Annotated in this window: 196 protein-coding genes, 2 tRNA genes, 3 pseudogenes and 1 CRISPR repeat array (2 of these 202 running past the window's edge); of the genes and pseudogenes, 111 read left to right on the top strand and 90 right to left on the bottom strand. The window is 40.9% G+C overall.

Annotation, left to right across the window (positions count from 1 at the left end):
- Positions 1–242 carry the 5' portion of an ATP-binding protein gene (locus KSK55_RS04580; protein WP_218608360.1) on the bottom strand. It extends 1,183 nt beyond the left edge of the window, so the window shows 242 of its 1,425 coding nt (coding positions 1–242); it begins with the start codon at positions 240–242; its stop codon lies off the left edge, out of view.
- Positions 243–484: 242 nt separating this feature from the next.
- On the opposite strand from KSK55_RS04580, the gene KSK55_RS04575 reads away from it, so the two are divergent.
- From KSK55_RS04575 to KSK55_RS04545, 7 genes are all read left to right on the top strand, one after another.
- Positions 485–1,003, top strand: coding sequence for a hypothetical protein (locus KSK55_RS04575; protein ID WP_256664177.1), 519 nt, complete (start codon positions 485–487; stop codon positions 1,001–1,003).
- A 19-nt stretch (positions 1,004–1,022) separates the two neighbouring features.
- On the top strand, positions 1,023–1,583 hold the full coding sequence (locus KSK55_RS04570; protein WP_218608359.1) for a hypothetical protein: 561 nt from the start codon (positions 1,023–1,025) through the stop codon (positions 1,581–1,583).
- A complete protein-coding gene (locus tag KSK55_RS04565; protein ID WP_218608358.1) occupies positions 1,573–1,761 on the top strand; it encodes a hypothetical protein in 189 nt (62 codons plus the stop codon). Before KSK55_RS04570 ends, KSK55_RS04565 begins: the two co-directional genes overlap by 11 nt.
- 515 nt (positions 1,762–2,276) lie before the next feature.
- Complete coding sequence (locus tag KSK55_RS04560) at positions 2,277–2,609, top strand: hypothetical protein (protein ID WP_214419009.1); 333 nt, start codon at positions 2,277–2,279, stop codon at positions 2,607–2,609.
- Positions 2,606–2,899, top strand: coding sequence for a hypothetical protein (locus tag KSK55_RS04555; RefSeq protein ID WP_218608357.1), 294 nt, complete (start codon positions 2,606–2,608; stop codon positions 2,897–2,899). Before KSK55_RS04560 ends, KSK55_RS04555 begins: the two co-directional genes overlap by 4 nt.
- The gene (locus KSK55_RS04550) at positions 2,886–5,975 is read left to right on the top strand and encodes a hypothetical protein (protein WP_218608356.1); all 3,090 of its coding nucleotides are present in this window, start codon (positions 2,886–2,888) and stop codon (positions 5,973–5,975) included. The genes KSK55_RS04555 and KSK55_RS04550 overlap by 14 nt, the downstream gene beginning before the upstream one ends.
- Before the next feature lie 4 nt (positions 5,976–5,979).
- Positions 5,980–6,288, top strand: a complete 309-nt coding sequence (locus tag KSK55_RS04545) for a hypothetical protein (RefSeq protein ID WP_218608355.1) — start codon at positions 5,980–5,982, stop codon at positions 6,286–6,288.
- Positions 6,289–6,496: 208 nt separating this feature from the next.
- On the opposite strand, the gene KSK55_RS04540 is transcribed toward KSK55_RS04545, so the two are convergent.
- The 3 genes from KSK55_RS04540 to KSK55_RS04530 form a co-directional block, all read right to left on the bottom strand.
- Positions 6,497–6,841 (bottom strand): HepT-like ribonuclease domain-containing protein, encoded by a 345-nt coding sequence (locus tag KSK55_RS04540; protein WP_218608354.1) that lies wholly within the window; start codon positions 6,839–6,841, stop codon positions 6,497–6,499.
- Positions 6,834–7,118: a nucleotidyltransferase family protein gene (locus KSK55_RS04535; protein WP_218608353.1), complete on the bottom strand. Its 285-nt coding sequence runs from the start codon at positions 7,116–7,118 to the stop codon at positions 6,834–6,836. Before KSK55_RS04535 ends, KSK55_RS04540 begins: the two co-directional genes overlap by 8 nt.
- 252 nt (positions 7,119–7,370) lie before the next feature.
- Complete coding sequence (locus KSK55_RS04530) at positions 7,371–7,916, bottom strand: DUF4277 domain-containing protein (RefSeq protein ID WP_218608352.1); 546 nt, start codon at positions 7,914–7,916, stop codon at positions 7,371–7,373.
- 264 nt (positions 7,917–8,180) lie between these two features.
- On the opposite strand from KSK55_RS04530, the gene KSK55_RS04525 reads away from it, so the two are divergent.
- The 3 genes from KSK55_RS04525 to KSK55_RS04515 are packed head-to-tail and all read left to right on the top strand — an operon-like array spanning position 8,181 to position 10,020.
- Positions 8,181–9,302, top strand: coding sequence for an AAA family ATPase (locus tag KSK55_RS04525; RefSeq protein ID WP_218608351.1), 1,122 nt, complete (start codon positions 8,181–8,183; stop codon positions 9,300–9,302).
- Positions 9,299–9,760 carry a hypothetical protein gene (locus tag KSK55_RS04520; protein WP_218608350.1) on the top strand — a complete coding sequence of 154 codons (462 nt, stop codon included), beginning with the start codon at positions 9,299–9,301 and terminating at the stop codon, positions 9,758–9,760. The genes KSK55_RS04525 and KSK55_RS04520 overlap by 4 nt, the downstream gene beginning before the upstream one ends.
- Positions 9,761–9,798: 38 nt before the next feature.
- Positions 9,799–10,020: a hypothetical protein gene (locus tag KSK55_RS04515; RefSeq protein WP_218608349.1), complete on the top strand. Its 222-nt coding sequence runs from the start codon at positions 9,799–9,801 to the stop codon at positions 10,018–10,020.
- A 94-nt stretch (positions 10,021–10,114) separates the two neighbouring features.
- On the opposite strand, the gene KSK55_RS04510 is transcribed toward KSK55_RS04515, so the two are convergent.
- The 4 genes from KSK55_RS04510 to KSK55_RS16690 all read right to left on the bottom strand — a co-directional run bounded on the left by KSK55_RS04510 (position 10,115) and on the right by KSK55_RS16690 (position 13,243).
- Positions 10,115–12,454 (bottom strand): hypothetical protein, encoded by a 2,340-nt coding sequence (locus tag KSK55_RS04510; protein WP_214419004.1) that lies wholly within the window; start codon positions 12,452–12,454, stop codon positions 10,115–10,117.
- Positions 12,455–12,639: 185 nt separating this feature from the next.
- Positions 12,640–12,735 carry a hypothetical protein gene (locus KSK55_RS16695; protein ID WP_372238744.1) on the bottom strand — a complete coding sequence of 32 codons (96 nt, stop codon included), beginning with the start codon at positions 12,733–12,735 and terminating at the stop codon, positions 12,640–12,642.
- 8 nt (positions 12,736–12,743) lie between these two features.
- On the bottom strand, positions 12,744–13,121 hold the full coding sequence (locus tag KSK55_RS04505) for a hypothetical protein (RefSeq protein WP_218608348.1): 378 nt from the start codon (positions 13,119–13,121) through the stop codon (positions 12,744–12,746).
- Positions 13,082–13,243: a transposase family protein gene (locus KSK55_RS16690; protein WP_218608872.1), complete on the bottom strand. Its 162-nt coding sequence runs from the start codon at positions 13,241–13,243 to the stop codon at positions 13,082–13,084. The genes KSK55_RS04505 and KSK55_RS16690 overlap by 40 nt, the downstream gene beginning before the upstream one ends.
- Positions 13,244–13,515: 272 nt before the next feature.
- On the opposite strand from KSK55_RS16690, the gene cas6 reads away from it, so the two are divergent.
- Positions 13,516–14,283, top strand: a complete 768-nt coding sequence (gene cas6 / locus KSK55_RS04495) for a CRISPR-associated endoribonuclease Cas6 (RefSeq protein ID WP_218608347.1) — start codon at positions 13,516–13,518, stop codon at positions 14,281–14,283.
- A 6-nt stretch (positions 14,284–14,289) separates the two neighbouring features.
- Here cas6 and cas3 read toward each other — a convergent pair whose 3' ends face one another.
- Genes cas3 through cas8a1 form a run of 4 tightly spaced genes read right to left on the bottom strand, consistent with a single transcriptional unit; the run spans position 14,290 to position 19,590 of the window.
- Positions 14,290–16,518 carry a CRISPR-associated helicase Cas3' gene (gene cas3 / locus KSK55_RS04490; protein WP_218608346.1) on the bottom strand — a complete coding sequence of 743 codons (2,229 nt, stop codon included), beginning with the start codon at positions 16,516–16,518 and terminating at the stop codon, positions 14,290–14,292.
- Positions 16,490–17,143, bottom strand: a complete 654-nt coding sequence (cas5b, locus tag KSK55_RS04485; RefSeq protein ID WP_218608345.1) for a type I-B CRISPR-associated protein Cas5b — start codon at positions 17,141–17,143, stop codon at positions 16,490–16,492. The genes cas3 and cas5b overlap by 29 nt, the downstream gene beginning before the upstream one ends.
- Positions 17,144–17,145: 2 nt before the next feature.
- Entirely contained in the window at positions 17,146–18,180 is a 1,035-nt protein-coding gene (gene cas7i, locus KSK55_RS04480; protein WP_218608344.1) for a type I-B CRISPR-associated protein Cas7/Cst2/DevR, read from the bottom strand.
- 3 nt (positions 18,181–18,183) lie between these two features.
- Positions 18,184–19,590: a type I-B CRISPR-associated protein Cas8b1/Cst1 gene (gene cas8a1 / locus KSK55_RS04475; protein ID WP_218608343.1), complete on the bottom strand. Its 1,407-nt coding sequence runs from the start codon at positions 19,588–19,590 to the stop codon at positions 18,184–18,186.
- A 51-nt stretch (positions 19,591–19,641) separates the two neighbouring features.
- Between cas8a1 and cas4 the strand changes: the two genes are divergently transcribed.
- The 5 genes from cas4 to KSK55_RS04450 all read left to right on the top strand — a co-directional run bounded on the left by cas4 (position 19,642) and on the right by KSK55_RS04450 (position 23,814).
- Positions 19,642–20,157, top strand: a complete 516-nt coding sequence (gene cas4, locus KSK55_RS04470; RefSeq protein WP_218608342.1) for a CRISPR-associated protein Cas4 — start codon at positions 19,642–19,644, stop codon at positions 20,155–20,157.
- 2 nt (positions 20,158–20,159) lie between these two features.
- Positions 20,160–21,239, top strand: a complete 1,080-nt coding sequence (cas1b, locus tag KSK55_RS04465; protein WP_218608341.1) for a type I-B CRISPR-associated endonuclease Cas1b — start codon at positions 20,160–20,162, stop codon at positions 21,237–21,239.
- Between the two features lie 5 nt (positions 21,240–21,244).
- Complete coding sequence (cas2, locus tag KSK55_RS04460) at positions 21,245–21,508, top strand: CRISPR-associated endonuclease Cas2 (protein ID WP_218608340.1); 264 nt, start codon at positions 21,245–21,247, stop codon at positions 21,506–21,508.
- Positions 21,509–21,618: 110 nt separating this feature from the next.
- A CRISPR array of direct repeats spans positions 21,619–22,718; the repeat unit is 30 nt; unit sequence GTTCAAAGTTGACTAAAGTAGGATTGAAAC.
- Positions 22,719–22,833: 115 nt separating this feature from the next.
- Positions 22,834–22,977, top strand: a complete 144-nt coding sequence (locus KSK55_RS04455) for a hypothetical protein (RefSeq protein ID WP_218608339.1) — start codon at positions 22,834–22,836, stop codon at positions 22,975–22,977.
- Between the two features lie 645 nt (positions 22,978–23,622).
- A complete protein-coding gene (locus tag KSK55_RS04450; RefSeq protein WP_218608338.1) occupies positions 23,623–23,814 on the top strand; it encodes a hypothetical protein in 192 nt (63 codons plus the stop codon).
- Between the two features lie 506 nt (positions 23,815–24,320).
- Here KSK55_RS04450 and KSK55_RS04445 read toward each other — a convergent pair.
- Positions 24,321–25,430 carry a Fic family protein gene (locus tag KSK55_RS04445; RefSeq protein WP_218608337.1) on the bottom strand — a complete coding sequence of 370 codons (1,110 nt, stop codon included), beginning with the start codon at positions 25,428–25,430 and terminating at the stop codon, positions 24,321–24,323.
- Between the two features lie 229 nt (positions 25,431–25,659).
- Between KSK55_RS04445 and KSK55_RS04440 the strand changes: the two genes are divergently transcribed.
- Positions 25,660–26,064 (top strand): ATP-binding protein, encoded by a 405-nt coding sequence (locus tag KSK55_RS04440; RefSeq protein ID WP_256664176.1) that lies wholly within the window; start codon positions 25,660–25,662, stop codon positions 26,062–26,064.
- A 46-nt stretch (positions 26,065–26,110) separates the two neighbouring features.
- Here KSK55_RS04440 and KSK55_RS04435 read toward each other — a convergent pair whose 3' ends face one another.
- From KSK55_RS04435 to KSK55_RS04420, 4 genes and pseudogenes are all read right to left on the bottom strand, one after another.
- Entirely contained in the window at positions 26,111–27,682 is a 1,572-nt protein-coding gene (locus KSK55_RS04435) for an ATP-binding protein (protein ID WP_218608871.1), read from the bottom strand.
- Positions 27,683–27,811: 129 nt separating this feature from the next.
- Positions 27,812–28,318 (bottom strand): annotated as a pseudogene (locus KSK55_RS04430) (shikimate kinase).
- Between the two features lie 741 nt (positions 28,319–29,059).
- The gene (locus KSK55_RS04425) at positions 29,060–30,622 is read right to left on the bottom strand and encodes an ATP-binding protein (RefSeq protein ID WP_218608870.1); all 1,563 of its coding nucleotides are present in this window, start codon (positions 30,620–30,622) and stop codon (positions 29,060–29,062) included.
- A 129-nt stretch (positions 30,623–30,751) separates the two neighbouring features.
- Positions 30,752–31,258 (bottom strand): shikimate kinase, encoded by a 507-nt coding sequence (locus KSK55_RS04420; protein ID WP_218608336.1) that lies wholly within the window; start codon positions 31,256–31,258, stop codon positions 30,752–30,754.
- Between the two features lie 416 nt (positions 31,259–31,674).
- Between KSK55_RS04420 and KSK55_RS04415 the strand changes: the two genes are divergently transcribed.
- Positions 31,675–32,220: a hypothetical protein gene (locus tag KSK55_RS04415; protein WP_218608335.1), complete on the top strand. Its 546-nt coding sequence runs from the start codon at positions 31,675–31,677 to the stop codon at positions 32,218–32,220.
- A gap of 111 nt (positions 32,221–32,331) precedes the next feature.
- A complete protein-coding gene (locus KSK55_RS04410) occupies positions 32,332–33,189 on the top strand; it encodes a universal stress protein (protein ID WP_218608334.1) in 858 nt (285 codons plus the stop codon).
- A gap of 26 nt (positions 33,190–33,215) precedes the next feature.
- Here the strand turns inward: KSK55_RS04410 and KSK55_RS04405 are convergent, their stop codons facing one another.
- The 3 genes from KSK55_RS04405 to KSK55_RS04395 are packed head-to-tail and all read right to left on the bottom strand — an operon-like array spanning position 33,216 to position 34,971.
- On the bottom strand, positions 33,216–33,554 hold the full coding sequence (locus KSK55_RS04405) for a P-II family nitrogen regulator (protein ID WP_218608333.1): 339 nt from the start codon (positions 33,552–33,554) through the stop codon (positions 33,216–33,218).
- Complete coding sequence (locus KSK55_RS04400; RefSeq protein ID WP_218608332.1) at positions 33,551–34,282, bottom strand: DUF1538 domain-containing protein; 732 nt, start codon at positions 34,280–34,282, stop codon at positions 33,551–33,553. The genes KSK55_RS04405 and KSK55_RS04400 overlap by 4 nt, the downstream gene beginning before the upstream one ends.
- A complete protein-coding gene (locus KSK55_RS04395; RefSeq protein WP_218608331.1) occupies positions 34,279–34,971 on the bottom strand; it encodes a DUF1538 domain-containing protein in 693 nt (230 codons plus the stop codon). Before KSK55_RS04395 ends, KSK55_RS04400 begins: the two co-directional genes overlap by 4 nt.
- 237 nt (positions 34,972–35,208) lie before the next feature.
- On the opposite strand from KSK55_RS04395, the gene KSK55_RS04390 reads away from it, so the two are divergent.
- Both KSK55_RS04390 and KSK55_RS04385 read left to right on the top strand, forming a co-directional pair.
- On the top strand, positions 35,209–36,108 hold the full coding sequence (locus KSK55_RS04390; protein WP_218608330.1) for a cation diffusion facilitator family transporter: 900 nt from the start codon (positions 35,209–35,211) through the stop codon (positions 36,106–36,108).
- A 127-nt stretch (positions 36,109–36,235) separates the two neighbouring features.
- A complete protein-coding gene (locus KSK55_RS04385) occupies positions 36,236–38,530 on the top strand; it encodes a S9 family peptidase (RefSeq protein ID WP_218608329.1) in 2,295 nt (764 codons plus the stop codon).
- Here KSK55_RS04385 and KSK55_RS16685 read toward each other — a convergent pair.
- The 8 genes from KSK55_RS16685 to KSK55_RS04350 all read right to left on the bottom strand — a co-directional run bounded on the left by KSK55_RS16685 (position 38,518) and on the right by KSK55_RS04350 (position 45,577).
- Complete coding sequence (locus KSK55_RS16685) at positions 38,518–38,586, bottom strand: hypothetical protein (RefSeq protein WP_372238743.1); 69 nt, start codon at positions 38,584–38,586, stop codon at positions 38,518–38,520. The genes KSK55_RS04385 and KSK55_RS16685 overlap by 13 nt on opposite strands.
- Positions 38,587–38,623: 37 nt before the next feature.
- Positions 38,624–39,181 carry a hypothetical protein gene (locus tag KSK55_RS04380; RefSeq protein WP_218608328.1) on the bottom strand — a complete coding sequence of 186 codons (558 nt, stop codon included), beginning with the start codon at positions 39,179–39,181 and terminating at the stop codon, positions 38,624–38,626.
- A gap of 61 nt (positions 39,182–39,242) precedes the next feature.
- On the bottom strand, positions 39,243–40,979 hold the full coding sequence (locus tag KSK55_RS04375) for a radical SAM protein (RefSeq protein WP_218608327.1): 1,737 nt from the start codon (positions 40,977–40,979) through the stop codon (positions 39,243–39,245).
- Positions 40,980–40,989: 10 nt separating this feature from the next.
- Positions 40,990–41,667 carry a class I SAM-dependent methyltransferase gene (locus KSK55_RS04370; RefSeq protein ID WP_218608326.1) on the bottom strand — a complete coding sequence of 226 codons (678 nt, stop codon included), beginning with the start codon at positions 41,665–41,667 and terminating at the stop codon, positions 40,990–40,992.
- A 30-nt stretch (positions 41,668–41,697) separates the two neighbouring features.
- Positions 41,698–42,489, bottom strand: coding sequence for an ABC transporter ATP-binding protein (locus KSK55_RS04365; RefSeq protein WP_218608325.1), 792 nt, complete (start codon positions 42,487–42,489; stop codon positions 41,698–41,700).
- Positions 42,486–43,529: a FecCD family ABC transporter permease gene (locus KSK55_RS04360; RefSeq protein WP_214418975.1), complete on the bottom strand. Its 1,044-nt coding sequence runs from the start codon at positions 43,527–43,529 to the stop codon at positions 42,486–42,488. Before KSK55_RS04360 ends, KSK55_RS04365 begins: the two co-directional genes overlap by 4 nt.
- Before the next feature lie 71 nt (positions 43,530–43,600).
- Entirely contained in the window at positions 43,601–44,716 is a 1,116-nt protein-coding gene (locus KSK55_RS04355) for an ABC transporter substrate-binding protein (protein ID WP_218608324.1), read from the bottom strand.
- A gap of 297 nt (positions 44,717–45,013) precedes the next feature.
- Positions 45,014–45,577 carry a cache domain-containing protein gene (locus KSK55_RS04350; protein WP_256664175.1) on the bottom strand — a complete coding sequence of 188 codons (564 nt, stop codon included), beginning with the start codon at positions 45,575–45,577 and terminating at the stop codon, positions 45,014–45,016.
- A 144-nt stretch (positions 45,578–45,721) separates the two neighbouring features.
- On the opposite strand from KSK55_RS04350, the gene KSK55_RS04345 reads away from it, so the two are divergent.
- Positions 45,722–46,351 carry a DUF5591 domain-containing protein gene (locus KSK55_RS04345; RefSeq protein ID WP_218608323.1) on the top strand — a complete coding sequence of 210 codons (630 nt, stop codon included), beginning with the start codon at positions 45,722–45,724 and terminating at the stop codon, positions 46,349–46,351.
- 3 nt (positions 46,352–46,354) lie between these two features.
- On the opposite strand, the gene KSK55_RS04340 is transcribed toward KSK55_RS04345, so the two are convergent.
- Positions 46,355–48,271 carry a PAS domain-containing protein gene (locus KSK55_RS04340; RefSeq protein WP_218608322.1) on the bottom strand — a complete coding sequence of 639 codons (1,917 nt, stop codon included), beginning with the start codon at positions 48,269–48,271 and terminating at the stop codon, positions 46,355–46,357.
- Between the two features lie 201 nt (positions 48,272–48,472).
- On the bottom strand, positions 48,473–50,362 hold the full coding sequence (gene acs / locus KSK55_RS04335; RefSeq protein WP_218608868.1) for an acetate--CoA ligase: 1,890 nt from the start codon (positions 50,360–50,362) through the stop codon (positions 48,473–48,475).
- A gap of 527 nt (positions 50,363–50,889) precedes the next feature.
- Here acs and KSK55_RS04330 point away from each other — a divergent pair.
- Positions 50,890–54,021 carry a PAS domain S-box protein gene (locus KSK55_RS04330; protein ID WP_218608321.1) on the top strand — a complete coding sequence of 1,044 codons (3,132 nt, stop codon included), beginning with the start codon at positions 50,890–50,892 and terminating at the stop codon, positions 54,019–54,021.
- Here the strand turns inward: KSK55_RS04330 and KSK55_RS04325 are convergent.
- A complete protein-coding gene (locus KSK55_RS04325) occupies positions 54,018–55,214 on the bottom strand; it encodes a M24 family metallopeptidase (RefSeq protein WP_218608867.1) in 1,197 nt (398 codons plus the stop codon). The two genes, KSK55_RS04330 and KSK55_RS04325, sit on opposite strands and share 4 nt — an antisense overlap.
- 105 nt (positions 55,215–55,319) lie before the next feature.
- On the opposite strand from KSK55_RS04325, the gene KSK55_RS04320 reads away from it, so the two are divergent.
- The 3 genes from KSK55_RS04320 to KSK55_RS04310 all read left to right on the top strand — a co-directional run bounded on the left by KSK55_RS04320 (position 55,320) and on the right by KSK55_RS04310 (position 59,381).
- Positions 55,320–57,764, top strand: coding sequence for a methyl-accepting chemotaxis protein (locus tag KSK55_RS04320; RefSeq protein WP_218608320.1), 2,445 nt, complete (start codon positions 55,320–55,322; stop codon positions 57,762–57,764).
- 131 nt (positions 57,765–57,895) lie between these two features.
- The gene (locus KSK55_RS04315) at positions 57,896–58,714 is read left to right on the top strand and encodes a 4Fe-4S binding protein (protein WP_218608319.1); all 819 of its coding nucleotides are present in this window, start codon (positions 57,896–57,898) and stop codon (positions 58,712–58,714) included.
- Positions 58,715–59,069: 355 nt separating this feature from the next.
- Positions 59,070–59,381, top strand: a complete 312-nt coding sequence (locus tag KSK55_RS04310; RefSeq protein WP_214418967.1) for an RNA recognition motif domain-containing protein — start codon at positions 59,070–59,072, stop codon at positions 59,379–59,381.
- Positions 59,382–59,465: 84 nt separating this feature from the next.
- Here KSK55_RS04310 and KSK55_RS04305 read toward each other — a convergent pair whose 3' ends face one another.
- Both KSK55_RS04305 and KSK55_RS04300 read right to left on the bottom strand, forming a co-directional pair.
- Positions 59,466–60,254 (bottom strand): ABC transporter ATP-binding protein, encoded by a 789-nt coding sequence (locus KSK55_RS04305; protein ID WP_218608318.1) that lies wholly within the window; start codon positions 60,252–60,254, stop codon positions 59,466–59,468.
- The gene (locus KSK55_RS04300; RefSeq protein ID WP_218608317.1) at positions 60,251–62,023 is read right to left on the bottom strand and encodes an ATP-binding protein; all 1,773 of its coding nucleotides are present in this window, start codon (positions 62,021–62,023) and stop codon (positions 60,251–60,253) included. The genes KSK55_RS04305 and KSK55_RS04300 overlap by 4 nt, the downstream gene beginning before the upstream one ends.
- Positions 62,024–62,170: 147 nt before the next feature.
- Between KSK55_RS04300 and KSK55_RS04295 the strand changes: the two genes are divergently transcribed.
- Both KSK55_RS04295 and KSK55_RS04290 read left to right on the top strand, forming a co-directional pair.
- Positions 62,171–63,235 carry an AI-2E family transporter gene (locus KSK55_RS04295; RefSeq protein WP_218608316.1) on the top strand — a complete coding sequence of 355 codons (1,065 nt, stop codon included), beginning with the start codon at positions 62,171–62,173 and terminating at the stop codon, positions 63,233–63,235.
- 61 nt (positions 63,236–63,296) lie between these two features.
- Positions 63,297–63,752, top strand: a complete 456-nt coding sequence (locus KSK55_RS04290; protein ID WP_218608315.1) for an OsmC family protein — start codon at positions 63,297–63,299, stop codon at positions 63,750–63,752.
- A gap of 65 nt (positions 63,753–63,817) precedes the next feature.
- Here KSK55_RS04290 and KSK55_RS04285 read toward each other — a convergent pair whose 3' ends face one another.
- Positions 63,818–64,207 carry a MarR family transcriptional regulator gene (locus KSK55_RS04285; RefSeq protein WP_218608314.1) on the bottom strand — a complete coding sequence of 130 codons (390 nt, stop codon included), beginning with the start codon at positions 64,205–64,207 and terminating at the stop codon, positions 63,818–63,820.
- A 274-nt stretch (positions 64,208–64,481) separates the two neighbouring features.
- Between KSK55_RS04285 and KSK55_RS04280 the strand changes: the two genes are divergently transcribed.
- From KSK55_RS04280 to KSK55_RS04205, 16 genes are all read left to right on the top strand, one after another.
- Positions 64,482–67,457, top strand: coding sequence for a response regulator (locus tag KSK55_RS04280; RefSeq protein WP_218608313.1), 2,976 nt, complete (start codon positions 64,482–64,484; stop codon positions 67,455–67,457).
- A 90-nt stretch (positions 67,458–67,547) separates the two neighbouring features.
- Complete coding sequence (locus tag KSK55_RS04275; protein ID WP_214418960.1) at positions 67,548–67,754, top strand: histone family protein; 207 nt, start codon at positions 67,548–67,550, stop codon at positions 67,752–67,754.
- A gap of 190 nt (positions 67,755–67,944) precedes the next feature.
- A tRNA-Leu gene (locus KSK55_RS04270) sits at positions 67,945–68,029 on the top strand.
- 534 nt (positions 68,030–68,563) lie between these two features.
- On the top strand, positions 68,564–69,991 hold the full coding sequence (locus KSK55_RS04265) for a PKD domain-containing protein (RefSeq protein ID WP_218608312.1): 1,428 nt from the start codon (positions 68,564–68,566) through the stop codon (positions 69,989–69,991).
- A 379-nt stretch (positions 69,992–70,370) separates the two neighbouring features.
- Positions 70,371–72,341 (top strand): PKD domain-containing protein, encoded by a 1,971-nt coding sequence (locus tag KSK55_RS04260; protein ID WP_218608311.1) that lies wholly within the window; start codon positions 70,371–70,373, stop codon positions 72,339–72,341.
- 96 nt (positions 72,342–72,437) lie between these two features.
- On the top strand, positions 72,438–72,620 hold the full coding sequence (locus KSK55_RS04255; protein WP_218608310.1) for a hypothetical protein: 183 nt from the start codon (positions 72,438–72,440) through the stop codon (positions 72,618–72,620).
- Between the two features lie 87 nt (positions 72,621–72,707).
- Positions 72,708–74,426, top strand: a complete 1,719-nt coding sequence (locus tag KSK55_RS04250; RefSeq protein WP_218608309.1) for a PKD domain-containing protein — start codon at positions 72,708–72,710, stop codon at positions 74,424–74,426.
- A complete protein-coding gene (locus KSK55_RS04245) occupies positions 74,423–76,486 on the top strand; it encodes a right-handed parallel beta-helix repeat-containing protein (RefSeq protein ID WP_218608308.1) in 2,064 nt (687 codons plus the stop codon). The genes KSK55_RS04250 and KSK55_RS04245 overlap by 4 nt, the downstream gene beginning before the upstream one ends.
- A gap of 165 nt (positions 76,487–76,651) precedes the next feature.
- Positions 76,652–78,610: a PKD domain-containing protein gene (locus KSK55_RS16385; protein ID WP_256664174.1), complete on the top strand. Its 1,959-nt coding sequence runs from the start codon at positions 76,652–76,654 to the stop codon at positions 78,608–78,610.
- 558 nt (positions 78,611–79,168) lie between these two features.
- On the top strand, positions 79,169–81,394 hold the full coding sequence (locus KSK55_RS16590) for a PKD domain-containing protein (protein ID WP_218608307.1): 2,226 nt from the start codon (positions 79,169–79,171) through the stop codon (positions 81,392–81,394).
- A gap of 167 nt (positions 81,395–81,561) precedes the next feature.
- Positions 81,562–84,294 (top strand): PKD domain-containing protein, encoded by a 2,733-nt coding sequence (locus tag KSK55_RS04230; RefSeq protein ID WP_218608306.1) that lies wholly within the window; start codon positions 81,562–81,564, stop codon positions 84,292–84,294.
- A gap of 535 nt (positions 84,295–84,829) precedes the next feature.
- Positions 84,830–88,150, top strand: coding sequence for a PKD domain-containing protein (locus tag KSK55_RS04225; RefSeq protein WP_218608305.1), 3,321 nt, complete (start codon positions 84,830–84,832; stop codon positions 88,148–88,150).
- 535 nt (positions 88,151–88,685) lie between these two features.
- Positions 88,686–92,600, top strand: a complete 3,915-nt coding sequence (locus KSK55_RS04220; RefSeq protein WP_218608304.1) for a PKD domain-containing protein — start codon at positions 88,686–88,688, stop codon at positions 92,598–92,600.
- Between the two features lies 1 nt (position 92,601).
- Entirely contained in the window at positions 92,602–96,297 is a 3,696-nt protein-coding gene (locus tag KSK55_RS04215) for a DUF3821 domain-containing protein (RefSeq protein WP_218608303.1), read from the top strand.
- A 6-nt stretch (positions 96,298–96,303) separates the two neighbouring features.
- Positions 96,304–98,730, top strand: coding sequence for a PKD domain-containing protein (locus KSK55_RS04210; RefSeq protein WP_218608302.1), 2,427 nt, complete (start codon positions 96,304–96,306; stop codon positions 98,728–98,730).
- A gap of 5 nt (positions 98,731–98,735) precedes the next feature.
- Complete coding sequence (locus tag KSK55_RS04205; RefSeq protein WP_218608301.1) at positions 98,736–99,335, top strand: hypothetical protein; 600 nt, start codon at positions 98,736–98,738, stop codon at positions 99,333–99,335.
- Positions 99,336–99,479: 144 nt separating this feature from the next.
- Here the strand turns inward: KSK55_RS04205 and KSK55_RS04200 are convergent, their stop codons facing one another.
- The 4 genes from KSK55_RS04200 to KSK55_RS04185 all read right to left on the bottom strand — a co-directional run bounded on the left by KSK55_RS04200 (position 99,480) and on the right by KSK55_RS04185 (position 105,275).
- The gene (locus KSK55_RS04200; protein ID WP_218608300.1) at positions 99,480–100,502 is read right to left on the bottom strand and encodes an alpha/beta fold hydrolase; all 1,023 of its coding nucleotides are present in this window, start codon (positions 100,500–100,502) and stop codon (positions 99,480–99,482) included.
- Positions 100,503–100,609: 107 nt separating this feature from the next.
- Positions 100,610–103,045, bottom strand: a complete 2,436-nt coding sequence (locus KSK55_RS04195) for an IPT/TIG domain-containing protein (protein WP_218608299.1) — start codon at positions 103,043–103,045, stop codon at positions 100,610–100,612.
- An 88-nt stretch (positions 103,046–103,133) separates the two neighbouring features.
- Positions 103,134–104,900, bottom strand: a complete 1,767-nt coding sequence (locus KSK55_RS04190; protein WP_218608298.1) for a ribosome biogenesis/translation initiation ATPase RLI — start codon at positions 104,898–104,900, stop codon at positions 103,134–103,136.
- Positions 104,901–104,906: 6 nt separating this feature from the next.
- On the bottom strand, positions 104,907–105,275 hold the full coding sequence (locus KSK55_RS04185; protein WP_214418944.1) for an EMC6-like membrane protein: 369 nt from the start codon (positions 105,273–105,275) through the stop codon (positions 104,907–104,909).
- Positions 105,276–105,330: 55 nt separating this feature from the next.
- On the opposite strand from KSK55_RS04185, the gene rqcH reads away from it, so the two are divergent.
- The 3 genes from rqcH to KSK55_RS04170 all read left to right on the top strand — a co-directional run bounded on the left by rqcH (position 105,331) and on the right by KSK55_RS04170 (position 110,469).
- Positions 105,331–107,214 (top strand): ribosome rescue protein RqcH, encoded by a 1,884-nt coding sequence (gene rqcH, locus KSK55_RS04180; RefSeq protein ID WP_218608297.1) that lies wholly within the window; start codon positions 105,331–105,333, stop codon positions 107,212–107,214.
- A complete protein-coding gene (locus tag KSK55_RS04175) occupies positions 107,211–108,236 on the top strand; it encodes an mRNA surveillance protein pelota (protein ID WP_218608296.1) in 1,026 nt (341 codons plus the stop codon). The genes rqcH and KSK55_RS04175 overlap by 4 nt, the downstream gene beginning before the upstream one ends.
- A gap of 109 nt (positions 108,237–108,345) precedes the next feature.
- Positions 108,346–110,469, top strand: coding sequence for a PAS domain-containing protein (locus KSK55_RS04170; protein WP_218608295.1), 2,124 nt, complete (start codon positions 108,346–108,348; stop codon positions 110,467–110,469).
- A gap of 35 nt (positions 110,470–110,504) precedes the next feature.
- Here the strand turns inward: KSK55_RS04170 and KSK55_RS04165 are convergent, their stop codons facing one another.
- On the bottom strand, positions 110,505–111,302 hold the full coding sequence (locus KSK55_RS04165) for an exodeoxyribonuclease III (RefSeq protein ID WP_218608294.1): 798 nt from the start codon (positions 111,300–111,302) through the stop codon (positions 110,505–110,507).
- 19 nt (positions 111,303–111,321) lie between these two features.
- Positions 111,322–112,044: a sugar phosphate isomerase/epimerase family protein gene (locus KSK55_RS04160; protein WP_214418939.1), complete on the bottom strand. Its 723-nt coding sequence runs from the start codon at positions 112,042–112,044 to the stop codon at positions 111,322–111,324.
- Positions 112,045–112,181: 137 nt separating this feature from the next.
- Between KSK55_RS04160 and KSK55_RS04155 the strand changes: the two genes are divergently transcribed.
- On the top strand, positions 112,182–112,373 hold the full coding sequence (locus KSK55_RS04155; protein WP_214418938.1) for a DUF1858 domain-containing protein: 192 nt from the start codon (positions 112,182–112,184) through the stop codon (positions 112,371–112,373).
- A 49-nt stretch (positions 112,374–112,422) separates the two neighbouring features.
- Here the strand turns inward: KSK55_RS04155 and mch are convergent, their stop codons facing one another.
- Positions 112,423–113,370: a methenyltetrahydromethanopterin cyclohydrolase gene (gene mch, locus KSK55_RS04150; protein ID WP_214418937.1), complete on the bottom strand. Its 948-nt coding sequence runs from the start codon at positions 113,368–113,370 to the stop codon at positions 112,423–112,425.
- A gap of 89 nt (positions 113,371–113,459) precedes the next feature.
- Positions 113,460–114,584 (bottom strand): ORC1-type DNA replication protein, encoded by a 1,125-nt coding sequence (locus tag KSK55_RS04145; RefSeq protein WP_218608293.1) that lies wholly within the window; start codon positions 114,582–114,584, stop codon positions 113,460–113,462.
- Between the two features lie 175 nt (positions 114,585–114,759).
- Here KSK55_RS04145 and KSK55_RS04140 point away from each other — a divergent pair, with 175 nt between their 5' ends.
- Positions 114,760–115,662: a DUF368 domain-containing protein gene (locus KSK55_RS04140; RefSeq protein ID WP_256664173.1), complete on the top strand. Its 903-nt coding sequence runs from the start codon at positions 114,760–114,762 to the stop codon at positions 115,660–115,662.
- Here the strand turns inward: KSK55_RS04140 and KSK55_RS04135 are convergent.
- Both KSK55_RS04135 and KSK55_RS04130 read right to left on the bottom strand, forming a co-directional pair.
- Positions 115,657–116,814, bottom strand: a complete 1,158-nt coding sequence (locus tag KSK55_RS04135; RefSeq protein ID WP_218608292.1) for a cofactor-independent phosphoglycerate mutase — start codon at positions 116,812–116,814, stop codon at positions 115,657–115,659. The two genes, KSK55_RS04140 and KSK55_RS04135, sit on opposite strands and share 6 nt — an antisense overlap.
- Positions 116,815–116,817: 3 nt before the next feature.
- Positions 116,818–117,744 (bottom strand): NAD-dependent epimerase/dehydratase family protein, encoded by a 927-nt coding sequence (locus KSK55_RS04130; RefSeq protein WP_218608291.1) that lies wholly within the window; start codon positions 117,742–117,744, stop codon positions 116,818–116,820.
- 43 nt (positions 117,745–117,787) lie between these two features.
- On the opposite strand from KSK55_RS04130, the gene KSK55_RS04125 reads away from it, so the two are divergent.
- The 10 genes from KSK55_RS04125 to KSK55_RS04080 all read left to right on the top strand — a co-directional run bounded on the left by KSK55_RS04125 (position 117,788) and on the right by KSK55_RS04080 (position 126,134).
- The gene (locus KSK55_RS04125) at positions 117,788–118,663 is read left to right on the top strand and encodes a methanogenesis marker 12 protein (protein ID WP_218608290.1); all 876 of its coding nucleotides are present in this window, start codon (positions 117,788–117,790) and stop codon (positions 118,661–118,663) included.
- Positions 118,664–118,703: 40 nt separating this feature from the next.
- The gene (locus KSK55_RS04120) at positions 118,704–119,246 is read left to right on the top strand and encodes a pyruvate ferredoxin oxidoreductase subunit gamma (RefSeq protein WP_214418932.1); all 543 of its coding nucleotides are present in this window, start codon (positions 118,704–118,706) and stop codon (positions 119,244–119,246) included.
- Complete coding sequence (locus tag KSK55_RS04115) at positions 119,246–119,503, top strand: 4Fe-4S binding protein (RefSeq protein WP_214418931.1); 258 nt, start codon at positions 119,246–119,248, stop codon at positions 119,501–119,503. The genes KSK55_RS04120 and KSK55_RS04115 overlap by 1 nt, the downstream gene beginning before the upstream one ends.
- Positions 119,504–120,664 (top strand): transketolase C-terminal domain-containing protein, encoded by a 1,161-nt coding sequence (locus KSK55_RS04110; protein WP_214418930.1) that lies wholly within the window; start codon positions 119,504–119,506, stop codon positions 120,662–120,664. It begins immediately after the preceding gene.
- 1 nt (position 120,665) lies between these two features.
- Complete coding sequence (locus KSK55_RS04105; RefSeq protein WP_218608289.1) at positions 120,666–121,553, top strand: thiamine pyrophosphate-dependent enzyme; 888 nt, start codon at positions 120,666–120,668, stop codon at positions 121,551–121,553.
- A 118-nt stretch (positions 121,554–121,671) separates the two neighbouring features.
- Positions 121,672–123,675 carry a histidine kinase dimerization/phosphoacceptor domain -containing protein gene (locus tag KSK55_RS04100; protein ID WP_218608288.1) on the top strand — a complete coding sequence of 668 codons (2,004 nt, stop codon included), beginning with the start codon at positions 121,672–121,674 and terminating at the stop codon, positions 123,673–123,675.
- A gap of 18 nt (positions 123,676–123,693) precedes the next feature.
- Positions 123,694–124,416, top strand: a complete 723-nt coding sequence (locus tag KSK55_RS04095) for a response regulator (protein WP_218608287.1) — start codon at positions 123,694–123,696, stop codon at positions 124,414–124,416.
- Positions 124,409–124,843: a GNAT family N-acetyltransferase gene (locus KSK55_RS04090; protein ID WP_214418926.1), complete on the top strand. Its 435-nt coding sequence runs from the start codon at positions 124,409–124,411 to the stop codon at positions 124,841–124,843. Before KSK55_RS04095 ends, KSK55_RS04090 begins: the two co-directional genes overlap by 8 nt.
- Complete coding sequence (locus KSK55_RS04085) at positions 124,843–125,856, top strand: DUF1848 domain-containing protein (RefSeq protein ID WP_218608286.1); 1,014 nt, start codon at positions 124,843–124,845, stop codon at positions 125,854–125,856. Before KSK55_RS04090 ends, KSK55_RS04085 begins: the two co-directional genes overlap by 1 nt.
- On the top strand, positions 125,853–126,134 hold the full coding sequence (locus KSK55_RS04080) for an AN1-type zinc finger domain-containing protein (protein ID WP_218608285.1): 282 nt from the start codon (positions 125,853–125,855) through the stop codon (positions 126,132–126,134). The genes KSK55_RS04085 and KSK55_RS04080 overlap by 4 nt, the downstream gene beginning before the upstream one ends.
- Here KSK55_RS04080 and KSK55_RS04075 read toward each other — a convergent pair.
- From KSK55_RS04075 to KSK55_RS04060, 4 genes are read right to left on the bottom strand one after another with little or no spacing between them, the layout of a single operon-like run.
- Positions 126,129–127,037, bottom strand: a complete 909-nt coding sequence (locus tag KSK55_RS04075) for an ADP-ribosylglycohydrolase family protein (protein WP_218608284.1) — start codon at positions 127,035–127,037, stop codon at positions 126,129–126,131. The two genes, KSK55_RS04080 and KSK55_RS04075, sit on opposite strands and share 6 nt — an antisense overlap.
- Positions 127,038–127,077: 40 nt before the next feature.
- Positions 127,078–127,815: an ABC transporter ATP-binding protein gene (locus tag KSK55_RS04070; RefSeq protein WP_214418922.1), complete on the bottom strand. Its 738-nt coding sequence runs from the start codon at positions 127,813–127,815 to the stop codon at positions 127,078–127,080.
- A gap of 52 nt (positions 127,816–127,867) precedes the next feature.
- Positions 127,868–128,272 (bottom strand): pyridoxamine 5'-phosphate oxidase family protein, encoded by a 405-nt coding sequence (locus tag KSK55_RS04065; protein ID WP_214418921.1) that lies wholly within the window; start codon positions 128,270–128,272, stop codon positions 127,868–127,870.
- Between the two features lie 41 nt (positions 128,273–128,313).
- Positions 128,314–129,411, bottom strand: a complete 1,098-nt coding sequence (locus KSK55_RS04060) for a PAS domain-containing protein (protein WP_218608283.1) — start codon at positions 129,409–129,411, stop codon at positions 128,314–128,316.
- Between the two features lie 131 nt (positions 129,412–129,542).
- Here KSK55_RS04060 and KSK55_RS04055 point away from each other — a divergent pair, with 131 nt between their 5' ends.
- A complete protein-coding gene (locus tag KSK55_RS04055; RefSeq protein WP_218608282.1) occupies positions 129,543–130,943 on the top strand; it encodes an MFS transporter in 1,401 nt (466 codons plus the stop codon).
- A 15-nt stretch (positions 130,944–130,958) separates the two neighbouring features.
- On the top strand, positions 130,959–131,177 hold the full coding sequence (locus KSK55_RS04050; RefSeq protein WP_218608281.1) for a hypothetical protein: 219 nt from the start codon (positions 130,959–130,961) through the stop codon (positions 131,175–131,177).
- Positions 131,178–131,188: 11 nt separating this feature from the next.
- Here KSK55_RS04050 and pyk read toward each other — a convergent pair whose 3' ends face one another.
- Positions 131,189–132,643: a pyruvate kinase gene (gene pyk / locus KSK55_RS04045; RefSeq protein ID WP_218608280.1), complete on the bottom strand. Its 1,455-nt coding sequence runs from the start codon at positions 132,641–132,643 to the stop codon at positions 131,189–131,191.
- 95 nt (positions 132,644–132,738) lie between these two features.
- Between pyk and KSK55_RS04040 the strand changes: the two genes are divergently transcribed.
- From KSK55_RS04040 to KSK55_RS04015, 6 genes are all read left to right on the top strand, one after another.
- A complete protein-coding gene (locus KSK55_RS04040) occupies positions 132,739–133,371 on the top strand; it encodes a metal-dependent transcriptional regulator (RefSeq protein WP_218608279.1) in 633 nt (210 codons plus the stop codon).
- Entirely contained in the window at positions 133,368–135,233 is a 1,866-nt protein-coding gene (gene feoB, locus KSK55_RS04035) for a ferrous iron transport protein B (protein WP_218608278.1), read from the top strand. The genes KSK55_RS04040 and feoB overlap by 4 nt, the downstream gene beginning before the upstream one ends.
- Before the next feature lie 22 nt (positions 135,234–135,255).
- Positions 135,256–136,674 (top strand): aldehyde dehydrogenase family protein, encoded by a 1,419-nt coding sequence (locus KSK55_RS04030; RefSeq protein ID WP_214418914.1) that lies wholly within the window; start codon positions 135,256–135,258, stop codon positions 136,672–136,674.
- A gap of 109 nt (positions 136,675–136,783) precedes the next feature.
- The gene (locus KSK55_RS04025; protein ID WP_218608277.1) at positions 136,784–137,713 is read left to right on the top strand and encodes a hypothetical protein; all 930 of its coding nucleotides are present in this window, start codon (positions 136,784–136,786) and stop codon (positions 137,711–137,713) included.
- A 58-nt stretch (positions 137,714–137,771) separates the two neighbouring features.
- Positions 137,772–138,704 carry a CAP domain-containing protein gene (locus tag KSK55_RS04020; protein ID WP_218608276.1) on the top strand — a complete coding sequence of 311 codons (933 nt, stop codon included), beginning with the start codon at positions 137,772–137,774 and terminating at the stop codon, positions 138,702–138,704.
- Positions 138,705–138,780: 76 nt separating this feature from the next.
- Positions 138,781–139,833 carry a sensor histidine kinase gene (locus KSK55_RS04015; protein WP_218608275.1) on the top strand — a complete coding sequence of 351 codons (1,053 nt, stop codon included), beginning with the start codon at positions 138,781–138,783 and terminating at the stop codon, positions 139,831–139,833.
- On the opposite strand, the gene KSK55_RS04010 is transcribed toward KSK55_RS04015, so the two are convergent.
- Complete coding sequence (locus KSK55_RS04010) at positions 139,830–140,525, bottom strand: HAD family hydrolase (protein ID WP_218608274.1); 696 nt, start codon at positions 140,523–140,525, stop codon at positions 139,830–139,832. The genes KSK55_RS04015 and KSK55_RS04010 overlap by 4 nt on opposite strands.
- A gap of 169 nt (positions 140,526–140,694) precedes the next feature.
- On the opposite strand from KSK55_RS04010, the gene KSK55_RS04005 reads away from it, so the two are divergent.
- The 9 genes from KSK55_RS04005 to KSK55_RS03965 all read left to right on the top strand — a co-directional run bounded on the left by KSK55_RS04005 (position 140,695) and on the right by KSK55_RS03965 (position 151,226).
- Positions 140,695–141,360, top strand: a complete 666-nt coding sequence (locus tag KSK55_RS04005) for a helix-turn-helix domain-containing protein (protein ID WP_218608273.1) — start codon at positions 140,695–140,697, stop codon at positions 141,358–141,360.
- A 120-nt stretch (positions 141,361–141,480) separates the two neighbouring features.
- Positions 141,481–141,921, top strand: a complete 441-nt coding sequence (locus KSK55_RS04000) for a hypothetical protein (RefSeq protein ID WP_218608272.1) — start codon at positions 141,481–141,483, stop codon at positions 141,919–141,921.
- A 397-nt stretch (positions 141,922–142,318) separates the two neighbouring features.
- Positions 142,319–142,978, top strand: a complete 660-nt coding sequence (locus tag KSK55_RS03995; protein ID WP_218608271.1) for a site-specific integrase — start codon at positions 142,319–142,321, stop codon at positions 142,976–142,978.
- 227 nt (positions 142,979–143,205) lie between these two features.
- Complete coding sequence (locus tag KSK55_RS03990) at positions 143,206–144,051, top strand: DNA adenine methylase (RefSeq protein WP_218608270.1); 846 nt, start codon at positions 143,206–143,208, stop codon at positions 144,049–144,051.
- Positions 144,051–146,060, top strand: coding sequence for an ATP-binding protein (locus KSK55_RS03985; protein ID WP_218608269.1), 2,010 nt, complete (start codon positions 144,051–144,053; stop codon positions 146,058–146,060). Before KSK55_RS03990 ends, KSK55_RS03985 begins: the two co-directional genes overlap by 1 nt.
- Positions 146,060–147,376 (top strand): hypothetical protein, encoded by a 1,317-nt coding sequence (locus KSK55_RS03980; RefSeq protein WP_218608268.1) that lies wholly within the window; start codon positions 146,060–146,062, stop codon positions 147,374–147,376. Before KSK55_RS03985 ends, KSK55_RS03980 begins: the two co-directional genes overlap by 1 nt.
- An 82-nt stretch (positions 147,377–147,458) precedes the next feature.
- Positions 147,459–147,767, top strand: coding sequence for a hypothetical protein (locus tag KSK55_RS03975; RefSeq protein ID WP_218608267.1), 309 nt, complete (start codon positions 147,459–147,461; stop codon positions 147,765–147,767).
- A 161-nt stretch (positions 147,768–147,928) separates the two neighbouring features.
- Positions 147,929–149,353 (top strand): transposase, encoded by a 1,425-nt coding sequence (locus KSK55_RS03970; RefSeq protein ID WP_218607131.1) that lies wholly within the window; start codon positions 147,929–147,931, stop codon positions 149,351–149,353.
- Positions 149,354–149,810: 457 nt separating this feature from the next.
- On the top strand, positions 149,811–151,226 hold the full coding sequence (locus KSK55_RS03965; RefSeq protein WP_218608266.1) for an ApeA N-terminal domain 1-containing protein: 1,416 nt from the start codon (positions 149,811–149,813) through the stop codon (positions 151,224–151,226).
- Between the two features lie 216 nt (positions 151,227–151,442).
- Here KSK55_RS03965 and KSK55_RS03960 read toward each other — a convergent pair whose 3' ends face one another.
- The 3 genes from KSK55_RS03960 to KSK55_RS03950 all read right to left on the bottom strand — a co-directional run bounded on the left by KSK55_RS03960 (position 151,443) and on the right by KSK55_RS03950 (position 154,774).
- Positions 151,443–151,667, bottom strand: a complete 225-nt coding sequence (locus KSK55_RS03960) for a hypothetical protein (protein ID WP_218608265.1) — start codon at positions 151,665–151,667, stop codon at positions 151,443–151,445.
- Positions 151,668–151,760: 93 nt separating this feature from the next.
- Positions 151,761–152,705: a phage NrS-1 polymerase family protein gene (locus KSK55_RS03955; protein WP_218608264.1), complete on the bottom strand. Its 945-nt coding sequence runs from the start codon at positions 152,703–152,705 to the stop codon at positions 151,761–151,763.
- 161 nt (positions 152,706–152,866) lie between these two features.
- Positions 152,867–154,774 (bottom strand): hypothetical protein, encoded by a 1,908-nt coding sequence (locus KSK55_RS03950; protein WP_218608263.1) that lies wholly within the window; start codon positions 154,772–154,774, stop codon positions 152,867–152,869.
- A gap of 211 nt (positions 154,775–154,985) precedes the next feature.
- On the opposite strand from KSK55_RS03950, the gene KSK55_RS03945 reads away from it, so the two are divergent.
- The 6 genes from KSK55_RS03945 (at position 154,986) to KSK55_RS03920 (ending at position 158,393) form a co-directional block, all read left to right on the top strand.
- Entirely contained in the window at positions 154,986–155,489 is a 504-nt protein-coding gene (locus KSK55_RS03945) for a ribbon-helix-helix domain-containing protein (protein ID WP_218608262.1), read from the top strand.
- 248 nt (positions 155,490–155,737) lie between these two features.
- Positions 155,738–156,307: a ribbon-helix-helix domain-containing protein gene (locus KSK55_RS03940; RefSeq protein ID WP_218608261.1), complete on the top strand. Its 570-nt coding sequence runs from the start codon at positions 155,738–155,740 to the stop codon at positions 156,305–156,307.
- A 320-nt stretch (positions 156,308–156,627) separates the two neighbouring features.
- Positions 156,628–156,701, top strand: a tRNA-Val gene (locus KSK55_RS03935).
- Positions 156,702–156,920: 219 nt separating this feature from the next.
- Positions 156,921–157,145, top strand: coding sequence for a DUF2281 domain-containing protein (locus KSK55_RS03930; protein WP_214418895.1), 225 nt, complete (start codon positions 156,921–156,923; stop codon positions 157,143–157,145).
- A complete protein-coding gene (locus KSK55_RS03925) occupies positions 157,129–157,542 on the top strand; it encodes a type II toxin-antitoxin system VapC family toxin (protein WP_218608260.1) in 414 nt (137 codons plus the stop codon). The genes KSK55_RS03930 and KSK55_RS03925 overlap by 17 nt, the downstream gene beginning before the upstream one ends.
- Positions 157,543–157,703: 161 nt before the next feature.
- Complete coding sequence (locus KSK55_RS03920) at positions 157,704–158,393, top strand: hypothetical protein (protein ID WP_218608259.1); 690 nt, start codon at positions 157,704–157,706, stop codon at positions 158,391–158,393.
- Between the two features lie 327 nt (positions 158,394–158,720).
- Here the strand turns inward: KSK55_RS03920 and KSK55_RS03915 are convergent, their stop codons facing one another.
- The gene (locus tag KSK55_RS03915; RefSeq protein ID WP_218608258.1) at positions 158,721–160,772 is read right to left on the bottom strand and encodes an alpha/beta hydrolase family protein; all 2,052 of its coding nucleotides are present in this window, start codon (positions 160,770–160,772) and stop codon (positions 158,721–158,723) included.
- Positions 160,773–160,878: 106 nt separating this feature from the next.
- Here KSK55_RS03915 and KSK55_RS03910 point away from each other — a divergent pair, with 106 nt between their 5' ends.
- The 7 genes and pseudogenes from KSK55_RS03910 to KSK55_RS03880 all read left to right on the top strand — a co-directional run bounded on the left by KSK55_RS03910 (position 160,879) and on the right by KSK55_RS03880 (position 168,138).
- Complete coding sequence (locus KSK55_RS03910) at positions 160,879–162,462, top strand: AAA family ATPase (protein WP_218608257.1); 1,584 nt, start codon at positions 160,879–160,881, stop codon at positions 162,460–162,462.
- Between the two features lie 188 nt (positions 162,463–162,650).
- Positions 162,651–164,986, top strand: a pseudogene (gene hsdR / locus KSK55_RS03900) (EcoAI/FtnUII family type I restriction enzme subunit R).
- 7 nt (positions 164,987–164,993) lie between these two features.
- On the top strand, positions 164,994–166,118 hold the full coding sequence (locus KSK55_RS03895) for a class I SAM-dependent DNA methyltransferase (protein ID WP_218608254.1): 1,125 nt from the start codon (positions 164,994–164,996) through the stop codon (positions 166,116–166,118).
- A 102-nt stretch (positions 166,119–166,220) separates the two neighbouring features.
- On the top strand, positions 166,221–166,433 hold the full coding sequence (locus tag KSK55_RS03890) for a hypothetical protein (RefSeq protein ID WP_218608253.1): 213 nt from the start codon (positions 166,221–166,223) through the stop codon (positions 166,431–166,433).
- Between the two features lie 8 nt (positions 166,434–166,441).
- Positions 166,442–167,056: a restriction endonuclease subunit S domain-containing protein gene (locus KSK55_RS03885; protein WP_218608252.1), complete on the top strand. Its 615-nt coding sequence runs from the start codon at positions 166,442–166,444 to the stop codon at positions 167,054–167,056.
- Positions 167,057–167,058: 2 nt separating this feature from the next.
- Positions 167,059–167,154 (top strand): annotated as a pseudogene (locus KSK55_RS16680) (hypothetical protein); the annotation flags it as partial.
- Positions 167,155–167,175: 21 nt separating this feature from the next.
- Positions 167,176–168,138 carry a restriction endonuclease subunit S gene (locus KSK55_RS03880; RefSeq protein ID WP_218608251.1) on the top strand — a complete coding sequence of 321 codons (963 nt, stop codon included), beginning with the start codon at positions 167,176–167,178 and terminating at the stop codon, positions 168,136–168,138.
- 181 nt (positions 168,139–168,319) lie between these two features.
- On the opposite strand, the gene KSK55_RS03875 is transcribed toward KSK55_RS03880, so the two are convergent.
- Both KSK55_RS03875 and KSK55_RS03870 read right to left on the bottom strand, forming a co-directional pair.
- Positions 168,320–169,111 (bottom strand): DNA adenine methylase, encoded by a 792-nt coding sequence (locus KSK55_RS03875; RefSeq protein ID WP_256664172.1) that lies wholly within the window; start codon positions 169,109–169,111, stop codon positions 168,320–168,322.
- A gap of 138 nt (positions 169,112–169,249) precedes the next feature.
- Entirely contained in the window at positions 169,250–170,875 is a 1,626-nt protein-coding gene (locus tag KSK55_RS03870; protein WP_218608249.1) for an ATP-dependent nuclease, read from the bottom strand.
- Between the two features lie 490 nt (positions 170,876–171,365).
- Here KSK55_RS03870 and KSK55_RS03865 point away from each other — a divergent pair, with 490 nt between their 5' ends.
- Positions 171,366–171,527, top strand: a complete 162-nt coding sequence (locus tag KSK55_RS03865) for a type II toxin-antitoxin system HicB family antitoxin (protein ID WP_218608248.1) — start codon at positions 171,366–171,368, stop codon at positions 171,525–171,527.
- An 85-nt stretch (positions 171,528–171,612) separates the two neighbouring features.
- Complete coding sequence (locus KSK55_RS03860; RefSeq protein ID WP_218608247.1) at positions 171,613–171,855, top strand: hypothetical protein; 243 nt, start codon at positions 171,613–171,615, stop codon at positions 171,853–171,855.
- Positions 171,856–171,982: 127 nt separating this feature from the next.
- On the opposite strand, the gene KSK55_RS03855 is transcribed toward KSK55_RS03860, so the two are convergent.
- Complete coding sequence (locus tag KSK55_RS03855) at positions 171,983–172,225, bottom strand: hypothetical protein (protein ID WP_218608246.1); 243 nt, start codon at positions 172,223–172,225, stop codon at positions 171,983–171,985.
- 64 nt (positions 172,226–172,289) lie between these two features.
- On the opposite strand from KSK55_RS03855, the gene KSK55_RS16365 reads away from it, so the two are divergent.
- The 5 genes from KSK55_RS16365 (at position 172,290) to KSK55_RS03830 (ending at position 173,904) form a co-directional block, all read left to right on the top strand.
- On the top strand, positions 172,290–172,409 hold the full coding sequence (locus KSK55_RS16365; RefSeq protein ID WP_256664171.1) for a type II toxin-antitoxin system HicB family antitoxin: 120 nt from the start codon (positions 172,290–172,292) through the stop codon (positions 172,407–172,409).
- 177 nt (positions 172,410–172,586) lie between these two features.
- Positions 172,587–172,748, top strand: a complete 162-nt coding sequence (locus tag KSK55_RS03845; protein ID WP_218608245.1) for a hypothetical protein — start codon at positions 172,587–172,589, stop codon at positions 172,746–172,748.
- 338 nt (positions 172,749–173,086) lie between these two features.
- The gene (locus KSK55_RS03840) at positions 173,087–173,233 is read left to right on the top strand and encodes a hypothetical protein (protein ID WP_256664170.1); all 147 of its coding nucleotides are present in this window, start codon (positions 173,087–173,089) and stop codon (positions 173,231–173,233) included.
- A gap of 108 nt (positions 173,234–173,341) precedes the next feature.
- Positions 173,342–173,584 (top strand): antitoxin AF2212-like protein, encoded by a 243-nt coding sequence (locus tag KSK55_RS03835; protein ID WP_218608244.1) that lies wholly within the window; start codon positions 173,342–173,344, stop codon positions 173,582–173,584.
- Positions 173,569–173,904 carry a type II toxin-antitoxin system PemK/MazF family toxin gene (locus KSK55_RS03830; protein WP_214418889.1) on the top strand — a complete coding sequence of 112 codons (336 nt, stop codon included), beginning with the start codon at positions 173,569–173,571 and terminating at the stop codon, positions 173,902–173,904. The genes KSK55_RS03835 and KSK55_RS03830 overlap by 16 nt, the downstream gene beginning before the upstream one ends.
- 132 nt (positions 173,905–174,036) lie before the next feature.
- Here the strand turns inward: KSK55_RS03830 and KSK55_RS03825 are convergent, their stop codons facing one another.
- Both KSK55_RS03825 and KSK55_RS03820 read right to left on the bottom strand, forming a co-directional pair.
- Complete coding sequence (locus KSK55_RS03825) at positions 174,037–174,177, bottom strand: DUF7557 family protein (RefSeq protein WP_218608243.1); 141 nt, start codon at positions 174,175–174,177, stop codon at positions 174,037–174,039.
- Positions 174,178–174,657: 480 nt separating this feature from the next.
- Positions 174,658–176,466 (bottom strand): carbon starvation CstA family protein, encoded by a 1,809-nt coding sequence (locus KSK55_RS03820; protein ID WP_218608242.1) that lies wholly within the window; start codon positions 176,464–176,466, stop codon positions 174,658–174,660.
- Positions 176,467–176,665: 199 nt separating this feature from the next.
- Between KSK55_RS03820 and KSK55_RS03815 the strand changes: the two genes are divergently transcribed.
- Entirely contained in the window at positions 176,666–177,700 is a 1,035-nt protein-coding gene (locus tag KSK55_RS03815; RefSeq protein WP_218608241.1) for a sugar ABC transporter substrate-binding protein, read from the top strand.
- Between the two features lie 177 nt (positions 177,701–177,877).
- Here the strand turns inward: KSK55_RS03815 and KSK55_RS03810 are convergent, their stop codons facing one another.
- The gene (locus KSK55_RS03810) at positions 177,878–178,279 is read right to left on the bottom strand and encodes a putative toxin-antitoxin system toxin component, PIN family (RefSeq protein WP_218608240.1); all 402 of its coding nucleotides are present in this window, start codon (positions 178,277–178,279) and stop codon (positions 177,878–177,880) included.
- A complete protein-coding gene (locus KSK55_RS03805) occupies positions 178,272–178,556 on the bottom strand; it encodes a hypothetical protein (protein WP_218608239.1) in 285 nt (94 codons plus the stop codon). The genes KSK55_RS03810 and KSK55_RS03805 overlap by 8 nt, the downstream gene beginning before the upstream one ends.
- A 181-nt stretch (positions 178,557–178,737) precedes the next feature.
- On the opposite strand from KSK55_RS03805, the gene KSK55_RS03800 reads away from it, so the two are divergent.
- The 5 genes from KSK55_RS03800 (at position 178,738) to KSK55_RS03780 (ending at position 182,704) form a co-directional block, all read left to right on the top strand.
- A complete protein-coding gene (locus KSK55_RS03800; RefSeq protein ID WP_218608238.1) occupies positions 178,738–179,163 on the top strand; it encodes a hypothetical protein in 426 nt (141 codons plus the stop codon).
- A 234-nt stretch (positions 179,164–179,397) separates the two neighbouring features.
- A complete protein-coding gene (locus tag KSK55_RS03795; RefSeq protein ID WP_218608237.1) occupies positions 179,398–179,865 on the top strand; it encodes a hypothetical protein in 468 nt (155 codons plus the stop codon).
- A gap of 574 nt (positions 179,866–180,439) precedes the next feature.
- The gene (locus tag KSK55_RS03790) at positions 180,440–181,024 is read left to right on the top strand and encodes a hypothetical protein (RefSeq protein WP_218608236.1); all 585 of its coding nucleotides are present in this window, start codon (positions 180,440–180,442) and stop codon (positions 181,022–181,024) included.
- 205 nt (positions 181,025–181,229) lie between these two features.
- Positions 181,230–181,796: a hypothetical protein gene (locus KSK55_RS03785; protein ID WP_218608235.1), complete on the top strand. Its 567-nt coding sequence runs from the start codon at positions 181,230–181,232 to the stop codon at positions 181,794–181,796.
- A gap of 146 nt (positions 181,797–181,942) precedes the next feature.
- Positions 181,943–182,704, top strand: a complete 762-nt coding sequence (locus KSK55_RS03780) for a class I SAM-dependent methyltransferase (protein ID WP_218608234.1) — start codon at positions 181,943–181,945, stop codon at positions 182,702–182,704.
- 410 nt (positions 182,705–183,114) lie between these two features.
- Here the strand turns inward: KSK55_RS03780 and KSK55_RS03775 are convergent, their stop codons facing one another.
- Both KSK55_RS03775 and KSK55_RS03770 read right to left on the bottom strand, forming a co-directional pair.
- Positions 183,115–184,026: a restriction endonuclease gene (locus tag KSK55_RS03775; protein WP_218608233.1), complete on the bottom strand. Its 912-nt coding sequence runs from the start codon at positions 184,024–184,026 to the stop codon at positions 183,115–183,117.
- Positions 184,027–184,107: 81 nt separating this feature from the next.
- Complete coding sequence (locus KSK55_RS03770; protein ID WP_218608232.1) at positions 184,108–185,352, bottom strand: IS110 family RNA-guided transposase; 1,245 nt, start codon at positions 185,350–185,352, stop codon at positions 184,108–184,110.
- A gap of 360 nt (positions 185,353–185,712) precedes the next feature.
- Here KSK55_RS03770 and KSK55_RS03765 point away from each other — a divergent pair, with 360 nt between their 5' ends.
- Positions 185,713–186,765: an ABC transporter substrate-binding protein gene (locus KSK55_RS03765; protein WP_218608231.1), complete on the top strand. Its 1,053-nt coding sequence runs from the start codon at positions 185,713–185,715 to the stop codon at positions 186,763–186,765.
- A 672-nt stretch (positions 186,766–187,437) separates the two neighbouring features.
- Here KSK55_RS03765 and KSK55_RS03760 read toward each other — a convergent pair.
- Both KSK55_RS03760 and KSK55_RS03755 read right to left on the bottom strand, forming a co-directional pair.
- Positions 187,438–190,065 carry a right-handed parallel beta-helix repeat-containing protein gene (locus KSK55_RS03760; RefSeq protein ID WP_218608230.1) on the bottom strand — a complete coding sequence of 876 codons (2,628 nt, stop codon included), beginning with the start codon at positions 190,063–190,065 and terminating at the stop codon, positions 187,438–187,440.
- Between the two features lie 235 nt (positions 190,066–190,300).
- Positions 190,301–190,576 (bottom strand): DUF4405 domain-containing protein, encoded by a 276-nt coding sequence (locus KSK55_RS03755; RefSeq protein WP_218608229.1) that lies wholly within the window; start codon positions 190,574–190,576, stop codon positions 190,301–190,303.
- A 426-nt stretch (positions 190,577–191,002) separates the two neighbouring features.
- On the opposite strand from KSK55_RS03755, the gene KSK55_RS03750 reads away from it, so the two are divergent.
- On the top strand, positions 191,003–191,662 hold the full coding sequence (locus KSK55_RS03750; RefSeq protein ID WP_218608228.1) for a phosphatase PAP2 family protein: 660 nt from the start codon (positions 191,003–191,005) through the stop codon (positions 191,660–191,662).
- Between the two features lie 347 nt (positions 191,663–192,009).
- Here the strand turns inward: KSK55_RS03750 and KSK55_RS03745 are convergent, their stop codons facing one another.
- The 4 genes from KSK55_RS03745 to thsA all read right to left on the bottom strand — a co-directional run bounded on the left by KSK55_RS03745 (position 192,010) and on the right by thsA (position 198,493).
- Positions 192,010–193,971, bottom strand: a complete 1,962-nt coding sequence (locus tag KSK55_RS03745; protein WP_218608227.1) for an FtsK/SpoIIIE domain-containing protein — start codon at positions 193,969–193,971, stop codon at positions 192,010–192,012.
- Positions 193,965–195,974 (bottom strand): P-loop NTPase fold protein, encoded by a 2,010-nt coding sequence (locus KSK55_RS03740; protein ID WP_218608226.1) that lies wholly within the window; start codon positions 195,972–195,974, stop codon positions 193,965–193,967. The genes KSK55_RS03745 and KSK55_RS03740 overlap by 7 nt, the downstream gene beginning before the upstream one ends.
- Complete coding sequence (locus KSK55_RS03735; protein ID WP_218608225.1) at positions 195,971–196,681, bottom strand: hypothetical protein; 711 nt, start codon at positions 196,679–196,681, stop codon at positions 195,971–195,973. Before KSK55_RS03735 ends, KSK55_RS03740 begins: the two co-directional genes overlap by 4 nt.
- A 180-nt stretch (positions 196,682–196,861) precedes the next feature.
- Complete coding sequence (thsA, locus tag KSK55_RS03730) at positions 196,862–198,493, bottom strand: thermosome subunit alpha (protein WP_218608224.1); 1,632 nt, start codon at positions 198,491–198,493, stop codon at positions 196,862–196,864.
- Between the two features lie 253 nt (positions 198,494–198,746).
- On the opposite strand from thsA, the gene KSK55_RS03725 reads away from it, so the two are divergent.
- Positions 198,747–199,673 carry a cation diffusion facilitator family transporter gene (locus KSK55_RS03725; protein ID WP_218608223.1) on the top strand — a complete coding sequence of 309 codons (927 nt, stop codon included), beginning with the start codon at positions 198,747–198,749 and terminating at the stop codon, positions 199,671–199,673.
- Here the strand turns inward: KSK55_RS03725 and KSK55_RS03720 are convergent.
- Positions 199,663–201,261, bottom strand: coding sequence for a methanogenesis marker 14 protein (locus tag KSK55_RS03720; RefSeq protein ID WP_218608222.1), 1,599 nt, complete (start codon positions 201,259–201,261; stop codon positions 199,663–199,665). The two genes, KSK55_RS03725 and KSK55_RS03720, sit on opposite strands and share 11 nt — an antisense overlap.
- Before the next feature lie 222 nt (positions 201,262–201,483).
- On the opposite strand from KSK55_RS03720, the gene KSK55_RS03715 reads away from it, so the two are divergent.
- Positions 201,484–202,038, top strand: a complete 555-nt coding sequence (locus KSK55_RS03715) for a hypothetical protein (RefSeq protein WP_218608221.1) — start codon at positions 201,484–201,486, stop codon at positions 202,036–202,038.
- A gap of 125 nt (positions 202,039–202,163) precedes the next feature.
- The gene (locus KSK55_RS03710; protein WP_218608220.1) at positions 202,164–204,419 is read left to right on the top strand and encodes a S8 family peptidase; all 2,256 of its coding nucleotides are present in this window, start codon (positions 202,164–202,166) and stop codon (positions 204,417–204,419) included.
- Positions 204,420–204,438: 19 nt separating this feature from the next.
- Here the strand turns inward: KSK55_RS03710 and KSK55_RS03705 are convergent, their stop codons facing one another.
- Positions 204,439–206,454 (bottom strand): VWA domain-containing protein, encoded by a 2,016-nt coding sequence (locus KSK55_RS03705; RefSeq protein ID WP_218608219.1) that lies wholly within the window; start codon positions 206,452–206,454, stop codon positions 204,439–204,441.
- Between the two features lie 188 nt (positions 206,455–206,642).
- On the opposite strand from KSK55_RS03705, the gene KSK55_RS03700 reads away from it, so the two are divergent.
- Positions 206,643–207,062, top strand: coding sequence for a hypothetical protein (locus tag KSK55_RS03700; RefSeq protein WP_214418860.1), 420 nt, complete (start codon positions 206,643–206,645; stop codon positions 207,060–207,062).
- Positions 207,063–207,095: 33 nt separating this feature from the next.
- Here KSK55_RS03700 and KSK55_RS03695 read toward each other — a convergent pair whose 3' ends face one another.
- From KSK55_RS03695 to KSK55_RS03620, 16 genes are all read right to left on the bottom strand, one after another.
- Positions 207,096–207,242: a hypothetical protein gene (locus KSK55_RS03695; RefSeq protein WP_214418859.1), complete on the bottom strand. Its 147-nt coding sequence runs from the start codon at positions 207,240–207,242 to the stop codon at positions 207,096–207,098.
- A gap of 146 nt (positions 207,243–207,388) precedes the next feature.
- Positions 207,389–209,119, bottom strand: a complete 1,731-nt coding sequence (locus tag KSK55_RS03690) for an ATP-binding protein (protein ID WP_218608218.1) — start codon at positions 209,117–209,119, stop codon at positions 207,389–207,391.
- Between the two features lie 156 nt (positions 209,120–209,275).
- Positions 209,276–210,682 carry a hypothetical protein gene (locus tag KSK55_RS03685; protein WP_218608217.1) on the bottom strand — a complete coding sequence of 469 codons (1,407 nt, stop codon included), beginning with the start codon at positions 210,680–210,682 and terminating at the stop codon, positions 209,276–209,278.
- Positions 210,683–210,684: 2 nt separating this feature from the next.
- Complete coding sequence (locus KSK55_RS03680; protein ID WP_218608216.1) at positions 210,685–211,398, bottom strand: ABC transporter ATP-binding protein; 714 nt, start codon at positions 211,396–211,398, stop codon at positions 210,685–210,687.
- 73 nt (positions 211,399–211,471) lie between these two features.
- Positions 211,472–212,206 carry a flavodoxin family protein gene (locus KSK55_RS03675; protein ID WP_218608215.1) on the bottom strand — a complete coding sequence of 245 codons (735 nt, stop codon included), beginning with the start codon at positions 212,204–212,206 and terminating at the stop codon, positions 211,472–211,474.
- Between the two features lie 268 nt (positions 212,207–212,474).
- Positions 212,475–214,247, bottom strand: coding sequence for an aldehyde ferredoxin oxidoreductase N-terminal domain-containing protein (locus KSK55_RS03670; RefSeq protein WP_218608214.1), 1,773 nt, complete (start codon positions 214,245–214,247; stop codon positions 212,475–212,477).
- Positions 214,237–214,656 (bottom strand): 4Fe-4S binding protein, encoded by a 420-nt coding sequence (locus KSK55_RS03665; protein ID WP_250545151.1) that lies wholly within the window; start codon positions 214,654–214,656, stop codon positions 214,237–214,239. Before KSK55_RS03665 ends, KSK55_RS03670 begins: the two co-directional genes overlap by 11 nt.
- Before the next feature lie 194 nt (positions 214,657–214,850).
- Positions 214,851–216,683, bottom strand: coding sequence for a threonine--tRNA ligase (locus KSK55_RS03660; protein ID WP_218608213.1), 1,833 nt, complete (start codon positions 216,681–216,683; stop codon positions 214,851–214,853).
- A gap of 122 nt (positions 216,684–216,805) precedes the next feature.
- A complete protein-coding gene (gene dcd / locus KSK55_RS03655) occupies positions 216,806–217,363 on the bottom strand; it encodes a dCTP deaminase (protein WP_218608212.1) in 558 nt (185 codons plus the stop codon).
- Between the two features lie 20 nt (positions 217,364–217,383).
- Positions 217,384–218,139: an RNA methyltransferase gene (locus KSK55_RS03650; protein ID WP_218608211.1), complete on the bottom strand. Its 756-nt coding sequence runs from the start codon at positions 218,137–218,139 to the stop codon at positions 217,384–217,386.
- Positions 218,140–218,144: 5 nt separating this feature from the next.
- Positions 218,145–218,831, bottom strand: a complete 687-nt coding sequence (locus KSK55_RS03645; protein WP_218608210.1) for a phosphoglycerol geranylgeranyltransferase — start codon at positions 218,829–218,831, stop codon at positions 218,145–218,147.
- Positions 218,832–218,902: 71 nt separating this feature from the next.
- Positions 218,903–221,698 (bottom strand): DNA topoisomerase I, encoded by a 2,796-nt coding sequence (locus KSK55_RS03640; RefSeq protein WP_218608209.1) that lies wholly within the window; start codon positions 221,696–221,698, stop codon positions 218,903–218,905.
- Positions 221,699–221,702: 4 nt separating this feature from the next.
- Positions 221,703–223,127: an Asp-tRNA(Asn)/Glu-tRNA(Gln) amidotransferase subunit GatB gene (gene gatB / locus KSK55_RS03635; protein WP_218608208.1), complete on the bottom strand. Its 1,425-nt coding sequence runs from the start codon at positions 223,125–223,127 to the stop codon at positions 221,703–221,705.
- Positions 223,127–224,422, bottom strand: a complete 1,296-nt coding sequence (gatA, locus tag KSK55_RS03630) for an Asp-tRNA(Asn)/Glu-tRNA(Gln) amidotransferase subunit GatA (RefSeq protein WP_214418847.1) — start codon at positions 224,420–224,422, stop codon at positions 223,127–223,129. Before gatA ends, gatB begins: the two co-directional genes overlap by 1 nt.
- A gap of 1 nt (position 224,423) precedes the next feature.
- A complete protein-coding gene (gatC, locus tag KSK55_RS03625) occupies positions 224,424–224,693 on the bottom strand; it encodes an Asp-tRNA(Asn)/Glu-tRNA(Gln) amidotransferase subunit GatC (protein WP_214418846.1) in 270 nt (89 codons plus the stop codon).
- Positions 224,694–224,700: 7 nt separating this feature from the next.
- A complete protein-coding gene (locus tag KSK55_RS03620; protein WP_218608207.1) occupies positions 224,701–225,690 on the bottom strand; it encodes an asparagine synthase C-terminal domain-containing protein in 990 nt (329 codons plus the stop codon).
- Between the two features lie 142 nt (positions 225,691–225,832).
- Here KSK55_RS03620 and KSK55_RS03615 point away from each other — a divergent pair, with 142 nt between their 5' ends.
- Positions 225,833–226,876, top strand: coding sequence for a glycoside hydrolase family 26 protein (locus KSK55_RS03615; protein ID WP_218608206.1), 1,044 nt, complete (start codon positions 225,833–225,835; stop codon positions 226,874–226,876).
- Between the two features lie 13 nt (positions 226,877–226,889).
- Positions 226,890–227,372 carry a DNA-deoxyinosine glycosylase gene (locus KSK55_RS03610; protein ID WP_214418844.1) on the top strand — a complete coding sequence of 161 codons (483 nt, stop codon included), beginning with the start codon at positions 226,890–226,892 and terminating at the stop codon, positions 227,370–227,372.
- A 6-nt stretch (positions 227,373–227,378) separates the two neighbouring features.
- Here KSK55_RS03610 and eno read toward each other — a convergent pair whose 3' ends face one another.
- Both eno and KSK55_RS03600 read right to left on the bottom strand, forming a co-directional pair.
- Positions 227,379–228,644, bottom strand: a complete 1,266-nt coding sequence (eno, locus tag KSK55_RS03605) for a phosphopyruvate hydratase (RefSeq protein WP_218608205.1) — start codon at positions 228,642–228,644, stop codon at positions 227,379–227,381.
- 13 nt (positions 228,645–228,657) lie between these two features.
- Entirely contained in the window at positions 228,658–229,317 is a 660-nt protein-coding gene (locus tag KSK55_RS03600) for a hypothetical protein (protein WP_218608204.1), read from the bottom strand.
- Between the two features lie 105 nt (positions 229,318–229,422).
- Between KSK55_RS03600 and KSK55_RS03595 the strand changes: the two genes are divergently transcribed.
- Positions 229,423–230,286 carry a DNA glycosylase gene (locus KSK55_RS03595; RefSeq protein ID WP_218608203.1) on the top strand — a complete coding sequence of 288 codons (864 nt, stop codon included), beginning with the start codon at positions 229,423–229,425 and terminating at the stop codon, positions 230,284–230,286.
- A 4-nt stretch (positions 230,287–230,290) separates the two neighbouring features.
- Here the strand turns inward: KSK55_RS03595 and KSK55_RS03590 are convergent, their stop codons facing one another.
- Positions 230,291–230,686, bottom strand: the end of a protein-coding gene (locus KSK55_RS03590) for an inorganic phosphate transporter (RefSeq protein ID WP_214418840.1). Its footprint extends 780 nt past the window's final position; only the last 396 of its 1,176 coding nucleotides appear in the window; its start codon lies off the right edge, out of view; it ends in the stop codon at positions 230,291–230,293.

The following is a 230,686-nucleotide window of genomic DNA, read 5'->3' as shown; positions in this document are numbered from 1 at the left end:
AAATTTGGATCATCAAGGAAATCTGCAATTTCTTTAGCAAATATTCCGATGTTAATCTTTTCTGATTCTGTTGTTGCCAGAATGTATATTCCTTTTTTATCCTCTAAAAAGCGGATCAAAAGTTCAGTCTTTCCAACCCGTCTCCTTCCATAGAGTATGAGTAATTCAGAGTTATTTGAACGAAACCGGTCTTCAAGAAATGTGAGTTCATGAGTCCGGTTGATAAATTTATTGTGAGACATAAGTATATTACTTATCTCTCACAATATGATGAAAGTATGGTTCGACCTGTGACAAGAAATGAAAAATCCATAAAGACGAGAGATGTATCCTCTGTCAAAAACGAATCACATCATTGTATCATTTCACCCTTGACAGATGCGAAAACATCCCCGAATACAGCGTCGCTCACAGCATTTCTCACGTTTTTACCCCCGGATAAAAGAGTATATCCATAGATTCAGATTCTGTTCTGTCACAGGACGTGACAGGAAAAATTATGGCCGATTTTGAAGAACAATCCGTATCACGGAACGTAGGGCGAAAACTCGCCACTCCGTTTGCAAGTAAAAACACCCTGAACACTCTCATCAATACTATCCTCACTGATAATCCCTGGGGATGTACCAGTTATGTCTCCGGAGGGTCCACTCTTCCGGCAGTATCAAAAAGTTCTGAATATTATTCTGGTACAATCATCTACGAGAACACAGAAGGAAAACAGGTAGGAAAGATATCTGTCCGTTCCAAGACCGCTGCAGGATTTGACACAAACATTGCAACAATTCTTGGCAATTCGGCAATTGAAACAGCCATGGGAGGTTCCGGTTCTCATGACAGCTCTACTGATTCATTTCATGTAACCCTCAAGTGCCATTCTTCAGATGGAGAACTCTTCAATGTGACTTTCAAACGGGATAAGGTAGCCATCACGAGTTTTGAATCGGTGGCTATCCAGAACACGATTGAGACCTGGGCAGATACCATTCCTGAACTGGCTTAATCCTTTTTTTGAGGTGACAATGAACCAATATGTGGTTTTTCTTTTTTGTTCCCTCTTTGTCTTTGGGTTTGTCTGTGCTGATACGGTCTCTTCTTCTATTGTCTGCTCCGGAGCATCATGGGTCTCATCATCTGTCCTTGGAAAGAGCACATCTCTTACACAGGACCTTTTTACCACCGATCCGGCTACCATCTTCAGAGAATTGGTTACCGGAGAACGGATCCAGGCAAAAGTAGTGGCACAATCAGCAGGTCCTATGGGGATTGATGAATATTCATCAGTCCGGGAACAAACCTCCAAAGATCCCTGGTTGTGTATTTTTGATAATGAAGGCAACCAGACAAAACGTTCCCATGAAACCTATGTTCTGGGTCTTATGCAACAGGGAGAATATTCTTCGGTAAGAATCCCTGCTCCGGAGGATATTTCACGGTATCTCATGGAGATAAATGGCTCAGGGATTATTCTGACACGTAGCTTTTCAGGAGATTCAAACCAGACGCTCACTCATGCCTCAGATGTAGCTGGAATAATGAATATTACAGAACTTATGCAATTTGGAGAAAAAGATGGCGATTGAATTGATAGTCAGTTTTGTTTCAGTTGTTATGTCTCTTGCATCCGGCATCTCGTCATTGATACTCTGGATCAGGTATCTGAAACCAGCCAGGAAGATTATCCGGACGGTGTGGAAAGATGATGACCTGAATGATGAGGGTGATCTGTACATCATCGGAGTATCTGGACGATTCGGATAGAAAACCTACATCTTTTTCTGAATAATTTCCCTGAACGAAGAATTCTACCATTCATTCTATGAAATACCCGAAACTTTTTTTGCTGAAAACTATCTCGTTCCTGGGTAATACGAAATAACTATTTTTAGCGCGATGTAGCACAGAATTATCAGACGATATGCATATACGGTATTTTATATGCATTTATGACACAAAAGTTTCAGACCAATCAGGTATCTTTTTATTTACGAATTAGTTATTTGTGTAAGACCCTTGTTCGTTCAGGGGAATAGGAGATTTCGCTTTAAAGAAAGTACTATCCTGGGTTTTCAGAAAAAATCTGAAAGAATCGCGGATTGCAAAAAAGTACGTATCCTGGTGATTTATGTGAACGATAAACACACAATTAAAAGAGGATACCCCCGCCCATTTTCATCGCTTGGAGGCTTCGGAAATAAAGCAGGGGTAATCGTAACATATGTTCTCATGAGTAAAGGACTTTATCCTCTCTTCAACTCCGGATGGAGGCCACATCTATGACTGCGACCTGGCAGTCGGGAAGAGCAGCAGAGTATGCAGCAATGACTGCCCTTCAAAAAGCTGGTTATTCTACTGAAAAAATTACTGGTCATAATCGTAGGTTTGATCTCATCGGGTGGAAGGAAAATCAGACTCTCTGGCTCGTTATCCGGTCAAGTAAACGGTTCACGACAAGTCATTTTCCTCAGGAAATTGCCACCTTGTCAGAGATGGTGCGATCCGGCTCTGCACCTGGTGAGATCCAGTTCTGGATTTATCGAAGACCAGGATGGACCAGGTACAGGATCCAGCCAGGTGGAGCATCCTTGATCACATGGAGGGAAGAATGAAGGCAGAATTGTCAGACGAGGTATTGTATGCCGTATATTCGGTTACAAGAAAACCCTCTTTCGTGGTTTCACGTCGGAAGATAGAAGATGAAATCCACAGAAATCCATACCTGTATCCTTGTCTTTCTTCTGCAACTTCGGTATCACGAAGAAGGGTTATTGGCACGGTGATGAATCGCCATTTCCCTGTATGGGGCTGCGAATTAAAAAGTCCCTGTCATGTAACCGCCTGGTCTCTCCCCTGTGAGTTCCCGGGTGTATTACGGGAGATTGAAGATGTCTCGTGCTGATTTCATCAGACAGACCTGTGAGATCCTGTATGCACCCGGACAGGTTGTAGAGGTCAGGGCGTTTCGAAAACACGGGATTTCATCCGGATACTTCACTGATTATGCAAAACTTGCAGAAAAGGTCCAAATCCTGGATAACGATCCTGAATACTCCGGAATATACATAACCCTCAATGAAATTAATCCTGACCTGCTTGCCAGAAGGGCGAACCGGATAGAGATGAGACTTGGTTTGTCTGATAAGACCACTTCTGATGATGATATCATCACAAGGCGATGGTTTCCAATCGACATTGATCCAAAGCGTCTATCCGGGATCTCTTCAACCGAAACGGAACATGAACTGGCAGCTGGAAAGGCAAACAGAATCAGAAAATTCTTGTCTGAACGGGGGTGGCCTGATCCGATCGTTGCAGATTCCGGAAACGGTGCCCATCTTCTCTACCGGATCTCTCTTCCGAACGATGCAGAAAGTCTGATCCTGGTAAAAAATTGTCTATTCGTGCTATCAGCCTTTTTTTCAGATGATCAATCAGATGTGGATACCTCTGTTTCCAATGCTGCCCGGATATGGAAACTCTATGGGACAGTCTCCCGGAAAGGTGATTCAACGAATGAGCGTCCACATAGAAGATCGGAGATTCTCTTCGTTCCAGATGATCTTCGAATTGTTCAGCCCGATCTCCTGATATCCCTATCATCACTTCTTTCACCAGCATCGATGGAAGGGAGATCTGCTGAAAAAAAGAAGAAAGGAACAGCAATTCCTGACCTTGGCTCATGGCTTCATATTCATGGTATTTCCTTTCGGGAAAAGGAGTTTTCCGGGGGAAGACTCTTTATCTTTGATGAATGCCCCTTTTCATCTGCACATAAGGACGGAGCATATGCCATACAGTTTGAAAACGGGGCGATCTTTGCTGGATGTCACCATAACTCCTGCGGAGGAGGAATACAGCGGTGGCAGGAACTCAGGCAAAGGTTTGAAGGCCCACGTTCCGGAAAAAAACGAGATTATGAGGAGCATCTGAAACAGATTGCCCGGGATCGTGCACAGGCAAAGGCAGAGTATTATGGAGATCGGCCCGAGTTTTCTCACCGGACAGAGGAGGCTGATTCTCCTTCTGAAATGACGAAATATGCAGAGACTGCATTAGAAATTTTAAGGACGACAAGTCCGGTTGAGTACATCCTGAATTCTTTTGCCAAAGATCATGAAGGAGATACCGTGCTTGTTCAATGCCTGATTATGTCGTTTGCTTCCCGGTCGGTGGTGAATTCAAACGGTCTTCATGTCCTGGTCACCGGAGAGTCCGGAAAAGGAAAAAGCCATGCATTTGACACGATGATACGGCATATTCCTCCTCACTCCCGTCTTGATGGGCGGATGAGTGACAAAGCCCTATTTTATGTGGAAGATCTCAGGGCAGGGACTGCAATCTGTCTGGATGATGTTTCTTTATCTGAAACCATGCAGGAGACTCTGAAAGGAGTGACGACCTCTTTTCAAAAGCCGTTTGTGTACAGGACGGTAAATAAGGACCGGAAAGGGCAGGTTTGTATTATTCCGGAACGGTGTGTCTGGTGGGTTGCAAAGATGGAGGGAACTGGTGATGACCAGGTGTGGAATCGTATGCTGACCTGCTGGATTGATGATAGTCGTGAACAGGATGAAAAAGTGCTTGCACGAGAGCTTGCCTGTGCCGAATGTCTTCCGGATGATGCAGCCATCACCACTGATGAGGTCCTCATTTGCCAACAGATATGGGAACTTTTGTCACCGGTGTATGTTGTGATTCCTTATGCGAGAAATATCCGGTTCTCCTCATCAACCAACAGAAGAAATCCGGGAATGCTTCTTGATCTGATCAAATCAATTGCATGTCTTCATCAGTTCCAGCGTGAACGGGTTGAAACAGACGGATTTACTGTGATTTATGCAAATATTGATGATTTTGAGTATGCCAGCAGGATGTATGCGGCACTCAATGGCGAGTCTGGTGGACAGATTACGAAACTGACCAGAAGTGAATCAGCCCTTATCAAGGTCTTTCGAAGTGGCAAACAGGAATGGACGGTTGCAGAACTCTCAAAGGTTACCGGAACAGCAGAACAAACCATCAGAAAACAGATCTGTGGGTACAATAGTTATGGAAAGAGTTATTCAGGTCTGCTGGAGAAATGTCCGGCAATTTCATTTCTTGACCGGACCAGTGTTGATGACGAAGGCCGAACCAGAAGACGGTGCATGTGTTTTGTCTGGGATGATGAGGTGTACCAAAACTGGATCTCCGGGAGTGGATGCTGGCTTGATACTTCTCATACTTCTGATAAGAATCAGGATACTGATCCGGATGGTGATGATGGACCGGAGAGCGGGAAGGCGGGAGCAGAACTTCAGGGGACGGGAAGTTCCGCCCTATCCGGTGAGGTTGATGTGAACGCAGAATCTGAAAATACTCCTGATAATAAAATTAATTTTTTTAATTCTCCCTTAGGACGGGAGAATGAGTGTGTATATGGGAGACCAATGCCTGATGGTTCTCATACTTCTGCGGATTGTGCTCCCGCCCAAGAGAGTTCTGAAGAGTCATCAACACAAGTATCACCCGTGATTTCTGAATCGGTTCTGAAAATCACCGGTCGGGAGATATGTACCTCTCCTCATCTCCCGGATGATTTCCCGCCTGATTCGAGAGAACATTTGATGCTTCCTCTCTCTGCTGTTGATCCAGAAGGTTTTGCTCTGTTGCCTGGTATTAGAACTGGTCCTTGTGATGTCTGTGGAGGAAAATGGGTTTTGTACACTGAGAAAATTTCTGGTAGAATGAAAGAAGAAGGGGAGGTTTCTCATGTCATCTGTCAGAGGTGTTATTCAAAGGCGGTTGCTCGGGTCAGTCTGTCATATGTGACACTTCCGGGAATGGTCAATGTTTCAGGTATGATTCGGGCTGATAAGGACTATGGCCGGTGCAAAATCTGTGGGCACGGAGGAGTTTCGTGGTATGATCATGAGACAAAGACTGGTATCTGTGATCTCTGTTATGCCCGGGAACAGGGACGAATGCGGGTGTAATCTGATGAAATTCGTAATTGTGTCAGAACGTCCGAGACCTTCTGTCAGGTATGAGAAGGTCGGACGGCTTCGTCCGGGTGAAACCGGAGAGATCGAGGTTATCCTGGATGGTCATGGGGTGATTCGGACTATTCCGACCGGTGATTTTGTCCTGGTTCTCAATGGTCTTTTTCTTCCGGACCTGGAACTTTCGGAGTCTGGTAACCGGATTGTTATCTCGGGAAAGTATACGGTTTTGGTAAAACAGGTCAGGGGAATGATCCGGGACTGGCCGAAGAAGAAGGCTGCTTTGTTTATCCGGGAGGAGAGATAAAAAATTTGGTGAAAAAAGTCAGGCCAAAATTAACAATTATATTTACGATTTAAAACAAGGTACCTTCATTAAAACTCTCTGAAAAAGCTTTTGAATGAAATATTCCAGAGAATTGATGGTTTAATATTAAAATTTGAATGAGCGATTTTATCCTTTAAACCAGCGTTCTTTCGCCCTTTATTAAGGAGATTTTCTGGTAGATCATCTCCTAATAATTTTTTGAGTTAATGATCTGGTTAATTTCTTCCTTTAATTCCGGAAGCTTGTTTTCGATTACATCCCATAGTATTTCTGTATCAATTCCAAAATACCCATGAATAAGAATATCACGAAATCCCGCTATTGACTTCCAGTCTGTTTTCGGAAACTGTTCCTTTATATGAGTGCTGATGCTTTTTGTCGCTTCTCCAATAATTTCAAAATTACGGATAACAGCATCAATTCTCATTTGGTCGTTTGAAAAATCTTCAAATGAATTATCTCCTACATATTTCTGAATATTATTAATGGCCTGCATAATATCCGATAGATAGAGTAGTTGTTCCCTAGGCATACACGACTTCTTTTAGTATTGGATCACGGATGAGTGGTTTTAAAGCATCTACTGTGACAAGATCCACCTTTCGATGAAATATTTCTTCAAGGTAAAATTTTATTCCCATGAAATTGTCAAATGTTTTTTTTCCTTTCTCAAATGTTACCAGGACATCGACATCGCTATCCTCTCGTTCATTACAATGAACAAAAGAACCGAAAATTCCGATTTTTTCAACTCCGAACCTTTGCTTAAGTTCTGGTTCGTGTATGCGAAGAAGGGCGAGAGGATCCATAATTTACAATCAAATATCAACTGTGCTATTATTTGGTTATATGCATGTATTGATGTATTTGTTTTTACACATGGATTTATCCTATATAATCGCATTCTTTAATCTGGCGTCCCTTCAGGACTGTTTTTCTACAAAAACGCACAATCAAATTTTATCGATAATTCTTTCAAATATAAATATGTATATAATATAACATATGACTTTCTGGATTAGACCAGATAGTTAGTACATACAATGAAGTTCTTTCAGTGATCAGGATTTAGAATATCCTCCGTATGACTGATAATATTCTAAAACCTTTTTCATGGGACTATAATTTTGAGGAAGGTCAAACGTTGTTCGAACGGTCAATGATATCGAGCGATACAGAGTAGAACACCCATATTCGTACATCCGGTCAAGAAGCTGACCAAAAAGATCATCATTGAGAGTTTCAGGATCAATCTCCTCGCCAACGAGATAGGTCAGGTCGATACCCACGAAGGCTTCATGGATACAGGAAAGGGCGACCTTTTTTCTGGAAGGGACAAAAACTGAAAGAACCATGATTTGAGCCAGAACCCTGGGGCTGTATTTCCATTGGGCAGGATCCCAGCGTAGTCTTTCGTTGATGATTTCCTTGAAATGAAGGCGGTTGAGGTATGAAGCAATTACGAGGAGGGAGAAAGGAATGATGAGTGAATTATCCTCCTTTTCATCAGAGATTCGTCGCAATTGATCGTCAAAGGATTGTTTGGTCCGGGTTACCTGGGCCGGTTTGGCAGTCCGCTTACTTGCAGAAGTGTGTCGACATGACATTCTCCTTAGTTAATATTATATTCTGAGATATATATGTAAGATTTTATATATTGGGCGATGAACGGTTTTCATAAATTATTTGACTTTTTTATGGAGGGTGTGGAGTGGGAACTGCAATGAGTCTAACCCTGAAAAATTCTTATCTTTTATCATACTATGGTATGGCATGACGGCATACATGGAATGAAGTATTAATCCTGAAAGGCCCTATATGAATTATCTATTAGAATATGTTAACAATGTCCAGATGGTGAAACTTGAGATATGATATCTAATTTGTCAATAGAGAATTTTAAATCAATTAAAAAACTGGGTCTCAAATGCAGGAAGGTAAACATATTTCTTGGAGAACCAAATACTGGTAAATCAAATATTTTGGAGGCTTTGGGGATATTAAGCTGGTGCGGTCAGAGTGACTATAAAAAAAATAAATCACACTTATTAAACGATTGTTCAGGTTTTCCCTCATATCCTCCGGAAAAACAAAAATCATATGGAGTTCATCAAATACCGGGAATATTCTCATATGTCAGGTTTGAGAAGATGCAAAATCTCTTTTTTAAATATCAGATTGATAATCCTGTTTCAATCTCTATTCGTGAGTCTTCTAACTCAATTACCAATTCCCACATTCAGAATGTTATTATCACCATGAATGGCGATGAATGCAAGGTAATTCATTGTGAAGGCAAGGATGAAGATGAGATCGAGAAATCATGTGACGGAAGAGAAGTATCAATAATGAGTTCATCCGGGAATATTAAAAATGAAATAAACAGTGTTCCAGGGTTAAATTCAATCTTTTTTTACAAATTTGTTGATCTGTATGAATTCCCGGATTCTTCAAATGCTCCGCTCAAGTCACCATTTGGACAAAACCTCTTTTCCGTTGTCATGTACGATAAAAAATGTTTGGAAATTATGAAGGAACTCTTTTCATCCAATGAATTTAAATTTGTTCTCAAACCTGGAGAAAATAAGTTTGAATTCCAGCAGGAAGAGGACAATATCGTCTATACCTATCCATACCGAATTTCTTCAGATACCTTACGACATGTTGCTTTTTACACGGTAGCAATAGCTTCTCAAAAGAATGCAACACTTATTTTTGAAGAGCCTGAATCTCATACATTTCCCTATTATACAAAATTCCTTGCCGAGCAAATCTGGCTTGATTCGAGTAATCAGTTTTTCATTGTTACTCATAACCAATATCTCCTTTCCACATTGATTGAGAAAGTCAGAAAGGAAGATATTGCAGTCAATATTGTTATACGAAAAGATGGAGAAACCCAGGTGATACAGCTTGGTCCGGACCAGATCTCTGAAATGATTTGTACTGATCCGTTTTTTGACCTGGATTCTTTTTTGGAGAGTAATGAGTGATTGCGACGGAATGTAATCCGGATACCTATCTTGTACACAAGGTTTTTGGTGCTTGGAGAAAAAAATGCAATCATCAGGGAAATAAAGGGAAAGTCATTAATTTCGTTGTGAATAATCCCGGAACCATTGGTATGATCGATGAAGATCCCGATAGTAATCAACCAGGTATTTTATCTTCAGTAAATATTATTGAAGGATGTGGCGATTTGACATTAATGGAGATGAAAAATGGTTCATATATCATTCAAATCTCTCCAAGACTTGAGGATTGGTTTTATAAGCGGGCAAAAGCCAATAAGATGGATCCGAGTGAGTTTGGCCTTCCCCGGGATCCGAATAGCCTTCATTCAATACCTCATTATGAAGAAAAAAACGGATTTCAAAAATTCATTCATTCTCTGGTCCAAAAGGACCATGAAATGAGAACGTTGAAAAAATGGATAACCGATAATATTTAAACAGGTCAAATGTTCAATTCCATATACGGGTAAAAATAATGTATGGTGGTTTGGGGAATGATCCGGGACTGGCCCAGGAAGAAGGCTGCTTTGTTTTTAGTGGTTTAACCAAACGAAATTTTTTTTATTGGTATGCTTCTGCAATGAGCCGAACGCTGAAAAAAACTCAGGTGATGCAGGTTGGTCCGGACCAGATCTCTGAAACGATTTGTACTGATCCGTTTTTTGACCTGGATTCTTTTTTGGAGAGTAATGAGTGATTGCGACGGAATGTAATCCGGATACCTATCTTGTACACAAGGTTTTTGGTGCTTGGAGAAAATTTAAAACTAAGGAGTCTCACTGACTCCCCTGTTAAACTGCATCTCCTTCTCGAGTCGTCTGAACCCATCCTCCTGGAACCCATACATAGTATCTCGAAGTTTCGGTTTGTGAATTCCATATTGCGATTCCGGTTTGTCCATTGATGACGGTCCATACATAACTCTCCGATGAGCTAATATCAGGCCAGAGTGATTCATCGCAGTAATATGGATGATCACATGTTGGGCCTTCTACTGTTGAGGGAGTCTCCTCTTCTACATTAGAATTATCCGGTTCTTGAGGTTCTACTTCAGGTTCAGAATTAGTGGGGTCCTCATTTTCATACTCTTCTTCTGGTTCCTGATACACCGGTTCATCTACATCATCTCTGTTAGTATTTTCTGATGGTTCATAATTGTTTTCTGAAGTATCTCCAGTTTCTGGATATAATATGTCACTTTTTGAAACATCCATCTCTCCCCCGGCAGTTACGTCTTCAATTATGAATGATGTTGGATCAAACTCAACATTATGCCCATCTTTACTTCCGTGGTATAATCCATCACTATCGTTATACGTAAGAAGGATCCCGAAGATTTCAATAGAAGTTAATCCATTGATCATCGTGCTCGTTGGAGTAGATTCTACTTTTGTGGTATCTTTTGTTGTTTGAAGCTGATCAATTTCGGTAATAAATTCTGATATTAAGTCTGGGTTATTTTCAACAGGGGGATCAGCAATACAATTTCCTGAACTATCTTCGGTATACTCGCTTGTGCATTCACATCTTTCAGTATTCGTGTTCCAGTACTTTTTTGAACCACACTGAGGCGGTACACACCCGTCTGTTTCTTTATCGTATACAAGTCCGCCGGTCTGGCATTTTTTTACGCAAGATTCGCTATCCCAGTATTCATCATCATTACACGTTGGCAGGCACCCGCCTGGTGGGACTGGATTTCCATCCGGACATAATTTGTCTACACATTCTTCCTTCGTGTCATCCCATTTCTGGGTAAATTCATCACATTTGGACTCACATTCCCCAAATGAATTAAGAAATTCTGAATTTTTGCAACATTTCCCCCGTTCGTCAGGTGTTGTTCCATCAGGGCATACACAGGAGTCAGATGTACTGTCATATACTAAACCACCGTTACATTCTTTGACCGGACATGAACCATCCGATTCAGGGATTGAACCGTCAGAACACAATTTTTCACATTTTTGTGTCTTCTTATTTCGATATTCACCATCCTTACAGGGTACCGGACAGGTATCATCAGGTGGTAATGTTGAAGACAGCTGAACCAGATGGTCTTTTACCTCCTGGAGTTTTACACGAAGCGATGTAAATCCATCCTGATTTTGTGATTCTGTATTCGAAACATCACAAACCATTAATTCACTTTCGGAAATAATAGTATTCAAATCAGATTCGAGTGATGTCAGTTCACTTTCAAGTTCATTCTGATATTCTTCACATATTCCTTCTAATTCCAGGTTATATGTGTTTATATCATTCTCTAATTGAGAAATATCAGAATTGAGTGAATCAAAATTCTGTTGGCATGAGAAATATCGCTCGTTATATATTACGGTGAATTTATTGAGAGGATCCCGATATTTATTCCGAATCTGTTTTATGTATTCATCTTTATTATTCGTAAGATCTTTCTTTAATGAAACCATTAATTCGTACTGATACCGGTTTTCAAATTTATCTCTGACTTTTTTTGCCACTTCCTCATTCGTTAATCCTTTATATGCATCTTGCGAGGTGAAAATATTGTATCCTCCTCTTACTTGACCGATTGAATAATCCAGAGCATTAACCGGCTCATTTCCACCTTTTCTTTCGGAAACATAGAGGTTGTACAGTTCTTCAGCATAGGAAGGGATAATTAACGTATCACGGACTTGTTCGCTCCGATCAATCAATTCCTGAACATAACATGCCGCTTTTAATGGAGTTGGGGGCAGGAACTTTGCAAAAAAATCCTGCCCGTTGCATATCCATTCAGAAACCTTCTTGACAGAACCGACATCATCAGTGCTGTCCATAAGAGAGGTATCAAATTTGGGAAGCTCTGTATTAACGACTGAATGATAATCTTTAATTTCTTTGTTTAAACTCACTAACTGGTTCCGGAGATCTGGATCTGAATGTAACACTTCAGTCATTAAATCTTCTTTGTAAACAGAAAATCCAAACCCACAATCATTCTTGAGTGTTTTAATAATCTCTGAATCCTCAAAAACACCAGAGATCGAACCAGCAGAACAAGGTGAAATAAACCAAAAAGAAAGAATTACAAGCAATAAAAGAATTCGAATAATATTTTTATAACTTACTCCATGTGTAGACGATATTCGTTTTTTATCGGTCATACATTACTTTAGGATTATTAGTTATAATAGATATCTACTTACCCATGTGGATTACAAGTGATATATGACTCTATATGGGTGCTGATGTTTTTTTTCCTTTCTAAATATTATTGATAACTTGTATAATATCTGATAGATAGAAGTTGTTTCCTAGGCATACATGACTTCTTCGGCTCTTTGTCGTTTCAAGTGGGTATGTCAAATTTAAGTTGGCCATGTCTCAAGTAGATCATCGTCATAAAATTCTCATCATTACGGTATCCTCTTGCATTTCTTTTCAAGGCTTGAATCAAACTATAAAGACCCTCTTATAGACCATTTTATGCTGTTTAGAAAAATTCGTAATAATCCCATCCCAGTGGCTTTTAAGTGTTTTTACTACCTTTACCCAGGATAAATCCGGGAATGAATCGCCCAGAATATAGATCCGCAAAAACTGAGATATTTTCATGCCCTTTTCTTCGTGAAGTTTCATCAACTCCAACAGAAGTATTGTTACAAAAATCAGTTTTTCCATTTCCTCTTCTACATAGTGGGTAATAACTGTCCAAACTCGCTTATCACGAAATCCAAGTTTTTTGCGATTTGAGATATTTGCATTGTTTGTGCTAATAGAACCAATATCGCCTATATAAAAAGTGTGAATCCACTTTTTTCTCTCACCCAAGGAACATTTACTTCTCTAACACCGCATTTTGAACAAATTATCCAAGGGATCCTACCATGAAGATATGTTTGGTGTTCGAAAAAATCTAAATGGCGCCAGGTCCGCGTTTTTGTAACATGAATAGGATAATCTAAAGTATTACATTAAGGGCATGCAAACTTTGAACTTTCAGAAAAATCAACCCAAATATCTAGTCTTCATTCTGCTTCATTAAATTTTAAAGATGAGATTATCCAAGGAGTCGTGAGATGAAGGGCTGGACGAAATAATTCTTCAGCAATAGTCATAATTTCTTCATCCGAACAACATCATACCAACTGAAACTGACGAAGAGCTAAAAAATAAATATTTTTCAGATGATTTTACTAGTTAAACAACCAAATATTCAAAGAGAATGAGAATAATACTTGAACTTAAGAATAAACAAGATCAAAAAAATATATCTCTTGAATATCATAAATTGCAGGGATTTATCTATTCAATCATCAAAGACTCAGGATACACAGGCATACATGATAAACGGGGATATAAACCCTTTTCATATTCAAATATGTTTCCTTATCAAAACCAGAGAAAAGATGAAATTTTAAAGATAATTTTTGCCACTCCTGGAATTCAACTAGGTGAGTCAGTTTATAAAACATTAGAAAAACGATTAAATTCGCTTATTCACATTGGAGATTGTGAGTACTATCTTTCAGATCTTAAACAACTAAATTTAGAAATTCATTCATTTCCATTCCGGATTGTGGTAAATACTCCTATAATTCTCAGAATTCCTGAATATAATTATGATCTCTATGATATTCCAGAAATAGAGCGTAAACCTCGCTATATTTATTGGCGTCCAAATGTCCCTTTTTCTACTTTTATAAAACAGCTTACGGAAAATCTTATAAAAAAATATAATGATTTTTATGGGACCGAAATCGATAATATAGAACTTTTTGAGAAATATTACTATAAGAAGATGGTCCATTCACGACTAATTATTGATGGTAAGAGTTATGGGTTTGCTGCGAGTATTTGGTCATTTGAATGGAGCACATTAACAGCGATTCAGAAAAAAATTATTAATTTTGGCCTTGATGCAGGTTTTGGAGAACGAAATAGTATGGGATTTGGATTTGTTAATCCAATTATTAAAGATCACCAGAATTAGATGAAATTATATTATTGAACTATCACTGGCGGAGAGTATCAAACCAAGGTGTGAATCATATTTAGCGTCAATAAATAGATATTCTGATTCATTAGATACTCTTCCTTCAATTTTTAACCTGTAAAACTGACCTTTGGATAAAGGTAGAGTATATTTCATTATTTCAAAAAAATTACCCTCTTCAACTGCCATTTTAACTTCTGTTAAAAATTTATTGGGGATAACCTCGATAGAATCAAATAGTTTAAAAAAATCTGACTCCTTTCGATCATAATTCTTAAGGGGAACTATTTCATTTAGGACATCGGTAAACATATGATATGTATTTTCAAATTCTTCCTGTTTTTCTCCGAATCCATCAGAGTATACACAGTCAACAATCCTTTGTAATTCCCATTCATGAAGATATTCAATCTCTGATAGGACAGAAAGAGTTTTTTGGACCTTTTCAGGATTGTAGATAAATTTGTCTGAATCACTTCCCTGTCTAAAAACATATACTGGACAAATCCCCTTTTCTTTTTTTCGATTTACTCTTCCAAATCGTTGAATCAGAGCATCAATAGGGGCGGGTTCCGTAAAACATATATCATAATCAATATCAAGAGAGACTTCTACAGTCTGTGTTCCGACAAGTAATTGGAGAGGTGGGTTTTCATCTTCCGTTATTTCTCCGGTAATTATTATGTTTTCTATTTCTTCCCTGTCTTTCAGAATAAATTTAGAGTGAAGAAGAGCAGAATTAATATGAGGAGAATATAGTTCATTATAAACGATCTGAGCTTGTTTGACTGTGTTACACACAACCAATACTCGTTTTTTTCTCTGAATGGCCGCCTTAATATATGAAAGATTATCAAGAATAGTTCCATCTAGTATGAAACACCTATGTCGTAAATATTCATTCTGCTCGTTTTTTTCCATCGTTATAATTTGGTTGATATCCAGATCCTTTTGAAACATCGAGCTTATAAAAGAGGGAAGAGTTGCAGACATGAGAAGTATCTTTGCATCGAGTTTATTTTTTAGGAATGAACACATACCTAGAATAAGTGCAACAGTTCGTGGTTCATAAGAGTGAATTTCATCAAAAATAAAGATACCCTGATACATTTCGAGTAGTCCCATTTCATACCCTTTAAGAGAGAAAAAATGTCGAATTGCCTGAAAGGGTGTCATTATTTTATATGGGCTACAAATCTGGTGGGATATTTTTGCTAAGTGGAGTGATGTTTTTTGATCTTCATACATTTGAGAAAGAAAATACCCTGCTCGACCATGAAGTAATGAAATAAAGTCCTCTGATTGATACCAGGGATGAAATTTCTTCCTTAAACGAATATACAAAGCATTAATACTTGCAGTGTACGGCAGAGTAAAAAAAATTCTATTACCTTTTGTTTGATTAAGGTTATTTGTTGCCCAAAAAAGAGCTGCTTCAGTCTTTCCTGAACCTGTTGGTGAGATGAGAATTGCGTTACCGATTAGATTAAGGCATTTTTCTTGTATTGAGGTTCTTTTTTTGAACGTATAGACTTCCTCCAAAGAGGGTAATGGTTTAAGTATTTCCTTAATCCCTCCTGATGCAAGGTAATCAGAAGCATTAATCATACCCTTACCCATAATGCCGATACGAAAAAACCAGTTTTTAAATTTCTCGTTTTTGCGTAGAGATTGACTTAGACCGATCAGAGTATCTTCCCAATCATCGTTGGTAAAGTGTTTTTGTTCCGAAAATGATGTTATTTTAAGGTTATGATCACTGAAATATGTGATGCAATTGAACAATTCATCAAAAAAAATATTAATCTCTTCCTGATGGACAACAATAGATTTCATATGTTCAGAAAATGGCTTACCAAGATAATCGAGGGTTTCAGAATAGGGGATTAGTCCATCAAGATCTTTATGGTGAGTTAATACGAGGGTTTTGATGATGTCCCGTTCACTTTCTTTAATGTTTAAAAGATTTACAAAAGGAGTCGATAATATCTCATGTCGATAATGGTTCCATTCATTAGGTAGTCCTTTGAGGTATTTTTGAAATTCTTCAGATGATTTTCCTACATCGTGGAGAAACAAAGCCTGGAAGACGACTTCATAAAATGAAATAAAATCCGTATATTTATCGAGATCCGGAAAAATATCAATTAATTGTTGATAAATATTCAGACAGGATAGGGTATGTTCAACAAGTGTTTCCCCATTACTTTTTGCGAGGATTTGTGTAATCATGCAGGTATACACCACAATTTCGTTCTGGATCATATAATCCATATGGAATTGACTGAGGAGAGTCTAAAATTAAAAATGTTCTGACATCTTGTGGTTTTCTTGTTGATTCATCAGTAAAAAATGTTGGAAGTGAGACTACCTGACCCGGAATGGTACCATCAAAGGGAATCATGGTGTTCGAGAGGGTGACGTCTTCAGTCTCTTCGAGATTTATTCGAGAGATTTTGCGAACATATGCTAGATCAGCTTGTCTTCCAAGAACCAATGGATAATTAGGATGTTTCAGGTAATATTCAAATTTGAAGTCATCAAGATAAAGGTTAAGGGTACAGTTGAAGAGGAATTCACGAGTTATGATGTTACTCTTCTGGAAATGAACCGGTTTAGTATTTGTTCCCCCTCCATATTCATAGATTTTCTCCAAATCTGAACCTTTTCCATCAGCGTAAAAATCATATCCTATCCTAAGAGAATTTGGTGATACTGTATCTCCTTTTGCCGCTGATAATAGACCAAGTATTGTGGATACTGGGGGAACTGAGTAAGTTGGGTGATATCCTACAATAAACATTGGATATCGAAATGATGCGGTCAATGCGGTTATTTCAACGCGGAGGAGTTCCATTATTATGAAGAGAGAAGTTTCTCCGAATTCTCTAACAGCTCTTTGGTAAAGAGATCAATAGCCTGAGCAGGAGAAGATAATGTTAATTGTATCCCCGCAGGAGGTTTATAATGTTGCAATTCTTTATCTTTTTCAGTTCCAAATCCGCTGAACCATCCGATATATACTCCCGTAAGGAGATCATCCTTATAATCTGTGAGCACTTCCGTGAGTGCATCAAGGTTTATTAGTCCATCTTCGTAGTTGTTGTGGGGAAATACATCCATGAAAATGTTATTTCCGCTATTTACTGCACTGAGAATAATTGCTTTTGGAGTGACATCGGTGTGGTGGAGTGTTTGCATTGCCCCTCCGGAGAGGTATTTTAAAGCAGAAATAGTATCCAGAATTCTTTTTATTCGTATGTCATCATTAAGACGGAATTTATTCTCTGAACCTATTCTTAAATTTTGAGAGTCATATTCTCTTATCAAGTCATCTGATAAATTTTTACTTCCTGGTTTATCAATTGCAGTAAATGTTCCGGCTGAATCGATGTCTAGGGCAAAAATCCCTTTGAGAATATTACTGTAGAATTGATGATTAAAAAGAACTGGATTGCCTTCAAATTTTCGATTCATTACACCAAAATCAGAGTTTGGCGATATGGGCAGGCCAATAAGTGGAGAACATTTTAAAGGAGATACACGAGTGACTGTGACATTTTGGGTTTTTTTCTTACCTTCGATCTCTACTTTTCTTGCTGACATATAACCGAACAAATCATCATCGGGATATACGAGAGGATCAGCGAATGTTATGGCTTGATTGTCCCCAATTTTATTCACAGGGGAACATTCCCAAGAGTATTTTTGTTCAAGGACATTTCTCCACCAGAACCTGAGTGCTTGAGCTGATACATATGGCCTTCTTCCTTCAGGTGACTGAATGGTTTTTGTTGCGACCTCGTTTTCATTTCCTGATCTTGTATCAATCCCTTTATTATTTAGGGCAGAAAATGGTGCATTTATAAGATATGTTCCTACAATTGTTTTCATTTATTATTCCTCAGAATTTGATTCAATCTCTTGTTCACTATCTTTTGCTAATATATCATGGAGTTGTTCGTACAACCTCACTACAATAAGATCACGGACTTCAGTCCAACCACGGTAATCTCCAGGAATTATTACTCTAGTAAATTGATCAAAATCAATCATTGGTTCTGTTTTTCCTAATTTCTGCCAATCTACCATTGAAAGACGAATCTGGTTTCTAAACTCTTCACTGGTTTTTGATGAAACAATTGCGTTTACTCGTTTTTTATTGTTTTTTAAACGGATTGTTTCTGCTATCTGGTCAGCACAGAATTTGATGTCGTTAATTCTTTGTTGGTTCATAAATCGTACCTTTTTACAATATTCTTCAACTAAATCCCATGGAAGAATTGATGTTTTAGATTGATCATCTTTGAATGCCCAGATGATACTTGTATTAGCCAATAGAGATGTATGAATCCGGTTTTTACTCGTTTTCCAAATTGGAAGAGAGTCTTTTTGTTGATTTTTAAGAGAATAATACCTTGAAAGAAGGGTGTACCAGTTTTTTTTATATTGTGGGGAATTCATTACAGAGGAAACAAATGAAAATACATTTGAAGGAAGGTGATAAATTGCTATTCCTCTTGGGTTCTGATTATAGTTATCAAGATGATATAATACGATAGATTCATCTTTTGAACATATACCTTCAATTACGTATTTAGAGCCGAATTTATAGGCAAGATTAAATAATGCATTTTCTGGATTTTTAAAATCTTCAGAAAATAATCCTGATTTTTCTTTGTCAAAAAATTCTCCTGAAGTTAACCGTGATTTTAAAGTTGTGATTATTTCTTTACCATATTCATATATTATTTTACTATTTCCAGAGCTAATCAGACAAGGCTTTCCTCCAGCTTTATAGCAGATTAGAGGAGCGAATTGTATCGCTAAAACACATCTGGGACAAACATTAATACCATCCTGGAAAGAGGGAAAAAAATTTGAAAAAAGTGATGATCCTGCGAGTGGTATTTCTGTTTTCGCATAAAAGGTATCATCAGAAGGCTTTCCGCAAAATTGACATATTTTATCGAATTTTTTTGATGGAGTTACTACTTCTGAAATCAGATTCAAAAGAAAACTCTTTGATGCTCCTTTCTTATCTTTTAGAGAAGCATTTACATATTTACTATTAGGAAAGATAGAATAGAGTTCTTTTGTCCAGGCGGGAGTCATATACCATTCTAATAAAATATCCACCGCTTTTGCTAGATCCTCATTTGAACATTTTTCAAATGATTTACCACACAAAATCTCTATTGCAATAATTCCTGCTGTGACGAACGGATCTTCTGTTGTATTAAAAGAGTGTTCTGGACTTTGCTGCTGATAACCACCAAATGATGACTTCAGCATTGGATTCATACATTATTGTAAATTCGTAAAATTAAATTAATCTTTCGAATTAATTGTTTCATGGATCTTGTCAATGGTTATCTTCCATCAGGAACTGAAATTCAGTATTATGCAATATGTCATACAAAATTGTGGTTATTTGCACATTATATTAGAATGGAAGATAATTCAGATGATGTAATAATTGGAAGAATAATTCATGAAGATTCATATAAGAGAGAGCAGAAAGAGATAATTATTCATGATAAAATTGCTCTTGATTTTGTAAAAAAGGGAGATACTCTAGTTATTCATGAAGTGAAAAAAGAGTATAATCTTGTAGATGTCCATCGGCTGCAACTCATGTACTATCTTTGGTATTTTCATCACATTCTTGAAATATGGCCCGTAGAAGGAATTATTAATTATCCAACACATAAAACACAAGAAAAGGTAATGCTCAATGACCAAGATGAAATGCTCATTCCTGAAATAATCTTAAAAATTGAAAAAATTGTTCATCAATCATCGGTACCAATTCCAAAAAAGATTCGTCCATGTTCTAAATGTGCATATTTTGAATTTTGTTGGGTGTAAAAATGAGGAATTTCTATTTAATTAAAAATGGGGAATTGATTAGAAAACACGATACTCTTTATTTTATAGCTAAAAAAGAGCCTGCTAATTCAAATGAGGATTTTATTCTTGAAGATGATACAATTGAGTCTTTTTGTGAACTGGATGACGAATCAACAAAACCAGAATATGAAAAAAAGGCTCTTCCTATTGAACAGATTGATGCAATATTTCTTTACGGGAGGATCTCACTCACATCTGGAGCGATAGGTCTACTGGCAAAAAAACAAATTCCTACTCATATTTTCAGTTATTATGGGCAATATCTATCAACAATATATCCAAAAGAAACCTTATTATCTGGAGATTTGCATGTTAAACAAGCTCTTCATTATGCAAATTCAAATGAGCGTCTTTATCTTGCAAAACTTTTCGTCAAGGGGAGTGCTGCAAACATTTTAACGAATATTCGGTATTATGAGAGACAAGGAAGGGAAATCAGCCCTATTCTCTCTTCTATTAAAGAGAGGATTGATGAAATCGAACATATGAGTTCGATAAATGAATTAATGGCTCTTGAAGGTAATATCAGACTACTATATTATTCTACATTCGATGCAATTATGCCGAGTGAATTTTCATTCAAAGAAAGGACGCGCAGGCCACCTCAAAATCCCATGAATGCTATGATTAGTTTTGGAAATTCTTTGGTTTATGGTGAAATCATTACTGCACTTTATCATACCCAGCTAGATCCTACCATTTCTTTTCTTCATGAACCTAGTGAGCGCAGATTCTCTCTTGCTCTTGACATTGCTGAGATATTTAAACCTTTAATTGTGGATCGTTCAATTTTCAAACTTGTAAATAAGAAAATGATATCTGCAGATGACTTTAATCAAAATATTGGTTCCTGTCTATTAAATGAAAATGGCCGAAGATTGTTTCTTGAAGAATATGAGTCAAGACTTCAAACAACGATAAAACACCGTTCTCTTCACCGGAAAGTTTCTTATAAGCGACTTATGTATCTTGAGTGTATCAAAATTGTAAAACACCTACTGGGCCTTAAAAAATATGAACCATTTGAAATATGGTGGTAATTATCATGTTTGTTATTGTGGTATATGATATCAATGTTGATCGGGTCGCAAAAGTGTGTGCATATTTAAGGAAATATTTATACAGGGTTCAAAATTCAGTTTTTGAAGGAGAAATCACCAAAGGACAATTTGCAAGGATGAAGAGTGGTCTTAAATCTATTGTCGTGGATGATGAAGATACAGTAAGGATTTATATCCTTCCTCATGATAATGTAGTAGCGATTGAATCAATTGGAAAAGACATATCGGAGTTTTGCCAGATTATTTAACGTCGTGGATCTTTATATTCCAATAACATTATCTTTGATCAACGACAACATGTTCAAATTAGCCCCTAAATTTTACTTCAATAATGAAATTGATGAATATTTCGGGCTGTGTTCAAAGTTGACTAAAGTAGGATTGAAACCGTAACAGCCGCCTGGCGTCGGACTCCCGGATCCTGGTTCAAAGTTGACTAAAGTAGGATTGAAACAATTACTCGACCGTATGGATCTCGAACTGCTGCAGGTGTTCAAAGTTGACTAAAGTAGGATTGAAACTCGATAGCCGTGCAGGTGCCGACCTGCATCCCCGGAAGTGTTCAAAGTTGACTAAAGTAGGATTGAAACAATGTAGATTGAACTGTTTTCGGGATCTATCTAAGAGTTCAAAGTTGACTAAAGTAGGATTGAAACACTCATACGACCACTGGGTATACTCATTGCCCATGTCGTGTTCAAAGTTGACTAAAGTAGGATTGAAACTGTTTTAGCTCCCTGCAGCATGAACGTCACGTCGTGGTTCAAAGTTGACTAAAGTAGGATTGAAACTTACATCCGCAATGGTTCCGGTTCCGTCGCGTTTTAGTTCAAAGTTGACTAAAGTAGGATTGAAACAATACAGGCCAGGTTTGTGGCCGCTGCGAACCCAGGTTCAAAGTTGACTAAAGTAGGATTGAAACAAAAGTGTAATAACAACTATTACAGACGCACAAGGGAAGTTCAAAGTTGACTAAAGTAGGATTGAAACTATCAAACTGGATATTATGTGTGTTCACATGTGTGGTTCAAAGTTGACTAAAGTAGGATTGAAACAAGATGGTCGGAGTTACAGAAGGAATATCCATACTTGGTTCAAAGTTGACTAAAGTAGGATTGAAACGGAGCAGCCCCGTGTTTTCCGTGACGGTTGAATGATGGTTCAAAGTTGACTAAAGTAGGATTGAAACCTGCAATTGCAGCAAATGTTGGAGTTGAATTTGGTTCAGGTTCAAAGTTGACTAAAGTAGGATTGAAACATTGATATCTTATTTAATGTAGATACTGAAGATGAAGTTCAAAGTTGACTAAAGTAGGATTGAAACTCGTTGATTTTTATCGCTTTATCTGTCAGTGATGTGAGTTCAAAGTTGACTAAAGTAGGATTGAAACCTCTCGAACCGTGCAGCAGTTGACCATTACGAGGCAGGTTCAAAGTTGACTAATGTAGGATTGAAACCTGGTCCTATACCAAGGATCACTTTTCTTGATAACCTCAACCTGTCCATCATCATCCGGCCGTCATATCTATCCATGAGATTACGGCAATTAATGAATGCCCCGGAATCCAGGGGATGAATCCGCAATACATAAACCCAGCAATCGCTTCCGGAATTCTTCCCATCTCCATAAGACTACAGGCTTTGTTGAACCAGATCTCATCATCATTCGGAATTACCTACAATGCCCGGTCATACAACCGAAGAGCATCCTCCTGAAGTCTAATGCCGGAAAGGCACAACCCGGCGAGGTAAGGACCATGAAAGCCCGGAGAGAGATTTATCGCTTTCGAAAAATTCAGGAAATGCCTCTCCATACTTTTCTTCATTTAAAAATATGGTCGCATATTTACACCATAATGCTGCATCAAAAGGTATTTCATCGATGGCATTTCTGAATATCTCCCTGGCCTCATCCCTCTTCCCGTCCTTTGCAAGCTGAATGCCCCGCTCGGTTACTGTTTCTTCTTGTATGTTTTAAACTCCGTTATTTCCCCTGCACAAGGGTGCAAGTGTGAAAGTGGGGGGTTAGGTGAGTAGTTTATGGCGATGGTTCGAATTTTGTACTGGGGGCATACCAAAGGTCGATGGAGAAGGGATGAATATGCTCACATGAGTATATTGAGCTTTGTGTACATATGGCTTTTAGATTTTGACAATTAGTGAAAAATATTTTTAATTTTCATCTTATTATTTTTAAAATAGTGAACCTGGTTCGAATTCAGGTTTTACAGAAATGATGATATGAGTAGAAATTGATAAAGTAGTAATAATTTTATTGATTCTCAAAATGTCTTTCAGGCAAAACGATGATAATATCGGAATAATGTTACAGTAACTCATCATAAAGGAGGGATTGAATATATGATCGCGATTAAACAAATACCAGTATCGCAATCCGTATGGGATGAAATAGTGGAATTAAAAGAATCAAATCAGACTTTTGATGATCTTCTTTCACATATGGTTGACTTGGAAAACAAAAACCGTTTGATGGAAGATATGAAAAAGAAGGAGGATGAAGGAGAATTTGTAAAGATGACCTTTGAGTCATAGAATCCTCATTGAAAAGTCAGCACTTTCTTTTCTCCATTCACTCCTGAAAAAACTCAAAGGATAATCTCAGAAAAACTACAATCACTCAGAAATAACCCCTATCCTTGTATAGATGGAGATAAAGAATTATTACATCTTTCTGGGGATTATCAATTATATCGACTTCATATTTCCAGGCAATACACCTAATTTTACCGGATTGATTCTAATAAGATGATTGTGAAAATCCTGGACATTATGACCATTGAAAAAGCACATAAAAAGTATGGCAGATTGTAACTTCTCATACCGTTCGGATACATAATTTGAGAGTAAACTGTTAATTCATCGTGCTTATGAAATTCCGGATGAATCATTTTCTAACACTCCACTCTTTCGGGTTCTCCTTATTCACCGTATCCATACCAACGGTTAATGAGTATCTGACCAGCATCTTCAAGAGTAGTGAATTGAACTGTGAGGTAACTATTCGGAAATTGCTGATACGGATATATTCTGTTCTTTTTTCATAAAGAGGTCTCATTCTCAACAATTTGAACCAGTTTTGCGAATTGGTAGATAGACGGATTTCTTCCTTTTCCTTCCTGGATTATCTCAATAATACCTGCATCCCGAAGCTTGAGAAGGATTCTCTTTCCGGATTCAGGGGGGATTTGTGATATCTCAATAAAATCTGAAGAAGACACAATTGGTCTTTGAAAGAGTGTATCTATAACAGCGATTGAATATTGAGATCTGATAACCTGTGGAATTATATTTTTCATCTCATCGTAGAGGGCTACGATCTGCGATGAACGGGTGATGTTTATGAATGCCTGGTCCCGGATAGCATAGAGAAAATAGGATATCCATCCATTGAGATCTCCGGATTGTGAGATATGCAATAACCGGTTATAGTATTCTTCCCTCGTTCGGTCAAAATACGCACTAATGTAGAATGAAGGATATGAAAGAAGGTCTTTTTCCATGAGAAAGAGTGGTACAATCATCCTTCCAATCCTGCCGTTCCCGTCACAAAATGGATGTATAATTTCAAATTGTCCTTTGAGAACTGCAAGCTGGACGAGAACATCTTTTTCTGGTCCAAGCAGGTAATCCTCCCAGTTATGAATCATTTCGGGGAGGAGATCAGGTGGGGGTGGGATATAGGTTGCTTTTTCAATAGGAGCCCCAATCGGGCCGATGTAGTTCTGAATGGACCGGACACTTCCGCCAAATGAACTTCCCCGCACTCCGTCCAGAAGAATCTCATGAAGAGATAGAATGAGATCCCAGGAAAGATGCCCTGTCATCATCTGCTCCTGTGCATGACTCAGGGCTTTCTGATAATTCATTACCTCCCTGATATCCTGCCTTTTTTCATTTGATACGGCGGATTTCCCTGCTTCAAAAATTAACAGGTCTCTCATTGTTGCCTGTGTCCCCTCAATACGGGAGGATATCACTGCCTCCTGAGTAATGAGCGGAGTGAGCAAGAGATCCGGGTTTTGTATACTCCGGAGTAATCCGTCAAACCTGGCGAGAGCAGCGTTTGCCGATCCAATCAGAGGAATATGACGAATCCAGTCAATATCTAATGGAGGAAGCGGGTCTGGGATAAAGGGTTCAGCTCTCATATATGGTGGAGTTTTGTGGGTCACCAGATACCAACAAACAGGGTTGTGGATCATGGAGATGGGATCTGATACCTACAAAAGGCGATGCCTTTATATGATGAAGATAGGTTCTCGATAAATAAGAACTCATCGATAGGAAGGGAGATGCTGAGAAAAATGTCCCGGGAACAGGATAATGTATGATGATCCTCATTCAAATAAGGAATGTGGGATTATTCAGGTATCTTTTATGCGAAACCTTCACAAAATTCAGGCTGGAAGAGGTGTTAATACTCCAGGAATACCTGAAATTCCTCCTGTCGTGTTTGAAGAGCTCCTGGTTAATGCTCTTGTGCACCGGGATTATCTGATAAGTGCCCCAATACGGATTTTTATCTTTGACAACCGAATTGAGATAATCAGCCCGGGCAACCTCCCGAATAACCTCACCGTTGAGAAGATTCGGAAAGGAAACTCAAATATCAGAAACCCGGTTCTGGCCTCGTTTATTGCGAAAGGACTACTTCCGTATCGTGGTCTTGGTTCAGGAATTAAGAGGGCGTTTGAACATTGGTCCGCTCTTGATCTCATCGATGATCGGGATGGATGTCTTTTCACCGCGATTATTTATAGGAAAGAAATAATCACCGGATAATCAGAAAGCCCAAAATTTGAAAATTAATTCCGTTGTATATCAGTGCTCATTCATCAGCAGATTCTTTTATTCCAACTTCCCATCTCTCAATATTCCGTGTCTCCGGATTGAAGACAATTCCTATCTCATAAATCTTTTTTGATTCACAGGCATATTTCTCTGCATATTTCCGGTCCCGAATCTGTGCAAGCGGGCTTTTTTCTCCGGATGCATCAATTCCCATAACCTTAAATTCAAAGATCCAGATACTGCTCCTTGTTTTGACAGTCAGGTCAATTCTTCCTTTATTCGTAGTATCTTCAGGAATAACCTCGTATCCAAGACTTGCAAAGTATGTATAAACCACACTTGCATAATATCCTTCAAATCCGGAAATCTGATTTTTTCGATAATTGTCCGAAGGAATGGATGCAAAAAAAGAATGAAAAAGATCACGTAATACATCTGTGTCGCCTGATTCCAGAATGTTTCTGATAGTCGGGGCTGGAATCTGCTCATTATTATCCTGAATAAGAGTGAGTATCTGTCGGTTAAATGATTCTCTAACCTCCCGGTTTGGAAACCCGAGAGTATACCACGTCCCCTCATAAGGGTTACTGACAAAGGATCTGATAGTCAGGTATCCTGCCTGGAAAAGGAGTGTTTCAGTCCGGATTTGTTCTGGATCAAATGATCCCAGGAGATCATCACCGGCGATGAGTCCGTCATATTCTGCCGGAAGTCGGGGTTTTGACTGCCAGAGTTTAATAAGAAATGTAGGCGTTCCGGTTTCAAACCAATAGGGTCTGAAGGTTTTTTTCGAAAAGAGAAGCAGGATGTCAAAAGGATTGTAAACTGATTCACCTGTCCACGAATATCCATTATACCAGTCTCTGACTTCATTCGGATTAAAATCTTTAAGATAACCGGCAAAAACGGTCTCAAGATCTGTCTGGGTATACCCACATAAAGCCGAATATCGTGTATCAATGGTGATATCATCAAGATTATTCAGACCTGAAAAAATACCAGTCTTTGCAAACTTGGAGACACCGGTGAGAAGAACAAATTTCAGATATTTATCAAGAGGTTTTATTGCTCCATAAAAATCTTTCAGGTGATCTCGTAATTCTAAAACCAGAGTGGGATCTTCCAGATTGTCAAGGATTGGTTTGTCATACTCATCCACAAGAATTACGACCTGACTGGAAGTTTTTTGAAAAATTTGTGGAACCTGCGATAATAACCGGTCTCCAATGGAACCAGAAGTCTTTTCCAGATCATATGTTTTCTCCCATGAATCCAACAATTTTCCAATCCTCTCTTTAATATCAGAAACTGATCTGAGAGAACCTCCGGCAAAATCTATTCGTAATACCGGATACTGCATCGAAAAATCCCACCCGGATTCAGGTGAGTCCAGGAACAGTCCGGAAAAAAGTTCTTTTCTACCGGAAAAAGCACAATCTATTGTATCAATAAGCAGGCTTTTGCCAAAACGCCTTGGTCGGGATAAAAAATAATATTTCCCTCCATCCACAAGTTCTGCAATGAAGGGGGTTTTGTCAACATATGCATATCCTCCGGTAATTATCTCTGAAAATGACTGAATACCGATGGGAAGTTTTTTGAGATGCATCATGGTCATGATTGTGGATGGTTAGAAAAGATTATTCTGGTTTTGTAATTCGACGAGAGATATATGTATATATGTTTTGTATTATGATACCTGTTTTGATTATACTTTCCAGTATCTTTTTCGCTAATTCTAGCTACTTTTTTCCTGGATACTATCAACGACTTTTTCAACAATATGCTCAAATGGATCATTCGAACAATCAATCCGAATATCTGCATATTTTTCATACAAAGGAATTCTCTGATCATATACATCGCGAAGAGTCTGGCCGGGAAACAAGACAATCCCCCGTGTTTTAATATTATTTAATCTCTTGACCATTTCATTATAGGAAATACTCAAAAATACAATAATACCACCGGATTTCAGATGCTCCATTGCCTGGGCTCCATAGATAACACTCCCGCCGGTAGCAATGACCGTATTGCATAGATTGAGAGAAAGGATAGATTCTTCCTCTTTTTTCAGGAAAAACTCCGTGCCTTTTTCATCTATTATTGATTACAGGAGTCTTCCTGTGTGTTCCTGTATCACAATGTCGGTATCAATAAAATGCATCCCCAGGGTTTTTGCAAGGATGACTCCAAGAGTACTTTTTCCGGCTCCTGGCAGACCGATGAGTATTATATTCTTCATTTTTCCCTAATTTCGTTCATCATACATAAAGTGTCAGGGTAATATTTCAGGATTTACAAATTCATTTTTTTTTATTATTAAAAATAACGAGTACTATGATGATCCATTGTTTCCAAGGAAGAAGGTTCAAACAATGAATAAGGTAATGGTACCCAAGGAAGTATCATTAGACCAACTTCTAGAAATAATTGCAAAAGCGGCATTCTTATTAAAGCACCAGATCCTGATATTTTATGATTTATCAAATAATTATTTTACAGGGGTATTTCTAAGAACCATACGGATTTTCATAGGAAATATAATTTACTTTTAGATTTAAAAAAAAGGCAAGATTTGCATATTAAACCCAAACTATTCTGTCTACAGGGAATAATTTCTTTGATTGGGTCATCTTTTAACAATCTGGTTAATTAATGGTAAATTTGTTTTTTTATTAATCCCTAATATTGCCCAATAAATTGATTGAGAGAATTGGGTTTAAATCTAGATGGAGCGTTAGAAATGATTAAATAGAGATTATTCCCTAACCAATAGAATAGTTTGGGATTAAACTTGTGTCATGGATATGTAGTTTAAATAACATTAAGTGATATATCTCATTATTCTGTTCATATTAAATGACCCTAATTAGATAATAGTGCTCGCATTTCTGTTTGTTTTTTTGGGTTAGATATTTCCAGGAATCCTGATAGTATACTAAGTTAATAGTCTTCAGAAAAGATAAAATCCTAAACTTTATCTCTATTCTTTTACTCCAACTTCCCATCTCTCAATATTCCGTGTCTCCGGATTGAAGACAATTCCTATCTCATAAATCTTTTTGGATTCACAGGCATATTTCTCTGCATATTTCCGGTCCCGAATCTGTGCAAGCGGACTTTTTTCTCCGGATCCATCAATTCCCATAACCTTAAATTCAAAGATCCAGATACCGCTCCTTGTTTTGACGGTCAGGTCAATTCTTCCTTTATTCGTAGTATCTTCAGGAATAACCTCGTATCCAAGACTTGCAAAGTATGTATAAACCACACTTGCATAATATCCTTCAAATCCGGAAATCTGATTTTTCCGATAATTATCCGAAGATATGGATGCAAAAAAAGAATGAAAAAGATCACGTAATACATCTGTGTCGCCTGATTCCAGAATGTTTCTGATAGTCGGGGCTGGAATCTGCTCATTATTATCCTGAATAAGAGTGAGTATCTGTCGGTTAAATGATTCTCTAACCTCCCGGTTTGGAAACCCGAGAGTATACCACGTCCCCTCATACGGGTTACTGACAAAGGATCTGATAGTCAGGTATCCTGCCTGGAAAAGGAGTGTTTCAGTCCGGATTTGTTCTGGATCAAATGATCCCAGGAGATCATCACCGGCGATGAGTCCGTCATATTCTGCCGGAAGACGGGGTTTTGACTGCCAGAGTTTAATAAGAAATGTAGGCGTTCCGGTTTCAAACCAATAGGGTCTGAAGGTTTTTTTCGAAAAGAGAAGCAGGATGTCAAAAGGATTGTAAACTGATTCACCTGTCCACGAATATCCATTATACCAGTCTCTGACTTCATTTGGATAAAAATCTTTAAGATAACCGGCAAAAACGGTCTCAAGGTCTGTCTGGGTATACCCACATAATGCCGAATACCGTGTATCAATGGTGATGTCATCAAGATTATTCAGACCAGAGAAAATACCCGTCTTTGCAAATTTGGAGACACCGGTCATAAATACAAATTTTAGATATGGATCCAGATCCTTAATAACACCATAAAAACTCTTTAATTCATCTCTTAAGGTTCCAGCTATTATTGGTTCCTCAATCGAATCCAGAATAGGTTTATCATATTCATCAATGAGAAGAACGACCTGTTTTCCCGTTGTTTGATAGATATGCCTGATTAGATCGTCTAGTTGAAAACCCGGAGAGTAAGATTGGAAAATTTCATAATCAAACTTTTTTGCTTCACGGATGATTATATGGCTGATATAATTACATAGATCCACTGCTGTAGAATTGATACGCTGTGCAAGGCTAATTCTGATTACCGGATACTGCATCGAAAAATCCCACCCAGATTCAGGTGAGTCCAGGAACAGTCCGGAAAAAAGCTCTTTTCTACCGGAAAAAGCACAATCTATTGTATCAATAAGCAGGCTTTTGCCAAAACGCCTTGGTCGGGATAAAAAATAGTATTTCCCTCCATTCACAAGTTCTGCAATGAAGGGGGTTTTGTCAACATATGCATATCCTCCGGTAATTATCTCTGAAAATGACTGAATACCGATGGGAAGTTTTTTGAGATGCATCATGGTCATGATTGTGAATGGTCAGAAAAGATTATTCTGGTTTTGTAATTCGACGAGAGATATATGTATATATGTTTTGTATTATGATACCTGTTTTGATTATATTTTCCAGTATCTTTTTCGCTAATTCTAGCTACTTTTTTCATGGATACTATCAACGACTTTTTCAACAATATGCTCAAATGGATCATTCGAACAATCAATCCGAATATCTGCATATTTTTCATACAAAGGAATTCTCTGATCATATACATCGCGAAGAGTCTGGCCGGGAAACAAGACAATCCCCCGTGTTTTAATATTATTTAATCTCTTGACCATTTCATTATAGGAAATACTCAAAAATACAATAATACCACCGGATTTCAGATGCTCCATTGCCTGGGCTCCATAGATAACACTCCCGCCGGTAGCAATGACCGTATTGCATAGATTGAGAGAAAGGATAGATTCTTCCTCTTTTTTCAGGAAAAACTCCGTCCCTTTTTCATCTATTATTGATTGCAGGAGTCTTCCTGTGTGTTCCTGTATCACAATGTCGGTATCAATAAAATGCATCCCCAGGGTTTTTGCAAGGATGACCCCAAGGGTACTTTTTCCGGCTCCTGGCAGGCCGATGAGTATTATATTCTTCATTTTTCCCGAATTCCGTTCATCATACATAAAGCGTCAGGTATTATTTCAGGATTTACAAATTCATTTTTCTTTATTATTATAGTATAATGCCAATCTTTCTGGAATAATATAGAAAGATGTACTTAAACTATGAAGTGTTTTTAGTGTCCAGGTTTTAGAATAACTTCCGTTTCACTTCGATTATTCTAAAACCTTATGTCGGGCACTATAAAACATAATAATTTTAAATCGGTCGGTATACTTTTTTTTATACATATTTTTGCTTATAATAGAGCAGTTAGGGATAAATTTGGATTATTTATCTAGAAAATTTTTGGATGAAACATACCAGAATGGATATCACCTTATAGTAATTCAATTATCATGGTCAGGAAAAAAACACAACTAATAATAGCATAAACCTGAATGTAAACTATATGAGACAATTTTTCATTCTCATCTGCTTCCTCATGGTGACCTTGATTGCAGGAGGAATTACTATTGTATCGGGTGAAATTATCGATGGTTCCTCAGCCATTCCGAAGTCGTACAAGCTGGAAGTAGATATCATGTTTGCTCCACCAGCACAGTCACCACCATATGATGATGATTCGTTCTTTTCTCTTGCAAATGAAACAATACATAATTTGTGCAATGGAAAAGAACTTGCTGTTGGTAAAAGTAACATTATGGCATTTGATTCACTGGAAGATAGATATTATAAAATGGTCCGGATGAAAGTGAGTCAGGAAAGGCATGCTGAGGCAGAAAATGTCATGACATTTATTTCATACACTCTGAGTGTAATGGATTTCTATAATACGTATGAAAAAGATTGGGAGAAAGATTCACCGGTAATTGACGGGATGGCTGCTTATAATTGGGCTACAGCATATTACAATGGTGCAGTAAAAATTTGGGATACAATCTCTACTCAATACCCTGATGCAGTTATGTATAAAATGCCTCCCAAAAAAGTCTGATTTTTCTCTAGGGTAACTCCACTATGCTCTCCTTTTTTTCATAAAACCTTATATACTCCTGAACGAAAACCCATTGAACCTGATATCAGTATATTCCAAGGAGTATGTCATATGTTTACAAAAGTTCTCATCCCCTTTGATTTTTCAGATGATTCATATTATATCGTCAAATGCCTGGAAAAAATCCCTCGAATCCGGGAGATTCTTCTGGTTCATGTAACCCGAAGTTTGTATCTTGTAAATTCAGAAGATCGTGAAAACCCGGAGACTGATTATGCCCGTCTTCGTCTTGAGAAAGTAAAAGAAACCATCGAAATGCCCAGGTCAAAAATAAAAATAATCGTCGAGGAGATCGCCGGAGGAGAAATATCAGAGGCTATTCTCCGGATAGCTGACCGTGAATGTGTCTCTCTTATTATGATGGGCAGACGTGGACGGGGAGTTATTGAGACACTTCTTCTTGGTAGTACTGCCTGGGATATTATACGATATGGGAAGCAGGATCTTCTCCTTGTTCATCCACCCGAAACAAAAGATACCCACAATCCGATTCAGAGATATCCATGTCCTGATCTCTTGTCCAGGGTGATGATATGTACCGATTTTACAGAGCCGCCAATTGAAAATCTCTTACCTGACATCTATGAAGTCAGCTCTTCGGTAGTTCTTTTCCATGCAGTCACCACCGGAGATTCGGATGAGGAAGTTCAGAAAGAAGTTGAATCTGCAAAAGGTGCTCTTCATACGATTGAACAACACCGAAAAGATAGTGATATTACATCCGTGATTCGGACAGGTGATGCTGCTGATGAGATCCTCACGTTCTCGATGCAGGAGGATATATCCTTGATTGCCATGAAATCAACCGGAAAACAGGGGATAGTACAAAGTTTTATCGGGGGGACGACTGCAGCTGTTGCAAGGAATGCGAAAAAACCATTACTCATATTAAAAAGGCAAAATTCATAATATTCCCTGGTTATCAGGGCTTTTTTCTACTCTTTATCCTGAGAAAACATATGAACCCTGCCTACAATTTTGTTCAGGCTGATAACAAAGGCAATACCCATGCCTGGTGTATCTAATTGAGCTGCTTTTTCAATCGCTAAAAGTATTTCATCTGTTTGTTCAGGTTCGACGATGGTCAGAATCACTTCTTTTTCTGGTTCAATAGGAAGTCCTAGTATTGATTGCATTTCATGAATGCCCGTTCCTCTTCCCATTAACACCGTTCCTCCTTCAGCTCCTGCTTTTCTTGATGCGGTTATCACCCGTTCAGACCAGCCCTTTTTTACAATCGTTACGATCAAATCCTTACAACCTTCGCATATCATTGTTGTACCTCTAATTTTTGTTTAAACAATATTCCAAGAACCAGCACCATGATAATTGGAGCCAGTGCAATAAAGGCAATCATGCCAAATCCGTCTAAAATGGGGTTATTTCCTTCTATTACATCTGAAACGCCAACTGCAAACGCCATTAAAAAAGTGACTGCCATCGGTCCGGTTGCAACTCCACCTGAATCAAATGCTATTGAAATAAATTCTGTATCCGAGAACCTCATGAGCATAAGTGCCAGTAGATACCCACCGATAACAAGAGGAAGAAAGGGAATTTTGTAAATAATTCGTGCCATTCCAATACTTACAGATATTGCAACCCCGAATGAGAGTGCATACAAAATCAGGCTTCCTCTGATGTATCCACTTGATGATTTTTCAACCTGGTGACAAAGGACCCTGACTGCTGGTTCTGCAAATGTTGTTAAAAAACCCATCAAAAATCCAAAAGGAATCAGGATCCACAAATGTTCAAGGGTTCCAAAGTATTCACCCATCCGCTGTCCAATAGGTAAAAATGCAATTTTAACTCCCTGGAAAAAGAGAATCATTCCAATGAGGGTGATAATAATACCCTTAAAAAGATTAATCACGTATTCTCGTGGCAGTTTTAATGACAGAATCTGAAAAATGATGAAAAATATAACAAGAGGAGTCAGTGCCTGCAGTACATCTATAATTACATGATCAAGCCCGTCAGCTATTGGTAAATAAATCATACCAGTGCTCCTGCCAGCATTACTCCGAGTATAGGACCAATAGATGCAAGGCCTATCAGCCCGAATCCATCGGAAAGGGCAGTCCTGTTCCCAAGCGTCGAGGTGATACCAATTCCAAGGGAAAGAATAAATGGAACGGTGATAGGACCGGTGGTCACTCCTCCTGCATCAAATGCTATCGGAACATATTCTGGTGAAGTAAAAAGTGAAAGGAGAATGACTGCTCCATATCCTATTGCGAATAGATACGCAATTGGAATATTATATATAATACGAACCATTGCCGTGGCAACAAAAAATCCGACCCCAATCGCAATTACCAGGATTAATGATGTTTTATCCATTCCCCCATCTGTAACCGATTGAATCATCATTGCAAGAACTCTGACATCCGGTTCTGCAATTGTTGCCAGTACTCCAAACAGAAAGGCAATGAGAATAACAAGGAATATTGATCCTGACCGGGGAATTGCAGTTCCGATAGCTTCTCCCATGGGAAGAAGACCTACCTCTACCCCCAGAAGAAACAAAGTAATTCCCAGCACAACCATGATACTTCCAATAAGGAACTGGGCCATTAACTCTGGAGTGTTGCCTGGTAAAAAGAACATAATAAGAAAGATGAGGGTAACAATTGGAACAATAGCTTGTGTTACCTCTCGGACAATTCCAATAAAGTCACTCATCATGGTTTGTAAGGTCTTTGGATACTGAAATTGTATGCATATCTGATTTTTATAACTCAGGATCTTTTGGATTATTTCTGGATTCTATCAGGTATAGTATTTACATCCGATTTATTATTTTTATCTTTCAGGATCTGACCTTCTATCTGAAAGACTATTTTTTGTATGTATATGACATAGAACTATGAGCACATGAGTCACGTCATATCAAGTGAAGACAATCCCAAATCAGAGACGTACATGCAGCATATAAAAGAGCGTGTAATTTTTAAAAGTCTCGTAATTGATTCAATATTCTGGGTTCCTTCCTTAATCCTGGCTATTTTATCTGGATCGGTAACCCTTTACACCGATGTAATTAAAAAAGGAAATGAAATCCTTTCAACCTTTTTCTCCTGGGTTGCTCTGAAAAAGATGTCTGAAGGAGGATCCAATGCGTCGTATGATTACGGCATGGGGAAATTTGAGACCCTTACGAGCATAGTAACCGGAGCAGTGATGATCCTCTCTCTTGCCCTGGTATTTGGTCTGACTATCTTTAAACTGCTCAATCCCCATATGCTTCATGAAGAGGTTACCATCGTTGCAATGGTGGTGCTGGTCATTGGGGTTTTAGTGAATGTGGTTTTGTGGAGAGAGAAGGTTCACATTGCGAAAATGGAATATTCTCCTGTATTAGAAGCTCAGATCACCCTTTTTAAGACCAAAGCAATTACTGACCTTATTGTTCTTGTTGCGTTGATTCTGGTCGTTTTCTTAGAGGAACATGAATGGGCGATATATATCGACCCAATAGCCTCATTTATCGTCATCGGTTCATTTCTTCTGTCCGGATACCGAACTATCTCGACCTCTCTTCCGGATCTCCTTGACCGCACCATTGAAGAAGAACTGCAATTAGTTGTCGTTCGTTCACTTGCAGATTTTTTTGATGATTATCAGGCATTTCATGGAGTCCGCTCTAGGCGGTGTGGGAACTTCATTTATATTGAACTCTTTCTCGAATTTGATGGTGAGAAAAAACTCTCCGAGGTCCAGTCAGTCATTTATCGGATAAAAAATTCGCTGGAAAAAGAGATCCCAAAGAGTTCGGTGACCATTATGCCATGTACCGGAAAGTATGGTTCTGAATCTTCTTAAGCGAAACACTCCTTTTTTTGAGCCGTAGATCGACTGTATCTTTCATATTCCCTACTTTTGTGATAGTCCTGGCACCTTCCTGGATGTCCATAGTCATCTATTTACCTTATTCTCTCCCTCCTTTTTTATGGCATTTCGATATCCCCGAACATTTCTATTATTATTTCTCATCATAGCCCTGGTTTTTACCCCAGTCTCGGCACGAGACACCAATAATCCGGTCCCTCAACATGAAATTAAGATGGCCGAGTTTTTTTATCCGGATAACGCAGTTTCACACATATATCATGCCTCAATACAGCCACACTGGGTACGATCTGATGCATTCTGGTATTCTGACAATAGCCGGGATACGACGATGTTTTATATTGTCAATGTCTCACAAGGAGTAAAAAAGAGACTTCTGGATACTGTCCGGTTTGCCCCGGCTCTGGCGCAGGCAACAGGAAAAGAGATTCATCCATCCCGGCTTCCTATTCAGGATATGGAATTGTCTCCAGATGAGCAGACATTTTCATTTTCGGCTTTTGGTTCCAGATGGAATTGTGATGTCAAAACCAGCCGGGTTTCACAATACTCTGTTCCTGCCGATGTAATATCTGGTGTTCTCTCACCTGACAAGTCCCATATTGCTTATGTAAACGAGAGCAATCTCTGGTTGTATGATATCAGAACCGGTTTGAAAGAATTTCTGACTGTTAACGGAACCGAGAACTATTTCTATGGAAAACGTTCAGATACGGTCAGGTACCCGGTATCTGAATCAAGGTTGAATCAGACTCCTTCTCCCTACCTTGTCTGGTCACCTGACTCAACAAAAATCGCAACCTACAAAGTTGATCAACGGAATGTGAGTCCTCTCTGGCTAATTCAGGATACTCCGGATATTGGTAAACGCCCGGTCCTCTACTCTTATCGGTATGCCTATCCGGGAGATGCGCAGATCCCTCAGTATGAACCGGTGATCATTGATACCAGGACAAAGCAGGAGATCTTCATGAACTACCGGTCCCAGCCAGAAGTCAGTATGATGGATACCGATACAAATCTTCTGCAATGGTGGGATCAATCCGGAAATACGACCTACATGCTTTTTATTGAACGGGGCGAGAAGATGCTTCGTCTCTTGTCTGGAAATGCACAGACCGGGGTTGTCAGAGAACTCCTTCATGAGACTGGAAAATCGTATATCGAGTCAAATCTGCAATATGCTGACCGTCCGAATGTTGCAGTCCTGAAGAATGGAGAGATTATCTGGTTTTCAGAACGTGACGGGTGGGGACATCTGTACCGGTATAACCCGGATGGAACACTGAAGAATCAGATAACCTCCGGGCCCTGGGTGGTCAGAGAGATTCTTGCGGTTGATGAAACGAATGGACATATTTACTTTACCGGTTCAGGAAAAGAGGGGGGGAATCCGTATTATCGATATCTGTACCGGGTTCAGCTTGATGGAAATGACCTGAAACTGCTCACTCCCGGACAGGCAGATCATGCCATCTCCATAGCTCCGGATCTCTCCTGTTTTATCGATGCCTATTCAAGAGCTGATCTTCCAACGGTTACTGTCCTTCGTTCGATGAATGGTACACAGGTGATGCACCTGGCATCAGCAGATGATTCAGATCTCAGACGAACTGGCTGGTCTCCTGCAGAACGAATAACGATGACTGCACGGGATGGAAAAACAGAAATATACGGACTCTTGTTCAAACCTACGAATTTTGATAATACAAAGAAGTATCCGGTCATTGACGTTGTATATCCCGGACCCTATACCATTGTGACCGCAACCGGATATCCGGCAGATCTGAGTTGGAACTCAAAGATTTACTGGACCTGTCAGATGCTCTCTGAACTTGGGTATGTTGTTGTCACCATGGATGGTCTGGGAACAGCATACCGATCAAAATCCTTCCATGATGTAAGTTATGGAAATCTGGCAGACTGTGGGCTTCCTGATCATATTGCAGGCCTGAAACAACTTGTATCCAGGTATCCGTATATGGACATCAGCCGGATTGGAATATATGGAAAATCTGCCGGAGGATATATGGCAGCCCAGGCAATGCTCACCTATCCTGACTTTTTCAAGGTGGGAGTTGCTGCATCAGGGGATCATGACTGTCGTCTGTATGGATCATTCTGGGGAGAAAAGTATCAGGGGTACCCGGTGACCGGATCTTATGCTGATCAGGCTGCTGCGGTGAAAGCCGATAACCTGAAAGGCAATCTCCTTCTCATGACTGGAGATATGGATGATAATGTTCATCCGTCTATGACCATGCAGCTGGCTGATAGTCTTGAATCAGCAGGGAAAAAGTATGAGATCATGGTATTTTCAAATATGAATCATGATCTGAATTATGATCCTTATTATCTGAAGACGATGATGCGGTATTTTGTTCAGCATCTTTGATAGGAAAAAACAATCTCATCGTTCTCTTTTTTTAACAATGTGATATAATCCAACATTCCATCTCGAAGATGGGCAAAAAAGGATGGATTTCTATTATGATGTTCCTACAACTGGAAATTCCCCTAATGTCCAGTTTTTCGGTCCGATTGAAGAGGGCATACCATACATCTTTGCACCCGGAAACTCTTTGGAGATCTTCTTCCAGACTCCGGCTGCTGCATCGTACCAGGGCACCAGATCTTCATAAGGGGTAATACCCATATCCACCGGAGAGAATTTATTCTGCTCTGATTCATAGTCCTGGTATTTTTCTGAGAGTGTCAGGGTATAGGATAGGAATGATAGGATCTCTTCTGCCTGTGGGTACTGTTCCTGACTGATATTCATCCTGATAAGAGTGTAATAAGTTCCGGCCAGGGAGTCATGAACGGCAGTATTCATCTTCCCAACCGGGAGGGTTTGCCCATTACAGATTGTGTATATGGTTGTGTTTGCCCGATCAAAGAATTCATCATCGTCAAATGGTGCTTCTTGTGCAGGCGGAGCTAGGGGAAGCTGTACCTGGGGAAGGGTGGTCATGTCTGCACTTCCAGTAGATATCAGACTGATAATAAGCAGACCTGAAATGAATAAAACCAATTTTCGGCTCATAAAACATAATATGATTCAATATGCCAAAGGGTTGCCGGTTGAGCGGTTATAAAAATAAGAGTCAGGCCCGGAAAAAGGACCTGTTTGGTTTCGCTTCAGCATATGACATGTGATAGAACTGCTGGTAAAACTGCTCTGCTTCTTTCTCAATATCAACAGTACAGTCTGGGTGGAGCACACTGACCAGGTAGAAAAGACCTAGTACAAACCGTGGGCTGCCAAAATCCCATGATGGGGGCATAAGATGGATCCTGTGGTTTCGGACTGCATTCACATCAATACCCTGTTCCTCACAGATTGCATACATATCCTCAACAGGAGTTGCCAGGAATCCAGATACCATGATTACATCCGGATTCAGCTGGTTGATAAACGCCGGATCCACCATGATCCCAGGTTTTCCTTTCCGGGGTAGATTTATGTTAACCGGTTCACCTCCGGCTGCTCTGACCATTGCGTTTTCAAACCGGTCTTCATTTAAGAGAAAGAGCGGTGTTCCCATGACATACAGAACTCGTGGTCTTTTTTTATTCTGCACCAGGGATGAGATGTATGCTGTCCGATCTTGAATATACGAGATGAGCTGAGCACCTTTGTGGACTGTTCCGGTAATCTCTGCCAGATGTGCAATGACCTCATAGAACGTTTCAATCTTCTGGATCTTCTTGTGGAGTATGTCGATATAATTTTGGGATATAAAATCCATCCAGACCTTTGCACTTGTTTTTTCATCCTGAATATCAAGACAAGTGGTAATTGCCTTGATTATCTCAAGAGCACGAGTGGGCCGATACCCTCCCATCATACCCTCTTCCTGGTATGTTTCCTGTGCAATCGTGCCAGTATGTGGTATGGTACATCCACAGGAACAGGTCCATTGTGTGGATTTGTCGATTACCCTGGCACCCATCGGGCCATAAAATTCCCGTCGTACAATGACCTGACCACATTCCGGGCACCTGGTCTGAAGATATGACGAACCCGGAGAATTAAACAGATAAACATATCGGGCATATTCCCGCAATTTGTCACACATCTCTTCAGATGCACGGATGCCTGGTTCAAGGGCCAGATCAGCAGGACCAAAGGGAATAAATCTCATAACCAGAATGGGGATCTCCGGGCTGATTTTTACAACACGCTTTACCGTCTTTACCAGATCTTCTTCAGATCCTTTTTCATACACCACGGTCACTTCGACATGGATGCCTGAATCCACCAGTTTTTTGATATTTCTGAACACCGGTTCTGATGATCTCACTCCACATGTGTGGTAGGCGGCATCATCACATCCTTTAATCCCGACAGCAACTGCATCAACAACCGGTATCATCTGGGATAATGACTCTTCGGTGAAATATCCATTTGTTGAGCATCCGATCAGGAGTCCAGCTTTTTTCGCCTGATCTGCCAGACCAAGAAAGGTTGGAAATGACACCGTTGGATCATTGAGTGCAAAGACTATTCCCTTACATTTCTCGTTGACAGCACGGGTAACCACGTCTTTTGGTGACGTGTTCATCAGAGACGGAGTAAATTCTGCTGCTGTCCGTGTCAGGAGATCTGATACACACCCGACACATCTGAAATTACAACCAACCGTGCTGACCTGTAAGAATTTATTTTTAGGATAAAAGTGTAGAAACGGGATCGTCTCAATACTTACCGGATACTCAATAAGGTATGAATTTGGAAACCGTTCATGAATCTGACCATCATGACAGGTATACATGCCGCAGGATCCAGACCGGTTCTCCTGGATTTCACACTGCATCTCACATACTGAACAGGTTGTCATAAGTTCTCCTTTATTTTCTCATCATAAGCCAGAATCCTGAGTCGTCCTGAATCAGTTCATAGGAACGGATCTCTGCCTTTTCAAGTTCTTCTCTAATCCGGTCAGGATTATTTCTCATCATCCGGTTAGAAACCCCTTTGGAGAATTCAGGATCTCTTTCTGCCATTGCGGTATGAATTGCTTCTTTCAGAGCTGAGTTGCCAAACCCTCCTCCGATGTATGTTACTCCTCCGGGTGAAAGAACGCGATAAATTTCACGAAAAGCACCCTGCAGATCCTCCCAGAAGAACCAGGAACCACGACTGACAACAAGATCTATTGTTCCATCTTCAAAGGGAAGATCATGGATATCTCCAAGAACCGGGACAATTTTTCTGACAAGTCCTGCATCTGTGATGTGTTCATACGCAATCTGAAGCATCATCGGGGATGTATCAAAAGCATAGATTCGAAGATCCGATGCTTGTGCCAGGGCCATTGACAGATGAGCAGGTCCACATCCTGCATCAAGAGCGGTCCCATTCCGAATTTGTGTCCTTTCAAGAATCTGGTCTGCAATTACCGGATAAATTGGAGCAAAGATGGTGGATGCGGTTTTATCAAAAGCCCGTGCTTTTTGTTCATCCATTGGGTCGTACTTTTCACAATCGCTCCCTGATTTCTGTTCTGTCTGATGTAATTCGTTCATTTTTTCATCTTTGATGATGTGAGTCTTTTTTTAGGATAAAAGAGGCACACAGATTTTTCGTCCGTCATTTCCTGGTATGGTCATGATAGATACTCTTGCATCATATGCCTCTTTCATGGAATCTTCTGTGATGACGGTCTCTGCCTTACCAATCCTGGTTAGTCCTTGTCTCATCATTACTCCGACCCGCCCGGACAATAAAAAGGCATGATCTGGAAAATGAGTTGCCATGAGAATTGTCAGTCCCTGTTCACTCAGACGGGCAATTGTCCTCAAAATTTTCATCTGGTTTCCAAGATCCAGGTGTGATGTCGGCTCATCAAGGAGTAAAATTCTTGGCATCTGGGTCAATGCTCGTGCTATCAGGACCAATTGGTATTCACCACCGCTGATATCAGTGCAGGGTCTATCTGCAAGATGAGCTATTCCAACAGTATCCATTGCATCATCTGCAACCTGCATATCTGCAAGGGTTGGAGAAGAGAGCGGACCTAAATGAGGCGAACGTCCCATTACCACGACGTCACGAACCGGAAAGGGAAATGATGGGATATGAGACTGAGGTACATATCCAATTATTCTGGCTGACTGAGACGGGGTCAACGATTGAAGGTTATTTCCTTCAATGAGCACTTCCCCTGATTCATAAGAAAGGAGACCTGCAATACATTTTATAAGGGTGGACTTTCCTGTTCCATTCGGTCCTATCAGGCAGAAGATCTCTCCCTCTGATAAATGGAGGGATACACTTGAAAAAACCGGTTCAGGATCCTTGTGGTTATAACGAAAGGTAAGATCCCTGATAAGCAAGGGATGATTCATTGTTTCCACCCCGTCTGTGTTCTGCGGAGAAGATATGCAAAGACCGGTGCTCCGACAAGGGCGGTAATTATACCGATCGGAATTTCTGTGACGGTGATTGTTCGTGCAACGGTATCTACGATAAGCAGGTATGATGCACCGACGAGTGCTACAATAGGGATGAGAAGCTTGTGATCCGGTCCAACAAGAAGACGACCAACATGGGGAATTACAAGGCCAATCCATCCGACAATACCGCAGATTGATACTGCTGCTGCAGAAATGACGGTGGCGGATACAATAATAATTGCCTTTTGCTGTTTAATGTCTACACCAAGTGCCCGGGCATCTTCATCACCCATGGACAGGACATTAATTCTCCATCTGATCAGGTACAGGATCAAAAGCCCACCGAGAAGAAGTGGTCCGGCAACAAGAAGGTCAGAATTTGAGATGTGGTTAAATGATCCCATGAGCCAGAACACGATTGCAGGCAGTTTGTTCAGGGGATCGGCCACATATTTCACAAGTGATGTGAGTGCCTGAAAGAGTGCTGCGACCACGATTCCTGCAAGGACGAGGGTTAGGGTTGAGCTCACTTTGTAAACCCGGCTGATAAGATATGCGAGCCCAACGGCAAAAATACCCAGTAAAAATGCAAATAATTGTGTGATAAAGATGTTTTCTGTGAGAAGCAGGGCAAGGGCTGCACCAAATCCGGCCCCGGCAGATACTCCCAGGATATCCGGGGAAACCAGCGGATTTCGGAATAATCCCTGAAAGGCAGCACCTGCAACAGATAATGCAGCACCGACAATAATGACGGCAAGAACTCTTGGGAGCCTGACATCAACGATTACACTTTTGACCGTGGGAGAGAGATCCTGACAGGGAATAATACCTGAAAAGATGGCTGCTATCACATCAAATGGCGGAACCTCAAATCTGCCAACCATAAGGGAGATCAACGTGGTGAAGGCAAGCAGTAATATGAGTGTTATTCTTAAGACTGAATAATTTCGTTTTCCCCAGAATTCCTTACGTTTCGGATGTTGTGACATGACATTTGCTCTTGAGGTGGACGCGGACAGAGTCCGGTATCCAAAAAAAGAAAAGGTAGATCCATCAGGGATTACTTATTTCCCATGTTCGTCTGGTTTGTCTGTCCTTTTCCTGCACTGATTGCAGATGCAAATTCACCAGAGAGGATCTTATCGACCTGCTCGTCGGTTAATTCATAAGAGAAGATCTCCTGGTAGAATTTTTTGACTTCATCATGCATGTCAATGTCATTAAATCTCTCTGGGTATGCTATCTTAGCCATCCATAGTGGATGGAGCACTGCTGATTCTGCAGTCGGGCGGTTCCACACAAACACACCATTTGGAAGCCGGTATACCTGACGGTTCTGAACTGCCTTAACACTGGCCCACTTTGGATCATTGTATACATCTTCAGGGGATCCGGTATCGATTACAAGAATGTCAGGGTTCCACTTCAGGACCTGTTCCATGGAAATTTCATCAAGGCCTGCATGAATTCCTGGTCTGACACCAGAGGTATTCACTTCCTGTGCTGCATTCTTCAGACCGGCGGCTTCGATACGTTCCTGCATGTAACTGTCCCCACCATAGGTGATGAGGTGATTTGCATCATATCCGTTGAAAAGAACCTTCTGTTCAGAAAGTGGAATGTCCCCGATACGGGATTTTACCAGTGACAGCATAGAGTCAAGATAGTTAGCATATTTCTGTGCCCGATCATCTTTTCCATAGATTGAACCGATAAAAGCGACTTCTGCTTTTGTCTGTTCTGCGGTACCTTCAGAGTTCTCAAAGAAGTATACTACCGGAATTGTGGTCTGTTTTTCAACGATTGCACCATCAACATCACCGGCAAGAACAAACTGTGGTTCTGATTTAATTAACTCCTCAATATTGATGATCCCGTTTGTCTGTCGTGCTGCGGGGATATTCTTCAGGTTATCATCCATAATATTCAGAAGCTGAGAATTCTTGCTTCCGATGGATGTTGCAACAATGGTATCCTGGACTCCAAGGATATAGGGGACCTGACCGATTGGTCCACCAAAAAATGCAACCCGCTCAATGTTTTCAGGTATCTCTACAACATTACCTGCCATGTCGGTAAGGGTTCGTGTTTTTGCGGCCTCTTCTGCACAGCATGGCAATCCAAGGAGTAATGCTCCAAGAATTACGTATATGAAAAATATTCCAAATCGTTTCATTCGGGTTCTCCAGTAATACCGATACATTTCTCCTCACATGGCTTGAGTCCGGATTTTTCTTTATAGAATTCATTCTTTCCGGATCAATGACAATGATGAGTCAAAAGGGGTTCGTGGATAGATGTAAAAAATTTAATTATTTGGTATTGTTAATCAGTTGGTTTAACAATGATGAAACCTATTGGTTGATAAAATCCGGATATTTCGTGACAGATCCCTGCCTCTCATGTGTTGAAAAAAAATGAATTATTACTGATTCAATTTCGATGAATTACGAATTTTTCAAAAAAGGAGTATTTAGCAAGTGGTATGTGAAAGCACCTCTTTCGGAAGGGTGACATTCTCACCATATATCCCTGAGCCGAGCCACCAGGTATTATCCACTGCTTTAACAAATCCAAGTTTCTTTTCAACGGAGTTGTTGTGTGCTGGATTCACATAATGAAAAACGACAAATCCTGATCCATTCAAGGCAGTATCCCGGAGATTTCTTATAAAATACTCATTTCCTGCATCAAGTTCTTCCAGTCTGCTTTTTCCGATTAATTCGGTTTGGAGGGGGTGGGCAATGGTGATTCCGTCAAAATCATAGGCATAGATGTAGAGATTTCCTCTGAAGAATGAACCATTCCGGTTACTAAATTCAGCAAGGACATCTTCCTTTTTATTATCACGTGCATATGTAACTGCTTCTTCGACAAATGCAACCATTTCTGCAACTGGTTCATCAAGAGTAATTCTTCCAGTATCCTCAAGAGACTTATTTTCTGATAGTGATTGAACTGACGTATTGGGCGTTTGGTTGGGGAGATCTGCTGATGATTGTAATAAACAAACATTCATTAGAATGAGACCCATCATGTAAAATCTCTTCATACAGGGTATATTGGTGTTTAAGATACATGGTTTTATCGCACCATTCAAATTTATTCTCGGGACATTTTTCGCACCAGACACCTATGCTTCTCATAGACATTATTGATTTGAAATGATAATGTATAGGAGATGGAACGTTCGGTATCAGATGACCTGGATGAATCAAAAGAAAATGTTTTGACTGATCCACCTTTTTATCTCCCGGAATTTGAAGAATCATACCGGTATATCATCGATGATTATGATGTTCCTCCCCGGGACATTGCAATATTTATCCCCTGTGCTGTACGAAAACCATATAGCTCAAGTCCAAGTCATCGGATAATGAGAAAGATAATAGATGATGTCCTCAGTCCAGAGCAGTATCATATCGTAATTTTTGGAACCTGTGGCATTCTTCCCTCAGAGCTGGAGACGATGTATCCGTATGCACATTATCACTACATGCTTGGGAAAGTAAAAGACCAGAAAATTCAGGAAGATTTTCTCAGAATAGAAACCGACCGTGTTGCCGGATATCTTAAAAAAACCAGGGATGTCTATAAACGGCGGATTGCATATTGTATAGGTCCGTTTCGAAAAGCGTTTATTCAAGGATCGGAACGGGCAGGAGTTCAGATTGATCTCATCCTCCCAAGTAAGGATATTATTGATAAAATTATGGAACTTGATTGTCCGTTTCAGGAAGGAAGTCTCAATATGGAAGAGTACCTGGAAGAGTTCCATTCCGGTCTGATGCAGATCCGTGATATGAAATGAGGATTATTGGTATTCGATCCCATGATGTTTTCTAATATAATTAATAACTTTTTCTGACTGAATCCACCGGCGATCCAGTTGGGTTATCAGATCATCTATCTCTTTTATTTGAATGGTGACAATATCCGCAATTTTCGGGCAGTATATTTCAACCTGTGCTGCAATAACCGTGAGCGGATTTCTAATCCCGTCATTTAATATAGACATCTCCGCAAAGTTCTTCTGAACCTGCTCAAGTGCCATGGCCCGTTCCTTTTCTGATTGTCTGAGTTCTTCTTCAGACTGAGCCAGCTGTTTATAGGATTTGAGAAGTTCCTCATGTTTTTCAATAAGTTTCTGTTCAGCTGCCACCTGCTTGGTGATGTCTGTGTGAGTTCCGACTATCCGAATAGGATTTCCTTCCAAATCCCGTTCGATAACCTGCCCTCTTCCTAATATCCAGATGTACGAACCATCTTTACACCTGAATCTGAATCTTATATGAAATCCGTTTTCCTTATGAGCTATTGCATCATTGAGAGCATGAATTGTATCTTTCCGATCGTCCGGATGAATATTCTCTTCCCAACTTGAATATTGAGCGGTGAATTCATTTGGTTCGTACCCAATCATCCGGTAATACTGGGGTGAAAAGTATACTTTTCCTTTCGCGATATTCCAGTCCCATAATCCTTCGTTGACCGCCGTCATGGTCAGATGGAACCGCTCTTCACTCTTTTTGAGTGCTTCGGTTGCAAGCCGCTCCTCTGTTACATCCTGGTTAATAACAAATGCACCAACGATGGTATCATGAGAATCCCTGATTGGAACTGCCCAGTTTTTAATGATTTTATGGGATCCATCAAATGCTTCTATCTCTAATAATTCTTCACTCGTTGTTTTCCCTTCATTCACTGCATAGCCTAACGCCCATTCATTTGGTTTGATCTCCTCATGGTCTGGTAGTTTCCAGCCTTTAAAGATGCCATATTCGTCTTGTCCAACCTGGGGATGAGCAGCCCATATCTTCTGACCTGCAGGATTTCCAAACAAAAGTTGCCCTTTTTCATCAGCGAGCCATAAGCCGATAGGGAGTGTCTCAAGAACAAGTCTGAACCGTTTTTCACTGGTTTGTAACTGCTCAATCAGGTTTTTTTGGTCTGAAATATCGATATGGGTTCCTATCATCCGGACAGGTTTGCCGCTTCCATCATAGGAGATAATTTTTCCTCTGGAAAGAATCCATTTCCATGAACCCTGTTTTGTGCGAAAACGGTATTCTATTGAGTATGCTTCGTTTTTCCCAGTAAGATAATCATGGTAAGCCTGCTTCATTAACGTCCTGTCATCGGGGTGCACCGTGGAAAGCCACCAGTCATATGATACGTCAACTTCTCCGGGTTCGTATCCGAACAGATGGTAGTACTCTTCATTTGCTGAAATATTACCGGTCTTAATATCAACATCCCATAGTCCCTGGTTTGTTGCCATGAGCGAGAGCCGAAGTCGTTCTTCACTTAATCGTAATTCTTCTTCTATTCGTCTCTGCCGAACAGCCTGACATATTTTGGCATGGAGTTCTGTATATTGAGCCTTTACGTCACGGCCTTTTTGCAGGTAAAAATCAGCCCCGGAGTTGAGGGCATCAATAACAACTTCTTCTCTTCCTCTTCCGGTGAAGATAATAAATGGTATCCGGTTTCCTGAAGAACGAATCCTCTTTAAGAGCTCTATTCCATCCATCCCGGCCATTGAATAATCGGCAACAATGGCATCATATCTTTTTTTCTCTAAAAGCTCCAGAGCTTCTGGTCCGGATTTTACTGTATCAAGGATAATATCCTGAAACTTCTCAAGGAATAATTTCGTTGGTTCATGAAGAAATTCTTCATCATCAACATAAAGAACGAAAATCGGGGTATGTACAGTAGGATATGTCATGGTATTGGGGGATATACCAGTCAGAGCCTGATTGGTGTATTATAGATTCTTTGAATACTATTCCTGGAATTACTACTTCATTCTCATATGTATTAGTATCTTTTCAAAGAATTATGTCTTATGAGTGATGAATGGATGAACCTGGATTCTTGTGAATTCTGATGGTTGGGAAAAAAGGTGTGGGAGATGAAAATGGTATACTTATTCCTCAAGAGTTGATATGTCTCCAGGATCTACTCCCATCTCTTTTGCTTTTAATACTCGTCTCATGATCTTTCCGCTTCGTGTCTTTGGTAATTTATCCATGAACTCTATTCCGGAAGGCATGGCTATCGGACCGATTGTCATTCGCACGTGGTACGTCAGTTCTGAAACCAGTTTCTGGCTTGGTTCATACCCTTGTCTAAGGATGACAAATGCCTTTACTGCCTGTCCTTTCAGATCATCTGGCACACCGATTACGGCAGCTTCTGCAACTGCTTCATGGGCGACCAGTGCTGATTCCACTTCTGCTGTTCCAAGGTTATGTCCGGAGACGATGATGATGTCGTCAGATCTGCCAAGGACCATGATATACCCGTCTTCATCTTTCACTGCAAGATCTCCGACAGTATACCAGTTTTTGATCTGGTTCCAGTATTGCTGGTACCGTTCTTCATTCTTATAGACGGTTCTCATCATGGATGGCCAGGGTTCTTTTATGACAAGGAGTCCTCCCTGTCTGGGTGGGACCGGGTTTCCCTGCTTGTCAACAACATCTGCAACAACTCCAGGGATTGGAACTCCGGCAAATCCTGGTTTCATGGGTTCACCCAGTGGTGTGGTTATCATGTGCATACCGGTTTCTGTCTGCCACCAGGTATCCAGGACCGGGCACTTGTTTCTGCCAATGACCCGGTAGTACCACTCAAAAGCTTCCGGATTGAGCGGTTCACCGACTGAGCCGATTATCCGAAGCGAGCTCAGGTTGTATTTATCTGGCCATTGTTCGCCTATCCGCATAAACATCCGGATTGCTGTAGGTGCAGTATAGAAGATTGTGACACCAAACTCTTCGATTAGTTTCCACCAGATTCCTGGGTCGGGGTAATCCGGGGTGGTCTCTGTGATGAGAACCGTTGCACCGACGGACAGTGGCCCGTAGACAATGTAACTATGTCCTGTGATCCAGCCTGGATCTGCAGTACACCAGTGCACATCGTTCTCTTTCATGTCGAAGATGTATTTACAGGTGTAATGGGCTCCCACCATGTATCCTCCATTTGTGTGAACGATCCCTTTTGGCTGACCGGTTGTCCCGCTGGTGTAGAGGATAAATAATGGATCTTCGCTGTCCATCTCTTCTGGAGGGCACTCGTCACTGACTCCTTCCTGGATGGCATAATAATCCACCTCCATCTCTGAGTAGAGCTCGACAGGACATCTCTCTCGGCTGAGAACGATGATCTTTTCAACGGATGGTGAATTTTTGACTGCATCATCCACGATACTCCGGAGTGGGATAAATTTACCCCGCCTAACTCCCACATCAGCAGTTATGACTATTTTTGCTTCAGCATCACGGATTCGTGCATGGAGTGCTTCTGCTCCAAATCCGGCATAAACGATGGAATGAACAGCTCCGATACGGGCACACGCAAGCATGGCTATGACATGTTCTGGAACGAGTGGCATATACAGACATATCCGGTCTCCTTTTTGAACGCCCAGTTTTTTCAAGGCATTTGCAAACCGCATTACTGCCCGGTAGAGCTGCCGGTAGGTGTAGATCTCCTCTTTTCCCCGTTCTCCTTTCCAGATGATGGCAAGTTTATTTCTTCTGCCATTTTTTACATGCCGATCCAGACAATTTGCAGAGAGATTTATTTTTCCTCCACAAAACCATCGGGCATTTGGCCAGTTCCAATCCCTGACTGTGTCCCATGGTTTCATCCAATCTAATTCCTGAGCTTTTTCTGCCCAGAAACCTTCAGGATCTGAAAGAAATTTCTCATACGCCTTCTTGTAATCTCCAAGCGCTGAGTTTTTCAGATAGGATGGATCAGGGATGTAGGTTTTTGCGTCCAGTTTTACATCGAAATTTTCAGCCATCATTGCACCAATTTTTTTCTTTCCAATTTCTTTCCGGCTTTTTCGTATGTTTTACATCAGTCCGGGTATGATCAACAATGAGATAATTGCTGATCGCATGATCAATCGTGTAGAATTAAAATTTATAAAATATAGTATTTGTCGTACAATTACGTCGATCATAATGAAGTCTCTAGAATGAGTTGAATTTTTAGAATCGAATGAGATTGAACGATTCATAAACAATACTATTTATCTTAATGCTTTATCTCAAAAAGTAGGTAATATTTCATTTCGGTATTTCGCGCAATGTCAGTCATTTCAATTATGTATACATTGAAAAAAATAAAATCTGTATTGATGTTGCAGGACTCTCCAAAAACGGAAGGCATAAATTTTAATAATTAGATGTAATGGTTACAATTGCTCTGATACAAATACATAGTTCACCATTTTGTCTCAGACCCGTATGGCTTGAAGAGGATGGAACTCATGAACAGAATAAACAATACTGATCTGAATTTCGTGCCCCAGAGCCTGGAGCAATCATGAAAGATGGAGGGCAGCAGGATCTAAAAAAGATGAATTCCGTCCTGCTTGTGGCCTTACTTCTTATCATCCTTTGTTTCTCTGTTATATCTGTTTTTTTAACGTTTTTTATCCTGGATACGTATCAGTCATTTGAAATAAATGATATGACATCCCGAATGAATCATTTTTCTGAAAATTTGAATAATTCCATCAGAAATATTGAACGAACGGTTAGTGATTATTCGGAATGGGATGATACGGCTCTGTTCAGTGAAGGAAAATTTATTGATTATCCAGAGCAGTTATTAATTAGTGATTCATTTCAGGCAATGAACATTGACATTGCTGAATTCTTTAACTCATCTGGTCACCCTATATTTTTAGAAGATTATTCAAATCATAAATCTGGCAAATTCCTCTTTCGACCCGAGTTAGAGGCATATTTTAATGCTAGTTATCCAAAGTACGATACTGATGTACATGATTCAAAAACCAGGAATTACTTAATTTTTCATACGAATAACCTATCAGGTGTCCTGGTTTCACATCTTATTTCATATCATACAGAACCTAAAAAAGTCAGTGGGTATCTTGTTCTGGGACGATATTTTAACCAGACCTACCTGAATGAACTATCTGTTTTTTTAAGCCAGCCTGTTCAGCTTGTTGATTCATCTGAAACCGATTCTATTTTTCCAACATCTACAATTCAAAATGGTCAGCCTTCAATTGCCGTCCATATTGAGAATGAAAGTACAATTTCCGGATATCTAAGGGTCATTGATCCGATAAGCCTGGAATATACCACTTTTAAGATCACGTACCCGAGAAGCATCTATCAGGAAGGTTTCTCCGCTTTATCCTCGTATCTTCTGCTCATTATAGGACTCATGGGTGTTTTTGCTATCCTGACCGTTCTTGGAATCAGATATTATTTCCGTCATGCTGATTCTTCAGCAAAATTGGCAAAAGAAAGAGATTATTCTTATCAGAAAATAATTGAGGAGATTGAGGATGCCTATTTTAAGACAACTCCTGAAGGAAAAATTCAGTTTGTCAGCCCAAGTACAGCGAAAATGCTTGGATATTCAGATGCTTCAGAACTTGTCGGGCGATACATATTTGAAATGTACCAAAATCCTGATGATCGAAACAAACTGAGTATGCTCCTTTTTTCAAAAGAAGAGTTACGGGATCAGCCTGTGGTACTAAAGAGAAAAGACGGGTCATTGGTTTTTATCTCTGCAAATGTGCACCTGATCTATGATGAACAGCATAATGTCATTGGGATCGAAGGGATCGCTCATGATAATACAGATAATTTGCTTGTCAAAAAGGCTACACAGGAGAATGAATCATTTTATCGTCTGATATTTGAAAGTGCAAATATTGGCCTATTTCAGACCAACTCCCAAGGGGGTGTATTATTGGTCAATCCGGCTCTTGCCTCAATGCTTGGATTTATAAGTCCGGAGGAGATGAGAGAGGAGATAACAGATCTTGTCCAGGATCTGCATCTTGATCCAGATGAATATGCCATGTTAGTAAATCTCCTGAATATTCATGGTGAAGTCAGGAATATGGAGTTCTCTCTTAAAAAAACCGATGGCACACCTATCTGGCTGAATTGTAATGTTGTTGCTATTAAAGACATATATGAAAAAACAGCAACTTATTTCGGGACAGCTATTGACATCAGTGAAAAGAAGATCATCGAATTAGAATTAATCGAAAGCAGGCAGAAATTTCAAAGTCTTTTTTATTTCTCTCCGGTAGCGATTATTGTGTATACGAACAGGGGTGAGATGGTCGACCTAAACTCCACCGCTATCTCTCTGTTTGGTCTGTCAGAGCATAGTATCCCTGAATCCTATCCCCCGTTTTATCTTGAGTATCTCACATCATCACAAACTGAAGACTTGGAAGCAGGAAAAGTTGTGAGTATGGATATAAAAATGGATTTCTCTCTCCTGAGATCAAAATTTGAAGTCCCTGCAACAATAACCGGAATTGGATATTTCAACATGATAATTACTCCAGTTCCGAACAAGGAATCAGGAGAGGGGTGGTTATTTGTACTCATTACTGATATTACAAAAAGAAAAATTGCAGAGATTGCACGAAATATCGCGATAGGACGGCTAAAGGAAGCAGAAAAAATTGCAAGTCTTGGTCATTGGGATCTTGATCACCGGACCAATTCATTATACTGGTCTGAATCGGTATACCAGATATTTGAGAAGAGTCCATTCGATTTTACCCCTTCCTATCCATCCTTTTTATCATTGGTTCATCCGGGTGATCGGACCATGGTGGATAACGCATATTGGTCACATGTCAACAATCATGAACCCTTTGACGTTGTTCATCGGATTTTGCTCTCTGATAACCGGATAAAATATGTCCGAGAAGTAAGTAAGACAGATTATTATCCAGATGGAACTCCCCAAAAATCTGTGGGGATTATTCATGATATCACCAGCATCAAGTTCTCTGAGCTGGCACTTCGTGAAAGTGAGCTGAAATACCGGCAGATGTTTGCGAATGTTTCACTTGGACTGGTGCTCTTTGAATTTACTCCTGAAGGGATTCCTGGACTAATTATCGATGCAAATCCGAAAGCAGAAGAGATGATTCATAAATCGCTCAATGAAATTCTTGAGATGAAAGGAGAAATCCGATCCTTTATTCCATTCTGTGATACTATCCATATTTCAGACCTGAAAGTAAGTAGTTCAGACATTTGTGCATTTGAATCTGATTTAAACCGTGATGATAATAAAAACCTCATCGTTCATGTAATCATGGATATTTACCGGTTGGCAGACAAAGTAGTCGGCCTTGCAATTATTGAAGATATCACTGAAAAACGCCACTATGAAGAAGAAAGGGTAAATCTTATCGCTCAGATTGAAAAGAATCTTGCAGAACTTGCAATATTAAATGATGGCATCAGAAATCCGCTTACCATAATCACAATGGTAGCGAATGAATTAGAAAATGAGACATTATTCTCGGTCTTACATCAGGTACAGATTATAGATGAACTGGTCTCCCAACTGGACAAACGATGGCTGGAGTCAGATAAAATTCTTCGATATCTCCAGAAATATCATAATGTACATTACAAAAAAGATATTGAGCGTTAATATCCGACAGGGATAAGACCCGGATTATTCCCGGTGATACAGATACCCCCCTGTTTTGTAACAACAAACGTGTTTTCAATTCCAACCATTCCAACATGGGGTATTCCTTTTTTCGGTTCAAGAGCAAAGACCATGTTTTCTATGAGCGGTTCATCAAACCCTTCGGCAATGACTGGAACTTCATCCACCTGGAGACCGACTCCGTGCCCGAGGAATTTTACTCTTCGATCTTTATATCCCATGAAATTTTGTAAAAATGATTCTTCCAGGCCACCCATGACAGTCCGGTAGATCTCAGAGGGAATATTGCCTGGGACCAGAAGGGATGCCAGGGAATTTTGTATCTCAACACATCGGTGATGGTGCTCTATCGCCTCTTTTGGCAGTTCTGATCCAAACATGTATGTCATGGTCTTATCGGTATGGTACCCTCCAACCCCACATCCGACATCAACAAAGACAAGATCACCTTTTTTTAACTTTCTATTTCGATCACCCAGAAGAGGGACTGCCGGACAAATACCCCGTGATCCCCCTGGTCCATCAAAGTAGGTAGGGTAGAGTGTATTTTCTCCAAATCCGATCTGTCCGAGGAGCATCTCTGTGTTAAACATACCAAATCTGGCAATCCCGTGATGTCCTTCATCGACAAGACGTGCATACAATTTCCCCGCAAATTCTGTCTCGCTCATGCCTTCAGATAGCATATCTGGAACGGAATCTTCAAGAACATGAGCATGGATCTGTCCTGATTTTTTTAGCAGGGATAGTTCAAATTGACTTTTCACCGATCTGACCATCCCAACCTCTTTATCAAGTGATGTGACCTTCGGGATGGGAAAGTGTTTTGTAAACCGTTGATATAATGCAAGTGGAACTAGTTCGGTTTCGAGAAAAACCATATCCGGAAGATGTTTGTATTCTCGTGCTGCATCACGAAAACTCCCCATTTTTTCTATTCTGGGAAAGTCTGATTCATCACAAGCCCGCTCATAACTTTTTCTGACCCAGAGAACAGGCTCATCATCCCTGGGAATACAAAGCATACTGTCCTGCATTGTCCCGGTAAAATAATACAGGTTCACATTTCCGAAAATGACTGCGAATTCCCAATCCGGGTGTTTGTTGCTCATCCTGTCTTTGAACCGTCTCATCCTGTCCTGAAGTTCAGGAGCTGGTACCCGGCTTTCCATACCTATTGGTTGGATGTCCCCCATGATAGGATCTGTCATGGGTCATATGATTCATATCAACCGCTAATCCGTTTCATTTATCTACATAATCGTTCATTATCATACATGGGGTTCCGGTTTTCAGTTAATTCGATAAATAAAAAAATATTATATGCAGGATCTCTTTCTCTTCTTGTCGTTGCCGGCGTTATTATCCTTTTTGCCGCAATTTCTACCTATACTTCATCAATTTACGATGCAGAAAAAGAATTGCAAATTTTGGCAGATTCAGAGGCTGAGAAGGTGATTTCTGTTTTGGATGAACCCATGAGTTCAGCAGAGGCGTTATCTGAAGTAATGCTCGGACCATATAGTTCTGGTAAACCAATATCCCGAAATGATGTCATTTCTGTCATTGGAGGCATTATGAAAAACCATCCGCTTTATAACGGAGTCTATACGATGTGGGAAGCAGATGCCTATGATAAGGCAGATGCCCGGTATGCCGGAATCGATGGATATGCAGGTTCTGGTCGGATGAATGTATACTGGTACAGGGAAGGCGACGTAATTGAGCGGATGATATACGACGGGGCCTCTGATGACGTGGTTACTGATTATGGACTGGATTACTATACAATCCCTGCCAAATCCCACCAGAAAACACTGACAAATCCCTACGTTGAAGAGGCTCTCAATCCTCCGGTACTTATGGCATCCACTATAGTCCCGATAATGTATAATGATACATTCTTAGGGATTACAGGAGTAGATGTTACGCTGGCTGATATTGATAGAATAGCAGATGAAAGTAATCTCTATGATGGCCAGGGTATTCTTGCTATTATCAGTAATGACGGAACCATTGCCGGTATCAGCGGTGATATCGGGAAGGTGGGGGAGCCATTTACATCAATTGCTCCTGCATTGGGGATCTCTGAAGAAGAATTGACAACGCTTCTCTCTGACTCGACAGGCAATACACTTCATCTTGGCCACTTTGTTGGAGATCAATCAGAGATCAGTATTGGGGATCCCTCCTTGTCATGGAAAGCATTCGTCTTTGTGCCATCCGGAGTGCTAACTGCATCAGCCATATCCCTGACCATTATCCTGGTCATCTTTGGGATTTTGATATCTGCTGGTGGAATTATTCTCCTCTTTTTTGTAGCCCGATCAATTACCCGTCCTATTCAGCAAATAACCACTGCAGCAACCAGACTTGCTGAAGGGGATCTCTCCTGTCGTACTCATCTGATAGGTGATGATGAAGTTGCTGTTCTTGGACAGACCTTTGATACCATGGCGTCGCGTCTTGAAGAGACGATGGAAAAGGTAACTCGTGATGGGGAAGATCAGGCTGCGGTCCTCTGTGAGATTAATGGTATTGCACAGGCTGCATCGAATGGAAACCTGAATATAAGAGGTGATACCAGTCGTTTTGGTGGGGAATACCGGCATGTTGTCGAGGCAGTAAACAATACCCTTGATGCAGTTGTGGATCCGGTTACTGAAGCGATGCGACTCGCAGTTGAGTATTCGACTGGCAATTTTGCTGCACGGTTTGATCAGAATGTCAGGGTATGTGGAGATTTTATTTCTTTCAGATCAGCACTCGATTCCATCGGCGTTCAGCTTGGACAACTTTTTGGTGATATATCCGCCCAAATCGAGTCATTAATGACTGAAATGGAAGAGTCTAATGCCAGTGTTGAAGAGATAGCATCTGCTTCACAGGCGATTGCACGGGGAACGAATGAATTGAGTATTCAGGCAAATCGTTCTATGGAAGGCATTACTCATATTCGGGAAACTGTTCTGGATGTGACGATGATTGGTTCTGATATTGCAGGGCAAACAGCAGAAGCATCGACCCTGGTAACAACATCTCAACAACTGTCTGAAAAAGGATCAGAGAGCAGTCAGCTGGCTGATGATGGAATGCGTTCAATCGTCCTCTCACATGATGAAACTGAGAGAATTATCGGAGAGATAACTTCTGAAATGGATAAGATCGGGGATATTGTTCGGATAATTACAGATATTGCTGACCAGACAAATCTCCTTGCTCTCAATGCTGCAATAGAAGCTGCACGGGCAGGAGAAGCAGGAAAAGGATTTTCAGTAGTTGCCGGAGAGGTAAAAGCCCTCGCACTTGAATCACAGAAATCAGCAGAAAAAATAAGCGGTATTATTTCTCTTCTCCAGGGACGATCCAATCTGATGAAACAGGCGATTAACGTTTCACGGCTTAATATTGAAAACGGTAGTACCGCAGTTCATGATACGCTCCAGATCTTTTCAAATTTAGCCTTTTCAATAGACGATATCGCAAAGCGGATTGTATCCATTGATAATGCAAGCCATAACCAGATGGCAGCATATGAGAAGGTCAAAGAAAATATTGCCCTCCTGAATGAAGCGTTTCATAAAACTATCAACGAATTAGGAAACACTGCTGCACTGACAGAAGAGAATTCTGTATCACTAGACTGCATTGCCCAGTCAATTCAGGAAGCTACAAATCTCATCGATAAAATATCCCGGGATATGACACAGTTTAAAATATAGATCATTTTTTTGTGATTCTTACCTGAACGATCCTCTTTCCCTTTTTTGGTGTGCCTGGTTTTTGATAGGCGGTTGATTTCTCAGGATGTATGTCTATCTGATTTTTCTGGTCCTATGCCCTACACTCAATCATGAAAATCCGGGATCGAATTGCTGAATATTGCAGCTCACTAGGTATTTCGATGGTTGGGTGTGCACATGTGAAGAGATGGGAATCTCCTCTGTTTGAGCCCTGGATTCCAAAACAATTCTACCCCCATTCAATATGCCCTGAAGCACATACGGCAATTGTCATAGGACTTCCTATTCACCTGCCCTCTATAGAAACTGCTCCGTCCATTTGGTATAGAGAGGAATATAAAACAGTCAATGCCTTATTGGATCAATATACCTGGCATCTTGCGTCTTTTCTGAATGATCTCGGGTATCCTTCGGTTTCAATTCCCCGTGACGGGTATGGGGATATCAAGACATTGCTCGTACAGCCCCTTGCATTCTTTTCTCATCGTCATGCTGCTGTTCTTGCAGGCCTTGGGACTTTTGGCCGGAATAATATGGTGCTGACTAAAAAATGGGGTCCACGTGTCAGGTTTGGTACAGTTCTCACCGGAGCAGAAATGGAGTCTGATCCACTCATCTCATCTTCACTCTGCACTACGTGTAATGCCTGTATCCGTGCATGTCCGGTATTTGCTCTTTCAGAAGATGATTATCCCGAATCGTTAACTGACAAAGCCGCTTGTGCAAATAGGAGTGCGGATCTGAATAAGCACTTCTTGTCACCGTGTGGAATCTGTATAAAGGTCTGCCCGGTAGGAGAAGATCGAATGTTATACGATCGAACCAACATACGCATGTACGAGGACAAGGCCAATTATCCGGGTTATCACAGGGGATGGGATCATGTACGATCATATGGCGGACTTCCTGAGAAGCCAGGAGAACCATAGATGGCTGATACCAAATTCGTATTTTTTTTCAATTATTGAACTCCGATTCTATGGGCATCACCTGAAAAGGATGTGGAATGAATCGCCATTGCTGAGAATTTTTTGTATTCTCTGGTTGTGAACCGATTAAATCAGTCTTAATTTTTGTCCTATGGTGGATTGTCACGACAAACCTTATATGGTACTCTCACCATGTTTATGTGCAGACGAAAGAGTAAATTCTGACAATAGTTTTTGATACTTATCGCTCGGTTCGAAAAGGTAATCTCACTGCTATTCTTGGTAATTCTCTGGCGCAATGTGATTTTGATCACGGCGGCCCCAACAGTTATGCAAAAGCCCATAAGGGACTATCATGGAAGGAAAGAAATTATACGTAGGCAACCTGCCCTACTCCACTAACGAGAGCCAGCTCAGCGAACTTTTCTCTACCTATGGAGAGGTTGTCAGCGCCAAAATCATTGAGAACAAAGGTTTTGGATTTGTCGAGATGGGAACACCAGAAGAAGCCCAGGCAGCACTTGATGCCCTGAACGATACCGAATTTGACGGAAGAACCATGCGTATTGATGAAGCACGCCCAATGCAGCCACGCCGTGACTTTGGTGGAAACCGAAGCGGTGGTTTTGGCGGTTCATCCGGCGGCTTTAACAGAAGACGCTACTAATACCAACAATATCATCCTTTTTTCTGGATTTCAGGAAACGTTCTGAAATATTGTATTGAAAAGAATTTGTTTTTTTATCTCTGTCTAATACCCGGTTGCATAAAAAAATCCGTCTTCATTGTGGATTTTTACCTGGACTTCGAAGACAGAACTAATGTAACCATCGATAAGAACGTCCTCTTTTGAGCCGTCATGGAATATTTTTCCATCTTTAAATAATACAACCCTTTTGATCTCTGGAATTATATCCGGAAGGGAATGGGTGACGAGGATGATAACCGTCTTTCCTGCGATTTTTCTCATAGTAGTCCGAAGCATATGAAGAGCGTGCAGGTCAAGACTGTTTGAAGGCTCATCCAGAATTAAAACGCGGGGATCATGGACCAGTGCTCTTCCAATGAGGAATCGTCTTGCTTCTCCTGATGACATGTCTGAAAATGAGCGGTCTGCAAGATGTATAATCTCCAGAAATGTACAAATATCTTCTGCTTTCTTTTTCATATCTGGTGTAATTGTATGAAAGAACAGACCAATACTACTGAAAAATCCGGATAATACTACGTCCATTCCTGATATGGATCTGGTAAAGGTATGTTGCAGATCCTGAGATACATATCCGAATTGAGACCGCAAGGAAAAGACATCCCATCGTTCCTGTCCCCATGTTTTGAAGACCGTACCTGATTCAGAATAAACCGGATAATGCTCCCGAAGGAGTGTTTTTACAAATGATGATTTTCCTGATCCGTTCGGACCCAGAATGGCGATATGTTCGCCATCAGGTATCTGAATTGAGAGAGAATCCAATACAAGATGGCCTTGAACAGCGACAGAAATATTTTGAAAATCTATAAACGGTGCTGGTTGATTCATGGGTTGCTTCCTTTATGAATGATCTGGAATGGTTCCGGTCCATGTCCTTCATGAGAGTGAAGATGAGCATATCTCCATGTACCGGATGGAATTGTTATCTCAAATCTGGCTCCGATGCCAAAGGTTCCCGTCTCGGTGATGGTTATCTGCGTAACTGCAAGAATTTCCCGGGCAAGGGTGAGACCAAGACCAGTATTTTTTCCATATCCCTGTTTGAAAATCTTCTCTTTTTCTTCTGGTTTTATTCCCGGTCCATTATCTTCTATGATAATGAGCAGACTTCCATCCTGCTGCTCTTTTGAGATAATTGAGATGTGAGTAAGACCGGTTGCATGTCGAATGGCATTTTCAAGCAGGTTATATATTACCTTAACCGAGAGGGGATCAGCAAAAATATCTGCAGGTAGGAGAGAAACAGTAATCTCAATTTCATCGTGATTGATATCTTCGATAGCCTTTGAAATCATGTGGTTCAACGATTGCCATCGTGGTTCATGAATACCAACATTTTGGTAGTCCCGTGAAAAGTGGAGATGCCTTGTTACTTTCCCAATGAGATCAATACAGGTGTTCAGGACTTTCTTCCTGGTCTCTTCATCTTTTTCTTGCTTGATAATTTCAAGATAACCGGATATGGCGGTCACAAGGTTACTGATATCATGACGAGTAAGTTTGTTTAATTGTGATATCTTCTCATTTGCCAGTTTCAAAGCTTTCTCTGAAAATTTTCTCTCGGTTATGTCACGAATGATCAGGATCATCCCTGCGGGTTTATCATAGGGATCAGTGACGAGTGATCCTGACACACTCATCGTTGTAATCTCATTTTTATCCGGAATTACTTCAAAATCTGAAATACCCTTTTTTGTTTTAATTGTTTCAAGGATTGTTGAATATGCCGGTTCAGGGATCGGAGTCCCGTGAAACGTTCCCGGATTTTCTTCCCAGGTTCCGGAAAGAAGGATTGTTGCCTTTTTATTTGTTGTAATCACCCGGCCATTCATATCGGTAAGGATTAGCCCGTCAGGCATGGTCTGGATGATGTTTGTTGCAACAGTCTCCGGGCTGAGCACGAAAAGTCCGTATTTTAAGATTGCATATGAAATAGCGATCGAAAAAAGGACTATGCCAATAAAAACAAGATTTGGGATATATATACCAAACATCGGAAGGATGATGACTGATTGTGAACCAAATCCAATAAGGATGAGCAGACCGGTGCTGATTGAACTGGCTTGTCTTTTAAATTTGTCATCTCCTGCTGATTTTCGTGATTGAAATCCGACATAGACCGACCAGAAAAGAATAATCAGGAAATATACTGTTGCACAGATGTAGATCGGATCCCCAAATGACGGCAGATAATAATACCGGGATTCAGGAGAATAGTCAACTGAAAAGATATGTTCTGAGGTGATATTGACGATTGCCAGAATGAATGCAGGGATGTAGAGAATCAGTGCCAGATAATGAAATCTCCCTGATTTTGTTAGTGGATGATCTGCAAAAGTCAGGAGAAAATGAATGCATAAAACAATAACAATAGTCCAGAAAGAACTTGCCTTTAACCAGAAAAAGACATTTTCATAACTATTCTGGTGCCATATCAAAAATTCTCCAACGGCCCAGTAGGATGCGCCAATGTTTACCAGGAGAAACAGAAAGTTTACCTTGGACCCTGGATTTTTTGCATAGACAAAGACTCCCAGACCATACGTGATGATGGCAGATAGTATGCAAAATGATCCAAGTATGGAAACAGCATCCATGGTTATCACCCCCAAAACCAGTAATTTTATAATAAATCTCCTTTTTCCCCTTCCCCACAAGGTATAAAAAGAGATAAGAATTCAACTAGATACATTACTTTCTCATCACATAACCCTTTTCATCACCAAATTTAATTCCTGTCGCTCATGTACTCATATATGGTTTCTCTTGATAATCTTCCCCAGGCTGATCGGCTTCTCTTTCTTGCAGCATGTTGTTTTATTATCCTGGCCGGTCTTAAGATGGCAGGAGGATTTATTGGACCGCTTCTCATGTCTGTATTTGCAGCGATTATCTTTTCATTTGTTTCACTCTGGTTTCAGAAAAAGGGATTTTCCCCTCGTTTGTCCGGGTATATTGCGTTTGGACTCTTTGTTGCCTGTCTTATCGGAGTAGGGCTGATGGTTGTTCTTTCTCTTTCTCCGTTAATTTCGCACATTCCGAAAATTTCTGAAGGGATATCATCAAATATGCACATGCTGCAGGGATATCTCTCACAATTTGGCATTGATCTGGGCACAATAATTCCGGCTACTCAGATGACCGGATCTTTATCGGCATTCTCGCCAGATGCATTAAATTCTATTATCGGCCAGGTCTCAACTCTTTTTATTGTGCTCTTTACAACCCTTTTCCTTCTTCTTGAAGCTACCTTGTTTTCAAAAAAGATAAATACGGTTCTCGGTTCCTATAAACAGGAGTTAGCCGACCGGATAACAGAATTTGGCTCTGTCGTTATTGAGTATGTGATTATACGTACCAAAGTGAACTTTGTCACCGGTGCAGGATTTGGTATTGCACTTTTCATTCTCGGTGTCCAGGATGCGTGGTTATGGGGTATTCTGATGTTTATATTAAATTTTGTGCCTTATCTTGGTTTCATTATTGCAGTATTACCTCCCACATTTCTTGCATTGGTGGATATAGATCCAATAACTGCGATATTGGTGCTGATAATTGCAAGTCTTATCAATCTCTTCTCTGAAAACATCATATTTCCCGAACTTGCAGGAAGAGGTATGGATCTATCTCCGGCAATAGTCTTCATCTCTATGGTGTTCTGGGGGTATTTTCTTGGAGGTTCTGGAGTTTTGGTCGCAATTCCACTCACCGTTCTACTAAAAATGATCCTTGAGAGTTATCCGGAGACCCGTTGGGCTGCGATGATCATAGGTACTGGTCCGGGTGATGATGGTTCAATACAAAAATAATTGAATTTCATACATTTTTACGAATCGCCATCTTTTTTACTCTTTCAGGAGAGGTGTAGGTATGAATACAGAAATCTCCTGGGATCCAGCAAGAATGGAGTTTAAACCTGTCACGATGACTGTGGTGCATGATGGTGGGATGAGTTTTTCTGCAACAACAAGCACTGGTCTTACTATTCCAATTGATGCTCATGTTCATCTGGGAGGGAAAGGAAAAATTCCAAATCCAATAGATTATCTTTTTGCCTCACTTGGTGGATGCATTGGAATTAAGATTCTATTAGATCTGGGTGATAAAGGACTTGCCCCTGAATTATTAAAAATTGAGACGAATGCGATACGAAAACAGGATCTTCCAGCAACCTTTGAATTTGTCCATCATATTATCACCCTTACTGGTGCTTTCTCTGATGAAATTATCTCCGATACACTTGAGAAGACAATGACACTCCTTTGCCCGATAGCGGCCATTTTTGGAGAGACTGCCAAGATGACCTGGGAGTATCGGATACTCTAATCCATAAGGTGAGAATCATGGTGATCCGGATATTCGGATCAAAGATCCATTTTTTTATTCTCTTATTATCGCATCCGAGTGCTTTGGAGTAATTCTCTGACCCGTTCTATCTCACCGAACTTTTTCTCATATGATCCGACAATAGACTCTTTCAGTTCATCAAGAATATCATCCAGATTTTTTGCCAGATGGTATACTTTCATGGGTCTGCCTTTATTTTCTGTTATCTGATGAACGATGTGAATCCATTTCCTTTTCATCAGATCCGTTATTGCGATACTCACTTCAGGCTGACGGAGATCTGTTATTCGTTCAATCTCACGGGAGGTGAGATCAATATCCTTAATCAAAATTGTCAGCACCCGGGCACTATTCCGCTTAAGCCCGATATCCCAAAATAAGTCTGCAATCTCCTCATCCCCACTGGAGAAGTGCAGACCATAGTCGCCCCCCATCAATCCCTCAATATTATATTATGTGAATAATATATGAGATACTAGATAAATTTTCGGATCTGTACTTCTGATAATGACTTTAGCTGGTTTGACATAGTTATGCAAAAAGTGTTTCATAATTTCCGACTCCCTCAATTTTTTAAGATTTATAAAATATGAAAAATTTCGGTCCATTGATTTTAATTTTCGGATTTTTCTATCAAAGTTCGAAATATCATGATTATTGGCTATCAGCCGGTTTTATGATGGATAAGATCGTTGTTGATATGAGGCCATGGTGATTTCTGTTCTCTATGTAGATGATGAGGAAGCACTCTGTGATCTGGCAACCCGGTTTTTGAATAAGGAACCTGATATCTCTTGTGTTAGTGTTACTTCAGCGAAAAAAGCCCTTAAGTCTCTTCAATTCGAGCAATATGATATCATTGTAACCGATTATCAAATGCCCGGAATGGATGGTCTTTGTTTACTCAAGGAATTATCTATCCGCAATATTGATATTCCTGTGATCCTGTTCACCGGGCGCGGACGAGAGGAGGTAGCCATCGAAGCATTCAACCTTGGAGCAACATTTTATGTCCAGAAAGGTGATCCGGTAACGGTTCAGTTTCAGGAACTGATTCATAAAATTCGAATTGGCGTTGACCGAAATCGGACACGGAAGAAATTAATTGAGAGTGAACAGAGATTTCGCAGTTTTTTCACCCACACCTTGTTAGGAAGTGCAATTCTCGATGCGGATGCACGAATTATCGAAGCGAATGAGTATCTGTGTTGTCTGTTAGGGTATGATAAAACTGATCTGGTGGGTACATACTGGCCGGATCTGTTCAACAAAGGGATGGACCGTGATGCTGGTGAGGAAAAAAGGAATTTCAAAGGGATCAGGACCGGGCAGTATGATACGTTGTATCAAAAACCTGATGGTACTTTTATTGCTCTTCGAATCGCTCTTTCCCCTATCCTCGAGGATACAAAAATATCCGGATATAGTCTTTTAATAAGCAACATCAATGCAGAATATGAATTGAAAGAGCGATATGAGGAACTAGTGGAAAGCAGGACGGTAGTGAGTGAACATGAGAACAGTATACGGACGGTTTTGAATGCTTTGGATGATTGTGGGCTGTTATTAGATCTTTCCGGGAATATATTATATTTTAATACCAAAGCAGCAGATTTTCTTGGTATATCTAATGATTCTGGACATACGGTCTTATTTGATTATCTCACTGAATCTGATCAAAAGATTCTAAATAAAGGGTTCTCCCTCGCACTTCATCTTGGCGAAGATCAGTCTGTTATCACAGTAAATGGGAATCAAAGGTATGAGTGGACTGTTCATCCCATAAAAGAAAGAAAATCTTTTGAAGGAAGAATTGTTCTTTTTTGTCGTGATATTACAGAAATTCATGAGATAAAGGAAGAACTTGAAATCAGCAGGGAGCGGTATCGCCAGTTTGCAGAGTTTTTACCTCAGTCATTGTTTGAGATCAACCGGGATGGAACTATAGCCTATCTCAATCCACATGGCAGAACCGTTTTTCAGGTAACACATGCTGATCTCTCACAAGGGATACATTATGAGCAGTTTATCCCCGAACAGTATCGGGAATTTCTGCAAAATTATGTTTATGAGTCATTTCTTGGAAAAGATGGCGAGCCTGTTGAGGTTCAACTCCTTCGTGCCACTCAAGAGATCTTCCCTGCATTTATTCAGACGATTTCAATTCGTGAAAAAGGTGATATTACCCGAATCAGGGGAATTGTAATTGATCTTACTGAAATTCGCCAGGAAGAACAAGCGAGACATGAGCTTGAAGAAAAGTACCGGACACTTATAGAAAATGCCAGAGAGATTATCATTGTTTCGCAGGATGAAACGATTCAATTTGTAAATCCACTTGGTGCTTTGGTCACCAAATACAGCCCTGATGAATTGATTGGAAAACCGTTTAGTCAGTTTATCCATCCTGAAGATAAGCAGTTAGTTTATGAAAATTATGTAAGAAGAATTGATGATCCGACGTACCAGGAAGATTATCTTTTCAGATTTATTGATCGTGAGGGAGGCATTCACTGGGTAAAGACTCATGCTATTAGGATTGTGTGGGAAGGAAAACCAGCAACCCTGAATATGCTGAGTGAAATTACTGAGCTCATTCAGGCACAGGAAGCTCTGAAAGAATCAGAGTCAAGATTATCTTCTGTCCTCAATTTTCTTCCAGATCCAACATTTGCTGTAAACAAGAATGGAGAGGTGATAGTCTGGAACCAGATTATTGAAGAGTTTTTACACACTTCTGGGAACCAGATTCTTGGTCATCATAAAAATGAAGTGGCGAGATTATTGTATGGTGTTCATCGCCCCCTTCTCGTTGACCTGCTAGAAAATGAGGGTATTGATATTCCTGATAATTATCAGATTCACCGCCATGAAAAAGACATGGTTATTGCTGATGTAATGATTGTCAATCCTGAGGGAGCTCCGCAGTATTTATGGGGGAAAGCGAGGCCTCTTTATAACCAGAAGGGAGAGGTCATTGGTGCGATAGAATCAATTCGTGATATTACTGATCGAAAAATGATTGAAGAAAACCTCACGATGGTAAACCAAAAATTAAATCTCTTCAGTTCAATTACGAGGCATGATATTAGAAATCAATTAAGTCTTATTTTTCTTGCAATAGATAATATTTCCACTGGTTCTTTGACTCTCTTCAACCAGGAATATATAAAAAAAATCGAAGAATCATCTGTTAGAATTCAGAATTTTATAGATCTTGCTCGTGAATATCAGGAGATAGGAGTATCAAAGCCTGTTTGGAATCCAGTTTTACAAACTTTTTTTGATGTAGCATCATCCCTCAATTGCGTCGTCTCATGTGACCCGGGAACCTGCAAATGCAAGAATGTGTATGTTTACTCTGATCCATTAATAAAAAAGGTTTTTTTTAATATCGTTGATAATACTGTGAAATATGCAACCAGAACACCGGAAATCTCTGTGAAATGTCAGGAAACAGTTGATGGTCTTATCTTTACTATCATGGATAATGGGCCAGGTATTCCGGAAGGTGAGAAGGAACTCATTTTTACAAAAGGGTATGGGAGTGGGACCGGACTAGGGCTATTTCTTGTTAGAGAAATTTTGGGAATTACTGGCATGCAAATCAGGGAGACCGGATTATATGGAAAAGGGGCCAGGTTTGAAATTCTCATTCCGCCTGGAAAATATCTGCACAGATAAATATTTTTATTAACTCATAGTATTATTTGTAATTTGAGGTTAACAGACATTATAAATAGTTCTCCGAAAATGTAATTCTGGGGTAGTTGTATGACAGATTTGCCAATTGCAGCAGTTGTAAGAATTGCAAAATCGAGTGGGGCTGAACGTGTAGGAAGCGATGCAGCAGCGGTATTAGTTGAAAAAACCGAGACCTATCTCGGAAAACTTGTTAAAGAAGCTAATAAACTGGCGCTACATGCGGGAAGAAAGACAATTAAAAAAGAAGATATTGAAATGGCTCTAAAGTCAATTTGAGTCTTTTTTTGTGTAAATTCCCAGATATTATTTTTCATGGCTGCGCATTTTTTGAAATGTGAATTAAGAGGGATTTTTTCCGCGATATGATTTACAAAGAAGATCAAATTCTTGGGTCTCGAGTTTTTAGATGATTTCGTAGGGGATGACAGAATACTTTCTAATAGCAGGGCTTCCAATGTAATAAGGCGCGAGGGTACCAAAGCCTGGCCAAATGGGCCGGACTTAAGATCCGGTTTCGAAGGAATCCAAGGGTTCAAATCCCTTCTCTCGCATATTTATATTTTATTTTCTTTCTTTTGGGCTTTTCATCAAAGGGTATTCATTATATTGAAAGTAGATCGATTGAATGTATACTGAAAGATATCCCTGATTCATATCAATGTAATAATACCTAGTTTAATTAGTCGTTGGAAAAAATATTGCACTGTCGGAAACCAGTCAATATTTATAACAATTTTTTGGATATTATACCAGTTATCTAAATGAAACATTCGTGTTCATTTCGTTCAGACAGTATCAGAACTAAATGGGTATAGTTTAACCTCTGGTTATGTACCTTTTTTTAAGAGGATTACATCTCAATTAAGATTTGAAATATTTGAAGTCCTTTTAAATTTTATAGGGAAAATAAATTTCACTGATGTACTTTTTAAGGGTTGTTGGAAGAATTATCTTACATACGATTATAGATCTAACAAGATGAATTAATATTTATATATTTACTTGTGAAAAATAAAAATCTGCGAAGATAAGTTAAATTTTTATCCTTTAATAATTAATACGATATATATTTGGATGGGTGGCTTATGAAACGAAACAAAATAATTGGGATATTATTCTTTATTAGTTTGATATTTCCCGGAGCATTTGGTGCATCGGTAGAGATCGGTCCGGATATTTTGTATGGGAGTATGCCGGTTACAATATCTTATGACGGTTTTGAAGATGAGGAAGATTACTTTTTAGCATTTCAACCAACTTATGTCTCTGAAGGAGATAGATTCACTGGTTTAATGGGTGATTTAGAATTACCATTTAATAGTTCAGATGTAGCCTTTTTCTCTATTGATGGAAAATATACTGAATTTTCATTTGATTTTGTCTCTGGAACATTGGACCCTTCAGGATTTGATGAAGGGTATTTAATATTTGAGTTAATTAAAAATGCTTCAAATCCGGGAGATGAGGTCACAATGGCATATTTGATAAACGGTATGAAAGAAAGCGGAAATCAAGAGGATGTCATTCGGATGTGGCCAGACTTCCATCCACAAAAAGGTGTATTACATGTGATTGTCAATTTGGGGGATAATTACTATGAAAAAGAGATACCTTACCAACAGGATGTTTATGTCCCATATGTAGAATTAGATGATGTAACGGTTCAAAGTGGGAATTCTGCAATAGGGGATCTTTATCTCTATGATTTAAGCCAGGGAATATCCCTGTATAATGTCACAATCTCTATGGAAGATCCGACAATTGGGCATTTCACCAATGCTCAGTTACCATCCGGATTTATCGGGACACCCAATATAGCAAGTAATACAATTCAGGTGAATGCAACAACTTCACTTAAAGACCCCATTTATAATGTTCAAATCCTTAATATTACCTATCTTGGGTTGAATCAGGGTTCGTCTCAAGTAAATGTGACTATTAATCGGATCATAGATGGTGAGGGGAATGACTATCCGATTGGAGATGATTATTCTGGAAAACTCACGGTTACACCACCACCACCACAACAAATTGATTTCATAGGAACACCAACCAGGGGAATAGTTCCGTTTGATGTAGCATTCCAATACCTTCCGGCTGATTCTCCGGTTTCATTTAACTGGAGTTTTGGTGATGGAACACCGAATGCTACGGTCAGAAATCCTGTTCATACCTATTGGACCCCAGGTTCTCATGATGTAACATTAACCGTAGACCGGATTTCTGATAATGATACCAAAACTAAAACAGGATATATCGAGTCTAAGCAGGTTCCAATTTGGTTTAAATCAAATCTCACCACTGGATCTGCACCATTGCTAGTCTCATTTAATGGGACAACAGATAAAGTTTCAACGAATTGGAAATATTCTTTCGGGGATGGCAAAAATGGAAATGAGCCGAATATGACTCATGAATATACAACTGCAGGAACATATACCGTAAAAGCCACCGCTGAAATTAATGGAGTTATCCGGAGTGCAATACGATACAACTATGTTAAAGTTTCGTAAATAATGAAATATTCAACTTTATCTAATATTTTTGAATGTTCCTTTTTTTCTCTCCCCTTTTCAGAGGCATTTTTTTTAAATTTTAATTATATGCACTTCTTGCATCCCATCATGAGTGTATGTGTTCATTATACTGAGTTCATTGAGTTGTAACGATCTGTTTTTTATTTTATATCTGGTCTAAGTTTTATCGTAACTATAATATATCTTTAATATTAAGCCTATTACTTGGTTATCCCCAATATTCAAATGGGGTTGATAGATTACAAATTTTTTTTCAGGGGAAAAAATGATGGATAATATAAGGGGGGGTCTGTTTGACTCAATGGATCAAAAAGCTGGTAAAAGCAATATTCGATCCATTTTTTTACGAAATCATATGAGAATTTCCTTATCTTGTGTTATTGTCTGTATATGCTTTTTTATGGCAGGATTTGGATTTGTATCTGCAGATAATATTAGTCAGGGTACAGAGGTGAATAACTCATCAATTCATTCTGGTATTAATAATGAATTATGGAGGAGTGAGCAATCAGCTTATTCTGATTCTCTATTGCATGAAACACTTCTGTCTCCGTCGATGAATAGCAATAAAACATCAAATATATCAAGTAATTTTTTATCCGACTTGGATATGCGATCTGGGACACGGTTGCCTGAATTTAAGGTGGATTGGGATAGGAGTTTAGGTGGTTCAAAAGATGAGATGACCTACTCAGCGGCACAGACTGCAGATGGTGGTTACATTGTTGCAGGATACACATATTCTGAAGATGGCGATATCAAAGAATTTTTTGGCGGATGGGATATTTGGATCGCAAAATTGGATTCTGCAAGAAACCTTGAATGGGCAAAATCTCTCGGAGGTTCCGGGGATGATTATGCGATGTCAGTTATTCAAAATAATGCGGGTGAATATCTGATTGCCGGATATACTGACTCTACAGATGGAGATATCACTACAAACCATGGTGGATTTGACTATTGGGTGATAAAACTAGATACTCATGGTAATCTCATATGGCAGAAATGTCTTGGTGGATCAAAAACGGATGAGGCAAGATCTATAAAACAGACTTCAGATGGGGGATACCTCATAGGTGGATACACCTGGTCTGATGATGGTGATGTGTCCGGACATATCGGTACATATGACTATTGGATAGTGAAATTAAATTCATCGGGAAAGATTCTCTGGAATAAGTGTCTTGGTGGGTCAAGCTGGGATTATGCTGTTTCTGCTATAGAAACTGTTGATAAGGGATACTTTATTGGAGGAGAATCTCTATCGCGAAATGGAAATGTTACAGGAAATCATGGTGGATTTGACTATTGGGTGGTGAAACTGAATAGCCAGGGTGAATTGGTCTTTGAGAAATCTCTTGGGGGATCGAAGGATGAGCTACTGAACTCTGCGATCCAGACACGTGACGGTGGATATTTGCTTATTGGGAGCACAGAATCCAATGATGGCAATGTAACTGGTAACCACGGAGGATTAGATTACTGGATTGTTAAACTTGATTCAGCAGGATTGATTGAGTGGCAGAAGTGTTTTGGTGGTTCATCTTATGAAAAGGCTTATTCAGCAGTAATGAGTCCTACCGGGGGATACGCTGTGGCAGGGTCCACTCATTCAACTGATGGTGACGTGAGCGAAAATCATGGGGCCCAAGATTACTGGCTAATTTCAATAAATTCTTTAGGAACACTGGAATGGGAAAAGTGTTTTGGAGGATCAAATTATGATTATGGTTTTAATCTCATTCTGAACACAGATCAGAGTTATTGTATCACTGGTATCTCTGAATCCATTGATGGTGATGTATCAGGAAACCATGGTTGGTGGGATTACTGGCTTGTCCAGGTAAGCGTTTGGTACTCGGTTGAATCTGCTTCAGATGAATGGTCAATTGTGTATCCCCATGGAAACCTGTCATATATTGAAGGAAGTAATGCAGCATATATTACTCAAGGGAAACCAGGTGCAATACTTGATGATGTGATAGTAAATGGAACTTCACAAGGGCCGTTATTGAACTATACCTTCCAATCTATTGCATCTAATCACTCTATTCATACATATGGTAATCCTGTAAAAGATCAAGTCCATGTAATGTTTAATATTACTCCTACTTCCGGGATGCATCCCCTGGATGTTACATTCTCTGATATGTCATTAGGAAATCCTACTTCTTGGTTTTGGCAGTTTGGTGATGGTGGAACATCAATCGAAAAAGAGCCATCTCATACGTATAGAAATCCTGGATCTTATACCGTATCACTTCAGGCTTTCAATAATCAAACCAGCGGATTTAACTCTTGTACTGGTTGCATTGAAGTAAATTAATTTTTTTCAAATTTTATCGTTGATTCAGATTTTTTAATCAAAATTGCTAATATCCGTTTCCGTAAATATAATCATCTTAAAAATGAAAGGAAATGTATGAAGGGTGTGCGGTCAGGGATGCTTTTATTATCCGTTACCATAGGATTCCTCCTTTTATCTGGTGGGGCAATATCAGTTGTTGCAGAGGATAATATTGGTTTCAGACAGAGTGAGTTTTCTAGATTCACTCCTGATTTCCCAGGATATTTTCTTGATAAAGACAAAATCATTGAAAATTAGAGTTCCCGATATTGGAAAAGATCCTTAAACTCAACAAGTCTGAATATTCGTAGTAAGTTATTAAATGATTCTACTTCCTCTCCATCCATGGCCTCTCATATACAGAGCCCGTTTATTGAACGAACCTGGCAGAGACCTCTTGGTGGAACAGATACTGACAAGGTATGGTCATCGCTCCAATCAATTGACGGGGGATTTATAATTGGTGGGTATACGTGGTCCAATGATGGTGATGTTTCCGGAAATCATGGAAAGGTAGATGCATGGATCGTTAAATTGAATGATGCCGGTACTCTTGTCTGGCAGAAATGCTATGGTGGCTCTGATTATGATGGTACCCTGTCAATAATTCAGACATCAGATGGAGGTTTTTTACTCACTGGATCCACAGGTTCCAATGATGGTGATGTATCTGGAAACCATGGTCGGGATGACTTGTGGGTAGTAAAGATTGACAGTATGGGCAATATTATCTGGCAGAAATGTCTTGGTGGCACAGATGATGAAAGTGCATCTTCAGTAGTTGAAACAAATGATGGAGGATTTTTAGTTGCCGGGAATACTCGGTCCAATGATGGAGATGTTTCTGGAAATCATGGCGAAGAAGACTTTTGGGTAGTAAAATTAGATAATACCGGTAATATCATCTGGCAAAAATGTCTTGGTGGATCTGATTATGATGAAGCGAATTCAGTATATCAGACGCACGATGGAAATTATTTAATTGGAGGAATGACTTATTCATCAGACGGAGATGTTACCAATAATCATGGTTGGAGTGATTACTGGATAGTAAAAATTGATCAATCCGGTAATATTCTTTGGGAAAAATCATTTGGCGGTTCATCGAGTGATGCTGCATTTCAAATAATAGAAACCTTTGATGAAAAATATATCGTTGCTGGAGGCTCACTTTCGACTGATGGTGATGTCACATCTAATCATGGTTTTGTTGATTACTGGCTTGTGAAATTGGACTCTGATGGTTCAATAATTTGGGATAAATCTTTTGGAGGAACTTCATTAGATGTTCCTATGTCAATTATTCAAACGTTTGATAAAGGATTTCTAGTTTGTGGGTATACTATGTCCAATGATGATGATGTCTCAGGAAACCATGGTTCGAGTGATTACTGGATAATAAAGCTTGATAATTACGGAAACCTTCTCTGGCAGGAATGCTTGGGAGGTTCATATTATGATGATGCATATAGTATAACACCTTTATCAGATGGAAGATATCTGATTGCAGGAGATACCTCTTCCAATGATGGTGATGTTTCCGGAAATCATGGGTGGGAAGACTTCTGGGTAGTAATGGTAACTCCTCTCCACACGATAGAATCATCATCTGATTCATGGTCGGTAGTTCATCCATATGGGAATCAGTCGTATATCGAAAATTCAGATGCCAATTATTTGACTCAGGGAAAACCAGGTGCAATACTTGATGATGTGATAGTAAATGGAACTTCACAAGGGCCGTTATTGAACTATACCTTTTCATCAATTGAAAAAAATCACACAATAAGCACGAATGGAAGTCCCATACCCGGCCAGATTCATGCTATGTTTCAAATTTCTAATCCTATCGGGACGAATCCATTAAATGTAATTTTTATTGATTTATCGGTGGGAAACCCTACTTCCTGGGAGTGGCAGTTTGGAGATGGTTCGATATCTTATAAGCAAAATCCGGAACATGAATATAAAGTTCCGGGAACCTATACTGTAAGTCTTCGTGCCTTTAATGAAAAAACCGGAGGTTATACTGTTTGTAATGGGTGTGTAACGGTGAATCCATGATAAAAAAAAAGGGATGGATTGTGCTGTTGATAAGCTTCTTCGCATTTATCTCCTTAAATGGAAGTGCTACACCACTCTATCCGGAGTATGTAGTTCAGGCAGATGGAACTGAACTCATTCCCGGTCATAGTGGACCTGATTATATTTTTTCTGGAACATATGAAAACGGTCACATTATCATTTCCGGAGCTGGTTCATATGTTCTTTCAGATAATCTGGCATATTCCGGTTCTGATGCTGCAATAATTATAAATGGCTCGGATATTCATTTGAATGGAAATGAGCCTGAATTATCCGGAAATGACGGTACAGGTATTATATCCAACTCACATGCAGCTTATGCAAGGGTGGAAAATTTCACTTCTATTTCCGGATTTGAAACCGGAATGATATTATATGGTAATTATTGTGATGTTATAAAAAATAATGTCAGCTTCAATTCCGGCAATGGAGTTTATGTAAAGGGGAATAATAATACAATATCTAACAATATTATCAAAGGAAATACATATTCTGGAATCAACACAACAAGTATTTATCACATCTTTTCTGATAACCTGATTGCAGATAATGGACGAAACGGGATTAATAGTCAGGATTTTGTTGAAATAACAGGAAATGAAATTTTCGGAAATGGAAGAGATGGCGTTTTAGTATGGAATAATGCAACGGTTTCTGATAATATTATCTCTCATAATATCAGGTATGGAATTAAAGCAACAAACTATGTGGATTTTTTCTCTAATTTAGTTGAATCAAATGGTAATGATGGCATATCAACGGGGAGATTTTCGACGATTCATGGTAATACTGTCTTAAATAATAAAGGTTCAGGAATTTTTACCGGCCATACAACTACTCTTGCAGATAATGTTGTTTCAGGTAATCAGAAATATGGTATCTGGTTAGGCAATATGGTCAGTGTAAAAAATTGTACCATATACAATAATCAATATGGCGGTTTAATTGCAGGAAATAATGCGGATGTCAGAGATAATAATGTATTTGAAAACCAGGGGATAGGCATAGATCTTTCGAATTTTGTGACTATTATTAATAATTCTGTTAGTAATAATCTATATTCTGGTATATTCACACTCCGTTCATCAGAAATTCACAATAATACTATTACCCATAATGGTGATTGTGGAATTAATGGATGGGGTAATTCAAACATTTCAAAAAATTTCATTGATGATAATTGGATTGGTATTTATCTTCCGGATAATAGTGTGAATATTCATGTGAATCAAAATCAGATCCTGTCTTCTGGTGATTGCGGCATTTTTATTGATTCAGGTGGATGGGATGAGGGTTCGGGCTTTATTTATGATAATTATCTCGGTAATTTAGTGAATATTGGAGGCTCCGGGACGTTATCATATTATGGTTGGACAAATCCCAAAGGGCCAGAACCGGGATTGAACATTATTAATGGACCGAATATTGCTGGAAATTACTGGAGTAACTTGACGAGAAGTGGCTGGTCTGACTTGCAGGAACCTATAAAAGAGGGATATTCGTCGACTTCGTATGAATTAATTCCTAACTCCGGTGTTTATGATATTGCTCCTCTTGTCCGGAGCCTCTATGACATATCTGCTTCGGGTGATGCCTGGACATATCCTTCACCATCAGGTGAAGTATTAGCACCTCGTTTTTCAAACGCATCATTCTTAAATTTTGCAAAACCTGGTGCCGAATTGGAAAATATTACCGTAGATCATGATTGGAAAGGTCCGATTTTAAATTGGACATTTTTTGATGTTGACGGTAATCATGAGATTCAGACAATTGGAAGTCCAATTCCGGGACAAATTCATACACGATTTGATATGTTTCCAAAGAATGGTAATCCTCCCCAGAAAGTACAGTTTATTGATTTATCTGTTGGGGATCCAACCTCCTGGTACTGGCAGTTTGGCGACGGGGAGAGTTCGACTGAAAAGGATCCGGTTCACCAGTATACCAATCCGGGAACGTTTACGGTCTCACTCCGTGTATATAATGATGGAACCGGAGGGTATTCAGTCTGTAATAATTGTATTACAGTTCAATAGGAATATGATGCATAGAATTGGATGTGTAAAATTTTCACTCATATTGATTTTAGAATCTTGTCCATAATATTAAAAAAACCATTTTTCTCCGTAATAATTTGTTCAGAGATTGATATTCTGATATGTGATAGATAATATAATAATGTAATACATAGAAGAAAAAGTATGGATGGGGTACATTCAGGACTTTTCAAAATAATAACCTGTGTGGGTTTTGTTCTTCTTCTTGGAGGGTTCATTCCGGTAATGGCTGAAGAACAACTCCCCCTGGAGAGCAGGATGTTCGATTCAGGAGGCAAAAATTTACTCTTTTTTGAAGAAAGAGATGGTAACCTCTCCCGGGAGAGGTTCCACCCCGAAATGAGTTATAATTTTTCAAAATTGAGGAATCAACAAATAAATCCTGATATATTCTCTGCAGCAGGTATCCCGGTTGTTGAACGCACCTGGCAGAGGTCATTGGGTGGAACAGATACTGATGGGGTCTGGTCAGTTCTTCAGACTGCTGATAATGGGTATCTCATTGGGGGGTACACATATTCAACGGATGGTGATGTCAATGGGAATCATGGATGGGACGATGCATGGATTGTAAAACTGAACCCTTCGGGAATACTATTGTGGCAAAAATGCTTTGGTGGCTCGGATTTTGATAGTGCACGTTCCACCATCCAGACATCTGATGGTGGATATCTGATTACCGGATTTGCTGATTCAAATGATGGCGATGTTTCTGGTAACCATGGCTGGTCCGACATGTGGGCTTTGAAAACTGATTCATCTGGGAATATTATCTGGCAGAAATGCCTGGGAGGAACAGATGATGAAAGTTCACGCTCTGTAATTGAAACCTCTGACGGCGGTTATCTGCTTGCGGGATATACCTGGTCAGACGATGGCGATGTTTCAGGTAATCATGGAGACAGTGATTTCTGGATAGTTAAAATTGATATTTCCGGCAATTTACTCTGGCAAAAATGTTTCGGGGGTTCAGATTATGACCATGCATATTCGGGCCTTGAGACATCAGACGGTGGGTATCTTGTTGCCGGATATACGTATTCAAATGATGGAAATGTCTCCGGAAATCATGGAAACAGTGATTACTGGGTAGTTAAAACCGATATCGCTGGTAATCTTGTCTGGCAGAAGTGTTTTGGTGGTTCAGATTTTGATTATGCACATTCTGTAATTGAAACATCAGACGGTGGGTATCTTGTTGCCGGATATTCGTATTCAAATGATGGAAATGTCTCCGTAAATCAAGGCTACAGTGATTACTGGGTGATTAAACTTGATATTTCCGGCAATTTGCTCTGGGAGAAGAGTCTTGGAGGTTCAGATGATGATCAATCATATTCTGTCATTCAGACTTCTGATGGGGGATACATGGTGGCCGGGTACTCGTTTTCGACTGATGGTGATGTCTCCGGAAATCATGGTGAAACTGATTACTGGATTGTTAAACTTGATAGTACTGGTGATGTTATCTGGCAGGATTGTCTGGGAGGTTCTGATTATGATGATGCATATGGTTTAACACCTTTACCAGATGGAAGATATCTGATTGCAGGAGATTCCCTTTCCAATGATGGTGATGTTTCCGGAAATCATGGGTGGGAAGATTTCTGGGTAGTAATGGTAACTCCTCTCCATACGATAGAATCTTCATCAGATGAATGGTCGCTAGTTCATCCATATGGAAATCAATCGTATATTGAATATTCAGATGCGAATTATTTGACTCAGGCAAAACCAGGTGCAATACTTGATGATGTGATAGTTAATGGAACTTCACAAGGGCCGCTATTAAACTATACCTTTTCATCAATAGAAAAAAATCACACCATAAGTACAAATGGAAGTCCTATCCCTGGGCAGGTTCATGTGATGTTTAATTTTACCCCGGAATCCGGAAATTGCCCACTCCCTGTTCAGTTTTATGATCTCTCTGTTGGTAACCCAACTTCCTGGTATTGGCAGTTTGGCGATGGTGAAACGTCTAATGAGCAAAATCCAAACCATGAATATAAAATCCCTGGTCTATATACCATCTCTCTGAGGGAGGATAATGGTCATACTACTGGGTATGCAGTATGCACAGATTGTATTCATGCAATCTGATTTTTTTAAATCCAAGAATTTTATTGATTTTTTTTCTTATAGTATCATTGACATAAGATCAGTTAATATAAATATGCCTTTTTTAAAAAAACGATCTGTTTTGTATTATTCGTAAAATTAACGATTTTAAAAGTCATTACTCGTTTTGGTTAATAAATGGTTTTCATTTATCGATTATATGGGCGCATAGTATGATTCTTTAGATCTTTCTGTTTTAAATCTCAATTGAGATAATTATGTTCAATAATAATGACGGATCACTATTGATTATAAAAATAATAGAGAGGAATCTTTTTTTTTAATAATAAAAAAAATATTAAAGTTCTTTTCTGATTATGTAATTTTTATTGCATTTTTACAATAATTATCTTTATGCAATTTCCTATATATCCCGTAATCTATATAACAGATCCAATAATTACTATTATTATCCTGATCAAAGGATTGGTACAATATTGAGGTGGGGTTATTATGTTAGAAAAGGATAAGGGAAATTCGTTTCTTAAGACATATTTTCTAAGAAAAATTTTCATATTTGGGGTGTTTCTTTCACTTTTGATGATTACTGTCCCTGGATTGGCTGTGTTAAATCCATCATTTTATGGGATGAATCAGGCTAATATGACTCTTGTTGGTGATAATAATACCTTAGCAAAAGGGGATTATTTGTATCTGTTTGATACCACAACAGTAGTATCAGATAATATTACTGGTTATACATGGAATGTTGATGTGAATCCATCTGGCTCGATTTCCGGCCCGACTACATCTTCAAAAAAGAATCCTGTGTTTGGACCATTTACAGGTGCGGCTGATCTCACGGTAGATCTCATTGTTGATAATGATACAGGATTACAGCCACCAGTTAAGAAAGAATACTATGTTGTCGATAATTACTCTCATATCAGACCGAGCTATTCGGTGAAAGCAGATTATAGGAATGTTTCGGCAGAATATCCCAAAGGGACTCTAACTTTCAATGATACTTCTGCTGTATTTGGTTTTCCGATGAATGAAACGGTGAATTGGTGGTGGCAGACAACAAATGACTCTGGTGTTTCCAAAAATGCATCTGCTCGTAATAATTTTACGGTTAGTTTGAGCGGGTCATCCCAATATTCTGTAAATTTAACTGTGAAGGATAACAAAGGAAATCTGGCTTCTATTCTTGGGCATGTGGGAATACCCCCTGATGATGTAGGACTCGTTCCGAATATTGTTGCTGTCCCAATGCGTGGAACCGTTCCATTGAATGTTAGTTTTATCGATCTCTCTATGTATTATCTTCCTGTGCGGGATAATTTGATATGGAATTGGGATTTTGATGTTGAAGAAGTAGATCCGGAAACACCACATACATCATCAGATCAGAATCCAGTCCATGAATATATCAAACCTGGAACCTATTATGTAAGTTTTGAAATTTCTGACGGTTTCTCAAGAGCGAGCACAACCATTGGCCCAATTCAGGTATTATCTCCATCAGTAGATTTTGCTGTAAGCCCAACGCGGGGAGAAATTCCATTCAATGTTACGGTGATTTCACAGGCAACCGGGTTGAATGATACTCCATTATATGAGTGGAATTTTGGGAATGGGACTGTTATTACTACAGATACGCCATCATATGTTTATACATATAATCCTGCAATTATTGATCCAACAATAACCAAAAATTATACGATTAGCCATCGTGTTTTTTCTGATGGTGATGTATTCGCAGCATCAAATACGCAAAATGTAACCATATTTGCGCAAAACCCTCCCCGTGCACGATTTACAGCATATCCACGTGATGGTCAGGCACCACTTAATGTCTCATTTATTGACCAGTCTGAAGGAAGAGAACCGTTCCGATATGAATGGTATTTTGGAGATAATACTCCGAAAGTATATGAGCAGAATCCGATCCATGTTTATAATAATCCTGGCGTGTATGATGTTACATTGATGATCCGTGCGCAAAATGGGAATGATATTATTAACCAGACCGATATAATTCGCGTTACAGATTATCCAATACCTAATGTTTCATTCAGTATGGCACCAATTGAAGGATATGCACCTTTAAAAGTATCTTTCATTGATCAGACTTGTCATAGAAATTGTTCGTTTAGGTATTTGTGGGAATTTGGTGATGGTAATACATCGATCTTAAAGAATCCTGTTTGGGAATATGTCACTCCGGGTAGTTATACCGTGAATCTTACGGTAACTGATGAATGGGGAGTTAGTGGAAATACTATAGGTGGTGTAGATGTCAAAGTTTTAGATCCGAATCTTCGTTATGGACTATTAGTAGCAAATTTTAACGCACTAATAACCCGTGGGATTGCTCCATTAGAAGTACATTTCATTGATGAGTCTACAGGGAAACCCATTGGATGGAAATGGGATTTTGGAGATAACACTGAATCATATGATCAAAGCCCAAATCATACTTTTACTCAACCGGGTGTTTATAATGTGACTTTGAAGGTTTATAATCAGACTTCAGATGCATCAAAAATTACCAAAAATGAATATATTACTGCAATCTCTTCAAAAATCGATGCGCTGTTTAATTATCATTATATTAATAATCAGAAAGGAAGGCAAATTCAATTTTTTGATCGATCAAAAGGGGTAGGTATCAATGAATGGAATTGGGATTTTGGAGATGGCACATTTTCTACGAATCAAAATCCTATCCATTTATTTTCCACAAGTGGATCTTTCAATGTTAAGTTGGTAGTCTCAAATGGATATTGCAGTGGAACGTATACTTATGTAGTAAATGTTTAGTGATAATTAATTAATTGATAATTTTTTTTGTGAATTGAATGAATATAGATATATTTATATAATATTCATTATATAGCAAATACTATTGTCAATGGATAGTGGTTCATTATAGGTGAACTAGAGATAATTATTGAAACAAGGAGTATGCTTAATCAATTAAGGGGGATATGGTGAAAAAAATGGTATTTGATGGGTTGAAAATTAAGGATGGGGTAAATTTTTTAATATTTATCGGAATTTTTCTCGCTCTATTAACAATGGTTGTATCAGCTGAAATTTCGATAAATGGTCCTTCTTCTGTTTTAAGGGGAAATGAATCGTTTGAAATTAAAATTAATGAAACTTCGCAGCCAACAGAACCTTATTATTTTGGACTTGTTATCAGCCCTCAAGTAATGACGGGAGATATCGGTGATAGACCTCCATTTATAGTTCAAAATTCGTACACTAATTTTTCATTAAATTCTTGGAATGCGTATTATATACCAGTGCAGGATAAAAATGAACAATTTTGGGAGATAGTTCCAAATGGAATAACATATCCGTCCAATAGTACTTGCTGGATTGTTCCATGGGGTGGAACTCATTATATGACTGAATTGGATCCAAATAAATGGTATGAACCGACTCCTGGGAATTGGATGTATCCTTTAACTATTGGATTAAATTATGGAGACTATTATCCTACTGTGAAGACTGGTGAATATAAATTCCATATTCAAAAATCTAGTGCACAATCCCTAACGTCGGCTAAACCAAAAATTGATTACTCTGATTATAAGGTTCAAATTTCTCCAGGTGAATTAAGTTTGAGACTTTTGAATTATTATAAATTTCATCAAGATCCACAGGAGATAGAAGAAATTCAGGAGGTTTCGAGAGGTCAAAGAGTTCACTTGAATGGTACAAATACTGATAGCAATGCCACTTATCTATGGTTAATGGGAGAAGGACTTCCAAAATGTGGATCTAAATTGGATGTTTTATCTCTACCAATGAAATCTAATGAACCTACTAAAGTTGAGGTATTTAAGCAGAATTGGGATTATGATTGGGATATTCCAAATACTGTAATAAGTCAGGGTAAGTACACCATTTATGCCTCTTCAGTGAATCCTGAAGAGATCCTCAAAGAATTCTATAATCGCCCTTCTGAATGTGGATCACCATGCAAGTCTATTGAAAAAGGATTATGTGCATTACAGGATTGTTCTGTATGTGGGGCAATAATCCAGAAAAAAGATATTATAATTACTGATTTGCCTGCTGAGATTAATCGAATTGGGAAAATAGAACCCTGTTGCTGTCCTGGTTATCCATGTGGATATACTTCTTCATTAGTTAATATTAATATGAGCGGAATATTTGGTGATTCGAGAACACCCATGCAAATATGGATGTTTGGTAATAACCAAATATATGACCGAAATTATCTTTTTAACGATAGTTTCAAAACATTCCTTGACAAAGATGGCTCTTTCCAATTGGACATTTATGAGTACTTATTAAAACCAAATGATTTAAACCTCTGTGATTTAGATAATGGTGAATATTATTTGTTGGTCCAATTACCGGGGCAAACTAATATCACAAGACAAAGATTTGATATTACTGTTGAAAATTCTACTGAATACTGGAGAATTAAAAATATTGAATCAAGTGTTATATTGCCGAAAAATATCACAAAAGACAGTCTTTTTGTTGTAAAAGCAGATCCTATATATTGGTCACGTGCTTTCCCTATTGAAGGCCCTGGTGCCTATGCTGGAAAGAAAGCTATGGATGCTCTCGTCTCAGAGTTAAGTCAAAGTTGGGTAGAAGATAGGTTTATTACTACTTCCTTCTTCCTTGAACCTATTCGCTGCAAACAGGATTCTGTGAGTTTTACTGCAAATCAATTGGAAGGAAATGTTCCATTAACTGTTCAGTTCTTTGACAATTCCACATTTAATGGAACAGGTTTTCTATGGGATTTTGGGGATGGTACAACCTCAAATGAAAGAAATCCGAACCACGTTTATAATAAAACTGGAATCTTTGATGTAACGTTTACGGTGAATGGAACAGGCACTGATGGTAAAGAAAAGAATCCTTTAAGAAAATATAATTATATTATTGTAAAAGAGATTTCCCCACAATTTTATGATCCAGTTGCAGATTTTACCTATGCAAAATTAGATAATGAACCTTTAACAATTAGGTTTATAGATCAAAGTTACGGATCTACCCCGTTGACTTACTTATGGTCATTTGGTAATAATTCTATGTCCACTGAAAAGTCACCACAACATACCTTCCCTTCAGTTGGAAAATATGCAGTGAATTTGACAGTAACTGATCAATATGCGAAATCAAATTGGACATCAAGAGTAGTTCCTGTACCGCCAATGAATTCACCTGTAGCCAATTTTGAGTATAATTTAAACAGTGTAAATCCTCTCCAGGTTCAATTTAATGATTTATCATTAGGTGATATAAGCTCATGGCAATGGTCATTTGGAGATGGAACTGGTTCTTCAACTCAAAGTCCAACACATTTGTATAATGATTATGGAAGTTATGATGTCACATTGACTGCAGGGAACCGGCTGGGATCAAATTCTATAACCCTAAAGTTAAATATAGATAACCCTCTTGTAACAGCGGGTTTCAAATGGACAAATATTGGAAATAGAACTGTTAGGTTTACTGATACGTCTCAAGGAAAAATCTCAAATTGGACTTTAGAGTTTGGTGATGGTAATATTCAAAATTTTGTTCAAAATTGGAATGTTTACGATCACAAATATTCACAGTTAGGTAATTATTATGCAAAATTAACTGTAGAAAATGAATATAATAAGGATACGTATTCAAATCAAATAATGCTCTATAGAAATGATGGTTCAAATCCTATTTAACATTGGATTAATACCAATACGCTATTTTTATCACGGTTTTTCTATCATTAGTTTAATATCAGAATAATTAGGATTTTTCTTTCTTTTATATAGAAACTGTTGCATAACTAAAATGTCGTTTCCCCAAGAGAACAATTTCCATCCTAGTGGGACCAAAATTGCTAATGAAATTTCTGGATTTTGACTCATTGCACTAACTGTTTAGGTTTTTGCAACAGCCTCGATAATTAATTTAATTAAATAGCACTAAAATTAACTATTTTTTAATATGGTATCTTATTTAAGGGTTATTTGTGTGCAGTGAATTTTTTTAATTGAATGGTTTTTGAATAATAATAGAAATATTTATATTGGTAATAATATATATGATGTATATTATCACGAAACGGGGGCATAAAGCGTTAACTGTTCTGTTAGTGAAGGAGAAAATTAGGATTGCGGGTATGTGGGGGATTTGATATTCCCGTCATACCGAATCTAGTAAATTTTTGATAAACCTTCATTGGGACAGAACCGTGGGATGGAGTGGTGAGACATGAAAACAGATAACAAAAAATCTGAACGAAAAGGTATGGTCTGGCTTTTGACCCTGCTTGGCATCATTCTGGTGCTCGCAAGTCCGGTGTCAGCAGCTGGAGAGAATATTTGGGTTCCCTATGTCGAACAAGGGAAATCCGTATTTGTTGGTGAAGAGCATCTAGATATTTTAGATGCGCTGATAGATCCAAACACAGGTCAGAAAGTAACATACTTAGGATGGTGGGGAGATGATGTATTAGCTCAACCCGGAACGTCTGCAGATAAGTATATTGAAATTGCTCCTGGGAGTGAGTTGGATTATTATATTAATCCTATAGAGTATATCATGAATGGGAGGTATACTGAAGGAGCGTTTTACCTTTGTGATAGAGCAGATGGTCAACCTATTTCGTTCAATGGCAAATATGTTGTAGCATTCTACGTTGAACTACCCCATCTTGAATTGGTTGTAGCTGATGATGTGTGCCCTGATGTCAACCGGAGTGGTCAGATATTCCTCGGTACAAATCTGGACTTTAACATAAAGACCAATTTATATAAGATTCAGCAGCGTAATGCAAATCCTGCTCGGAATCTGCCAGGTGGTGCCAATGCCCATATTTTTGACATTAACGTCACTGGTGTAAATGGGAAAAATTACGATTATTTATTAGGACCGGATGCAGGAGGATGTAATTGTCCGGATTGTAATCCTAATTACCCGGCAATTGGTATCAAGGATATTGATATTCTAACCAATACACATCAGTGGAATAGATGGGATACTGATGCGATTGATCCTCAAACAGGCCTGATTTATACACCAAGCGGTGCATATTCTGTTTATTCGATCTGTTGGGCAAATAATATAATCGACAATTATTTTACAATCGGGGGAGTTCAGTCTAAATCCACAAATTTAGAATTGATTCCAGAAATAGTGACTGTTACGGTAAATCCTGGTTCAATCCTTCGAACAGAATCTGCAACTGCAACTGTTGTTGGAAAACCGAAAACGGAGTACATCATTGCTCTTATGGAATGTCCACTCAAGATGACTGGTGAGATTTGTGATCGTCCACCATGGTTTGAAAAGGATCCACTGAATACTGCGTTATTATTCGATCCTGAAGGTGGTCCATATCCAATCGGAAGTGAAATTGTCTATCCGGCATGTTGTGATGATCTGACTTTCCGAGATGTAGTACCGAAGGTATTCCATGACGGAGTGCTTTATTATGCAAGTATAACAACCGATTGTCTTGGAAGAGCGACTATAGACATTCTTGTTGATAATACAGTATGGAAAGCAGATAATAATCCAGTTTATACAGTCCATGTTCAGAAACGTGACCCTGAGTGTAATGGTGTTCATATTTTTGATGAGACTGAGTTGACTGTTAGAAAAGGTGACATATCAATACAAATCTCACAAGCTTCCGATAAGGCTAATGCTCCAATCACAGAGGCATATCTTGGAGATGTCCTTAAAATTGCTGGAGCAAATACTGACAGTTTAAGGACTTATCTCTATATGGTTGGTCCCTGTCAACCAGAATGTGGAGGAGGTTTAATTCCGATTCCATATCCACATGGTCCTATTGGTGACGGTCCTGAAATTGTGGATATCAGTCAACCACAAATCGAAGGTTTTGATTGGATGTTTACGAATAATGGTGCATTGGGACAACCAAGATTCTGGGAAACAGCGTATTTGCCAATTAATCCAGGAAACTATACTATCTATGCCATTAGCAACTGGCCACCAAACTGTCCAAACTGCCTTGATTGCGGTGGACATCCATGTACTTTCAATGAGGGAACTTGTCCTGGCTGTAATGGAAAGGTCTGTTCCATTGAAGATTGTCCGAACTGTGATGTATATGCAGTAGCAACAATTGAATTAAAGGCACCAGAGTTAACTGCAATTACCGAAGATATTGAGCGGTGTTGTTGCCCTGGATACCCCTGTGGAATTACCATCGATGGTCAACCAATTAATGTCAGTGGGTTATCTACTGGTAATCCTGAAAAAGAGTTGAATGTTTGGCTTTTTGGAAAGGGCAAGATTGGTGATACCAAGTTTATGAACATTAAAGTGCCGGTAAATTGTGATGGCACGTACAGATTTGATGTTGTAAAAGACATACTTGGATTATATGGAGAACCTCTGTGTAGAATAGATTCTGGTGTCTATGATCTGATTATCCAGGATTCGGGGTATAATCATCAGTATGATGTAATTTATGAAGACGATCTTGATCCAACTCTGTGGGCACGACCAGTGGAAGTTAATAAAAAATGGATTCTTTTAGGTCATCCTGACATTGCACCGGTTGAGAACTATACTGAAGTTAACTTAGGAAATAGCAATCCAAATAATGATTTTCTTACTCATGTTGATGAAACAGTTCGTGGTGTGATACCAGATCCTGATTCTCAAAAGTTCTACGACGACGACTGGCGGAAACTCGTTCAGGTAGAAGGCCCTGGCTATAAACTCGGCACCGAAGTCCTCTATGCTCTCATCAGGGGACTTGATGATCCAAGTGTAGATGATAACTATGTCCATGTTCAATTCACTATCAAGGACAAATCCTGTCTAGTTGGTACTGATTTCGAGGCAGATCGGACCTATGGTAATAAACCTCTGACAGTTCGGTTCACTGACAAGAGTTACCAGGCTACATCATGGAGTTGGGACTTTGGTGATGGAACTACTTCAACAGAGCAGAATCCGGTTCACACCTATACAAACGAAGGTCGTTATACAGTATCACTCATAACAAACGGTGATGCAAAAGCAAAAGCAGTTAAAAACGATTATATTCGTGTAGCAAAGGGACCAACTGCAAAGTTTACCTACACACCGGATTCAGGAATTAAAGCCGGAGAATCTGAAATTCAGTTCACAGATCTCTCAAGTGGTAATCCAACCAGTTGGATCTGGCAGTTTGGGGATGGAGCATCTTCTCCTCTACAAAGCCCGGTATATACCTATCCACGTCCTGGAGTCTACACAGTACGGCTTACAGTGAGCGATGAAAATGGTATCAGCAGTGAGAGTGCTACCCAGGAGATCACTGTTGAGGGAGAACCAGTAGGTCAGGTAACTGCAAAATTCGAAACAAAAGTCCAAGGTGGAACAAAAGTTTCGTTTATTGACCAATCATCTGGATCACCGACTTCATGGAGTTGGGACTTTGGTGATGGATCAGTATCGTCAGAGCAATTCCCTGTCTATACCTATCTGAAAGAAGGTACCTACAACGTAACGTTATCAGTATCAAATGAGATATATTCCGATACTATCTCGAAAGTAATTGGTATTCGGTAATTATTGATACATCTCATTTTTTAACAATTTTTCTTTATATTTTCTGTAATGTGGCACCTCAAAAATGGGGGCTAAATAGGAGCAATTTAAACCGACTCTTTTTCCGCGTTAATAATTTTAGCATAGTACAAAAGTAATATGATTTTGAGTATTTCTATTAGATTCACAAATAATCAGATTGACGATTTTCTTTAGAAATCGAGCGATTCTCTAAAAATTTTATATCCCGGCTGATTTTTATAGAGATACTAATATGAATACTATCTAAATCTAATTTTTTTGTTTCTGAACCGGATAATTACCAGTATAAAAAGAGTAATATGAGAAAATCGTTGATTTTCAGATACTTATGGAAATATTTATATTACAATTATTATATAGGAATTTTATTATCTACGTATGGGAGTTGAATACGCCACAGAAACTACCATGGGGTGTGATGGACAGATCGGTGAGTGCCATGCCTGTATCATTTTTGATATGGGGATGATATGAGATCTGCCTGAACGTGGGGTGTTTTCAGATGAGGGAGAAAATGAACAGATATCTACTAATGGCGACATGCATTATCCTTTTAGCATGCGTTACGATAGTGTCTGCTGAATCGTACAACAATATTGATGAAAATATTGTTTTTAAGAAGATTCAGCAAGGTCATACTATCTTCTTTGGAGAAGAAAATGTGGATGTTACCGAATGCATGGATGGCTACGAGTATGTAGTTTCATTAAATGCATTACATAATGTAACAGACCACATTCGAATACCGGATAGAGTGAATTTCTCTTTACCAACCGATAAAGAAGAAACATTCTGGTATCAGGCAGTAGGTCCTCAGGAACCGGTTATGGTAAATGGAGAACCGGTTCTTGCATTCACAACTCAAGAGCCTGTTCTTGAATTTGAAGTCTGGAATTTAAACGCTGACATGAAGGCTGATTCAAAAGTTCAGCGTGGAACATTACTCCAGTTCAAATTCTCTACAAGTACCAACCTTGAAGATATTACGAACAGAACTGATTGGATTGCTCAAAAAGAGAAAGTAGACCGGGGAGAGGCCCCGTATGAATCGCTCGGATATGTTAATGTTGGATTGACTGCTCCAGATGGACAGCGCCTTCTTGAATTAATGACTCTGGCGATGAATGATGGTTCTACCAAGATTGAGTCTACCAAGAATCTGGTTCTTGGTGCATTACCTGGTGAATCAACCACTATTAATCCGGCACCTGCATGGGTATGGCCGAAAAACTGGAATTCACAAACGGCAAATCCAAAAGGCTGGATGACCGGCTGGCGGGATGCTGGGACTGGACAGGAGACTGATTACCACTACAAGGTTGGATCATACGATGTTACAGCGGTTTGTAATGTCAACAACATGTTCAAAAACCGTGAATTGAAGAAATACACGTGGGATTCACATCAGGTTGAACTTACACCAAGATCAGTAACCGTATCTGTTACACCTCCGACTACTGGAAAAAGCCGTGACGCTCAGTTTACAGCAACCATTACCGGAATGCCAAATTCATCCTATGAGGTCTTCATTTACGACGAATGTCCGCCAAAGATCACTGGAAAGATTTGTGACAGACCTCCGTTTATCTATGGAACCCGGGATGAACTGTCAAATCAGGGAATTAAGCTTGATCCGGTTGACGGATCATATGACATTGGGAACCGAAAGGTAGTTGACTGTTGTACTGAAGGGATGCTCATCCGTCAGGCGGTCCCCTCTGGAGATGCATTCCCATCACAGGGAGACTGGGATATCTTTGAGAAAGGAACCCGGTATTATGCTGAAGTAACAACCGGACCAGATGGAACGGTGACTGTGCCTTTCTGGATTGATACCACAGTAAAACCTGGGACTTTCACCATTCAGGCACAGGATATACTCTACAATATGAGGTCTACTGCAACAATATCTGTCCCATTGGGTACGATTACTGGTGCAACGAAGGATCCGAGTGGAGCAATAAAAACTGAGTTCTTCCTTGGAGACGAAATTTGGATTGACGGAACTAATTCGGACAGCAATATGACTTATATCTGGCTGACCGGACCTGGTCTTAATCCATGTGGAGTCAATCTCTTTAGCCCTCTTGATAGTAAAGATCCTGTCAAGGCTGTTGTTTTAGATACGAAAGATGGCGTTGCCAACTATTGGCGTGTTGAACCGAACTGGGACACCGGGGCAGTTCCAATTGGAGAGGGGAAATACACGATTTGGATGGCCAGCGTTGATCCGGACTGCAGATTCTGTCAATGTGACAGTGCCGGTGAAGGTTCTTGCGGATTTGGCGACTGCTTTGGTGTTGCCTGTGAAGAAGGAGTATGTAGTCTGCTGAACTGTCCGGAGTGTGCAGCCGTAACCAGCATCGATATTACTCTGGTAAAACCCGACCTGACTGCAACAGTGAATGATACAACACGGTGTTGTTGCCCAGGATATCCCTGTGGTCAACTGGGAGGAGTTCAGGAGATCTGGGTACAGGGAAGCTCTGGAGGCAATTCATGCAAACAGCTCCAGGTCTGGCTCTTTGGGCAGAGTCAGTTTGGTCTGAAAAACTATCTGATGGCGGTAACTCCCATTTACTGCGATGGAACGTACAAGTTCGAACTGAATAAGGGACTTCTTCAGGCCAACGGTATTGATCTCTGCAGTATTGCAACAGGTAAATATGATGTAATAGTGCAGGCACCTGGTACAAACAACAACTTCGACATCCGGCTTGGAGAACCAGAAAGCACTGGTGATCGGTTTGTTTTGACCACTATGCCGACTGATGACAGCAAGCTCTTCAAGATTGAAGGAAAGGATTCTTTATATGCAGGAGTTGCTGTAAAAGCCCTGATTGATGGATTCAACCAACCAGGTATAGATGATTTGTATGCTCATGTCATCTTTGAGTTAAAAGACAAAGCTTGTGAAGGCAATGTGGACTTCACTGCAGATAAAACTCAAGGCAATGCACCACTTTCGGTACAGTTCACTGACAAATCTGTAATGAAAGGTGTAAGCTGGGCATGGACTGCAAATGGGGAACCGTTCTCAACTGAACAGAATCCAAAGAAAGTCTTTGATAAAACTGGAAAATATACCATTGAACTGACAGTTACTGATGCAGAGGGTGTCAGTAATACTGCAACCAAGGATAGTTACATCAATGTGATATCCGGACCGATTGCAGATTTCAGTTTTAATCCAGCATCACCACTGACCGGAGAAACTGTTCAGTTCTCAGATGAATCACTTGGATCCCCGGCATCTTGGGAATGGATGTTTGGAGATGGAACATCATCATCTGTGCAGAGTCCAGCTCATGTCTACTACCTCCCAGGAACCTATAACGTTACCCTGACGGTAAGCGACAAGTTTGGAAGCTCAATTGCATCTAAATCTATAACTGTTACAGGAAATCCGATATCAACAGGATTAATTGCAGATTTCACTGTTGCTCCGGCGTCAGCATATGCTGGCGACCAAGTGCAGTTCACTGACAAGTCTACTGGTGGAACACCAACTTCATGGCAATGGGAGTTTGGCGACAATTCCACATCATCACTCCAGAGTCCGGTTCATGTTTATCAAAAAGCAGGGACATACCAGGTTATCCTGAACGTTGGAGACAGTAGAGGAGTTGGAGTTCCGAAGATAGTTGATTATCTGGTAATGAATGATGCACCAGTAGCAGCTTTCTCTGCTGAACCTTTATCATCAGAGTTCTACCCGGTTCAGGTGGAATTTACTGATGAATCAACAGGTGTTGTCGACGAATGGAACTGGCAGCTTGTTCGGGAAGGACAGACTGTTGCTACCTCTTCGGAAGAAAATCCAACAATTACATTCACAATACCAGGTATTTACACCGTAACCCTGACTGTGAAGAACAATGGTGGTTCAAATTCAACAACAAAGGACAATTACATTACCATCGGAACTGGGAGCCAGTTTGTTGTTGAACAGGGATGGAACCATGTATCTGTCCCGATGGCAGTAACTGATAACTATAACACCGTTAGTAAGTTATTCAATGGAATTCAAACCGGAGGAGTTCCGTATGCAGTCTTTAACAATGCTGCAAATGAATGGGTAAATGTCACCGATGATTACCCGGTTAAGCCACTTGAAGCACTTAGGGTCTGGAAAGAAGATCCCGGGTCAATTGTGATTACTCCTGATTATACAAAAGGAGGAATATTTACCCGTGATCTCAAGACCGGCTGGAATGGTATTGGTATCATGGCAATGCAGCCGACTCCTGCCAGTGTAGCTCTTGCATCTCTGGGTGAGGCCTGGAACAAGACCCTCATGTTCAATCCATTGACTCAGCGGTGGGAGTATCCGATTATCAGAGGAGTGGATGATGATAAATTCATGTATCCAACAGTCGGGTATCTCATCGAAATGAATACTGACGGGATATTGATCGGTGGTGAGTAAGATGAGTAAGGTGATGAAAGGAATCGGAGCCTGTCTTCTCATCCTTCTCCTTCTTGCAGGTATTGCACCTGCATTAGCAGAGGATGTGGAGATTAAGCAGCTGGTCCCGATGTTTCTGAAAGGAACGGTATATATCGGAGATACGCCTGCAAAGCCCGGAATCACAGTTGAATCTGATATTCTTGGATTCTGGGGTGGTTCTGCTGTTACAATGTCGAACGGAACATACGGAACTGCATCTCAACCGATGATGGTCCAGGCAGGAGCAAACGAGACACTGAAAGGTGAACCGGTAACCTTCTGGTTGAATGGTGTGAAAGCTGAAGAGACCATTCTGTATGAACCAGGTGTTAATTTGGATTTGGATCTGCATTTTTCAAGTGCAGCCGAGAATAAATTAACTGTCATTCCTCAGGGTGGAGATGTCTTCATCGGTGAGGAAGGACTTGATGTATCCTTGTTCCTGAAAAGCGGAGATACCATTGCCTGGTTTGATCCTACTTCAGAAGCATATCTTACCGAACCTGTCGGATCAATTGTCATTGATAATCCAAAGAAATTCTTCATTGATCCAGCACAGTTTATGAACCGTACCGGCCGGTGGTGGATATGGTCCGGAGAAAAATCCAAGCAACTCGGATTTATTGTCAAAGATCCATCTATTGCTCTTCGTATCTGGAATCAGAATGAAGACCAGGATATTAATGAAGATGGCGGTAAAATAACTGCAGGAAATTTCGTCAACTTCCGGATTGAATCAAACCTTTACTCTGCGATCATTCAGCGTGGTAAAGGACTTGCTCCAGAAGAATTAGGAATCATTAACACAGTCGGGTCATCCAATGTGACCCAGGTTTCCTACAAATTCCTCCGTGGAACCCTTAATGGAGTTCCGGACTCTGATATTGCTCTGCGAGAACTTGTAGTTGATGCAAATCCCTGGTTCTGGCCTGATAATGATAAAACCACCTCTGGATGGAACACTGGTGCATTAGGTACTGACAAAAGCCGTCTCTATCCGAATGGTGAGTATAATTTCTATGCTGAAGTTGATCTGAACAATATCAGAAATAATTATCCAGGTGATCAGACTGGTAAGGCAATTACCAAGGTGATTCCAGCATTCATCGCAGATGACTCAATTGATGTCATCATTAATCCGGGAACTGTAACCCGTAACTCGTCATTCTTCGTAACTATCGGAGGAAAACCTGGCAAGGATTACATCGTTGTCATTATGGAATGTGCTCCGGGTGAGGATGATCCGACGGATTGCTGTGCTCTCAAGATGAGTGGTGCACCCTGTGAGCGTCCACCGATGATCAGGCCTGATCAGAGTGGTGTAGCAGACGGAGACATCGCATTTGATAACAAAGAAGGCCCCTTCACGATTGGTTCGACCAAACTTTCACCAGATTGTTGTGAAAAATCTGGAGATATCCGATCAGTAGTTCCAACTGATGATAAGCCAAATGCACGTGATGTCTATGAGAATGGTGTATATTATTATGCTCAGGTCACCACAGACGGTGATAATGAGCCAACACCAGGATATAAGACCGTAGAATTCACAGTCGGACCGGATGTAGCACCTGACCGTCCATATCGGATTCATGTTCAGAGTGTTGAACCAGACATCTCTCAAGTCATTGATGGAGATGCTCTTGTTCAGGTGAATAAGGGAGTAGTCACTCTTGACATAAAGGAAGAACCGCCATATTACCTTGGTAATGACATAACCCTCTCCGGCACGAACACTGACAGCAATGTTGTCTACCTGTTCATGACTGGTAGCCAGTGCCAGAACAAGTGTGGTAATGATCTCCTTGGATGGAAACGTCCTGATGAGACTGAAAATATCATCCAGCCAGGTCTTGACATGATTGAGCTTGGTTGTAAGGAAGAATCTGACCAGTTCACGACCATTGTTGTGCCAGTGAAGAGTGACGGAACCTGGACATACACGTGGAAGACCCAGAAGGCTCCAATTAATCCAGGAACGTATACTGTCTATGCATCCAGCCAGCCAATTAATGGGTGTTGTCTGGATTGTGCCTGTGCTGTAACTGCTTCCAGAGATATAATTCTCGAGGAACCATGCTTTGACGCAATCCTCGAACCGGATATCATTACAAAACCGATTGAATGTTGTCCTGATGGTTGCAGCTGGACTTCAATGGATGAGATTCTTCTGACTGGAAAGGCATGTGGATTCCCACACACCGGAGAAGGAGAGAATGTCACCAAAGAGATTAACCTGTGGATATTCGGAGAAGAGAAGGTAGGCAATGACAAATATGTCAATGCAAGAATCCCTGTCTTCTGTGATGATACCTTTGAGGTGAACCTGCTCAACTACATCAGTCTCTGTGATCTCAAACCTGGTGCATACAGCATCATATTGCAGCACCCCATGTATAACCACAAGTTTGACATGGTAGAGGAGACTGATGTCCGTGAACCAATAGAGGCAAACCGGATCTGGATGGTCACTTCCTATCCAGATGAGTGGAGCAAGCTCTTCCCACTCGACGGTCCGGGATACTACCAGGGTGAACAGGCAGTCTCTGCAATCAAGAACTTCCTTGACCAGCGGCTGGTTGATGACAAATATATCATCCTCACCTTGAGAATTGTTGATGACCGTGTTCCGACAGCAGCATTCAGTGCTGACCCGACTCAGGGAAGCAGACCGCTTGAAGTTCAGTTCAAAGATGAATCAACCGGAAAGAATCTGACCGAGCGATACTGGGAGTTTGGAGATGGCACTACTTCAACTGAAGTCAATCCAAAGCACAGCTATAGTGAAGCAGGTGTTTATACCGTTTCACTGACTGTTATGAACAAAGACGGTGTAAAAGACACTGCAACCAAGCCGGACTACATAACCGTTCGTGAGCCTCGTATTAAGGCAGACTTTGTTGCAAGCCCCACCTCAGGGGCAGCACCTCTTTCTGTTAAGTTCTCTGACAAGTCGACAGGATCACCGACTAACTGGTTCTGGGACTTTGGTGATGGATTCACCTCTGCTGGTGTAAAAGATCCATCTCATACCTACCAGTATGGAGGAAAGTATACCGTTACCCTGACCATTACTCTTGGTGAGGAAATTGACCGGGTAATCAAGAAAGACTATATTACTGTCATTGGTGGGCCACAGCCAACTCCGACCATCGGACCATATGACCCAACCAAGGTTCATCTCTACAGTGGCTGGAACTTTATATCAGTTGCACGAACCCTTGCAGATGGATATAACACTGCAGGTGTCGTCTTTAGGGAAGTTCCAACTGGTGGGCATGCAATCTGGGCATATGATCCGGCACGGCAGTACTGGGATCAGGTTCTTACGGGAACAACCATTGCCCCATTGAACGGATACTGGATTTATTCAGTTAACCCGTATACCATCAATCTGACCTTCAAGAATGATCCGATTAGTGCGCCAATCACCCGGAACCTTCCAAATGGATGGGCAGCAATCGGATTTACCGGAGGCAATCCGGCAACAGCAAAGGATACCCTGAAATCAGTCAAGGATGCATGGATTTATGCCCGTGGCTATGATGCACAGCACCAGCAGTGGGAATCAACCATTGTAAACGGTGGACAGGGTGAGAACACATATCTCTTCCCATCGAGGGGATACTGGCTCTATATGGAAAAGCCTGGAACACTGGCTGCCATTGGTGTGTGAGGAATCATGATTACAGGAACCGTAGCCGCCCGGACGGCACTGGCTACACTCCTCCTGTTTTCCTTTGTACTTATCTGTTCTGCCGGGGCTCCGGCACTTCCCTGTGAGTTCTACGGAACCGTAACCATTGATGGCTCCCCTGCACCAGTAGGGACTATTTTATCAGCCAAAATCAATGATGCAGAACGAGGACAATATGTTCTTGAGGAAGCTGGTAAGTACGGAGGTCCGGGAACGTTTGACCAGCGGCTGAAAGTAGTCGCTGAGGAGAATGATCTGGGTACAGGGAGTGCACAGATTACATTCTGGATAAATGGACAGAAAGCATGGCAGGAGACAGCATTTCAGCCAGGAGTGAGTATGAATCTGGATCTCTCAATTGGTGGAGATGCACCTGCTGTGACCAATGTTCCTGTCGATACACCGGTAATTATTGCAAAGACTGAAACCGGAGAAGAATCAGTAGAAACTGCCATTCTGGAACCGGAGGTAGAAGTTCCGACAGAGGAACAGTTGATATCAGATAAACCGATAGTCAGTGATATGCCACCACAGCTTCCTGAGATGGAAAATCCTCTTCCAATCTCATCTGGTGAGGCCATGGTTGCTGATTTCATCGGGGATCCGGTTTCTGGAACAGTTCCGCTTACTGTTACCTTTACTGATCTCTCAACTGGGAGTCCGACCATGTGGGCCTGGGACTTTGGTGATGGTACAACGGATATGATTGCTAATCCGGTTCACCAGTACATGATGCCTGGAACTTATACGGTAAGACTTACCGTCTCAAATCAGGAATCCAGTTCAACTCAGATAAAAGAAGGGTACATTTCAGTGACTGATACTAGTATTCTTCATGCTGACTTTACTGCATCACCAACCTCTGGAAAACCACCTCTCTCGGTACAGTTCACAGATAAGTCAACAGGAAGTCCGACTATGTGGGCCTGGACTTTTGGTGACGGAACCGGAGATATGGTTGCAAATCCAGGACATACGTATGCAACTGCTGGAAAATACACGGTTAATCTGACTATAGCAGATGCAACTGGTCAGAGTTCCACCTCATCCAAAAAGGATCTGATCCTTATCGAAGGTGCAGAAACACCTGTTCCTACGATTACACCAATTGCAGTACCATCCGTCCCACAGACATTTGTGGGAACAGTCGAGCTGTATGGCAAACCAATTCAGAGTGGTGGAACTGTTGAAGCACGTGTTCCGGGTCATGACATAAAGGGTCAATATAATCCAATTAAAACTGCAAAAGGAGTATTTGGAAAAAGCGGTACCTTCTCTCCGAAACTTCAGGTTCAAGGTGTTCCTGCAGATTCAGAGATCGAGTTCTGGGTTGCTGATGAAATGAACCGGCTGGTCAGGGCGTACATCCTTCAGGATGATGGTTCATATCTCTGGACTGTCCCCTATAAGCCAGGCCAGGAAACACAAGTCAGACTTGTTGTTCTGAAAAATCCACCAAATGAAATACCACCTATTCCGGTTACTCCTGTTCCAACCGGCTGTGCAGGTGTTCCTTCTATTCCGATGAGTATTCAGGGCGATGTTCATATCACTGATGGAACTGAATACCTGGATTCAGAAGGAGTTTGTCATAACTGTCAGCCCAACATCAAGGTAGGAGGAATGATTGAAGCCCGGATTGAGGGGTATGATGTGTCAGGACCTGAAAATCCCTTCACGATGGTTAATGCCGGGTATTTCGGAAGTGGTAACAGCAGTTGGGCAGATAAACTCACCGTCCAGGGGAATTGTCTCCCTGAAAATGCCAACATCTCTTTCTGGGTAAAAGATGATGGCTGGCCACGGTATACTCAAGCCTGGCTTATTAATGAAGACATTGATGCAAATGAGACCATTACAGTTCATGGAGAAACCCATGAAGTTCCATATGAAGGTGGAAAATCCAGAACTGTTCACCTCTGGGCCGGACCATTACCAACTGTGCCACCGACTCCAACCCCGACTCCAGAACCTTCAGCATGGGAGCCCCAGTATTTCTACGGAAAGGCTGAATTCAATGGGTATCCACTCAGGGTAGGAGATAGGGTGATGGCAACCAGGGAAGGTATTGACCTCTCGAATCCGACAAATCCTGTTTCGGTATTAACCTTTGGGCAATATGGTGATCCAGTCGGAAAAGAGATGCTGGCAGTTGATGTGCCATATGAATCAATTGAGCAGCGTGATCCGATTACCTTCTGGATTAAACCTCAGGACTTTGAATATTGGTATAAAGCAGAGGTTAAAAATCCGTTGTCCAGTTCAGATTGGGGTGACACATATCCATTCACTCCAGGTTCGATAACCAACGTGGATCTCCGATCTTCAGATCGTGCAGACTTCATGTATTTCTACGACATTGTTGACACAATAAGCAATTGTATACTGCCGGAGGATTATTCCGGCTGGTAAAAAAGGTGGAGAAAATCCTCCTCCTGAAATTTTATGATACGATGACAAACAAATATTCTATCTGGATTTCGGCTCTTCTTGCAGCCTGTGTATGTATAGCAATGAGTGGAATAGTTTTCGCTGCATCACCACAACTTCCATGTGAATTTTATGGGAGTGCATTGGTGCAAGGATCTCCTGTTCCGGTTGGATCAGTTATTTCAGCATATGTGAATGGCACTCTTCAGGGCTCTATCACAGTAGTAGAAGCGGGCAAATTTGGCGGTCTTGGAACTTTTGATGAGCGTCTTATTGTAATGGCTGGAGATAATGATTTTGCAAATGGTGTTCCAACAATTTCCTTTAAGATCAATGATCAACCAGCAGATCAGACTGCACCCTATCAGCCAGGAGCCAGCACTCAGGTAAATCTTACGGTTGGCGGACAATCAGCGGTTCCTGCCCCTGCCCCAGTGCAACCTGTTACTCAGGGTAATAATTCAACCCAGGTTCCGGTTATTGTTGCCCAGGTTTCCAATCCGTCACCAACCCCTGTTGTGACGCCAGTGCAGAGCTCGTGTTCACAGACCGTTCAAAATGTGAATGTAACTGCTCTAACACAGTAATTTTTTTGTGCTTTATTATTTGATATACCGTTTTGTTTTTCCAATTGAAGTGTTCATTTCATTTGGAGAAGATATTTATTTCGTCCAGTTGGTCAGATAGAATGTCAGATGTGCGTACTCTCTTCTTTAGCTGACAAATATCGTTTAATTATTCAAAAATTCTCCGATAATTCCTGCAATCTCTACCGGCTCAACGAAGATCATCCCATGCCCCTGTCCTTGTCTGATTATGAGTGTTGCATTTGGGATGGCATCGGCGATGATCACTCCATTCTCCGGAGGAATGACAATATCCTGATCCCCGGTGATGACAAGCGTTCTGTTTCGGATGGTAGGAAGGTCTGCATATACTCCCTTCCATGAGATGAAGGATTCATACTGTTCCTGTACTGCACCAGGATCGGCAACTTCCCCATAATCTACAAACCAGGTGTATGGATCCGGGTTGCTCGTGCGGAATTCCTCAGTTAGGAGAATTCTTCCTGCCCGTTCAAGATTTTCTTTCGGAGTGTTATACGTTCGACTCATCTCTTCAATCACCCAGTCCTTGGCAGGCACTTTTTCAGGACCCCCGCAATCGGTACTGATGAGAACAAGGTGTTTTACTGAATCGGGATATGTTTTCGCATATTCAAGAGCGACCATACCGCCCATTGAGTATCCGACGATATCTACCGGCAGATCTGAACAATTTCCCATTTCGAGCACAACTAATTTATCAGAATTTAATCCATCATTTGAATCTCTACACAGTTCACCGCTTGCTGCGAATTGAGTAATAACATCATGCAGATCCATGGCCCCCTGAGGAATGGTAAATGGGACCTCCGGATTATTGACTCCTGAAATTCCACGATGGTTGTACACTATGACGGTATGGTTACGTGCGAGATTCGATATCATTTGGTGCGGCCATTCATCGATGGTCATCCCATACCCGAGGACAAAAACAACCGGAGAACCGTGTCCATAAATGACATATCGAAGGGGTATTCCGTCCCTGGTTGTGATATATGATGATCCCTTCTCTTCGGTGGAGATATTTATTTTTTCAGATGATTCTTCCAAATTAGGTTCCTGGGCTCTCTTGTCATCGATACAACCTGACATATAGATGAAGATGACGCATATGGTAATGAAAAGGATACTGATGGTAGTCGTTTGCATGGTGAGATATCAATCGTAGTTATTATTTATCGGTTCTTGTTGGACCAGATCATACTACAAAACACTCACCAGAACAGATCCTCAAATTTTCCAAAAAAGGATAAAATTTACCAGGACTTCCCTTTTATGGGATACTGGATATTATCATTACTGTATTTTCCCTTTATATTGACGGTCACATTCCATTGACCTGGTGTACATGATGCCGGAATATTAAAGGTTCCAGTTAGAGTTCCATTCTCGAACTCACCAATTGCTGTGATATTCTTTTCACCCGGATGTGAAAGGTTCACCATAGCCCCGTTCTCAAAGTTATCACCAGAGACAACAAACCCACTCCCCTTACCTGGTGATGCAAATGACATGGCAATAGAACGAACGACTGGGAATGGTCCGGATGGCAGCACAATGAACTGAACATCGTCATTACTCCGAAGACCACTCTGGTTCACCGACACATTCCATGGTCCGATATGTGAATCATCAGGGATTGCTAAGGTCCCGGTCAGGTTTCCTTCGGTGAGATTTCCGGTTGATGAAATGGTTACCTGTTCTGGATGTGAGAGGTTTATGAGAGCACCATCCATGAGGTTTTCACCCTGAAGAAGATAATCGGTTAATTCACCCTGCATTCCTGAATTAGGGGTAATATTATGGATAACCGGGACATGAATCGGGCTGTCCATGATGGTGAACTGGATGTTATCGTTACTGAACTGTCCGTTCTGGTTCACTGATACATTCCATGGTCCAGTGAGAACATCCGGAGGTATTTCGAATGATCCGAGGAGTGGGGGGCCGGGAATGTATCCGAAAGAGGTGATATTTTCCTCACCCTCATGGGTTAGGTTGATTATTGCACCATAGAGGAGGTGCTCACCCATTATTGAATAGATAACTTCTGTTCCTTTCTCTCCAGAGTTTGGATTTATCGAGTGTACGACCGGGTAATCTGCCGGGGCCGGAGTAATGGTGAATATTATGTTATCATTACTGAACTGTCCGTTCTGATTTACTGATACATTCCAGGATCCGGTGAGGGTATTCACTGGTATGTAAAATGTTCCGGTCAGGGTTCCATTTTTCAGGGTTCCGAATGATGCGATATTGGTTTGTCCTTCCATTGTAAGATTGACCCATGCAACATTCATGAAATTGGATCCAGTAATAGCATAGTTCACGATAGATCCGGCATGACCTGATTCAGGCGTAATTCCGGTCACAACAGGGATCGGAACCGGTGGGGCAGTTATGGTGAAACATACATCATCATTACTATATTGCCCGTCCTGATTTACAGATACGTTCCATAATCCGGTACTGGCATCAGCTGGAAGTGTTAAAGTTCCGATGAGATCTTTACCGTTTAAAGAAGCATCTGAAGTAATATTTGTCTCTTCGGTCTTGGTCAGGTTGACGATTGCTATAGGTTGGAAGTTGGTACCGGTTATTGTGTAGGGAACCTCAGATCCGGCCTGTCCGGACTCTGGTTTTATTGATGTAACAACCGGAGTTGGCTGTGGAGTCGGTGCAGGATTGAGGTGAATGACTCCGACAGCGTAATGTTGCATTCCTTCATAGGATCCTCCCCAGGTCATGGTGTGCTTATTGTAATCCCAGGTATTATGAATGATAATCTGATCGGTTCCGGTATATCCCACACCCAGCATGGTATGACCACGAACCTGTATTATGACTGGATATCCTGCGTCAATTTCTTCTTTATACTGGTCGTAGGTAAAACCATTGGTATTCCCGTTATACCCATAGATCACCTGGTTATAATTCATTGAATGTTCGCCATCTTTTGCGACGGAATAACCTCGTGATTCAACAAATAATTTCATACCATGCATACCATCTCGTTGGGTATCATCATGTAATGTGTAATCATAGAGGGGGAAACCTTCAGGATTGGTCCAAACCCACGTGCTACCATCGGTTGATCCATATTTATGATACATACTGGTGCCCATAAAATCCCCAACAGAATCATGTGGGGCATGTTCATTCCATGAATCAAAATACGGGTCAATGTTTGAGCCGTAGGCATGATAGTAGTCATCCTTATGGCCCTTTGTTGTTCGCCCGTCAAGTCCGTACTGGGAAGCGGTAAGTGGACACTGACCTTGTCTCTCAAATGAGGGTCCCCACACTGCATTCGTAAGAGGGAATACTCCTCCGTTTGTCGGCCCGGTATACATGTTTGGATATCCATTCCTGTCCAGATATCCAAAGAACATGGTTGCTGAGGTTGGGCTGCATCCATATGACCAGGACAGTGCCGGAACCTCATTTTTGTCTAAATATTGTGCTGAAACGTCATTGATGTCCGCTAGGTTTGAATTAGGATCCCAGTTTTCAGGTGGCAATCCTGGACCAATGAGTCGACCTTCAATAATTTTTCCATCTTCATATGACAGAAGTTTGAGCGTCGAATCGTTTGTATCAGTAATATTGACCAAAGTTGATTCTGCTATTGTTCCCCCATGAAAGATCCCTATACAGAATATGACAAGAACCAGAAAACATCTGTGATTCACAAAAAAAGAGCGATATTTCATAAAGGATATGTTATTATTAAAAGAATATATTAGTTATTAAAAAAGAAATTGGATTTAAATCTGTAGATTATTCAACATCCTGATAATAATACTCTCCTTTGCTCTTCTGTTCTCTGTCAAGGTATGACTCTGGCTTATTGATCCGAGGTCTGCCGCTCATATCTCTTCTGAATGTTACTCCAAGCTGAGATAGGAACATATTCATCCCGGTCCGCATGTCAAAGGGTCCTTTTGCTTCACCATGGACTCCGGGATCTCCGTCAAAGACTAACAGCCGTTCACTGATGATATCTATCACATAAATATCATGGTCAATGACGAGGATGGCAGCATCTCTCCCCTCTACCTGGTTTCTGAATACTTTGGTCAGTCTGACCCGTTGTTCAACATCGAGGTGGGCACTGGGTTCATCAAGCACATACAGGTCAGCAGGCTGAGAAAGACAGGCAGCTATTGCGACCCGCTGCAGTTCTCCTCCAGAGAGCGTATTTACTGCGAGCTGTAGGATTGGGCCAAGGGTAAGTCCTTCAATGATATCATGTTGATACTGAGCAGAATCAAAATTACGTGTGATCTGCCGCAGGAAAAATTCGACAGTATCTGATGAGTCACCTTTCAGGTACTGCGGTTTGTAGGATATGCGGACCGACGTTTCCATCGAGCCTGAATCAGGTTTTTCTACCCCGGCCAGAAGTTTTGCAAATGTTGATTTCCCGATACCATTCTGCCCGACGACTCCTATGACTTCTCCGGCAAAAATTTCTCCTGGTTGAACTGTCAGAGAGAACCGGTCAAAAGACCGTTTCATCTCCGGTATAACAAGGAGTGGTTCCCGCTGAGAGCCATCTTTATGAGCACGGACTTCAAATGTCACCTGATAATCACGGAACCGGACATTCTCCTCAGGCAGGAATCCATCAAGGTACTGGTTAATACCAATCCTGACACCTTTTGGTCTGGTAATAATACCAAAAACTGCTGGTTTTCCATACGCGATATGAACCGTGTCTGCGAGCATATCAAGAATTGCAATATCATGTTCGATTAAAACAACAGGTTTTTCTGTCGCAAGTTCTCTGATCGCTGAAGCAGCAGCCATTCTCTGGTAGATATCAAGATATGGTGTTACTTCATCCAGGAAATAAAAATCAGCATCCCGTGCAAGTGCTGCAGCAAGAGCAACCCGTTGTAATTCTCCACCAGAGAGGTTTTTGATATCCTGGTCGAGAATCTGACGAATAGAAAGAATCTCAAGGTACCGGTCAAGAGCCCCCCGTTCGTCAGTCGTTTTTAACAGATCCCAGACCTTTCCCTGAAAGACTTTTGGGATGACATCAATATATTGTGGCTTTACTGATGCTTTGACTGTCCCTTTTGAAAGTCTTTGAAGATAATCAAAAAGTTCAGTACCTGTATATTTTTTCAGAACCTCTTCCCATTTCACCTCAATATCAAATATTCCAAGGTTTGGACTTATCTGTCCGGACAGGATCTTCATTGAGGTGGATTTACCAATACCGTTCGCGCCGATGACTCCGGTTACTTTTCCTTCAATTGGAGCAGGCAGACCATAAAGAACAAAACTGTTTGGTCCATACCGGTGAGTCGGATGTTCAAGTTCTTCTGGCAGGGTGATGATATCTATCGCTTCGAATGGGCATTTTTTCACACAGATGCCACATCCAACACAGAGTTCTTCTGAAATTACAGCTTTCCCTTGTTCATCGAGGAGAACGGTTTCATCTCCGGTTCGAACACGTGGACAATACAGAATACATTCTGTACCACATTTTCGTGAATGACAGAGATCTTTATGGACAATGGCTATTCGCATAGTCACTCAGGAAGAAATGGTTGTTTCGGAGAGCAGAATGGTCCAGGTGACGTACCAGAATGCAAAGGTAATAAAACCCTGGTAAAACCAGTCTTTCTTCTCTAGTTTCGTTGTATCTATCCGAATCAGCATGAAAATATGTTTCTGTATGATGATTGAGGCGATCATTACCAGGATAGGAAATAGAAAAGAGCTTCCTGCCCCTGATGATGTTGTTGCCTTGTCAGTAAAAAAACAAATTATTCCGGCGATGCACCCGGCACCTACGGCAATGAGGGTGCGCGTAATGCGCTTTGTATATTCTGCCGCTTCATCAACGGGAAGAGGTGCAGGCGTTTTTTCTTCAGGAATTATCGGGACCGGTTCTTCTGTCATTGGGGCACCAGTTGTCTTATTTTTTTAGTCATGAGGCCATATGTAATTTGGTATCATGGCTACTGCACAGGGGATGAGTGGACTTGACCTCATCACAGTAACAGACGAGATTTCACGGCTGCTCCCCCTCTGGGTTCATAAGGTGTACCTGGATGAAAAGCGGCTCTGTGTCATCAGGCTGAATAGTAAAGAGCAGGGAAAATTCAATCTTCTCATCGAACCCGGAAGACGACTTCATATGATTCCAATACTTCCGGAGATGCCACAGATCCCTCCTGCATTTGCAATGCTTCTGCGTAAGTACCTGGCCGGAGGGAGAATCACTGATATCAGGCAACAGGGACTCCAACGCACAATAATTATTGATGTCAGAAAATCAGAGCAACTCTTTCATATAATAATCGAGGTATTTGATGAAGGAAACATTATCCTCTGCAATGAAGATCTGTCTATTATCCAGCCCCTGACCAGGCAGCGGTTTAAAGATCGTGATGTTCTTCCCGGTGCAGTTTATGTTTTCCAGCCACCGGATGTCAGTTCACTTTCGAAAGAAGAGTTTGCAGAACGACTCGCTGGAGATGATCGGGATATTGTCAGATCACTTGCTGTTGGCTCTTTTCTTGGAGGACGATATGCAGAATATATTGTTTCTACAACCGGTGTTGATAAAAATATACTTGCAAAGGATGTTGATGCATCAGTTGTCTATAATGCGATTCATACACTCCTTGATACAGTCCGTACTCATCCACGCCCGGTTCTTTCCAAATCAGGATGTCATCCGATCCCCTTTGGGAATGAGGAAGAAGGTTCATTTGATTCATTTAATGCTGCCCTTGCAGCTTTTTACCCCCTTGCCCCTCCGGTAAAAAAACAGGAAGAGAAGAAACGGGTATCGAGGGAAGACCGGATACGTCATCAGCAGGAAGAGGCAATTGAAAAATTTAAAAAGAATATTACCCGGAATGAAGAACTTGCTGCATTAATATATGAGAATTATGGGTTTGTATCAGAGATTATTACAACATTATCAAAAGCCTCTGAGTCACGGTCATGGCAGGATATTGAAGAAATCCTGAAAAAAGATACCACTGGTTCAGGCAAAAAAATTATTCGTGTTTTTCCAGCAGATGCAGCGGTTGAGCTTGATCTTTCAAGGCCGGTGAAGATTTTTGTTCATGAAAGTATTGATCAGAATGCCGGCAGATATTACGACCAGGTAAAAAAATTTAAGAAAAAACTGACTGGAGCAAGGGCTGCAATGGAACGAGAAGTCCAGCAGGTCAGAACCAGAAAGGTCCAATACCAGCGGCCAAAGAAACGTTGGTTTGATCGGTTTCGATGGTTTTACACGTCAGATCAGGTTCTTGTTATCGGTGGTCGGGATGCCGGTCAAAATGAGGAACTTATCCGGAAGTATCTGGAAGGTGGTGATACATTTGTCCATGCAGATGTTCATGGAGCCAGTGTCGTTGTAGTGAAGGGAAAGACAGATGTAATGGAAGAGGTAGCACAATTTGCTGCTGTTTATTCTGGAGCCTGGCGAGCAGGGTTTGCATCCGCTGATGTGTATGCTGCCCGGCCAGATCAGGTATCCAAGACCGCAGAATCCGGAGAGTACCTCTCCCGGGGTTCATTTGTCGTCAGGGGAGAGCGTCAATGGTATCGTGATGTACCACTTGAAGTTGTCATCGGTCTGCAGAAAACACCGTTAACACGAATCATTGGTGGACCGGCATCATCAATCACCCGTATATGTGATTTGTATGTTGCCCTTCGACCAGGTACCTTTGAACCGAATGATATTGCGAAAAAAGTGGTCAGATCTCTTCGTGATCGGTTATCTGCCGATGATCAGAAAGCATTAAAATTTGCTCTCAATACAGAGGCGGTAGCAGGGTTTGTGCCTCCCGGTGGTTCTGACCTGGTGGAAGGATGAAAGCAGAGATTGGAGAACTTCAGCGTTCATTTGGAGAAATCCAGCTTTTCCCAGAGAACATTGATGATCTCTGGCATTTACATCACCTCATCACACCCGGGTGTCTTGTATATGCAACCACTCTACGGAGTGTTGAAGGTTCACAGGATAAGATACGGCCGGAAAAACAGGAAAAGCGTCCGGTCAGACTGGGTATCCGTGTCCAGGATGTTGAATTTCACGAGTATTCAATACGGCTCCGGGTTTTTGGGATAATTGAGTCAGGAGTTGATATTGGCGCCCACCATACACTCAATCTTGAACCTGGTTATGAGATTTCTGTATTGAAGTCATGGACCGGGAGTGATCTTGAGCGAGTTGACCGGGCAGTCAAAGGCTCAACTGCAGAATCTATTCACATTCTAGTTGTGGAAGAAGGAGAGGCAGAACTCTACCGGATACAGAGTTATGGACCAAAACTGGTCTGGACACTTGCCGCTGGAAGTGGGAAGACGGCTGAAGTGAGTTGCAGGGAAGAATTTGCCAATACAGTCGTTTCTCAGGTTTCTACCCTTACAAGCCCGCTTGTAATCGCTGGTCCGGGTTTTGTAAAAGAAGAGATTGTTGCGAAGTTCAAGCGACAAAATCCGTCACGTACAGCCCCACTCGTCATTGGTGATACACGAACAGGGGGAAGACGAGCAGTTCAGGAAGTAATCGGTCAGGGTATTTTAGAAAAACTGAGTGGAGATCTACAACTTGCAAGAGAAGTTACATGTCTTGATGAGTTGATGCGCCGGATTGGAAAGGATGAGCCGGTTGCATATGGCATTGAGGAAGTGGGAGAGGCAATTTCCCTTGGTGCAGTTCAGACTCTTTTGGTTGTCGATACGCTTCTTCATGAACCACGTGCTGCGACGATTATCAAACAGGCAGAGGAGATGCGATCAGAAGTAGTGATCTTCTCATCCAGGTTTGAACCAGGTGATCGACTGACCGGTCTTGGTGGTGTCGCTGCTTTGCTCAGATATGCAATAAAGTAATCTTTTTCTTAATTAAACTAGTTTATTGATAGGTTTTTTAAAAATAGGTACCCATATCTTTTTTGAATAAACCGGTTGATGTTTATTTCCGATTATCATATATATTCATATGCGGCGTCTGGTGACCGATGCACATGATCAGGAGCGTTGGATAGCGTTCATCCTCATAGTAACCGGTGTGACTTTTTTTATCAGCTGGCTTGCTATTTCACATGATATTCATACGGTCATCTCACACCTCTTTTATATTCCTGTAATTCTTGCCTGTTGGAGATTTCCTAAAATCGGAGTATTATTTACAATCGGTATTGTTGCTGCCTATCTTGGTCTTGAGGCCCTCTACCAGCAATGGATTATTACTGACCCGGATTTTCTCATACGGGCGCTTATTATAATTTTAATCGGATGCGTGGTAACTTATCTGTCAATTACTCTTCATTCCAGGGAAGATAGTTACCGTCGTCTTCTTTCTGTTATCGACACGGGGGTTATTGTAACTGACAGGGAAGGGACGATATTATATGCAAATCCGTATGCAATCCATGTTCTGGACCGAAAAGATGAGCCCCTTAATGGAACTTCAATATTTGAGTATGCAAAAAAACATGAAGAACTGATCGAATACTTTACTCGATGTATTACTCATGACAATGTCGATTCGTCAATGGAGCTTCTTTTAAAACGAAAAGACGGGTATCCTGTCCCGGTTTTATTAACTGGTTATTCGAAAGGAGAAGATCTCATTCTGACACTCACTGACTTGTCAGAAGAGAAATGGATGGCTCATGAACTGGCTACCGGAAAGATCGTCATGAACACTCTTATAGATGCGATACCGGAAGGGGTGTTTCTTTCAGATACCAGAGGTACGGTCATTGAGGTCAATAAAGCCTGTAGGGAATTGACCGGGTTTCGTGAAGGAATGGAGATGTCAGTCTCTGGTAATCCCATTTTCAATAGTGATACTACAGAAAAAATTAAAAATGCTATTCTCAAGGTCGTGCGAGAAAAAAACCCGGTAATTCTGCATCTGGATGCGACTTCTGATTCTGATTCCAGCCATTACGAGGTCTCACTGACACCGGTGAATGATGATACCAATACTATCACCCGGATTGCAGGAGTAATCCATGATATAACTGCCCGTGAAAATTACCTGCAACAGATAAGAGAACGCGAAGAATACCTTCGGATGGTACTTGGTGGTCTTCCTCTTGCGACGATCGTTGTCGATCCTGCCTTACATGTTCTGTCAGTTAATCAGGCACTTGCAATGCTCTTTGAACGGGAAGTTGAAGATCTCATTGGTACTCAGTCTCATGGCAACCTTCTCTATCCTGCCGGTGAACGCCGGATGCTCTGTGATCTTATGGTCGGAGAAGATGTCGATGTTCTTTTAGAAAATTCATTTGAGGGGTTATATTCTCCATCTCCTACCGTTCCGGGAGCATATGAAGTGATTGATTTTTACCCCCATATCGGTGAAGGTGGGAAATGGATCCGAAGCACAGCTGCCAGGCTAGTGAATGAACAAGGAGAAACAATTGGTGCAATTGAGACATTTGAAGATTTTTCCACCCAGAAGGCTGCTGAAGATGCTATTCGAATCAGTGAGGAACGGTTTAAGATAGCTTCACAGATTGCAACTGATCTCATCTTTGAATATGATCAGAAATCCGACCGGATATTGTGGTTTGGTGATATTGAACGATGGCTTGGCCTTGAATCATCAGGTCTTGTTAGTTCCCTGACCGGCTGGGCAACCCTTATTCACGAAGATGACGTCAATAGAATCAAGAGATCCTTTATCAATCATGTTCTCACCGGAGATCCAATCACTGAAGAACTTCGGATTAAACATCGGAACGGCCTTTATCAGACCTGGATAATTAAGGCAGTTGCTCTTTATAACGCAAATTTCCAGCAGATCAAAACCGTTGGGATTGTTTCAGATATTAGTGAAATGCGGGCGAATGAAGAGGCAAAAAAGAAAGCACTTGTAGCGATAGAAAAATACATCGAGCAGTTTGCAATTCTTGGTGATCACATCAGAAACCCGTTGCAGGTGATTGCCGGATATAATGATCTTCAGTCTGGTGCATATGCAGAAAAGATAGCTGATCAAATTAACCATGTCAATAAGATCGTGGATCAATTAGATCGGGGATGGATTGAATCTGAAAGTATCAGGGATTTCCTCCGTCGTCATTATGGGTTGTTAGAGAATGAATGATCGACTTTCGAAAAAAAAATTGGATTCAAAAGACCTTATTCAGGAAATGCAGCAGTCAGGGTAACCGGGCAGTGATCAGAACCCATTATATCCTGTCTGATTCCGGCACCGGTGATAAATGATTTCATGGCTTCATTGATAAAGAAGTAATCTATTCTCCAGCCAACATTTCTCGTCCGTGCCCGTGTTTTGTAATCCCACCAGCTGTATTGGTCCTTTTCCTCTGAAAAGAGTCTTAAACTGTCAAAAAAACCAGCTTGTATAACCCTGTCAATCCATTCCCGTTCTATTGGCATGAATCCTGACACCTGTTCATTCTCTTTTGGTCTTGCAAGATCAATCGGGGTATGGGCAGTATTGACATCACCACAAAATATGATTCGTTCTCCTGCAGCACTCATTTTTATTATCTTTTCTAGAAATGAATCATAAAACCTGAGTTTAAATGCAAGCCGTTCATCAGATGCTCCCCCGTTCGGAAAATAGACATTCATGATGGTAAACTCAGGAAATCGTGCCGTGATGAGTCTCCCTTCAGTATCAAATTCTTTGCCAAGACCTCCATATTCAACTGATTCAGGTTCAATCCGGGAATACATGGCAACACCGCTATAACCTTTCCGCTCTGCCGGATTCAGGTAAAAAAAGTACCCTGGTATTCTGGTCAGGTCAGATGGTATGGTATGTGAATCTACCTTTGTCTCCTGAAGACAGAGAATGTCTGGTTTTTCAGTTTTCAAAAAATCATGAAACAGAACACCAGGAAGTACTTCTTTTCCACTAACTGCCCGTATTCCATTTACATTCCATGAAAATAGCCGGTATTCTTTCATAGCACTATTATGTTTTCAGTTATCCGATCCCAAATCTTCGAAGGGCGATAAGACTATTATGTGCTGCTCTGAAGGTGGGAGCATCGATGATTCCACGGGCTCCATTGGCAAACATACTCGCGGCTACCTGATCAAAATGGATCGTGCCTCTCCCAATCTCCATATGTTCTTCTGAAAACTCTCTGCAGTCGTACAAGTAATAACATCTGCTGGCGGCTTCATGTAAGAATTTTGGCAGACAGCCATTCACATGGGCGTGACCAATATCGAGAGCAAGAGGTATCTGGGTAATAAGATTGATATCCTCCGGATATCGAACCATGTTTCCCTCTTTTTTACCCATGTTTCTGAATAAAAACCTGATTCCAAATTCATCCGCAGCATGGATTATATCTACACAGGATCGTGCCAGTTGCCGTTTTGCATGAGAAAGATCTGATTTTGATGATACAAATCCTGGATCTACCACCACTTCTGCGCCGATTTCTGATGCCAGTTCAAACCGTTCGGTAATGACGGCTACCGATGCCTGACGAACCGGTTCAAGAATACTGGCCGGGTTAATCTCCCGTTGTGGAAGACGGATCATATACTTATAAGGGAATGATTCGAGTAGGCTTACTGCCGGAATCCGGTGTAGTCCTTCGTCAACTATCTCAACTCCCCTGGTCAGGGATCCCAGGCTTTCAAGAGCGATATCGAGCGGGGTTTCCCGCATACAGGTGGTTGAAATCCAGAGCATGGTATCATCAGACGGACTTGTGCCAGGTATCTGTTCCTCTTATATATGGAAGGGGTCTTTTTATAATAATTGATTTCGAATTGATTCCGGATGGGATCGCTATACTTTTATTCGTAACCTTTCGTACCATATACTATATGGCATTGTCCAAAGATTCTACAATTCTCGAAGTACTGCAGGAAAAACCTGATGCAGCAGCAATATTTGCCCGTTTTGGAATGGGCTGTGTCGGGTGTGCTATCAGCAGAGGAGAGACTGTCGCAGAGGCAGCAGCAGCTCACGGGATTCCACTCGAAGAGCTGTTAGGTGCTCTTGAAATCTCCGCATAACTTTTTTTACATTTCTGCTTTCAATTCGATGCAGGAAAAAAGAAAAAATTTAGATAAAGCCGAATGATTTTAAGGTTACATCCGGGTTTACTTCACCGACGTGGTATACCTTTCCTTCGGTCAGTTCATTAATGGTAACTTCTGCCGGGGAGAAGAGAGACGTGTCGATCTGGTAAAAGTCAAAGTTTGCTTCCTTGAAAATTTCGTAAAAGGGCTTACCATATCCTTTTGACTTGTTGCTTGGTATTTTGTCAAGGAAGTCAACAATTTCAGGGGCCTTCATAGTCAGGTTGATCTGACCATGATAGATAGTAGCGTCATTGGTTGTTCCCATGGCTTTGGTTGCATCTGCCTTCACTGGTGGAATTGGTGCAGTACCCATTGCCGCGGTAATCTTCCGGGTGTCAAATCCCAGTTCGTTCAGTTTGTATACTGCTGTCTCAACACACCGTCCACAAACCTGAATAGAGCCAACAAGTGATGCTGTCGGTGCAACAACTGCACAGAGATTTTCAACATCGATGCCACAGTCTTTTGCTATCTTTTCCATCACTTCGCCATTTGGGAGATGGTCTGATTCAAGTGCAATTACTGCATCATCGCTCTCATCTTCATACTCGATAACTTCATAGGTATGCTTTGGTTTTAAAGCAAGGGCACGTGCCGGGCCAGATCCCATTGCAAAGTAGTTACCAGCTTTTACGGTCCAACCTGCTTTTTGTGCTCCAAGACATGAGATTGCCGGATAGTCTGTTGAAACCTCAACAAACGGCATGGGGACATGCTTGATCTGACCCATTCTAAAGTTTACTTCACCAAGACCCCCCATACAGATCTCAGTGAATGCACGACCTGCTGCATAGCCACCAGGAACAGAAACACCACAATCTACAATTTTCGCACCATTGTCAAGTTCATGGTACGCGACATTAAAATCTTCAGAATAGTTAGCAAGATTATCGAATATCTCAAGTGCTAGTTCATTAACGCTAATCATGTTCGAACCCCCGTGGAGTACCAATACATCTCTGATGCAGCGGTATTGAACTCTTCGTTTTTTGAGTTCAACTGACTTTTATAGATGTTTTATAGATATTGCAGGATTTTATCCGGGTCATACCGAAGATTAATAAGTCGTGTCCTGCCCCGACCATCACGAAACTGTAAGTTTAAAAGCCGAAGACTGTCTAATTTTCTCAATGCTTCATAATATGCCGTGTATCCGAGTTTGAGTTTCTTCTTGATTACAGTATATACTTTCCCGGAAGTAAGCTGTTCATCATTACGTGATAATTCAACTAAGATTCGCAGGACATCTTTCTCTTCGCGGCGCAGTGCCTGGATTGAATATTTGAGGTGAAGAAACCGTGAGATTTTATATGCTTCTTGAATATGCTCATGACTAATCTCTCTTTTTGCTTCTTTTTCAGCATTCAGAGTAGCCCGTTTGATCATGTCTATGCCCACCCGCATATCCCCTGACCGGAGAGTATGATCAACGACAAGATCGAGCAGGCTGTCTGATAGAACTCCTGGATACAATCCCTGTTGTACACGTTCCTTTAATATCTGGAATGTCTCCTGAACAGAATAGGGAGGAAAGTACACTTCTGTTGGAGAAAACACTGAGGTAACTCTGATGTCCAGTTCTCTGGAGAGGTCCACGTCCATGTCTGATATAATGACCATGACTCCTATCCGGGTTCCCGGATATGTTTCATGTGCACGTAAAAGCAGGTATAAGACATTATTGAGTTCATTTTCAAACAGAAGGTAATTAGCGTCATCAAGAGCGATAAGGAGAACCCGATCCTCTTCAAGGAGAGTCTCTGCGATTGATTCAAAAACCCGCTTATATGAGTTGCCTGCTGCAGAAGGGTTATGGCCAGCTATCTGCCGGTATATCTGGGATAATATCATGAACCTGGAATTCTCTATCTGGCAGTTGATATGAACTGTGAGCATTTTTGACTTAATCTCACCAATTTCTGCAAAGATCTTTTTTACCGATGTTGTTTTTCCAGTACCCGGAGTTCCCTTAATTATTGCATTCAATGGACGTGAACCTTTAAGGCCGGGTTTTAGAAGAAAAGCAAGTTCCCGTAACTGGTTTTCACGGTAATTGAACTGATCCGGAATGTAGTCAATTTCAAAAATATCAGGATCCCGAAAAAGAGTCTCATCCCACATCAGCATATTTTTCAGGGTCATCCATTCTTCCCATTCATCTGATATCTTCCTGATATCAGTTGCACTTCATAGATCAAGGGATGTAGACAAAAAGATTTCGTTCCGGTCATGGTTTAGATGTTTTTATCGGATGATTGGATTCAGGTCCTGGATGATGTCTTTCCTTATGACCTCACTATGTGCAAATAGCAGGAGAATGAAACCTATTCAGACACGCATGCAGATCAGAACATTTCTAACTGAGTATCTTCCGGTACTGGTGAAAGGCATCCTGATGGGAATCTGTGACATTATACCAGGAGTATCTGGTGGCACAGTCGCTTTCATCACCGGAATATATGGACGTCTTATCGCAGGAATAGCAAATATTTCTCCCAACATTATCATTGATCTTATCAGGTGGGATCTGCCTTCCTTCAGATCAAAATTGGAACAAATGGATATTGTGTTTCTTATTGTTCTTGCCTGTGGCATTGGATCAGCATTTCTGCTGGCATCACGGGTAATGCTCTGGCTGCTTCATGAGTATCCGGTTCAGACAAACGGTTTTTTCTTTGGTCTTATTCTTGCATCATCAGTCCTGTTGTTTGCTCCACTTCCCCGCCGTTATCCGGGCAGTTTTATCTTTCTTATTATTGGTATTGTCCTCGGGCTTGGTATTGTCATGCTTAATCCCTCATCCCTGGGGCATTCGTACCCTATTCTGTTCCTTACCGGATTTATCGCCCTTTGTGCGATGATTCTCCCCGGAATCTCCGGAGCATACATCACTCTCATTATGAACCAGTATGAATATCTGCTCAATGCCATCAAAACCCTCTCTTTGCCTGATATCGGAGCGTATCTCATTGGAGGAGTACTGGGGATTCTGACCTTTACCCGGCTTCTTAAATATCTGCTGAAGTATTATCATGACCTGATCGTTGCGATCCTGACTGGTCTTATGCTGGGATCATCCAAACTTCTCTTTGATCGGGCAACAGAAACAACACCAATCGGGATCGATCTCATGGTGAGTGTCATTCTGGGTATTCTGGTTGTTGGCCTGTTCCAATATACTCAGACTTATATGAATAAACGAAGTATAGAAAAATTATGAGATAAGGAGAGGAATAAGAGATGTGCCTGGAAGAAGGCCGTATTTTCCTTTCTGTCCCTCTTTTTCTGAAAATCTGGTTGTCGTATCTTTCTCTTTTCCAAGTATCGCAAATGGCACCGGATCTGCGGTGTGTGTTTTAATTCTTATAGGCGTCGGATGGTCAGGCAGGACTGCGATTCGTCCGGTAAACTGGCTCATGATTGTTCCAATCATCTCATCTACCCGTTCAATTGCTTTTACCTTCTCTTCAATGCTTCCCATATGTCCTGCTTCATCTGGTGCTTCGACATGGATGAAGAGAAAGTCAAGATGTTTTAATGCCTCAATGGCGTACCGTGCTTTTGCTTGATAATCAGTATCAATAAAACCGGTTGCACCAGGAACCTTTATGATCTCCATCTTCGCATAGGTTCCAATCCCGTTCAGGAGATCAACAGCAGAAATGATGCCTCCTTTCAGGCCAAAGATCTCCGAAAATGGTTGTATTGCCGGACGTTTTCCACCAGACCAGGGCCATATTGAGGTAGCAGGGTTTTTCCCTCTCCTTATACGGTCGCGGTTCACCGGGTGATCTGCAAAGATTTCTCTACTGATCTCCATTGCCTTTAAGAGTTTTTCTGCATCAGAACCTTTTGGCAGATATAACTCTGCCTGCTGACCGGTTACATCATGGGGGGCGGTAGATTCACACCCTTTTCCGCCGGGAAGCACAAGGAGGTTTCGGTAACTAATCCCTGGATAACAGATCATTCCAGTCAGATGCTTATTTAAACTCGTAAGGAGGGCAGCTCCCTCTTCACTGGATATATGTCCTGCGTTAAAATCCTCGATGATTCCATTTCGAATGGTTACCAGGTTACACCGGTATGCCACATCCTCATCACCTAATGTAATACCCATACTTGCCGCTTCAAGTGCCCCTCGTCCGGTATAGCAGGATACTGGATCATATCCAAGGACAGAAAGATTTGCAATGTCGCTTCCTGGAGAGTAGCCTTCTGGCACAGTCTTTAAAAGACCCATGGAACCTTCCCTGGCAATATAATCCATGTTGGGGGTATGTGCTGCTTCTAATGGTGTCATTCCGGAGAGTTCCGCAAGTGGCTCATCAGCCATACCGTCCCCTAAGATGATGCAATATTTTTCTGACATCGGCTACTCCAGAGCTGCCTGCACTGCCAGTCTGACGCTTTCCCTGCTTGATAATTCTGGGATAAAACCAAGACTTTTCAGTCGGGAGATGTCAAGCTGCATCTTTGGGACATCACCTATCCATCCTCTGCTTCCGCCGGTATACGTAAATTTGGGAGTAAGGTTCATTTCCCGAGTAAGTATGTCGGCAATATCTGTAACTGATATCCAGTCTTCAGAACCGATGTTGAATGTATTGACGGTATCGTGAGTGTGGGAGACGACGTACATAATCGCCCTGATACAGGCACCTACTTCAAGGTATGATTTCGTTTGTTTCCCATCTCCCAGGATTTCTAGTTCATGTGGATTTGCTTTCAGTTTCTTGATAAAATCTGTGATAACTCCATGTCCTGATCTGGCTCCGATAATATTTGCAAACCTGAACACCCATGAATTCATCGAGAAACTGTGACAGTATGCGGAGATGAGGGCTTCACATGCTAATTTAGATGCCCCATATACTGACACCGGCTCCATGGGAGTGTATGACTCAGGAGTTGGGATGACTGTTGCTTCTCCATATACCGTTGAGGTGGATGTAAAGACTATCTCCGGGACCTGTGCTTTTCTCATTGCTTCAAGAATCCTGTGAGTTGCAATGATGGTATTATTCAATTGCTTGTCGGGTGAGACTGAACTCTCTCTGACATCCGGGTCAGCTGCAAGGTGATAAACCCGGGCAGCACCTTTGAGATGATCCTGCCACCCATCTGAAAGGAGATCTGCGCTTACCAATTGTATTCGGTTTGCATCAAGGTGACCTTTGATTGAGTTGATATCACCGGAAACCAGTGAGTCAATGACGATTACGTCGTCACCGGCACTGACCAGATAGTCTACCAGGTGCGATCCGATAAACCCTGCCCCGCCGGTCACAATACTGCGCATCCATACTCATATCCCTTTCCTTCTACCTAAATGTATAACAGCAATGTTTGTCGGGATAGATCACGGAACAACTGCGATGCGATTTGCAGGCGGGGGACGTGTATTTAAAATTCCCCGGTCTGACGCAGTTTCATTCCGGCTCTCTGACCTTTCTCATCTGACTGAAGGGGAAGAGATAGAAGGATTTGCCATTACCTATTCGATGGGGGACAATTTTTCAGAGATAACCCCAATAGAGCATCTAACAAACCGTGGACTTGTCAGTAGGGATGGAGCAGGGGAACATACCGGTGGGGGCACCAGAGTTTTTGACATCATAAAAGAAAGCGGTATTCCAGCAGTAGCAATACCTGGCCTTCACCGGGGTTCACATACAGATCCACGGTTTAAAGTATATTCGCATCAGGCAAGCCCAGAAAAGATAGGTCTTGCATATGAGGTCGTTTCTCATCTTGGATCAACATGTATTGTCTCTGATATCAGCTCAAATACCGTCACTCTGCTCATGAAAGATAATCAGATCATCGGTGGATTTGATGCCTGCATCTTTGCACCAGGCTGGGTTCATGGCGCCCTTGATCTTGATGCCATCCGGGCAATAGATGCTGGAAAGATAACCGCAAACGATGCTTTCCTTCATGCAGGGGTCAGGGATACCCTCCCTGATTCAGATCGACAGTCTGCTCTTGCCATGTTTGCAGCCATGGAATGTGCATCGCTCCGACTTTTAGCCCCGAATGCACCGGTTGCGTTATGTGGAAGCAGGGCCCTTTCGGTTTCAGACGAAATTAAACAATTGTTATGTTGTGATCTGCTTGTTCTTGACGAATGGACGGCTGCGAAGGGGCTCTCAAGGATTGCAGAAGACATATTTTCAAAAAATATTAGAAATATTTTAAGCATCCCTGTCAGACTGTAATTTTATATGATTAATCGTGTAAAATATTCTGGGAATTTTCTTGAGAGAGTTACGGATCCATGGGAGAGGTGGTCAGGGCTCGGTTACTGCAGCCGAGCTGATCGCCGTCGCAGCCTTTAAGAGCGGAGTATTCTCGCAAGCCTTTCCGGCATTCGGAGTGGAAAGGCGGGGTGCCCCGGTCCAGGCATTTGTCAGGTTCTCGGATGAAAAGATCCGGCTCAGGAGCCAGGTTTATGAACCGGACTATGTCATTGTGCAGGACAGTACGCTGATTAAGGATGTCAATGTCTTTTCTGGCATGAAGAAGGGTGGCATTATCCTCATTAATACCAAGGGGGAGATACATGGCACTATTCCGGAAGGTGTCAGATTTATTCCGATAGATGCTACCCGCCTCGCGCTAGATGTCCTTGGTGTTCCGATCACGAACACGACCCTGATGGGAGCATTTGCAGCAGCATCCGGCGAGATTAGTCTGGAGGCACTGGAAGAAGCTGTCCGTGAACGATTCTCCGGTAGTCTGGCAGACAAGAATGTCGCAGCAAGCCGGGCAGCATATGACCTGATCAAGGGAGGTGCCTGATGGCGCTTCGTATTGGGTGTGCAGCAGCACCAGGTCAGGCCCGGGAGAATAAAACCGGATCTTGGCGTGTATTTCGTCCGGAATTTGATCATGACACGTGTACATCCTGTGGGATGTGTCAGCTGGTCTGTCCTGAAGGGTGCATTCGCTCTGAAAATAATGAATTCAACCCTGACTATGATTTCTGTAAAGGATGCGGGCTCTGTGCCCATGAATGCCCGGCAAAAGCAATCACCATGGAAACGGAGGAGAAATAGATGAAAGCTATCCTTGAAGGCTCTCATGCAATAGCAGAGGCAGTACGGCTGGTAAAACCTGATGTCATCTCTGCGTATCCAATCACTCCTCAGACACACATCGTTGAGCGACTTGCAGAAATGGTGGCAGAGGGAGAACTTGAAAGTGAATATATCTGTGTTGAAAGTGAGTTCTCTGCTCTTTCAGCATGTGTTGGAGCCTCTGCAGCAGGATCACGGGTATACTCTGCAACATCCTCACAGGGTCTTTTGTTTATGGCCGAGGTATGTTTCAATGCAGCAGGTATGCGTCAGCCAATTGTAATGTCAATTGCGAACCGTGCGGTCAGTGCCCCGCTCTCTATCTGGAATGATCAACAGGATTCATTGTGTCTTCGCGATTCCGGATGGATCCAGCTGTATGCAGAAGATGTGCAGGAGAGTTTTGATCTCCATATCCTTGCATATAAAGTTGCAGAGGATCACCGGGTACTCCTGCCGGTCTTTGTATGTTTTGACGGATTTATTATCTCACACACCTATGAACCAGTTGATATTCCTGACGAAAAGGAAGTCCAGGCATACCTTCCGCCCTATGATCCGGTAAACAAACTGGATGCAGATGAGCCACTCAGCATGGGAATGTATGCAACTCCTGAATACTACATGGAATTCAGGTATGAGATGGATCAGGCCATGGTCCGTGCTCTCTCAGTATTAAAACAAGCCGGAAAAGAGTTCAAGGAACAGTTCGGACGCGATTATAGCGAACTTGTCGAATCATACAAACTTGAAGATGCAGAAGTTGCCATCGTTGCAATGGGATCTATCTGTGGTACTATCAAGGATGCTGTGGATGAGATGCGTTCCGAAGGGAAAAAGGTTGGATTGCTTAAGATCAGAGCTTTTCGTCCGTTCCCTGCTGAAGACGTAAAAAATGCCCTGAAAGGAATTAAAAAGATCGGGGTGTTTGAAAAGAATATCTCGATTGGTTCCCGGATGAAGGGAGCAGTCGGGTATGAGGTAAAGGATGCAATCGGTGACTCTTCTGTCCAGGTACTCAGCTATGTTGCAGGACTTGGTGGCCGGGATATCCGCATTCTTGATATTAAAAAGATGACTGACGCTATTGAGGCCGGAAATGGAGATTGTTTCTTCGGTCTTCGCGAGGAGCTGATCTAACATGGCTGACAGAACCCTTGAACTGGTTGACTGTGGCCACCGTGCCTGTGGTGGGTGTGGTCCGGCGTTTGCAGCACGGCTAATATTAAAGGGAGCCGGTGAACGATCCATTGTCTGTGCATCAACCGGGTGTATGGAAGTATTTTCAACTCCATATCCGCAGACTGCCTGGAAGGTTCCCTGGGTCCATTCCTTATTCCAGAACACAGCAGCAGTAGCATCTGGTGTTGAAGCTGCACTCAAGAGACAGGGCCGGGATGAACATGTCCTGTGTATCTGTGGTGACGGGGCTACCTTTGACATTGGGGTGCTCTGTATCAGTGGAGCATTTGAACGTGGTCATAACATCACATACATCTGTTATGACAATGAGGCATACATGAACACCGGTATCCAGCGTTCAGGAGCCACTCCCTTTGATGCCAGCACAACAACCTCTCCGGCAGGAAAGAAGAGCTTTGGAAATACACGGCCCAAAAAGGATATGCCACAAATCCTCGCGGCTCATGGTGCACCATATGTTGCAACCTGCTCTATTGCTTACCCGAATGATGTCATCAAAAAGGTTGAGCGGGCAGTAAATACCGATGGACCATGTTATATTCAGATTCACACCCCTTGTTGCACGGGTTGGGGATTTGATGGATCTAAAACCATTGAACTTGGAAAACTAGCCATTGAAACCGGACTCTGGGTTAACTATGAGATTGTCAATGGTAAAGTTGAAAAGGCAAAGAAGGTAAAAAGGAAACCGGTAGAGGATTACTTACGGGTTCAGAAGCGGTTTGCCCATCTCTTCAAACCCTCAGTAAATGCAGAAGAGATTGCAAAAATTCAGGCAATCGCTGATGCAAACGCAGAAAAATACGGCATCGATCTTAAAATCTGATTCGACAATCCCTTTGGGTAATGGGTGTTTGCCAGGGCCTGCTGGCACCATACCCTCTCATTGTAAAATTATTTTCTCTTGCTTTTTCTCGTATGGCTTTCTTCACACGTACCCTTATATGGACTCGGGGAGTACCGGTATAATTCAGTCGCAGGTGGTCACAATCATCCCAATACTTTTTGTCGATGACAACCGTGAATTAGCAAACATATTCCAGTTTTATCTGGAGAAGACCGGTCTTTTTACGGTCCATGTATGTCTGGACGGGGATGATGCCCTCGAATTTTTAAATGGTAATGAAGTACAGGCAATTGTATCAGACTATGATATGCCTGAAATGGATGGGATCACCCTTCTTCGACAGGTCAGGAATTTACATCCTCAGCTTCCGTTCATTATGCTGACCGGTAATGACAGCAAGGAGATTGCCATTGAAGCATTAAACGCAGGGGCGGATTTTTACCAGAACAAGGGCGAGGATTTGGAAATCCAGGTACTTGACCTGTCACATAAAATTACTATCCTTGTCGAGAAAGCCCGTGCTGAAGCTGCTATCCAGAGAAAAGATCGGATTCTTGAAGTCATCGGTCACACGGCAGGAAGACTTCTGAAAGGTGAGAACTTCTATGCAGAGATGATGGTAACTCTTCGAGATATCTGCCAGGTTACCAGTGCAGTCGGAGCATTTATTGGTAATCCCATACAGCATGGTGAGGAATTGCCTGGTGATGTGCCGAATGTTGTTACCTGGTGGACCGGAGAAGGTATGCATAATGGAACATATCCCAAGGATATTCGCAATCTCTTTTCTGATCTTGCCATTGCGACGAGTAAACATTGGGATAAGGATGAACATTTTATTCTGACATCCGGAACTGAAACATCACCATCAGAGCAACAGGTACTTGATACATTAAACATTACCTCTGTGGTGTTTCTCCCGGTTTCATCAGGAAATGAACGATGGGGATTTTTATCTCTGTTTTATAAAGAATCAAAAATCCATCTCTCCGATCCAGAACTCTACGCATTTTCCATGCTTACCAAACTTGCCGGTGCAGCCCGATACCGGGCATACATGGAAGAGTATTTTAAAAATCCTGTTGAAAAATCCCTTGTCGGAGTATTTCTCATAAAGAATAACCGGTTTATTTATATTAATCCCCGGTTCTCAACAATATTCGGGTATTCCAGAACGGATATTATCAGGTCAAAATCTCTTCCCGGACTCTTTGAAGAGGAGGATGTAGAACTGGTCATGACAACCCTTTCAGACATTCAGTCCGGCTGGAGAGAAAACGGGCATCTGGAAGTAAAAGCAAGGCACCGGGATGGCTCTCTCATATATCTTGAACTCTATGTGACCATGTTCAGGTGCAATGATTCCCCCTGTCTTATAGGGAATTGCCTCGATATCACCGCCAGGAAGGAAGCAGAAGAAAAAGCACGGGCAAGTGAGGAACTCTTAAAGCAAAATATGCTTACTTCACTTCATGAGAAGGAGACACTCCTTCGGGAGATCCATCACCGGGTCAAGAATAATATGCAGATAATCGCAAGTCTGCTTCGGCTTTCCGGATTTAAAAGTGGGAATCCTGAAGTGCATGACATTATTCGTGACTGCAGAAACCGTATCTTTTCAATGACTTCTATCCATGAAAAATTATATGAAACTGATGACCTGGTCAGGGTTCCTCTTGGAAGTTATATCCGTGACATCGGAAACCGCATAATACTTGAGTTTGAAATGGAAGAGGGACGCATTTCATATGTAGTTCAGGAAGACGAACCTGTTCTTGTTGATATTAATACCGGAATACCCATCGGTCTTATCATGAATGAACTGATAACAAACAGTATCAAACATGCATTTCCTGTAGATGGAAAGGGAAGCATCGAGGTATCTCTTTCATCGGATAACGGATGTAAAAGGATCAGATACCATGATACCGGGGTTGGCCTTCCCATAGATTTTCACTCAAAGAAGCATACATCCCTGGGAATTGAATTAATTCATAATCTCACTCACCAGATAATGGGAACGGTATCATTCACTTCAGGGTCAGGAATGACCTGTGTGCTTTCATTTCCCGTACAGCACCGGGTTACCTCATTCAATTAGAATTGTGGGAATTAGATCATGGAACACACACATCGGATACTCATTGTAGAAGACGAGATGGTTATCTCCATGGAGCTTGCAGGAACATTGCGGCGACTTGGATATGATATCGCCGGGCAGGTTACCAGAGGTGAAGATGCCATTGAGCAGGCTGGATTACAAAAACCTTCCCTTATTCTCATGGATATCAGGCTTCAGGGCGAGATTGACGGAATTGAAGCTGCTGACACAATCCGCAATCTGTATGACATTCCGGTTGTGTTTCTTACGGCACATTCTGATGAAAACACTCTTCAGCGAGCGATAGCAGCCCAGCCCTCCGGATACCTCATGAAACCATTCCGTGACCGTGAACTTTATTCAACGATAGAACTTTCGCTTCACAAACATGCACTCAGAAAGAAAATTCTGCCTCATTTCTTCATTCTTGATAGAATTTCAAGTTTGCCTGATTCTCTCCCATGCCTCATAATTTCATCAGATGGTATGATATCCGGGGCAACCGACGCAGCCGCTACATTACTGGGTACAACGACGGGTTCACTCATTCAAACAAGGTTTGATTCTTTGTTTGCAACACCCCCTGTATTTGAACCAGTTGTCATGCCTGAGGCTGTTAAGATGAAACGAGAAGACGGAACTGTGATTCCGATTACAATGAGCCTTGGTTATATCACGAATACGGATGGCTCATTATCCGGATGCCTGGTTGTATTAACCCAGAGGGATGACTATGTCTGATGAGTATTCTATTGACGTGGTCAATGAGTGCAAACCGGATGAAATGAGAACGTTGTTTGAGTCCGGTGACTGGTGGGAACCTGCATGGGATGATTCCATTTTATGTGAGATTGTTCATCGAAGTTTTGCTTTTGTAGTAGCAACAGATTCAAAAAACCGATGGATTGGAATGGGTCGGATAATTTCAGATGGGGTGTCAGATGCCTACCTGCAGGATATCGTGGTGCTTCCTGAATGGCGAGGGAAAGGAATCGGCACCGCTCTGGTGAAAAAACTCATGCTTATCTGTACGCATGCAAATCTTGGCTGGATTGGGATAATAGCCGAACCGGAAACTGAATTTTTTTACCGTCGGTTTGGATTTGCTAAAATGAACGGATATACTCCGATGCGATATGAAGGATCTTCTCCCTTAAACCGGTTTTAATGTCTGCAGAGAGATCTGATCCAAAAGGATCCGTGATAACTGACGAGGGGGATGAGGTATCTGCAGTCTGTCCGGTTATCATCTCTGCAAGCAGATCAACTGATATTCCGGCATATTATGCAGAATGGTTTGTTCACCGGCTTTCCAAGGGCTATATCAGATGGGTAAACAGTTTTAACCCGAATCTTTTGTACTATGTGTCATTTGAAAAAACACGGGCCATTGTTTTCTGGAGTAAAAATCCGAAACCACTTTTCCCATATCTTGACACTCTTGATTCAGTTGTTTCGACATACTATTTTCAATATACCTTAAATGATTATGAAAACGAAGGATTCGAACCATCAGTCCCATCCCTTGATGATCGGATTGCAACATTTATTGCTCTTGCACAGCGGCTGGGGAAAAACCGGGTAATCTGGCGCTTTGATCCGGTTCTGTTGTCACCTTCCCTGGATATGAAGACTCTTTTAACCCGGATTGCATACATTGGTGACCGGATATCACCATATACAGAAAAACTGGTATTTAGTTTTGTAGACACTTCATATGCAAAAGTAAAACGACAGTCAGATAATTATTTTTTCAGAACACCGACATCTGAAGAGAAAGAGGAGTTTATTAAGGGACTTATCTATCTGAACCAGAGATGGCATCTGGTACTGGCCTCTTGTGCAGATGGCACTTCATATGGAACAGAAATTGAGCATAATTCATGCATTGATGCTGTATTACTTCGTCGGATTTGTAGGGATGATGAGGTATTACTCAGATATCTGGATAAGGCTGGTAAAGATCCCGGTCAAAGGCCTGCCTGCAGGTGTATCAAGAGCAAAGATATCGGACAGTACGATACCTGTTTGCATGGATGTGTCTATTGTTATGCAACACGTCATGAAAAAGCGAAGATGAATGCATTGAAACATACAGCTCAGCCATGGAATGATACGATAACCGGAGAAAAATGTGGAAATACCGTAAGAATGAATAGTGATCTCAGGTTTTTTATATGAACTGTGAAATATGCGGTAAGGAGATATCCGGAGCTGCAGCCTTTACTTGCAATTATTGTGGCGGAGTCTTCTGCCCAAAACACCGGCTGCCCTTTAATCATGCCTGTAAAAACCTTGTAGAATGGAAAAAATCCGGGGTGCCAGGGAAAAAGAAAGTTCGGCTGACAAAAAAAGCTTCTGTATCTGCAGATGTTCCTGTTTATCTGAAAAAAGAAGTGCTCATCGGCGTGGTTCTTGTGATCACTCTGTTGATCCTTCTATTTGCGTTTATTTTATAACTCAGAAGGTGCAGGATATCTCATGGATAACTGATCTCCGATATATATCAGATACTTTTTTCCAAATGGGCCATCTTCAAGGGCTGAAACAAGATTCCAGATCTCACTTCCCTCTCCTCCAGTAATGAGTGCTGCACCAAGTACTACTGCTGCAACAGTATCAGTATCTCCACCAAGCAGGATCGATTCGATGAGCAGCCTCATGGGATCACTTCCGTATTGTATAAGAAGAAAAAGGACAGAACCGAGAAATATCCGTGATTCTGTATACGGTACGCCATACTCTGCATATGATTCAAGAAGTATCTCCCGTTCAGGGGACTTGAGCAGAGCGCACGTGTCGCAATACCTGATGATATCCGGATGTATTTTCCTAATATCCTCCCTTACCGCACTCCAGATCTCTGAAAATGGCGTATGGTGATAGAGTCTATGGTGAGCTATGAGGGCTATTCCAATTGTTGCTGCTATTGCATCCGGATGACCATGAGTAATTGATGCACTTAGTCCTGCACAGCAGATGACCCCATCTCGCTCCGGTAAAAATCCAATGGGGAGCGCCCGCATAGCTGCCCCGTCCGTCTTTCGGTTCAATTTTTCTACGGTGGATATGCTTTCAAGAAATAACTTTGGACTATCGGATGCAAGCATTTTTTGTGTCATTTCAGAATAGCCAAATCTCTTGTCCCGCTTATATGCTGTAAGGAAAAAATCAGCCATTGTTTCAGGAGAACAAGATTGACCAGATGCTAAAAGTTCTGCTACTGCAAGAGCCTGCTGGGTATCATCAGTGTATGTTCCACATACAAGGCCATCTGATGCGAGTTTTTCACTTGCTTTTATGTACGAGAGATTTTCAAACGGTGCACCATATGCATCACCTAACGCCAGTCCGAGCAGCATCCGGGCACCAGGCGAACAGGTGCCATTTAAAAAAAAGGGATTATTCAATCTTGACACATCGAAGGCACTCTTTGTACCCTTTTTCCTTGATTAACTTTAAAATCTCACGGGGATTTCCGTGACACTTGAATTCACCGTTAATCATGACATGCCCTTTGTCGGCATCCAGGTAATCAAGGATATAACCGGTGTGTGTTATGACCAGACCGCTGTTTTTCCGGTTTACGAATCGCTGATTCTTCTGGAGGAGCTGGGCAATAGATTCACCCATCAGATGGATATTTTCAAGATCCACACCGCTTTCAGGTTCATCGAGCATGATAAAATGCGGATCCTGTATCATCATCTGCAAAATTTCACTCCGCTTGATCTCGCCACCTGAAAATCCAAGGTTGATATCCCTGTTCGTGAACTCTTCCATGTTCATCTTCTGAGTTGCAGCTGCTACTTCCTCAGGATTTTTATCAGGACTGATAACCTCCAGCATCTTTCCAAGTTTCAGGCCGGGAATTGAAGGTGGTCGCTGGAACATGATCCCCATACCAAGTCGTGCCCGTTCATGTACTGGCATATGGGTCACATCCACCCCATTGAATTCGATTTTTCCACTTGTGATAGTGTATGCATCAAATCCCATGATACACATCAGCAGCGTGGATTTTCCTGACCCGTTCGGGCCCATCAGAACATGGGTTTCACCAGGTTCTATATGAAGGGTGATTCCATGCAGAATTTCCTTACCGCCAATTTCTGCATGAAGGTCTGTAATATGAAGCATAACGCGTACGTACCCTTTTGTTTACTATTGCATGAAGATGTATCTAAAAAAATCAGAGGAGTTTCTTCCCTGCATCTGCTCCTGGCATACATTCAAAAACATCGGTGATTTTAAAGATGAGGAGTGATTTAGCCGGAAGGTTGGGTTTTTTCTCGTGGATCATTGCTTTCATCTTTGCATGTTCCTCCCCACTTGTCTTTACGGTAATATCACCTTTAATCTGGTAGCACCCCTTGGCGCCCGGACCATACACATAGATTGCTGCCTTTGGATTTTCTAAGACATTCTGCAGGCTTTTCTGCATAAAATTGTCTCCGATCCAGATCGTCTCATCGTCAATTAAAAAGACTGATCCCATGGGAGCTACGTTGGGGATTCCTGATTTTGATGCAGTTGCCAGAGGGAAAACCTTGATCGCTTCAATGGCTTCCTTTATCTCGGGTGTTAGAGCAGTCATGGTACTTGAGTTTATCTGAAATCATATATAGGTTCGGGTTTTTATTCCTCACTTTCCTGAACATCCACACGCTCACGATAATCAGGGATTAGTGTCCAGATAATGAGATTATCATCACCACTTTGTATCTCACGTCCGATGACCCTGACCGGTTCCCGCCCTGATATCGAATCTGAAACTTCTACTTGTTCTGCTATTCCAAGCCCTTCCCTGATCTGGTCGATAACGTCAAGGCTGATGAGATGGGTATCCCTGATATCTGTCCCGGCTGATCCATCGGCAGCGTGCACAGATGCATAGGTAGATGCTGCCTGGTTCATATGAGCGATTTGCAAATCTGATGATTTGGTGACGATGGCAGGGACTGGTATACGAGAGAAGATATCATGAAACCGGGACTCTTTATTCCTGGTTTCTTCTGCCTGTTCATCGATTAGGATAGCACGTACAATGAATCCGTTGAGGCCACCGGGCTTAAAAAGTCTTATTAATACCGGGCGAATCTGTCCATCCGGTAGTGATACCAGGAACCGTTCACTACTGCCTCCCCCGGAAAGAACCTGGTTTTTCAACTCCTCAAATCGCTTTTGTTCTTGCGATACCAGAACCTGGGTGAAAAGTAGCCCGGTTACTGCACCCTGATCATACCCCATAATTCTGTTGACTGAAGGTGTTACATAGAGAATATGTCCTTCAGGGCTGAGCAGAGCAATCAGTTCGTCTGTATGGGAAAGAAGCTCAAGATACACTTCTGGTGACAACAGCCCGCTCTCCTGACCTGATGGAGGCGAACTGAGTATCCTAATGATATATCCTTCAAGTCCGGTCAATGCCAAAGGACCATTGAATATCCCGGTACCAATAAGGATACCCTCTGTCTTGGTTCGATCTTTTACCTGAAGCCGTGTATGCACGACAAAGGTCCGCTTTTCAGAAAGACCTGCCTGTATTGCGCTACGAGCATAATCCCGGTCATCCGGGTGTATCAGATCAGGCAATGTGATAAGACCAGTATCTACCAGTTCTGCTGGTGTATACCCCGTAACTTTCCGCGATCCATCATCAGCATGGGTAATTGATAATGCAGCATCGGCTTTACACCGAAACATCATCCCAACTATGTTTGTGTGTTCCTCCATAGATCCCCCTCCATCACGTCCTCATTCCATGGTGGATAATCAATAACCGTGATGTATGCGAAGAGACCGGGTATAGTTTTATTGATCTGAGAGGTACAAAGAGAGGGGTTCATAGGTTGAAACACAGGATAATGAAACATCATATCAGCCTGATACTCCTGCTCTCCATGACGGTTATGCTGGTAATGGCTGGCGAATCAATGCTTACTGCTGCTCTTCCAGAAATTGAGCATGATTTTGCTGTTCCGGGTATTTATGAATCCTGGATTCTTCCGGTTGTTTTACTGGTCGGAGCAGCAGCATCACCGTTTGTCGGAACTGCCGGAGATCGGTATGGGCATAAGCGTTTACTTCTTGTATGCCTTGGGATCTACTTTCTTGGCCTGTGTGGTGGTATTTTTGCTCCAGATATCTGGGTGCTCCTTATAAGCCGGGCTTTACAGGGTGCAGGAATAGCGGCATTTCCCCTGGCATATGCTATCATCAGGGAGCGAATGCCAGAAACACTGGCTGATACCGGGATTGGTGTTATCAGTGCCATGTATGGCGCCGGGACATTTATTGGTGTCATTGCCGGTTCATTTATTACTGGTTTTTTTTCATGGCGACTAACCTATCTCTTTTTAATACCTTTCTCACTCCTGCTCATTGTTCTTGTCTGGTATTTTATCCAGAATGATGATCCACGGGAGAGGGCAGGAACTCTGGATGTTGCCGGTTTTTTTTCACTGCTCCTTTTCCTGTTCATGGGCCTTATGTTCCTATCCATGCCTGGAGAAGAAATGACGGGGATGATGGGCTTTGTGGTTCTTGGGTGCTCCATTCTCGGATTGATACTCTTTATCAGGGTAGAACGACGGGCAACCATACCACTTGCAGATTTTGAACTCCTGAAAAAACGCCCGGTTGCTGTATTCATGGTCATTGGGTTTTTGACTATCCTGACATTTTTTATTCTGCTCCAGATGATGCCTTATATCATTCGCCTTCCAACCGGCCTTGGTCTGACTGCAGAGATGGTCGGACTGATCCTGATTCCCGGAACTATTTGTGATATGGTAGCAGGACCGCTGACCGGACGGTTGATACCACGTATCGGAAGCAGGGTTCCATGTGTGATTGGTTCTCTCTTTTTTCTCTCTGCCGGGATACTGCTCTTGGTTTTTCCTCTCTCAGTTGAGATTCTGGTCATTGCCTGGATGGTCTTTTCATTTGGGATGTCGATGATCGCAACAGCGGATCTTATTGGAGTGATGGATCATGTCAGAGAGGATCGGACGGCAGAAGCGACAGGTATTATTCAGAGTATGCAGACGCTTGGAGGAATGGCCGGGCCGATTGTCACGGGGATCATTCTTTCTTCCTCACAGGTATCGATGGTATATCAGGGTGAAGAATGGCAGGTTCCACAGATTGAGTCATATTACCTTGTTTTTCTCGCGGTGGTTTTGATAAGTCTGGTTATCCTGTTTGTATCCTGGTTTATTATGAAAGACAACCGGGTGAACGGTAAGATACTGAACAGATCCTGAAAGATGGTGAAATATATGAGTAAAGGATCCAAACGATGTCCGTTTGATAAAAATCCCTGTATACGGGATGATTGTGCGGTCTGGTCAGAAGAGACAGGTGCTTGTAGTTTTTTGTCTATCCCAGATCTTATTCGCTTTTTGAAAACAAATCAGAATACAGTAAAACAATCCTCTGTTCGCAGAGATCCCGAACCGTCCGGTGGGGGGAAATACCGAACATTACTCTTTGATTAAATCCCTGACGTTCAGGGAATCTCCTCAATTTTAATCATATTTGTCCGACCTTCCTTTCCGGAGAAATTCCCTGCGATAATGACCAGGTTGTCTTTGGATTGTGCAATACCAGTGTATTGGGCAATCTTTACTGCTTTTGTGAAGAGTTCATCTGCCGATTCAATCGGGTCAGATATCACAGGCTGGACGCCCCATCGAAGAAGGAGCCTTCGTGCGATTTCACTATCCGGAGTCAGGGCAAGGATTGGTGCTCGTGGTCTGCATCGAGACACCCGTTCGGCAGTCAGGCCTGACCTGGTAAAAGCTACAATCGCCGGGCTCTCAAGTTCTTCAGCAATAAAACAGGCCCGATAACTGATGACACCTTCTACATTCTGTTCATGCCATCTGGATCGCTCATTCAGCATGTGAAGGTAGGGAAGATGTCCTTCTGTCTCAACTGCAATTCTGGCCATCATGATCACCGCCTGCCCCGGGTGTTTTCCAACTGAAGTTTCAGCAGAGAGCATGGTTGCATCTGTTCCGTCTACAATAGCATTTGCAACATCGGTCACCTCAGCCCTGGTTGGTCTTCCCCGGTGAACCATAGATTCAAGCATTTCTGTCGCGGTGATCACCGGGATCCCCTGCCTGGCACATATGTTGATGATATGTTTCTGGATATGGGGGACTTGTTCTATAGGTAGTTCAACTCCCAGATCCCCTCTGGCGACCATGATTCCATCAGCATGTTCTGCAATGCTGGATAATGCATCAACTGCCCGCCTGCATTCAATCTTGGCAATGAGGGGGAGCGTCTCTAATCCCTCTTTCATAAGAAGGGATCTGGCATCCAGAATATCCTGGGCAGATCCTACAAAGGAGAGTGCAATATAATCTGGCCTGAGTGCTGCACCTTGTTTCAGGTATTCCTGAAATCGTGTTCCTGCATAGGGCACATCCGGACGTCTTCCTGGAAAAACCACTCCCATCCCTTCTTTGATAGTTCCTCCGGAGGTAACCGTTGTAAGCATCAGTGGTCCGGGTTTGAGTACCTGCAAGGTGACTGCTCCATCTCCAACAAGAACCATATCTCCAGGGTATACATACGGGACACAATCAGGTGGACCTACTTTTATCGCTCCCGACGATTCGTGATCTTCTGCGGCAATAAGTATGGTATCACCGGTGATCACTTCCCGGGGAGGTGATTTAGCCAAAACCCGCAATTTTGGTCCGGGGATATCTACCATTATACCGATCTCCCGGTTCAGTTCCCCGGCAATGGTCCGGATATGCTGAGCAGTCTCACAATGCCACTCCCATGATCCATGAGAAAAATTGAGCCTTGCGATATCCATACCTGAGAGAATCATCTCTCTCATTACTCGTGGATTTTCTGAAGCTGGACCAATTGTTGCAATGATTTTCGTTCTTCGTAAGGGGCACACATTCAATGGATCAGGAGTGCATGGTGGATTATTCATCGTAACGGTGATGTAAGTGTTTGAATCATAAAAGATCCACTCACCAAATCTTTTGAGTGGACTATAAACAGTTTTAGTGACAATAACATAGCGCGATGGATATTGCTGAGCGGGAAGATACGCTTCTTTCTCTGATACGGCATGCCAGGGCGACCGGTCTTGGTGCATCAACTGCAGATATAGCCGGTATTACCGGTTTTTCTCATCAAAAAATAGTACCCATTCTTCAAGATCTTATCAAGTCTGGTGAAGTGACTGATCTTGGCAATGACACATTTCAGTTATCTGATGCCGGTATTTGTGCAGCGGAGGCAATCATGCGTCGGCATCATGTCCTGGAGGCATTTTTACAGGAGATGCTTGGGATGGATCATGAAAAAGCCCATGCACAGGCATGCACGATGGAGCATCATGCGACTGATGATACTATCAACCGTCTCCGTCAATTTTTAAAAGGAGGTCGTGACTGTCCTGCTCATTGTTTTGGACACAGACGGCGATGTTCGCTCAAGAGTCTGTCAGATTGTAAAAATGGCGATATAGTCAGGATTGATGCAATCAAGGGGTGTGGTCGTGGAGCACGACTCGCTGATCTCGGACTGATTCCAGGAGAACAAGTGGTTGTTAAACAGCGGATGGCAGATACTCTTCTTATCAGGGTAAAGGACTGTGATATAGCAATAAGTCCTGAAATTGCCCGATCAGTCCTTGTTGAGGTGGACTTTTGAAGATCGGATTGATTGGAAATCCGAACGTAGGCAAATCCCTCATTTTCTCACATCTGACCGGAATAGGAGTTGAAGTTAGTAATTACCCCGGCACAACGGTGGATATCCTGTCTGGTACGGCCTGTGTAAAGCGGCTGCCTGTAGAGATCACTGATCTTCCTGGTATATATTCACTTGATGGTGTCACTGATGAAGAGCGACTGGTCAGGGATATGGTTCTCGCAGGAACCTTTGATGTCCTGGTTGTCGTCCTTGATGCCGCTCACCTGGAACGCAACCTCTACCTGCTTTTACAGGTTCTTGAGCATCAGGTTCCGGTTCTCGCTGTTTTGAATATGGCTGATGAAGCAGAGAAAAACGGCCTTCTCATTGACACTGAAGTATTATCCAGACTTATTGGTGTTCCTGTTTTACTTACCGCTGCAACCATCGGGAAAAATATTGCAGAAATAATTCCACTTGCCTCTGAACATGCAGCGGTTGGAACGTACCATGTTCCGTATGACCGTCATATTGAGGCAGCTGTCAGGACATTAATGCGGGTATCCGGAGCATCACGTGTTTCGTCTCTTCTGGCATTACAAGGGATAGGAACTGATGCTTCACTCCTTGAATCTGCCAAAACCATAGCAGAAGAGATTGAGGAAGAGCACCGCATGCCTGTACCAGTGATTCTTGCCGGAAACCGACATCATGCAGCAGCAGAAATACGGCATCAGGTTGTTTTGCACAAATCAGTAAAAGAGATGCGCGGACTTGACAACTGGCTTCTCTCTCCGTTCCCGGGGATTCCGATCATGATTGGTATCCTCCTTTCTATGCTCCTTGCCGTTTTTTTTATTGGCTCATATTGTGAGGAACTCATCGTATCAGCATTCGATACCTGGCTTATAATCCCTCTTCAGGCCGCTTCTCTTGACCCTCTGATTTATGAACTGTTATTTTCATTTATCATTGCAATCCAGGCTGGCCTTGGCATTGCATTTCCCTTTGTCTTCACCTTTTATCTCCTGATGTCGGTCGTTGAAGATACCGGGTATATGAGTAGGATTGCATTTTTAGTAGATCGGGTAATGCACCGGTTTGGTTTGCATGGACAGGCGATCATCCCGATGGTTCTGGGTCTTGGCTGCAATGTTCCAGCGATTATGGCGATTCGCCAGATAGGAACAAAAAGAGAACGGCATATTGCAGCATTTCTCATCACCATGGTTCCCTGTTCTGCCCGGACAGTGATTATTGCCGGCATTGTTGCAGTATTTGTTGGGCTGTATGCAGCACTTTCTATATATCTTATCATCTTTGTCTTGATTCTCCTGTCCGGACTTGTGCTTTCAAAGGTGACCTCAGGAACCCAACTGGGAATGGTTCTTGAAGTCCCACCCCTCCGGATTCCCTCACCAGCGATGGTACTCACCCGGGCATGGATTCATATCCGGGAATTTCTGGTCATTGCAATGCCTCTGCTCATCGTCAGCAGTATTTTTCTGGGTCTTTTGGGATTTTACGGGATACTGGATATCATTGAGGCTGTTACTGCTCCGTTCATGACCGGAGTCCTTGGTCTGCCTCCGTTTGCTTCAACCGCTTTGTTATTTGGCATTCTCAGAAAAGAGATGGCATTTGAAACTCTGGTTGTGCTTGCAGGAACCGCAACCCTGACTGATGTTATGACAAAAGTCCAGCTCTACATTTTTGCCCTTGTCAGTACCTTGTTTATTCCCTGTATCTCGACCATTGCGGTGTTATACCGCGAACAGGGGCTGAAAACTGCACTCCAGATATCATTTTACACCGTTCTGTTAGGTTTTACAGCAGGGGCTCTCGTCCATTGGTTTACTCTGATGTCACCCGGATTATAACCCGGTACGTCATATAGAGTATATGGATCCAAGACCCCTGATTCTTGGAGGAACACTGAAAATAACCTCTTCAGTCCTTCCAGTTCACAATCCCTATTCTGGAGAAATTATCGCTGAAGTCTGTACAGGCGGGCCTGATGAAGCTGAGGCCGTCCTCAGCATCGCTGAGCAGGGAGCAAATCGCATGGCAACTATACCTGCTCATACACGATCTGCAATGCTGCATCGACTTGCCTCCCTTATGGAAGAAGAAGCAGAAGAACTCACGTCTCTTATTGTCCGTGAGGGTGGGAAGGTCCGTCGGTATGCAGCAGCTGAAGTTACACGAGCCATTGGGACTATACGAATTTCTGCTGAAGAAGCGGTCAGGATTCATGATACGATGGTTCCCATGGATGGATACCCGGCTGGTGAAGGAAGGACTGGAATGATCTTTCGTGTTCCGGTTGGCATTGTTCTTGCAATAACTCCGTTTAACCTGCCATTGAACCAGATATGTCATAAAGCAGGACCTGCTTATGCTGCCGGAAACGCGTGTATCATAAAACCTCCCTCAGCTACCCCGCTTACAGCACTAAAATTTGGTGAACTTCTTCTTCGCGCTGGTTTTCCCAAAGAAGCGGTTCATGTCATTCCCTGTTCCACAACCGTTGCAGAAAAACTGGCAATTGATAAACGGGTTTCCTGTCTGAGTTTTACTGGAAGCCCTGCTGTTGGCTGGCACCTTCGCCATATTACGAATGCAAGACATGTTACTCTTGAACTTGGCGGAAATGCAGCGGTTATTGTGCATGAGGATGCTGATTTGATACATGCCGCTTCCCGGATTGTTGAGGGCGCATACTCACATGCAGGACAGGTATGTATCTCTGTACAGCGGGTGTTTGTTCACCGGTCAGTCCTGACCATGCTTACCGATGAGATTGTTTCCAGATCAAAAGCCCTGCAGATTGGTGATCCGGAAGATCCAAAGACCGATGTTGGTCCGATGATAAGTCCTGATAAGGTAGCCGAAGCCTATTCCCGGATTCATGATGCAGAAGTAAAAGGAGCAAAGATTCTCTGCGGGGGCACTGCAACTGATCGTATCCTCTCTCCGACAGTTCTTGTTCATACCACTCCTGACATGTCGGTGAATTGTGATGAGGTATTTGCACCGATTGTTACTATTACTCCGTATGATTCCTTTGAAGAAGCAATAGAAATGGTAAATGCCTCTAGATTTGGTCTCCAGGCCGGAGTATTTACGAAAGACATCAGTCGGGCGATGTATGCTTGCCGGACCATCTGTTGCGGGGCTGTTGTCATTGGTGACATTCCGACATTCCGTATAGACTGTATGCCGTATGGTGGGGTAAAAGAGTCTGGAATCGGAAGAGAAGGTCCGAAATGGGCTATCCGTGAGATGACTGAAGAGCGATTTATCATTGTGTCATCCTAAAAATTCTGGGGAGGAAACCAGAGGACATAAATTCCAATATTGAGATAATCTGGTATATCATTAGTCGGAACTGAATGACGGCTATACAAATGCACTGCAGGGTTCATTCATGAAGGTAGAGAAGAAGTTGCTGATGGGGATCACGTTTATCGTAGCGCTTATTGTTCTCCTTCTGGTTTTTTATCTTATCACCGGATTTCAATCCGGACTTAAGGATATTATTACTGCAGTGTATTTTTCCTTGTGGATAACTGCAATGGTGGGCTTATGGCTATACATAATTCAGCCATATGTTTCTGAACGGACAAAGAAAAAAGGAGCCAAAAAATCCGTTTCAGATACCCAAAAACCCGGACCGGTTCCTTCTCCACAATCAAATCTACCACTCCGGGATCGGATTCGTGAATATGTCACTGAACGGCGCAAGGAAGAAGGGCTACCTGTTCCTGAGCCTCTGCGCCCTTCACGGACAACAGGTTCATCGGGCAAAACTTCATCTGCTTCACCGGGAGTGATGGCATCAACAGAAATGGGGGTTCCGGCTGCATCGGTTGCAGCTGCATCAGTCGCTACAGCAGCAGCGGCGGCAACAGCAGATCTCGAGTCTGGCGATGGTGACCTTCCACTTCCGGATGACTTTGATGAATCCGAATCAGGTGATCTCTTTGGTGATGAATTTCCGGAGGATGAAGGGGGAGAGGCAGCACTTCCGGGAATTGATGATGAAGACTTTGGCTCATTTGATGACACCGGAGTAGAAGAGGAGACGGCACCTGATTCTGGATCTCTCCCAGACTTTGAGGGAGATTTAGAGGCCGATATGTCAGACTCGGAGTTTTCTGAATCCCTTACTGACGAGTTCCCTGCTCCAGAAGAACCTGCAGCAGAATTAGAGATCGGGGATGAGGGTGGCCTTTCAGATGAAGGGCTTTCTGATTTTGATATGCCTCTTGATGAGAATATGATGGACGACGATATGTCAGGGGATGACGACCTGGCAGATATGGATTTTGAAGACCTCGAACCTGACGAGATCTGATTTTTGGATCGTCTGACCGGAAACTCATTTTTCTTTTCCATACCATCTGTGTGATCGGATGAATAGTGACGATCATGTCATGAGGCTTTTTTCATTTTTTGTGTTCTGTCTATTTTGCATTGCATGCACTCAAATTCCTGTAACTGCTGTCTCCATTGGTCCTGATCTCATCATCACTGATCTTACCGGGAAGAACTCGGCATATACTGGTTACCCATATGAAGGAACTATCAGTATTGAAAACCGGGGCGATCAAACATCCGGGATAACCACTGTGTACGTATTCCTAAGAGACGCTGCTGATCCTGAGATAAATGGAACGATCTCTGCGATTCCGGTTGATCCGATTCGTTCAGGTCAGGTCGTGAATCTTTCGTACATCGGAACCGTACCTGATGATCTGCCGCAAGGGGAATATTCGCTGTATGGATATATTCAGTACCGGGGATCCCGAGTTATAGAAAATACCAAAGCTCTTGCCCGTCTCTCTACTCCGGTAACAGTTATCGAAAAGCCAGTTCCTGATCAGAAGGCGCTGGAATCAGGCATTATTGCCGGGATACAGGATCTGACAAATGAATACAGAATCCGACAAGGACTACATCCTTTGAGTTGGGATGATGATCTTGCAATTATAGCTGACAGGTATGCAGAAGAATTATCCAGGACTGGAAGGTTATCTCACACCGACCGATCCGGAGACGGACCTTCTGATCGGGCTGAAGCCTTTGGTTACCCGACAACGAAAGAGATAGTGGGCGGGGTCAGGATAGGTATTTCAGAAAATCTGGCGTACATCGGGACCGGTATGGTATCCGGAGTCGGATATGTGGATCCGACAAACAGCTCAGCAATAGCGACAGCCCTTATGGATGGATGGATGAATAGTCCGGGACATAAGAAAAACATACTTGATCCATTGTCAGATCGATTTGGAATTGGTTTATTCTGGAATGGAGAATATTATTATGCAGTTTCGGACTTCTGGTAATAATGATCCAGGTCATATGAAGAAACTATCATGTTATAAATAAGAGTATCAGAAGATGCTATAGTGCCGGATATAAATGATCAATACATCCAGTAGTGACAGGGTCCATGATTGGGAAGTGCTATTAAAACCCGGGGTCTGCTGGTTTATCTGGGATGATGACGGAACACTGGTTTTCTCATCACCCTGTGAGCGTATAACCTCAATAATAACAGAAAATATGCCGGTGGAGAGTATTTTTCCGCCGGATATAGCCTATTTAATCCATGAGATGTACCGGGATGGATCAGAATTGTCACTCGGTGCAGGAAAAAAAATTCGTCTTACCATTCCTGGAACAGATCTGGTATGGCCTGGTTCTATCTCACGACTTTCAAATGGTCGGTTTTCTCTTATCTGGGCAGAGAAAGAAGATGTGAAACCAGAAACAGAACCAGAATCAGGATCTATTCAGGATCATATTCGTTCTGAACGTGCGGTCAGGAAGGCAAATGAGAAGCTGAACTATTTTAATGCTATCGTTCGTCATGATATCACCAATCTTATCATGGGTATTGTCGGCTATGTTGACATAATTGATGAGATTGTCGATGATGAAGAGGTGCGACTGCTGCTTCGGAAGAGTCGTGACCTTGGAGAACGAATCCGGAGAGTTGCAGAACTTACCCGGACATATCAGGATCTTGGAATCAGACCACCTGGTTTCATTGAAGCAGAATCTTCAATAACAAAAATTCTGGAACGGTATGAGTTTTCAGAGATGGTAACTAGCGATGTGAACGTTACCGGTCTTTTCATCTATGTTGACCGGATGTTTGATGCGATTATTTATGAGATCGTCCGAAACAGTCTTCAGTATGGAGGAAAAGGCGTCCATATTAGTTTTTCGTTTCGAAAAGATCCTGAAGGTCTTGTTCTCATAATAGAAGATTCAGGACCGGGTATTGAGCCTGACCTCAAAGAACGGATTTTTTCAAGGAATTATGCTGACCGGAGGGGATATGGGCTATATCTTGCCGCAGAAATTCTGGATATCACTGGAATTTCTATCCGGGAGACCGGTACTTTTGGAGAGGGTGCACGGTTTGAGATGATTTTTCCACCTGATACGTATCGGTTTGGAAATTAACCTGTCTTTTTTATTGAATTCAGCCCCTCAAGCTCAAGAAGATCAGGAAATCGGTCTATTATATATGATGGTGAACAATTAGGGTTATTACACGAGAAGTAATCGCCATATCGGGCATAGACGGTAACAAATCCAAGTTGATTTCCTGGCAGTACTTCCCTCCTGATTGAATCCCCCACAAGCCATATAGTGCCAGAAACCTGGAGTTCATCTAGTGCGAGGATAAATGAGGCAGGGTCAGGTTTTGATCTCCCAGATTTGTCCGGAGTGACAACCGCCTGGAAATATTGTGCAAGGTTACATTTGTGTAATCGTCGGATAGCCTGTGGCATCGAAGCATCAGTAACGACAGCCATTTTGATCCCCTGCCCGCTCAGATGGCTAAGGGTCTCATGCACTCCTGGGTATGGCGTGACATGTGCGATCTTTACTTCTTCAAAGAGGCGAGTTATCTGACTGGTATCTGTCGGCGTGGTTATTTTTTTCTCGTCGATGTAATCAAGAATGTGATGGTTGTCTTCAAATGAATGAACCGGGCGGAGAAAGTACTCAAACAGCTCGTTTTCATCTCCTGCTCCCAGGTGTTCAACAACAGCCCTACAGGCGGCTAATTTCGCATCTATGAATGTACAGAGTGTATTGTCCAGGTCAAACAGAATTGCATCTGGAATATTGTATGGTATCTTTGGCATGTGAGGGTACTAAGGTTTCTTTCGTACCATACTATGGTTCTCTCTGCTTATGGACGAAGAAATATATTGTCTGATTACGGAGGGTATCGGTAAAACCATATTCAAGTATCGCTCATATTTTCATTCGCGAATCAGCGGAGGTGTACGAGACGTTTTGGTCTTGGACAATATGAGAAAAGATCTGACAATATCTCTTGATGAGGAACATATTGATGAACTGCTGGAAATTGCAGAAAACCAGAGTACTACTCTTTCAGCACTTATCCGGGATATTATCTCGTCATATGTCCAGGCTGTACAGCAGGGCACGGCCCCGTCATTTCAGGAAATGGTGGGGGAAGCGAGAGATGTACCACACTCACCATCATGCCCGCCAGAGCTCTCGGTTACGATTGCCCGGCATGGCGCTTTGATAACCGAACTGGAACGCCGGATTACCTTGCTTGAAAGTAATACCCATGTGTCCGGTCCTGTATTTCCATCGGTTCTTCCCACAGCGATTTCAAATACAATGGCACTGACTAGTCCGGCAACCCATGTATCAGTGACCGGGGTCATAGATTCTGATCTCCCTCCGGCTGGGAATCTTTCTGAAGAGGCACTGGTAAAAACTCCTCGTCAACCGGTCGCTCCGGTTATGGATGCGATGGAGATGGGTTCTATGAAGGTCAGGCCTGATAAGGAATATTCGCAGACAGAAGCAGCAGTAGCATTGGGTGTATCTGTCTCGACCATGCGAAAATACATTAAAGAAAATAAGATCTCTGCACGGAAAGTAGGGAGATCCTGGCTCATTCATGGACGGGATATTCTGACACACCAATCTGGAACATAAGGTAAAACCAGAGACTTTTTCTCTTGCCCCACCAGAATAATGTATACCGGGCATTCTCAGGTGTGACTGGTGGGGTTATACACCGGATTATGCCCTGGGATGCTGCATGCAAGGGGGAGCATGCGAATAATTCATTATATTCTGTTTCCTGTACTGTTCTTGATCATCGTACTACCGGTTATCATCATGCCTCTGCAGATCTCCGGAACGCCTGATGAGATTATTCCAACGAGAAATCTGCTCATTTTTGAGGATTTTCCAAGTGATATTCCAGTGGTGTCAGAAAAGAGTAGTCCGGTGTTGGTTTTTTCTGATGAATCCAGGGATCATTCAAATCCGTCCCTGAATGTAACCGCTCCTGTTCCTGCTGGAATAATTGCACCGAATGGTAAGATGGCCCCACTCGCAGCCCCTGAACCTGAGAAACCGATGGGAAAAGGGTGGGTCCAGGTAAATCTGTATACTGCTGTTGACAGTCCGACTGAGATGATAGAAGATAGGCAGCGGTACATGGCATCTGGGTTATTTAATGTGCATGTGTATCATAATTTTGCTGGATAGAAATAGGCAATGCTTATATGGTCAGAAGTATACCTTGTAAGGCGCAAGGGCCTATGGTCTAGTTGGTTATGACACCGCCTTTACACGGCCCGATAATCCGGAGAGAAGCGCCGGTTTTCCTTCTTCTGAATTCAACGTTAATTCTCCTATAGATAATACTTATCTCGAACATTTCTTCGTATTTAACAAAGTAGAGTTAGATCGATACTTTAAAGAACAAACAATAGGTCTTGCATATAATTCTTTGCAATGGAAAAGAAAGTCATATCAGATACTTTGGGATTATACACAGGGTATCATCGATGAAGAAACAATCACTCAATTGAGAGACTATGTAATCAGTCATTATACTGATCGCGATTCACGATTAAAAGTCTTTAATTTCGTTAAGAAATTTATGCATGAGTTATCTCTAAAAAAGGGATACAATATCGATTACTTGAAAAGCAAACTTGTTTTACCTAAAAATCTTCGCATACGAAATCTCAATCAGCGAATAATTGTGAAAGAGGACATAGTTAATATAATTGATCATGTTCATCAAAGTGATCTTTCTGATGTTCAGAAATTAGAATATGTCTCTCAAATTCTATTTCTTGCATATACTGGTCAGCGACCGATCGTCAGTGAAACATTGGAAGTATGGCAGTTGACTTCAGTATTAGATAATGAAAAACCTGTCCTTGAAGTATTTGGAGAACAGGATAAAACACGGATAAGTCATCGTGTGCCGCTTCATCCGGTATTAGTACGATTATTGAAAAAGTTGGTAGAAGGGAAGGATTTAGATAAGAAGTTGTTTAAGAAGGATAAATGTGTTCGCTGGTTATCAAAAAATCCTGTCTTATTACGACACACTACTGACAAGATTATGTTGAAAGATATGAGGAAGTTTTTTGAACAGCAAAGTGATTTACTTGAATTTAATGAGACCTTTAAAAATATGATAATGTGTCATGGTTTATCATCAGTTCAATTCAGATCTTATAAGCAGATCACGTCTGAATCTCTTTATGATAAGTATATGGAAAGATGGGGTAATGTTCAATTATATTAATAATTACTCACAGGTGGGTGGTGTGTGTTTAAAAAATGCTTAACAGTTATGTTTTTTCCATAATCTTAAATCTTTAAATAGATTATTCAGAGGCATTTCGTAAGATATTAATAAATTATTATCATATGATTGTCATTAAATTAAGTGTCTTTAATAAGTCAACCAAATGTAGTAAATTGATTTAATGATCGTGTGAGAAGTGATTCGTATTATGTTTAAGCGATTTTATGATATGTCATATTAACAATAGTTCAAAGAATCTTTCTATTTTGCGGTATCCTGGGGGGAAACAGCGTTTCATTCAAAATTTCTCTCATTTATTTCCTCATAATCTTAATGATATCCAATATTATGTTGAACCTTTTTTGGGTGGGGGAGCAGTATTTTTTCATTTAAATCCGAAAAGAGCGGTATTATCTGATATAAATAGTGAATTAATCGATCTCTATCAAGGAATTAGGAAAGATCCTAAAGTTGTTTGGAAATTGTACTGTAGTTATCCAGATAATAAAGATGGATATTATGAGATTCGAAATATGAATCCAGAAGATCTTCATTTATTAGAAAGGGCAGCGAGAATACTTTATTTAAATCGAACTTGTTTCAAAGGAATGTGGAGATATAATACCAATGGTGAATTCAATGTTGGATATGGTGGTCAAGATAGACGGTGGGTAATTGATCAGAAAGATCTAATTGATGTGGCAAAGAGACTTAAAAAAGCTGATTTGAAATGCAGTGATTTTAATGCGATAATTGATGAAAGTGTGGATGGTGATTTTCTATTTCTTGATCCTCCTTATTGTCCGGGGCAGAAAGAGCAGCTTAACGAACACTATCGCTATGGTATTTTTGCTTATCCTGATCAAAAAAGACTAGCCAATGCTTTGAAAAGAGCAACCAAAAGGGGTGTTCAATGGGTTATGACTAATTCATCACATCCTGATATTGTTAAACTCTATAAGAAAAACCGTATGTTTCAACCAGATATTGGTACTGGTTCTAATCCTGGACAATTGTCCACAAATCCTGGAGAAGTCATAATTTTTTCAATCAAAGAAGAGATGTTTTAATGAATTTGAAAACTTTAAGCAACGATATTGCATTACAAAACCATCCGATTAGAGTATTGATTAATTTTTTAGAGGATGAACAAAGAAAATTCGAAGGTAAAGATTATGCACATTATCGGTTTGTTGGATTTGTTTTAGAAATAGGGTATAATACTGCAACTATTGTAACTTCTGACGCATTTAAAATTGCTGTAGGGGGCATTCCCCGTAATTCTTTACTAATAATGGTACCTGCTGAATATACTAAATATACTCCGCACTTTTCTTTACTCAGGGTTGATGGAACAGCTGATGAACCATTGAAAAAAGAGAAACAGCAAACCTATTTTGAATTACATAAAAAGTCAATGCCTGAATTGGATGTTTTTACTCAAAGTGAACTACAATGGGGTGCTTTAAAAACTTCATTTTTAGGCATGTATTATCCACATCCTGAACTCTCTAATGTTATTGAATTTTCTGGAGATTTGAATAATATTGTTAGTGCGCATAAATATTTTGTTTATTCGCCGTCAGATGAACTTCTTGATTTAATAATTAATTCAATTCAACCATCACAAAATCTATTTGAAATTGGAAAATTGAGGTTTACTGAATGTCGTTTGAAATTACCTGATTGTAAATTACCTAATGTTCCCGTTATTGTATCAACCGATGATTTTAAGGGAACTAGAACTGCAATGTTCGGAAAAACGCGAACAGGTAAGAGTAATATTGTTAAAATCATAGCAGAAAGTTTGATAAAAACAACTCATTTGAATCCATCCACTACAGATAAAAGAAAGCATTCTGTTGGTCAGGTGATTTTTGATATTAATGGAGAATATGCTAATGATAACCCGCAAGATGATAGTACTTCCCTAGCATCTGCTTATTCTTCTGATTGTGATGTTTATGCAATCACTCCTAAAGAAAACACTGTTTCAAAGCCTTTGAGATTAGATTTCTATTCAAATCCTGATATTTCTCATCACTTATTAGGTACGTTGATTCGAGAAAAGGAATCACACCTTTCAAATTATATCTCTAGTTTCCTTTCCGTAGAAATTCCGTCTTTTGCAAGTATACAAGAGATGGGTTTCGGTGATAGAACTCGTGCAAATCGAAAAATTCTGATGTATTGGGCAATTCTTCATAAGGCAGGATTTCCTGCAAACTTTAGCACTCTTCAACACTATGGTGGAGTCAATCCACGTTTTGGTAGAGAACAAAGGTTAGAGATCTATGAAGCAAATGATCGTCAAATGCCTGAAAATGTAACCACTTTAGATGAATTGCTTATTGAGTTACAACTCTTTGCTGAACGAAATAGAAATTCACATTTACCAAGGTTAGAAAGTGCTAATAATAATCCCTTATTTGATTCTGATGATGAAGCATTACTAGAATTTTTGGTACCCAGATCACAATCTGCAAGTGGACCTAGAAAAATTCTGCCCTATCGAATTTATCATGATAAAGATGCAGCAAATTTTGTTACTGAAATACTCAATTCATTATCGCTCGGGAAGACAATAATTTTAGATTTAAGTAATGCTCATCCAGAAGTCATGAATTATTTTTCACAATGGTTGTCTAAATCTATTTTTGAACACCAAGTGGAATTATTTTCAGAAAATAAATTGTCAGATCATTATATTCAATTATACTTTGAAGAGGCACATAATCTATTCCCTTCTGATGATAGTAAGGTAACAAGTATCTATAATAGAATATCAAAAGAAGGAGCAAAATACCATTTAGGAATGGTATATTCCACACAATCTCCTTCAACTATCAGTCAAGATTTATTAGCTCAAACGGAAAACTTTTTTGTAACACATATATCTTCAAGACCAGAAGTTGATAAGTTAGCGAGATTGAACGTTGCATATGAAGGTCTAATTGAGGATATCTTACAAACCAAAACTCAAGGATATGTTCGAATATTAACACGTTCAAATCGATTTGTCATCCCGATTCAAGCAAATAAATTTTGCTGTACTGAATCCACTGATAGGAGTAATTAATGCCGTATCAACAGGGTTCAAGATTACCTGGTGAGCGAGCAAGTAGACTTGGACATCTTGAGGTTATGGATTATCCATTAGTCAAACAACTATTAGCGAATTTTAATCAACAATATCGACCAGAAGAATGTAATACAATTAATTGGTCGCCATTACCTGCTGCTGAAGAGACTTTGAAATACATTTTTGTTGTGGATGGATCTCTTCAACAAATTGATCATGATCAATATCCCTATTCATCAGTTTCTTTTATAAAGACTGCTTTATTGAAACTGGATACTTATGCTTTAGAAAAAGTAGATCCAGAGACTCCTCACCCTTTTGTAATACAAGACATTCTTCGAGAATCAGTAACATCCCATTCAACAATATTACCATTAAGGAATACCTGGACTGAAGGTAAAACCATTTATGATACAATTAGGGATACGATTTATCATTCTATTTGTGATACATCACCTAATATGGATGGACAAATCCTTGATACGTTAAAATGGATAGCTTATAAAAAATGGAGTGATTCTAGAGATGGCTTACCTGAATTTCAATGTCCATATGGTCATGAAGATCAAAAACATTTGACCTCTCTGCCTTATGATTCAGATAAAGGAATATGTTCTGTCTGTGGAAATGAAATATATATTACTGACTTTCTTGGTTTTCATCTTGATATGGGTGAAGATTCGGCTCCCCCAACAATAGCATCTACTTATATGATTATCCATGAAACTCTTCTTCTATTTACAGCATTACGTATATTTTGGGAGAATCATAAAGATTTAATCAGTGAGTGTCTTTTTATAAAAGATGGTCCATTATCAATTAGAGCACAATATTCAAAATTAGTAGAGCCAATTAGACAATTCTTTGAATATGCTAAAACTTCAGGTTATCCTATTCATATGATGGGTCAGGAAAAATCTGGCATGTTTTATGATCATCTGCAATTTCTTGGTCCTGATGCCCCAAAAAAATCCTTTCTTCTGTTACAAGATGAATATATTAAAAAACATATTCAGTGTCGTCCAATAGGAGGTGCACCTTATGGAAAGGATACTAATTATGGAGCGAAATTATTCATAAAACAAAACAACTACCATATGATGGTTTTGAATATACCATTTGGAAAGTATAAACAAAATCCGCAACCGGATGATTTGATCGGTTACACACGGATTATTTCAACAATTCCAAAAATTATAAGTAATAGATATGAAGGTGCACTTCTTCCTATAGAACTAGCAAACAATATCGCTTCGTTATCAACTTACCCTTCTTCAAAGATGTTAAAATTATTTTCAGAATCTCAAAATTAACTAATTTTTTGCTCTCACTGAACATTAGATAAGTTCACAGTTTGTTTTTGATAACATAATGGAGGGTTTTTATCTTAATATCATGGAAAAAACATCCTTTATTATGGTAAAATCGGTCTCAATTAACTCCAATTTAATGACGGTTCATAAGGATTTTATGGATATTGGATTAAAGATAATTTCTGTTGATTATAATGATAATTCTGGAAATTTAAATCCATACGACTTTTATTTATGTGAACCTCCGGATAAAGCAACTTCAGATATTAAGGAATTTTTAAGAGATGGGCATTTAGGGGTATATTATGCTATTAAAGTAGGATTTGACATTGATGTTGTTGTATTGCGAGTGATTTCAAGTAATTATAGAACCCTAACTTTTCTTAGTTAACCCAGTATTGTAAGTTTCCTTCAAATATTTTTACCCTTTGTTTTGAAAAATATTCAATTTTTAAGGAGTTTAAAAAATGAACTTCTAGAACAGGGCAAAATATTTATAATTCTACTAATAAATTAACACAGTGTATTTTAACCCAGTAGTAGGATATGAATATGATCCCTGATAAGGTGCGGCACACCCTTCAAAACTTGAAAAAAAATCTTCAACATAACGTAGAAATTCATCAAATCAAAGGTGGTTTTTATGTTTATCGCGCTTCAAGTGTGTATGATCCACAAACAAAAAAATCGAAAAAAACGACACACTATATTGGATCCATAACTCGTGATGGTACGTTTAAACCCAAAAAAAATTCAGCCTCAAAAATAGTTTCAAACAGAGAAATATTTGAATATGCTAATGGGATGCTAGCCTATTCATACATCAAGGATCTTGAATCATTATTAGAAAAATATACTCCATATTTCAAGGAATTAGTCACTATGGCTATCGTAAAAGCCTTAGATCCTAAACCTCTCAGATTAATTGAATCACGATGGGAAAAGTTAGATTTATCCAATCAAATCAATGTCAAATTGTTGCCTAAACATTTAGGAGAGGTACTTCACCAAATCGGTTCTGAAGTTGGCTGGTGGTATGACTTATTTGCAGAATTAGCTTCAGACGACGATTTGATATTTTACGACTTAACTGCGATTATTACTTATTCTGAATCAATAAAGTTAGCTGAAAAGGGATATAATGCAGACCATGATAAAAACGAACAAATTGGGGTTTCAATGGCATTCTCATCGAATACCGGTCTTCCAATCGGATGCGATGTCTCATATGGATCTATGAGAGATATAAAAACAATAAAAAATTTCTTAAATCGATTTAAAGACAACGATATTGGATTAATTTTGGATCGGGGCTTCTCTTCGTATTCATTGTTGAATGAACTAAAAAAAAGAGGTATTCACTACCTTGTCCCATTAAAAAAGAATTCAAAATTCTTACAAAAATCTAAAATAGTATGGGATGGAGGGTTTTTATATCGTAATAGAGGGATTTTGTGTACGTGTGTTAATAATCAATATGGTTACCTCTACCTTTATATGGATCCCTTATTGAAGGGGGAAAAAGAATCTACTTTACTAAAAAATTCACTTAAAAGAGGCCTGAATGTAGGTGAATATCAAAATAAATGCGAATTTTCGGGAATAATTCCAATATTATCTGACATTGCTAAACCTCCAGCAGAAATTTTTCTTTTATATAAAGAGAGGGAAGATGTGGAACTTGCATTTGATGCATTAAAAAACCCAATAGATTCAGATAAATCGTATTTGCAGTCGGAAGAAAGTGTTAGAGGTTATTTTTTCATATCATTATTGGCACTGAGGATATACTTTTCAGTTTTAAGAAAACTTCGCATATTAAACTTAAATCAGATTATCTCTGTAGAAGAAGTCTTTTTTGAACTTTCAAAAATTGAGATAATTCATGATGCACGTGGAACAAAAAGTTTTGCACAGATTCCTAAGAGAGCAACAAAAATACTCAGCCTCTTCACCGACCAAATACCTATGGGTTAAAATGCCGAGTTCAGGTATAGAAATGATCGATTAATAGAGTACGAAAACCAATTTCTTACATTACCAAAAACTGCAATTGTAAAAACACCCCTTGGATATGATTATTACTTTAAATGCGATTCTGAATTTTTAACGACACAACTGACCTCAATAAAACCCGAGTACTTTGAATATTCAGGCCACACTAATCCAGACCAATTAGGTGAATATTTAAGAAAAATTATTTTAGAAAAACCTTATTATCGTGGTCATGAGATGAAGCAAATAGAACTCTCTCCTGGAATTAATCTTATCCTTGATGGATTTGTAATAGTCCCTCCATCTCAATGGTATCAATGGCATAATTACAGATCTTTTAAGAATCTTCCATTTCTTCCTATAGATGTAGTAAATAAGATATATTGATATCTCAATTTAAGTATAAATGTTTTAATAAATCCTTTTCCACATAATATTTATGGAAGAGATTGATTGTGAGGGATATTGGTGGCTTCCATCGAATCCAGAAAGAAAAATTAGTGGAAGACTATCATATTCTTCAAGGGATGGAGGAAATTTAACATTAAATGGTTCATTTTACGAAATTGATGTTTCACTACGGGTAAGTAGGGAAAACATCATTTTTGGTAATACGAAAAATGGTAAACTCTACACTCTTGAAAATTGCCTTCATATTACAAATAGCTTTTCATTTCCTGGTTATTACTCCAGTGATTTTGCTGTATCGAGAATATTTGAGGGAATCCACTCGGAGGCTCCCGAAAATATTGAATATAACTTAATAAAAATTGAATTCACTCGTACAAATGAATGGTTTGCTCGACATCCAATGACCTATCAGTTAAATTATGATAGAGAGGGTAGAATTGAAGGGACACAGACGGCATTAGTTAATTTCCCTCAATCTATTACAATAACCATAGGAGATTGTAATATTGAAATAAAGATGAACATAAATTTTAATCACAATAATATCTCCGGTTTATCCATTAATTGGAATTGGTTTTTTAAAATAATTCCTCAAAGTCCGATACGATTTGATAGTGTGTTCGAACAAGTAATCTTTCCAATTCAAACATACATATCTTTAGGATTGGGTAATCCAATATTCCCCAAAAAAATTATTGGTTTTATCCAATCACAAAATCCTGAAGTTGTTGAAGAACAGGAAATTAAAATACATTTTCGAATATTAGGATATAATGAAAATATTAAAGCAATACATCCATCAGAGATGCTATTTACATATTTAGATATTTCAGATGTATTCGAAGATTCATTAAATAATTGGAATAGAGAATTCAATTCAATTCAATCTGTTATTGAATTATATCACCTAGTTATGATTGATGATGGATCATTATCCACATATAAATTTAATTCTCTTATTCAAGCTATTGAGTCCTATCATAGAGTAAGATTCAATGGTAAATATGTTATAGAATCTGAATTTGATCTTTTGAAGATTGATTTAATTCAATCAATTCCAACATCATTAGAACGTGACTTTAAAGAAAGCTTAAAAGGTAAGTTTACTTACTTAAACGAATATAGTTTGAGAAAACGATTAAAGGAATTAATGGTATCTTTGAATTCTGAATATCATAACATTCTTTCTAATTACGTTCAAAATTTAGATCAATTGATTAATAAAATCGTTGACACAAGAAATTTCCATGCCCATCGTGATGAGCGATTAAGAGATCAAATTTTAGAAGGATCGGATTTCATATATGGAATAATCGTATTAAAATTTATTCTAGAATTATGTTTACTCCGAGAGATTGGAATTTCTTCTGATAAATTAAATGAAATGATTCAACGGACTAATAAATATGGGAATATTAGAACGTTCTATTCCATAAATAACTAATATCTCTATCTCTGCAATCTTCTATTTTCTAATATTATTCAGATTATTATCATTAGTATTTCTAAATTTCATGAATAGATACATTAGGTATATTCTCACACCACGCCTTTATGAACTTATGACGATAAATTTCATTATTCATCATCCGCTTCAATCTCGTCACCTTATGTTCTAATTTTTCCATCCGTTCTGCTAATTTCACCAGTTTAGTCTTAGTCATCCGATCACCGAAGATTCATTTAAAATTTGAGTCATTATCGCTTTGTCAATTTCTCGTACAAATTGTTCTTTTTTTTCCATACGAGATTCTAGCACACTCATCCTTTCTTGATTCACCCTTAATTCTTCAATCTTGATAATCTGCCTAGTCAACGCAATGAATTCCTTTTGATTTTTTGTATTCAGAGCTCTCTCTTTTAATTTTTCTAATATCATCTGCATATTTTTTCCCTCATAATATTACCTATTAAAAAAGGGGTATTATAATTTCAGTAAAACCGGGTTTTCAATATGGCATTCCAAAAATCATCGTAATTACCGGTATTTTAAAAAGTCCTTGGTACGAGATAATGCCTTGATTATTGAGATATACCCATATGTACACTCAACTCCATTGATCATACCGCACTTTTGTTCCCATTTTTCTCGGAATAACTTACTTTTTCGAAATAGACGATCGATTTGATTAATATTTCGAGACCAGTTAGCGATCATACAGAGAAGTGCCATGTCTGCTCTACTGTGATCATTGTCAAACAGTGAGATGTCTCCGATCCATAATCTTTTACCCTTCTGACTCGACCAGATTTTTGCAATTATCTCGACATCATTCAACTCTTCGGGCCCCGTTAAAAGATCAACATCTATTTGGCTTAAGGGTTCAGAAGAAACTACACACAGTGGGGTGGTGGGTGAGTTTTCCATTTGTACCACAATTTCGTCCATTACCTTGTCATTTTCATTGATTTCTAATGGATAACCTTCAATAACAAACCCTGTAATGGTAACGTATCTTCTATCTGTTGATATCTCGATTTTACGAATGTTATTATATCCTGATATATTCTGGTTTCCAGAATAATTGGATTTGAGAATACAGCGTATTCCTGTTCCACTCGGGGAGATTTCGGAGTAAGTATTTAAGTCATCCAACAACTTTTTCACTGGAGCAATTATCTCTCTATTTACTATACAATCATCGATATCTAATCCAATATATGGAATATTTGGAGAAAATACAAATCCAATTCCTCCGTTTCCAGATAATTTTCCATATTGTACAGCATCATCAAAGCTGCTCCATGTTTTTGGATCGGTAGTTTTAGCTGGAATTGGCCTTCTCCTACTAGGATAACAGGTTGATGAGATGAAAGGCTGTTTACCATTTCTTCCTCCATTTCGTTGAATATATCTCCATACTACCCACGAATCATACACTTTTAACTCATCAGGTATGTTATGAGATTCAAACTTTTTCATTTGCTTTCCTTTTCTTAATTTAAGGACAATATCTAATTGTCTCAATATATTATTCCATTAGTGCCTCACGTTTTGTTAACTAACTGATGTTAACAATTATTAGAAAAATACTCCCTATTAATTATAATAGGGATATTTCAAAAGTGAAATTTCAAATCATCCTATTCTCCCTCCAATGATTGAATAGGTTTTAATATTGTGTCATTATCATCAAAACATGGAAGATTGGGTTTCTTTATGACCAGTATGTTACGATTATTAAAGCCTACTGGCATTTTTTGGATATAATCATGTAATCGAGACTTTATCTCTCGTTCGATTGTTTTAAATCCAATTTTTCCATCCAACTGTTTTGAAACTTCAACACAATATTCATACAATTTTACATGATCATCACTCTCCAATCTAATTTTTATGTCATCAATAATTTTATCAAAAATCAAAGGAAAAAGAACCTTTTTTATTTCTCTTTCCAATTGTGTATAAAAGCCGTTTCGACTTGTTTGGGATCTTATTTTAAAAGAGAGATACTCGCATCCATTTTGCTGAAATAGTGCGTTTTTGATATCTAGATTCGAAAATAAGATTACGAGTTTCTTTCTCTCGGGACCATTGTTTTTTTTTCGAAAAGTCCTTCCAACAACTTGAATTAAGTGTTCAATAGCACAATTATCAGATATTTCTCTATTAACGGGGTAAATCGGATTTTTATAGGGTTTGGTCTTATTATCTTCAACTTCTTTTATAATGTCTGATGATGGTTTCCATTCTAGTTCGAAAGGTGGACTGATGAAATAATCTGGTGGAAGATAAGGGGTCCCTACAATCACCGATATAGGGGTATCAATGAATTCATTCGTTGCTTTGCTTTTATCGCTTCGAAATGGAACAAATTTATGATTTGTTCTGTTCAACCTGCTGTTAGAAAATTTTTCATCATAGGATCTGGAATGAGTAAAAAAAATTACTTCCTGGTTAAGAAACTTAAAATAGATATCCAACTGTTCTACTATTTCAATGACTTTATCAGCAAATTTTGAATTATGATCGCAAATCGTTGCCTGAGAATATGATGCATCATTAATTGCTAGTAATACAAAATTGGGATTGGGAGTTGCATCTGTCTCAATTTTATACCAATGTTTATCAATACGATTTAAGTAGAAATCGTCTTCTGAAGTCCTTGAAGCATTAAGGTATATTAATGAATAATTTGATAATGACCTGTTAATTGAGAATATTTTTAATTCAAATCCTGTGTTAGGTATTTGAGGTTCATATAATTGGATATCTTCGTTACCATTTATTGCGTTATCGATTAAATGTAAAATATGAAATTTTGGAAGTATTTTCGTGGAAGCGTTAAATACTGAAGCAAAATCTTGATGTAATAATATGTTATTTAATCTATCAAATTCATCCTTTATCGAAGTGTTATAACAATTATATAAACTCCTTATACCGCTGATATCTTGTTTTTTAGCAAGAGTGCTGATAGTACTTAAATTTGGGAGATTGTTATCATTACAGTATTGAATTAAATGGTCTAAATTTCCATTTAGAATATTCACATTGTTACAAACAACTTCAGAAAATGGAACATCATCAATAATTATTGTAGGAATGGAACTGTCAATTATACTTAATGCGTAATAAAGTAACTTCGGTGTTGTGAGTATTACTATACCATAACCCGTCGAATCTGAATCACTGATACGTTCAATATTTTCTTTATATTGGCAGTTTGTTTCATGCCCACAATTACATTCCACTTTAGGGATTGTATATTCATAAAATTTTGAGAGAGCTTTTGCAAAATCACATACGCCATCTTGAGTTCTTCCTTTTAATATGATAGTTCTTGATTTAACAAGTGAAGAAAACTTGTTCAGATATGCTACCTCTAAAATGTCGTAACTTTGCATAATTACGATAACATTTCTTTGTTTGCGGGTTTGACCCTCGATAAATTGTATTGCACGTGTGGTTTTATTTCCACCAGTATGTGAACTGTTGTAAATCTTGGGATGAGATATCAGAATCTTTTCATAATCTCTTTGGTCATCCATAATTGAACTGTTCACATCCTGTCTGTGATTGTTATCTATAATACGTAGGTATAGTTAACAAATATACTTTTTGGTAGTTAACACAGATCTGTTGATATTAATCTTTTTGTTAAATATTAGGCTCAAATTTTAATTATTTGAGACTGTCAGATTTGTTTCTTCATTCTATATGGAAGTAAAATATATGTATTTGTCTGACCAATGATATGTTATGCGAAATAAGTATACAATTACATTAAGTGATCGGATAAATCAAAAATTGGATGATTATTCTAAAAATAATGGGATTTCTCGGAGTTCAGTAATTGAAATTGCATTGATTGACTTATTTGATAAAAGTAAATCTCCTCCTCTAAACAATTCAAATGAACTGTTAAAAAAAATAGAAAACCAGGATGAGCGATTGAATAGAATAGAGGCGATTTTGAATCCTGATGATCATATTATGTCAGTATTTGGTGAATTGTCAAAACCAAGAAAAATGGATTATATTTCTATGATTGAACAATTGGAACCTAATAAAATGTATAGGCAAAGTGATCTATTCCAACACTTGCCAGATGCAATGCAATTTAACTCTAAAAAAGCAACCGTTTCAAGAGCAGTCGCACAAGGTTTTATTGAAACAAATGGAGAAAAAGGAAAGAAATGTAGGGTTAAAGGATCTTCTGCTATTAAATGGTTAAATAAGTATAGAAAAGTCAATGATGAATAAAACACCTTATTTTCTTTATGTATTGACAGTTATCTTTCTGTATCTTTTATCATCATTTCGGCTTAAAGTATTCAAATTTTAAAATTAATTCGTAATTAGACCCGCTAGTCCTACTATTATTCAGTTACCATGCAATTTTTATTCTAATGTGTATTCCTCTACACAAATTTTGCACAAGATCGCGCACATATATTTTACACATAATATACACAAACAATTAAGTAGTATGCTCTACACACATTATACACATGAGAGGGAGATTCAATATTACACTTAGTGAAGCGATCAATGATCAGTTAGATCGACATGCCAAGGATCATGATATGACACGCAGCTCAGTTATTGAGGTAGCTTTAAAAGATTACTTGGGAGGTTTAAAAAATACACAAATAATACACAATGATGATCTTCGATCCGAAGTTGATAATCTAACTCACCGGATGCAAGTAATAGAAGAAAAGTTTGCATCAATGACACCAACAAAGATCATCACTGAAGCACATGAAGCACCTATCGAACCTGAACCCATCATCTCTTTTGATCAAGATCATATTCCCAATAGCGACCCTCCATTGAATCATAATGAATGGTATAGACAGAAGGATGTTGCTGAAATGTTACCCGATTCAATGAACATTAATACTCGGAAATCAAAGGTCTCCAAGGCAGTAGCAAGCGGTGAACTCAAAACCAATGGCAAGAAAGGTAATGAATGCTTAATAAAAGGAACATCAGTTATTGATTGGCTAAAATATCTTTTAAATTACCAAAATGATCCATCCAAAACCACGCATACCAACCACCACACCTGTGAGTAATCTTAATTGAGGTATTTGAATGGAATTTATTGGATTAACCCAAGCTAAAAAGACTGAACCTAAACCTGGATATGTATATACTTATTTTAGGTTTCCTGTAGAGAATATGAAAAAGAAATTAATAGGAAAAGTCTTTGCAATATATAAAATATCCGAGTCCTACGTGTTAGTGGATGTTGAGGCTGAATCAAAGACTGGTTTTCTACCCGCGTTGCAGTCTGGAAACATACCTTGTGGTATCCAATATATTAATCCTGACCCGAAAATGGTAGAAAACCCCAGACAGGTTTATATGGGTGAGAAACTAACCTGTAGAGGCCGGGCCTATGGTCTAGTTGGTTATGACACCGCCTTTACACGGCGGAGGTCGCCGGTTCGAATCCGGCTGGGCCCATAATTGAGGAATTGTCTAATCTCTTTTTGCTTGAATTTTTTCTTCTGAAATTTGAAATGGAGTATATTTTTCTTTCGAATTCGTAATTAATTGAACTGATTCACATGAATGTTAGTGTTAATTATGACTTTAACAAAAAAACTAAATCAGTAAATACATCAAAAATATACGTCTGATATATTTCTAATATTTACTCATGACTAATGTGGATGTATTCTTATGACAATCACCGATATTATTGAGCAACGTGCACGAAATCTTCCTCCTGAATATCAACAAATGGTATTAGATTTTATAGATTCGTTATTTATTGACAATCAGAGGATTGAATCTGAAAAACCCTGTCTAAATTGGGCAGGAGCCCTTTCTAATGTAAAGGAAGATGTTTTCTCTCTCCAGAAAAAAGCCTTGCTTTGGCGTGACACCGATGAAATATCTGATTGATACAAATGTTCCACTTATGGTTCTTCTTGATCAGGATTATTCATCAGAAGCACGTATTTTTTTTGAGACAATCCCGATGCACCATTGTGTCATCAGTGATTTCTCTCTTCACTCAATAGGCGTAATACTTGCTAAGAAGGATAGAAAAGAAATATTCAGGACATTCATTGATGATCTAATTGTAAGATGTCGAATACATATTCTTCATATAAGATACGAAGATTTGTATTCTGTTATGCAAAATATGGATATATTTCATCTTGATTTTGACGATGCATATCAATATACCCTGGCACAGGAATATAGCCTACAGATTGTGAGTTTTGATCAGGATTTTGATTTAACCGAAAAAGGAAGAGTTTGTCCAGCTGATGTAATATCTGGAAGATTTTTTTAACCAACTCTCCTTGCTGTCGAGTGTTGGAACGATAAAACTATTACTCTCTTTTTTGCTCTGTTATCAAAAATGAATTGTCGGTTACTCATAGCTTATAGTTCCCATTGGAATAGTTAATCTATCCAAACTCCGCATCTATTGACACAGGAGTACTATACCAAATGAGACTCACCCTGACAACCGGAATATTACTGATTGGATGTCTTATACTGGTCGCCACCACGATAGCAGACAATCAGACTGGAAAAAACGATTTTATCGGAACCTGGACTGATGCCAATTATACATTTACCATTGTCCAGGAAGGTACAGACATTGTATTAACCGGAATTCCGTTCGATGAAGAATCGTTTTTTCCCATGAAACTTACCGGAATGGAATCAGACAACAAAACCCGTCTGGTCACATATAAGAATATGACTGGAACGATGGAAATTGAGATGTCTGAAGATCAGATGGAACTCTCTGGAATTCAGACCTTTGATCCGGTCAATCCATTTGATACCCCATTTACCGTTGATTACAACTCTACCCGGAATGGGACCGAGGTGCAGACTGATGCGGTCTGGTCTGGAGAATGGATTGTCGATAATATGGTTATGACTCTCACTCAGACCGGTGAGGCAATCTCCGGGTTCTTTAATGTAGTCAATGAACCGGAGTCGAAAGTATATGTTAAAGGGTTTGTTTCTGATGATGGGAGAAATATCTCACTGAACTGGACGTTCGCAGAATATGTGAACTTTACTCTGTCAGATGACGGGATGCATCTTATCGATGAAGCATGTATGAATGGAGAGGGTAAAGAGGGATATCTCTGTTTGAACCTTCAGAAACAGGTACAGGAATAAGTTCAGGTTGACTTATTTCAGACAGGTAGAAAGATTACTGATAATGGTCTAACCGTGGGTTTTTGATACCCTCTTGGATCTTTTTCAGATATTGGTCGCAAGTTAGACAAAAAAATCGCATATCCATGTTCGCTTTTTTCGAGCATCATCTATCCTGTAATTTCCTTCTGGATAATGGTATGTTTCTTTGGATTGAAAACTCCTTTTTTAACCACTTAATGCATTTGCCCATTTTTACTGATACAAATATAAACAACGGGATTTCTGTTGAGATCTTTAGCGATAGAAATATTCCTACTTGTCGCACGAAAAAAAAATATACAGGAATTAGTTGTTATTCCATTGATCAAGCCAGTCAAGAACCGTGTCATGCCATTTTATACTATTAGATGGCCTCATCACCCAATGGTTTTCATCAGGGAAGTATAGGAATTTGCTTGGGATATCTCTTCTCTGGAGAGCCGTAAATGTTGCCATTCCTTGAGATTCCGCTATCCTGAAATCCTTTCCCCCATGAATAACAAGTGTTGGCGTTTTCCAGTTGCCAACATAATTAATCGGATTAAATCTCTGGTAACTCTCCGGATTATCCCAGGGAGTTCCATTATACTCCCACTCATCAAACCAGATCTCATCAGTATCATAATAGCCAAACCGCTCATCAAGATTCCCGTCATGACTGACAAGGCACAAAAACCGGTCAGGCCACACGCCGTTTATCAGGTTCACCATATATCCGCCATATGATGCACCAAGAGCAGATACCCGTTTCTCATCCATCCATGGATTCAATTGAATAGCAGTCTCAAGACCCTTTTTCAGATCTTCTAGGGGTTTTCCTCCCCAATCATCCCGTATTGAATCGGTAAATGCCTGTCCGTATCCTATAGAACCATGATAATCGATCATCACTACTCCATACCCTCTCCCTGCAAAGGGCTGGGGATTCCAGCGATAATGGAATTTGTTTGGGAATGAATCCTCCGGCCCTCCATGAATGAACAGGGCTATCGGATATTTCTTTTCAGGGTCAAAATCAACCGGTTTGATGATGTATCCATGGACAGTTTCATTGTTCCATCCCTGAAATGTGAACGATTCAAAGGAACCCATCCGGACCAGTTTCAGATGGTCTTTGTTCACTTCTGTAAGTCTCTTCTTTGCTAACTTTTCTCTGTCAATGACAAAAATATCAGCTGGATTATCGATTGTTGAAAGGCTGTATACTATAGATTCTCCAAGAGAGTCAATGTACTCTACATTTCCATCTGGGACCACGGTTTTTACCGTCCCTCCCACTGGATCTATTACAAAGAGAGATCGATTCCCCTTGTTCATGGCAACCGCATAAAGATACTTCCCATCCGGTGACCATGTCAGAAGAGCAGGAGACCGGTCCCAGTCAGGAACAATTTCTCTCTCTTCTCCGTCAGGCCAGGATTTAATCATCACATGGAACCGATCTGATTCATACCCTGGTCGTTTTTGAGCAAGATATGCTAGAGTCTTGCCATCAGGGGAGAATACCGGCTGAGAATCCCATGCCGGATTTGATGAGGTCAGGTTATCTGGAGGTATGCTTCCATCAACTGGGGTGAGGAAAAGATCATGATTTGTGCTCCATGCCTCCTCCCTCCCATTATCTCCAGCCGAAAAGACAATCCCTTTACTGTCTGGAGTAAAGGTAAACTCCTCTCTCCCGCCAAAGGGTTTGGAAGGACAGTCTGCATCCATTGTATTCATAATATCAACCGGTGCTCCTCCGACAATCGGCATCACAAAAATATGGTTCCTCTTCCCATTGGTCCAGGTATCCCAATGTCGGATCGGTAATGAATCATATATTCGTCCTGATGATTTTTCCTGGGCAATCATCTCATCCCGCTGCACGGTTTCAGATATGGTGGTGCCTGGGAAGACTTCCATTGAAAACGCAAGTTTCTTTCCATCGGGGGATAATTTTAGATGAGAAATATCGAGTGGTTCGTTGGTAACCTGAACGGATTTTTCATCTGTGATATTCACCTTCCATATCTGTGTACTCTCTGGCAGAGCTTTTATGTAATAGAGTGTGGTGCTATCTGGTGACCAACAGGGGGACGAGTCTGAACCGGGCTGAAATGTTATCTGATGAAGCGATTTTCCATCTGCCTGCATAAGCCAGAGGTTTGTTTCACCCTTATCAGACGTCAGGTTCGGGATACGTAAGGGAAATACGATCCACTTTCCATCTGGAGATATGGATATTCCTTCTATCCGGTGAAGGGTGACAAGATCCTGTGCAGAGAACGGCTCAGAATTTTCGTTTGCATATACTGGTGATAGTCCGATAATCAGGAGAGAAATGAGGAGAAAACTGATCAGGGTGATACATTTCATGTATTGGGTATTGCTGCTTTACTCGTAAAAAGATAATCTACAGAATAAATCCACGAGAATCTATAACAATAAATGATATCATCGCACATATCTCATTACTGATATATTGAGGTTCTTCAACACTGCCGGACCTATAAATTGCCAGGATCATTATTGTCTGCCCTCACTATCACGTTTCGATCTCAATGAAATTCTCTCTCTCATAATCCAGAAAAAATATTTTGTTCTTCATGCACCACGACAGACAGGGAAGACCTCATGTCTCTTAGCCCTTCGTGATACGCTGAATCAGGAGGGAAAATATGCTGCCCTCTATGTCAATGTCGAGATGGCACAAACAGCCAGAGGAGATGTAAGCAGGGGGATGAAGGCAATTCTCAGTGAACTGACTTATCAGGCTGAAAGGACATTGGGAGAGAGTGTATTCCAAAACAGGGTTTCCGGGATTATTGCAGAATCAGGAGAAGATGCAGCCCTTAAAACTGTTTTATCAAACCTTTGTCAAAAACTGAAACTCCCCCTTGTTCTTTGCATTGATGAAGTTGATGCTCTTGTTGGTGACACTCTGATCTCACTTCTCCGTCAGATAAGGGATGGATATGCTGACAGGCCTACTGGATTTCCTGCCTCAATAATCCTCTGCGGTGTACGTGATGTCCGTGATTACCGAATCCTCTCTGACAGACACCAAGAGATAATATCAGGGGGAAGTGCCTTTAATATTAAAGCCGAATCTCTCCGGCTTGGTAACTTTTCTGCAGAAGAGACAAGGACCCTTCTCATGCAACATACCTCAGAAACAGGTCAGGTGTTTGAGACGGAAGCTTTGTCAGCCATATGGAATTTGACAAAAGGACAGCCCTGGCTTGTGAATGCTCTTGCATATGAAGTCTGTTTTAAAATGGAACCGGGAAAAGATTGGAAAAATGCAATAACTCTGGATCTTATCATAAACGCGAAAGAACAACTTATCCGAAGGCGTGATACTCACCTTGATCAACTTGCAGATAAACTCAAAGAAGAGCGTGTTCGAAGGGTTATTGAACCGATGCTCACAGGTGAGGTCTTTGAACAGGGTTTCAGACCTGATGATGTTGGATATTTGGTTGATCTCGGCCTTATTACTCAGGAGATGAACGGAGCAATACGGATTGCGAATCCGATATACCAGGAGATTATTCCCAGGGAACTAAGTTGGGGGGCACAGACCGGAATGACGGTTGAGACTGCCTGGTATGTTACTCCGGACGGAAGGCTCCTCCTTTCAAAACTTCTCAGTGCATTTGCCCAGTTTTACCGGGAACATTCCGGAAGCTGGCTGGAGATTGCCAAATATAAAGAGGCAGGACCACACCTGCTGCTCCAGGCATTCCTTCAACGGATTGTAAATGGAGGCGGGCAGATTACACGTGAATATGGTCTTGGTATGGGCAGAACTGATCTCTTCATCCTCTGGAATCTCCCTGACGGGGCTAACCAACGGTTCGTTATCGAGTGTAAGGAACAGCGGGGATCTCGAGAAACTACGATTGAAACCGGGCTTCGTCAGGTTATCAGGTATGCTGATACCTGTGGGGCAGATGAAGTATATCTTGTCATATTTGATCCAACTGAAAGACAATGGGAAGAGAAGATATTTACTGAAACAAAGGAGAAAGACGGTATTTCAGTTGAGATTTTTGGGATGTGAATAATAATTTTTAAAAGATTTGGGCTTCATTCCAGTTTGAATGGTTTACATAGATTACATCTATTGATTTTTATTTTGGTCAAGGGGAATGGGTGTGCATGGAGTCAATTCTTTTCCAGATGTTTTTCGTAATATTTTTGGTAACAGAGATATGATTTATTATTCAGAGTATTGAAAAGAAGTGTGTTGTGACTGTAATTGATAAAAAAACTCTTTCAGAACGGGATATCTGTTCTAAATACATAACGCCGGCAATAGAGAGGGCCGGATGGCATCTCCTCACCCAGGTCAGGGAAGAGGTGAATATCACCAAAGGGAGAGTGATAGTAACCACCGGTTCAAGACCGAAACGGGCAGAGGCCGGGTTTGCTGATTACATCCTTTATTATAAGCCCAATATTCCGATAGCAGTCATAGAAGCGAAAGATAATACTCATTGTGTAGGAGCCGGTATGCAGCAGGCTCTCGGATATGCACAGCTGATCGATGTTCCGTTTGTATTCAGTTCAAATGGTGATGCATTTCTCTTTCATGATAAGAGCGGTCAGGGCGGGATCATTGAACAGGAATTACCCCTTGATGCATTTCCTTCTCCTGAAGTTCTCTGGAATCGCTATTGCACCTTAAAAGGGATCAGTTCTGATACGTCAAAGATAGTGACCCAGGATTATTATGATGAGGGTCAGGAAAGACTCCCCGGTATTACCAGGTAATTGCAATTAATCGGACGATAGAAGCCATTGCAAAAGGGCAAAGCCGAATCCTCCTGGTGATGGCCACGGGAACTGGGAAGACGTATACCGCGTTTCAGATCATCTGGAGGCTCTGGAAGGCCGGCTCTGCGAAACGTATCCTCTTTCTTGCAGATAGAAATATCCTCGTCGATCAGACAAAGACTAATGATTTCAAGCCCTTTGGAAAGGCGATGACCAAGATCACGAACCGGAAGATAGACAAGAGTTATGAGATTTACCTCTCCCTCTATCAGGCGATAACCGGTACTGAGGATATCCAGAATATCTACAAGGAGTTCTCACCTGATTTCTTCGATCTGGTGGTCATTGATGAATGTCACCGGGGCAGTGCCGCTGAAGATGCTGCATGGCGGGATATTCTGACTTATTTCAATTCAGCGGTTCATATTGGTCTGACTGCAACCCCGAAAGAGACGGAATATGTCAGTAATACGCACTATTTCGGTGAGCCTATCTATACCTACTCACTCAAGCAGGGGATTGAGGACGGTTTTTTGGCTCCTTACCGGGTGATCCGGGTTGATCTAGATAAGGACCTGGCCGGATGGAGACCGGAGAAAGGGAAAAAGGATCTCTATGGTCAGGAGATAGAGGACCGGATTTATTATCAGAAGGACTTTGACAACAATCTGGTCCTGACAAAACGAACCGAACTTGTGGCGAAGAAGGTATCAGACTACCTGAAGAAGACTGATCCGTATGATAAGACAATAATATTCTGTGAGAATATCGACCATGCCGAACGGATGCGGCAATGTCTGGTCAATGAGAATGCAGCGGAGGTCTTTAAGTCAGAGCGGTATGTGGTCAGGATTACTGGTGATTCTCCGGAAGGGAAGGCAGAGCTTGATAACTTCATCATGCCTGACAGCAGGTATCCGGTGATTGCCACAACCAGTAAACTGATGTCAACCGGTGTGGATGCCCAGACCTGCAAGATTATCGCTCTTGACAAGAGTATTGAGTCGATGATAGAGTTTAAGCAGATTATCGGACGGGGAACCCGGATTAATGAGGAGTATGACAAGTACTACTTTACCATCATTGACTTCAGGAAAGCCATCGAGCGATTTGCAGATCCAGAGTTTGATGGCGATCCCATACAGGATCCGGAGTTCAACCCTGAGAACGGATCAGGTGGAGGGGGAAAAGGCAAGGGGAAAGGAGGAAAGCCAGGTATTGATCCTCCCTGGCCGGGGATCAAGTATCTTGTCAATGATGTTGAGGTGTCAGTCGTTGCCGAGCGGGTTCAGTATTATGGGACCGATGGCCGGCTGATAACCGAGTCACTCAAGGACTATACCCGGAACAATGTCCTTAAATCCTATGCAACACTGGATGACTTTCTTACCCGGTGGACTGCGGCAGAACGGAAAACGGCCATCATCGAGGAGTTACAACAGCAGGGAGTTCTCTTTGATGCACTTGCAGAAGAGGTCGGGCGGGATCTTGATCCCTTTGATATGATCTGCCATGTGGCCTATGGTCAGCCAAAGACGACGAGGAGACAGAGGGCCGACCGGGTGAAGAAAGCGAAGTATTTTGCAGAATTCGGGGATCAGGCCAGGGCGGTTCTCATCTCCCTCCTTGATAAGTATGCGGATGAAGGGGTTGAGAACCTTGAGAGTATTGATGTGCTCAAAGTTGATCCCTTCCCGACATTCGGAACTCCCATTGAGATAGTGAAAGGCATTTTTGGCAGTAAGTCTAATTATCTGGCCACATTACATCGGATTGAGCAGTGCCTCCATAATCCTGCTTCCTGTTAGGTGATTCATGTCAATCAGCACGACGATTAAAGCAATACAAGACATTATGCGCAAAGACTCGGGTGTCGACGGCGATGCCCAGAGGTTAAGTCAGCTTGGATGGATGCTCTTTCTGAAAATTTATGACTCACGGGAGGAGGAGTTTGAGCTGAATGATGACTATCAGTCACCGATTCCGGAAGAGTATAGATGGAGGAGCTGGGCAGCCGATGAAGAGGGGATGACGGGAGAGACCCTGCTTTCTTTCATCGATACTGGTCTCTTCCCGGCTCTGAAAGAGATCCCCCCCACTACAGGTCCGGGAATCGTTGTGAAACGGGTGTTTGAGAACTCGTACAACTACATGAAGAACGGGACGCTTATCCGGCAGGTCGTCAATAAACTGAATGAGATTGATTTTAATTCCAGCAAAGACCGGCACCTCTTCGGTGATATCTACGAAAAACTCTTAAAAGACCTGCAGAGTGCCGGAAATGCCGGTGAGTTTTACACCCCTCGGGCCATCACCCAGTTCATGGTTGAGATGGTCGCTCCCCGGCTCGACGAGAAGAAACTTGATCCGGCAAGCGGGACCGGTGGATTTCTTGCTTCCATGCTTGATTTCATCCGCCGGGACCAGGTAAAGAATGTCGAGGATGAGGCAATTTTGCAGCAGTCCATTCATCGCATCGAGAAGAAACCTCTTCCTCATCTGCTCTGCACGACCAATATGATCCTTCACGGGATTGATGTCCCGACCAATATCCAGCTCGATAACGCTCTTTCCCGCCCGCTTCGTGATTATGGAAAGAAGGATCAGGTGGATGTGATCGTTACAAATCCTCCGTTTGGCGGGATGGAAGAGGACAGGATTGAGACGAATTTTCCGTCAGGGTTTCAGACCCGTGAGACGGCTGATCTGTTCCTGGTTCTCATCATGCATCTCCTGAAAGACGGAGGACGGGCTGCGATTGTTCTGCCGGACGGGACGCTCTTTGGTGAGGGTGTCAAGACTAGGATCAAGGAGAAGCTGCTGACCGAGTGCAACCTGCACACGATTGTCAGACTCCCGAACGGGGTGTTCAATCCCTACACCGGAATAAAGACAAATCTGCTCTTCTTCACGAAAGGAGAGCCGACCAAAGAGGTATGATATTATGAGCATCCCTATCCGGAAGGGTATAAGTCCTATTCCAAGACGAAACCGATTCGGATTGAGGAGTTTGGTCCGGAGAAAGAATGGTGGGATAACCGGGTGGAGAATGAGCATACCTGGCGGGTTTCGATAGATCAGATCAAGGAATCCGGGTATAATCTTGATATCAAGAATCCTCATGTGGAGGATGAGGATCATGGTGATCCGATAGAACTTCTTGCCCGGTACCAGAAGATAGTATCAGAGGTCATCGAGACCAGAGAAAAACTGAAACAGGAATTAGCCGCCTGTCTGAAGGGGAGAGATAGTTGACCGAGGATATGACCGGGTTTCTCTTGGATCAGTTTGAGGACCTGGCAGATGCTCCGGGAGGGGTTCAACGGCTACGAGAGATGATTTTGCAGCTGGCGGTGACCGGGAGGTTAGGGACCGGGGATTGCAAAGAAAAATCTTTGAGTGCTATATTAGAAAATATATCAATAAACCAGAATAAATCTGGGAAAAATGGAATTATTGACAAATCAAAATATGAAAAATTAAATTGGAAAATTCCTGAAAATTGGATTTGGAGTTCTCTTGGGAATATCTGTCAAAAAATATCTAATGGATATTCCGGACAACAGAATAAAAATTGCTCAGAATATCCTTTAACACGGATCGAAACAATTTCACTTGGATTTATCGATTTTAATCGAGTTGGGTTTATCCATAATCCAGGTACTGACATTATTGAGAAATACTCCCTAAAAAAGGGAGATATCTTAATGAGTCATATCAACAGTGACAAACATTTAGGAAAAACTGCAATTTTTAACAATGATAGAATACTGCTTCATGGAACTAATCTTTTATTGATTAGGCTATTTCCCGATGTTGTTTGCCCTGAATTTATTAACATTTATTTTAATAATATTCGGAATAATGGTTTTTTTTAAGCATCGCTCAACATGCCATTGCTCAATCTTCAATAAACCAATCAAAACTAATTCCATTACCTGTTCCTCTTCCCCCACTTCAAGAACAAGAGCGGATCGTCGAGAAAGTCGATAGCCTCATGGCCCTGTGTGATGATCTGGAGGCCAAACAGACCCAGAAATATTCTCATCTGGTCAAACTCGGGACCGGGTCACTCAATGCCCTGCAGCAATCCACCACGGAGGAGGAGTTGATCCGGTGGTGGGGGCACCTTCAGACGAATTTCGGGCAGATTTTTGATTGTGTGGAGAATGTTGAGGCGTTGAGGCAGACGATTTTGCAGCTGGCGGTTACGGGGAGGCTTGGGACTGAGGATGAGAGAGATGAACCAGCGAGTGAATTAATACGCCAGATTGTTGAAGAAAAACGTCACCTTATAGAATTCGGAGTAATTTGTCGAACTAAGCCTGTTCCTGAAATTGATGAAAATGATATCCCCTATACTATTCCACTAAGTTGGAAATGGGTAAGACTCGATGACTTGACTTACATTAGTACTGGAAGCACACCCAGCACGACTAACCCTGATTATTATCAAATGGGGATTATACCTTGGGTAACGAGTTCACAAACTTCTTTAGATTATATTTCTATTGCTGATAAGAAAATCACCCAAAAAGCAGTCGATGATTGTGCATTAAAAATTTATCCTATTGGTACTCTGCTGGTTGCATTATATGGACAAGGAAAGACACGTGGTCAAGTGTCTGAATTAAAAATAGATGCAACAATCAACCAAGCTTGTGCCGCAATTTGCTTTTTTGATCGCTCAAAATTAATAAAAGATTTTGTGAAGTTTGTCCTAAAAAAGAATTATCATTCAATTCGTTCAATTTCAGCAGGAGGAGCCCAACCAAATCTTAATTTGGACAAGATAAAACGGATGCTGATTCCCCTTCCTCCTTTACGCGAACAAAAACGAATTGTCGATAAATTGAATGACTTCATGTTAATCTGTGACCAATTAGATCAGAGAATCTATAATAGGGAGAGAATATCTCTATCATTTACAAATTCAATTATTCGAGGGATTGTAAATTAAAATATATAATAAATATCAAAAATTATATTAAATATTTAGATAAATTGAGGGGATAATAGCGTTTCGATTTTCATCGGTGGGATGATGAAATGATCACGGTTTATTTAGATTTTTCATAAAAGTGAATTATCAGATATTGGTAAGAAAGGATAAAATCTAAAAAAAAATCTATTAATTTGGATCATGCACCAGTTTTATTTTTACATATTGGAGAAATAAAATCCACATTTTCAGGAATTATTAAATTATTACTAAAAAAAATGTATTCATGGGCATCTTTTCTCCCTTTTATACTATAAGTTAAATCCAAATAACTATGTCGATAAATTGAATATAATTCTGCAACTAGCGGGCATACGTCATAGGTTACTATCCATTTTTTTCCGCATTGTGAAATTTTTTCAGCTAAATTTTTATGGTCTTTTACGTTAAAGGAATTTTTATATAATTTTGATCCTTTCTTTACATAAGGTGGATCAAAATTGATAAATGCGTTATTGTATTTTCTTAAATTATTAGATTGTAATAAATCTTGTGCATCTAAATTGGAAATAGCGATTTGATTTTTGTATAAAGATATTTCCCGAATTTTTGATATGAGATTTTTTTTGTTAAAACGAGCATTAATGGAATTTTTTCCAGTTTGATTTTTACCTCCAATAGGTCCTCCTTTTATTACTCCTGAAATATTTGTTCTATTTAGGAAAAATGTGGCGAATCCTAATTCTAGTTGTTTTGAAGTATCCTGTTGAAAATAAATCGTTCTTTGTTTTTGCCATTCATCAGTAGTAATATCAATATCAGTGATTAAACGACAAAAATCATCTGTAAAATTTATAATTGAATACCAAAAACAAAAGATTGATGGATCGAAATCGTTGATTACAATTCTTTTCATATCACCATTTAGAAGTAATTTAATAGCTAAACCTGCTCCTCCTGCGAATGGTTCAATATATGTTTGACCTAACATATCATTACAACGTAATATCTCTTTAATATAATTATAGAACTTTGTTTTTCCGCCTGGATATCGCAATGGAGACAAGGTTGTTGGAATATAATCACCTCATTATGCGGATTCTGTGACTTTGTTTAGATAACCCATAAATTAATCAAAATCCCAGAATTTTGGATTTACTCCATGAAATGCAGCCACTTTCTTAAATAAAATGTGTAGATCATTATAAAACGGGTCTATCAAATTTCTATTGTTAGGATTGTTTATCCAATGTCTGAATAATAATTCAAAAAATCGCTCATGTTTTTCAAAAATTTTTTTCCTCAATTCTCTTTCTTTACCATGAATTGATATTCCATTCTTTTTCAATTCTTGGATTTTTATGTCAATACTATCAAAATCTGGTTTAATTTTATCCAGGTAGTAAATTTTACCATACCCACAGCTAAGTATTGATGGTTCAATCCAAAAAGGATCATCTGCTTCGAATAAAGTAACGGAGTAGTTCATAATTAGTTTTTCTGGAGAAAATATGCCTGGTAAAACAGTAATGTGTTTATTTAAATCACGCTTATTGTGTTGATCGCCATCCAATATACAAATTGATTGCATTGTTGACTTTAATAAATAAATATCTTCAAAAATATTCAAAATATTTTTCGCACCAATATTAACATTAACTATGTGGAAATAGTTTCTCACTTTTGAAAAACCCTCGTAATTTTCAGTAAAAAAATCAAAGAGAATATTAAGAAATACTCTTGCTTCAGCATCTTCCGAAAAAATCGGGATCTTTTTCCCAGAATAAATGTCATTATCAGTGATGTTATGCAAATACATTTTTATTTTATAGATATCAGGTGCTTCTATTCTTTTAACCGTTGTTACATTGTCAATTAGATAAATGACGTTATCTTTTTTTTGCAATGCATATTCCAATATTGAAAGACTATGGGTTGTAAAAATTATCTGAATTTTAAATTCTTGTGCAAATTTCCGGAATAGGTTTAGAATCTTATATTGAAATGAAGGGTGTAATGTTCCATCCAATTCATCTATTAATAAAATACTTTCAATATAATTTTTACTTGTTATTGAATTGAAATAATATTTTAGTGAGATTAGGGCTGTCAATAAAATGAAGAGATTATCTTCACCATCAGAAATGGTATTTGAATCAACACCTTCTTTCTCACTCGAAAAATCTGAACGTACTTTAATATCCCCCATTTGTTGGGGTGCAGAAGAAAAGACTTTTAAGTGTGTAAAATCTTCATAAATTTTTGAGATTTCATCCTGATATTCCTTAGGTAAGCTATTATTAATGCTTTTTACTGTTTCTTCATTTTGAAATTCCCCAAATGGAAATAATCTTGACAATCCTAAATAGATGATTGGGCAGTATGGTAATGAGTCTTGATTTCCCTTACCATAATATGGCTTTATTGAATAACGATTATTTTTTGGAGAGATATGCTTCCTAAAATCCAATGTAGAATAATTATAATATTCAACTTTAAGTAATGTCCCTTTATGCCCATTAGCTGGGTCATTAAATTTTTTATCCCCTTTCGTTAATCTCTCTATTTTAGGATTTAAGATACTATTAACTTTATTGATAATATATATACAATTAGGATCCTGTATCCAATCGCATGTTTTTGTTACTGCCTGAAATGAATTACTTATAATGTGTAGTAAAGAAGTCTTGCAGGTGCCATTAGTTCCTGAAATTACATTTATTCCATCTGTAAACTGAAACTCTAAGTCTTTCATTTTCCGATAACGCATTATGGATATTTTATGTATCACCCTGACACCCTTATGAATAATTTATTAGCTATTTAAGGATATGTCTATTCTACCCTATAATGACTTTTATTTCTATATTTTTCTCCTAGTAACATCTATAGATTCATCAGAGACAAAATGAAGTGCTCAAGTGCTCGGAGATTTGCCTTATTGAATGGGTCTTATCCTTGAAAAAATGTAAATAATAATTACATCTCTCTCAGCGATAAAGAGATTGGTTAAAATAGCATCTTTCTATCAATATCGTTAATCTATCGGATTTCTTATTTGATTGTAAACCTTATATGAATGAATAATCATGCTACCAATACTCAAGGATAGCATGGAATACTTCAGAATCCTAAAAATACAATACTTATTGAGTTATCGAATTGTCTGAATAAAGACTTTCCAATAATTATATTTGAATTAATTGCAGAAATCATATGTATTTATAAAAAGTTAAAAAAAAGTTATGAATAGGTACAAAATTACGGTTGAGCAATACCCGGATGGTTTTGTTGCATATCCGGTCGGAATGAAGGGTATCGTAATCGGACAAGGCGATACCTATCAGGAAGCGTTAGAGGACATAAAATCAGCGATAGTATTTCATCTCGAGACATTTGGAAAGTAATTTTTCTCAAAAAATATTCCTTTTCCTCATATCGGATGAAGTATTTGATTAAAACAATATCAACAGAAAAGAAAGAAGCACTTTTATGACTTACAAAATCTCTGTTTCTGCAGCTTATGATGGAAAAGATCTCATTCCTGATCAACCGATTGAACTAAAGGCCGGAAAGAAGTATCATCTCATTATTGAGGATATTCCTCCTGATACCACCCAAAAAGAAGGGATACCTGACAATAGTTACGGGTGTGAAACCTCTGAATTGAGTGAACAGATCCTTGCCCGTGATTGGCTTACTCCTGAAGAGGCTGAAGCGTGGGATTACCTGTAAAAGGCGATATTGTCGTTATACTGTTCCCGTTCTCTGAACTTAGTTCGGTAGAGTCACCCAGCATTAGTAATTGCACCGAGATCCTGTGTAGATCTGATTCTATGTCAAATCCTGCTTCAGGGTAATTTTACTTATAAGGTTCAGCCTGTAATTTTGAAAAGACCTGTTGTCCAGGCACTGGGGAGACTATTCCTTCATGTATCTCATTCAATTGTTCTTTTGCAATGCCAGCCCACATACCATCAATAGGTGGTTCTTTGGTAAATTCAGACTTACAACGAGCTGATCGATGAGTGCTAATCTCTCCTGAACAGGAAGAGATGGTGCCTCGTTTACATTTTTTTGTGAGAGTAATCTTATATCTGGGCATATATCTGATCCCAAACCCTCAAGTATCCAGAACCTATTAAGTCAAAGCCTCCCGTAAATAAAGCATGAATTTGAAAGTCGTCATCGAAGAAGATACTGAAGATGGCGGTTTTATTGTCAGCTGCCCTGCTCTTCCGGGCTGCCATTCCGAGGGTGAGAGGGTAGGAAGCTCTTGCCAATATTAAGGACGCCATACAGGGATGCCTTACAGTTCTCCATGAAAGGGCACAAAAGAGTCAGTATGGACAAGGAATGAAGTAGCGGTTTAGATGAGTAAGCATTGGTTCTATCCCTGATGTAATGTTCTTAACCATCACCATAAAGGAGATAATTTCAACCTACGTAAACGAATAAGAGGCATAATGACAGGTGAAGGAATTACCAAAACACCCCAGGATCTAACAACCCCTGCTTCATATTCAATAATCCTTAGTACCTCCCTTACAAACCGCATCTACGGAATATTTCAGATTCAGGATGGTACTGTTATAGAAGAGATTGCTGAAAGTGACTATCTTGTATAATACATGGGATATCCCTTCAGAAACCTGGATTATCGTTGAAAACACATTTTTGAGGATATCCGCCTCTCATTCGGATTTGGGTCAGTATGTAGGAACCTTATCTATCGTATTGAATCAGGAGATATTCATGGATGCATTCCACATCCGGTAGTCTATGAAATTCTCCTCCTTTTAATGATAGAAGAGATCATTCGGTCAGGATATGCACCGGAAGGCATCTCTTCAGTCAGGTTTCTGAAAAATAATCCGGAAACAATTACTCCGGAAATATTTGAATTGAAGATATGAGTTTTACATGATAATCATATGTATTTAAAAAAATTCAAAGGGTAAGATTTATGAATCAATATAAAATTTTTGTAGAGCAAAATCATGACTGTTTTATTGCATATCCAGTTGGAAAGAAGGGCATCATTATTGGACAGGGCGATACCTATCAGGAAGCTTTGGATGACATAAAAATCCGCGATAGTATTTCATCTTGAGTCTTTTGGAGGGAAAATATTCTGGTAAAATTTTATTTATTCTAATTTCCTTCAATAAATGAAGGTTATGATTAAACCTATAACAATATAAGAGAAAGAAGTACTATCATGATTATCGAAACTTCAGTTTCTGCAGTATATGATGGAAAAGTTCTCATTCCTGATCAACCGGTTGAACTAAAGGCGGGTAAGAAATATCATCTTATTATCGAGGATATTCCCCCTGATGAATCCCAAATAGAGGATATTTCTAAAAACAGTCATAGTTGTGAAACCGCCATTATGAGTGAGCGGGTTCTTGCCCGTGAATGGCTTACTTCTGAAGAGGATGAAGCGTGGGATTACCTGTAAAAGGCGACATTGTCGTTATTCCATTTCCGTTCTCTGATCTTAGTTCAATAAAGAGGCGTCCGGCTTTAGTAATTGCACCTGTATCATGTGAAGATCTGATTCTCTGTCAAATCACTTCAAAATACCATGCCGATAATTATAGTATCCCTCTCAGACCATCCGATTTAATTACAGGGACTCTGAAGGATATGAGTTATATCAGACCAGAGAAACTGTTCACCGCCGACGTATCAATGATTCAGTATACTCTGGGTCATATCTCAGACCCGATAATGCAGACCGTGGTCAATACGATAGTTTCTATAATTCAAAAAGATTAAAATTAAGCCAGTTAAGAGTTGTAGTACATTCGAATATGTTCATTTATCCCCCAGTCTTTGCCTAACTTCTTCAAGGGAGTATGTATCTCCACTATTATACTCTTCTTCAGATTTCTGAATCCGTGACCATTCTTAAGAAGTGAGTTTTTGTTCTTCATAAAAGAGAGTGATGAGCCTTTCGATTATCTTTCCATACTCTTCATCCGGATAAATCTTGAGAGAATCAAAGGCCTCACTCGTTGATACTGATATTTCGATTGTTGATACTGACATAAGTACAAGTAGTGACTGAAAAACCAATAAAACTGACGAAGAACAGAAAAATACTCACACCTACATAAAACATCAAAAAGTCTTCATGAACAAAGAATATTAAAAAAAACCATGATACCGAAGTATCAGGCTTTTGTAAATGAAAACGTGTAGTATTTTCATAATAAATGAGATATTGGGATTCCGTTCACAGATTGATCGAGCATGTTAGATGAGAATATCATTAAAAAGGTAAAAATTATTGGGTTTTCAGGTCGTTCATTCAGGCAATCATATATCGATAGAACGGCAGAATCCTGACAGAAAAAAAACACCTCATACTATGCCTGGTCATTCAAAATAAAGGGTCGATACCTCGGATGATAAGCACCCAGACCTGGATAACCCACGATGATTTCTTAACAGTCTATGAAAATTCTGTATAAATGAAGAGGGTATCGCACTTATGCAACACCCACTATATTGACTAAAAAATATTTCTCATTGGACTAATACTGCCGGGGTTGGCCGCCTGGGATCCTTTTTTTCACCGACCAAAAGGTCATACCATTTGTATATCGCTTCAAAAAGAACGAGAGCCAGAAGTATCATCAGGATTATGGATATTCCGGTAAGAAGGTATCCCTGTGGAGAATGCATTTGAAGATAATTCAGAATATTCAGGTACCCGGCATAAAAGGTAATTGGTATCATTGCAAGACCCGGAATTGCTGTTATCCACATGTATTTCCTTTTACCCATTTTTATGAGGAGCGTTGTCCCGATGATAAGCCCGGTTGCTGCCAGGAGCTGGTTTGACATTCCAAATAATGGCCAAATGGTAGATATCTCACCGGTATACAAGAGATATCCCCATGCAAAGGTAAAGACAAAACCCGTTATGATAACACCTGGAATCCATTTCCGGTCGTGAAACTTTGGAATGACTTGTCCGAACAACTCCTGCAGAAGATATCTTCCAACCCTGGTCCCGGTATCTATTGCAGTAAGGACAAAGACAGCTTCGAACATAATGGCAAAATGATACCAGTATGACAGCAATCCCTCAAAATAAGGTATTCGTGCGAATATTGATGCCATTCCTACCGCAAGGGCGACTGCACCACCAGTCCTTCCGGTAAGGCTCTCCCCAATCAGACTTTCGAGCTCAGGAAGCTGGACTGGAACCATCCCAAGTGTACTATAGACCGCAGGGGCAACATTGATTGCAAAATAATCTGCTGGAATTAATGAACATGCTACAATGAGGGCCATTATCGCGACAAACCCTTCCATGAGCATGGCCCCGTACCCGACAAAGTAAATATCCCGTTCATTAGCGATCATCTTCGGAGTAGTTCCAGTACCGATAGTCGAGTGAAACCCGGAAAGAGCACCACAGGCAATAGTAATAAACAGGAACGGGATCGCTGATCCCGGAATAACCGGACCACCGCCATCGAAATATTCAGTTACGGCAGGCATCTGGATCTCGGGATGGATAATGAAAACACCGATTGCAAGAACAACGATAGTCCCGATCTTTAAAAAAGTAGAAAGATAATTCCGGGGACAGAGTAAAAGCCAGACCGGAAGAGCAGCTGCAATAAATCCATATACTGGGATCATAACCCGGAGTGGGATCTCCCCAAGGGTCAGATATGTGGATATAATAGGTATCTGGCTCAGGAATGGTCCGGCAAGAATGACAATAAGAAGGAGGACCAGCCCGATGAGTGAAGCCCCGAGAATGTCATCTGGTCTGAATCGGTACAGGTATATTCCCATAAGAAGGGCGATAGGAATGGTGACGAGAACGGTAAACGTATTTACCGGGCTCATGTAAAGTGCTTTTACTACAGCAAGTGACAATCCGGCCAGGGTAAGCATAAGAATGAACAGAATCGAAAGAGATGCAATGAGTCCGGCCCGCTTTCCGATGAGTTCACTGGCTATCAGGGAGAGACTTTTCCCGTCATACCTCGCCGAAGCAAAGAGCACCACCATATCATGTACCGCTCCGGCAACGACTGCACCGATAAGAATCCAGATGAGACCGGGAAGGTATCCAAACTGGGCTGCAAGAACTGGTCCGATTAATGGTCCGGCTCCGGCTATGGCAGCGAAATGATGCCCGAAGAGTACAAATTTATTCGTCGGATGAAAATCATGCATGTCATTTAAAGATTCTGCCGGAGTTTCTCTATTTTCATCCAGTTCCAGGACTCGTGTCGCAATAAACAGCCCGTAATATCGATATGCCAGGGCAAAAATACAAAGAGAAATAATTAAAATGATGATAGCATTCAAGTTTATAAACCAGAATGATCATTTGATAAAGAAGATAATAAAATATCTGGAATCATCTTGGTGGTAATGAAAAGAGAATACGAATTATGAGTTCCGGAAATCCGGTTTTCCAAATTTTATATCAACGTTTCTAATTCGGAATACTATTTCACTCATCATGAATAATAGAATTTTTCTTCTGCTAGTCTGATAATGAGATATGAGATCTCAAAACCTTTTCATTCATCTTCTTCTGATAAGTATTCTCCTTTTTATGGCAGGTACCGGAGTTTTATCAGATAACATCCTTTCAGTTCCAGACTCTTCTTATAATATCGGGATTATTCCCTCAGGGAGCAGCAGCCCCTTTCACCAGGAACTGATACATGCTGCAAATAAAACCGCAAGTGAGAGCAATTGGACTGTAATTATACTCACACCGGACGAGGAGACAAACATCTCATTTCAGGAAGATGCCATGAATACGCTGATCTCCGGAGATGTGGATCTTATATGTCTGAATACCCTTGACACGGATAAACTGGCCGATGAGATCCTGGAAGCTGGATCTGTAAACATTCCGGTCTTTCTATACAATACACTTGTTCCAGCCAAAACCCAGAATATCACCGAATATATCGGGTACGACCAGTATACCGGAGCGTATACTATGGGTGTATATGCTGCACGGACCCTTGCAGATCTGAAGAATGAAACGCAGGAAACCGTTCAGGGCCGGGCCTTTATTCTCCGGGGACTCCCAGGATTCCATGCAGACCAACGAACTGCTGGGTTTATTGATGGTCTATCCACCAGCCCGGGAATAGAGATTGTGGGTGAACAGGTTGCCGGATGGGACCGTGAAACTGCCAGGAGTATTACCAAAGATGTCCTGAAAGAGGATCCAACAATTGACATCTTTTATGGCAATAGTGATGAGATGGCTATCGGTGCAGCATTAGCGGTGCAGGAATTCGGAAAGAAGGTGAACGATGAGATATTATGCCTTGGTATTGATGGAAACATGCCAACTCTTGAAATGATCCGGAACAAGACAATGACAGCCACTCTTGGGGTTTATCCGGAGAAGATGGGAGAGACCCTGATTATACAGGCGAAGAAGATCCTGGATGGGGAAAGAGTTCCGATCTATCTGGAAACTCCGGCAATTGTCATAGATTCAGCAAATCTTGATGCATATCTGAACGGGTCCTTGTGGACTGAGCCAGTTAGTTCTGAACCGGAACAGAGCTAATTCAATCTTCTTTTAAATAGATATTGTTTTTATCCCGTTTCAGTTCTTTTCCACATCGGATTCTGTGATTATCCCTTTCACAGATTCAGGATAATACATCCTCATCACCTAATCAAGAGCCTTTTCAGGTGTACCTTCCCATGTACCACTTGAAAATATTGCCGGGATTTAATCTCATTAGGTCTGTGATTCTTTCCTTTTAACAAATTCAGCAGGTGTCATTACCATGATATCATCTGGAAAATGTTTGGTATTCCCTGTAATGAGTGGAACCCTGCTGTGATATGCCAGTTCATAAAAAGGTCGATCAGAAGGGTCTGGAAGATTTTTTAAAATCGGAGGGGGGACAATCCATAATCCATCATGCTTAAAGAAGGAGAGGAGAGCATTCACATCATCAGGAGAAAAACCAAACCTGGGTCTTTTCAGAACCACATCGTATTCATGAAAAATCCTGCTATCTAGTATGATTCGAATGGTTCTGGCAATTATCATCCGGATTATTGTTGCAGGATTCCCCTGTGGGTTTAAGAGGCCAGAAACCAGGACATTTGTATCGATGACAATGATATCATTCATGAATCATCTCATTTCTGACTTTATGAATTTCTTTATTAATATCTGATAATTTCAGTTTTTCTAAACCCAATTTCGTACTTTTCTGCCACATATGTTCAATTGCCTGTTCAGCTCGTAATCTCCGGATAAGGTCAAGTACTTCTTCCGGTTCTCCGTTAATTGATATTGAAATGACTTTTGGTTTTCCATTCACCGTGATGATGGTATCTTTATCTTCACCCTCTTTCCATAACAATGCCGGATTGGATCGAAGTTCTGCTGATGAAATATATCTCATAATATATCATTAGATTGATCACATAATATATCTTATGAGTCATCTAATTTATAGACATTATCAGTATTCAGGCTATTAAACAGGTTCATTGTGAGTAGTTATCTCATTCAATTTTTTATCCCTCTTAATCCGAATACCCATTTCAAAATAGATATCTGCGATAAGAATAAAAATACCTGATATGAAGCACATTCTGTTTCTCATTCTCGGATTATTCCTGCTACTCATAGCAGGCAATGTCACTGCAGATTCAGTGCCAAATCTGACCGGAACATGGACACTCGAGAAAATTGAATATCTGCAGTATTCAGGAGAAATAATTGAAGATGTCTCTAATGAGAGTGCATGGACTATTTCCCAGCAGGGAAGGATTATTCAGGGAATAAACCAGTTCCCCGGTAAAAACGGACTGGTCGAAGAGAAAATCGCCGGAGTGATCAGCCCTGATGGAACAACCGCACATGTTGTTGATATGAATGGGGACTTGTATATTGTGTACATCACTGATGATGACACCCTTACTATCAATTACCTGAATACAGGAGTTATGAAAGAAGATGCTGGATATGCATGGACTCTCACTGAAATCATGAGAAAGAAGGCATAATCCTTTTTTGTAAAAATGGAGAGAATAAATAATTTTCAGGAAGTTTCACATACTGATTCTTATCTTTTTAAAATTTTGCCCACATTTTGCTTCTGAAAGAATTTTACCCTTTATTCGGATATTACCAGACATTCTTGGAGTTGATATGAGGATTATTAGAGTACTATAAAAATATTAGAGCCGTGTTTCGATAATATTATATTTGTACATCTGGTAATGGTTTCATGAGAATGAATGAAGATCATGAATGGCATGAAAGGTATGATGATTGGGGGAATAATTGCGATTTTCCTCCTGGTGGTAAGTGTTGGAGCAGTGAACAACGATGTTCCAAATCTGGAAGGAAACTGGACAGTAGTCACGTATGAAGGTCAGTCTTTCTTATCTGATCATATCGATGAATCACAAACCAGTATTCATATGAGTACAGTTGTTGTTGAGACTCAGACCGGACAGATATTTGAAGGGTATATCGTAACTACACTTATGAATAATGAATCTGTTATCAAAGAGGGATTTGCCGGAATTATTAATGACGATAATACCCATGCGTATATAAAGCAATATACGAATGGAGTCTCATTTGCTGATATTACATCTCCTGATACCATGACATTGTATAATCTCTTTGATATTGGACCGTTAGGAAAAGAAAATCCAGGTGTATCAAAGGTTGACCTTGTCAGAGAAAGATCAGAATAAAAACCCTGATTTGTTACTTTTTTTACTTGGGAGACCGATGATTACTTCACCTCTCTCTGGTCTGACCCTCACATTACGATTATTCTGCCTTTCGATTTCGGGTTAATGGGACAAGAAAAATGCTGATAACTAAGTGATTATTAACCGGCATACAGCTGATTACCAATAGAGATCTAACCGGTCTAGAACAAATACAAGTGTTGATCTTGGTTCACAGTCTGTACCGGTAGTATCGATACAACTTGGTAATCTTCTCGATGGAAAGATACGACCCCTCAATATTTCCTATCTTGGAAAAAATGAGGTTACAATAAATCTGACCGTTCATGAAAAGACCATGAAAATTATGGATATTAAGCTCCAGATTTTTGGAGATGATAATATATCATCTGATTTTTTTGGATGTAATAATATGAATTCCGTTCCTTTCTGAAAAGGTCCGCTATCTTACCTTGGGCAAATCCATATGGATTCAGCTATTATTATTCTAGAATAACACTCTCATTGTTCATCATAGGATGAGGTACAATTCCCAGAACAGCATCCCATTAACTATAATACCTCTCCTTATCCAATGTCAATTATAATGTGGATAAAAAATATTTGTTTTATTATTTGTGTTGGCCTTTTTTCGCTTATATCTGTCTGTTATGCTGATGAATTTTCAGGGTATAAAATTCTGTTAGAGGGTGGAGAGAGTGTTCTAACGGAAAAGGATGATGGAAGTAGGATCCTGACGATCCAGAATACAATCCCATATGGAGTTATTCTTGATGATCCGGAATACATTACTCTCCTGGAAACGGTATTCCCTGATAACAATACCATCATGAATGCCGGGATGATTTTTAGTACCCCGGAAGGTAGTAATATTTCCCTTGTTCAGGTTTCAAATTCGGATTATTCTGCTGATACCAGGAATCTAACCTTCTTCATCCATCCTCTGGAATTCTATGAGGGCAGTATTCTCGCTGATCTGAAAGACCAGTCAGAAAACATGAATCCTGAAATCGTCAGAAAAGCACAGGTCACTAGAATATTTTTAGAGAAAGGGGTTTCTGTTCCTGAAAATGATGATAAATTTGACAGGTGTTTAAATAATTGTGAAAAACCTGGAAAACCTGAATGGTTAATTTGTGATTGGGTATGTAAGCAATAACTACCGATTTTTTTCTAAAAGCCAGGTTAAGATAACCTACCTCGGCTGTTCGAACCTTAAAATTACTATCCCAGATATTATATAATAATCCGAATTTTTCAAAAATTATTCAAAACGTTTACTTTAGATTATGAAGGGCAATGAGAATGCATGTTATGCCAGTAACTATAATGCTTCCCCTTTCTAATAGTCATTGATAATGGTTATGAAAGGAATTTGGATTATTATTTGTATTGTTATTTTTTCGCTCATATCTATCTGTTCTGCTGATGAATCTTCAGGGCATAAAATTCTGGTCGAGGGTGGTGAGAGTATTCTAACGGAGAATGAAGACGGGAGTATGATTCTGACGATACTGGATATAATCCCATATGGAGTTATTTTTGATGATCCGGAATACATTACTCTCCTGGAATCGGTGTTCCCTGATAATAATACTACCATGAATGCCGGGGTGATTTTTAGTAGCCCGGATGGGAACAATGTTTCACTTGTTCAGGTTTCAAATCCGGATTATTCTGTTGAAACCAGGAATCTGACCTTCGTCATCCATCCTCTGGAATTCTATGAGGGCAGTATTCTCGCTGATCTGAAAGACCAGTCAGAAAACATGAATTCAGAAATTGCCAGAAAAGCACACGCCACCAGAATATTTTTAGAGAAAGGTTTGTCTGTTTCTGAAAATGAGGATGAACTTCGGTGCAAGGATAAGTGTGAAAGATATAATGATAAATCAACCCGGTTTTTATGTGAGATGAAATGTGTGATATAATTTCTGAAATTTCCGGATTATTTTTATTTCACTCATATTTTTTAATTTTTCACAAAGAGTTCTTCAGGTTTTTTTATCGTCCAACTACTTCATTCTCATGTAGGATTGAGAGAGAAGTGACTAATGATACAGGATAACATGTGTATATGCATCCTGCTACCCATGGTACCAAAGAGGAGTGGTTTGAGAATGAGTCCTTCTGGGAAGACTTCTATCCAGTATTGTTTCCGGATGAACTGTTTGAACAGGCGCAGGAAGAGATGGAGAAGATCTTTGATCTCATTGATCACCCGGTACATTCGGTCCTTGATCTCTGTTGCGGTCCGGGACGGTTTGCAGGTCTGCTCGCACGGGAGGGATATCAGGTAACCGGTGTTGACAGGACGCCATTTCTCCTCGAGATAGCAAAGAGGGAGTATGCTGATACAAAAAATGTGGAATGGGTTCTTTCCGACATGCGGGAGTTTGTCAGGCAGGAATCATACGATCTGGTCTTAAACCTCTACACCTCTTTTGGGTATTTTAAAGATCCTGCAGAGGATCTCCTGGTTCTGAAAAATATCGCCAATAGTCTTCGGCCAGGTGGGTCATTTGTTATTGAGGTGATGGGAAAAGAGGTGATGGCTAAGGACTTTGAACCGATTACAGCGTCAAAGACCGGAGACGGATTATTTGTCCAGGCTCATGAGATCCTTGAGAACTGGAACAGAATCAGAACGGAATGGACTCTTATCAAAGAAGGGAATGTCAAAACCTTCACGTTTGAACACAGCCTCTATGCAGCCAGTGATCTTATCAGGCTCTGTGAGTTGGCAGGTTTTTCAGATATCCGGGTATTCGGCGATTTTGACGGGAGTCCCTATGATCATTCTGCATTATTGCTGGTAATCACCGGGAAAAAGAGATAACCTCGAGCACATCAGGAGTTTTAGGTTTGGCGGTGGGAGAATATCTCTCTCCCTTATCTTGGAAGAGGCTGAAATCGTTGATTGCCGGTATTATTCAGTTTAATGCCCTAAAATTTGATTTAGGTCGAATTAGTTAATATTTTAAGATCTTCTCATAGATGGCCGGTATTGTGGTATCTTTAAAAAGTCGATAATTTATATAGCTATGATCAAAGGTCTGATAGCGGCCTTTGAAAGAATCAGTATCCTTTCGGTTTTAATTATTTAGGACAATAAATGTCCTTCTTTTCTATGGTATGTTCCAGGCAATATTAATGTCGACAATTTATGCCCTAAATTGAAAAATAACCGAGATTTTGATCTATACCTGACTAAGAAAATCGAGATATAAGTTCTGATGAAACGAACGTTCACTCCTCAAAATAATCCATATCAATCTTTTTCACTATATATCGAGACTCCTCTGAAACTCCAACATTATGATCTATCATAAGCTCAGCTAATGTTTCCCCATCAATCAACACGACTTTCTGTTCAATTCGCTGGACATATTCCCGAGCTTCCCTTGAGAAACGGGATGTAGTAATAAAAACTCCTTTTCGGGCTCGGTTACCTGCAAGACTGCCAACAAACGCCTGTATCTCCGGTCTACCTACAGTATTCTGCCATCTCTTGGCTTGAATACATACGGTATCAAGTCCCAGTTTGTCTTCTTTTATAATACCATCAATTCCATCATCACCTGTCTTTCCAACCCTCTCCCCAGCTTCGCTCCGTGATCCTCCATATCCCATGGCAACCAGAAGATCTACGACCAATCGCTCAAAAAATTCCGGTGAACTACTCATAACCTGTGATAATAGTTCATGTGCAAGTTTATTACGAACATCCTGATAACTATTCTCCAGAATTTCCTGCGGAGTCAGAGTGCTCTCAGGAGTATCTGATTTTTCAATAAGTGGTGTTTGGTTGTTAGTTCGAAAGTCTTTAAAATCAAGAAATTCTGGAAATAGTTTGAGAAAATTTTGATCGATACGTTTTGGATTTTGACTGAGTACTACTAATCCTCGTTCGGTGATTTTTACCTTCCCTCGTGAAGGAGTGGTAACTAAGCCTGCTTTTTTGAGGTATGTTTTCGCACAACCGACCCGGTTATCAAAGGTTGACTGTACTCCACTTGGGAGTTTTTGGTTCAGTTCATCGGCAGAAAGATTGAAAGATAAAGATATGTTGCGATAAATCTCTTGGACTGGGTGTTCTTTTCCATCTTTTACCGCAAGTAGGACGGGAAGCATAACTGTCTGATAATCCGGGATTGCCATTTCTTTGGTGATATTGGTGTCGAAGAACAATAAGTAATTCGAAATAATTTGTCATGAAAAACCCGGTCAACTAAGATCGGGTTAACCAGTTTCTGGGTCTGGTTCTTTAAGAATTACTGCTGCCTCACTTAATAATCGTAAAACTTCCTCAATCGAAGTTTTTTTCGGAACCTTAATATAGACTTTTTTTGACTGCTTCATTGATTGATACTGAGTGTCTTCGTAAATTTCATCATTCGTCAAAAGATGCCAGATAATGACTACCATCTTTCTTGCGACACTAACAATAGCTTTCCCTGCACCAATAATGTCCTTTTTTGAGGAATAGAACGTTTTGAGATCGTTATCCCTTGACTTGACTGCTGCATGTGCTGCTTGAATAAGGATCCATCTAGCAATCTTCGAACCCCGCTTAGTGATTGATCCGGTCCGAAGTTTATCAGCAGATTGGTATACTCTGGGTACCATCCCTAACCAACTTGATAATTTATCACCTGAGGAAAAATCTCTTACATCTCCAATTTCTGCAAGAAGGGTGATTGCAACAATATCTCCAATTCCTGGAACGGATTTAAGTATTCCAAATTCCCTTGGAAAATTAGTTACTGCATAGCTCGTTGAAATTTTTGTTAAACTGGCAATTTCCTCATTCAGAATCTTTATTATCTGAAGACATGAAGCAAGTCGTTCTAGTGCACCTTCAGAGAGTGTAGTTTCTAAAACTTCTCTTAATGCTTCTTCTTTCTTCGTAACTGATGCAGGGAGAAGACTCACAATGTCGTCAATTGCAATATTATTGAGAATCCCTCTCATGATTAAACTACCCGATTTACCAAAAATGTCCGATAAAACTGAAGAGAGTCGGAATAACTCTGAATCAAGAATATGATGAATTTCATTCTTGATGGATGAACGCTTTTGAACTAATTTATGTCTTAATCGAATCGTTGAACGAAATTCACGATGTTCTCGTGGAAATATTCGAGAGGGATGAATCATTCCTTTCAGAGTAATTGTAGCAATAAACTCAGAATCGATCTTATCTGTTTTTTTATGTGAGAGAGCTTTCATGTCCCGTGCATTTCCAACAATCACATCACAGATTGGACTTAGAAGATCGTAAATCTGAATCCAATAATCACTTGTTGATTCACATCCTACTGCCTGAACATTATGGGTCACGATCCAATTCTTTAATGCCATTAATCCAGGCTGTGTTCGGTTAAAGCGGTCAACAATTTTTTCGCCAGTTAATGTCAGGATTGTGGCAATTAGAAAAGACTTGTGAAGGTCAAGACCAGCGGCTATATGAAGTTGCTCAGTCATAGTTATCACTGATAATGGGCAGATGAATTGCCTAACAGGCCAATTTGTCATCCGCGATCAAAGTCGCACTTTAGCCTGCGAGAGCAATTTAACGGTTAGTTTTTTTCCCAGGATTATATCCTAAAATTTGAACAGCCTGCTCTGCCCATTATTCTGTAAAGCTCGGTACCTTAACTGTTTTTCATAGGTTGAGCCTGATGGCTACATCATGTCGTTTTTTTAGGATAAAAACGCATCCAGTATTCAATTAACAAAAATTTTACGCTTATTATCATAAATATGTGTGATATGTATCGCGAGGGGTATGGATTCACCCTTTTTTGTATACTCTGTATTGGCCTGTGTTCTGTAACATCTGCGATGAATTTTCTGGAAAATACCCCAGATATCCCGATCACTCCTTTATTACCGGAAAATAATGAAATAATACCGGTTGGGATTCTGCCGATGCAAAGTGGATTTATATCCGATATTGGAGAAGAATATGTTAGGGCTTTTGAGATGGTACAGGAGGATAATCCTGGTTCCTTCCTCCTGCCAGTTGTAATCGATGCCGGAAGTAATACAACGACGGGGTTATCTGCCTGGAAAACCCTGAAATCTTCTTATCCAAATAGTTCCATCGTAGTTACCGTAGCGAGCTGGACAACGAATGTTGTATACCCGGATGCAGCTGATGAAGAAATGGTTCAGATAGCTCTCGGATCCGCTGTCGTAAATCGGAGTCGTCTTGATGATTATCTGGTTCGGTTCACTCCAGGGGTGGAACAGGAATCCCCGGTCCTTGCAGAGTACCTGGATCAGTACGACCGCGTTGTAATTTTAGGTGGGAACAACGACTACGCACTCGGATATATCAACGCTCTGAAATCACTGATTCCTGAAAAAATCGTGAATATTGTCCAATATGATCCTGATAACCTGTCAGGCAGTCTGGATCTTACATCAGTCAAAGAAAACAATCCGGACATAATACTCCTGCTCAGTGTATCTGAAGCCGGAGCGGTTGTAGAAATGATACGAAATAATAATATATCAACACCGCTGGTAGGAACACGGGTCATTGAACGAAATACCCTTCTTGAATCTCCGGTTACAGAAGGCCTGATATTTACCACCCCTGCCCTTAATAGATCTGAACCCTTCTTCTCCCGGTACCGTGAAAAATATGGGGAAGAAGCAACATTTTACGGAGCCGAGGGGTATGATGCTATGACAATTCTCTATGATGCAGTTCAGGCATGTGGCGATGATCAGAAATGTCTCTCATCCTGGTTTACAGAAACAGAGTACCCTGGGTCACTTGGGGACGTTCGGTTTGATGAAAACCGGGTTGCCTATTATCCCCTTGAATTCAAAATTATCCGAAATGGCACATTCGAGCAATATGAGTGGATGATGCAAGATCAGTGATATGGAGTATGCCTGATTCGACTCCTGAGGAGCTCAGTATATTCAGTTCTTCATGAAAATAGGCATTTTTTAAAACACTGACCATTTTGGGTTCAATTATAAAATTAATGACTATGTAGCAGTTGTAACACTTGTAGCAGCTTTAGGAAAGAGACCTGTCAGTATTTTTTTTTGGATGGGAAATATTCGGGAACGAAAAATCACGCTCCTTCTTCTCTGAATGTGAATAAACCCTTTTTTATAGAAAAGGATTCCTCATAGTGGGGTTACACCCCCCTTTCCTGATTTAGTGCAACTATTATACCAGTTCCATTCATGGTATACGCACTTACGTGACCACAACATTCGTCCCAGATACCCGTAAAGATTTATCAAGATCTTCGAGGATTGGACAAGGTTTGACAAAAAGAGCCATCCAATATGAAGAAGAATAGCGGCATCAACCATTATGGCAAACCTCTTCTCATCTGACTCCGGAGCATGCTTTTTCTTCATGAGAAATGGCGGTCCGTTTGGTTATCGGTACATTATAAATGTTCAATGTTCTCGGTGCAGCTACCTGTTGCTATGGCTGGGGGTGCATGTGATAAAAAAAAACTTCGGGTTGATTCAATCCACACAGCCCGGATTATCTTGTGCCATGTATATCTGAATGGATCTTTAATACACCCATTATCCGATCTTTCGTAACCGGACAGTCGGAACTAATGTAATCTGTCCCTGTTGCACCGTTATCTGGTGAGACCAGGTCATGTACCCGTCATGGGTTATCATAATCTCATGGATTCCTGCAGGAATGCCAGCCCCCTCCAGTGGTGTAGAACCTATCAACTCTCCGTCAATGAATACTGATCCATTCTCCGGAGTTGAATTCATCATAAGCACTCCGCTTGGACCGGTCACTCTTCCATGATTTACATCAATGTACGCAAATTTCCGGTGAATACCCTGCCCGTCCTCTTCAGTTGCTTCAAGTGTCACCGTATACCGACCAGTCCCGGTGTAGGTGTGAACCGGATTCTGTTCAGACGATGTGGTTCCGTCACCAAAGGTCCAGTTCCAGGATTCTGGATACCCGTTGGAGAGGTCTTGAAACTGAACAGTGAGTGGTGGAACTCCTGATGTCTGGTTTGCAGTAAAATTGACGATCAATTCATCCGGTGGGATAGCCAGGGGAAGATAATCCACATTCTCATGGTTTATAGCATAGGTAGCATTGCATATACCATCTCCCCGATTTGCATGTGTTTCAGAAAATCCTTGTCCGTCTGGGGTGGCCCAGAAATTTCCTCCCAGGTTTGGGCCATGAACAATATTATTACCTGGTGTTAGTGTCGTATTCCACACAAGCGGTGAGGAGTCCCATACAAATTGTACATTTTCTGTGTTTTTGAAGACGTTATCGGTAATCGTCCCATTGAACACATCCAGAAACAGAAGACCGGCCTGTGTGTTATTGATGAGCATATTGCGACGTATGGTAAATCCGGTAAGAAAATCAAGCGTGATACCTACTCTGCTATTATTTATGATAAGTGATTCCTCAATTGAAGAGTTTGTGCATTGCATCATGGCGATACCATGGTTCTGGTTTTCCATAAGATATGCCTTTTTTACAAGAACTCCTTCAGAATTGGTTACATACATACCCGAATCCGGAGATTTTGCGAAGATGGAATTTTGAAAAGATATATTTCTGCAGTAATCGATATACGCTCCAAATGTATCATCTTCCATGTATGGAGGATTGAAATCATAAGAATAACTGCCATTGATGAGAATATCCTCTGAATTGAGCAGGTAGAATGCATTCCCTGATGAGCCGGAAGAATGGCATCGTTCCATATCCATTTCTCTGCTATTGCGGGCAATAAATCCATATAATGAACTATTAATCACAGATGAGTCAGTTATACTACATCTGTTCACATTTGTCGCAATAAATCCGTTTATAGATCCCAAATCATGGGCCTTTGATACCGATACATCAGAACAGTTGATGAGAAGAATGCCTGCCATGGTGTTCCCGGTTGTCACATCATGAATAGAGAGGTTCCGACTCCGAACAGCCAGGACCATAGCCGGGTCTTCAGTCGGTCCAATATCCATTCCATCCTGATCCCTGATGTAAATCAGGGATTTCCCATCAAGCAGATTCGTGTGATCGATATGATGGAGAAAATTTTCATCAGAGTCTCCCTCAATATAGAGATGGCATTTGTTTTCGGTAAGGATATTTCCGGATAATGTCAGGTTTTCTCCCAGGATAGAGAGCCCTCTTTGTAGATTTCCATGGATACTATTATGAATAACAGTCGAATCATCCATGTGAAGTTCAATACCGACTTTTCCGTTGCGAACCGTGTTATTCGAAATTTTTCCAAGACCATTATCAATATATATCCCATACAGTCCCGTATTGGTAATCAGGTTATCAGCAATATCAACAGATATCTTTTCTGCATCAAATCCTGCATTACTCATGATGCCTCCTGATACAGGTCCGGTTATTTCATTTCGTATTATTTCCATGTCCCTGCTTTGAAAGAGGGCAATAGCCGCAGAATCAGTATCGGTCATGCTATGTGATAGATTTCTTATGCTGTTTCCTTCTATCCTGATACTGGATCCCTGCATGATTGTTATACCGAATGTAGATCCCTGATAGCTGGTAGCGATGGAATCGGTGATCGTGTTGTTTGAAATTTCAAGATTTATTACCGAGTTTCCTGCAATCCCACCAGTTGTTCTGATATGGTGGGTGTTTGTGATAATCATGTCGGAAACACGTTCAAATACTATCCCTCCGGTGCAATCCCTGGTTGAAAAATTGGTTATGGAAATATTTGATAAGGTTTGTTCATTGCTCATTCCGACGCCGATACTTTCACTGTCAGGAGAACCACTGAATGTATGGCCGTTTCCATCAAGATATACATCTGAACAGTTTATCGAAACTCCAATCTCCGCACCTGTTGCTGTATAATCATTTTTGATGCGGTACATACCTGGAGAGGTGATCACAACCGGCATAGACACTTCATGCCATCCGGTTCCTGCTGCTGCTTTTGCATACTTATCTTCAGAAAGAATTTTCTGCTGCAGGGCCGAAAAAGAAGTAAACATTGATTCTATTGTTTTGTTCTGAATAACAACATTTTTCAGATCTAATATGTCTGGTGCAGGAATAAGGCCGGTTTTTTCTTCTCTCGGCGTGATCAGTTCTGCCCCTGATTGAGCAACAAGTAGCAGAACTATGAGACATATCCCCACCTTCCAGTAATGGTTTTCACTCCCCATATCATTCAATCCCGATATGTACCTATGTACAAAGAGAATAAAAATTATGGCTATCTGATGGGAACAGGGCTAAATGAACAAAGGGAGGCAATGGATTCATAAATTTTTAATCGCCTTTGATATTTCAGGAATTACCCCCACAAGATATCTGGTGTCATGAATGGTGTAACGAAGATTTTTTTTCTCTCTCCTTTATGAAGTATCCGTTTTATCCAGTACCTGTCAGTATTGTTTCTTATTTTTCCTTTGGAAATATTGGTTTTTTGATGTTCCGGAAATATTTCCAGTGCAGGAATATATGGATAATAATCAGACCTGCAAAAATCAGACTTGAATAATCATGCATATTTAACCATTGGTCACGAGAGATATCCAGATATGCTCTTCCACCCACTCCTCTCCCGCCTCCTGATGGTAGAAATAGATATAATATTACTCCTGATATAAGTGAAGGGATAAAAAATACCAAAGCAGCAATATCTACTATTGCATTGAGAGTAAACCGTTTCATACGTATCGTTCAATGATCAGCATTGAATTAGTTAAATTTTTGTATAGGTTATAAATTTGGATTCTCCGGTCTGAAAATGTGAATGAATCCTATCCCTTTGATCAAAAAAAAATATGTCAGGTCTCTCTTCTAGAGCTGCTACAACTGTTACAACTGCTACACGCGATGCAAATGAAAATATGGGTTCTATATATTGATAAATTGACTTTTGGGCTCTTCATATTCAAAACAGAGGTGTGGTTTACTCCACCATCTATTGGTATTGAACTGATCCGTATAGTATATACCTAACTATCTGTAATTATGTAGAATGTTTAATGAGAACAATAACCAACGATAAGTGAGTACGCATCAGAATAACCTTCGTTTCACTTTCAAATTACAAGCCGTTCGAAAATGCCTCATATCTTTTGGAACACATAACTCATGGATCCACAGATTACCTTCATAACCAGTCTCCAGTCTCATGCAGCAATAATCGATCCACTCATGCAGTTTTTTGCATTCATCGGACAACCAGAATTTTCCCTGCTCCTCATACCGCTTATTGTATGGTGCCTGGATCGTCAACTTGGAATCAGGATACTTCTCCTTGTATCATTGAGCGGGGCTATCTGCGACATAATAAAGATAGCATTTCACACGCCTCGACCATACTGGGTGACTACAGAAGTGAAAGCTCTTGGTAATTACCCGTCATTTGGTTTTCCTTCCGGACATGCACAAAATGCAGTTCTCCTCTTTGGACTTATTGCAACATGGATGAAAAAGGCCTGGATTTCTGTGGTATGTGTTATCTTCATCCTGCTCATCGGGCTTTCCAGAGTGTATCAGGCAGTTCATTATCCCCTTGATATTGCCGGTGGGTTTGCAGTCGGGCTTCTCCTCCTGCTTTTATATGTCAAATTTGAAAAACCGGTTGGAAAATTCGTGAAAAATCAATCAATCTCTATGCAAATTACTCTTTCATGTATGGGATCTCTCATTCTGATTCTTTTATCATTTATGGCACTCCTTTCTCTCGGATCCTGGCAGGTACCTCTTTCCTGGTCTACCCTTGCCTTCCAGCAGAGTAGTATCCGATAGCTCCTCTGATACCGCACGACACACTCACCGGTGCAGGACTCTTCTTTGGTTCTGCTGTAGGTGCAATTTTAGCTTCACGATATATCCCAACCATTCAAAAAACGTCGATATCGGTTCGTATTCTTAATTATGTTATCGGAATGATAATTTTGCTAGGAATTTGGTATTCCCTGAAAGGATATACACAGATAGAGGGAATCGGATATGGTGTGGAATACCTCAGATCCATACTTGCAGGGATTTGGATAACAGGTGGTGCTCCCATAATATTTCAAAAATATGTGCATTGTTTCAGGTAATGCACCCTCGGGATAGAATATGCCGGACCAGTGTTTTCGTTCACTTATCTAGTTACCATATAATGCTTTTAAATCCCGTTCAGAGACTTTTGAAGATTGCAGTCGCTGTATAGGTACACTTCCTCCTATCAGCATATCTCCATATCCGGCAAGACATTCTGCTCCTGTTTCATCAAGAATAATACGGGAATTTGTGGATGATGTCACTTTTAAAGCAATCTTCAGTTGCAGGTTTGCCTTGATAACACCTGTTACAATCTTTGCATCTGGCCTTTGAGTAGCAAGGATAAGATGAAATCCGGCTGCTCTTCCTTTTTGGCCGATCTTTTGAATTGCGTTCTCAAGAGCTTCCTTTGTAGCCTTGTTCATGATAAGGTCAGCATATTCATCAATAACAATAATCCGTCTGACCATCTGGATATTTTCCTTGCCATTATATTCTGATATATTTGAATAGCCTGACTTTTCAAGAACTTTATACCGTTCTTCCATCTCATGAACACAGGCATTCAGAATATTCATTGCTGTATTTGGATCCATAATGACCGGTTGTGAAAGATAAGGGAATGAAAAAAAATCTGTAAATGTAACTCGTTTTGGATCAATCAAAGTAAACGAGAGCATAGTTTGCCGGTTATGTAAAGCAATACCTACAACCATGGAGCGAATGAGTTCACTTTTTCCAGATCCGGAAGTTCCCCCAATAAGACAACTTGTCATATTCGGATCTGCCAGATCACCTACGAAAACCGATCCATCAATTCTCCTTCCTAATGGATATGGACATGTGTGTTTGGTTTGAATTCCTCCATCCTGTACAAGAGAGCTGACATCAAAAGATTCCCAGTCGTTGCGTTGAACATCACAACTGATATACCCACCCTGTGCCTGAATCAAAGGAGGAATTGAGAGTGATAATCCCAATTGAATATCCACCGTTCGATTTACGATTTTTGCAAAAGTTACCTTCTTTCTGATATCCGGAATTATTTTCAATCTGATAAATCGTGGCCCGATTGTATATCCCGAAGGGATGACTGGGATGGAAAGAAGGTTCAGCTTTTCAGTAAGGGTGCTCAGTAATTCTTCTGCATCCTGTTGTGGTGTATGCTCTTTTTCTTGAGGAACAATTTTATCCGTATGAATAACAGCCGGGATCATTTCTCCAAAATCGTTGTCGCATGATGGTATGAATGGACATACCTGGCAGAGAGCATTATCACTACATTTTGGAATTCGCTTCTCTCCTTCCATGATTTTTCTGGCTATTTGAAAAAGAGAAGGATGATTCTCGATTAGGTTCTCTATTGCTGGTAGAGGATATCGGACAAGTGGCATATTCTCCTCAAGGTACAAAATGTCAACCCGTGGAATAATTCCTATTGACTGCCGTACCAACCAGGCATAGAGAGATGTCTGTGCCAAATCCTGCATGGCATCAGATTCTTTCCGGCCTTTATATTCCAGAACAACCGGTTCTTTTGTCTTGGGATCGAAAATCAGGGCGTCTGGTTTCCCTGAAATTGACATTGATTCTCCATCATCAAAAACATATGATGAGGTCATCAGGTATTCAGTATTGTGAAAGATACTCTCAAATAATATGTCCAAATCCTGAAAACTGGAAATGTGTGGATTTATAAATTCCTCAAGATATTTAATCCAGCGTTCACATGCAGTCGCGAATGCTTCTATTTTTTCAATGGTTAGGGTAGATCCGTGTTCTGCTAAAAAAGGGATAAGGTATTCTTCTTTAATGGTTTCATGAATATGAAAGGATATTGCGTGTGGATTTTGGGATAGTGCATGAACAAGTGCTTGTCTGCCTGCTCCTTTTGATGAGATATCTTGTAAAACCATGTGGGCAAAGGTATGAAAGAGTGTTCCGGGAAGATTACCCGTTCCCCGATGTCCTATAAATGCGGCATTTTTCTTCTTTACCCATGAATATGCAAACAGGCGTGGACAATGCTGGCACAAATGAAGGTCAGTTACGGTACATTTCAGCATACATGATCCTTTCCATGGAGAATGATCATCGATCCCTGCTGTGATTGAATTATCCGGAACGTATCAGAATGTCTTCCACACCAGATAATCAGATCATCATGACTCATGGTGATACCCTGGCTTGTAAGTTGACCTGACAGAGTTTCAGCCCCCATGATATGCATTGATTTCTGGGTTAATATTCGACATAATGCCTGGTAAATGTGATCATCCTGATAATATGTTCGTTTCGCTGTTTCAGGGATATTTTCCGGTATTCGATGAATCAATGGCTTAAAAGTTGCCGGTTCTTTGAGATATTCAATAAGTTCTTCTTGAGTTAATGGTCGTATTCCAGAAGCAGTATCAATTAATATATCCTGTTCGCATATCTTGCATGAAATTGAATATAGTGCATAAAATCGTGCAATTTCACTTGTTGATGGCTGGAGGATTATTCCCCCTGCACGTATGAAATTATCTTTTTTTACGTTGGCCTGGTTCCAAGATTCTTTTGTGATAAGACAGCGTGGATCAGTCAGGTATATGCATGTCGCTCCTGGGTTTTTCTGTAAAAATTCCGTTCCTTTCCCAAAACTTGATCCAATTGCACTATGATTTCGGTTTGTATTGACTATGATGCAACACGTGGAGTTATTCTTTGATACCGTCAGAATGGATTTTCGTGCGAGTTTTTTCCGAGAAATCTGGTATTTTCGAGAGGTAAGATAAGTTATTATCGCTTCAGAAAGTTCTTCATAATCTGGCGGCCATGAATCCAGATCAGATATTATTAATTCTCGTTCATTTGTGTATGCCGCATGAATCACTTCTTCAGGTGTAACTTTGGGAATATGAACAGACGATGAATCGGATTGTAGTATAATTGTATTTGCACATCTGATAACTTCTCGTGGAGATGGATTTTTATTAATCGTCTCTCTGACTTTCTTGATAAGCCATGAATATGGTTCACTCCAGTTATCCGGAAGAATTTCCTGTATTCTGGTTCTTATTATCTCTTCAACCTCATCGTCATTACAACCCCGGAGTATCCACTGATTCATTGCAAGTCTTTCTGATATCGACTGATCAAGAGCAGGAGAAAAGACTTCCTCCCAGAATAAAGTCCTCATAAAGGTTAGCGGGATAATTGACCGGCAATCATTGATGATTGTAAAGATAATCTGGCCAAATGCCTCAACAAGTTCTTTATTTTTAAGGTTTTCAAGTTGATCAAAACAGACAATAAGGCTTTGGTTATAACGTGAAAGGAGAAGCCCTAATGAGATCAGAAATTCACGTGCTTCTTCTTCCATTGCAGGATCTGAAGAGGATTCCTGGAAAGGGACATGTAAGAGTTGTGCTTCTTCCGGGTCACCTATTTCACCGATAAGTCGCATATGTGCAATATGTTGGAGTTCCGGATTACAAAATGAGAAGAGAAGTCTGACAAAGAGGGGATTTATTGTTGGAATCTCTTTTATTGTCCACCCCTGTACACCTTTCAATAAGGCCTCCACATGTTCCTGTTTCCGGTATACATGGTCAAAAAATTTATTGACATCACTACCAAGATCGTTCGCCATTGATTTGTTTTCTGGTTGATGAGCATAGTAATCACAGATTATAGAGAAGACTATGCCATGAATTTGTGTATATCTGCATTGATCTGAAACAGGGTGTGCCAGATTGGTTATGATCCCTTTTAAAACACGTCGTAACGGCGTCTGATAATCAATAATAGGTTTAATTGTAGCAAATTTAATCTCGAAGTTTGTTTTTTCACAATGTTCTCGAATCCTTGCTATCATGTGTGTTTTTCCTGATCCAGACTCTCCTTTTATGAGTAATCCGACAGGATTTGATGCCTGGTTTTGCTTTTTTTGAATGATTCTGACTATTGAAGAAAAAACCTCTCCATTAATAGATGTAATATTTGGAAATTGTCTTACCCAGGGATCGGGGTGTGAACTGGAATAAAATGGATTATTTTCCCGTAAGCTCTCTATTCCTGAACTCATTCTCCCCTCCAGAACAGAAGAATTCGAAGTGTGTTTGATTTATCCCTATAGGAATCTCTCTGTTGATCGGCGGTTAAGAGCGATGGATCGCTTGCCTGTAGTTCAATTACTCCAGCATCCCATAGTACCTGCATACAGGTATCAAATGAAGAAGAAGGCCAGGCCAGAAATCTGCGGAGTTCAAAAATCTTAATATATGGTTTCCCTTTGTTGATAGCATTAAATCCTTCTTTGAATGCTTCCGGAGTATAGGCAATATTTTCGTTTTTCTTTATATCGGGATTTTTATCTATTATGGATATCCGGGTACCAAAACCATCTTTCTTCGCTATAATGAATGTCTTTGCATTTCCAGTATCAACCAGGTTGTTTATTATTTCAGCCAGTTCTTCACGTTTAAATGGAAGGTTGGCTTTTACCTGATTGAGTGAAAGATTGGGATTTGCCTTCAAATATGAGATGATAACTTCCTGAAGAGATTTCCTGAAGAGATATCTGGTATTTCCTTTTACATAGATAATGTATCCGGCTGGGAGATACGGTTTGATTATTTCTTCAAGATCTTTATTTGAGGTCTTTTTAACATCTATTGAAACAACAGATTTTATTGACGCCGGTAATCTGCTTTTAAGAGAAGTAAAGGTGAGATAATCCTTTTTTTGTTTTTCAAATATGTTCTCAAGAATGTCTGAAAAGGATGAATCCATATATTTATGTCTTTTTATAACTGATAAAGGAATACTATTTTTTCCGTCGGTGTTTTCATTCAGAAGGCAACATGAAACGATAGGTACCCAGGCATTACATTCGTAAATATTTGATAAATCGCTCAGCACATAGGCGATGAAAAAGGGTATAAAAGAGGTTAAAAATTTTAATTTTGGGATTTACATTCCCATGCCGCCCATATCGCCCATTCCACCTGGTGGCATTGATGGTGGTGCTGATTTTGCTGATGAAATATTATCGTCAATTCTCAGTATCATATCTGCAGTCTCGACTGCACTTGAAATTGCCTGAATTTTTACCTGAAGGGGTTCTACTACACCCTCTTTGAGCATATCGACAGGTTTTCCTTCAAACACATGGAGTCCATATGTACTCTCGCCTGAATCATGAGATGTACGAAGAGCAACTACCATATCTATCGGATCAAGACCGGCATTTTCGGCTAATGTTCTTGGAATTATTTCCAGTGCGGTCGCGAATGCTTCAATTGCCATCTGAACACGTCCCCCTACCGTATTTGCATAATCCCGAAGACGAAGTGATAATTCAATCTCCGGTGCACCACCACCAGCGACATATTGTTTATCTTCTAATACTGTGGAAACAACCCGGATTGCATCTTCAATCGCCCGCTCATATCCGTCGACGACATGCTCGGTTCCGCCCCGGATGATGAGAGAAATCGCTTTTGGATTTTTACATTTCTCGATAAAGATCATCTCTTCTCCGGAAACTTTTCGCTCTTCCACAAGACCGGCATATCCCAAATCATTTGAAGAGATGGCATCAATACTTGAAATGATACTGGCACCAGTTGCCCTGACCAGATTATTCATATCACTATATTTTACCCGTCTGACAGCCAGGATTTTTGCTTTTGAAAGATAGTGCTGGGCAATATCACCGATTGCGTTCTGACAAATTACAACATTTGCCCCGGTTTTAATAATTTTCTCAACAATAACCTTCGTCATCCGTTCTTCTTCGTTTACGAATGCCTGTAATTGATCAGGACTGGTTATCAGAAGCTGAGCATCCACCTCTGGTTTTGTATATTCTATCGGGGCATTGATGAGCATAACTTTTGCATTCGTAATTTTTGTGGGCATTCCTGGATGGACCCGTTCTTTATCAATAACAATGCCCTGGACAATTTCAGAATCTTCGAGAAATCCTCCTACTTTTTTCTCAACTTTGATATTGTCCATATCAACTGTTCCGTCAATTTCAGCAACACTGGTCGCTGCTTTTACGACAAGGTCACTGAGCAGGGTTCTTGAAGCTTCAACTCCCTTTCCGGCCATTGCAGTCAGAGCAAGGTTTTTAAGAATTTTCGTGTCGGATCGTTTGATATCTATAGCGATCCCTTTGAGTAGCTCCTTGGATTTTTCCCCTGCCATCCGGTACCCATGAACAATTATCGTCGGATGAATACCCTGTTCTATAAGATTCTCAGCCTGTCTAAGCAATTCCCCTGCAATAATGACTGCAGTGGTGGTTCCATCACCCACTTCATCATCCTGTGTTTTTGCAATTTCTACAAGCATTTTGGCAGCCGGATGTTCAATATCCATCTCTTTGAGGATAGTGGCTCCATCATTCGTGATGACAATGTTACCCATTGAGTCAACCAGCATCTTATCCATCCCTTTCGGACCGAGGGTGCTTCTTACTGCATTTGCTACCGCTTTTGCTGCAGTAATGTTCATACTTTGTGCATCCCTTCCACGGTTTCGGGAAGATCCTTGTTGAAGGATATAGATTGGTTGCCCGGTAAGTTGTGTTGACATATTGATCCCTGGTTGTGTAGGGTATCATTGATGTACTGTTCTATAAAAGTATTGTGGAATTAAAAAATCATTGTCAATAATTTTGTCCCAGATTATGTTTCAAATTTCATTAATTTCATTTATTTCAAAAAAATCCTAATTCAAACCTTTAAATTATTAGAAAATATCATTGCTAACTCTACAGGATTAAAATACCAAAAGATAGATGATATAATCACAGTATCTATACATAGTAATTCTAATTATCATGGAAATGAGTCCTTCATCAGAACCTTCATTACCCTCTTCTAAAGAAAAAACGATATTTCATAGTTTTCTTGTTGCAATTCTGATTTGGATACCCAATATCATAGCAGTAATGCTGTCCGGATCAGTAACTATGCTGGCCGACGTTGTAAAAGATGGAAATGAACTCCTTTCTACTTTCATGGCATGGATGATCATTCGAAAACTCTCAAAAGGTGATCATTCTACCTATGATTATGGCATGGGAAAATTCGAAACAATTACTGGATTAATCACCGGAATTGTTATGTTTATCTCGCTTTTTTTGGTCTTTTACTCTAGTATTTCGAGAATCCTTGTTCCCGCCCAGATACATGAAGAAGGGGCGATTTTGGGGATTATTTTATACATTATTTCAATATCGGCAACTGCCAGGCAATGGCGAAAAATGCACCAGGAGTCAAAAAAAGAGCATTCTCCTATCCTCGAGTCCCAATGGCGATTATTTAGAATAAAAACAATTTCTGATATCCTCGTTTTAGGAACTCTTGTTGCCTCAACAGTGTTTCAGGAGTTCTGGTGGTCTGATTTCTTTGATCCGATATCATCATTCATCATTGGAATCATTCTGCTATTATCTGGATATCACATAATATTCTCATCATTTCAGGATTTGCTTGATAAAACAATAGATGAATCCTACCAGTTTCTAATCCTCCAGGATCTGGCAGAGTTTTTTGATGAATATGTGGCTTTTCATGGTGTAAAATCAAGGAGGTCTGGAAACAGGGTATTTATTGAGATCTTTCTTGAGTTTGATGGTGATAGAAAAATGGGTGATGTTCAGGCAGTAATTAACCGGATGAAATCATCAATTGAACAAAAAATTGATAAAAGCACAATATCTATCGTTCCAACGTCAAATCCTGGTTCATACGAAAAAATTATGCGTTAAAGGCTTTTCTTCGGCCTAGAATACATCCTTCTCCTCGATTTCCCCCAATTGGGCGTTTTGGATTTCCGAGACTTCCCATACACCGGGCCATGACTGATGCACCACGAGGGAGAGCACTTGATACAAAGATGAGTCTGTCATAGGGATCCGGATAGAGGTTTCTCTGGATTATCCCTTCAAGTACATATTCTGGCTTTCTTCCTGACATGATGGCTCTCCCTGAAAACCCAAGTACAGAATTTTCATGTAGTAATCCTTCTTTATGAGCAACGTCAATCATTCGAAGAGACAATTGGGCACACACTCGGTCTATTACTTCAGTAAAATTCTTTAATCCCTTATTTTCGTAGATTTCTCGTCCGATCTCCTGAAGTTCATGATAATGAGAAAAATCTTCACCACAGTCAACCCCGATAATTGCAATTTTTTCATTTTCTGCAATCTGGGGATCGATTGGTACCTGTCCAAATTTCTTTCTGTGATGGGGGACCATCTCAACCTGAATCAGGTTATGAATCTTATTTGAATAATCTTTACACAAACCCGATTCTTTCTTTGAAAAGAATCCGGTTTTTACATCATCACCAAGGAATTCCTGAGCAGTTCCATACTTTTTATCAACCTGCCCTGTTCCTTTAACTAATGTATCTGCAATCGCTCCACCAAGACCAATGAAGCATCCAATTGTTCGTGCATAGGGATCTTTCCGGTCTTTCGGGACATTTTCTGTTATCCGGCCATCAAGAATGGTTCCCATGTCAATTGAAACGCAGGGATTTCTAAAATCAATAGGGGTATTCACTGCTGCCTGTTTTATTCCGGCTAATGAGAGGTCTCCTTCCATATCATTTGCAATTAAATCCTCACCAGAGAGTCCGGTCGCCGGAATCACTCCTGCCACTGATCCGGTATACTGGACTTTATCAAGCATACTGAATTTTCTATCATCTTCCGGAAGTGAAGATTTCGTCATGACCGGTCTCATTTTTGCCATGGGGATACCGGCGTCAAGACATCCTTTTGTAATAGAACCCAGGTAATTATTGATGTGGTCAGGTGATTCCCATTCTGCAACGATTCCTGTTGAATGGACTGCAAAATCTAATTCCTTATTGAGATCAAGAGAGCATTCGGATATTGTTTTGTAAATGATATCTTTTACCAGAGCTTCTACTGCTTTTTTTGAAAGTATGTGACCATCAAGTGTCTGACCAAATATTTCTTCCCCTGACTCTGGTTTTGGAATGTCCTTCATAAGTCTGACATTTCTGTTGATAAGATAGGTAATTCCAGTCTCAAGGTTTGTTCCGGTAATAATACAATCGGTTGTAGTATTTCCTACATCTATTGAAAGAACAATATGGTAGGTTTTTTGTTTATATTCCGGTTCAGGTACATTTCCCGGTGCAATTATTATGGGGACAGGGACATCATGGACTATGCAAATGTTTTTTGCCTGTGACCGGCTGAATACCATATAAATATAGATATCAATCTGAAGGTTAAGAAGATATTGGAGGAAGAATAATCCATCATTCTCTGTATAATCTCTGATTTTTCCTAAATTGCCTGGGATAACAATATTCATTTTTTGATGAAAAGGTAATTTTTGGGAAGTCAGTTTACCATTGTTTTTTTGTATCTGGAATTTGCGCTTTATAAATTCTGATATTTTTCTAAATCCGAGAATATACGGTTAATAGTGGTGTATAATCTCTCATTTCAAATTATGAGTAAATCGTTTTTTTATGTCGATCTGATCTCCTGTAAAGCAGTATATTTTTGACCAATCAAAATAATAGTAGAAAGAATGATCGAATATCTGAGAAAAGGGCTTTTTGGTTTACTCATTCTTCTATCTATCATAGGAATTGTTATTGGAGCAGAATCTCCCGGATACACCGTGTATGTACAGGGAGAGCAGAGCACCATTGAAAGCACAACAGATGGTTTGTATGAAATTACCATTCAGGAAATCATTCCATTCTCCTCGATTAAAGATGGAGATGAGTTCTTCCTTGTTCCAATAAAACATCTTGCAAATGAATCCTATCCAATGAACGCAGTTCTTATTCTTGCCGGTTCTGAAATAGATCTCACATCTCTGATTGAGATATCCAATCTTTCAATTGATACTGAACTGAATACCATTACCTTCGAGGCACATCCTCTCGAATTTTACTCCGGGGAACTTCTCAACCCCTATTTTGATGAACTGGGAGATCTGGAATCGGCAATCGAAAAGAAAACAGACCTTTCTGCTCTCTATCTCGAAATTAATAATCAGGTTGCTGAAAATGCCTGGAGTCCACCTTTTCAATGTTGCTTTGAAGGCCCCAATGGTCAGTGCTATATGAAATGTTAAGATCCTGATTATCCTTTTTTTTGAAAATCCGATGTTCCTTATGAAGTTTCTTCTGACCAGTGAAGAAACTTCATGATTCAGCACATCAGATATCTGGTATTCATAAAAAGTGCGGGGAAGTATCCATGTATTTTTCAGATAAAAATATCTTTTATGCAGGAATTGGAATCGCCATCCTGCTTTGTTTTTCGGTCCCGGCTGTATTGGCAGGGCCTTCTGATAACTGGTTCCCGGATAATCAGTGGATAGAGCAGATTACGGGTACACACAATCAGAATACCATTCAGGTATCAGAAGAACATGCCACTGACCGTCTTATTGTTCGGTATAATCCAAATTCAGCACAATCACGTTCATCCCTGATGTCTGTTCAATCATCAGCAAATGCGATGGCCGGAACTCAGGTGGTCCGTGATCTCAGTTCAAACGGAGTCGCTGGAATGCAGGTTGTCCAGGTATCAGGCACGAGTCTTGAGAATGCGATGGCAGCATATAAAGCAAATCCTGATGTTCTCTATGTTGAACCGGATTATAAGATATCTCTCAGTCCTATTGAAAATGTCCAAAAAACTGTACCTATTCAAAGTTTTCAGGCATCAGGTTCTTCTTATCCGAATGATCCCGGGTATTCAAACCTTTGGGGACTCCAAAATACTGGCCAGGCCCCGTTTTATGGCACTCCTGGAGCTGACATGAAAGCTCCTCTTGCATGGACTAAAACGACTGGTTCATCAGGAGTAACAGTTGCTGTTATTGACACCGGAGTTGATTACTCACATCCGGATCTTGCTGCAAACATCTGGCAGAATTCAGGTGAATCCATAAACGGAGTCGATGATGATGGTAATGGATACATCGATGATGTCCGGGGATGGAATTTTGTATCCAAGAATAATGATCCGATGGATGATAACGGGCATGGTACTCATTGTGCAGGAACGATAGCAGCAGTCGGAAATAATGGAATTGGCATTGCAGGAGTGACATGGAAGACGAAGATTATGCCATTGAAATTTCTCGATTCCAGGGGATCCGGATATACCTCTGATGCAATTTCTGCAATATTATATGCAAATAAGATGGGCGTTCCGATAATCTCGAACTCCTGGAGTGGGACCGGGTATTCACAATCCCTGAAAGATGCAATTGATGCATCGCAGGCGGTTATAATCTGTGCAGCAGGAAACAGCGGCGGAAGTTCTGAAATTAATCCGATTTATCCTGCAGCTTATACGAGTAGCAATATCATTTCCGTTGCTGCTACAAATTATCATGATGCCCTTGCTTCATTTTCTAATTATGGGGCAAGTTCAGTTGATTTGGCCGCTCCTGGCGTCAGCATTTACAGCACAACGAAATCCGGTGGATATTCCTATCTGAATGGGACATCGATGGCAGCACCGTACGTTACCGGAGTTGCAGCCCTTTTAAAATCCCAGTCTCCTTCTCTGACTGGTGCACAGATAAAAAGTAAAATCCTTGGATCCTGTGATAATCTCCCTTCTCTCTCAGGAAAAGTCGCAACCGGGGGAAGATTAAACGCTGCAAAGGCATTAGGGATAAGTACACCAACTCCTACCCCGACTAATCCCGTTCCCACTCCAACCGTTACCCGTACTCCCACTCCTGTTCCAACCTCTACTCCCATTCCCACCCCTACTGTGACTCGTCCTCCCACTCCTGTTCCAACCTCTACTCCCGTTCCCACCCCTACTGTGACTCGTCCTCCCACTCCTGTTCCAACCTCTACTCCCGTTCCCACCCCTACTGTGACTCGTCCTCCCACTCCTGTTCCAACCTCTACTCCCATTCCCACTCCAACCGTTACCCGTACTCCTACTCCGGTCCCAACAATTGTGCCCGATTCTCCGCCCCTGCCTCCAACTCCCTGTGGGGTCTATAAAACAGATACCCAAACCGGATTCTTAAAGCAGGGACAGGCAGCCGTATATGGATATTTTATTCCATCAGATGGGCGTTCAAAAATTGAATGGTCTGAACAGACGTTTGGAACTTGTGGCAGCGGTAAAGGATTGAATAATCAGGGAATGGGAAGTATCAGAGAAAACAACAATGCATGTGCAGATACCTCGGTATTTGATATATATGTCTGTAAAGACTGCAATCCGAAGAATTCGTATTGCTACGCCCAATATTATGCAACCGGTCAGAATCCATATATTTCAATCACCCCACCAAACTCTGGCTCGACGTACTTTGTCATGATATATGCCAGAACTGGAAACGGGTATTATACACTTAAAATGAATAGTTACAAGTGTCCAGGAAATACTCCAATTATCGTCGCATCAAAAGATTCTGGGATTTTCCCATCCGGAAAGGAAATACCAGTTCCTTCTGCCGAATATATTCCCCAATAAAAAAATTTTTTTAGGTTCTTCATTCAGATGCTGCAGCTATATACTGTCCGCTATCTGAATCACTGCCTACATGGATCTCCACGGTTCGTTTTACTCCATCCGGATTAGGATCTGGAGTATAATATCCGATGGTGTATGTCTGGGTAATAATTCCCTGAATACTGTCAAGGATTTTAATAAATTCATTTCCATGGACGTCAATGAAAAGCCCGCTTCCACCAAGAGCCTTAACTAACTCTCGTTTATCATTGTCCTGATTAAATGAACCTGAAACCATGGTAGGTCCTACTAGGATAAAGCTCGTACCATTGTTCAGGAGATTTCCTGCTGTTTCAGGAATGGTGTATTTCGAAAATGGCGTTCCATCATTTCGGTAATGAGTCATATCATCGGTGATGTCCAGTATCATATGCTGGGCGTCAGATCTGAATCGTAACCCAAGGGCTGCTTCAATAGCATCAAGGTTTGCCTCCGGAGCATCAAATCCTTCACTTGCGTTTAACCCGTCTATTGCTTCTTTTATTGCTGCTGCATCTGAAGTCCAGTCCTGCTTTACCGTTACTGAATCTTTGAACGTGATGAGGGCATATCTGCAGTCAATATTTGCTGTAGCAATCCGATCGGTGAGTTCAAGGACCTTTTCTTTGAGATCATTGATCTCATCCCGCATACTTCCGGTGTCGTCAAAAACAATTGCCAGGTCAAGTTTAGATTGAGATGAATCTCCGGTAAATGAGAACTCAGTGATATTCATTAGTTTTCCATCTTCATATACCTGGAAATCATCTTTTCCAAGGCCGCCAGATCTCCCTTTTGTTGTGTTCACAGTAACATAGGTAATAACGTAAGGGAAATTGACCCCATTAATTCCGGTGATATCTACCACCTTTGATCCAAGAATGCTCATACTATCATCCGTGCTGCTGTAATCTTCAGCATCCTGTTCAATGGATGGTATGATCCTATCTGATCCTGTTTCCGGGGTAAATGTCTGCTGTTGTCTGGTTGCAGTGTATAATCCGCTGTCTGAATCGTTTCCTACCTGAACCTCAAGTGCAATTTTCCGATCTTCTCCATATACATGAGGTGTATAATAGCCAATAGTGTAGGTTTGCGTGATAATTGACTGTATTTTATCAAGAATTGAGGAGAATTCATCACTATGAATATCAATGAAAAGTCCGCTTCCACCAAGGGCCTTTACTAATTCTTTTTTATCATTATGAACATTAAAAAGTCCGGATGTCGATGCCGGACCCACCAATATGTAACTCGTTCCATTACTGAGAAGATGGCTTGCTGTCTCTGGAATTGTGAATTGTGAAAATGGTGTTCCGTCATCTCTGTAATGTGTCTTTTCATCGGTAATATCCAGTATCATATGTTGGGCATCAGGTCTGAATCCGAGTGCCAGGGCAGCTTCTATTGCATCTAGGTCTGCTTCAGGGGCATCATCACCACCATCTGCTACCAGACTGTCTATCGCACTTTTGATAATTGAAGGGTTTGACGTCCATCCTTGCTTCAGTGATACCGCATCATTGAAACTGATTAATGCATATCGACAATCAATATTCGCAACATCAATACTGTCTGTCAGCCCTTTCACTTTCTCTTTCATATCAGCGATTTCGTCGCTCATACTCCCGGTATCATCAAACAGAATTGCCAAATCCAGTTTGGTTCTTGTTGCCTTATCCGGGAATGATACTGAGGTGATCTCCATGGGATCGCCGTTCTCGAAAACATGAAAATCGTCTTTTGTGAGCTCACCGGCTCTTCCTGCAGGGGTGTTCACTGTTACATACGTGATTACTGTTGGATAGTTTACGGCGTTAATTCCGGTTATGTCAACAACAGACATTCCCGGTATGCTTATCGAGTTTCCATTATTTGGGTATGATACAGTACTCTGTTCATCTGTTCCGGGAGAGGGGATGTCTCCGCTGGTAGGTCCGGCGAAAACTCCCACAGTTAATGTACCAATCAATATGCACGTACATAGAAAAAGGATTGAAATAAATCGAATTTTCATGAGTATCATCCGGGGTGTATTGTAGGTTAATTGATGATCTTCTGCATATAAATTTCGATATGGTATAAACCTCACCGAGTATGAGAGGATATCTTACATAATTAGTATAGAACGTTCTTTAAAAAATTCGTAAGATGTAACTTATATATACTATAAACGGGTACCCTCAACCAACAGGAGGTTCATTCATGTCAAATTATTTTGACTTAAACAGTCGAATGGAGAAGGCGTATGAAACGAATATCAAGAATAATCTCGAAGGATTTAGGCTATATTCCCTCCGGAGCGAGGGCGCATCAACTCCAACACAGCCTGCTGCTCATCCTAATCAGATGTCATTCATTGAACAGATAGTTATGTACCTTGGAATTGTCCTTGGAGTGATATTTAGTTCAACGGTAATGAATTATTCAAACAATGGAGTAATTGACTTTACATTTAGTTTTGGGACAATGGTCATAGCTTTTTTAGTCGGATTGTTCATTATGCCATATGTTTTTGAAAAAGTTGCATTTGTTGGCAAACCCGTATTGATTCAGTTTTCATTATTTTTTCAAAATGGTGTCTTATGGCAGGTTATCGCAACAGCTATTCTTACCATAAGGTGATGTCAGAAGTATCTGAATTATAAATAACTATTTTTAGGAAAATTGACCTTGTTTTAGGGCCATATGGTTTTTTCCCTCTGCATGAACATCAACAATGATTTGAATATGTATCCGGTCAAGTCGTTTCATCAAACTCTTCATCGGAACCATTTCATCAGGAGCTTCGAATAATAAAACCATATCCCATCTCCAAGAGATCAGTAAATGCCATGATATTTTACCAGTATGAGACGGGATAGATAGTAAAATCAAATCAGAGATATATTTTTATTTCTTTATAAATGTCTGAAGATTGATAGAACTGTGTTTTGCTAATTACCCGGCCCTCACATTGTCACATCAAAAACTGAGAATCCCTGGTTTCCGATACAATATATCACAAAAAGCCGGATATCTGCTTCAGGATACTCATTCCTGAGCCCTTCTGCATACCCCCGGATTTGGACTGTATCCTCTTCCCTGACGGAAAAATCTTCAATAGACGTTTTCATCCCGGTCCATTCAGTATTTGAGAAATATTTAAACTCAATTACCCACCGAAGTCCGGCAAACTTCTCATTGAACTTACCAACAAATTCAAGGTCAGTCCGGCCCTTTGGGTATGAACGTTCAACGTTCCAGACAAACCAGGTGGAAAGATAGCGACTACAAAGTTCAAAGAATGTCGTCCGATAAAAGTTCTCATTCACCTGAGAGAAGATTGCTTCTGGGAGCTGACTCACATAGAGTCGCCAATAATCGGAGAAGAGCTGAGTAAGATCAGGGTTTCTGATAAACCCCTGCATCATAGAGGTGTATTTTTCTTGCCCAAGATCAATACGGAACACTTCATTAAAGTATTCAACAGCAATCTCTTTCATTGAGAGATTCGGAATCATCAGATCAAATTCATCTTTTCTTGTAAGGAGACCAAGATAAAAGAGTGAGACGGGATAAAACGCCGGATCGAAGAATTCATTCAGGTTAAATTGTGATACAAGTGCCTTACGGTTAAAAGGGATTGCTTCATCTGTTGTCAGTTGACGAACCAATTCACGGGTATTTTTCTCATTCCCTCTGGTAAGTCTTCGTATCCAGGTTAGATCTGTTCTCATATTCAGGTCAAAGAGATCTGCAGGAATCATTTTATGCTCACTCAACTGCCGGAGAAAGTACATGAGCATATTGGGGTTATACACCGATTCAGAATCAGTATTCACAAAATGATACCCATTATACTGATTCTTAATCAGATCCTTCACCTCTCCCCGTGTGTTTGGATCAAGATGAAAATCCTGATAAACCTTATCCACCAGTTCAGTAACCTCAACCTGAGTAAATCCCAGCATATGTTCAAAGACTGGATCCAGAGTGATAAATGATGCTATATTATAACTGGAGGTCAGATCATCAATAGCAATGGGAAGCACCCCGGTGATGAATACATTTGCAAGAGCACCGGTTTGTCGTCCTTCCTTGAGAGCTTTGAAGAAAGTCCGGAGAAAACTGTCTCCTGTAGTAATCTCTTCATAAATATGATCCTGGTGACTGGTGATATACTGATTTACAAAGTTGTCATACTCATCAATAATAACAAATACCTGGGGAGCGCCAGTTTTCTGTAGAAAACCAAGCCAGAGGGAAAGAGCAATTGAGGCTTTTTCATCAGGGACAAATTCTGGAGCATCCTGCATATAATTTGGATATGAATATCTGGTCTCAAGAATCCGGCCGGTACAATGACGGTTAAAGGCATATTCTGTTTCTTTTATGTTTTCAGACACAGCAATTACAGAAAAATCAAATTTCAGAACGATATATTGGTTATGTGTTTCCGTTGGATTCTGTCCTATCCAGGTATGTCCGAACAGTTCATCAAACCGGTGAGCCTCACAAATATCATAATAATATGCAAGCATAGAGCAGAAAAGAGACTTTCCAAATCGGCGGGGGCGAAGAAAAACGGGATTTTGAACTCTCTCAAGTTTTTCAATATACCTGGTTTTGTCGATAAAATATCCATTTTTTTGGATCATCTCACCATAATTCATGATCCCGTACGGTATTCGCCTGTCCATTACTCTCTCCCTGAGTATTATATCCTTCTCCAGAATAATAAGTCACTTTCCCTGTTTTTTATGTAGTGATGATAAAGTAAATAGAGGAAATTCAAGTATTATGTCTATCGGGGTGTCCTGAAATATTGGATATGAAAATGGGCGATTTATTTCTCTCTAATTTCCAACCATTTCCTCATTCTCCCATTTTCTGATACCTAATTGAATGAAACCATATGCTGGAATAAATAATATCACTCCAGCAAGACCAAACCAGAGATTTATCGAAGTTAGGGAACCAAATATCGACAAAGCGAGTCCGATGAGCAGGAAATACTGAACCATTACACGGACATTATACACCAGGACGCTTGGCGATAATCCGGTTAGCCAGATGGACACCGAAAGGACATAATATGACACTGACAAGGTCAATACCAGCACCGGTAACAGAAATTCTCCCTGACCGGAAAGAAAAGTAATCACCCCTATGAAGAAAACTGGTATTACCTGAAGGAGCGTAAAAGATGTGATTTTACTGGAAATGACGTCTTTGACATGAAGCGGAAGAAGAGCATACACACTGAATGAATCAAACATACACAGCCAGGTGTACATGGTTGACGCGATTATGCCGGTTATCATCGCAAAGGTCAGAAGAAGATGAATGGTTGAAACATACTCATCAAGCAGGGAGAGAAAGAACCAGATGATGATAAGTGGTACCAGAAATGAAAAGATAGTCTGACCGACAATACTCCCGGACCGCCAGAGATCAATCACATCTTTTGCAGCAAGGGGCGGGTTTGGAAATCGGTTCAGATGACAAATGAGTGGTTTCATCCGATTCGGATAAATTTTTGTTCCGGATTGAATATCTGGTGAAAACAGAAGAAGAGAGATGCAACATGGAACCAGAACTACCGTACAGCTTCCGATAAGAATATCCCAGGAAAATTGGTAAAAGAGTATAAGCGGTGGAAAGAGGGTCGCCGGGTTTGTTCCGGTGAACATGAACCATCCCAGAAATACCAAACCTGCAAAAATCAGAAAGATAAAGAGGACTTTTACCGATCGCTGATACAGGGACGACAGGAAGAATACAACTGACATTCCGGTCAGAAAAGATAAGGTTAGTGTCAGAAGGACAATTACCGGGTAGTAAACCGGTATTCCCGTGAAAAATGATCCAATTAGAAATCCGGCACCTAATGGAAATATCCAAAGGATAAAGTAATACAAAGTATCTTTGAGGACAAAAATCGAGAAAATATACCGGGGGCTGAGGGGCAAGGTCCGGGCAGAGAATGCAAGAAGGCTGGCTTGTCCAAATCGCCGGTTCATCACCTCATTTCCAAGAAGCCCGAATGCTCCGACCATGAATCCGAGCATCAAATATTGAGCATGAATTAGGATCACAAGATCTCCCAGTGGCATTGAAGCACTGATGAGAGGAAGAAGAAATGTTCCCATAAATCCGATTGCCAGGATCATAACCGGAAAGAGGGCAAAATTCAGACTCCCGAACATGGTCGAATGAACCCGCCATTCTTCTTTCATCATATTATAAAAGAGTCCTGCCATCGTTATCTCCTGACAAGGGAGAGGAACAAGTCCTGCAGGTGACCATACCCTTCTCTGACTGATTTGATTGTTCCCGTAAAAAGGAGGGTTCCTGATTGAAGGATTGCAACTTCTGAACAGATCTCTTCAGCAGTCTCGAGAAGGTGGGTGGAAATAAAAAGAGTATTTCCCTTTTGAGCATAAGTTACAAAGAAAGATTTAACTTTATCCTGCATGATTGGATCAAAATTGATGAGTGGCTCATCAATCAGAGCAAGTTCAGGTTCATGAATAAATGCCTGTGTGAGCATTAATTTCTGTCTCGTCCCCCTCGACAGATCTTTACAGAGAACATTTTTTTTATCTTCGAATTCAAGGAACTCAAACCACCAGTCTGCTCTTTTTTCAAGATCAGGAATCTTTCTGATATTGCCGATAAATTCCAGATACTCCATACATGTTAGAAAACTCGGTGGTGATTCCTGCTCAGGAATAATTCCAACCAGTTTTCTGACTCCGATCGGGTCGGTGTTCACGTCAATACCAAGAATGATGGCATTTCCTGTTGATGGAGATATCTGTCCGGTCAACATTTTGATCATCGTGGTTTTTCCTGAACCGTTCGGACCTAAAAGCCCAAAGAGAGAGCCTTTTTGGACTGAAAGGGTTACAATATTAACCGCGGTCAGATCACCATACAATTTCGTAAGATTTTTCGTTGAGATTATTTCCTGCACATGGTCACCTGATATTATTCCCTTTTTCAGACATATTTCTGGGACGATGTCATTCTAACATGAGTGACGCTGTTTATATTGGTTTGTTTGCAGCAATCATGGAATCCATATATTCATTCATGTTTGCAATAAAAGTATCAACAAACCCTGGATCCTTGATAAGTGGTTTATCGAGCATCCTGCTGGTTTCAGAAGATAGGGTTCCGGTTCTGACAACTTCTGCCCCGGCTGTTTTTAGGAGTTTTGTATATTCATCTGCGAGTGGTTTCATCTCTTCAACCTGAAGCATACCTCCGGCTCCCAGATATATCTCGGTGATAAACTCTGTCTGGTAATTACGTGCTAGCCTTTTTGCAAGCAGTTTTAATACCTGGAAATTGCTCTGTTCCGGAAATCCGGAATTTGATATCATGATAAACTTTGGATTATTTGCTTTTCCTTTTATATGACGTACATCGCCATGATTATCTTTCTCAAAATGTGGATCGCCAACGGGTAATAGCCGGTCCATGAAATTTTTCATAATGCCAGATACATTGTCCATGTACAAAGGAGATGCAAATATTGCTACATCTGAACTGAGATATTTTTGAATGAGATCAGCCATATCATCAGATTGAATGCATTTTCCTGGAGTTTTCAGCCAACATGAAAAACAACCAAGACAATGACCGATTTTTTTATGAGCAAGGTATATTTGTTCGGTTTTTGCCCCTGTTTCTTCTGCTCCGGCGAGAAAAGCAGCTACCATAATATGGGTAGTGCTCTGTTCTGCCCGGGGGCTTCCATTAAAAGCAATAATGTTCATACTGCACCTGAGTCCTGCAGACCTGTATCATGGGTCTGTAATGGTGTAATTCCGATTTACAGTATAAAATGATATTGGGTATGATAAGTATAGAAATAAATTATAAGTCATATTTCATCGAAACGAATCATTTTGAATATGATGCGGTATGCTCAAAGATTTTACAATCAGTGCTGAAGACCAGGTCCGTTGAAATGTTATACATGAATATTGAGGCCTATATTGAGCCCATCCTGGACAATCCCGGTAAAGATAATATAAGGAAAGATTAAAGTTTATCATTTTCAAGAAGAACTTTATATCTTTCAATTCCCCTTCTGATACTCTCTGCTTCAATGAGTCCCCTCCCTGATGGGAGCTCAAGGATTCTTTTTGGAATCGGTACAGATTCAGGTTCCAGAGAAAATCCTTCCCGGATTTTAAACAGGTATTTTTCTCTAAGAATTGATCTTCCAAGACCATCCAGTTCTTTCAGGCTCATCGAAATTCCACAGACCGACAAGACTTCCTGGATAATTTCCGGAGTATACAGCCCGCGTGCGAAGAAACAGACCACAAGACTTGAGAGGATCTGGCGATATGCTTCTTCATGATAGAGTTCATCTGCAATTCCCTCCGGATCTTTTGGAAATTTTTCATCAGGTTTCTGATCAATACTATATCCGGCATTATCAAGATGGCTGTGCCTGGCTCCACAGATATATCCGATATATGTTGCAGGACCGGTGTGGTAACCTGGCATTTCGTTTTTACCAAAGGCAAGGGCATATTCAGTACCACCATATTTTGTAGCAGCATATTCTGCTCCCATGCCAAGGTCTTTGTAAAATTCTCCCTGCTGCCTGGTAAGTGCCTCAAAAAAGGCGAGATATTGATTTGTGTCACCAAACGAAAGTCTGATTCCTCCGGTCTCATATTCGGTGATAATTTTATGTGCCATGGCTTCTGTTGCCCAGGCTGCACACACACCGGCTGACATCGCATCAAGTCCGGTATGTTCAATGACATCAATCAGTGTCAGGACATCAGTCGGGTTTGATACTCCGAGCATGAATCCAAGAGCATAGATGAGTTCATAATCATAACTCACCGGAATAGTTTTGTAAAAATAGGGATCATTCGGGTAGGGTATCCGTATCTGTCCGATATGAATACAACTCACTGGGCAATGTGAACAGGCTACACGACGGGAAAGAAAGAGCCGTGCAAACTCCTCTCCGGACAGGTTTTCTCCTCCGGTAAGTCTTTGTTCGGTGAGATTTTTGACCGGAAGAGATCCCATGGCAGAGAGCGATTTCACGTTAACAGGAGTTCCTATCTCATGGTATTTTTGCATAAGAGGAGATTTTGTCACCTGGTCAAAAAGCCGGTCATAGAGTTCACGGTATTTTTTCCGGTCAGAGACGTGGATGAGATCATCTCCGGAAATCAGTACTGCTTTTAGTTTTTTCGATCCAAATACTGCCCCAAGTCCCATCCTTCCAAAATGCCGGTATGTTTCAGAGGTGACATTTGCATATCTCACAAGATTCTCACCTGCACGACCAATTCTGAGGATGGTTCGTGTTCCTGGAGTTCCGTCTTTTGATCTGATAATTCTGGCTGCTGTATCACTTCGGCCAGTTCCCCAAAGTGCCCGGGCATCCCGGAATGCCACTCCGTCCTTTGTTATTGAAAGATACACCGGATGAGATGCTTTTCCAGTGATGACAATCGCTCCATAACTTGCTGATCTGATAGCAACAGCTGTTCTACCGCCGGCATGACTCTCCCCCAGATTTCCAGTCAGTGGGGATTTAAACATTGCAACACATTTTGAAGCAAGAGGAAAGAGGGCAGTCGCAGTTCCGACTGTAAGGATTATCGGGTTATCTGGTCCGAGTGGATCAGCTCCCTTTGGACAATTTTCATCCAGAAGTCTGATTGCTGCTCCGGCCCCACCAAGCCGTGTTGAGAATAGATCAGGTCGCTCCTCTATGTGAAATGACCAGGAAGAGAGATCAATAAAGAGAACTTTTGAAAGGACTGGATCAGGATTCATCCGGCATCAGTTCCTCCAGTGCAATGACTTCATACGGACAATACTGAGCACAATATCCACAATATATGCAGATAATGGGGTGATTTTCTTCTTCATCCCATGATATTGCACCAAGGATACATCCGTCCAGGCATTTTCTGCATCCGGTGCACAGATCTTTTTTCAGGGTTACTCCGCCACCCGGCCTGGGAACCAGGGCATTTTCAGGACAGAGGCGGATACAAGGGGGATCCTGGCATGCCCGGCAGACCCGCACAGAGAATCCGCGTTCAATTCCTCCGACAGAACTGACATGTATTGCAGATTTGGCAACTCCTCCATATCCCAGCCTTCGGGTGCAGGCAAACATACATGACTGACACCCGACACACCGGTCAGCATCGATTACGGAGAGTCGTTTCTTTGCCATATCTGGTAATCGAAGTGAGAGTTTATTAATTGTACCTGACAGTGATCTGAATTATTACTGTAAAGAAATACTAATTCGCTCCTTGTTTTGCTATATTGATTGTTGACCTAACCTGAACTATTAGCGAGAATTATCCGAATTCTCTAAAGAATACAAAGAAAAAAGCAACCCCTTATCGAAAAAAAGAAAAGAATTTAGATATATCTCGGTTTGAGAGATAACATCCGGGGAGTATACATCGGCCGGTACGGCATTCCAGCAGTCTCTTCGGCGATCATTTCTATAAGTTTCTCTGCAGTGCAGGTAATTTTATGTGGTTTATTTGGTTCAGATAATGATCTGACCGTTACCGTCAGGTTTCCGGAAGCCGTCTCAGAGTCACCGATAACAATTACATATGATACCCAGTCCATACCTGCCGCCCTGATCTTTTTATTCAGTGAATCATCACGGTCATCAACATCAGCTCTGATGCGGGCTTTGGTTAGTTTTTCTGCCAGTTCAGAGGCATATCCAAGGTGATTATCAGTAACCGGAATAATCCGGACCTGGGTTGGTGTAAGCCATGTTGGAAGGTGAGCGACCTTCTGGTTTACTGTATTCTCAAGAATTGCACAAAATACCCGCTCAACCGATCCGGTTGGTGAACAGTGGAGAATCGGGGGGAATACTTCAGTTCCGTCTGCAAGGTGGTATTTAATACCGAACCGCTTACTGCTTTCCACATCTATCTGGACGGTCGGGTTTTCAATCGGACGATTCTGCCCGTCGATGGCTGCAAGGTCAATCTTTGCAATCCAGTAGTGAACCCGGTCAGAGAGTGTTTCAATCAGGATTGGGACATTAGATTCTTTGACGATCTTTTTGATCCATGTCTCATGGTCTTTATAGAACTCTTCTGTACACCGGAAGACCGCAACCAGTTGAGTTCCGAAATCCCGTCCTGTCTTCCACCCGATTGAAAGTTGTTCCTCAAAACAGGTAAGAGCATTCTCAAGATCCTTACACAGGGAATGCATATCCGGCATAGTAAATGCACGAAGCCGTTTCAGACCGATAACCTCACCCTTCTGTTCATGACGGAATGAATAGGTGGAGAGCTCATACATCTTCATCGGCAGGTGGTTTGGTGAGATATGCATACTCCGCATGGTGGTGAACATACCAAAACAGGCAGCAAATCTGAGCATCATGCTCCGGTTTCCTGATTTAAACCTGTACTGACGCTCTCCAAACTTGTCGGCGTGTTCAAAGATGGCCTTATCTGCAAGGTCGTACATAACCGGGGTCTCTACCGGACTTGCCCCGTAATCAAGAACTAGTGAGAGAGCATAATCTGCAAGAAGATCACGTACTAACTTTCCACGGGGGAGCCAGCGAAGGTGCCCAACATCAGATACCGGTTCATAGTCCACAAATTCCTTGGACCGCATGAGGTCAACATGGACTGGTTCACCGCCGACCGGAACTGCAGTTCCCATCTCTTTTTTGATAAGAGCTGCAAAGGGTGAATCATCCATGTATTCTTTAACGTCATGAACAGTCCCTTCAGGTGTCATTACAAAGAATTTGTGCTCGATATGTTTCTTCTCCGGTTTAACCGCATCTTCAGAGGGGGTAATTGACCGGGAGAGTTCGGATAAGGGGTGACCCTTGCATGAGAGAGAAAAGGACTTGTACCATCCGAATGGCGCCCGTTTGACCTCATGTCCAGCCTTTTCCAAAGAGTCTTCTATGGATTTTAAGGCTCCAACTGCAAGATCTGGAGCTGCAAGATCAGATGAAAGATGTGCATACGGGTACACCATGACCCGGTTACACTCAACTTTTCCAGCCATTTCACTGATTGCGTTTACGGTCTGGCTGATAACATCGTCAATATCATCAGCATCCGGTGACTCAACAGCACAAAATGCAACCAAGGCATCATCAAGCCGGTCTGACGGATTACAGGGTTCTTCTGCAAATTTTGTTTTTTTCTTTGCTTCGTATTCAATGAAATCTGAATGAATTAAAAGAAGGCGCATGAATCAGGTCTCCACGTACAATATCCATATATGTTGACGTTTATTGTGTATAAAACCAGGTAGGTACCATCAATCCTGAGAAATTTTTCCGAAAGAAGAAAATTATGAAAAATATCAAGTATTCAGGTTCTTTTCTTATTCTCGTAGTATCGGGAGAGTGTGGCCTGACGCTGATTTAAGTATTTTGCATCCTTTTTGGTATTATATGGACACAATGCCCGCTCGGTTGTATAAAAGACCAGTTGGCCGATTGGCATACCAGCATGCATCCGGACCGGGCGCTGATTTACGTTGCACATCTCAAGGGTAATAGATCCGGCAAAACCTGCATCAATCCACCCCCCGGTCTGGTGTAATTCAATACCCAGTCGGGCGATACTGCTTTTTCCTTCGATACTGGCCACAATATTGTCAGGAAGTTGGATAGCCTCCATTGTTTCGGCAAGGACAAATTGACCGGGGTGTAGAACAATACTTTCTGCGGTCATCTCTTCAGTCCCACTGGTCACAGAATCCCGGGTATAAGGATCAATAATTTCCTCTCCCGGTGTATACCAGACAAAATGATTACCGAGCCGGATATCTATAGAATTTGGCTGGATTAACTCAGGATTGTAAGGATCTATACTTATATACCCACGTTCTATCCGATCCGTTATCTGCCAGTCAACAAGGATCATGTACCAATCTGTTGTTCGGATTACAGTTTATCATTATGTTCCAGTTCTTCATCTTCAGAAGACCTGACCAGGTTTTCATTGTCTGATGGAATAATGTGCCACTCAGAACGCCTGAGAAGTCCATGGATGGTGCTGCATTCTCTCCAAGTCAGATTGCATCGTCCAAGCACCCGTCTGATAAGGGTCATCGTTGATTCCCGCTTAAACCCAGGGTGGTCGACAAGATCGAGATACTGATCAATATGATCGTAGAGATGATCCATCTCTTCTACCGTCGCAAGCGGGATTTCTGCTTTTGGCAGATTTGCCAGTTCATAGCATATGACACCCACCGCATGGGAGAGGTTGATAATCGGATAGATGGGTGATGTTGGAATGGTACAGATAATATCTGCCCTTCTGACTTCTTCGTTTGACAGTCCCCAGTTTTCCCGTCCAAATAAGATAGAAATCGTGCCTTCAAGATCCCCAATCAGGTGACGGAGTTCTTTTGGAGAATAAAATGGCATTCTCGTCGGATGACAAGCAGAATAGGAGAGTGATCCGGTCGTAGCAACCACGCGGTGTGATGTGGCAAAAACTTCATCAAGGGTCATGGTGGTAGCATTCAGGAGTACATCATCAGCATGGGATGCCCGGATTTTTGCTTCATTTCCTATGGTGCAGGGATTGATGAGAACCATATCGGTAAAACCGAAATTCTTCATCACCCTGGCAGCAAATCCAACATTTCCCTCATATAGCGGTTCGACCAGGACAATCCGTATATGGGGCATAATGATTACTGAACTGCCTGAACGGTCTCAAGAAGAGTTTTTACGCCCTTATCGTAGACTGCATTTCCAACGACAATAGTGTCAGCATACTTGGCCATCTCCGCTGCTTTTGCACCGGAATCGATGCCTCCTCCGTAATACAGGATGGCATGATCAATGGCTTTGCTAGCCTCGCACACCACATCAGGATCTCCATACATCCCACTGTATTCAATGTACACAATCGGGAATTTGAAATAGTGATCTGCAACAGAGGCATACGCTGCTACTTCCTGAGCTGAAATTCCACAGTCTGCTCCTGTCACTTTTCCAACAGCAGAATTGGGATTTAACACGATGTACGCTTCAGGGATGACCTTGTCCCAGACAATGTCAGGATTCATCGCCCAGTCGCGGTGTTTCCCGACAATCCATCGTGCATCTGATGTGTTCATTACACTTGCAACGTACAAAAGGTCAATTCCGTGGAAAACCACAGACTCAGGCCCTGCTGGTTCAACAACAAGCGGAAGGCCATATTCCTTAACCTGATCACGCAGCTCAGTCATATTTTCCTTGGTGATATTGAGTGTACCGGAAAGAATCAGTGCATCTGTCCCACTTGTTGCGATTTCTGCGATCTGCTCTTCGGTGAGATGTTTATCCGGGTCAAGCTTGGTAACGTGAGCCCAGGTCTTCCATTTTGTATGCATATATGCCTGTCCTCAAAAGTGCTGTACAGCTTCATTAGTTCTGACTGAAAAACGTTCGGGAGATGAGGGTATTATGCCCTTGCAGTAACTTGTAACTTTTTCAGGTGATCTTTTGATAATCCGCTGGTTGTCGCTGCTTTTGCTGTATCTGCTCCTATTAATGATTTTTTATCAAAAATTCCCACAGAATACAGTTGTTCGAGGGTTGATTGTCCAACCCCTGGGATACTCATCAGTTCTGCTTTTCCTGACTCAAAGGCTTTCTTAGATATCTTTACTGGGTCAGGTTTTCCAAGTGACTGGGTTATAAGGGAGAGATGCTTTCCTACTGTTTCAATTGAGATTCCAGTTTTTAGTGAGATAAATGCTGGATGTGATGAAGCAATCTCTTCCGGTGATAAAAATCCTGCCTCTTGGTACCGTTTGAGTGAGACTGCGGGAATGCCAATCTCTCTCAGGTGGTTTTTTGCGATAAGGGATATTGCCTCATCTTTGAGTGTTTTTGCTTCCTCATCAGAGAGCCCTGTCTTTTTTAAAGATTCCAATGTGGCGGTAGCAATATCTCCGATACAGTTGATACCGGATTCTGCAAACCCGTTCATGACCTTGGTATGACTCCTGCCACGTTTTGGAGGGACAAATTGTTTCATGAACTTTTTGCATTCTGATCGTCTTCTGATCAGATCAAGAACCTCATTTGCCTCTTTGATGATGATTTCTGCCAGTTTCTTAGTAATACCAAGTTTTTTAACCAGATCACCTTGCTCGAATTTTGAGAGATCATAGAGGGAGAAGATCTTTGCATCAAGAAGTTTTTGCTGAAGTTCCCCGGTCATAGAAGGCATTTTAGCATAATGCTCTTTTTGTTGTTCGATGAGCTGACAAAGCGGACAACCCATCTCCCAGGGGCGTGCTCCTTTTGCAATCAGACTAACATGAAAGAGGTTATGGATCTCACAGACATTTTTTGTTCTGACAGCTGATCCCCACATTGTCCCAGGAAGCGAGATATTACAGGTACAGTCAGGATATCCATTGCATCCGATAAATTGTGAACCCCCTTTCCGACGGATACGAAGATCTTTGCCACATACCGGACAGGGGCCGATGGTCAGTTCTTCATCAGTCTGTCCCATGATCTCCTGGCCGATAACCGCTTCATTCGGTTCTAATTCGTCAAAGACCTGATGAAGCATCTTTCGTGAATCATCCACCACGCCATCGCGGGATTTATCCTTAATCTTGATAGCCTCCATTGCCTGCTCAAGTTTCTGGGTCATGTCAGGCCTGGTAATTGTGGAGGCATGTGCTTCAAGAGAATCGGTTACAGCCTTTCCCACAAGGGTTGGCCGTAATGGGTTGCCTTCGATGTATTTTCTGGAGATGAGTTTCTGGATAACTTCATGTCGTGTGGATTTGGTCCCAAGGCCGAGTTCTTCCATTACCTGGATAAGTTTACTCTGTGAATATCTCGGCGGGGGCTGGGTCTGTTTCTCTTCAAGATTCAGATCCTGGATCTTTAGTTTCTCCCCGGTTTTTACTACAGGAAGGATGGAATCTTTTGCCTCTGAGTATGGGTAAACAGTTCTCCATCCTGGTTCAGTCAGTCGTGAACCGGTTGAGATATAATTCTGTCCTGATGCATCCATTCCAATACGCATCGTTGCCCATTCAGCATCCGGAGACAGGGTGGCGAGAAATCTTCTGACAACCAGCTCATATAACTTCCAGTTTTCACCAAGCTGCTCCTGGGTTGCAACACCAGTCGGGTGAATTGGCGGATGGTCAGTTGAAGATTTTTTCCCCTCAGTCGGCTTTGAACGTTTGTTTTTCCTGACCCATGCAACATCAGGAGCAAACTGTGTCTTTTCAAGGGTTGTCAGGATACTTTCAAGGTTTAAGGAGGGTGGATAAATCGTGTTGTCTGTACGCGGATATGAGATAAATCCGTTCATATACAGTTCTTCAGCAACACGCATTGCATTTGCTGCAGAGTATCCGATTCGTGCCGCAGCGACGATAAACTGGGTAGTATCGAAAGGTGTCGGAGCCCGGTCAACCCTTTTCCCTTCTTTCACTTCGGTAACGATCAGGGGATCTTTTGTCCCGGCATAGGCTGCATCGGCTTCCTTTTTATCAGTAAATCTGCCTGCAGCATGTCGAGCGTTGATAGGCTGGCCATCTTTATCCGTTACCAGGGAGATCTCCCAGTATGGTTCAGGAATGAATGACTCAATCTCACGTTCCCGGTCAACAATCATTGCCAGAGTCGGAGACTGAACCCGACCGACTGAAAGAATGTTCCCCCCGCCTCGCTTTGCTGCCAGACTAATAAACCTGGTCAGTGATGCTCCCCAGATGAGATCCACAACCTGCCGTGCTTCTCCTGCAGCAGCAAGGTCAAAATCAATATCAGTCGGTTCAGAAAAAGCACGGTTGATTTCTTCTTTGGTTATCGCAGAGAACCGTGCCCGGTCGATCGGAACTTTTTGATTTACTGCCCGGACCAGTTCATAGGCCTCTTTCCCGATAAGTTCTCCTTCGGTATCAAAATCAGTGGCAATTGTAACCCGATTCGCCTTTTTGGCTATCTTCTGGATAAGCTTTACAATGGTGGGTTCGGTTGGTCTCTTTATAGTTCCTGCATCGATTAATGACCGGGGAGGTCGTTCCTGTGACCGCCAGTTGGTATACCCTTCGACAAAATCAACCTCAACAACATGCCCCCGAAGTCCGATTGATGTCTTGTCGCCAAAATTGTATACATTCACCCCTCCCTCTTTTTTTGCCGATACTTTGTCTTTCCCTGAAAGGATATGGGCAATCCGGTTAGCGGCAATATTTTTTTCGGCAATAATCAGATGCATGATATCAGACCTTTTTATCGAGTATTTCTTTTAGAAGTGTGTTCAGGTGTCCGGGATCTGCACGTCCTCTACATTTTTTCATAACCTGTCCGACCAGGAAATTCAATGCCTGCATCTTGCCAGCATAATAATCTGCAACAGCTGCCGGTTGTTCAGTAATTACTTCCTGTATCATCGTAGTTACCTGATCGCCACTGGTCTTTGCAAGGCCAAGTCGTGACACAATCTCCTGCGGGCGTTCCGGTTTCTTTCCTTCCTTGACGGCATCAAGAATCAGCCTGAGTATCTCAACTGCTGATTTGTCAGTAATAGTATCATGCTTGATGAGTGCCAGCAATTCCTTGAAGAGATCAGCAGGCATAGCGTCGATAGAAAAGTCACGGTAATTCAGTTCTCCAAGCAGGTAATCTGCTGTCCAGGTCGCTGCAAGAGCTGGATCTTCAGATGCGACAGCTTCATAGAACTCTGCAAGTTTCAGCCCTCCGGTGAGTGTCTTTGCATGTTCCGGAGATACCCCGTATTGGGCGATAAAGCGTTCACGCCGTGCATCCGGAAGTTCTGGTAGCTCAATTGTGTCAACCCAGGGTGCTACCCGGAGAGGGAGGAGATCAGGTTCAGGGAAGTACCGGTAATCATTCTCTTCCTCTTTTGACCGTGAAGAAGTCGTAACACCTCGAGCTTCAACAAAATGCCTGGTCTCTCTGGCTACGGTTTGCCCACGTCGCAGAACATTCCGCTGCCTGGTCACTTCAAAGGTAAGTGCCTTTTCAACACCCTTATATGAGGAGATATTTTTTACCTCAACCCGTTCTGACCCTTTTAATGAGATATTCGCATCTACACGAAGAGATCCTTCTTTTTCTGAGTCAAACACGTTCAGATATTCAAGGGTTGCCCGAAGTTTGTTGAGGAATTTTCTGGCCTCTTTCGGGGACCGGAGATCTGGTTCGGTGACAATCTCAATAAGTGGAATTCCGGCTCGGTTATAGTCAACAAGGGTGTATTTCCCCCGGTCAGTGGTACCCATGTGAACTGAACGGCCGGGATCCTCCTCGAGATGGATTCTGGTGATACGGATCTCTTTCTCCCCGTCATCTCCATCGATGAGAAGTTTTCCCCACTCTGCAAGGGGTTTATCATACTGCGTGATCTGGTATGCTTTATTCAGATCAGGGTAAAAGTAATTTTTCCGTGAGAACTCAGATTCATCCCGGATGGTACAGTTTAATGCCTTTGCAACCTTTAATGCAAATTCGATGGCTCGCTTGTTTACCATCGGCATACTGCCAGGAAGTCCCAGACAGACCGGACAGGTATGAGTGTTCGGTTCATTGTCACGAAAATCAGTAGAACAACTGCAGAACATCTTGGATTTCGTGTCCAACTGACAGTGAATCTCCAGACCGATGATCGTCTCCCGCTCTTCCATTATGACACCTCCTGCTCGAAAGCATATGCAGTGTCTATGATCCGCTCATCCTCGAAATAGCGTCCAATCAACTGAAGACCGACTGGCATATTATCAACCGTTCCACAAGGGACTGATAATGCCGGCACGCCAGCAAGATTTGCCGGGACGGTGAGGATATCAGAAAGATACATCTGCAGTGGATCACTCTTCTCACCAAGTTTGAAGGCAATGTCTGGCATTGTCGGTCCTGCAATGACATCAACATCCCTGAAGATACGCTCAAAATCATCCCTGACCATCTGGCGTGCTGTCTGTGCCTTCTGGTAATATCTCCCATAATATCCGGCTGCAAGAGAGAAAGTTCCCAGAATGATCCGGCGACGGACCTCTTTGCCAAATCCATCTTTTCTCTGGTCTGAGTAGGCATCATGCCAACTTTTCAGTGTCTCGATTGCCGGCCCATACCTGACCCCGTCAAACCTGGCAAGGTTACTGGATGCCTCACTGGTACAGGTAACATAGTAGGCTGAAAGAGCATATTTCATGGAAGGCATCGTACATGGCACTGCTTCAGCACCTAGAGACTCCAGGGTCTTTATTGCCGTTCTCACAACATCAGCAACTTTTGGATTGACTCCTTCTCCAAAAAACTCTTCGGGCATTCCTATTTTCAGACCATTCATGTCTGATGAAGGGGTATGTGAATATGGTTTGTTTACCGATGTGGCATCACGCGGGTCATGTCCGGCTATGACAGCATACAGTTTTGAAAGAGTTGTTACATCCCGAGCCATCGGACCAATCTGTTCCAAAGAGTTTGCATATGCGATAAGTCCAAACCTGGACACCCTGCCATACGTAGGCTTTAGACCGACTATGCCACAAAAAGCTGCAGGACACCTGATGGATCCTCCGGTGTCTGAACCAATTGCACAGTCTACAAGATGTGCAGCAACAGCAGCTGCAGAACCCCCTGAGGAACCACCTGGAACACGGGTATGGTCCAGAGGATTGAATGTCGGACCAAAGGCACTATTTTCAGTAGTGGTGCCCATCCCGAACTCATCCATATTCGTTTTTCCAACAATTGCCGCTCCGGCATCTTTTAAAAGGGTCACCACATGAGCATCATAGGGAGGGATATATCCCTTCAGTATTTTTGAGGCACATGTCGTTTCAATCCCTTTTGTTGAGATATTGTCTTTTACTGCAACGGTAACTCCGGAAAGCGGACCATCGCCATACGATACCGTCGGGATAGTGGTGATAAATGCATGAACAGCATCATCCGGCTTAAAGGATATGGTCTTCACGTTACATCACCCGTGGAGCTTTAAAGTATCCTTTTTCCGTCTGACCTGCATTCTGAAGGGATTCCTCCTGGGTGAGGGAGGGAAGAACTTCATCGTCACGAAGAATATTATATCGTTCACGAATGAAGGGCTGGTTCTGGTCAAGAGTATCAAGAACTGCAAAATATTCCAGGATGCCTGAGCACTGAGATGTAAATTCTGAAATTTCTGAATCATCAATGCCGACATCAGCGAGTTTTGCTATTTTTCTGACGTCTTCTGCGGTAACCATTGTACTTTTATGTCCTCCTGATATGTGTTATGAAATCTGAAACAGAGCTGTGATAACCATTCTGCCGGGCAATCCGTTTTATCTCTTTCCAGATCCCTGTCCCGTACTGCATGGCTTTTTTCTCGTAATATGCATACGATTCAGGCATATAGAGGCTGGCGACCTCACGAAGTGGTTTTTTTCTGACACCACCCTGTACCCGTTCAGTCGGGGGGATTGCCTGTGCAGCGCATACGACCCTGATATCAAGGTATGGCATTGACAGGTAGGCACCCATTGACCGTGCAATACCCTGATCCCGCTTGCCTTGTCGTGATAATGAGTCAAAATCACGGGCGAATACTTCATCAAGGAGGTGAGGCGGAGTTTCAAGATATCTGGCATACCCACCAAAGACTTCGTCTGCACCCTGCCCGGTAAGTATACGCTCATACCCCAGGTCTTGTGCGGTTTCTGCAACAAAATAGAGCGTCGTTCCTATGGCAACATCAACCGGATTTGGATCATGAATAAGGGATATGACAACCGGGAGTGCATCTGCGACATCTTGTGGCGTAACGGTTCGGACGTGGAGGGATAGGTCAAGTATCGTTGCTACTTCAGTTGCCTGCCTGATATCATGGCACCCCTCCATTCCTACAACAAGGCATGGTCTTTGTGCTACAGCAGCAACAAGGGCTGAGTCAACCCCTCCGGATAGAGCAGTAATTCCTGTATCTGACCTGATTTCAATAGCTGATCTAATTGCATCAGCCAGAGGGAGATTCTGGCAGGGTGGATGGACTGTCCCAACTGCTTTACCATCACACATGATTGACCCAGCCGGACATGGACCGGGGATAATTCCATACTGATCCCGGGCAGAGCATGTTCCATATTCCAGGTAAAATTCACCATTAAACCGGGAAACAAGAGAAGGATTGCGCTCAAGTACCTGCTCTAATTCTTCTGGTGATAATTTTTTACCTTCCAGCTCAATCCAACCGGTCAGATGCATACGTCTCAGGACATGAACCACGATCTACATAAATGTGATCCGAATATCTCTTCCACCATAAGATCACATGAGACAGACTTTTTACGTGACGATGTAAATACCTCGGAAGAGTTGTGCAGATATGTATGGGGGAGGAACGGTGATGAGAGGAATAGCACTGATGGTTGTTCTGACGTTTGTGTGTGGGATTTGTGGGATTACATCAGGGCTGCCTCCGGGTTTTTGTCTTGGTGATGATGGTTCTCTTGCGCTTGGCGTGTTTGCCCCACAAAAAACACCATCCGGGGAGGAGAGTATTCTTCTTAATGAGATTCAGGCTTTCAGGGATTCCTCAGGAAAAAATCCGGCACTTGGTGTTTTTTCTGATGAATGGATGACGGATAGGAAATTTCCGTCAGAAAGTGCTTCAATCCTTCGAAACGAGGGGATGGTTCCTTATATCCGGCTTATGATGCGAAGTACAGATACACCATATCAGAAAGAACCGCTCTATACTCTGAATAATATTGCACTTGGAAAGTTTGACGGAGAACTTCGGGCATGGGCTCGTGAGGCACGTTCGTTTGGCTCGCCAATCCTGATTGAATACGGGACTGAGATAAACCAGTGGGGATATCCCTGGAACGGATACTGGAATGGAGAAAAAAAAGGTCTGGATTCTTTCCGTGATGCGTACCGTCACATCGTCACGATTATGAAAGAAGAGGGGGCTTCGAATCTGATCTGGATATATCATGTAAATGCAGAAAGCCAGCCTGTAGAAGAATGGAATAATATGTCCCTGTATTACCCTGGAGATGAATACTGTGACTTGGTAGCGATCTCTTTGTTTGGAACAAAAAAACCCTTTGAGGCTGGAACGAAACCATTTAAAGAGACATTGGATGCTACCATATACACCCTGCAGAACGGATCGATACAGAAACCCATTCTGCTTATAACAGGAACAGACGTGCAGGGCCGGTTTGCCGATCCGTCCACATTTGTAACGAATGTACTCTCCCCATTATCAGAAAAAGTATGGCCACAGGTAAAGGCCCTAATCTGGCTCAATGCAGCATGGAAGAATGATAATAATCCCCTTCATGATACGTCTATGAGACTACAGGATAATTCAACAGTTGCGAATGCTTTCAAAACCAGTCTTCAATCTATCCAGGTTCAGGAACATCTGACCTGTTCCTGATTTTTGTAATAATATGCGATCAGGATGCGGGCTTTCTCCTCTGATTTCGCCTGGTTGTCGGATTCTTATTTTAGGGAGTTACCCATCTGTTTTGTCTCTAAAAGCTGGAGAGTATTATGCAAATCCCCGAAACATGTTCTGGAACATTATCGAATCAATATTTTCGATACCTCTTACTCTGCCTTATAAAGAACGTACTTCCCTCATTCTTGCCAGGAATGTTGGCTTATGGGATGTGTATAGCTCTTGCGATCGGGAGAGAAGTGCAGATATTAGAATTAAAAACCCAGAACCAAATGACATCCGGTGGATTATCTCTCAATATCCAACAATCGATGTAATTTTTCTAAATGGTCGTGAGGCAGAAAAAGGATTTAAAAAATTTTTTCCTGATATTTCTATTGCAACTAGGTATCTTCCTTCTTCAAGTCCGGCACATGCCGTGCGGCTTTCGGAAAAAATTGAGAAATGGAACGTGATAAACGAGATTAATTAACTTGACTTATCGTCTCTTTCCGGCGTAGGTTGCCTTTGAACCGAGTTCTTCGTGAATTCTGATAAGCTGATTATATTTTTCAACCCGTTCTCCTCTGCATGGTGCTCCGGTTTTGATTTGTCCGGTCCCAAGGCTAACTGAAAGGTCGGCAATAAATGAATCTACCGTTTCACCGCTTCGGTGTGATATCATTGAATTCCATCCGGCATTGCGTGCCATGGTTACTGCTGCAATGGTCTCTGTGATGGTTCCAATCTGGTTGAGCTTAATAAGTACTGCATTTGCTGCTTTTTCTGATATACCACGGGAGATTCTTTTTGTGTTTGTGACAAAGAGGTCATCTCCGACCAGTTGTACCTTCTTTCCGATGGCTTTGGTCATTGCAATCCAGCCATCCCAGTCATCTTCTGCAAGCCCGTCTTCGATAGAAATGACCGGGTATGCTGCGGTAAGATCCTGGTAATATCCTGCCATCTCTTCAGATGAAAGTTTTTTCCCTTCACTTTTTAGTTCATATGTTCCATCAATGAAAAATTCACTTGATGCCGGATCAAGGGCAAGGGCAATATCAGAACCTGGTTTATATCCTGCTGCCTCTATTGCTTCTGTGATAAAATCAAGTGGAGCCCGGTTTGATGGAACTTTAGGTGCAAAACCCCCTTCATCGCCGACACCAGTGCTGAGACCTTGTTTTTTCAGGATCGATTTTAAGGAATGATAAACTTCACAGCCCCACCTGACTGCTTCTGGAAAATTCGGGGCTCCAACAGGAGCAATCATATACTCTTGGAAATCAGCTCCCTGCCAGTTTGCATGTGCTCCCCCATTTAAGATGTTCATATAGGGAACCGGAAGAAGATAATTCCGTTCTGACAGGTGTTCATACAGGGGAACCTGTAACGCCTGTGCAGCTGCTCTTGCAACTGCCATTGATACTGGAAGAAGAGCATTTGCACCAATTCGTCCTTTATTTTCTGTTCCATCAATGGATATCAGGGAATTGTCAACCGCTGCTTGATCTGTTCCATCCATTCCGGTTAATGCTTTCCGGATATCGGTATTGATAGCTTCTACGACTTTCCGAACACCTTTCCCAAGGAACCGGGAATCTCCATCGCGTCTCTCAATTGCTTCATGTGTTCCGGTTGAGGCCCCGGATGGACAAGCTGCCCTTCCAAAATAACCTCCGACCAGTGTTACGTCAACTTCAACCGTGGGATTTCCACGGGAATCAATAATTTCTCTTCCGATTACTTTCTCAATCTGAACCATACGAATAACCTCATTATGCTCCGATACTTGCAAGACTACAGGATTCTGTTACATATACCCAGTAGGAGTGAGTTGGGAGCAACATCCGTGAATCTGCCTGTTCATTTGATCCGCCATTCACTATGGTGGTCTCAAATTGCTGGACTGCTGGATCCCACCCGATAACTTCTGTCCAGGCATTTCGAATGGAAAGAAGTGAATCACGTGCTGAAGCAGGAGTATTTCCTGTAAATCCAAACATGTTCCAACCGGCTGTCATATCCTTAACAGGTGGGACCTGGAGTGGATCATCGGAAAATTGTAATTTTACCGTAGATGGTGATGATGAATATACCCAGTACCCTTCGAGCGGGAGAATTTTTTCATCTGCAGTCAGGTCATTCCACCCACCATCTTTCTGGTTGTATGTCCAGATACTATGACCTGCTGATTCTAGACCGGTAAAAATCGCGGCAGTATTTGAGTCATCAGCAAGTCTGCGGGGGACAGACATAAAATTCCATCCCTGGACGAGATCAATTGAACCGCTTAAATAATCAGTGTCAATATTCAGAGCAGGAGGTTCTGCAAGAGTTGTAATCTCTCCTGCACTGGCATTTTCCTCTCCGTATACAAGTCCGGTGCACAAGCATAGAAGAATGCACCCAAACCAGAGTAACCATATTTTTTTCATCTCGTCCATTCCTTATCGTCTGGATACAAATTTCTGTGTAAATATATTTCTTTCTGTCGTCATGATGAGATATTCTCATCATATACGCCTGACAAATGCTCTTTTGTGAATACACATATCCTTCCTTTGTCACAGGATCTCTTTGACCTTGATCTTACTCTTTCTTGTGGACAGATATTTGGCTGGAAAAAAACCGGTGATATGTGGAGCGGAGTCCATAAAGGGAGCATTGTTTCTCTCATTCAAAATGATGAAGGTATCGTGTACTCCGGGATTAGTGAGTCAGCGCTTTTTCGGTTTTTAGGACTTCATGATGATATGAAAAAGATTCATTCCTCAATAGAGGAACATATTTTCGCATACCGAAACGGACCGGATAACTTCTTTTCTACGCAGTATGAACTATCAAAAAGGCTTCGAATTTTACGGCAGGATCCCTGGGAGTGCCTGGTCAGTTTTATCTGTTCAGCAAATTCAAATGTCCGGACGATAGGAAAACGCATCAATCTCATCCTGGACAGGCACGGTACCTCATGCGGTAAAGGAAAATGCAAATTTCCGGATCCCTGTGTGCTTGCATCTTGTAGTGAGCAGGAACTTCGTGATTGTCTGGCTGGGTACCGGGCTCCATATCTTATTAAAACTGCCAAATACATCAGTACTCATCCGGATTTTTTACCGTCTATTGCACAAATGTCATATCTGGATGCAAAAAGAGCTCTGATGGTGTTATCTGGTGTAGGTCCAAAGGTTGCTGATTGTGTTCTTTTGTTTGCATTTGAGCGTCTTGAGGCGGTCCCCATTGATATAAGGATTCGATCCATCATTGAACATCAGTATGCCCCCATTATAAAATTTCAAAAAACCGGTAGATATTCGTATGATGATCTCTCCCTGTTTTGTCAGGAATACTTTGGTCCTTATGCAGGATATGCTCAGCAATTTTTATTTGCGACCAGGGATTTTTAAAAAATTACCATATCCGGAGTATTATCATGTACACCAGATATGCGCATGTTGCTGTTAGTGGTATGGTAATAATCCAGGCAGTTACAATTTGCCTCACGATAGACCATTGAACTGCCGCACTTCCCTGGGTTGCGCCAACACCCATGATACATCCGCTAATAGCATGAGTGCTTGACACCGGGACACCAAAAATCGTGACAAACAACAGAACAAGTCCTCCTCCGGTTTCAGCACAAAATCCCTGGTATGGCCGAAGATGGGTAATCCGCTTTGCCATAGTCTGCACTATCTTCCATCCCCCGGTCAGGGTTCCAAGTGATATTGCAGCACTTGATGTCAGGATTACCCAGAGAGGAACCTGAAAATCAGATAAAACACCGGCGGTCACGAGCATTGCTGT

It is taken from the genome of Methanospirillum hungatei (assembly GCF_019263745.1).
GTDB classification, from domain to species: domain Archaea; phylum Halobacteriota; class Methanomicrobia; order Methanomicrobiales; family Methanospirillaceae; genus Methanospirillum; species Methanospirillum purgamenti.
The sequence above is the reverse complement of the archived record's forward strand: the minus strand, read 5'-3'. Positions and strand labels throughout refer to the sequence as shown.

What these genes read in the sequence shown, in the direction of transcription:
- KSK55_RS04435 (WP_218608871.1), bottom strand. Translation starts at nt 27,682, where the DNA reads ATGCATCTCAAAAAACTTCCCATCGGTATTCAGTCATTTTCAGAGATA.
- KSK55_RS04385 (WP_218608329.1), top strand. Translation starts at nt 36,236, where the DNA reads ATGGCATTTCGATATCCCCGAACATTTCTATTATTATTTCTCATCATA.
- KSK55_RS03870 (WP_218608249.1), bottom strand. Translation starts at nt 170,875, where the DNA reads ATGAAAGACTTAGAGTTTCAGTTTACAGATGGAATAAATGTAATTTCA.
- KSK55_RS03925 (WP_218608260.1), top strand. Translation starts at nt 157,129, where the DNA reads ATGAAATATCTGATTGATACAAATGTTCCACTTATGGTTCTTCTTGAT.
- KSK55_RS04175 (WP_218608296.1), top strand. Translation starts at nt 107,211, where the DNA reads ATGAAAGCAGAGATTGGAGAACTTCAGCGTTCATTTGGAGAAATCCAG.
- KSK55_RS03710 (WP_218608220.1), top strand. Translation starts at nt 202,164, where the DNA reads ATGTATTTTTCAGATAAAAATATCTTTTATGCAGGAATTGGAATCGCC.
- cas4 (WP_218608342.1), top strand. Translation starts at nt 19,642, where the DNA reads ATGGATCTTGTCAATGGTTATCTTCCATCAGGAACTGAAATTCAGTAT.
- KSK55_RS16365 (WP_256664171.1), top strand. Translation starts at nt 172,290, where the DNA reads ATGAATTTGAAAGTCGTCATCGAAGAAGATACTGAAGATGGCGGTTTT.
- cas2 (WP_218608340.1), top strand. Translation starts at nt 21,245, where the DNA reads ATGTTTGTTATTGTGGTATATGATATCAATGTTGATCGGGTCGCAAAA.
- KSK55_RS03755 (WP_218608229.1), bottom strand. Translation starts at nt 190,576, where the DNA reads ATGAAACGGTTTACTCTCAATGCAATAGTAGATATTGCTGCTTTGGTA.
- KSK55_RS03760 (WP_218608230.1), bottom strand. Translation starts at nt 190,065, where the DNA reads ATGGGGAGTGAAAACCATTACTGGAAGGTGGGGATATGTCTCATAGTT.
- KSK55_RS03620 (WP_218608207.1), bottom strand. Translation starts at nt 225,690, where the DNA reads ATGCATCTGACCGGTTGGATTGAGCTGGAAGGTAAAAAATTATCACCA.
- KSK55_RS04550 (WP_218608356.1), top strand. Translation starts at nt 2,886, where the DNA reads ATGTCTCGTGCTGATTTCATCAGACAGACCTGTGAGATCCTGTATGCA.
- KSK55_RS04010 (WP_218608274.1), bottom strand. Translation starts at nt 140,525, where the DNA reads ATGCCAAAGATACCATACAATATTCCAGATGCAATTCTGTTTGACCTG.
- KSK55_RS04540 (WP_218608354.1), bottom strand. Translation starts at nt 6,841, where the DNA reads ATGCCTAGGGAACAACTACTCTATCTATCGGATATTATGCAGGCCATT.
- KSK55_RS04340 (WP_218608322.1), bottom strand. Translation starts at nt 48,271, where the DNA reads ATGACATATCCTACTGTACATACCCCGATTTTCGTTCTTTATGTTGAT.
- KSK55_RS03965 (WP_218608266.1), top strand. Translation starts at nt 149,811, where the DNA reads ATGGAAGAGATTGATTGTGAGGGATATTGGTGGCTTCCATCGAATCCA.
- thsA (WP_218608224.1), bottom strand. Translation starts at nt 198,493, where the DNA reads ATGTCAACACAACTTACCGGGCAACCAATCTATATCCTTCAACAAGGA.
- KSK55_RS03810 (WP_218608240.1), bottom strand. Translation starts at nt 178,279, where the DNA reads ATGAATGATATCATTGTCATCGATACAAATGTCCTGGTTTCTGGCCTC.
- KSK55_RS04210 (WP_218608302.1), top strand. Translation starts at nt 96,304, where the DNA reads ATGATTACAGGAACCGTAGCCGCCCGGACGGCACTGGCTACACTCCTC.
- KSK55_RS03690 (WP_218608218.1), bottom strand. Translation starts at nt 209,119, where the DNA reads ATGGACAGGCGAATACCGTACGGGATCATGAATTATGGTGAGATGATC.
- KSK55_RS03660 (WP_218608213.1), bottom strand. Translation starts at nt 216,683, where the DNA reads ATGCGCCTTCTTTTAATTCATTCAGATTTCATTGAATACGAAGCAAAG.
- dcd (WP_218608212.1), bottom strand. Translation starts at nt 217,363, where the DNA reads ATGATCCTTGTTGACTGGCAGATAACGGATCGGATAGAACGTGGGTAT.
- KSK55_RS03985 (WP_218608269.1), top strand. Translation starts at nt 144,051, where the DNA reads ATGAATTTGAAAACTTTAAGCAACGATATTGCATTACAAAACCATCCG.
- KSK55_RS04305 (WP_218608318.1), bottom strand. Translation starts at nt 60,254, where the DNA reads ATGAATCAACCAGCACCGTTTATAGATTTTCAAAATATTTCTGTCGCT.
- KSK55_RS04380 (WP_218608328.1), bottom strand. Translation starts at nt 39,181, where the DNA reads ATGAGCCGAAAATTGGTTTTATTCATTTCAGGTCTGCTTATTATCAGT.
- KSK55_RS04185 (WP_214418944.1), bottom strand. Translation starts at nt 105,275, where the DNA reads ATGACAGAAGAACCGGTCCCGATAATTCCTGAAGAAAAAACGCCTGCA.
- KSK55_RS04425 (WP_218608870.1), bottom strand. Translation starts at nt 30,622, where the DNA reads ATGCATCTCAAAAAACTTCCCATCGGTATTCAGTCATTTTCAGAGATA.
- KSK55_RS03940 (WP_218608261.1), top strand. Translation starts at nt 155,738, where the DNA reads ATGAGAGGGAGATTCAATATTACACTTAGTGAAGCGATCAATGATCAG.
- KSK55_RS03970 (WP_218607131.1), top strand. Translation starts at nt 147,929, where the DNA reads ATGATCCCTGATAAGGTGCGGCACACCCTTCAAAACTTGAAAAAAAAT.
- KSK55_RS04510 (WP_214419004.1), bottom strand. Translation starts at nt 12,454, where the DNA reads ATGACCGATAAAAAACGAATATCGTCTACACATGGAGTAAGTTATAAA.
- KSK55_RS04565 (WP_218608358.1), top strand. Translation starts at nt 1,573, where the DNA reads ATGGCGATTGAATTGATAGTCAGTTTTGTTTCAGTTGTTATGTCTCTT.
- KSK55_RS03790 (WP_218608236.1), top strand. Translation starts at nt 180,440, where the DNA reads ATGTCAATTATAATGTGGATAAAAAATATTTGTTTTATTATTTGTGTT.
- KSK55_RS03880 (WP_218608251.1), top strand. Translation starts at nt 167,176, where the DNA reads ATGGCCCTGTGTGATGATCTGGAGGCCAAACAGACCCAGAAATATTCT.
- KSK55_RS16590 (WP_218608307.1), top strand. Translation starts at nt 79,169, where the DNA reads ATGATTACTGTCCCTGGATTGGCTGTGTTAAATCCATCATTTTATGGG.
- KSK55_RS04105 (WP_218608289.1), top strand. Translation starts at nt 120,666, where the DNA reads ATGGCTGACAGAACCCTTGAACTGGTTGACTGTGGCCACCGTGCCTGT.
- KSK55_RS03975 (WP_218608267.1), top strand. Translation starts at nt 147,459, where the DNA reads ATGGAAAAAACATCCTTTATTATGGTAAAATCGGTCTCAATTAACTCC.
- KSK55_RS03770 (WP_218608232.1), bottom strand. Translation starts at nt 185,352, where the DNA reads ATGACTGAGCAACTTCATATAGCCGCTGGTCTTGACCTTCACAAGTCT.
- KSK55_RS03995 (WP_218608271.1), top strand. Translation starts at nt 142,319, where the DNA reads ATGCATGAGTTATCTCTAAAAAAGGGATACAATATCGATTACTTGAAA.
- KSK55_RS03740 (WP_218608226.1), bottom strand. Translation starts at nt 195,974, where the DNA reads ATGAGTTCAGGAATAGAGAGCTTACGGGAAAATAATCCATTTTATTCC.
- KSK55_RS04040 (WP_218608279.1), top strand. Translation starts at nt 132,739, where the DNA reads ATGGATATTGCTGAGCGGGAAGATACGCTTCTTTCTCTGATACGGCAT.
- KSK55_RS04055 (WP_218608282.1), top strand. Translation starts at nt 129,543, where the DNA reads ATGAAACATCATATCAGCCTGATACTCCTGCTCTCCATGACGGTTATG.
- KSK55_RS03915 (WP_218608258.1), bottom strand. Translation starts at nt 160,772, where the DNA reads ATGAAATGTATCACCCTGATCAGTTTTCTCCTCATTTCTCTCCTGATT.
- rqcH (WP_218608297.1), top strand. Translation starts at nt 105,331, where the DNA reads ATGGCTACTGCACAGGGGATGAGTGGACTTGACCTCATCACAGTAACA.
- KSK55_RS04530 (WP_218608352.1), bottom strand. Translation starts at nt 7,916, where the DNA reads ATGTCATGTCGACACACTTCTGCAAGTAAGCGGACTGCCAAACCGGCC.
- KSK55_RS04290 (WP_218608315.1), top strand. Translation starts at nt 63,297, where the DNA reads ATGAATACAGAAATCTCCTGGGATCCAGCAAGAATGGAGTTTAAACCT.
- KSK55_RS03835 (WP_218608244.1), top strand. Translation starts at nt 173,342, where the DNA reads ATGATTATCGAAACTTCAGTTTCTGCAGTATATGATGGAAAAGTTCTC.
- KSK55_RS03650 (WP_218608211.1), bottom strand. Translation starts at nt 218,139, where the DNA reads ATGCCCCATATACGGATTGTCCTGGTCGAACCGCTATATGAGGGAAAT.
- KSK55_RS04395 (WP_218608331.1), bottom strand. Translation starts at nt 34,971, where the DNA reads ATGATGAGTGACTTTATTGGAATTGTCCGAGAGGTAACACAAGCTATT.
- cas5b (WP_218608345.1), bottom strand. Translation starts at nt 17,143, where the DNA reads ATGGAACTCCTCCGCGTTGAAATAACCGCATTGACCGCATCATTTCGA.
- KSK55_RS04100 (WP_218608288.1), top strand. Translation starts at nt 121,672, where the DNA reads ATGGACTCGGGGAGTACCGGTATAATTCAGTCGCAGGTGGTCACAATC.
- KSK55_RS04190 (WP_218608298.1), bottom strand. Translation starts at nt 104,900, where the DNA reads ATGCGAATAGCCATTGTCCATAAAGATCTCTGTCATTCACGAAAATGT.
- KSK55_RS03685 (WP_218608217.1), bottom strand. Translation starts at nt 210,682, where the DNA reads ATGGCAGGACTCTTTTATAATATGATGAAAGAAGAATGGCGGGTTCAT.
- KSK55_RS03735 (WP_218608225.1), bottom strand. Translation starts at nt 196,681, where the DNA reads ATGGATTCATCCTTTTCAGACATTCTTGAGAACATATTTGAAAAACAA.
- KSK55_RS04515 (WP_218608349.1), top strand. Translation starts at nt 9,799, where the DNA reads ATGTATGGTGGTTTGGGGAATGATCCGGGACTGGCCCAGGAAGAAGGC.
- KSK55_RS04025 (WP_218608277.1), top strand. Translation starts at nt 136,784, where the DNA reads ATGAAGGTAGAGAAGAAGTTGCTGATGGGGATCACGTTTATCGTAGCG.
- KSK55_RS03990 (WP_218608270.1), top strand. Translation starts at nt 143,206, where the DNA reads ATGATATGTCATATTAACAATAGTTCAAAGAATCTTTCTATTTTGCGG.
- KSK55_RS03945 (WP_218608262.1), top strand. Translation starts at nt 154,986, where the DNA reads ATGCGAAATAAGTATACAATTACATTAAGTGATCGGATAAATCAAAAA.
- KSK55_RS04450 (WP_218608338.1), top strand. Translation starts at nt 23,623, where the DNA reads ATGATCGCGATTAAACAAATACCAGTATCGCAATCCGTATGGGATGAA.
- KSK55_RS04050 (WP_218608281.1), top strand. Translation starts at nt 130,959, where the DNA reads ATGAGTAAAGGATCCAAACGATGTCCGTTTGATAAAAATCCCTGTATA.
- KSK55_RS04310 (WP_214418967.1), top strand. Translation starts at nt 59,070, where the DNA reads ATGGAAGGAAAGAAATTATACGTAGGCAACCTGCCCTACTCCACTAAC.
- KSK55_RS04215 (WP_218608303.1), top strand. Translation starts at nt 92,602, where the DNA reads ATGAGTAAGGTGATGAAAGGAATCGGAGCCTGTCTTCTCATCCTTCTC.
- KSK55_RS03695 (WP_214418859.1), bottom strand. Translation starts at nt 207,242, where the DNA reads ATGGTTTTATTATTCGAAGCTCCTGATGAAATGGTTCCGATGAAGAGT.
- cas3 (WP_218608346.1), bottom strand. Translation starts at nt 16,518, where the DNA reads ATGATTACACAAATCCTCGCAAAAAGTAATGGGGAAACACTTGTTGAA.
- KSK55_RS04255 (WP_218608310.1), top strand. Translation starts at nt 72,438, where the DNA reads ATGAAGGGTGTGCGGTCAGGGATGCTTTTATTATCCGTTACCATAGGA.
- KSK55_RS04295 (WP_218608316.1), top strand. Translation starts at nt 62,171, where the DNA reads ATGTACTCATATATGGTTTCTCTTGATAATCTTCCCCAGGCTGATCGG.
- KSK55_RS03640 (WP_218608209.1), bottom strand. Translation starts at nt 221,698, where the DNA reads ATGCATCTGATTATTGCCGAAAAAAATATTGCCGCTAACCGGATTGCC.
- KSK55_RS04220 (WP_218608304.1), top strand. Translation starts at nt 88,686, where the DNA reads ATGAACAGATATCTACTAATGGCGACATGCATTATCCTTTTAGCATGC.
- KSK55_RS04250 (WP_218608309.1), top strand. Translation starts at nt 72,708, where the DNA reads ATGGCCTCTCATATACAGAGCCCGTTTATTGAACGAACCTGGCAGAGA.
- KSK55_RS04355 (WP_218608324.1), bottom strand. Translation starts at nt 44,716, where the DNA reads ATGAAACGATTTGGAATATTTTTCATATACGTAATTCTTGGAGCATTA.
- KSK55_RS04325 (WP_218608867.1), bottom strand. Translation starts at nt 55,214, where the DNA reads ATGGAAAGCCGGGTACCAGCTCCTGAACTTCAGGACAGGATGAGACGG.
- KSK55_RS04285 (WP_218608314.1), bottom strand. Translation starts at nt 64,207, where the DNA reads ATGGGGGGCGACTATGGTCTGCACTTCTCCAGTGGGGATGAGGAGATT.
- KSK55_RS03670 (WP_218608214.1), bottom strand. Translation starts at nt 214,247, where the DNA reads ATGAATCCTGATCCAGTCCTTTCAAAAGTTCTCTTTATTGATCTCTCT.
- KSK55_RS03795 (WP_218608237.1), top strand. Translation starts at nt 179,398, where the DNA reads ATGAAGATCATGAATGGCATGAAAGGTATGATGATTGGGGGAATAATT.
- KSK55_RS03815 (WP_218608241.1), top strand. Translation starts at nt 176,666, where the DNA reads ATGAGATCTCAAAACCTTTTCATTCATCTTCTTCTGATAAGTATTCTC.
- mch (WP_214418937.1), bottom strand. Translation starts at nt 113,370, where the DNA reads ATGATTAGCGTTAATGAACTAGCACTTGAGATATTCGATAATCTTGCT.
- pyk (WP_218608280.1), bottom strand. Translation starts at nt 132,643, where the DNA reads ATGAATAATCCACCATGCACTCCTGATCCATTGAATGTGTGCCCCTTA.
- KSK55_RS04140 (WP_256664173.1), top strand. Translation starts at nt 114,760, where the DNA reads ATGAAACCTATTCAGACACGCATGCAGATCAGAACATTTCTAACTGAG.
- KSK55_RS03960 (WP_218608265.1), bottom strand. Translation starts at nt 151,667, where the DNA reads ATGCAGATGATATTAGAAAAATTAAAAGAGAGAGCTCTGAATACAAAA.
- KSK55_RS04455 (WP_218608339.1), top strand. Translation starts at nt 22,834, where the DNA reads ATGAATCCGCAATACATAAACCCAGCAATCGCTTCCGGAATTCTTCCC.
- KSK55_RS04160 (WP_214418939.1), bottom strand. Translation starts at nt 112,044, where the DNA reads ATGCTCTGGATTTCAACCACCTGTATGCGGGAAACCCCGCTCGATATC.
- KSK55_RS03825 (WP_218608243.1), bottom strand. Translation starts at nt 174,177, where the DNA reads ATGTCAGTATCAACAATCGAAATATCAGTATCAACGAGTGAGGCCTTT.
- KSK55_RS03775 (WP_218608233.1), bottom strand. Translation starts at nt 184,026, where the DNA reads ATGGCAATCCCGGATTATCAGACAGTTATGCTTCCCGTCCTACTTGCG.
- KSK55_RS04315 (WP_218608319.1), top strand. Translation starts at nt 57,896, where the DNA reads ATGAAAATCCGGGATCGAATTGCTGAATATTGCAGCTCACTAGGTATT.
- KSK55_RS03780 (WP_218608234.1), top strand. Translation starts at nt 181,943, where the DNA reads ATGCATCCTGCTACCCATGGTACCAAAGAGGAGTGGTTTGAGAATGAG.
- cas1b (WP_218608341.1), top strand. Translation starts at nt 20,160, where the DNA reads ATGAGGAATTTCTATTTAATTAAAAATGGGGAATTGATTAGAAAACAC.
- KSK55_RS04320 (WP_218608320.1), top strand. Translation starts at nt 55,320, where the DNA reads ATGGGGTTCCGGTTTTCAGTTAATTCGATAAATAAAAAAATATTATAT.
- KSK55_RS03715 (WP_218608221.1), top strand. Translation starts at nt 201,484, where the DNA reads ATGATCGAATATCTGAGAAAAGGGCTTTTTGGTTTACTCATTCTTCTA.
- KSK55_RS04275 (WP_214418960.1), top strand. Translation starts at nt 67,548, where the DNA reads ATGACAGATTTGCCAATTGCAGCAGTTGTAAGAATTGCAAAATCGAGT.
- KSK55_RS03895 (WP_218608254.1), top strand. Translation starts at nt 164,994, where the DNA reads ATGTCAATCAGCACGACGATTAAAGCAATACAAGACATTATGCGCAAA.
- KSK55_RS04260 (WP_218608311.1), top strand. Translation starts at nt 70,371, where the DNA reads ATGAGAATTTCCTTATCTTGTGTTATTGTCTGTATATGCTTTTTTATG.
- KSK55_RS04230 (WP_218608306.1), top strand. Translation starts at nt 81,562, where the DNA reads ATGGTGAAAAAAATGGTATTTGATGGGTTGAAAATTAAGGATGGGGTA.
- KSK55_RS04130 (WP_218608291.1), bottom strand. Translation starts at nt 117,744, where the DNA reads ATGCGCAGTATTGTGACCGGCGGGGCAGGGTTTATCGGATCGCACCTG.
- KSK55_RS03875 (WP_256664172.1), bottom strand. Translation starts at nt 169,111, where the DNA reads ATGTTAGGTCAAACATATATTGAACCATTCGCAGGAGGAGCAGGTTTA.
- KSK55_RS03745 (WP_218608227.1), bottom strand. Translation starts at nt 193,971, where the DNA reads ATGCTGAAATGTACCGTAACTGACCTTCATTTGTGCCAGCATTGTCCA.
- KSK55_RS04020 (WP_218608276.1), top strand. Translation starts at nt 137,772, where the DNA reads ATGAATAGTGACGATCATGTCATGAGGCTTTTTTCATTTTTTGTGTTC.
- KSK55_RS04390 (WP_218608330.1), top strand. Translation starts at nt 35,209, where the DNA reads ATGCAGCATATAAAAGAGCGTGTAATTTTTAAAAGTCTCGTAATTGAT.
- KSK55_RS04085 (WP_218608286.1), top strand. Translation starts at nt 124,843, where the DNA reads ATGTCTGCAGAGAGATCTGATCCAAAAGGATCCGTGATAACTGACGAG.
- KSK55_RS03700 (WP_214418860.1), top strand. Translation starts at nt 206,643, where the DNA reads ATGTCAAATTATTTTGACTTAAACAGTCGAATGGAGAAGGCGTATGAA.
- KSK55_RS04165 (WP_218608294.1), bottom strand. Translation starts at nt 111,302, where the DNA reads ATGAAAGAATACCGGCTATTTTCATGGAATGTAAATGGAATACGGGCA.
- KSK55_RS04125 (WP_218608290.1), top strand. Translation starts at nt 117,788, where the DNA reads ATGTTTGTCGGGATAGATCACGGAACAACTGCGATGCGATTTGCAGGC.
- KSK55_RS03920 (WP_218608259.1), top strand. Translation starts at nt 157,704, where the DNA reads ATGAGACTCACCCTGACAACCGGAATATTACTGATTGGATGTCTTATA.
- KSK55_RS04065 (WP_214418921.1), bottom strand. Translation starts at nt 128,272, where the DNA reads ATGACTGCTCTAACACCCGAGATAAAGGAAGCCATTGAAGCGATCAAG.
- KSK55_RS03645 (WP_218608210.1), bottom strand. Translation starts at nt 218,831, where the DNA reads ATGCATACAAAATGGAAGACCTGGGCTCACGTTACCAAGCTTGACCCG.
- acs (WP_218608868.1), bottom strand. Translation starts at nt 50,362, where the DNA reads ATGGCTGAAAATTTCGATGTAAAACTGGACGCAAAAACCTACATCCCT.
- KSK55_RS04410 (WP_218608334.1), top strand. Translation starts at nt 32,332, where the DNA reads ATGTTTACAAAAGTTCTCATCCCCTTTGATTTTTCAGATGATTCATAT.
- KSK55_RS04145 (WP_218608293.1), bottom strand. Translation starts at nt 114,584, where the DNA reads ATGACCCTGAAAAATATGCTGATGTGGGATGAGACTCTTTTTCGGGAT.
- KSK55_RS03805 (WP_218608239.1), bottom strand. Translation starts at nt 178,556, where the DNA reads ATGAGATATATTTCATCAGCAGAACTTCGATCCAATCCGGCATTGTTA.
- KSK55_RS03610 (WP_214418844.1), top strand. Translation starts at nt 226,890, where the DNA reads ATGCGATCAGGATGCGGGCTTTCTCCTCTGATTTCGCCTGGTTGTCGG.
- KSK55_RS04570 (WP_218608359.1), top strand. Translation starts at nt 1,023, where the DNA reads ATGAACCAATATGTGGTTTTTCTTTTTTGTTCCCTCTTTGTCTTTGGG.
- KSK55_RS04545 (WP_218608355.1), top strand. Translation starts at nt 5,980, where the DNA reads ATGAAATTCGTAATTGTGTCAGAACGTCCGAGACCTTCTGTCAGGTAT.
- eno (WP_218608205.1), bottom strand. Translation starts at nt 228,644, where the DNA reads ATGGTTCAGATTGAGAAAGTAATCGGAAGAGAAATTATTGATTCCCGT.
- KSK55_RS04375 (WP_218608327.1), bottom strand. Translation starts at nt 40,979, where the DNA reads ATGACAACCTGTTCAGTATGTGAGATGCAGTGTGAAATCCAGGAGAAC.
- KSK55_RS04245 (WP_218608308.1), top strand. Translation starts at nt 74,423, where the DNA reads ATGATAAAAAAAAAGGGATGGATTGTGCTGTTGATAAGCTTCTTCGCA.
- KSK55_RS04265 (WP_218608312.1), top strand. Translation starts at nt 68,564, where the DNA reads ATGAAACGAAACAAAATAATTGGGATATTATTCTTTATTAGTTTGATA.
- KSK55_RS03785 (WP_218608235.1), top strand. Translation starts at nt 181,230, where the DNA reads ATGAAAGGAATTTGGATTATTATTTGTATTGTTATTTTTTCGCTCATA.
- KSK55_RS04110 (WP_214418930.1), top strand. Translation starts at nt 119,504, where the DNA reads ATGAAAGCTATCCTTGAAGGCTCTCATGCAATAGCAGAGGCAGTACGG.
- KSK55_RS16385 (WP_256664174.1), top strand. Translation starts at nt 76,652, where the DNA reads ATGGATGGGGTACATTCAGGACTTTTCAAAATAATAACCTGTGTGGGT.
- KSK55_RS04330 (WP_218608321.1), top strand. Translation starts at nt 50,890, where the DNA reads ATGAAAGATGGAGGGCAGCAGGATCTAAAAAAGATGAATTCCGTCCTG.
- KSK55_RS03765 (WP_218608231.1), top strand. Translation starts at nt 185,713, where the DNA reads ATGAATTTTCTGGAAAATACCCCAGATATCCCGATCACTCCTTTATTA.
- KSK55_RS04560 (WP_214419009.1), top strand. Translation starts at nt 2,277, where the DNA reads ATGACTGCGACCTGGCAGTCGGGAAGAGCAGCAGAGTATGCAGCAATG.
- KSK55_RS04225 (WP_218608305.1), top strand. Translation starts at nt 84,830, where the DNA reads ATGAAAACAGATAACAAAAAATCTGAACGAAAAGGTATGGTCTGGCTT.
- KSK55_RS03800 (WP_218608238.1), top strand. Translation starts at nt 178,738, where the DNA reads ATGAAGCACATTCTGTTTCTCATTCTCGGATTATTCCTGCTACTCATA.
- KSK55_RS03950 (WP_218608263.1), bottom strand. Translation starts at nt 154,774, where the DNA reads ATGGATGACCAAAGAGATTATGAAAAGATTCTGATATCTCATCCCAAG.
- KSK55_RS04000 (WP_218608272.1), top strand. Translation starts at nt 141,481, where the DNA reads ATGCGAATAATTCATTATATTCTGTTTCCTGTACTGTTCTTGATCATC.
- KSK55_RS03665 (WP_250545151.1), bottom strand. Translation starts at nt 214,656, where the DNA reads ATGGCAAAGAAACGACTCTCCGTAATCGATGCTGACCGGTGTGTCGGG.
- KSK55_RS04015 (WP_218608275.1), top strand. Translation starts at nt 138,781, where the DNA reads ATGATCAATACATCCAGTAGTGACAGGGTCCATGATTGGGAAGTGCTA.
- KSK55_RS04445 (WP_218608337.1), bottom strand. Translation starts at nt 25,430, where the DNA reads ATGAGAGCTGAACCCTTTATCCCAGACCCGCTTCCTCCATTAGATATT.
- KSK55_RS04200 (WP_218608300.1), bottom strand. Translation starts at nt 100,502, where the DNA reads ATGCAAACGACTACCATCAGTATCCTTTTCATTACCATATGCGTCATC.
- KSK55_RS03675 (WP_218608215.1), bottom strand. Translation starts at nt 212,206, where the DNA reads ATGAACATTATTGCTTTTAATGGAAGCCCCCGGGCAGAACAGAGCACT.
- KSK55_RS04075 (WP_218608284.1), bottom strand. Translation starts at nt 127,037, where the DNA reads ATGCTGCTCGGACTGGCGTTAGGTGATGCATATGGTGCACCGTTTGAA.
- KSK55_RS04440 (WP_256664176.1), top strand. Translation starts at nt 25,660, where the DNA reads ATGCGAAACCTTCACAAAATTCAGGCTGGAAGAGGTGTTAATACTCCA.
- KSK55_RS04030 (WP_214418914.1), top strand. Translation starts at nt 135,256, where the DNA reads ATGGATCCAAGACCCCTGATTCTTGGAGGAACACTGAAAATAACCTCT.
- cas7i (WP_218608344.1), bottom strand. Translation starts at nt 18,180, where the DNA reads ATGAAAACAATTGTAGGAACATATCTTATAAATGCACCATTTTCTGCC.
- KSK55_RS03980 (WP_218608268.1), top strand. Translation starts at nt 146,060, where the DNA reads ATGCCGTATCAACAGGGTTCAAGATTACCTGGTGAGCGAGCAAGTAGA.
- KSK55_RS03860 (WP_218608247.1), top strand. Translation starts at nt 171,613, where the DNA reads ATGACTTACAAAATCTCTGTTTCTGCAGCTTATGATGGAAAAGATCTC.
- KSK55_RS04525 (WP_218608351.1), top strand. Translation starts at nt 8,181, where the DNA reads ATGATATCTAATTTGTCAATAGAGAATTTTAAATCAATTAAAAAACTG.
- KSK55_RS04350 (WP_256664175.1), bottom strand. Translation starts at nt 45,577, where the DNA reads ATGATGGGTCTCATTCTAATGAATGTTTGTTTATTACAATCATCAGCA.
- KSK55_RS04555 (WP_218608357.1), top strand. Translation starts at nt 2,606, where the DNA reads ATGAAGGCAGAATTGTCAGACGAGGTATTGTATGCCGTATATTCGGTT.
- cas6 (WP_218608347.1), top strand. Translation starts at nt 13,516, where the DNA reads ATGAGAATAATACTTGAACTTAAGAATAAACAAGATCAAAAAAATATA.
- KSK55_RS03845 (WP_218608245.1), top strand. Translation starts at nt 172,587, where the DNA reads ATGACAGGTGAAGGAATTACCAAAACACCCCAGGATCTAACAACCCCT.
- KSK55_RS04365 (WP_218608325.1), bottom strand. Translation starts at nt 42,489, where the DNA reads ATGAATCATCCCTTGCTTATCAGGGATCTTACCTTTCGTTATAACCAC.
- gatC (WP_214418846.1), bottom strand. Translation starts at nt 224,693, where the DNA reads ATGGTTACCGCAGAAGACGTCAGAAAAATAGCAAAACTCGCTGATGTC.
- KSK55_RS04170 (WP_218608295.1), top strand. Translation starts at nt 108,346, where the DNA reads ATGCGGCGTCTGGTGACCGATGCACATGATCAGGAGCGTTGGATAGCG.
- KSK55_RS04370 (WP_218608326.1), bottom strand. Translation starts at nt 41,667, where the DNA reads ATGAACGAATTACATCAGACAGAACAGAAATCAGGGAGCGATTGTGAA.
- KSK55_RS04415 (WP_218608335.1), top strand. Translation starts at nt 31,675, where the DNA reads ATGAGACAATTTTTCATTCTCATCTGCTTCCTCATGGTGACCTTGATT.
- KSK55_RS03705 (WP_218608219.1), bottom strand. Translation starts at nt 206,454, where the DNA reads ATGAAAATTCGATTTATTTCAATCCTTTTTCTATGTACGTGCATATTG.
- gatB (WP_218608208.1), bottom strand. Translation starts at nt 223,127, where the DNA reads ATGGAAGAGCGGGAGACGATCATCGGTCTGGAGATTCACTGTCAGTTG.
- KSK55_RS03600 (WP_218608204.1), bottom strand. Translation starts at nt 229,317, where the DNA reads ATGAAAAAAATATGGTTACTCTGGTTTGGGTGCATTCTTCTATGCTTG.
- KSK55_RS03725 (WP_218608223.1), top strand. Translation starts at nt 198,747, where the DNA reads ATGAGTCCTTCATCAGAACCTTCATTACCCTCTTCTAAAGAAAAAACG.
- KSK55_RS04060 (WP_218608283.1), bottom strand. Translation starts at nt 129,411, where the DNA reads ATGGAGGAACACACAAACATAGTTGGGATGATGTTTCGGTGTAAAGCC.
- KSK55_RS03885 (WP_218608252.1), top strand. Translation starts at nt 166,442, where the DNA reads ATGACCGGGTTTCTCTTGGATCAGTTTGAGGACCTGGCAGATGCTCCG.
- KSK55_RS03865 (WP_218608248.1), top strand. Translation starts at nt 171,366, where the DNA reads ATGAATAGGTACAAAATTACGGTTGAGCAATACCCGGATGGTTTTGTT.
- KSK55_RS04400 (WP_218608332.1), bottom strand. Translation starts at nt 34,282, where the DNA reads ATGATTTATTTACCAATAGCTGACGGGCTTGATCATGTAATTATAGAT.
- KSK55_RS04360 (WP_214418975.1), bottom strand. Translation starts at nt 43,529, where the DNA reads ATGTCACAACATCCGAAACGTAAGGAATTCTGGGGAAAACGAAATTAT.
- cas8a1 (WP_218608343.1), bottom strand. Translation starts at nt 19,590, where the DNA reads ATGAATCCAATGCTGAAGTCATCATTTGGTGGTTATCAGCAGCAAAGT.
- KSK55_RS03930 (WP_214418895.1), top strand. Translation starts at nt 156,921, where the DNA reads ATGACAATCACCGATATTATTGAGCAACGTGCACGAAATCTTCCTCCT.
- KSK55_RS04300 (WP_218608317.1), bottom strand. Translation starts at nt 62,023, where the DNA reads ATGGATGCTGTTTCCATACTTGGATCATTTTGCATACTATCTGCCATC.
- KSK55_RS04420 (WP_218608336.1), bottom strand. Translation starts at nt 31,258, where the DNA reads ATGAAGAATATAATACTCATCGGCCTGCCAGGAGCCGGAAAAAGTACC.
- KSK55_RS04070 (WP_214418922.1), bottom strand. Translation starts at nt 127,815, where the DNA reads ATGCTTCATATTACAGACCTTCATGCAGAAATTGGCGGTAAGGAAATT.
- KSK55_RS04090 (WP_214418926.1), top strand. Translation starts at nt 124,409, where the DNA reads ATGTCTGATGAGTATTCTATTGACGTGGTCAATGAGTGCAAACCGGAT.
- KSK55_RS04095 (WP_218608287.1), top strand. Translation starts at nt 123,694, where the DNA reads ATGGAACACACACATCGGATACTCATTGTAGAAGACGAGATGGTTATC.
- KSK55_RS03615 (WP_218608206.1), top strand. Translation starts at nt 225,833, where the DNA reads ATGAGAGGAATAGCACTGATGGTTGTTCTGACGTTTGTGTGTGGGATT.
- KSK55_RS04535 (WP_218608353.1), bottom strand. Translation starts at nt 7,118, where the DNA reads ATGGATCCTCTCGCCCTTCTTCGCATACACGAACCAGAACTTAAGCAA.
- KSK55_RS04080 (WP_218608285.1), top strand. Translation starts at nt 125,853, where the DNA reads ATGAACTGTGAAATATGCGGTAAGGAGATATCCGGAGCTGCAGCCTTT.
- KSK55_RS03720 (WP_218608222.1), bottom strand. Translation starts at nt 201,261, where the DNA reads ATGAATATTGTTATCCCAGGCAATTTAGGAAAAATCAGAGATTATACA.
- KSK55_RS04345 (WP_218608323.1), top strand. Translation starts at nt 45,722, where the DNA reads ATGGAACGTTCGGTATCAGATGACCTGGATGAATCAAAAGAAAATGTT.
- KSK55_RS03855 (WP_218608246.1), bottom strand. Translation starts at nt 172,225, where the DNA reads ATGCCCAGATATAAGATTACTCTCACAAAAAAATGTAAACGAGGCACC.
- KSK55_RS03750 (WP_218608228.1), top strand. Translation starts at nt 191,003, where the DNA reads ATGGATCCACAGATTACCTTCATAACCAGTCTCCAGTCTCATGCAGCA.
- KSK55_RS04135 (WP_218608292.1), bottom strand. Translation starts at nt 116,814, where the DNA reads ATGTCAGAAAAATATTGCATCATCTTAGGGGACGGTATGGCTGATGAG.
- KSK55_RS04405 (WP_218608333.1), bottom strand. Translation starts at nt 33,554, where the DNA reads ATGATATGCGAAGGTTGTAAGGATTTGATCGTAACGATTGTAAAAAAG.
- KSK55_RS03955 (WP_218608264.1), bottom strand. Translation starts at nt 152,705, where the DNA reads ATGAAAAAGTTTGAATCTCATAACATACCTGATGAGTTAAAAGTGTAT.
- KSK55_RS04280 (WP_218608313.1), top strand. Translation starts at nt 64,482, where the DNA reads ATGGTGATTTCTGTTCTCTATGTAGATGATGAGGAAGCACTCTGTGAT.
- KSK55_RS04115 (WP_214418931.1), top strand. Translation starts at nt 119,246, where the DNA reads ATGGCGCTTCGTATTGGGTGTGCAGCAGCACCAGGTCAGGCCCGGGAG.
- KSK55_RS04155 (WP_214418938.1), top strand. Translation starts at nt 112,182, where the DNA reads ATGGCATTGTCCAAAGATTCTACAATTCTCGAAGTACTGCAGGAAAAA.
- KSK55_RS03840 (WP_256664170.1), top strand. Translation starts at nt 173,087, where the DNA reads ATGAATCAATATAAAATTTTTGTAGAGCAAAATCATGACTGTTTTATT.
- KSK55_RS04005 (WP_218608273.1), top strand. Translation starts at nt 140,695, where the DNA reads ATGAGAAAAGATCTGACAATATCTCTTGATGAGGAACATATTGATGAA.